Source organism: Streptomyces sp. NPDC088707, assembly GCF_044752725.1.
GTDB lineage: Bacteria > Actinomycetota > Actinomycetes > Streptomycetales > Streptomycetaceae > Streptomyces.
In genome coordinates, this window is record NZ_JBIVLV010000007.1 from 1 (window position 1) to 225184 (window position 225184).

A 225184-nucleotide genomic window follows, 5' to 3' on the forward strand; every position below is an offset into this window, starting at 1 on the left:
CTGGCGTTGATTTTTGGCACGCTGTTGAGTTCTCAAGGAACGGACGCTTCCTTTGTACTCACCCTCTCGGGCTTTCCTCCGGGCTTCCCTTCGGTATTTCGTGTTTCCAGCCTAGCAGATCCGATTTTCCGTTTCTGCCACCCGCTGGAGCGGGTTCGCTGGGCAGGAATTCACTTTCGTGCTTTCCGTTCCCGGCGGGGTTGAACATTACCAGGCTTTCTCGGTCCCCCCGACCACGTCCCTGCGAGCATGCAGAGGTGTAGACCACTGGGGTTAGGATCTGGCTTGATAGGTGCTGCCGACCCGCGACTCAAGGCCGCGTTGGGGTCAGGCAGGAGTACGACAGTACATCCCACCGTCAGCTGAGGCAAATCGTTTCCGGTAGTCCCTAGCTCCGCCCAACTGGTACGTCTCGTGCGGAACTGGGACTTCTTATGACTTACGCTTCTGAACAGTACGCCGTCCAGGACAGGTAGTGACGGCGCCACACAATCTCCGCCCCTGGGAGGCTTCCCATGACAACCGTGACGTCGCCGCTTGCCGGACGCGCCATCGGTCTCGCCGCAGTTCCCGACCCGGTCTTCTCCGGTGCGATGGTCGGGCCCGGCACCGCCATCGATCCCGTACGTGAGCCCTCGGAGGCCGTCTCCCCCATCGACGGGGTCATCGTCTCCATGCACCCGCACGCCTTCGTCGTCGTCGACGGTGAGGGCCACGGTGTGCTGACCCACCTCGGCATCGACACCGTCCAGCTCAACGGGGAGGGCTTCGAGCTCCTCGTGAACAAGGGCGACACCGTCCAGCGCGGACAGGCCGTCGTGCGCTGGGACCCCGCCGCGGTCGAGGCCGCCGGCAAGTCCCCCATCTGTCCCATCGTGGCCCTCGAGGCCACTGCGGACTCGCTCTCCCAGGTCGTCGAGGACGGCGAAGTGAAGGCCGGCGACCAGCTCTTCGGCTGGCGCTGAGCCGGATCGTCCCCGTGACGACCGCGAGTTCGACATTCAACGCGGCGGCACGTGCCGCCGCTCTATCGGAGACGGGTGAGATGGAGACAACGCTGCGAGGCGTCGGCGTCAGCCACGGTGTGGCGATCGGCGAGGTCCGGCACATGGGCACGGCGGTCCTCGAGCCGCCGGCCAAGCAGATTCCGGCGGACGAGGCGGAGCGCGAACAGGGGCGCGCCCGTCAGGCCGTCGAGGCTGTCGCCGCCGACCTCAATGCACGCGGCAACCTGGCCGGCGGCGAGGCCCAGCACGTGCTCGAGGCCCAGGCGATGATCGCCCAGGACCCGGAGCTCATCGCCGATGTGGACCGCCGTATCGCCGTGGGCAGCACGGCCGAGCGCGGTATCTACGACGCCTTCTCGCACTATCGCGAGCTGCTCGCCGGTGCCGGTGAGTACATGGCCGGGCGGGTCGCCGACCTCGACGACGTGCGGAACCGGATCGTGGCGCGCCTGCTCGGTGTGCCGATGCCGGGTGTGCCGGACAGCGACGAGCCCTATGTGCTGATCGCGCGGGACCTGGCGCCCGCCGACACGGCGCTGCTCGACCCCACGCTGGTACTCGGGTTCGTGACGGAGGAGGGCGGGCCGACCAGCCACAGCGCGATCCTCGCGCGGGCGCTGGGTGTGCCGGCCATCGTCGCGCTGCCGGGCGCGGGTGAGCTCGCCGAGGGCACGATGATCGCGGTCGACGGTTCGACCGGTGAGATCTTCGTGGACCCGAGCGAGGAGAAGAAGGCGGAGCTGACCAGGGCCGCCGCCGCGCGCAAGGCCGCGCTGGCGACGTCCAGCGGTCCGGGCGCCACCTCGGACGGGCACAAGGTGCCGCTGCTGGCCAACGTCGGTGGTCCGGCGGACGTGCCGGCGGCGGTGGAGGCCGGTGCCGAGGGTGTCGGTCTGTTCCGTACGGAGTTCCTCTTCCTGGACGACAGCGAGAAGGCTCCGTCCGAGGAGAAGCAGGTCGAGGCCTACCGGCAGGTGCTCGAGGCGTTCCCCGAGGGCCGTGTGGTCGTGCGGGTGCTCGACGCCGGTGCGGACAAGCCGCTGGACTTCCTGACTCCGGCGGACGAGCCGAACCCGGCGCTCGGTGTGCGCGGTCTGCGGTCGCTCCTGGAGCACCCGGATGTGCTGCGGACCCAGCTGACCGCGCTGGCGAAGGCGGCCGAGGGGCTGCCGGTGTACCTCGAGGTCATGGCGCCGATGGTGGCCGACCGTACGGACGCGAAGGACTTCGCCGACGCGTGCCGTGAGGCGGGGCTGCGGGCGAAGTTCGGTGCGATGGTCGAGATTCCCTCGGCCGCGCTGCGGGCGCGCTCGATCCTCCAGGAGGTCGAGTTCCTTTCGCTCGGCACCAACGACCTGGCGCAGTACACCTTCGCCGCCGACCGTCAGGTCGGTGCGGTGTCGCGGCTCCAGGACCCGTGGCAGCCGGCGCTGCTGGACCTGGTGGCGCTGTCCGCCGAGGCGGCGAAGGCCGAGGGCAAGAGCTGTGGTGTCTGTGGCGAGGCCGCCGCCGACCCGCTGCTCGCGTGTGTGCTGACGGGTCTGGGTGTCACCTCCCTTTCCATGGGTGCTGCGTCGATTCCGTACGTGCGGGCGACGCTGGCCAAGTACACGCTGGCGCAGTGCGAGCGTGCCGCGGCCGCGGCACGTGCCGCGGACACGGCGCACGAGGCGCGGGTGGCCGCGCAGGCGGTGCTGTCCGGGGAGTGATTCCCGGGTGTGCTTGACGAAGGGGCTTTCCGTCACCGAGGTGGCGGGGAGCCCCTTCGTCGTGTGCGGGGTCAGTGGTGGGTGGTCCAGTCGTCGTCGGGGTCGGGGGTGAGGGGGAAGCCGGCCCGGTGGTCGACGCCCGGTTCCGGGGAGAGGGGTTCTCCGGTGCGGGCGTCGGTGCAGTAGGCGGCGAAGACCTCGGCCTCGGTGAGGGGGGTGAGGGTGCCGCCGGTGAGGCGCCAGCCGTGGAGTCGGTCGCGGGCGCCGGGAGTGGTGGTGCGCAGGACGAGTCCGCCGGGTGCTCCGAGGACGATGCCCGCGGCGAGGACGGCGGTGAACTCGGCGGCTTCGGTCTCCTCGACGTCCGTGGGTGAGGTGGTGCCCTCGGCGTGGAGGACGGCGAGGAGTTGGTCGTCGGCGGCCGGGACGCTGCAGACGAGGTGGTGGGTGCCCGGACCGGCGGCCTCCAGGAGTCGGGAGAGGAGCCGGGCGGCGCGCTCGAAGGCGGCCCTGCCGATGTCCTTGCCGCAGGTGGCGCAGTCGCCCGTGGTGGCGAGGACCGTGGTGGCGTACTCCCAGGTGGCGTGGCGGACGGCGGTGTCGACCAGCTCGGGGAGGAGGGCGCTGAGGGGCTGGCCGGTGTAGGTGACCCGGGCGCCGGTGGCGGCGAGGTGGGCGGTGAAGCGGCTGCGGCTGGCGGGGTGGTCGGGGTCGAGGGCGGTTTCGGCGCAGTAGGCCGCGTACTCCTCGGGGTCGAAGAGGGTGACGGTGGTGTGGCCGCCCTGGGTGGCGAGGGTCCTGAGGAGGGCCTCGACCTGGCGGAGGTAGGTGGTGTGGTCGTCGAAGGCGAAGGTGCGGTACCGCCGCATGGCGGTGAAGTCGTGCTCGTCGGCGAGGAGTCCGACGGTGCTGGGGACTTCGCGGCGCAGGGCGCGGCGGAGCTTCGCTGGGGTGGTGGTGCCGGTCCGTGTCATGTCTCCCCCTGGAATGCGATCCGATCAGTACTCACTCACCGTAGCCTTCGCCACTGACAGTGACGGTTCGGGGAGGTGTCGGCGGACGAGGCGGTTCTGGGCGGCGCTGGTGGCGACGAGCGCGGCGCCGAGGAAGGGCCAGGCGAGGGGACCGGCGGAGACGAGGCCGGTCATGAGGAGGGGGCCGACGAAGCGCTGGGTGGACTGCGCGAGGCCGTGGACGCCGAGGTAGGCGCCCTGGGCGTCGTCGGGGGCGAGGGCGACGGAGATCTCCCAGGACGCGATGGTGTGGATCATCTCGGCGAAGGTGAGGACGACGGCCGCGGTGATCAGGGCGGCGATGGAGAGGGGCCGGCCGCCGAGGGCGGAGACGGTCAGGGCGAGCGTGCCGACGGCGAAGAGGATCGCGAGGGGCGCGAGCAGCCGGCGGGCGGCTTCGGTGGAGGAGCCGAAGCGCGAGAGGGGGACCTGGAAGATCACGACGAGGGCGCTGTTGGCGACCATCAGGAGCGGCGCGAGGCCGACAGGGGCGTCGGTGGCGTGGACGATCCAGAGCGGCAGGGCGACCTGCAGGATCGAGTCGTGGAGGAAGAAGACCGAGTCCGCGGCGGTGAAGCCGAGGAAGCCGCGGTCGCGCCAGGGGTTGGAGGGCTTCGCCGTCGGGGTGGCGTCGGTGGAGGCGGCGGCGATCCGCGAGGTGGCGGGGGCCGGGGGTTCCGCGCAGCGGAGGGTGAGGGCCGCCATCACGAGGTAGGAGAGGGCGTCTCCGACGAGGAGGAGCTGGAAGGCGGTGGTGCTGCCGACGGCGAGGGCGGCCGCGGCGCCGAGGCCGCCGAGGGTCCAGCCGATGTTGGAGGTGGTGCGGTTGATGGCCTGGTAGCGGACGCGGTCGGGGCCGGCGACCCGGGCGGCGTAGAGCTTGGTGAGGACGTTGGTGGCGCGGTCGGGGAGGGCGCCGGCGGCGGAGAAGAGGACGAGCAGCAGGTAGTCGTCGGTGGTGAGGAGGGCGAGGAGGGCCGCGGCGCGGAGCAGTTGGGTGCCGATGATGACGCGGACGAGGGGGAAGCGGTCGGCGAGCCGGCCGCCGAGGGGGGCGCCGGCGATGCCGGCGGCGCCGGAGACGGCGATGAGGAGGCCGACCTGGCCGAGGTCGAGTCCGGTGATGAACGTGAAGTAGAGGGCCATGGCGGTGGACCAGAGTCCGGTGCCGCACTTGTCGATGAAGCCGATGACGAGCATGCGGCGGCCGTCCCGGCCGCCGGGGATGCGGTCCTTGAGGGCTGTTCGGGTGGAGCGGGTGGAGCGGCTCAACGGGTCCCCCTTGCGAACTGCTTTGTATTGATACATACTTGATTACGTGGCAGCACAATATTCGATCGAAGGCACGACGGCCAAGGGGATTGCCGCGTCCGTGGAGCGGGGTGTCGCCGAGAGCGCCCTCTCCCCCGGTGACGCCCTGCCGCCGGTGCGGCGGCTCGCCGACGAGCTGGGGGTGAGTCCGGGGACGGTCGCGACGGCCTACAAGGAGCTGCGGCAGCGCGGCCTGATCGTCACGCGGGGCCGGGGCGGGACGGTCGTCGCGGAGGTGCCGTCGGTGGCCTCCCGGCGGCCGCCGCGGGTCCCCCAGGGCCTGGTGGACCTGGCAGGCGGCCATCCCGACCCGGCCTTCCTCCCCGAGCTGCGTCCTCCGGCGTCGGTCACTCCGGTGTACGGGTCCCATCGCGCCGCGCCGCGGCTCGCGGCGCTCGAGGAGGTGACCCGGCAGTGGTTCGCGCGGGACGGGGTGCCGACCCGGCACGTGACCTTCGCGCACGGGGCGCTCGACTGCATCGCACGGCTGCTCTCGACGGAGTTGCGGCCGGGTGACGCGGTGGCCGTGGAGGATCCCGGTTTCCACCATCTACTGGACCTGGTACCCGCGTTGGGGCTGCGGATGGTTCCGGTGACGGTGGACGGCGAGGGGCTCGTACCGGAGTCGCTGCGTGCGGCGCTGCGGGGCGGGGTGCGCGCGGTGGTGTGCAGCCCCCGGGGCCAGTGTCCGACCGGGGCGTTCTTCACCCGGGCGCGACGGGACGAACTGGCTTCGGTGCTGCGGGACTTCCCCGAGGTGCTCGTCGTGGAGGACGACCACAACGCGGACATCGGCGGCGCCGCGGCGCACACACTGGCGGCGGCCGGGCTCGAACGGTGGGCGCAAGTGCGGACCGCGTCCAAGCACCTCGGGATCGACCTGCGCTGGGCCGGGGTCGCGTGCGACGCGACCACCCTCGCGCGGCACGACGGGCGGATGCTGATGACCTCGGGATGGGTCAGCCACGTCCTCCAGGAGACGGTGGTCGGCCTCTTCCGCGACAGCGCGGTGCGCGCGCTCGTGGCCGACGGCGAGGCGGCGTACACGGAGCGGCGCACGGCTCTGGTCGACGCGCTCGGGGCGTACCGGATCCGGGCGGTCGGCGCGAGCGGGCTGAACGTGTGGGTGCCGGTGCGGGACGAGTCGGCGGTGGTCAACGGGCTGAGGACGCAGGGCTGGTGGGTGGCCGCGGGGGCGCGGTTCCGGATCGCCGCCCCGCCGGCCGTACGGATCACCACGTCGACGCTCGCGGCCGAGGACGCGCCGCGCCTGGCGGCGGACTTCGCGCAGGTCCTCGGGGACGCGCAGGCGACGTACGGCGGTTGACGCCGTCCGGGGATCGCGCGAGCCGGCGGCGGAGGGGACGGGTGCCCGCACGTCCTGGTCGGGGCCGGTGCGCGGTGTGGCGGGGGTCACGGGAACCCGGACGAACCCACGTCCAGTGCTTTGTGTGGAATCACCTATGAGAGATCGTTTCCGCGCCGGGGATCCCTCCGCGCTCGGTGAGGCGTACGACGAGCACGCCCGCGTGCTCTACCACTACGCCCTCCGGGTGTGCGGGGACCGGGCGGCGGCCGAGGACGTCGTCTCCGCCGCGTTCCTCGAGGCCTGGCGCTGTCGCGCGAAGGTGCACGCCGAGGGCGGCAGTCTGCGCCCCTGGCTGCTCGGCATCGCGACCAACATCATGCGCGGGTCCGCCCGCGAGGCACGGCGGCGGGACGCGGCGCTGGCCCGGCTGCCCGAGCGGGGCGTCCTGCCGGACTTCGCCGACGACGTCCTCGCCCGGATGACCGACGGCGAGCAGATACGGGCCGCTCGCGCCGCCCTCGGCAGGCTCCGGCGGCGCGAGCGGGAGGTCTTCACGCTCGTCGTGTGGGCCGGGCTCGACTACGCGGCCGCCGGGGAGGCGTTGGGCGTCCCGGTCGGGACCGTGCGGTCCCGGTTGTCGCGGGCCCGCGAACGGCTCCGGAAGCTCGCCGACGCCGAACTGCGGACGGCGCGCCGGGAGGAGCGGGCGGCGGCTGCCGCGGTGCGGTCGCCCGGCAGGGTCCTGAGGCCGGCTGCCGGACCCGCCGTCGGCGCCAGTCCCCCTCCGGCCGCCGAAACCGGGGCGACGCGCCCGGCCGCCGGCTCCGAAGCCGGGCGCCCCGCCGCCTCTCCCCGTGCCGTGGGTCGGACCGCCTCCCCCGATGCCGTGACCCGGGCCACCGCACCCGATGCCGTGAGCCGAGCCGATGCGGCGCCGTCCCCCGTCCGTCCTGCCCTCGTGCCCCGACCGATCCCGGAGAACCAGGCATGAACACTTTCACCCCCCGTACGCCGCATCACCGCAAGGCCGACGCCCAGGCGGACGCGCTGCTGCGGGCCGAGCTCGCCGAACTGCTGCCCCCGCCGCCGGTGCCCGAGCTCGCGCCGGAGCGGGACCGCGAGTTGCGGCACACCGTCCTGCGGACCGCCCTGGCCTCGGGTGACGGCTCCGTGGCCCACCCGTCTCGTGAGCGCAGGTCGCGCGGCGGGCTGCGGCTCGGCTGGATCGCCGCTCCCGTCGCCGCCTGCGCGGTCGTGGCCGGTGCCGTCGTGCTCGCTCCCCAGGAGGGGCCCACCGGGTCTCCGGGCCGGGTCTCGGCGCAGCCCGCCCCTGAGGCCGTGCGCTTCCTGTCCGATGCCGCGCTGGTCGCCGCAGCCGCTCCCGCGCCGGACGCCCGGCCCGGCGGGTACGTCTACGTCAGGAGCCTCGTCGCCCACGCGGGGCGCGACGCGGCCGGCGGTCCGGCCACGCTGCCGGCCGCGCACCGGCGCGAGGTGTGGCTCTCCGTCGACGGCGGCCGACCGGGGCTGTTGCGCGAGCCCGGTGCCGCCGACACGGTGCTCGGAGCGGCCGAGCCGCCCGTGTACGAGCTGGACGGTCCCGGGGCCACGCCCCGCAAGACCACCCTCGCGACGGCGGCGCCCTCCGTCACGAACCCGACCCACGCGTACGTGGCGACGCTCCCCACGGATCCGGACGCGCTGCTGCGCCTGATCCGGGACCAGACCCGGGCGGGCGAGGGCGACGCCGATCAGCGGGCGTTCACCGCGATCGGGACCCTGCTCGCCGAGACCTGGGCCCCGCCGAAGGTCACCGCCGCGCTGTACGGGGCGGCGGCGCGGATCCCCGGAGTGGCCCTGCTGCCGTCCGCGAAGGACGCGGCCGGTCGTGAGGGCGTCGCGGTGGCCCGTACCGCTCACGGCGAGCAGACCCAGTGGATCTTCGACCGGACGACGTCGGCGTTCCTCGGTGAGCGCACCGTCCTCACCGCGACCACCTCGGCGGGCCCGGCCGGGGCCGTCCTCGGGGTCTCGGCGGTGCTCGCCAAGGCGTCCGCCCCGGCGCCCGGCGTCCTGCCGAAGGGCTGAACCGAGGGCGTGGGCCGAGCTGAGCCGAAGGGCCGGCGGAGAACGGCGGGGCCCGCCGATCCGGTCGGATCGGCGGGCCCCGCCCCGTGCACTCAGCCCCGGCGGGAGGCCGCCAGGGTCTCGTAGAAGTGCAGGAGGCCGAGGTCGTCGACCGAGCCGGCGTTGACGGCCTTGGCCAGGGGGGTGCCCTGGAGGAGGCGCTTGACCGGGACCTCGATGCGCTTGCCCGTGAGGGTGTGCGGGACGCCCGGGACCTCGATGATCTCGTCGGGGACGTGGCGCGGCGAGAGCTCGGTGCGGATCGTCCGCTTGATGCGGTCGATCAGGTCGTCGTCGAGGGTGGCGCCCTCGACGAGGTGGACGAAGAGAGGCATCCAGTAGCCGCCGTCCGGCTCCTCCAGGCCGATCACGAGGGATTCGCGGATCTCCGGGAGGCGTTCGACGGCCTCGTAGATATCGGCGCTCCCCATCCGGACGCCCTGGCGGTTCAGGGTGGAGTCGGAGCGGCCGTGGATGACGACCGAGCCGTGGTCGGTGATCGTGATCCAGTCTCCGTGGCGCCAGACACCGGGGAACATCTCGAAGTAGCTGTCGCGGTAGCGGCTGCCGTCCGGGTCGTTCCAGAAGTGGATCGGCATGGACGGCATGGGGTTGGTGACGACGAGCTCGCCGACCTCGCCGATCACGGGCTTGCCGGAGGGGTCCCAGGCCTGGAGGTCGGTGCCGAGGCCGGCCGCCTGCAGTTCGCCGATGTGGACCGGGAGGGTGGGCACGGCGCCCGCGAAGCAGGAGCACACGTCGGTGCCGCCGCTGACGGAGGCGATCCAGAGGTCCTCACGGACCTCGTCGTGGAGCCAGCGGAAGCCGTCGGGCGGCAGCGGCGAGCCGGTGGTGGCGACGCACTTCACCGCCGACAGGTCGAAGTCGCGGCCGGGGTGCACGTCGGCCTTCGCGCAGGCCATCACATACGCGGCGGACGTGCCGTACAGGGTGGCGCCGGTGCGCTCGGCGACGCGCCACTGGGCGGCGGTGTCGGGGTAGCCGGGGCTGCCGTCGTACAGGACGACGGTCGTACCGGTGAGCAGGCCGGAGACGAGGAAGTTCCACATCATCCAGCCGGTGGAGGTGTACCAGAAGAACACGTCATCGGGGCCCAGGTCGCAGTGCAGGCCCAGCTGCTTGACGTGCTCGACGAGGATGCCGCCCTGGGACTGGACGATCGCCTTCGGCAGACCGGTGGTGCCGGAGGAGTACAGGACCCACAGCGGGTGCGAGAACGCGACCTGCTCGTAGACCGGCTCGGCGTCGCCGGCGACGAGGTCGGACCAGGCGAGGGTGCCCTCGGGTGCCGGGGTCCCGAGCAGCGGGATGTGGACGACGGCGCGGAGGGTCGGGAGCTCGGCGCGCAGTTCGGCGACGGTCTCGCGGCGGTCGTGCTCCTTGCCGCCGTAGCGGTAGCCGTCGACGGTGAAGAGGACGACGGGCTCGACCTGCTGGAAGCGGTCGAGGACGCTGCGGGCGCCGAAGTCGGGGGCGCAGGAGGTCCACACGCCGCCCACCGCGGCGGTCGCGAGGAGGGCCACGACGGACTGCGGGACGTTGGGCAGGTATCCGCTGACCCGGTCCCCGGGCCGTACGCCGAGGGCACGGAGTTCGGCGGCGAGGGAGCCGACCTGGCGGCGGAGCTCGGCCCAGGTGATCGGCGTGGGCTCATGTGTCTCGTCCACATGGAGCAGGGCCGTGTCATGGGGGCGCTCGTCGGCGGCGCGCAGGGCGTGCTCGGCGTAGTTGAGGGTGGCCCCGGGGAACCAGTCGGCGCCCGGCATCGAGCGGTCGCCGAGGACGCGCTCGTACGGGGTGGAGAAGCGGATGTCGAACCACTCGACGACCGCCTGCCAGAAGGTTTCGAGCTCGTCGACGGACCAGCGGTGGAGCGCCGGGTACCCGCCATCGGCCGGGGCTCCGTGGTGTTCGGCGGCCCAGGCCTGGAAGCGGGTCACGGCGGCCGTGGCGATGCGTTCCTCGTCCGGCTGCCAGAGCGGCTCGGTCTGCGCTGATGTCATTGGGGCGGCTCCCTGGCTGTACGCGGGGTCGGCGTGTGTCCCGCGCACGTGCTGGGGTGTGCGCGTGACGCGGCTGACAGGACGATGCCATGTGATCGTCTTTCGCACCAGGTCTGCCCGCCCATGGTCGGGGAGTTGAACATGTGCTCCCACCACGGGTGAACGCCGGTTGAACGGAGCCTGTTCCACCCCGGGTGGGTGGCAGGCTGAGCTGCATGGACGGTCGTGAACTGGTGCGTTCGATGAAGGCGTTCGGCTCGGTGCGGGGGTTGCAGACGGTGCGGGCGGCGTGGCGGCAGCGTCGTACGGACGCGTGGGGGTTGCCGCCGAGGGGTGCGGAGCGGGCCCGGGTGCCGGGGCCGGCGTCGGGTGCCGAGGCCGCGCCCGGTGGGGGGACCATCCGGTTCGCGCGGTCCTCGTTGCGGATCTGCGTGTCGTCGGGCGGCACCGTGTTCTGGGGGTGGGACGGGGCCGAGCCGCTTCCCTCGTACGCCCTGGCGGGTGAGGCGCCGGAGCCGGATCCGCGGGCCTCCCTGGAGCCGGACACGGACGGCGGCTGGCGGATCGTGTCGGAGCGCGTGACGGTGGCGGTCTCCCGGCACGGGGCGGTGGAGATCCGGACGCCGGGCGGGGTGATGCTGCGCCGGGACCTGCCGCCGCGCTGGTGGGAGCCGGTGACGCAGGCCGCTCCTCAGGGTGGCACGCCGGCGCGAGGCGGCCGGTCGGTGGCCGGCGCGGCTCCGTCCGACGGGTCGGCGCGCTGGGTGCAGCGCAGTGAGGTGCCCGCGGACGCGCGGTTCTTCGGTCTCGGCGGCCGGTCGGCGGGGCCGCGGCTGCGGGACGGTGCGTACCGCCTGTGGAACACCGACCCCGGGGGGAGGTTCGGCCCCGGGGACGATCCGCTCTACGTCACCATGCCCGTGCAGTTCGTCGTCTCGGACGCGGGGACGCATCTGGCCTTCCACGACAACTCCTGGGACGGCCGGGTCACCCTCGCCGAGGGCGAGGAGGGCGCGGGGTCCGGGCACGACCGGCCGGGGACCAGCGAGGTCCGGATGGGCGGCGGTCCGCTGCGCTGCTGGGTGGTGGTCGGCACCCCCGCGCGCGTACTCCACGGCTGGGCGGCGCTGACCGGCGCTCCGGCGCTGCCGCCGGACTGGGCGCTCGGAGCGCAGCACGCCCGCTGGGGGTTCGGCAGCGAGCGCGAGGTGCGGCGGATCGTGGCCGGATACCGGGAGCGGGGGCTGCCGCTGTCCGCCGTCCACCTGGACATCGACCACTACGACGGGCACCGTGTGTTCACCGTCGACCGGGAGCGGTTCCCCGACCTGCCGGGGCTCGCGAAGGAGCTGCGGGAGCAGGGCGTACGGCTCGTGTCGATCGTGGACCCGGCGGTGAAGGTCGAGCCGGGGAACGCGGTCTACGACAGCGGGCGGGCGGCGGGGGCCTTCGTGCGGGACGCACGGGGCAACGAGATCCACGGGGTGGTCTGGCCGGGCGACTGCGCCTACCCGGACTTCACCGATCCGGCGGTACGGGAGTGGTGGGGCGAGCTGTACGAGGAGCGGCTCGACCAGGGCTTCGCCGGGGTGTGGCACGACATGAACGAGCCGGTGTCCTTCGTGCCCTTCGGTGACATGACGCTGCCGCGCTCGGCACGGCACCACCTGGACGGCCGGGGCGGCGACCACCGCGAGGCGCACAACGTGTACGGCCTCACGATGGCGCGGGCCGGGTACGAGGGGCTGCGCAGGCTGCGGCCCGACGAGCGGCCCTTCCTCTTCTCGCGTTCCGGCTGGGCGGGGATGCAGCGGTACGGGGGCACCTGGTCGGGCGATGTGTCGACCGGGTGGCCGGGGCTGCGGGCCTCCCTCGCGCTGGTCCTGGGGCTCGGTCTGTGCGGGGTGCCGTACTCGGGGCCCGACGTGGGCGGTTTCGACGGCAGTCCCACGCCGGAGCTGTTCCTGCGCTGGTACCAGCTGGGGGCGTGGCTGCCGCTGTTCCGCACCCACGCGGCGCTCGACGCGGGGCGACGCGAACCGTGGGAGTTCGGTCCGGAGGTCCTGGAGCACGCGCGCGAGGCACTGGCCGAACGGGAGCGGCTGCGGCCGTACTTCACGACCCTGGCCCGGCTCGCCCGGATGACGGGCGCGCCGTACGTACGGCCGCTGTGGTGGGGGACGCCCGAGGACCGGGTGCTGCGCGACTGCGAGGACGCCTTCCTGCTCGGCGACGCGCTGCTCGTTGCGCCGGTCCTGACCCGGGGCGCCGACCGACGGGCGGTGCGGCTGCCGCGCGGGCGCTGGTACGACACGGCGACGGGGCAGGCGTACGAGGGACCCGGACAGGTGCTGCTCGACGCGCCGCTCTCCCGGGTGCCGGTCCTGGCGCGGGCGGGGGCGGTGCTCCCGGTGCGGGGCGACGACGGCGGACCGGCCCTGGAGGTGTGGGCGCCCGCCGCCGGCCGGACGGGCGGCGGGCTCGTCGTACGGGACACGGGGGACGGCTGGGAGACGGCCGAGATCGAGCGGTACCAGTCGCGGCTCGTGGACGGCCGGGTGGTCGTGGAGCGGGTGACGGACGACGGGGCGGAGGAAGTGGGGCTGCCGGTGCGGGTGCGGGGGGTGTGATCGGCTGCGGGTTCAGGCTTCCCTCCGGATCCGGCCCGGTCCGGTCCAGCTCAGCCGTACTCCCCCGCGAACCACTTCCGTACCGCCTCCGTGTGGAGCGGGAAAGCGAGTTTCTCCGGTGCGTGGAGCACGTGGTGGCCGCTCGTCTCATCCGTCGGGACCGAGGGCGGGAGCGCGGTCGCCGGGCGGGGCGGGAGGAGGCCGAAGAGGAGGAGGTGACCCGCCGGGGAGCTCAGCGCGTCGGCGAGGCGCACCTCCTCGGCGGAGGCGTCGATCCCCGTCTCCTCCCGGAGTTCGCGGGCCACGGCGGCGCGCCAGTCCTCGCCGTGGTCGATGAAGCCGCCGGGCAGGGCGACCTCGCCGCGCGCGGGTTCGATCGTGCGGGTGATGACGACGAGGCCCGTGTCCGTTCCGTCCGAGACGGGGAGCAGGGCGACGGCGACGGGCAGCGGGTTGCGGTAGGCGGTCTGGCCGCAGGCCGGGCAGGAGCGGGGCCAGCCGGCGTCGGCCATGTGGGCGGCGCCGCAGAACGTGCAGTGGGAGTCCTTCACGGGCCGACCGTATGCGATCACCCTTTCCCGGCGCTGCCGGAACTGATAGACGGTGCCCATGACAGGACTTGCCTCCGCCTTCCGTACCCTCGCCGTCGCGGCCTCGGCCGGACTGCTCGCCGTCACGGGAGCCGTCGCCGCCCCCGCTCCCCCAGCGTCCGCGGCTCCGGAGCCGAAGGCGCCACGGGAGTTCGTGGCCCTCGCCTCGGTGGACCGGACGATCGTTCAGGAGATGCGCTACACGACGGAGCACAACTTCGTGGGCGAGCCGGTGGACGGCTACCGGCAGCCGCTGTGCATCCTGACCCGGCCGGCCGCCGAGGCCCTGCACCGCGCGCAGGTGCGTCTCCTGGCCCGCGGCTACACGCTCAAGGTGTACGACTGCTACCGGCCGCAGCGGGCCGTCGACCACTTCGTGCGCTGGGCGAAGGATCTGGCGGACGAGCGGATGAAGGGGGAGTTCTATCCGCTCGTCGACAAGTCGAGGCTGTTCGCGGACGGTTACATCGCGGAGAAGTCCGGGCACAGCCGGGGCTCGACCGTGGATCTGACGATCGTCCGACTTCCGGCCGTGCCCACGCGCGCGTACGTGCCGGGCGAGAGGTTGACGGAGTGCTACGCACCGCGCGCGGAGCGGTTCCCGGACAACTCCGTGGACATGGGGACCGGGTACGACTGCTTCGACACGCGCTCGCACACCGACGACCCCCGCATCCAGGGCGCGCAGCGGGCCCATCGGCAGCTGCTGAGGAGCACGCTCGTCGAGCAGGGCTTCGTGAACCTGCCGGAGGAGTGGTGGCACTTCACCTTCAAGCCGGAGCCGTTCCCCAGCACGTTCTTCGACTTCCCGGTCGCGCGGAGGTCGGTGGCCGGTCACTGAGCCTTTCGCCCTCGGGGCTCCCGTGCCACACTTCTGACGGATCGTCAGATAAGGGTGTCGGCGGCAGGCACGGGAGGCCTCGATGGCACGGACACGCACACCGGTGGTGGCCGGGTGGTTCACCGACGACACCGTGGCGGAGGCGGAGTTCCGACTGCTCGGCACCCGTTGCACGGCCTGTGCCTCGGTCTTCTTCCCGCGCGCGGACGACGGCTGCCGCAATCCGGTCTGCCCCGGGGGCGGGGAGCTCGCCGAGTTCCCGCTCTCCCCGCGCGGCCGGGTCTGGTCGTACACCGACGGCCGCTACCGGCCGCCCGCCCCGTACGTCTCCGATCCGGACGCGCCCTGGAAGCCGTACACCCTCGTCGCCGTCGAGCTGGCGGCCGAGGCGATGGTGGTCCTCGGGCAGGCCGCGCCGGGGGTGACGACGGCCGATCTGGCGATCGGTACCGAGGTCGAGGTGGTGCCCGGCGTCCTCAACGAGGACGACGAGCACATCTGGACCACCTGGAACTGGCGGCCCGTCGTACGGGAGGAGCGGTCGTGAACGACATCGCCGTCATCGGTGCGGGAATGCACCCCTGGGGCAAGTGGGGCCGGAGCTTCATCAGTTACGGGACGGCCGCCGCCCGCGCCGCCATCGCCGACGCCGGCCTGGACTGGTCGGACGTCGGCTCCGTCGTCGGCGCGAACACCATGCGGTGCGGATACCCGGGGTACGTGGCCGGGGCGACGTTCGCGCAGGCCCTCGGCTGGCAGGGGGCGCGGGTCACCAGCGTGTACGCGGCCTGCGCCTCGGGCGCCCAGGCGATCGGGACCGCTCGGGCCCAGATCCTCGCCGGGCTCGCGGACGTGGTCCTGGTCGTCGGCGCGGACGCGACGCCCAAGGGCTTCCTCGCCCCGGCCGGCGGCGAGCGTCCCGACGACCCGGACTGGCTGCGGTTCCGGGTGCTCGGGGCCACCAACCCCGCGTACTTCGCGCTCTACGCACGCCGCAGGATGGCCTTGTACGGGGACACGCCCGAGGACTTCGCCCAGGTGAAGGTGAAGAACGCGGCGGCCGGCGCGCTCAACCCGCTCGCCCGCTACCGCGCGCGCGTGAGCGCCGAGCAGGTCGCCGCCTCGGCCGTCGTCGCCGATCCGCTGCGGCTCCTCGACATCTGCGCCACCTCGGACGGGGGCGCCGCGCTCGTGCTGTCCAGCATGAAGTTCGCGCGCGGCCACGGGCACCCCGACCCGGTGCGGGTCCGGGCCGTGTCGACGGTCTCCCCCACGTACCCCAAGGCGGTGCTCGACCTCCCGGACATCGCGACCGACTCGGCGGTCGCCGTCGGGCCGGCCGCGCACTCCTTCCGCGCCTCGATCGCCCACGCCGCCTACGAGGAGGCGGGGATCGGACCCGAGGACCTGTCCCTCGCGGAGGTCTACGACCTGTCCACCGCTCTGGAGCTGGAGTGGTACGAGGACATCGGGCTGTGCGCGACCGGGGAGGGAGCCAAGCTGCTGCGGGAGGGGGCGACCTCGCTCGGCGGACGTCTGCCCGTCAACACCAGCGGCGGACTGGCCTCGTTCGGGGAGGCCGTGCCCGCCCAGGCGATCGCCCAGGTCTGCGAGCTGACCTGGCAGCTGCGGGGCACGGCGGGCGACCGGCAGGTGCCGGGGGCGCGGGTCGGCATCACCGCGAACCAGGGGCTGTTCGGCCACGGGTCCGCGGTGGTGGCGGTGCGCTGAGGCGCCTCCGGGGTTCGGGGTCACCTCGGGCGGCCGCCTCGGGGGCCGCCTCCGGCCGGTCGCCTCAGGGGGTCCTTCGGCGGTACCTCGGAGAGCCTCAGGCGGTCACCTCAGGGGGTCCTCAGGGAGCCGCCGTCGCGTGGCTCCGGTCCGCGAGGACGAGCGCGTGCTCGACGACCGCCACGAGGACGTTCTTCACGGACTCGCGGTCCCGCGCGTCGCACATCAGGAGCTCGACCTCCGGGTCCAGGTCCAGTGCCCCGCGCACGCTCTCCGCGGGAAACCGCCGGGCGCCCTCGAAGCAGTTGACGGCCACCGTGAACGGGATGCCGCGCCGCTCGAAGTAGTCGATGGCCGCGAAGCTGTCCTCCAGTCGGCGGGTGTCCGCCAGGACGACCGCGCCGAGCGCGCCCTGCGCCAACTCGTCCCAGAGGAACCAGAAGCGGTCCTGGCCGGGGGTGCCGAACAGATACAGGACGAGGTCCTCGCGCAGGGTGATGCGGCCGAAGTCCATGGCGACCGTGGTGGTCGTCTTGGTCTCGACGCCGTGCAGGTCGTCGACGGGCCGCCCCGCCTCGCTGAGGACCTCCTCGGTCCGCAGGGGCCGGATCTCGCTGACCGCGCCCACCAGCGTCGTCTTGCCGACCCCGAACCCGCCCGCGACGAGGATCTTCAGGGTCACCGGCTCGACGTACGGCGTCTTGCGGCTAGAGCGCCCGAAGGCCATTGATCACCTCGCGGAGAATGCTCACGTCCGGCAGCTCGGCCGGCGGAACGGGGCGGGTCACATGGACGAGTTCGTCCTCGACGAGGTCGCCGACGAGCACCCGGACCACCCCGACGGGGAGGTCGAGTCCTGCGGCGAGCTCGGCGATCGACTGGGGCTGCTCGGAGCAGCGTTCGACGATCTCCACGTGCTCGGGGGAGAGCGTCTGGTCGCGGCCGGGGTCGTCGGCTGCGGGTTCGGGCACGACCACCGCGATCAGGTCGAGCCGGTGGCGGGTGGCGGCACTCGTCCGGCCGCGGGTCATCGCGTACGGACGGACCACGGGTCCGGCTTCGTCGTCGAACCAGTGGGGGTGGGCCGGGGCGGCGCTCTGGTCCGACTCCGTGTGCCGGTTCGCCTGGTTCAGCTGGTTCCGCTCGGCTGCGTCACTCATGCCGTCCCCACTCACCCTCCCGCGGGCAGACCGGTCCGGGGCGCCGTCGCGAGGTGGACCCCGACCCGCTTCACCATCAGCGTCATCTCGTAGGCGACCTGGCCGACGTCGGAGTCCGCGTCCGCGAGCACCGCCAGGCAGCTGCCGTCGCCGGCGGCCGTGACGAAGAGGAAGGCGTCCTCCAGCTCGACGACGGTCTGGCGTACCTTGCCCGCCTCGAAGTGGCGGCCGACGCCCTTGGCGAGGCTGTGGAAGCCGGAGGCGACGGCGGCCAGGTGCTCGCCGTCCTCCCGGGTCAGGTCCTGGGACGCGCCGGTGGGGAGGCCGTCGCTGGAGAGCACCAGGGCCTTCCGGATGGACGCGACGCGCTGCACGAGCTCGTCGAGGAGCCAGTTCAGCTCGCCGTTTCCGTGGCCGGCGGTGGTGCTGGATGCTGCGGCGTTCGGTGCGGTCATCGACCGTCCCCCTCGGGTGTCGTTCCAGGTGCTGTCGGGTCGTCAGGGTCGGCGTTGTGCTCTCGCCCGCGCTGCCAGCCGCGCTGCATGGCGGCCATGCGCGCGCGTACCTCCTCGGCGTCACGCTCGAAGGAGTCGGCGTCCGCGGGCGCGGCGCCGCCGCTCGTGCGGGCGTCGGCGCGTCCGCCCGTACCGGGCTCGGCCGGGGCGTCGGTCGCGCGCAGTTGGGGAGCGAGGCTGGCCTGACGGACTCGGCGGGGCAGTCCGCCGAACGGCTCGGGGCTCCCCGGCGCCGCCGGACCGTCCGGCGGTACGGGGACGAGGGTCGGGCCGGTGCCGCGCGGGGTGACGGGCAGACCGTGCTGCCGGCCGGTGCCGCGCGGGGGTACGGGCTGATCCCCCGGCCTGCCGGTGCCGCTCGGGGGCACCGGCCGCTCGTCCTGCCCGGTGCCGTAGGCGTGGTGGTCCGCGACGCCGAGGTCTTCGGTCACCCGGCCGGGGGCGGGGTGTGCGCGGCCGTTGAGCGGCAGGTCGAGGTCGGGGAGCGTGTGGGCCCGGTCCGACGCGTCGGCTCCCCGGCTCCGGTCCGGTCCGTCGAGGCCGATGCCCCGGACCGGTCCCTCGACCCCACGGCCGCGGTCCGTCTCGTCCACGCCACGGCCGCGGTCCGGCTCGTCGAGGCGGCGGCCGTGGTCCACGACGAGGGTCGGGGTGCGTCGGCGCGGCAGCGGTACGGGGCCGAGGACGCCCGCGTCGGTGGGCTTCTCCCCCTCGTCCTGGCCGCTCGTCCGGTCCGTGGCCTGCTGGTGCTGGTCGCCGGCGGGCGTGCGTCCGGAGCGGCGCCGGGCGCGGGGCAGGAAGAGGCCGCCGCGTTCGCTCTCGGTGTCGAGGAGGTCCGCCGCGCCGTCGAGAAGCACGCCGTACTCCTCGCTGCCGAGCGGCCCCTCCAGTTCGACGGGGCCGTCGAGCGGACCGGGTGTCTCCGTCACGTCGGGGACCCTGGCGAGGGCCGGGCGGCGGCTGGGCAGCACGCCGTCGTCGACGGTCCCGGCGTCGGCCGGGCCGGTGCGCTCCAGGGTCTTGCGGTCCAGGCGGAAGCCGGCGCCCTGGGTCTCGGGGGCGTCGGTGAGGAGCGCGGCCGGGATGAAGACGACCGCGGTGGTCCCGCCGTACGGCGAGGTCTGGAGCGAGACGCGGACGTTCTGGCGCTGGGCGAGCCGGCTGACCACGAAGAGGCCGAGCCGGTCGGTGTCCGAGAGCTCGAACTCCGGGGTCTCGGCGAGCCGGAGGTTGGCGTCGAGCAGGGCGTCGGGGTTCATGCCGAGGCCGCGGTCGTGGATCTCCAGCGTGAAGCCGTTGGCAACCCGCTCGCCGAGCACCTGCACGGCGGTGTGCGGGGGCGAGAACACCGTGGCGTTCTCGAGGAGTTCGGCGATGAGGTGGGTGAGGTCCGCGACGGCGGGGCCGCCCACGCCGAGGCGCGGGAGCCGGCGGACCTCGATGCGCTCGTAGTCCTCGACCTCGGCGACGGCGGCGCGGACCACGTCCATGAGCTGGACGGGCTTGCGCCACTGACGGGAGGGTGCGGCGCCGGAGAGGATGACGAGGCCCTCGGCATGCCGTCGCATGCGGGTGGTGAGGTGGTCGAGCCGGAAGAGGTCGGCGAGCTCGTCGGTGTCCTCGGTGCGCCGTTCCATGGTGTCGAGGAGGGTGAGCTGGCGGTGGAGCAGGACCTGGTTGCGGCGGGCGAGGTTGACGAACACCTCGGAGACGCCGCGCCGCAGTTCGGCTTGCTTCACGGCGGCTTCGACGGCGGCGCGCTGGAGGGTGTTGAGGGCCTGGCCGACCTGGCCGACCTCGTCCTGTCCGTATCCCAGGTGGGGGACTTCGGTGCCGATGTCGACCTGTTCGCCCGCGGCGAGTCGCCGCATCACGCTGGGCAGGCGTACGCCGGAGACCTCCTGGGCCTCCTTCTGGAGGCGGCGCAGGTCGCGGACGAGGTCGCGGCCGATGCGGACGGAGATGACGATCGAGGCGAGCAGCGCGAGGAAGCCGAGGACTCCGGCGACGCCGACCTTGAGGAGGACGCTGTACGCGGCCGGCTGGACGCGGTCCTGGTAGCGGTCGCCGGCGGCGGTGTTCTCCCTGGCCAGGTCGTCGAGGACGGGGCTGGCGTTGTCCTGCCAGTAGGCGGGGGTGACGGCGCGCGGGTTGTCGGTGGGGCCCTGCTCGATGATCGCGTTCTCGGCGGTGCGCAGCGGCTGGCTGTCGGGGCCGCGCCAGTACTTCTCGAAGCGGTTGCGCTCGGCGGTGGGCAGGAGTTCGAGGTTGACCTCGTAGAACTGCTCGCGGTTGGCGACGAGGTCGGACATCTCGCGGATCTCCCGGGCGGTGATCCGGTCCGCGACGAGCGCGGAGAGGACGAGCGCGTCCTCGCGGGAGAGCAGCTCACGCGCGCGGGTGATGCCGACGAGGGCGCGGCCCTGCTTGTCCATCTCCACGTTCTCGAGGGCGTGGAGGGTGACGAGGAAGCTGTAGCAGGGGTCGACGAGCCGGTTGTAGAACTCGAGGGCCTGCATCCGGCCGATGTCACGCTTCTCCACCGAGCGGCGCAGCGAGGCGATGCCTTCGAGTGCCTGGAGGAGGGAGGTGAGCCGCTGGGCGGTGACGGGCCGCATCTCCTCGCGTACGCCGGGGTCGGCGGCGTTGGCGCGGATGCGGGCGATCTGGCGGTCGGTGGCCCGGCGGGTCTCGTTGAGGGAGCCGAGGGCGTCGGTGCCCCGGGGATCGGCGAGGTAGATCAGGGACTGGCGCCGTTCGAGCTGGATGACGCGGGCGGTGTCCTCGAGGGGGTAGCCGACCTTGTCGACGATGTAGCCGACGTCGAGGAGCTGGTCGGCCTCGCGTCCGGTGAGGACGGTGGCGAAGCCCCACAGGCAGGTCAGGGAGACGAGGGGTACGAGCAGCAACGCCACGATCTTCCGGCGGATGGACTTCCCGCGAAAGCGCATGGCCTCCCCCAGCTCGACCTCCGTGGCCCCGGAGGTCCTTCACGTTCGTGACGTCCGGCGTCAACACGCGGCGTCAACCTTGAGTTTCAACAAACGGCGGCGTGAGCCTACTACTGCATGACGGCCATCCCGAAGGCATGTCCGGGCTATTTTCAGCCGGTCGAGTGAGTCTTGATCATGAGATGTCCCGGTATTCGGGGAGTTGGGGTTGGTCAATGTGGCGTAGGACACCTGATGATGCGCCATTTCTCCGGCCTGCGGAGATGGCTGGAATTATTCGTTCCGGTCCCATCCCGCTCACGTTCATCCCTGGTCGGACGAAACCTTTTCCCTCACTCGTGCGTCAATAAGTACGGGGCGGGTTCTGTCCGTGTATAGGCGCTCAAGACGGGCAACCGTTCCTGGAGACGGTCGGCTGTGGGGAGTGACGGGACAATGGAACACGAGGCGCGGTCGGCGCGGCAGTTGTGGGTGGAGGACGACCGGGCGCGACGGCGGATGCCGGACCCGGTGCGCACCGCCGCCGTACGGGCCGTGATGATCACATCGGTGACGCTCGTCCTTGCGGTCGTGGCGTTCTTCAGCTCCGTGACGGGCTCATGGCTGGCGTTCCCGGTGAACGTCTGCGCGGTGGTCTCCACCGTCGTGGCCACCTGGAGCGTCCTCGACATCTGGATCACCCGTCAGGTGTGGCGCCAGCGCAACGGCGTGGTGTCGGAGCCGAGCAGCACGGCGCGTCCGCCGCTCCGCGCGAAGCGCGAGGAGAGCCGGGCGGAGACGCCGTCGCTGTCCGAGGCGGCCTGACCCGGCGGAACGAGCGCGAGCGGCCCGGCCCCCGTCGAGGGGGCCGGGCCGCTCGCTTGTGCGCTAGGCCGTGTCGTCAAACTCCCGCCTGCCCCGCGACGACGGGAGTTTGACGACCGGGCCTAGAGGGCCGCCGGGTGGCCCGGGTCGTCCGCCGTGTGCCGGCGGAACATCCGCGTCGCCGTGATCTCGCCGTGGATCGTCTCGCCCTCCGCCGCGGTCTGCGGCAGACCCGGGCGGAGGTGCTCCTCCACGCTGATGTACTTGAGGCCGGCCCGCAGGTCGGCGTCGTTGCGCAGCCGGATCACCAGGGGGAACTCGGCGAGCGCGGTCGTGTCGAACAGACCCGTCGTGTACAGGAGCTGCACGCCCAGCGCGTCCGACACGGCCCGCTGGAGCTCCAGCAGGTACGTGGCGTTGGCGCGGCCGATCGGGTTGTCCAGGAACAGGGTGCCCGCGTGCCGGTGCTTGTCGCGGCCCCGGTCGTTGGAGCGGAGTGCCGCCATCGTGCAGTACAGGGCGATGGCCGCGGTGAGCAGCTGACCGCCGGAGAAGACGTCGCCCATCTGCCCGACGGGCACCCGCTCGGCGCGCAGCACCGCGTCCGGCTTGAGGATCTCGACCGAGACGCCCTTCGGTTCGAGCGCCGCCTGGACTCCTCGGAGCAGCAGCGACATGCCGTCGCGGCGCAGGTCGGAGTTCTTCTTGACGGCGGCGCGGGTCGCCTCGTCGACGACCTCGCCGAGCCGCTCCGCGAGGGTGGCCTGGTCGGGCTCCTCGAAGCGGATCCGCAGGAACTCCTGGCCCGACCACTCGCCGAGGCCCTCGGGGAGCCGGGAGAGCCGCTGCGCCGAGCGGAGCGTCGCGAGCGAGGACTCCACCAGGCCGCGCAGCCGGTCGACGATCGAGTCGCGGTTGCGCTCCAGCTGCTCCAACTCGTCGGTGAGGACGCGCAGGCGGGGTGCGAAGGCCTCGGCCCACTTGGCGGCGTGCTCGGGCAGCGCGGACGCGGGCAGTTCGCGGATCTGCTGGCGCGCCGGGGTGCGGACCTGCTCGTAGCGGGTGGAGTTGGCGTGCCGTACGAGGATGTCGCTCGCCTCGCGCACGGACGCGTCGGCCGCCGAGAGCTCGGCCGTGCAGGAGCGCAGCGAGCGGCGCGCCTCGGCGGCCGTCGTACGGGCCTCCTCCAGGGTGCCGGGGTAGGGCTCGGTCTCCTCCCGCTCCTCGTCCGTGTGGTCGCGGAGCAGGTCCCGCAGCAGGGCGGAGGTCTCGTCGAAGCCGCCCGCCGCGTCCTCGGCGGCCCGGTGGTCCCGGAGCAGTCCGGTGTGGGCGGCGCGGGCCGCCTCCAGGGCGTCGGTGCGGGAGGCGAGTTCGGCGGTGGCGGTACGGAGCAGGGCCTGGGCGCGCTCGGCGTCGGCGGGGACGAGGTCCTCGGGCAGCTCGGTGTGCTCCTCGCCGTCCTCGGGGGCGAGGCGCTCGGCCTCGCCGCGGAGGCGGCCGAGCTTCTCGCTGGCCTCCGAGGCGCGGGTCTCCAGCATCTGCACGAGGGATTCGGCGCGGGCGGCGGCGGCCTGCCGGGACGGGCCGTCGGCGCCGTCCGTGGACTCCAGGAGCTGCTCGGCGCGGGTGCGGACCTTGTTGGTGAGGCGGTCGAGCTCGGCGAGGGCGGCGGACTCGTCGCCCTCGGCGCGGGCCTGCTCGGCGCGCAGGTCGGCGCCGACGCCGACCTTCTCGTACAGCTGGGACGCGGCCCGGTAGGCCTCGCGCAGGGTGGGCAGCGCGGCGCGCGGCGCGGGCGCGTCGCCCTCGGGGAGGGTGTCGGGGGCGCCGGCGATCTCGGCGCGCTCGGCCCGAAGGGCGCGGGCGGTGCGGTGGGCGTCGTCGGCGGAGCGCTGGGTCGCGCGGCGGTCCTCGTCGGCGGCACGCGCGCGCTCCAGGCAGGTCTGGGCGCGGGCCTCGGCCTCGGCGGCGTCGTCGGCGAGTTCACGGAGCTTGGCCTGCCAGGCGGACCGCTCGCGCAGCCGGAAGGCGAGACCCGCCAGGGCGTCGGCGACCCGGCGGGCGCGCTGGGCCGCCTCCTGGCGCTCGTCCCGTACCTGGGCGGCTTCGGCGGCGGCCTCGTCGGCCTCCGCGCGGGCGGTGCGGGCCTCGTCGAGGGTGGCGGTCGCAGCCTCCGCGGTCTCCCGGGCGGTCGTGGCGACGGCCGCGAGTTCGGCGAGCATCCCGGGCGGGCAGTCGGCACGCCACGCGCCGATCCGGGCGGCGAGGGAGCGGTCGCCGGCGAGGCGGGCGGCGAGGGTGCGGATCTCCTCGTCGCGGGCGGTGGCGCGGGCACGCAGGGCGTGGCGCTCCTCGTCGGCCGCGTGCTCGTCGTGCATGGCCGGGTTCGGCGGGACCAGGAAGACGCCGCTGTCGTCTGCGGCGTCCTGCGCCGGTACGGGGGCGAGCAGGGCGGCGGCCGTGCCGACGGCCACGGCGGAGCGCGGCAGCAGGGCCGCGGTGCCGAGGACCTCACGGGCGCGGCCGTACGAGACGGGGTCGGTGATCACGACGCCGTCGACCAGCTCGGGGCGGGCGGCGAGCACGCGCGCGTGGTCGGCGGGGTCGACGGCCTGGGCGAGGTAGCGCCAGCCGGGGAGGGCGGGGATGCCGTGCTCGCCGAGGTACTCGACGGTGGCGAGGACGTCGGGGCCCGGCGGCAGCAGGCCGCCGTCGCCGAGGGCGCCGAGGATGCGGGAGTCGTCGGCCGCGGCGGTGCGCAGTTCGAAGAGCTGGCGCTCGGCGGAGCTGACGGCCTGGTCGAGCATGCCGCGCAGTTCGTCGGCGTAGCGGTCGAACTCGGTGACGGTGAGCGGGCCCTGGGGCTCGCCGCCGGTGTCCGCCCCGGCGGCTTGGCCGGGGTCGGCGCCGGGGGTGGCGGCGCGCTGTCCGGGCAGGGGCGAGCCGGTGCCGGGGAGGGGCGAGCCGGTGGCCGGGAGGCTCAGGAGCTCGGCGAGGCGCTGCTCGCCTGCGAGCAGCTCGGCGGCGCGGCGCTCCGCGTCGTAGGCGTTCCCGGCGGCCTCGGCGGCGTCCGCGGCGCGGGCCGCGGCGAGTTCGGCGCGGGCCTCGGCGCCGGCGGCCTCACGCGCGCGGTCCGCTGCCGTACGGGCGGCCTCGCGCGCGGTGTCCCAGGCGGCGACCGTCGTCTTCTCGGCGTCGCTCGCGGCGAGCGCGGCGCGGGCGGGGTCGGCGTCGGGCGCGGTGTCGTCGAGCCAGCCGGCCCGTACGGCCTCGGCGGTCTCCTGCTCGACCTCGGCGAGACGCTGGCGCAGGTGCCCGGCCTCGCTGCGGGCCCGCTGGGCCTCGGTCGCGGCGGCCGTGGCGTCGCGGTGGGCGGTCTCCCCGGCTTCCTGGAGGGCGGTCGAGCGTTCCTCCTCCTCGGCCGCGTGGCGCTCGCCCTCCTCCGCGGCGGCGGAGAGGGCCCGTACGAGGTCGGCCGCGGCCTCGGCACGGGCCGCGAGGGCCGGTGCGGCGTCCCGCTCGGCCTCGCGGATGGCGGCGGCCACGCGCGCGGAGCGGTCGCCGGCGGCGCGGTGGCGGAGGACGACCTCGGCCGCCTGCCAGGCGGAGTGCACGGTGCGGGCGTCGGTGAGTTCGCGGCGCTGGGACGCGGCGCCCTTCTCGGCCGCCGTCAGCGCCAGGGAGGCGTGCCGGTAGGCGAGTTCGGCGGCGATGAGGGCGGCGCGCCCGCGGGCGGTCTCGGCCTCGGCGACGGCGTGTCCGGCGGAGGTGACCTGCTGGGCGAGTTCGGCTCCCCGCGCGCGTTCCACGGCGGCGCGGGCGGAGAGCCGGCGGGCCAGGGTACGGGTGCGGCGCTCGGCGGCCGTGTGGATGTCGCGCGCGGTGGAGCGGGTCGCGGCGGACTCGACGATCCGGTTGAGGAGGTCCACGGAACCGGCGGTGAACTCGCGCTCGGCGGTGAGCTCGGCGCGGCGGCCGAGCTTGTTTCCGAACCCTCCGACGAGGTCGGCGAGACCGTCGGTGTCCCGGGTGTCGGTGACGGCCCGCAGCAGCAGGTCGGTGAAGTCGGAGTCCTTCTTGACCGCGAAGAGGCCGGCCGCCTCGCCCTCGTCGGCGTTCATCTCGCGCTGGTAGCGGAAGAGTTCCGGGTCGAGGCCGAGCTCGCCGAGGTGCTCGTTCCAGCGGTCGTGGATCTCCTCCCAGTAGACCTCCAGGTGCGGGTACGCCTTGCCCGCCTCCGTGATCGCGTCGCGGAAGCCCTTCATCGTGCGGCGGCGGCCGGTGGCGCCGGAGGCGCCCTCGGCGGGCGCGCGGACGGACGTCGCCTCGGCGACGGGGAGGTTGTCCAGGCTGAGTCCGGGGCCGGGACGGAACGAGTACCAGGCCTCGGCGAACTTCCGCGGGTCGGAGGACACCTGCCGGCCGCGCCACTCGCTGGCCTTGCCGACGACGACCAGTTCACCGGTGAGGGTGTGCTGCCACTCCAGGGCGACGTGCCCGCAGTCGTCGGCGAGGAGGAACTTGCGGAGCACGCCGGAGCTGGCGCCGCCCAGGGTGTTGCGGTGGCCCGGGAGCATGACCGAGAAGATCAGCTTGAGGAGGACGGACTTGCCGCCGCCGTTCTCCAGGAAGAGCACGCCCGCGGGGGCGGGTCGGCGCGGCGGGCCGACCGGCTCCTCCTCGAAGAACTCCGCCTGGGTGGGGGCGGGGTGGGGCACGGGCGCGCCGACCCCCCGCAGGTCCAGGACGGTGTCGGCGTAGCGCGCACCGGCGGGACCGATGGAGTACAGGCGGACCCGGGACAGCTCGTACATGGCGAGGGACTCTCGTGCTCTCGTGCTCGGGAAGAACGGTTTCGCGGGGCGGGCGGGCGGTTTCGCGGGGTGGGCGGCCGTTGCGCTGACGGTTGCGTGTTGCGCGGGGCGGTTACACCGACTGCGGCGCGTGGAAGGGCAGGCCCGCGTCGGCCGCGATCTCCAGGTCGTCGCCCTCGGGCGGCGGCAGGAGGGTGGCGGAGCCGTCGCTGACCGGGACGACGCCGAGTTCGAGGAGCTCGGCCATGGCGGCGGACCCGGCCATGTCGCGGACCTGGAGCTGGTAGCGGGCGGTGGTGCGGTAGGAGCCGCCGCCCTCGTCCCCGGTGCGCTGGAGGAAGCCGGAGTCGGTGAGGAAGGCGGCCGCCTTGCCGACGATGCCGGTGGTGGATCCGGCGAGACGGCGGGCGTCCTTGGTGGCGCCGGTGGCGCTGCGGCGGGCGTAGATCCGCCAGGCGGCCTCCAGGCCCGGGGCGTCGGACGCCGGGTCGGTGTTCTCGCCCTGCTCCTCGGCACGCTGCTCCAGGCGCAGGCACGCCTGCCGTACGAAGGCGTCGACGCCGTTGACGGTGAGACGGCCGATGTACGCGTCGTCGGCGAGGTCCTCGGGACGGGGGAAGGCCATGGCGGCGACAGCGAGATGGGCCAGGCCGTGCAGGAAGCGGTCGGCCGAGTCGGTGGAGGCGCGGCGCGCGTAGTCGCCCATGCGGACGGCGAAGACGGAGTCCTCGCCGGCGGTGACGGCCATCCCCGCGCGCGGGGAGACCTCCAGGACGATCAGCCCGAGACCGGTCGCGACGGCGTCGGCGAGGCGCGCGAAGGCGGGGTCCTCGCGGTAGCGGCGGAGCAGCTCGGCGTACTCGGCGTCGCGTGCGGGGAGCAGCTTGGGCTGCAGCCCGAAGGAGACGAGGCGGGCCGCGTCGGAGGCGTCGGCGGGGGTGACGGCGGGCGCGGCGCCGACGCCCGTGGAGGCGGCCGGGGGCTGCGGGGGCTCCTGCTCGCCCCACGCGTCGGCGTACTCGGCGTGGGTTTCGCTCACGACTGGGGCTCCTCGGTACGGCTCTCGGTCGGTGGGGGGTCGGCGGGGGTTGCGGGGCCGGCGGGGCCGACGGGTGCGGCAGGTGTGTCGGGTACGTCTGGTGCGGCGGGTGCGTCTGGTCCGGCAGGTGCGTCTGGTGCGTCTGGTCCGGCGGGTGTGTCGGGGCGCGGTACGGGCAGCGGGACCGGCGTGACGGACGCGGGGCGCTCGACGGCGCCGGGCAGGCCGACGGGCGCGGCCGTGATGTCCGCGAGGCGCACGGGACGCACCGACGGCGGGCCGCTGCGCCGGTCGGACGTCGAGCGGGACCGCTGGGGCACCGCCACGACTCCGAAGCGGGTCGGTGTGCCGGGGACCCGCGGGGGCGGGTCGTCCGTCTCGCCTCGCGCGCCGGCCGGGGGGTCGATCCGGACGTGGCGGAGCCGGGGCCCTGGAGGGGTGGTGGGCGCGGGGCCGACCGGCTCGGGGGCGGGTTCCGGGGCGGGAGCCGACGCCGATGCCTGCTCCTGGCCGGGTTCCGTCTCGGGCGGTCGGACCGGAGGGACGGGAAGGCAGGCGGGGGCGGGCACGGCTGCGGGGCCGGGGACGGGCGGGACGAGGGTCACGAGGCCTCCGTGCGGCCGGCGGCCATGCCCGCGGCGTCGAGCAGCGCCGTACCGACGATGAGGTCGGCACCGCCGAACTCCGGGTCGTCGAGCGGGGTGCCGTCGTCGACGGCGAAGAGCAGGCGCTCCTCGCCCTGGCGGTAGGCCGTGCCGACCGGGGGGCTCGCCGCGTGGACGGCGAGGAGGGCCACGAGGTACGGCAGGTCGGCGTCGAGCTCGCGGGCCTCGGCCAGCAGGCCGGAGAGGCGGCGCGGGGCGTCGTGCTCCAGGTCGAGCAGCCGCATGGCGTTCGCGAGCTGCTCCTCGCTGAAGCGGGAGTCGTCGGGGGTGGCGATGAGGTCGGGTTCGGGCATCTCGGCGCCGAGGTGCTCGCGCTCCACCGGCGGGGTGAGGAGCAGGTCGACGAGGTCGCCCAGCCGGACGGACGCCGGGGTGCGCAGACCGGTGCCGCGCGCGAAGAACGCGTCGGTGACCCTGGCGGCCTGCTCCACGGGGAGCGGCAGGGTCGGCGCCACGAGCTGCCCGTACAGGTCGAGGCCGGTGTACGACGTGGGCGCGGCGAAGGCCTGCCGGTCCTGCTCGGCGCGGAAGAGGGGCCCGGCGTCCAGGAGGCGGGACTGGAGCTGGGTGTGGCGGCGGATGCAGTCCTTCACTATGTCGACGAGCTCGGCGGCGCGCCGCTTGTGCTCGGCCGTCTTCGCGTCGGACGTGGCCTCGGCCTCGTCGCGGGCCTTGCGGATGTTGGTGAGGATCGCGTTCTCGTGGCGGTAGCGGTCGGCGACGTGGTCGAGAGCCTCGGCGATCATGTCGGGCACCGTGTTGAGCCAGTCCACCGCGCGCACGTTGCGCCGGGTGGCCTCCAGGGTCTTGCGGAGGGTCTCGGCGTACTGCACGGTCCGGTACCGCGCCTGCTCGGCGGCGAGCTGGGCGTCGGCCAGGCGGCCCCGGTTGATGAGGACCTCCAGCTTCACCTCGGCGGCGATCTGGGCGCTGGTGACGTCGGTGTCGAGGGCCCCGACGAGGACGTTGACCGCCTCGTCGGTGGTCCGGAGGTAGACACCGCCGCCGTACCCCGGGACCTCCTCGATGAGCTTGAAGTCGTAGTCCCTGCGGACGTACACGCCGTCGGTGCCGAAGGTGCCGTAGACGGCGCGGAAGCCGCGGTCGACGCTGCCGACGTTGATCAGGTTCTCCAGGACCCAGCGGGCCACGCGCTCGTGCTCGGCGGCGGGGCGGGTGGGCGCCTGGGCGGCGACGCGGGGCAGCAGGCGGGCGACGATCTGCTCGTGGTCGGCGCCGGTGTCGAAGTCCATGTTGAGCGTGATGAGGTCGATCGCCGAGAGGGCCACCTCGGCCATCGCGTAGACCGTGTACTCACCCGCCAGGTTCGCCTTGCGCGCGTCCAGGTCGTGCAGCGGGGCGGTGCACGCGAGCGCGCGGAGGCGCCGCGCGAGCCCTTCGTCGGCGGCCGGGCCCTGCGCGGGCCGCGGCCCCGCGCTGAGCTGGGGCGGAGCGAGGTCCGTCGAGGCAGGCGAAGTCACGGTGGACAGATTAGGTCCTCGAACTGACAACGGTCGAAACGGGCAGATGCGACCGGCCTCGACCGGGGCTCCGCGGCGGTCAGTCCGCCGGGCCCGCCGGGGCCTCGACGGCCCTCGCGTACGCGGCGGCGACGCGGGTGCGGGAGTCGTCGAGGTAGCGGACGAGGAGCCGTTCGGCCGTGGTCCGCTCGCCGGCTCGCAGGGCGTCGAGGATCTCGCGGTTCCGCGCCAGGTAGGGCTCGTGCAGCGCTCGCGGGTCGTCGACGACGTGGAACGCGAGACGGAGCTCGGCGAGGACGCCCCGCATCAGCTCGTCGGTACGGGCGCTGCCCCCGAGGGCGACGAGTTCCCGGTGGAAGTGGATGTTGGCCGTGGAGACGCCCTGCCAGTCGCCCGCGCGGACGGCGGCCTCGCCCGCCACCACGGCCGCGGCGAGCGCGTCGAGGGCGTACGGGGGCTGTCCGAGGCCGCGCACGACGGCGCACTCGACGAGCCTGCGGGTGCGGTAGATGTCGTCGACGTCGTCGACCGCCAGGACCCGGACGAAGACCCCGCGGTTGAGCTCGTGGACGAGCAGCCGCTCGTGGGCGAGGAGGCGGAAGGCCTCCCGCAGGGTGTTGCGGGACACGCCGAGCGCGCCGCCGATGGCCTCCTCGGAGAGCCGCGTGCCGGGCGGGAAGTAGCCCTCGGCGACCCGGGTGCGGAGGATGTCCGCGACCCGCTCCGCCGTGCTCGTGCGGCCGAGCAGGACGCGGTCGTCGGTCAGGTCCCCGGCTTCGCTCGCTGTCACGGCGCTCCCTGTCGTCCTCTGCCGTCTTCTTGTCGGATTGTTCAACGATCCTCTACGTTGACGGCATCGTACGGTCCCCCGTGCCGCCCCGGCACGCTCCCCCTGCTGCGAGGTGCAGATGCGCACGCCCCCGGACCAGAGCCCGGCCGAGGCCCTGATCGACCTCAACGCCGATCTCGGTGAGGGCTTCGGACGCTGGACGCTCACCGACGACGAGCAGCTGCTGTCGGTCGTGACCAGCGCCAACGTGGCCTGCGGCTTCCACGCCGGGGACGCGGCCACCATGCGGCGGGTCTGCGAGCTCGCCGCCGCGCGCGGGGTACGGATCGGGGCCCAGGTCTCGTACCGGGACCTGGCGGGATTCGGGCGGCGCTCGATGGACGTGCCGGCCGCGGAGCTGGCGGCCGAGGTGGCGTACCAGATCGGCGCCCTCATGGTCTTCGCGCGGGCGGCCGGCGCGCGCGTGGCGTACGTGAAGCCGCACGGCGCGCTCTACAACCGGGTGGTCCGGGACGAGGAGCAGGCGGCCGCGGTGGTCGAGGGCGTCCTGCTCGCGGACCGCACGCTTCCGGTCCTGGGGCTCCCGGGGTCGCGCCTGCACGAGGCCGCGGCGGACGCCGGGCTGCCGGTCGTCCCCGAGGCCTTCGGCGACCGGGCCTACCGGGCGGACGGCACGCTGGTGCCGCGCGGGCAGACGGGGGCGGTCGTCAGCGACCCGGACGCCGTGGTGGAACGGTCGGTGGCCATGGCCAGGTTCGGCGTGGTCACCGCGCACTGCGGCAGCTCCGTCGCGGTGCGGCCGCGGTCGCTGTGCCTGCACGGCGACACCCCGGGCGCGGTGCACCTGGCGCGGCGGGTCCGGGAGCACCTCCAGGGTGCCGGTGTGCGGATCGAGGCCTTCGCGTGAGCTCCGCGGCCCCGCGCGCGTTGCGCGTGGGCGAGCGGGCGCTCCTGGTGGAGCTGGCCTGCGGCGAGGAGACGGAGGCGTTCCACGCGGAGCTGCTGCGGCGCCGGGCGGCCGGTGCGCTGCCCGGCGTGCGGGAGATCGTGCCGGCCGCGCGGACCGTGCTGCTCGACGGGGTGGCGGACCCGGACCGGCTCGCGGCCGAGCTGAGCGGCTGGGAGGTGGGGCCGCTCCCCGCGCGCGTGGGAGGGGCGATCGAGATACCGGTCCGCTACGACGGGCCCGATCTCGCCGAGGTCGCCGCGCTGTGGGGTGTGTCCGTCGAGGCTGCGGTACGGATCCACACGGCGGCCGAGTTCCGGGTCGCGTTCTGCGGGTTCGCGCCGGGCTTCGGCTATCTGACGGGACTCGACGAGCGGTACGGGGTGCCTCGGCGAGCCACTCCGCGTACGGCCGTCCCGGCGGGCTCGGTCGCCCTGGCGGGGCCGTACACGGGGGTGTACCCGCGCTCCTCCCCCGGCGGCTGGCAGCTCATCGGCAGGACGGACGTGGTCCTCTGGGACGCCGGCCGGGAGCCGGCCGCCCTGCTGACCCCGGGCACGCGGGTCCGCTTCACGGCGGAGGGCGCCGCGGCAGGGGGCGGACGATGACCGACCGGGCCGTCGTGGTGGTCCGGGCCGGGGCGCTGACCACCGTGCAGGACCTGGGGCGTGCCGGGTACGCGCATCTCGGGGTGCCCCGCTCCGGTGCTCTCGACCCGGCGGCCGTACGCCGCGCCAACCGGCTCGTCGGCAACCCGGAGACCGCGGCCGTCCTGGAGACCACCGTCGACGGCTGCGCCCTGCGGCCCCGTTGCGCGGTCACCGTGGCGGTGGGCGGAGCGCCCTGCCCGGTACGGGTGGACGGGCGCCCGGCCGCCTGGGGAACGGCGGTCCGCGTGCCCGCAGGCTCGGTCCTGGACATCGGCACGGCCACGCGCGGGCTGCGCGCGTATGCGGCGATCAGCGGCGGAATCGAGGTCGAGCCGGTGCTGGGCAGCCGCTCCACGGACCTGCTGTCCGGTCTGGGTCCGCCGCCGGTGGCCGAGGAGACGGTCCTGCCGCTGGGACCGGACACGGGCACGGCGACTGCGACGGCGGTGCGGGGTTCGGTCGACGCTCCCCCGTGGCCCGGCCCGCCCGCCGAACTCGTCCTGCGGGTCCGGCTCGGGCCGCGCGACGACTGGTTCACGCCCGCGGCGCTCCGGACCCTCGTCACGCGCGCGTACCGGGTGTCGTCGGCCGGCAACCGCATCGGACTGCGCCTGGACGGACCGGCCCTCGAACGGTCCCTCCACGGGGAACTGGCGAGCGAGGGCATGGTCCTGGGGGCGGTCCAGGTGCCGCCGGACGGGCGGCCCGTGGTGTTCCTCGCCGACCATCCGACGACCGGGGGCTATCCCGTGGTCGGCGTGGTGCGGGAGGCGGATCTGGGCGCGGTGGCACAGGCGGTGCCGGGCACCCCGGTGCGGTTCGCGCCGGTGCGCTGAGCGGGCCCTGAGCGCGCCCTGAGCGGGTCCCGAGCGGGCCTGGGCGGCGCGTCCGAGCGGCGCGTCCGGGCGGGCCTTGGCAGCGCGTCCGGGCGGCGCCCAGCGTCGGCCGTCACTCCTTGTCGGGCGGCGGACCGTAGCCACCGCCGCCGGGGGTGCGGAGGACCAGGACGTCGTCAGGGCCCACCTCGGTGGTGGCCGAGCCGCCGAGTCGCTCGACGGTGCCGTCCGCGCGTTCCACGAGGTTCTCGCCGAGGGCGCCCGGTTCGCCGCCCGCCATGCCGTACGGCGGGATCCTGCGGTGTCCGGTGAGGAGGGCCACCGTCATCGGCTCCAGGAACCGGATGCGGCGCTCCACCCCGTGTCCGCCACGCCAGCGGCCGCGCCCGCCGCCGTCCTCCCGTACCGCGAAGGCGTCGACCCTGACCGGGTGGCGCCACTCCAGGATCTCGGGGTCGGTGAGCCGGGAGTTGGTCATGTGGGTCTGGACGGCGTCGGCGCCGTCGAAGCCGTCACCCGCTCCGGAGCCGCTGGCGACCGTCTCGTAGTACTGCACGCGCGCGTTGCCGAAGGTGACGTTGTTCATGGTGCCGGAGCCCTCGGCCTGGACGCCGAGGGCCGCGTAGAGCGCGCCCGTGACGGCCTGGGAGGTCTCGACGTTCCCGGCGACGGTGGCGGCCGGTGGTTCCGGCGCGAGCATGGAGCCGGGCGGGACGCGCACCTCCAGCGGCTCCAGGCAGCCGCTGTTGAGCGGGATGTCCTCGTCGACGAGGGTGCGGAAGACGTACAGGACGGCGGCCAGGACGACGGCCGTGGGCGCGTTGGCGTTCCCGGGCAGCTGCGGGGAGGTCCCGGTGAAGTCGATGACGGCGGAGCGCCGTGCACGGTCGACGCGGACGGCCACCTGGACGACCGCGCCGCCGTCGGTCTCGTAGCGGTACGCGCCGTCGTCCAGGCGGGCGACGATGCGGCGCACGGACTCCTCGGCGTTGGCGCGGACGTGCCTCATGTAGGCGCGCACGACGTCGAGTCCGAACTCGTCGACGGCCCGGCGCAGTTCCTCGATGCCCTTCTCGTTGGCGGCGATCTGGGCACGGAGGTCGGCGATGTTGGTGTCCGGGTCGCGGGACGGGTGGCGGGCGCCGGTGAGCAGGGCCCGCGTCTCGGCCTCGCGCAGGTGTCCGTCGCGTACGAGCAGCCAGTTGTCGAACAGGACGCCCTCCTCGTCGACGGTCCGGCTGAAGGCGGGCATGGAGCCGGGGGTGATCCCGCCGATCTCGGCGTGATGGCCGCGTGAGGCGACGAGGAAGCGGAGTTCGGCGCCGGATTCGTCGAAGACCGGGGTCACGACCGTGACATCGGGCAGGTGGGTGCCGCCGTGGTACGGGTCGTTGATCGCGTACACGTCGCCGGGACGCAGGTCGTCGGCGCGCCGCCGCAGGACCTCCTTGATGGACTCGCCCATGGAGCCCAGGTGGACGGGGATGTGGGGCGCGTTGGCGATGAGGTTGCCCTCGGCGTCGAAGAGCGCGCAGGAGAAGTCGAGGCGTTCCTTGATGTTGACGGACTGTGAGGTGTTCTCCAGGCGGACGCCCATCTGCTCGGCGATGGCCATGAAGAGGTTGTTGAAGACCTCCAGGAGGACGGGGTCCACGTCCGTGCCCGCCGCCACGCGCGCGGGGCGGGGGGTGACACGGTGCAGGAGGAGGTGTCCGGTGTCGGTCGCGGTGGCCCGCCAGCCGCTGTCGACGACGGTCGTGGCGTCGGCCTCGGCGACGATCGCCGGCCCGTCCACGGCGCTGCCGGGCCGCAGTTCCGCGCGCCGGTGGAGGGGGGCGTCGTGGAGTGTGCCGGCGCTGAACATCCGGACGGTGGCGTGCGGGACGGGCTCGCCGACGCGTTCCGCCGGCCCCTTGTCCGTGTCGGCCGCGGAATCGGGGGCGGGTCCGGTGCGGACGGGTCCGTGCGGCCCCGCCCGTCCGACGGCCTCCACGGAGACCGCCTCCACGACGAGCGGCCGGTCCATGGTGAAGGCGTACCGCGCGCGGTGCACCGACGTGAACGCGGCCTTCAGGTCGGCCGGGGACGCGAGGTCGACCTGGAGGCTCGCGTCGGTGCCCGCGTACCGCAGGAGTACGCGCGCGTGGGTCGTGACCGCCTCGTCCGGCAGGCCGTCGGCGCGGAGGTCCGCCCGCGTGCGGTCGGCGAGTTCGGCGCAGAGGGCCTTCACGCGCGCGGGGGTGCCGGGCGCGTCGAGTTCCGCCTCGACGGACCGCTCCCGCATGGCGGTGGCGTCGGCGAGTCCGATGCCGTACGCGGAGAGCACGCCGGCGAGCGGGGGGACGAGCACGGTGTCGACGCCCAGGGCGTCGGCGACGGCGCAGGCGTGCTGACCGCCCGCGCCGCCGAAGCTGGTCAGGGCGTAGCGGGTGATGTCGTGGCCGCGCTGGACGGAGATCTTCTTGACGGCGTTGGCCATGTTGAGGACGGCGATCTCCAGGAAGCCCGCGGCGACCTCCTCGGGTGTACGGCCGCCGCCGACCTCCTCCGCGAGGGCCGTGAACCGCTCGCGTACGACGTCGGCGTCGAGCGGCAGGTCGCCGCTCTCGCCGAACACGGCGGGGAAGCGGGCGGGCTGGACGCGGCCGAGCATGACGTTGGCGTCGGTGACCGTGAGCGGGCCGCCGCGTCGGTAGCAGGCGGGTCCGGGGACGGCGCCCGCCGAGTCGGGGCCCACGCGGTAGCGGCGTCCGTCGAAGTGCAGCACGGATCCGCCGCCCGCCGCGACGGTGTGGATGCTCATCATCGGCGCGCGCATCCGTACGCCGGCCACCTGTGTACCGAGTTCACGCTCGAAGGTGCCGGCGTAGTGCGACACATCGGTGGAGGTGCCGCCCATGTCGAAGCCGATCACCCGCTCGTGGCCCGCCTGTGCCGAGGTGCGGGCCATGCCGACGACACCGCCGGCGGGTCCGGACAGGACGGCGTCCTTGCCCCGGAAGTGGGCCGCCTCGCGCAGTCCGCCGTTGGACTGCATGAACATGAGGCGGATGCCGGCGAGTTCGTGGGCGACCTCGTCGACGTACCTGCGGAGGATGGGCGAGAGGTAGGCGTCGACCACGGTGGTGTCCCCGCGCGGGACGAGCTTGATGAGCGGGCTGACCTCGTGCGAGGAGCTGACCTGGGTGAAGCCCGTGTCGCGGGCGAGCGCCGCGATCCGGGCCTCGTGCGCCGGATGGCGGTAGCCGTGCAGGAGGACGACGGCGGCCGAGCGGAGTCCGTCGCCGTGTGCGGCGGCGAGCGCCTCGGCGACGGCCGGCTCGTCCAGGGGCCGGACCACGTGGCCGTGGGCGTCGACCCGCTCGGGGACCTCGATCACGCGCGCGTAGACGGCTTCGGGGAGCACGATGTGGCGGTCGAAGAGCCGGGGCCGGTTCTGGTAGGCGATGCGGAGCGCGTCCCGGAAGCCCTCGGTGACGAGGAGGACGGTCGGCTCGCCGCGCCGCTCCAGGAGGGCGTTGGTGGCGACGGTGGTGCCCATCTTGACGACGGCGATCCGGTCGGCCGGGACGGGTTCGTCCGGCCCGAGGCCAAGGAGGAGGCGGATTCCCGCGACGGCGGCGTCGTGGCGCCGGGCGGGATCGTGGGAGAGCACCTTGCGCGTGACGAGCCGGCCGTCGGGCCGTCTGCCGACGATGTCGGTGAAGGTGCCGCCCCGGTCGATCCAGAACTCCCAGCGCCCGTTCATCTCCCCATTGTGGCCGCGAGTACGACGCCGAGGGCGTCGGCCGCGCGCGCGTCGAGGGGGCGGTGCCGGTGCCGCCGGCCCAGTGGCGCAGTTCCGCACCGGCGAGCAGCAGCAGCTGCGGAAGCAGGTCGTGGCTGCGCCGGGGGAGCCGTCCGGTGCGGCCGTCGCGAGCGACAACACGGCCTCCGCGCGGGCCCCGCTGACGGCGAGGTTCAGGAACGCCGTGTCCTGTCCCTAGGCCGCGAGCCCGCCGCCGAGCAGCGGCGCCCACCCCGCCAGGCGCCGTCCACCCGGTCGCCGACCCCCTCGCTGAGCGAGTCCCCGAGCACGGCGAACCCGACGGTGGTGGCGGGAGCGGTACGGCGGTAAGGGGACGGGGCGGGGGTACGCGCGCGGGGGCGGGCGGGACGGCCGGGGAGCCCGGGAGCCCGGCAGCCTGGTGGCCCGGCAGCCTGGTGGTCCAACGGTCGCCCCCGCTACTCGACCGGTCCTCCGGGGCGGGGCCTCGCGCGGCGGGTTCTCCGCCGGGGGCCGCGCCGCCCCGGAGCCGGGTGGCGGGGGACGACCGGGTCCGTCCGGTGGGGCCGGACCTCGACCGGGCCGGGTCAGACCTGGAGGTCCGGCCCTATGCGGTTGCGTACCGCGGTCTGGACCTCGACCTCCTCGGCCGGGTCCGCCGCGAGGCGGCGCAATCGCTCGGCGACGCGCACGTCACCGGTTTCGGCGTGCTGGGCCGCGACCTCGCGGGTCGTCTCCTCGCAGTCCCAGAGGCATTCGACGGCGAAGCCGGTCGCGAAGGTGGGGTCGGTGGCGGCGAGGGCGCGGGCCACCCGCCCGCGGAGCTGGGACGAGGCAGTCTCGCGGTAGACGTGGCGCAGCACGGGGGCCGCGCAGGCGATGCCGAGGCGGCCGGCGCCGTCCACCAGCCCGCCGAGCGCGGGCGCGTCGGGGCCTTCGGAGCGGATGGTGTCGCGGAGCGCGCCGAGGACGGAGGGGGAGTCCTGGGCGGTGCCGCGGCAGGCGAGGACGTCGGCGGCGGCCGCGCCGAGGGCGTCGGTCCGGCGGACCCACGCGCGGGCGCGGGCGACGGCGTCCTCTCCGCACATGCGGCGGTACGCGGCGATCGCGGCGTCGGCGACCTCGCGGGAGTCGCCGTCGGCGGCGGCCTCGACGAGGTCGAGGACGGCGGGGTCCCGTGACTCGGCGAGGTGGTGCAGGGCGGCGCCCCGGGCTCCCACCGAGCCGTGCCGGGCGGCGGCGAGGAGTTCGGGCCGGTCCTCGGGACCGGCGACGGCGGTGAGGCAGCGGGCTGCGGGACCGTACAGCACGGCTCCGCGTTCGTATCCCTCCTGCGCCCAGTCGAGGACGGCGCGCACGCTCCAGCCGGGGCGGGGCCCGGCGGGGCGCATCTGGCGCTGCCAGCGGTCGAAGGAGCCCTGTTCCTGGGCGGCCCTGACCCGGGCGCCGACGGCGTCGCGCTGGTCCTCGGCCCACAGCCGCCACGGGCGGGGCTCGAAGGCGTCCCGTACGACGCCGGCGAGCTCGGCGTCGCCCTCGGCGTCGGCCGGGAAGCGGGCCAGCACGGGAACGGCGAGCGCGCGGAGGCCGGCGTCGTCGTCGCGGAGCGCCAGCTCGTCGAGGGCCCAGGCCCAGTTGGCGCCGGTCGCCGCGTACCGCCGGAGAAGCAGCAGGGCGTCCTGGCGTCCGTAGGAGGCGAGGTGCCCGAGGACGGCGAGCGCGAGCCCGGTCCTGGACTCCTCGGTGTCGAGGATGTCCTCGGCGCCGAAGAGATGCGCCTCGATCTCGTCGAGACCTCCGTGGAGGTCCAGGTAGAGACGGGCGTAGTAGAGGGAGCGGTTCTCGACCTGCCAGTCGTGGCGGGGGTCGTCGAGAACGCAGTGGTTGAGGGCCGCGAGGGCCTCGGCGCGTGGCGCGGCGAGTGCGTGCAGGGTGCCGTCGCCGCGGCCCCTCTGCAGCAGGCCGAGCAGGGTGCCGCTCGGCGCTATGACTGGATCGAACATGGGGAGACGCCTCACATCAAGCTGTCGACACGACCGGGGGATACCGGGAAGACCCGGGTCGGGCGGTACATCACCCGTACGCCTAGGCCGTGCGGCAACATGTCGGGCCGCTCGTCGTCCATCGCCTGCCAGTGACCATCTTCCTCAGCCTCTCGTCGGTGGCCCGTTTTGCCGGGCCCGACGTCATGATGACCCACCCATTTCGCCACCGCGACCACATTTACGACGCCGCTCTCACCTGGGGTTCAGCGCTCGTTCACCGGGATCCGAAGAGCTCGAGCAGTTCGGCCTTGCCGAACATCCGCGCGGTGTCGACGGCGGACGGAGTCCCGGCTTCCGGATTTGCGCCGCCGTCGAGGAGGGCGCGGACGACGGCGTCCTCGCCCTTGAAGACCGCTCCGGCGAGCGGGGTCTGTCCGCGGTCGTTGGCTCGGTCGGCGTCGGCACCGCGCGCGAGGAGGGCGGAGACCGCGGCGGCGTGGCCGTGGTAGGCGGCGAGCATGACGAGGGAGTCGCCCTTGTCGTTGGTGAGGTTGGCGGGGACTCCCGCGTCGACGTAGGCGGCCAGCGCGTCGGCGTCCCCGGTGCGGGCGAGGTCGAAGACCTTGGACGCCAGCTCGATGACCTCGGGGTCCGGAGTCTCGCTCATCGGGTGGCCCGCCTTTCTCCTGCGTTGTCGACCGGTGCACGGCAAGCGCGGCCGTACGAGTGAATCGACAGGGTACTGCCCGTTCGGTGACATGGCCGCGCCCGGCCGAGGCAAAGATCACGGCAGTCCGCCCTCGGCCGCTCCTCTAGCGCACGCCGGGCATTTCGCCACTCGACAGCCCGTTCGACGTCCGCCGGTCAAGTGAAATCAGCCGTTTTTCACCCTAATGCACCTTTAGTCACATAGATACTTGCTGTGAACTTGGAAGGACTCATGGTGACTGTCCCCTCAACCAGGAGAACAACCAATGATCCTGTCCATCTCAGGCGTGGTCCTGCTCGGCATCATCTGCTTCCTGTTCTTCAAGAAGGACGGGATGAAGGCCTCGCACGCCCTCGTCAGCGCGCTGTTCGGCTTCTACCTCGCGGGTACGGCCATCGCCCCGAGCATCACGGCGGGCGGGCAGAGCCTCGCCGGCCTCCTGGGCGGGATCAAGTTCTGACGCCCTTCCGTCCCTTCCACCACCTCAGGAGTACTTCGTGGCCCGGCGACCACTCCCCCGCATTCTGAGCAGCGGCAGCGCACAGATCGCTCGAAGTCGAGAGATCGCGCGCACGGCCGCCGACAGTGCCACCGACGTGCTCCATCCACTGATCACGGTCTCCCGTGGTCTGCGGAAGCTGGCCGCGTCCGCGCGAGCCAAGTGGGCCGCGACCCCCAAGGAACGGCGTGGACCGACGCTGCTCCTGGTCGCGGCCTGCGTCCTGGTCGTCGCGCTCATGCCGTACGGGCCGCTCCTCGCGCTCGTCACGCTCATGGCCGCGGCCGCGTGGCGAGGACGCGAGCGCCCGGTCGTCAAGACCGGGCCCGACGACGCCGAGATCGCCCGGCTCAAGGGCCTCTACGAGGCCCTCGTGCCGTACTTCTCGGTCGCGGACGACCCCGCCCCGCTCTTCGCCCACGGCGGTGACTGGAGCGGCGCTTTCACGGAGTACGCCTTCGACGAGGACGGGCGTCCCACCCGACTGAAGATCGCCTACCCGCCGTACTTCACCGACGGCGAGCCCGCCGCACGCGCGCGCATCGAGCAGCTGCTGCACGCCAAGTCCGGGCGCGGCCGTGAGTACCGCTTCGACTGGGACGAGGAGGGCAACCGGCTCGTCATGAGCGTGCTGCCCGCCCTGCCCACCACCATCGCCGCCCAGCGCTTCGTCACCGTGCCGGGCGAGACCGTCCTGGGCTTCACCGACGCGGACGCCGTGCAGCGGACCGTGCCCGTGGTCGCCGCCGACGGTACGGAGGACGCGCCGGCCGTCGTCTGGCGCACCGGCCCCCGCTCCACCGAGCCGCATCTGCTGGTCGTCGGCCAGCCGGGCAGCGGCACCACCACCCTGCTGCGCTCGATCGCGCTCCAGGCCCTCCCCCACGGAGACGTACTGATCGTCGAGGGCGGCGGCACCGGCGAGTACGCGTGCCTCACCGGCCGCGACGGCGTGCTCGCCGTCGAGTGCGGGCTCTCCGGCTCGCTGGCCAGCCTGGAGTGGGCGGCGCACGAGACGGAACGACGGCTGATCGCCGCCAACCGGGCCCGGCAGGCGGGCCACCCGGCCCCCGAGGACACCCGGCGACCGCTCTGGATCCTGCTCGACCGACCGGGCGTCCTCGGCGACCTGGCCGCCGCCGACGGCCGTCCCGACCCGCAGGAGCTGCTCCAGGTGCCGCTGCGACACGGCCGCGCGGCCCAGGTCACGGTGGTGGTCGCCGAGCAGTTCGACAGCGTGGACACCCTGAGCGAGGCGGTACGGACCCACACCAGGGCCCGGATCGTGCTCGGCCCCGCCGCCCCCGACCAGATCGCCGCCGTCCTCGGCACCGAGCCGCACACCACCCCGACGCCCCAGGTCCCCGCGGGCCGCGGCTATGCCCGCCTGGGCAGCGGGCCGGTGCTGCGCCTCCAGGTGCCGGCGACCCCCGACCCGTACGACGACGCGACCAGCGAGGCGCACCGGCAGGCGGTGCTCGAACTCCTCCCGGAGCGGCGCGCGGCGGCGACCATGGCGATCGAGAAGATCACCGTGCGGAGCCCCGAACCGGCGCCCCTCCCCGAACCGGCACCGGCGCCCCGCGCCGAGCCGGACCCGGGCCCCGCCCCGCTGCACGCCCCCGTCCCCGCGGAGGGCTGAGCACCACGCGCGCGTGAAGAGGCCGGTACGGACCTGGGGGTCCGTACCGGCCTCTTCACGCGCCGCGCGAGCGCGCGGGCGGCTAGGCCACGAACGAGCGCGGCGGTTCGGTGCCCCCGCCCGCGCCCGACTCGACCAGCCGGGCCGCGGCGGCCAGCCGGGCCGCGGCCTCGTCGGCGACGGGTCCGCCGACCGTGAAGGGCAGCCGGACGAAGCCCTCGAAAGCCCCGTCCACGCCGAAGCGGGGGCCCGAGGGGACCCTGACGCCGACCCGCTCCCCCGCCTCGGCGAGCCGGGAGCCGGAGAGGCCACCGGTGCGGACCCAGAGGGTGAGCCCGCCGCGCGGCACCGAGAACTCCCACTCCGGGAGTTCCCTGCGGACCGCGGCGACCAGCGCGTCCCGGTTCTCCCGCGCCTGGTCGCGGCGGAGCGTGACGGCCTCCTCCCAGCCGCCGGTGCGCATGAGCCAGTTCACACCGAGCTGTTCGAGGACGGGCGTACCGAGGTCGGCGTACGCGCGCGCGGCCACCAGGGAACGGATGACGTCGGGCGCGGCCCGCACCCAGCCGATGCGCATGCCCGCCCAGAAGGCCTTGCTGGCGGAGCCGACCGTGAGGACGGTGGAGCCGGCCGGGTCGAAGGCGCAGACCGGCCGGGGCATCTCCAGGTCGTCGTCCAGGTGGAGCTCGGCCATGGTCTCGTCGACGACGAGGACGGTGCCGGCCGAGCGGGCGGCGTCCACGAGCTGCCGGCGCTGGTCCTCGTCGGCCAGGGCGCCGGTCGGATTGTGGAAGTCCGCCACCACGTACGCGAGGCGGGGTGCCGCGTCGCGCAGCACCTGCCGCCAGCGGCCCAGGTCCCAGCTGCCGAGCCCCTCGGACATGGCGACGGGCACGAGCCGGGCCCCGGCCTCCCGCATCAGCTGGAGGATGTTCGCGTACGACGGGGACTCGACGGCGATGCGCTCGCCGCGGCCCGCGAACAGGTGGCAGATGGCGTCGATGGCCCCCATGGCACCGGTCGTGACCATGATCTGCTCGGGCATCGTGGGGATGCCGCGCGCGGTGTACCGGTCGGCGAGCATCTGCCGCAGCGCGGGCAGCCCCGCCGGGTAGTCGCCGTGGGTGTGGGCGTACGGGGGCAGTTCCTCGAGGGCGCCCTGGACGCCGCGGGTGAGCCAGGGCTCGGGCGCCGGCAGCGCCGCGCAGCCGAGGTCGATCATCGAGCCGAGCGCCTCGGGCGGCAGCGGTTCGAGTCCTCGCGCGGGCAGCGGGTTCCCGGCCGGTACAGCGGTCCAGCTGCCGGCCCCCCGGCGCGACTCGAGGAAGCCCTCGGCGCGGAGCGCCTCGTAGGCCGCGGCCACCGTCGTGCGGCTGACGGTCAGGGCGAGGGCGAGTTCCCGCTCGGCGGGCAGCCGGGCGGCGACCGGGACCCGGCCCTCCAGGACGAGCAGCCGGATCCCGTCGGCCAGGGCGCGGTAGGCGGGCGGCTTCCGCGTCCCGGGTCCGGCGGGCCGCGGCTGCTGCGCCTGGAGCTGCCGGGCGAGCTGCGCCGGTCCTACCGCCGAAGTCCACTGGGCCATCGAAATCAGTCCACCTTCCTCGAATTGGCCATGGTTGGCACCCGTTCCACCGCCACAGAGTGTCATGAGCCAGTCCACTACCACCACCCTGGGGGGAAGAACCTTGTCCATCGCCTCCGGCCTCCACGGCCGGCACCTCACCCGTCGGCTCGTCCAGCTCTACGTGGGGCTGACGCTGTACGGGGTCAGTTCGGCGCTGCTGGTGCGCAGCGGTCTCGGCCTGGAGCCCTGGGGCGTACTCCACCAGGGCCTCGCCGAGAAGACCGGCCTGACCATCGGCGTGGTGTCGATCATCGTCGGGGCCGTGGTGCTGCTGCTGTGGATCCCGATCCGGCAGCGGCCGGGTCTCGGCACGGTCTCCAACGTGTTCGCGATCGGCCTGGCGATGGACGGAACCCTGGCGCTCGTCCCGGACGTCCACGGTCTGGCGGGGCGGATCCCGCTCCTCGTGGCCGGGATCGTCCTCAACGGGGTGGCGACCGGTCTGTACATCGCGGCGCGGTTCGGCCCCGGCCCGCGCGACGGCCTGATGACCGGTCTGCACCGGCTCACCGGCCGCTCGATCCGGCTGGTGCGGACGGCGATCGAGGTGGCGGTGGTCGCCACCGGCTTCCTGCTCGGCGGCTCGGTCGGCGTCGGCACGGTGCTGTACGCGCTGGCCATCGGGCCCCTCGCGCAGTTCTTCCTTCGCTGGTTCGCCGTTCCCGAGCCGGAATCCGGAAGCACCGCGGTCGCGCCCGCGACACCGGAAGGCGCCATACTGCGGCGGTGACTCGCGTACGCCACCCCTACCTCGACCATCCCGCGCCCCTCCCGTTCGCCCATCGCGGCGGCACGGCGAACGGCCTGGAGAACACCGCGGCCGCCTTCCGCCGGGCCGCCGCCGCGGGCTACCGCTACTTCGAGACCGATGTGCACACGACGTCGGACGGGGCTCTCGTCGCCTTCCACGACGCGACCCTCGACCGGGTCACGGACGCCTCGGGCCGGATCGGCGACCTGCCGTGGGCGGCGGTGCGGGAGGCACGCGTCGCGGGCAAGGAACCGCTGCCGCTCTTCGCCGACCTCCTGGACGAGTTCCCCGAGGCCCGCTGGAACGTGGACCTCAAGGCCGAGTCGGCGCTGTATCCGCTGGTGAACCTGATCCGCGAGAAGGGCGCCTGGGACCGGGTCTGCGTGGGCTCGTTCACCGAGGCCCGGGTCGTCCGCGCCCAGCAGCTGGCCGGCCCCCGGCTGGCCACCTCGTTCGGGGTGCGCGGGGTGATCGGGCTGCGGCTGCGCTCGCTCGGCATCCCGGCGGCGGTACGGGCCGGGGCGATCGCCGCACAGGTCCCCGAGCGGCAGGGCGGCATCCCGGTGGTGGACCGCCGCTTCGTCCGGGAGGCGCACGCGCGCGGGCTCCAGGTCCATGTGTGGACGGTCAACGATCCGGCCCGGATGAACTCTCTCCTCGACCTCGGGGTCGATGGCATCATGACCGATCAACTGGAGACGCTGCGCTCGGTGCTGACCGAGCGGGGTGCGTGGGTCTGAGCGCGCGTCCCGGTGGCTCCGGACCCGGATCACCGGGCCCGGTCACGGGGACGAACGAGGGGGCGCGGCCTTGACCGCTGGAACCACCGCACCGGAGGAGTACGCCTCCGATCCCGCCGAGCGCAAGCGGGAACAGCGGGGCTGGTACTTCTACGACTTCGCGTGCTCGGTGTACTCGACGAGCGTGCTCACCGTGTTCCTCGGCCCGTACCTGACCTCGGTGGCCCGGGCGGCGGCCGACGCGGAGGGCTATGTGCACCCGCTCGGGATACCCGTGCGGGCCGGCTCGCTCTTCGCGTACGCCGTGTCGGCCTCGATCGTGGTCGCGGTGCTGCTGATGCCGTTGGTCGGCGCGATCGCGGACCGTACGGGCCGGAAGAAGCCGCTGCTGGCGGCCGCGGCCTATGTGGGCGCGACGGCCACGGCGGGGATGTTCTTCCTGGCGGGCGACCGGTATCTGCTGGGCACGTTCCTGCTGATCGTGGCGAACGCCTCGATCTCGGTCTCGATGGTGCTCTACAACGCCTATCTGCCGCAGATCGCGGAGCCGGACGAGCGGGACGCGGTCTCCTCGCGCGGCTGGGCCTTCGGCTACACGTCCGGCGCGCTGGTCCTCGTACTGAACCTGATCCTCTACTCGGGCCACGACTCCTTCGGTCTCACCGAGGGCGAGGCGGTCCGGATCTGTCTGGCCTCGGCCGGTGTCTGGTGGGGGGCCTTCACCGTCGTACCGCTGCGGCGGCTCCGGGACCGCAAGGTCGGCCCGGAAGGGCGGGAGGGAGCCGGCGGGGGCACGGTCGGCAGCGGCTGGCGGCAGCTGCGGGCGACCCTGAAGGACATGCGGAGGCATCCGCTGACGCTCTCCTTCCTGCTCGCCTACCTGGTCTACAACGACGGCGTGCAGACGGTGATCTCGCAGGCCTCGGTGTTCGGCTCGGAGGAACTGGGGCTCGACCAGACCACGCTCATCACGGCGGTCCTGCTGGTCCAGATCCTCGCGGTGGCCGGCGCGCTCGGCATGGGGCGACTCGCCCGGTCGTACGGCGCCAAGCGGACGATTCTGGGCTCGCTCGCGGTCTGGACGCTGATCCTGGTGGCGGGCTACTTCCTGCCGGCCGACGCGCCCGTGTTCTTCTTCTGTCTGGCGGCCGCGATCGGCCTGGTACTGGGCGGAAGCCAGGCTCTGTCGCGCTCGCTGTTCTCGCATCTGGTGCCGCGCGGCAAGGAGGCGGAGTACTTCTCGGCGTACGAGATGAGCGATCGGGGGCTCAGTTGGCTGGGTCCACTCGTGTTCGGTCTCGCGTATCAGCTGACCGGGAGCTACCGGGATGCCATCATCTCCCTGGTGATCTTCTTCGTGGTCGGCTTCGTCCTGCTCGCGCGGGTGCCGGTCAGACGCGCGGTGGAGGCCGCCGGGAACCCGATACCCGACCGTATTTAGACGTGGCAGTGAAAGGGCGGTAGTGTACGCGTTTGGCCTGCCAGGCGGACCGTTACTGCGTGCTGCTTTGGTGAAGACACCGGGTCACTTCTGCCGTCAGATGTGACAAAACGGGCACTGGTGGGTACAACAAGGGGCGGCACGACGGGCGACGCATGACCCGGCACGGGAATCTTTACCGCCGACCGGACGTTGACCGGATAACGACGACAGCGACACCTGTCCTGTGGGCGACAAGCCCGGGAGGCACGATTCATGAGTGAGCGAGCTCTTCGCGGCACGCGCCTCGTGGTGACGAGCTACGAGACCGACCGCGGCATCGATCTGGCCCCGCGCCAGGCCGTGGAGTACGCATGCGAGAAGGGCCATCGTTTTGAGATGCCCTTCTCGGTGGAAGCGGAAATTCCGCCGGAGTGGGAGTGCAAGGTCTGCGGAATCCAGGCACTCCTGGTGGACGGGGACGGACCTGAGGAGAAGAAGGGCAAGCCTGCGCGTACGCACTGGGACATGCTCATGGAGCGACGCACCCGCGAGGAATTGGAGGAGGTCCTCGCCGAGAGGCTGGCCGTCCTGCGTTCCGGCGCCATGAACATCGCCGTGCATCCGCGCGACAGCCGCAAGTCCGCCTAGCGGACGCACCGGTAAGAACAACGCCGCGGGGCCCGGTACACGAACTGTGTGCCGGGCCCCGCGGCGTTCTCCGTGCCCCGTTCCCTCACCTCGGTGCGGGAACGGGGCACGGGGGGCATCAGGGCGTCAGGGGCGGGCGGGACCCGTCGGCCCGACGCGGGCCCTGAGCGGCGTCCTCGCGGATGACCTCGCCCTGGACGACCTTGCCGTCAGGGCGGTGGATACGAGCCTGCTGGAAGGCGTCCTGGAGGCTGCCGGGAGACGCGGCGGCCATCCGGCGCTCGGCGGCCCGGTCCGCGTACCTCCCGAGGAGCGAGCGGACCGGCGGGATCAGCAGGAGGAGACCGAGGACGTCCGAGACCAGGCCGGGGATCATCAGGAGCAGACCGCCGAGCATCAGGAAGCCGTTGCGGTCCTCCGCGCCGGTCCGCTCGGGCGCCGACGGCACGGCGCCGGTCTGCGCGGCGGCCTGGGCCTGCTGGAAGGTCGAGCTGAGGTTGCGGAAGGCACGGCGGCCCGCCCGCTTGACGACGGCGGCACCGAGCACGATGCCGCCGACGAGGAGGGCGAAGACGGTCAGTCCGCCCGCCGCGTCCGCCACCACCGTGAGCAGCCAGATCTCGAGGACCAGCCAGGCGGCGACGGCGAGCGGAAGGAAGGTACGCGCGCGTGAGCGCTTCGGGGCGAGGGGAGGCGTTGCGCCGGTCGTCATGGTCCCCAGTGTGCCTGGCGCCCCGCCGGAACGTCGTAAAGAAAGGATCAGTGCGGGACGCCCCGGCAGGGGGTCAGGAGGCCTTGCGGCCGAGGATCCTGCCGACCTTCTCCGCCCGCGCCGACAGGCCCCAGCCGGTGACCCGCCAGAGCGCCTCGACCACGATGTTCCGGCTCATCTTCGAGTCGCCGATCTCGCGCTCCACGAAGGTGATCGGGACCTCGACGACATGGAAGCCGGCGGCGACGGCGCGGCGCGCCAGGTCGACCTGGAAGCAGTAGCCGGCCGAGGCCACGTCCTCCAGGCCCAGGCCCTCCAGGGTCTCCTTGCGGAAGGCCCGGTAGCCGCCGGTGACGTCGCGGATCGGCACGTCGAGCATCACGCGCGAGTAGAGGCTGCCGCCCCGGGAGATGAACTCGCGGGACTTCGGCCAGTTCACGATGCGGCCGCCCGGCACCCAGCGGGAGCCGAGGACGAGGTCCGCGCCCTTGAGGGCGGTGAGCAGCCGCGGCAGCTCCTCGGGCTGGTGTGAGCCGTCGGCGTCCATCTCGACGAGAACGCCGTACCCGTGCTCGATGCCCCACCGGAAGCCGGCGAGGTAGGCGGCGCCGAGCCCCTCCTTGCCCTTGCGGTGCAGGACGTGCACGTGGTCGTCCTCGGACGCGATCTCGTCCGCGAACTTGCCCGTGCCGTCAGGGCTGTTGTCGTCGGCGACGAGGACGTGCGCCTCGGGTACGGCTTCCCGCACCCGCGCGACGATCGGCTTGATGTTCTCCGCCTCGTTGTAGGTCGGAATGATCACCAAGGCCTTGCCGAGCGGGCCGTAACGCCTCTGGCCACCGTCGTTCACTACTGCCCCTTCGGATACATACACAGGCCCCCACCATAGCGAGGTCCCCGGAGTGCTCCAGCGCGGCGGGTCGACCGGGCGGGGCGGGGCGGCGGCGGAAGCGCGGGCTCCGCGGCTGCGCGGCGGGGCCGGGAGCGCGGGCTCCGCGGCGGCGCGGCGGGGCCGGATCGCAGGTGGGACGTGGCGCGGCGGGGTCGTACGCGCGTGTGACGTGCGGTGCGGGGCCCGTCGTCCTTCGGTCCGACCCGGGATCCGCTGGCGGCGGATCGACCGAAGCCGTTGTCTACTGAACGTCCGGGCCCCACCCGGGTCGCACCTTCCGCCGGAGAAACCTTCCCTCGCGGCCGAGGCGCGGGCGGCGTTCGGCGCGTGCGTGGAGATGCTGTCCGGTCGGACGTCCTGTGGTGGACGCGGAGAACCTACCCGCCTCCGACGGTCGACTGTCAACACCTGCTTGACCTGCGAAGACTCCCTGAAAGGCCAGGCCGGAGGTGAAGATCCGCAGGTCGGGGACAAACGTGCGGAAGGGGCGTCCCGGGTGGGACATATCCCTACATCACTCGTTCGGCCGTACGAACACCGGCTGTCCGTGCACGACCGTCCGCAGGCAGACGGGAAGATCGACACCGGGGGACAGATCGGGCAGACCGGGTGTTCCGGAGCGCGGGTCGGTGGACCAGCGGGCCACGCGGTCGTCGGGGGCCTGGACGACGAGCTCCTCGGTGCGCCAGACCGCGTAGTCGGCCGGGGCGCCCGGTACCAGCGTCCCGGCGTCGTCCCTGCCCACGGCCCGCCAGCCGCCCCGGGTGTGGGCGGTGAAGGCGGCCCGGGCGGAGATCCGGTGCTCGGGGGTGCGGTGGAACGCGGCGGCGCGGACGGCGCCCCAGGGGTCGAGCGGGGTCACCGGGCTGTCCGAGCCGAAGGCCAGCGGCACACCGGCGCGCAGCAGCGCCGCGTACGGGTTGAGGGTGCGGGCCCGCCCGGCGCCCAGCCGGTCGGCGTACATGCCCTCCTCGCCGCCCCAGAGCGCGTCGAACGCGGGCTGGACGGAGGCGGTGAGGCCGAGCTCGGCGAAGGCCGCGACGGTCTCGGGGGTGAGCATCTCGACGTGCTCGACGCGGTGCCGGGCGGCCCTGATCCTCGCCAGGCCGAGCTTCTCGGCGGCTGCCCTGACCCCCTCGACGACGGCGGTGACGGCGGCGTCCCCGATGGCGTGGAAGCCGGCCTGGAGGCCCGCCTCGGTGCAGGCCACGACATGGAGGGCGATGGTGGCCGCGTCCAGGTGGGCGGCCCCCGTGTGGCCGGCGTCGGCGTGGTCGGCGTAGGGCTCGTGCAGGCACGCCGTGTGGGAGCCGAGGGAGCCGTCGGCGAACAGGTCGCCGGCCGCGCCCAGGGCGCCGAGGCCGCGGGCCCGCTCGACGTCGAGGTCCGCCCAGTAGCCGACGATCCGGGGGCCGGCCTCGTCGCGGGCCAGGTCCAGGAGGCCGGTGAAGTCGTCCTCCGAGGAGATGCGGGGGCCGCCGCACTCGTGCAGCGTGCCGATGCCGAGGGAGGCGGCCCGGCTCCGGGCCGCGCGCTGCGCCTCGGTGCGCTGGCGGGCGGAGACCGCGCCGAAGGCGGCGGCCCGCACGGCGTGGTGGGCGTCGCCGGTGAGGGGCCGCTGTCCGTCGTGGAAGCCGTCCAGGTCGCGGACGCCGGGGACGAGGTCCAGGAGGGCGGTGGTGACGACGGCCGAGTGGACGTCGATACGGGTGAGGTAGAGCGGGCGGCCACCGGTGAGCTCGTCGAGTTCGGCGCGGGTGTGCGGCCGGCGCTCGGGCCAGCGGGACGCGTCCCAGCCGTGGCCGATGAGGATGCGGTCCTCGGGGCGGGCGGCGGCGTGGGCGCGGATCAGCCGCGCCGCCTCGGTGAGCGAGGCGGCGGCGGACAGGTCGAGCCCGGTGAGGGCGAACCCGGTGGCGGTCGTGTGGACATGCGCGTCGACGAACGCCGGGGTGACGAGCGCGCCCTCCAGGTCGACCACCTCGTCCACGCCGGTGGCGAAGGCGTCGGCCGCGCCCTCCGAGCCCACCCATGCGACGTGCCCGCGCTCCACCACCATGGCGGTGGCGAAGGGGTCGGCGGGGCTGTGGACTTCTCCACCGCGCAGCAGCACCGTGCGGTGTTCGGCGGGAGACGCGGGAGGCATGGACTCACTCATGCGACCAGGCTAGGACCTGCCGGGACCCGGTTTGTCCGGCAGGTCCCCGTCGGGCGCCGTACGCGCGCGTGGGGCAGGTCTCCCTTGAGCGCCGTACGCGCGCGTGGGGCAGGTCTCCCTTGAGCGCCCTACGCGCGCGTCGTACGGCCCCGTCCCGCGCGGCCGCCCCCGTCAGATGCGCGGCGGCCGTGCCTCGTACGGGGTGGAGAGGACCACGGTGGTGCGGCTGGAGACGCCGGCCTGGGAGCGGATGCGGCTGAGCAGGTGCTCCAGCTCCAGCGGGGTGGCGACCCGGACCTTGAGGATGTAGTTCTCGTCACCTGCGACGCTGTGGCACGCCTCGATCTCCGGGATGTCGGCGAGCCGGTCGGGGGTGTCGTCGGGGGCGCTGGGGTCGAAGGGTTTGACCGAGATGAAGGCGGTCAGCGGCAGGCCGACGGCCTCCGGGTCCACGACGGCGGCGTAGCCGCGGATGACTCCGCGCTGCTCCAGACGACGGACGCGCTGATGCACCGCCGACGTGGACAGGCCCGTGGCCTTGCCCAGGTCGGTGTAGCTCATGCGCCCGTCCTTGACGAGCAACTCGACGATCTGACGATCCAGCTCCTCCATGCGGTGACCCTATTGCTCCCGGAGAGGAGCGGCACCGGCGGGGTCGACCGCAATCGGGCGGTATGGGTCATCACGGGGCACCTGCGGCGGGCATGTGATGAACGCCACAGGTTTGCGTCCGGCCTCGGGTACTGCCACACGATTATGCGGACGGCCGCATGGGAAGTGCTTGCTGTGGTCGAGGCCGTACAGATCCGGCCGACCCACCCGAGGGGGAGATTCTCCATGCAGGAGCCTGTTGATTCGGTCGACACGTCCGAAGAGCTCGACGCGTACGACACCTTTGAGATGTTCCGGGTCGTCTGCCCGGAGTGCGTGCAGCCGATCGCGCTGCTCGCGGACGAGGACGCGCTGCCGGAGCACGCGCTCTGCCCGACGCCGTGGAACCCCTTCGTCCTGACCGTCTGCCCGGGCACGGGCCTGTCGGCGACCGAGGCCCGCCCGGCCGACGACACGCTGGAGGTCCAGGAGCAGGACACCGCCCTGCTCCTGACGCTCCCCCAGGGTCTCGACTGGCGCACGCAGCCGTTCTCGCACGTCGGCGGACCGGGCTCGCGCCCGATCCGGGTGCCGCAGATGCGGCGCGCGGCCTAGGGCACGTCCGGACGGGGCCTTCGGGCCCCTCCGCTCACCAGTAGCTTCCCCGCACCATCGCCGCCAGGGTGGCGTGGTGCAGGATCAGGCCGTCGGGGTCCGCGGGTACCTCGACCTCGCCGAAGTGGGCCTGCCGGTACGCGATCCTGAGCATCACGATCGCGTGCCGCAGCGCCGCGTAGAGGGTGTGGAACTCCATGTCGCGCGGGGTGTGGCCGGTCAGTTCGGCGTAGCGCCGTTCGACCGCGTCGCGCCGCAGGAACCCGGGCAGCCCGGGCTGGCCGAAGCCGACGGTCAGATCCTGGAAGAAGCGGTGCAGGTAGACCGCCCAGCCGAGGTCGACCTCGCGCGGGACGCAGGCCGCCATCTCCCAGTCGAGGACGGCGGCGGGGACGAATCCGTCGTAGACGATGTTCCCGATGCGCGCGTCACCCCAGCCGAGGACGGCCGGGCCCTCGTCGGCCGGCCAGTGCGCCTCCAGCCAGTCGAAGGCCGACTCGATGAGTGGTGAGGGCGCGAGTCCCTGCACCACCCAGGCGTAGTAGGCGCGTTGGGCGTCCACATGCCGCCGCAACGGCGTCCCCGGGCCGTCCGGCAGCAGGAACTCTGCCTCCTTCGCCGGGAACTGGTCGTGCAGCCGCGCGAGGACGGAGACGGACTCGGCTTCCAGCAGGGCGCGTTCCTCGTCGGTGGCGGCGTGCAGCCAGTTCCCCTCGTACGTGTAGGGCATGACGTCCGGCGGGACCCGGCCTTCGGCGCGGGCCATCACGAAGAAGGGCGCGCCGAGCGGCCCGGGGTCCTCTTCGAGCCACAGCACGCGCGGTACGGGGATGTCGGTGTGCTCGCCGACCAGCCGCATGACCCGGTGCTGACGGGCCATGTCGTAGACGGGGAAGACGGTGTACGCAGCCGGGTCGGCGGCCAGCCGCAGGGCGCAGCCGCGGACCGGGGCGTCCGGGTGCTCCAGGTCGAAGAGCAGGGTCTCGCTGGACATGCCGTTGGAGCCGGGCACGGCGAGCCCGGTGACACGGGCCCCGGGCAGGTGCCGGTCGAGCCAGGCGGTGAGCCGGCGTCCAAGCGCCTCAGGGTCGCGGGTGGTGGTGCGGGGGCGGGGCGCGGAGGTCAAGGGAGGCTCCTCAGAGGGCCGTTGACGTGTGGTCGGCGAAGCCGCTGGGGTCGTGGCGGCCGAACGAGCCGTGCTCGAAGATGCCGTAGCCGGTGCGGCCGTCGAGGGTGAAGCGGGCGGCGTGGTCGGTGACGCCGTACGCGGCCATGGGGTGGGCGGCCGGATCCGAGAGGTCGTAGACGCGCCGGTCGATCCAGCCGCGGCCCTGCCAGGTCCCGTGCTGCCAGTCGGTGGCGGGCGGGTAGCCGGCGCCGACGGCGAGCGGGGAGGACGCGAGGATGTCGACGCCGATCTCCAGGGGTTTCCCGGTCGGGTCGGCGAGGTGGACGGTGGCCCGTTCCGGGTGCCGGGTGCCCGTGCGGTACGTGATCTCGGTGCGGGGCCAGCCGAGTTGGGTGTCGCGGTGGCCGTTCCGTACGAGCAGGGCCTCGTTGAGGGTGCGGTAGCCGTCGGCGTCCTCCTGGGCGATGACCATGAGGAAGCGGTCCTCGAAGAGCATCGGGATCCAGAGCCAGTGGAAGCCCTCGGGGCGGAACTCCGCGCCGCGGCCGGGCTCCTCGCCGGGGATCGGACGGACGCCCCAGCTGCGGTCGCGGGTGCCGGTCCACTCCCCCGGCGTGACCGCGAACTCCTCGCCGCCCGCCCTGATCGTGCCCGCGCAGTGCCCGGCCTGGACGAAGCGGCGGCCCTCCAGGGTGAGGCGGCCGCCGTGGCGCTGGGTGTGGTGGGGTTCCCAGACGGCGGGGAAGTCGCCGGTCCAGCTCACGTCGTACGAGAGGCCCTCGGGGTCGTCCGGATCGGCCGCGCAGTGCAGGGAGAGGCGCTTGAGGGGCTCGTCGACGGTGATGGTGAACGGGCCGACGGAGAGGTTCGTCCGGTCGTCGCCGAGCGCGTCGGAGGCCCGGACGGCGTGCAGCCGGTCACCGACGCGGAGGGTGGCGTAGGCGTCGACCACCCCGGTGTTCGGGTAGACCCCGAGGCCGGCGATGAGCAGGGCGCGGCCGGTGTGGTCGAAGACGTGGAAGATGCACCGGTCGTAGGCGTTGCGGTCGCCGCTGACGTGGTGCTTCATCGAGAGCGGGGCCTGGTGCACGGGGTATTCGTCGAGGGCGACGGGCCGGTCGTCGACGTGCCGGTGCACGGACATGGCTGACCTCCTGGTCGGCGAGCGCGTGTCTTCCGCGAGGGAAACTGACGGTACGTCAGGTTCGCGCCGGGGGGCCAGAGTCGTGCACCGGGTACCGGACGAACTGCCGCTCGAATCCCCTCGGCGGTGACCACGGCCGCCGGGGCGCGTTGGTCGGGCATGACCACGCTGTACACGACGCCCAGCGGAATCGGTCGGCACCGACAGGCCGAACCGCGCCTTGGAGAATCGGTTCCTCACCCGCCCCCGGGGCCCGCTCCGACGGCCGCGGCGATGCATCCGCCCGCGCCGGTGCCCGTACCCGTACCGGCGCCGGCGCCGACGCCCGGGCCGACCCATCTCCCCGCCGACCCGCCCATCTACAAGGCCGTGCTCTCCCTCTGGGCGAGCCAGGGACGCACCCTCCCGGGCCACCGCGACCAGGAATGGGCGCGCCTCGCCTCGGGCCCCGTCTGGGCGGACCGCACGGTACGCGTCAGCGGGACTCTGTTCCGGCCGGGCGACGGGCGGTGACCACCCGCCGGAGCTGACGGGAACGGACGCGGACACGCGGTACGGCCGGGATGGATCCGGCGTGTACGGCGTGCGGACCCGGCTTGCCCGCGCACGAACCGGCCGGCCCGAGAGGTCCGGACCGACAGGCAACCCTTCCGGCGCGACAGGCAGCCCCCTCCGCCCGACACACGCCCCCCGCGCGCTCTGAACGACCTCGCCCGCCCCCGCGCGCGATCGTGCCCGCCCGGCGCGTGAGCTCTCGCCCGCCCCCGCGCGCCCCGGTCCGCCTAGCGCACCACGCGGTAGCGCAGGTACACGACCCGGGGGCCGATCCTGCGGGTCTCGGCGAGTTCCAGCTCCACCTGGCGCTCGTTCCTGGCGAAGAACGGAATGCCACCGCCGACCAGCACCGGGTAGACCATGACCTGGTACTCGTCGATCAGACCCAGCTCGGCCGCCTCGGCGGCGAGCGTCGCGCCGCCGATCGCGATGTCACCCTCGCCCGGCTCGGCGCGCAACCGCTCGATCTCCTCCGCCAGCCCACCGGAGGCGAGGCGGGCATGGCCCCGCACCTCCGACAGCGTGCGGGAGAAGACCACCTTCGGGAGCGGATTCCAGAGCTCGATCCACTCACGCCCCTCGTCGTCGAGCGACGGATCCTGGTCGGCGGTCTCCCAGTACAGCATCGTCTCGTACAGCCGCCGCCCCAGCAGGTGGACGCCGACGCCGCGGATCTCGTCGATCCAGAAGCGGAAGGCCTCGTCCTCGGGGACCGTCCAGTCGAAGCCGCCGTCCGGCCCGACGATGTAGCCGTCGAGCGACATGCTCATCGAGTACGTCACGCTGCGCATCAGAAGTCCTCCTCGGGAAGGGGAGCCCCGCGCGGTCGTCGCGAAGGCGGGTCCGGCTGCCCTGCTACCTTCCCCTCTCCAGCAGCGATCTGCTGATCACCACACGCTGGATCTGGTTCGTGCCCTCGACGATCTGCAGCATCTTCGCCTCCCGCAGATACCGCTCCACGGGGAAGTCCGCCGTGTACCCGTAGCCGCCGAGCACCTGCACCGCGTCCGTCGTGATCTGCATGGCGGCGTCCGAGCAGAACAGCTTGGCCATGGCCGCGCGGCGGCCGAAGGGCCGCCCCTCGTCCCGGAGCCGGGCCGCCTCCAGGTACAGCGCCCGGCCCGCCTCGATCCGGGTCGCCATGTCGGCGAGCAGGAAGCGGATGCCCTGGAAGTCGGCGATCGGCCGGCCGAACTGCCGGCGTTCCACGGCGTACGCGAGGGCCACGTCCAGGGCCGCCTGACCGAGCCCGACCGCGCAGGCGGCGATGCCCAGCCGCCCCGAGTCCAGGGCGTCGAGCGCGATGGCGAACCCCTGCCCCTCCGCGCCGAGGCGCCGCGCGTCGGGGACCCGCACGCCGTCGAAGTGGAGCTGCGCCGTGGGCGAGCCCTTCATGCCCATCTTGCGCTCGGGCGGGGCCGCGCTCAGTCCCGGTGCGTCCCCCGGCACCAGGAAGGCGGTGATGCCCCGCGCCCCCTCCTCGCCGGTCCGGGCCATCACCGTGCAGAAGTCGGCGATCCCGCCGTGGGTGATCCACGCCTTCGTGCCGTCGATCACCCAGTCGCCGCCGTCGCCGTCCCGGACCGCCCGGGTGCGGAGCGCCGCCGCGTCCGATCCGGCGGAGGGTTCGGAGAGGCAGTACGCGCCGAGAAGGCCGCCGCCGAGCATGGCGGGCAGCTGGGCGGCACGCTGCTCGTCGGTGCCGTAGCGGGCGAGCGCGTGGCAGGAGAGGCTGTGGACGCTGACACCGAGCCCGACGGTGAGCCGGGCCGCGGCCAGCTCCTCCAGGACCTGGAGGTAGACCTCGTACGGCTGACCGCCCCCGCCGTGTTCGGGGTCGTAGGGCAGTCCGAGCAGCCCGGAGCGGGACAGCAGGGTGAACAGCTCGCGGGGGAAGTGTCCGGCGTCCTCCTCCTCGGCGGCGCGCGGGGCGATCTCCCGGCGGGCGATGTCCCGCGTCAGGGCGAGCAGCTCGCGGGCCTCGTCGGTGGGCAGCCGGCGTTCGACGCCGTCCGGGGTGCTGTCGGCCATGGCCGGGCGCTCCTCCCTGCCGGGCGCGGGCACGGGCACGGGCGTGCGGGGCGCGCGCGGGGTCGCGGGGAGTATGCCCGTCCGAGGCATCGGGATCACCCGGCGGCCGGGGGGATCACACGGACGCCGAGGGACGCCCACGGCGTCGTGCGGTGACATCGGGGCGGCGGGCGGGCCGCCGAGGTCACATGAGGCCGGCGCGCGTGACGAACACGGCGAGCACGACGACCAGGGTCCAGCCGAGGACGTGTTCGAGGATCTTGGGGCCCTGGTCGTCCTTCGGGCCGCCCGTCCGGGCGCGGAGGAGGAGTCGGGTGGCGGCGGCGGAGGTGGAGGTCATGGCGACCACCTTGCGGTACGGGGGCGGCCCCGGGGTAGAGACGTCGGTCACGTCCCCCGGGGCCACGCCGCCGCGTCAGACGACGCCGAGGGCCGCGAGTGCCTTGCGCTGCGCGGACGAGGGCCGCTCGGGGAAGTAGAGGTAGCAGACCCCGCCTGTGCCGGAGACCACTTTCCCGCTCGCGTTGTACCGCTTGGTGCGGAGCCAGATGTTCTCCCACTCGCGCCGCCGGTAGACCCGGCGGACGGCCTCGTTGCTGGGTGAGGCGGGGTCGTTCGCGATGATGTCGCCGTCCGCCGTGAAGCCGATGACGGTCATGAGGTGGCCGGAGGTGCCGTAGCCGGCCCCGGTCAGTTCCTCCTTGAGGAAGGACTGGGACGTTATGGCCGGGATGCCGGCCCGGATCAGGCTCTCCAGTTCGGTGAGCGAGCGCAGCCGGGTGACCACGGCGTTCATGTCCGGGTACGTGGCCGCGTAGGCGGCGTTGAAGGGCCAGTTGCCGCAACCCTCGTACTGGTGGTCGAAGGTGAAGCGGGCCGCGTGGCAGACCTGCGGGTCGGCGAAGGCCGGGTTCACCCAGGCCAGTTCCTCGGCCGACGGGCGGCGCCCCCAGTACTCGACGATCATCTGGGAGGAGGTCGGGCTGCACCACGCCTCGCCGCCGTTGTCGTACTCGGGGTACTGCCCGACGTGGGTGTTCTGCGAGTAGCGCGGAACGGCCAGCTCGCGGGCCGGGCCCGGCGTGGAGGCCGGGACGCTGAAGCGGTCCGGGATGTCCGAGGCCATCGCGCCCAGCCGCCAGACCGTGGGCGTGAGACCGCTGCCCGGGGCACGGTAGAGCGTCAGGCGCAGCCGGTACGAGGCCAGCCGCAGGCCGCTCGTCGCGTCGTCGATCGCGAAGGTGTCGGTCCAGACCGTGCTGCGGCCGTCGGTCTGGTCGTCGACCGAGGTCCGCCGGATGTCGCCGTCCCCGGAGGCCCAGCGGCCCAGGACGTACCAGGGGGTGGCGGTCGCGTCGGTGTACGTGCCGGACAGCTCGACCTGGAGCCAGGTGCCGGGCGGCGTCCGGGCGTTCCAGGAGGCGATGACCTCGGTGGCGGGCACGGCCGGGGTGTGCTCGGGCGAGGTCCAGGCGGCGTACTCCCACGCGGAGGTCCGCCCGGTGTGCGGGTCGGTGTAGTCGGTGAGCCCGGCCGGGGTGGCGAGGACCAGGCCCGGGCGGAGTCCGGCGACCGCCTGCGTACCGGCCGAGCTGCCGCACCTCCAGTCCGTGTACGAGGACCAGAAGCGGTTGTCGACGAGGCCGGGCGCGGGGGCGTGGCCCCGCCCCGCGTCCGCGGCGGAGGCAGGGCCCGCGGCCGGTGCGTCGGGCGGGCAGTCGGCGGCGCGGTCCGGGCCGGCGGCCACGGCGGGAGCGGCCGTGGCGGCCGTTCCGGCGGCCGCGAGGGCCGCTGCGAGAACGGTTCTGCGCGGGGTGGAGCTGGTCATGGACGGTGACCCCCAGTCGAGAACGGTGGGTGTACGGACCTGTGGACGAGCCGGGCGAGCGAGGGAGCGAGCGGGCGCATGGGCGGGTGAGCGGGTGAGCGGGTGAGCGGATTGCGAGCCGGGCGGACGGGTGAGTCGAAGGCCGGTCTGGCGGCCGGTGGGTGGCCGGGCGCGTCGGGGCGGACCTGCGGGCGGGCGGGCACGCAGGCGTACGGACCTCCGGGCGCCGCGAACCCGCGGGGCGAACGGACAGGCCGCGCGCGCCCCACTATCGCGGCTTCCGCCACGCCTCCGCCAGCACTTCGCCCCGCGTCGCCGCACCAATATTGGTCTCGACCACTGGTGACGGCACCTCCCTGACCTGCGACGGTCCCCCACTCCCCTACCCTGGGCCCATGAACGACCTCGATCGCGCGGCGCACGCGCTGCTCCGGCTGCCGCCGTCCTGCGGACCGGTGCGGCTGATCGCGGTCGACGGCCACGCGGGCTCCGGCAAGTCCACGCTCGCCGCACGCCTCTCCACCGCCCTCGGCGACGCCCCCGTCCTCCACCTCGACGACCTCGCCACGCACGAGGAGCTGTTCGAGTGGACCGGGCGGCTGCGGAAGCAGGTCCTCGACCCCCTCGCGCGCGGCGAGAGCGCCTCGTACCGCCCGTACGACTGGAACCTCCGCCGCTTCGGCGAGGCGCGCGAGCTCCCGCCGGCCCCGGTGGTCCTCGTCGAGGGGGTCGGCGCGGGCCGGGCGGCAGTACGGCCGTTCCTCGCGTGGCTGCTGTGGATGGAGCGCGGCCCCGAGGAGTCATGGGCGCGGGGCCGTCATCGGGACGGCCCGGACCAGGCCGCTTTCTGGGACGGATGGACCGTGGCGGAGACTCGCCATTTCGCCGGGGACCCCTCCCGGCCCTTCGCCGACACCCTGGTACGCGAGTGCCACGAGGGGTACGACTGGCTCCCCGGGCCAGGTGTGACAGCGGGCGCGGACCAGATCATCACGTACCGTGACGGCTTCATGTCCGTGAACTGAGGGCCCGAAAGTCCGCTTCCGCAAGTGCCTCAACTCCGCTTGACCCAAGGGGCGTACAGGTCTTACGTTCTGAATGTGCGGCTTTTCGGAGCCGCCGCGGACGCGAAGCCCCCGGTTGTTCCCCCGTGATCGGGGGCTTCGTTCTGCCCCTGACGGCCCTCTCACGGGCCCTTCGCGGGCCCTGACGCTCACCCAGGGTCACCGCTTCCGGATCATGCGCTTCTCCTTAAGAACGCACCCCCTGCGCAGGTACGATGCCCCCAGGTGCGGTCAAATCCCGTCCATGCGAAGACGGTTGTGGGGGACCCGATGGACATCGGCACGCAGGGCGCGCAGGCCCCGGCCGAGCTCGCCTGGCTGCGCGGAATCGACGCCTACACGATGGGCGCGTATCCGCAGGCGGAGGACGAGTTCCGGACGGCGGTAAGGATCGACCCCGGGATGGCGGACGCCTGGCTCGGGCTGCACGCGCTCCGGGTCGACACCACGACCGCGCTGCTGCGCATGTACCGCAACCGCGACCGCTTCGGCGAGCAGCGGACCCGGTACCGGCGCACCCTCAACTCCTGGTACTGGCTGGGCTGGTGGGTGCAGCCGGTGCTGGAGAGCCCGCGCGACCTGCTGCTCGCGCACGCCTCCCACTGGCTCGACGGGCGCCATGTACCGGAGCTGGACCGGGCGCTCGCGGGACTCCCCCCGGTGGACACCGACCCGCAGGTCCGCTTTCTGCACGCCTGCCGGGCCTATCTCGTCAAGGACTGGGACCAGCTCGTCCGGCACACCGAGACCCTCGTCGACGACCCGCTGCTCGGCATCGAGGCCGGGCTCTTCGGCGGCATGGCCCGGGTGCGCCTGGAGATGTACGGGCAGGCCGAGCCGCTGCTCTCGGCCTCGCTGATGCGCTGCCGCAGCGAACAGCCCCAGCGCAAGGAGCTGCGGTACTGGCTGGCCCGCGCGCACGAGGGGACCGGGCGCAGCGCCGCCGCGCTGCCCCTCTACCGGGCCGTGCACCGGATCGACCCGACCTTCATGGACACGGCCGCCCGACTCGCGGCGATCGCCGAGTACGACGGCTTCGAGGGGTACGACGGCGTCGACGACCCGGCCGGGCTCGCCACGGTCGCCCTGGGCACCGCCGGCGGCGGCCTCGGCCAGGACGCCGCGGACACCGCGCCGGGCGCCGAGCCCGACCCGTCGGGCGGGCCGCTGGGCGACGGAGTGCGGCTCGCGCCCGATCCCGTACCGCCGGCTGCCCCGGTGACGCCGCCGGAGACCGTACGCCAGAAGGCCCCGCTGCCGAACCAGCCGGTGCCGCCACGCTTCCCCGCGGGTCCCACCGATCCGGTGCGGCTCGCGGAGGCGCTCGCCGAGCTGGAGGGCATGGTCGGCCTGGAACCGGTGAAGCGGCAGGTCAAGGCGTTGTCGGCGCAGCTGGAGATGGCGCGGCTCCGCGCAGGTCAGGGCCTTCCGGTGCAGCCGCCCAAACGTCACTTCGTCTTCTCCGGCCCCTCGGGCACCGGGAAGACCACCGTCGCCCGGATCCTCGGCCGGGTCTTCTACGCCCTCGGGCTGCTCGGCGGCGACCATCTCGTGGAGGCCCAGCGGGCCGATCTGGTGGGCGAGTTCCTCGGGCAGACTGCGGTGAAGGCCAACGAGCTGATCGACTCGGCCGTCGGCGGGGTGCTCTTCGTGGACGAGGCGTACGCGCTCTCCAACACCGGCTACAGCAAGGGCGACGCCTACGGGGACGAGGCCCTCCAGGTGCTCCTCAAACGGGCCGAGGACAACCGCGACCACCTCGTGGTCATCCTGGCCGGCTACCCGGAGGGCATGGACCGGCTGCTCAACACCAACCCCGGTCTCTCCTCCCGGTTCACCACCCGGGTGGACTTCCCCTCGTACCGGCCGCTGGAACTCACCGCCATCGGCGAGGTCCTCGCGGCGGCCAACGGCGACGGCTGGGACGACGAGGCCCGCGAGGAGCTGCGCTCGATCAGCGGGCACGTCGTCGAGCAGGGCTGGATCGACGAGCTGGGCAACGGCCGCTTCCTGCGCACCCTGTACGAGAAGTCCTGCGCCTACCGCGACCTGCGGCTCTCCGGCTACGCCAGCACTCCGACCCGGGAGGACCTGGCGACCCTCCGGCTCGCCGACCTGATGCAGGCGTACGGCGAGGTCCTGTCGGGCCGCGGCCCGATCGACCGCGGCCCCCAGCAGGAGCCCCCGGGCTACTAGGACCCGGTCGCGCCATCGCTGCCGCCGGAGCGAGGGAAGAGGACGAACGGCGGGGCGGGCCTCGTGGACCCGCCCCGCCGTGCGCGCGACTCCTCCGCGGCGCGCGCCACCGCTACGCGGTGGGCACCCGGTCCGGGGCGACCCGGTGCGCGGGGTCGCGGACCTCGCCCACCAGCATCTCCAGGACGTCCTCCAGGGCCACGAGGCCGAGCACCCGTCCCGAGCCGTCCGCGACCTGCGCCAGATGGGTCGCGGCGCGGCGCATGACGGTGAGGGCGTCGTCGAGGGGCAGTTCGGGGCGGAGCGTGGCCATCGGCCGCCACAGCCGCTGCGGCACCGCCCGCTCCCGTTCGTCCAGGTCGAGGACGTCCTTCACGTGCACGAAGCCCATGAAGGCGGTGCCCGCCTCGGCGCGGACCGGGAAGCGCGAGTACCCGGTGCGTACGGTCAGCTCCTCGATCTCGCGCGGGGTGACCGTCGGCGGGACCGTGACAAGGGAGGGCGATGCGATGAGGACGTCCGTCACCGGGCGGGTGCCCAGTTCGAGGGCGTCCTCCAGACGCTCCTGCTCGGCCGGGTCGAGCAGTCCGGCCTGGCCGGCGTCCTCGACGAGACGGCCGAGCTGGACGCTGGTGAAGACCGCCTCCACCTCGTCCTTCGGCTCGACCTTGAACGCCCGCAGGACCAGCCGGGCGCAGGCGCCGAGCGCGGCCGTCACGGGCCGGCAGAGCCGGGCGAAGCCGACCAGGCCGGGGGCGAGCCAGAGCGCCGTCCGCTCGGGCGCGGCCATCGCCAGGTTCTTCGGGACCATCTCGCCGATGACGAGGTGGAGGAAGACGACCGCGGCGAGGGCGATGACATAGCCGAGCGGGTGGATGAGCCCCTCCGGGACCCCGACCGTGTGGAAGACGGGTTCGAGGAGACGGGCCACGGTCGGCTCGGCGACGGCGCCGAGCGTCAGCGAGCAGACGGTGATGCCGAACTGCGCGGCCGCCATCATCTGCGGCAGGTTCTCCAGACCGTGCAGGACCTGCTTGGCACGGGCGCCGCCCAGCGGCTCGATCTGGCTGCGGCGGACGGAGACGAGCGCGAACTCGGCCCCGACGAAGAAGCCGTTGGCCAGGACGAGGAGGACGGCGAAGAGAAGCGGAAGGGTGCTCATCGGGCCGCCTCCGCCGCCACGGGAACGGGCGCCTCCAGGTGGCCGGGCACCGGAGGGGACGCCGCACCGGGCACCGGAGCGGGCTCCGGATCAGGCACCGGCTCGGACGTCAGGCAGGTCCCCGCATCGAACGACGGGTCCGACGCCGGGTCCGACGACGGGTCCGTTTGGACGATCCGTACGCGCTCGGCGCGGTAGCGGTCGACCTGGCGCACCGAGAGCCGCCAGCCGGGCAGTTCGGCCCGGTCGCCGGGGGCGGGGATGCGCCCCAGGAGATCGGCGACGAGCCCGGCGACCGTCTCGTACGGCCCGTCGGGCACGTCGAGACCTATCCGGCGCAGGATGTGGACCCGGCAGGAGCCGTCGGCCTCCCAGGCGGGCCGGCCGTCCTCGGCGGGAGCGGCGGCCAGCTCGGGCCGCCCGTCGGCCACCGTGTCGTGCTCGTCGCGGACCTCGCCGACGAGCTCCTCGACGATGTCCTCCAGGGTGACGACACCCGCCGTGCCGCCGTACTCGTCGACGACCACCGCGATCGGCTGCTCCCTGCGCAGCCGCTCCAGCAGGGTCTGGGCGGGCAGCGTCTCGGGCACGAGGAGCGGCGGGACCGCGATCCGGCCGACGGGGGTGCGCAGCCGGGCGTGCGGCGAGACGGCGAGCGCGTCCTTGAGATGGACCATGCCGACGATCTCGTCGATGCGGTCGCGGTAGACGGGGAAGCGCGAGAGGCCGGTGGCCCGGGTGAGGTTGAGGACGTCGGCCGCGGTGGCGTCCCACTGGAGGGCGCTCACCTTCACGCGCGGCGTCATGACCTGCTCGGCGGTGAGGCCGCCGAGGGACAGGGTTCGCACGAAGAGGTCGGCGGTGTCCTGTTCGAGGGCGCCGGCCAGGGCGGAGTGCCGGGCCAGGGAGACCAGTTCGCCGGGGGTGCGGACGGAGTCCAGCTCCTCGGTGGGCTCGACGCCCAGGAGCCGTACGAGCCGGTTCGCGACCCGGTTGAGCAGGGAGATCACCGGCCGGAAGAGGGCGGAGAAGTACCGCTGCGGGGTGGCGACGAAGCGGGCCACCTGGAGCGGCCGTGAGACCGCCCAGTTCTTCGGTACGAGCTCACCGACGACCATCTGGACGGCGGAGGCGAGCAGCATCCCGATCACCACCGCGATCCCGGAGACGGCCCCGGCGGGCAGTCCGGTCGCGGTGAGCGGTCCGTGCAGCAGTCCGGCGAGCGCGGGCTCGGCGAGCATGCCGACGACGAGGGAGGTGATGGTGATGCCCAGCTGGGTGCCGGAGAGCTGGAAGGACAGCTCGCGCAGGGCGGTGACGACGGTGCGGGCGCGCCGGTCGCCGGCGGCCGCGGCACGCTCGGCGTCGGCGCGCTCGACGGTCACGAGACCGAACTCGGCGGCCACGAAGAAGCCGTTGGCGAGGATCAGGACAAAGGCCGCGAAGAGCAGCAGAAGGGAGATGATCATGCCGCCGCCTCCTGGGAGGGGGCGGCGCACGTACTACCGGACGATCCGTCCATTGCTGGAGGGAGTCACTCCTCGGGTCGAAGGGTGGCCTCGCAGGCCGCGGGACCGCGGCCCTGCACACGCGAGGCGGTGGTGCCGCTCGGCACCACCGCCTCCAGAGTAATCACGCGAAGGCCCCGACGGGCAGGGGGTCGGCCCCGGATGGGGGACATCACGCCCCCGGCCGTCAGGCCGTCCGCTCCGCGCCCGTGCCGCGGCTGTCGGCCAGGGCCCGCAGGGCGCGGGCGTCCCGGATGGCCGCCTCCTTGGCGATCCCGGGCTGGATGCCCAGGGCCGGCAGGCTGGTGCCGTCGCTCAGGTCGAGGAAGACCCAGGGGTCGCCCGGGCGCAGGTTGACCTTGAGGATCTCCGCCCAGGCCAGCCGCCGGGTCCGGGTGATGTTGACGACCGTGACGCCCTCGTCATCGGCGACGACCTTGGGGCGGCTCAGCAGCAGCAGGCCGCCGGAGAGCAGCGCGGCGGTGAGGAAGAAGCTGGCGCGCTCCCCCGGGCCGAGCCGCTCCAGCGACACCGCGACGACGCTGATGACGGCGAACATCGCGACGCTCATCGTGATCAGGACGACCCGGGTGCGCCCGGGGCGGAACGTGACCGGGAGGGCTGGCGTCTCTGCGTGGGACATCGGTGGTTCCTCGGTGCCTTCGGTGCGGGCGGTCCGTGCCGTCAGAGGCGGCAGGCGTGGATGGCGGTGGTGAGGATGGCGCGGGCACCGATCTCGTACAGGTCGTCCATGATCCGCTGCGCCTCCTTGGCGGGGACCATCGCGCGGACGGCGACCCAGCCCTCGTTGTGCAGCGGGGAGACGGTCGGCGACTCCAGGCCCGGCGTGAGGGCGACCGCCTGCTCCAGGTGCTCGGCGCGGCAGTCGTAGTCCATCATCACGTACGAGCGGGCGACGAGGACGCCCTGGAGGCGGCGCATGAACTGCTGGACCTGCGGGTTGTCGTCGGGGGCGCCGTGGCGGCGGATCACGACGGCCTCGGAGGTGAGGATCGGCTCGCCGATGACCTCGAGTCCGGCGTTGCGCAGGCTGGTGCCGGTCTCGACGACGTCCGCGATGATCTGGGCGACGCCCAGCTGGATCGCGGTCTCGACGGCGCCGTCGAGGTGCACGACGGAGGCGTCGATGCCCTGGTCGGCGAGGTGCTTGGCGACGATGCCCTCGTAGGAGGTGGCGATCGTCATGCCGCCGAAGTCCTCGGGGCCGTTCGCGGTGCCCGGGCGGGTGGCGTACCGGAAGGTGGAGCGGCCGAAGTTCAGCGCGAGGATCTCCTCGGCGCTGGCGCCGGAGTCCAGGAGCAGGTCACGGCCGGTGATGCCGATGTCCAGCTTCCCGGAGGCGACGTAGATCGCGATGTCCTTCGGGCGCAGGTAGAAGAACTCGACCTCGTTGTCGGGGTCGATGACGACGAGCTCCTTGGACTCCTTGCGCTGGCGGTAGCCGGCCTCATGGAGCATTGCCGACGCAGGTCCGGAGAGGGAACCCTTGTTGGGAACGGCGATGCGCAGCATGGGGTGAGCTTCCTTTGCCTGGGAGTGGTGGGGAGTCCGGGCGGCACCCGCCCGGAGGGGGTGCTCAGAGGTGGGCGTAGACGTCGTCGAGCGAGATCCCGCGGGCGACCATCATCACCTGGACGTGGTACAGCAGCTGCGAGATCTCCTCGGCGGCCGCTTCCTTGCCCTCGTACTCGGCGGCCATCCAGACCTCGGCGGCCTCTTCGACGACCTTCTTGCCGATGGCATGGACGCCCTTGTCCACCAGTTCCGCGGTGCGGGAGGTGGCCGGGTCGCCGGTCTCGGCCTTGAGCTTGAGCTCGGCGAAGAGCTCTTCGAAGGTTTTGGGGGTTCCGTTCGCCATGATGGTCCTAAGAGTACGGGGTAAGGGTCGCGTCATCAGCGCCAGGGTTCGCTCACCGTGCGCAGCGTCGTCGCGGTGGCGACGGCGGCGGTGACGGCCTCGTGGCCCTTGTCCTCGGTGGATCCTTCGAGGCCGGCCCGGTCGAGGGCCTGCTCCTCGGTGTCGACGGTGAGGACACCGAATCCGACGGGTACGCCGGTGTCGATCGAGACCTGGGTGAGGCCGTGGGTGACGCCCTGGCACACGTACTCGAAGTGCGGCGTTCCGCCGCGGATGACGACGCCGAGCGCCACGATGGCATCGTAGCCGCGCCCCGCGAGGACCTTCGCCACGACCGGCAGCTCGAAGCTGCCGGGGACGCGGAGGAGGGTCGGCTCGTCGATGCCCAGCTCGCTGAGGGCGCGCAGGGCGCCGTCGACGAGACCGTCCATGATCTTCTCGTGCCACTGCGCCGCGATGACCGCGACCCGCAGGTCGCCGCAGTTCTTCACGCTGAGGACGGGTGCGCCCTTGCCGCTCATGATTCTCCTTGCCGGTGGATACGTACGTGGTTACTGGTTGGCGCAGGTGGAGGCCGGGGAGCCGTCGAGCCAGGGAAGGTCGTGGCCCATCCGGTCCCGCTTGGTGCGCAGGTAGCGGAGGTTGTGCTCGCCGGCCGTGACGGGCATGGGCTCGCGGCCCTCGACCGTGAGGCCGTGCCGGGTCAGGGCGTCGATCTTGTCGGGGTTGTTGGTCATCAGGCGCAGGCTACGGACGCCGAGGTCGACGAGGATCTGCGCGCCGGCCGCGTAGTCGCGGGCGTCGGCGGGCAGCCCGAGTTCCAGGTTGGCGTCGAGGGTGTCGCGGCCGCGCTCCTGGAGCTCGTACGCGCGGAGCTTGGACAGCAGGCCGATGCCGCGGCCCTCGTGGCCCCGGAGGTAGACGACGACGCCGCGGCCGGCCTCGGTGATGCGGTCCATGGAGGCCTGCAGCTGGGGGCCGCAGTCGCAGCGCAGCGAGTGGAACACGTCGCCGGTCAGGCACTCGGAGTGGACCCGGACCAGGACGTCTTCGCCGTCGCCGATCTCGCCGTGGACCAGGGCGACGTGCTCGACGCCGTCCACCGTGGAGCGGTAGCCGTACGCGGTGAAGTCGCCGTGCGCGGTGGGGAGCCGGACCTCGGCCTCGCGGCGGACGGTCGGCTCGGCGGAGCGCCGGTAGGCGATCAGGTCCTCGATGGAGATGATCGTGAGGCCGTGCTTGCGGGCGAAGGGGACCAGCTCGGGCAGGCGCAGCATGACGCCGTCCTCGCCGGCGATCTCGACGATCGCGCCGGCCGGGCGGAGACCCGCGAGGCGGGCGAGGTCGACGGCGGCCTCGGTGTGGCCGTTGCGGGCCAGGACGCCGCCGGGCTTGGCGCGGAGCGGGAAGACGTGGCCGGGCCGCACGAAGTCGGAGGGCTCGTGGTTGCCGCTCGCGAGCATCCGCAGGGTGGTGGCGCGGTCGGCGGCGGAGATGCCGGTGGTGACGCCGTGGGCGGGGGCCGCGTCGACGGAGACGGTGAAGGCCGTGCGCATCGACTCGGTGTTGTGCTCGACCATCTGCGGGAGCTGGAGACGCTCCAGTTCGTCGTTCTCCATGGGCGCGCAGATCAGGCCGCGGCACTCGCTCATCATGAAGGCGACGACCTCGGGGGTGGCCTTCTCGGCGGCGATGACGAGGTCGCCCTCGTTCTCGCGGTCCTCGTCGTCGACGACGACGACGGGGCGGCCGGCGGCGATGTCGCGGATGGCCTGCTCGACGGGGTCGAGGGCGAGGTCGGTGGCGTCCCAGGGGGGAAGGGCGGCGGCGCTCATGCGTGGGCTCCTTCCAGAGCGGTGGCGGAGGTCGTGCGCGTCCGGAGCCACCAGTCGCGCATGCCCCAGACGACGAGGGCGAAGTAGATGACGTAGACCAGGCCGGAGAAGGCGAGGCCGCTGTTGAAGGCGAGCGGGACGCCGACGAGGTCGACGAGGAGCCAGGCGAACCAGAACTCGACCAGGCCGCGGGCCTGGGCGATCATCGCGACGAGGGTGCCGACGAAGATGTACGCGTCGGCCCACGGGCTCCAGGAGAGCGACGGGTAGAGGGTGAAGAGGCCGCCGACGGCGAGGGTGCCGGCGATCGCCCCGGCGAGGAGCAGTCCGCGCTCCTTCCAGGTGGCGAAGCGGACGGCGATGGAGCCGTCCTGGGCCTGCTGCCTGCCCCGGTTCCACTGCCACCAGCCCCAGGCGGCGACGCCGATGACGAGGAGCTGCTTGCCGACGCCGCCGGAGAGGTGGGCGGAGGCGTAGGCGCCGACGAGGATCAGGCCGGAGAGCAGCTGGGCGGGCCAGGTGAGGATGGAGCGGCGCCAGCCGAGCGCGAGGGCGATGAGTCCGATCGTGTTGCCGATCATGTCGGACCACATGATGTGCTGACCGAAGGCGCTGAACGCCTCGGAGTTGAGCCAGCTCACTTGTCGCTCTCCTTGGCGTTCGGGCCGAGCAGCCGCTCGACGTACTTGGCGATGACGTCCACTTCGAGGTTGACCGGGTCGCCGGACTGCTTGATGCCGAGCGTGGTCAGGTCGAGGGTGGTGGGGATGAGGCTGATGGTGAACCAGTCGTCGGTGACCTCGACGACGGTGAGGCTGACGCCGTCGACCGTGATCGAGCCCTTCTCGACGACGTACCGGGAGAGGTGGGCGGGCAGGCCGACCTTGACGAGTTCCCAGTGCTCGGACGGGGTGCGCTCCAGGATCGTGCCGGTGCCGTCCACGTGGCCCTGGACGATGTGACCGCCGAGGCGGCCGCCGACGGCCATGGGCCGCTCCAGGTTGACGCGGGAGCCGACCTCCAGGGCGCCGAGGCTGGACCGCTTGAGGGTCTCGGCCATGACGTCGGCGGTGAACTCGCCGTCGCCGAACTCGACGACCGTGAGACAGACACCGTTGACGGCGATGGAGTCGCCGTGCTGGGCGCCTTCCGTGACCAGGGGACCGCGCAGGCGGAAGCGGGAGGCGTCCTCCAGCTGCTCGACGGCGGTGACCTCGCCCAGTTCTTCGACGATTCCGGTGAACACGGTCAGGCTCCCTTGAGGGTGGCGGTGATGCGGAGGTCGGGTCCGACGCGCACGGTCTCGGTGACGTCGAGCCGCAACGCTTCGGTGATGGTGCTGATTCCTGCGTCGGCGAGGGCGTTCGGGCCGGCGCCGAGGAGGATGGGGGCGAGGTAGCCGACGACCTGGTCGACGGCGCCCGCGGAGACGAAGGCGCCCGCGAGGGTGGGGCCGCCTTCGAGGAGGAGGGAGCGGACGCCGCGCGCGTGGAGGGCGTCCAGGAGGGCGGGTACGGACAGGCCGCGCTCGGCCCTGGGGAGGCGTACGACCTCGGCGCCGTCGAGGGAGGTCCCGGCGTCGTCCGCGATCGCGATCAGGGTGGGGGCGGCGTCGTCCAGGACCCGGGCGCCGGGCTTCACGGCGGTCGCCTCGGTGTCGACGACGACCCGCAGCGGCTGGACGGCCCCCTCGATGCCGCGTACGGCCAGGTGGGGGTCGTCGGCGCGGGCGGTGCCGGAGCCGACCACGACGGCGTCGGCCTCGGCGCGCAGCCGGTGGACGTCGGCGCGGGACTCGGCGGAGGTGATCCAGCGGGAGGTTCCGTCGGCTGCGGCGATCCGGCCGTCGAGGGTGGCGGCGTACTTCCAGCGGACGAAGGGACGGCCGTGGCGTACGGAGGTGAGCCAGGCGATGTTGCCGGCCTCGGCCTCGGCCTCCAGGAGGCCCTGCCCGACCTCGACCCCGGCGGCACGCAGGGTGTCGGCACCGCCGGTGGCCTGCGGGTTCGGGTCGCCGACGGCGTACACGACGCGGTTGACGCCGGCCGCGATCAGGGCCTGGGCGCAGGGGCCGGTGCGGCCGGTGTGGTTGCAGGGTTCGAGGGTGACGTAGGCGGTTCCGCCGCGGGCGAGGTCGCCGGCCTCGCGCAGGGCGTGGACCTCGGCGTGGGGGCCGCCGGCGCGCTGGTGGAAGCCTTCGCCGACCACGTGTCCGGAGGCGTCGGTGATGACGCACCCGACGACCGGGTTGGGGCTGGTGGCGCCGAGACCGCGCGCGGCGAGCTCGACGGCGCGTCGCATGGCGGTGATGTCGGCCTGCTGGGCCACCGGGTCCTCCTGCCTCTTCGGGCACGGACTCCGGGGCCTGTCGATGACGACAGAGAGCGGAACGACGCCTCGCGCAGGGTGCGCCGAGGCCTCGGTCCTGCGGGTACGCCGATCGATGTCGATACGGCGACCAGCGGACGTACGGCCGGCACACCCTTGACAGGGGTCGCCCGCCGCGCACTGCCTCCCATCCGGACTTTCACCGTCGGTCCAGGAATCTCACCTGGTCAACCGGCCACTGGCTGTGGACGGGTCGCGGACTATACCGCCGGTTCGGAATTACACCGACCCCGGAGTGCGCTGCTGCTGATACAGGGCCAGTGTGCCACGACCCGCGGGGGGCGATGTGGCCGAGTTCCTGTGGTCTGGCTCACAGAGTCCCACAGAACTCCTCTTTGGTCCAGACCTATTGACGCACTGGTCTAGTCCTCTTAATCTCCGTGTCACCTCCGAGGAACGGTCCGGCGGGGTGCGCACTCCACGGGCCCAACACGACCCACCCCCTTGTTCGTTGTGTTCACCCACCTCCCCAGGAGGAACCGATCGTGTTGTCCCCCACCACGAAGAGAGCCTCGCTGCTCGCTTCCGGCGCGGCGGTCGCCGGGCTTCTGCTCAGTTCCCTCTCCGGCGGCGTCTCGTACGCCGCCGACAACGAGTCCTGTCGCCCCGACGGGCTCTACAAGACCCCCGGCGTCGACGTCCCGTACTGCTCGGTCTACGACACCGAGGGCCGCGAGAAGATGGGTGCGGACCACCAGCGCCGGGTCATCGGCTACTTCACCGGCTGGCGCGACGGCAAGAACGGCCAGCCCGCCTACCTGGCCAAGGACATCCCGTGGGAGAAGATCACCCACATCAACTACGCCTTCGGTCACATCGGCGGGGACAACAAGCTCTCCGTCGGCACCGACGGTCCGAACAACGCCGCCACCGGGATGACCTGGCCCGGTGTCGCAGGCGCCGAGATGGACCCCGCGTACGCCTACAAGGGCCACTTCAACCTGCTCAACAAGTTCAAGAAGCAGCACCCGAACGTCAAGACGCTGATCTCGGTCGGCGGCTGGGCCGAGACCGGCGGCTACTTCGCGGACAACGGCGACCGGGTCAACTCCGGCGGCTTCTACTCGATGGCGACCAACGCCGACGGTTCGGTCAACCAGGCCGGGATCGACACCTTCGCCACGTCGTCCGTCGACTTCATCCGCAAGTACGGCTTCAACGGCGTCGACATCGACTACGAGTACCCGACGACCATGAAGGACGCCGGCAACCCGCTCGACTGGCAGCTCGCCAACGCGCGCCGCGCCGGACTCGTGCAGGGCTACGCGGCCCTCATGAAGACCCTGCGCGAGAAGCTCGACGCGGCCGGCGCCGCCGACGGCAAGCACTACCTGCTGACCGTCGCCGCCCCCTCCTCCGGCTACCTGCTGCGGGGCATGGAGACCTTCCAGATGCAGAAGTATCTGGACTACGTCAACATCATGTCCTACGACCTGCACGGCGCCTGGAACGAGTACGTCGGGCCCAACGCCTCCCTCTTCGACGACGGCAAGGACGGCGAGCTCGCCGCCGCCAACGTCTACGGCTCGGCGCAGTACGGCAACATCGGATACCTCAACACCGACTGGGCGTACCACTACTTCCGCGGCTCGATGCCGGCCGGCCGGATCAACATCGGCCTGCCCTACTACACCCGCGGCCACAAGAACGTGCAGGGCGGCACCGACGGTCTGTGGGGCAAGGCCTCCGCGACCACCTGTCCGGCCGGAGCCGGTCTGACCAAGTGCGGTGACGGTGCCACCGGCATCGACAACCTGTGGCACGACAAGGACACCAACGGTGTCGAGTCGCCCGCCGGCTCCAACCCGATGTGGCACGCCAAGAACCTCGAGAAGGGGATCGTCGGCGACTACGTCACGCAGTACGGCTTCCCGGCGAACACCACCCTGACCGGCACCTACGCCCGCAAGTACGACTCGACCCTGGTCGCGCCGTGGCTGTGGAACGCGCAGAAGAAGGTCTTCCTCTCCACCGAGGACGAGCAGTCGGTGGCCGCCAAGGCCGACTACGTGGTCAACAAGGGCATCGGCGGCACGATGGTCTGGGAGATGGCCGGCGACTACGCCTGGAACGCCGCCAAGGGCCAGTACGAGATGGGCTCGACGCTCACCTCGCTGATGTACGACAAGTTCAAGGCGGCCACCCCGTACGGCGCGAAGAAGTCCCACGCGACCCTGCCGACCAAGGCCGTGAAGATCGACGCGCAGTTCACCGAGTTCAAGCTCGGCGACTCGAACTACCCGATCACCCCGAAGATCAAGATCACCAACAACACGGCGGCCACCCTCCCGGGCGGCACGGAGTTCCAGTTCGACTACGGGACCTCGGCCCCGGCGAACGCCTCCGACCAGTCGGGCTTCGGCACGAAGGTGATCAGCAGCGACCACACGGGCAGCAACGTCGGCGGCCTGAAGGGCGACTTCCACCGCGTCTCCCTGAAGCTGCCGGCCTGGCAGTCGCTGGCCCCCGGCGCCACGGTCGACCTGGCGTTCAACTACTACCTGCCGGTGTCCACCCCCTCCAACTGGACGGTGAACATCAACGGCACGACGTACGCCCTCGCCGGTGACCTGGCGCGCGGCACGACGGTGGTGGAGCCGGGCACGACGACCCCGCCGACCACCCCGCCGACGACGCCGCCCACCACGCCGCCGACGACCCCGCCCACGACTCCCCCGACCACGCCGCCGACGACCCCGCCCACCGGCTGCGGCACGGTCCCGGCGTACGTGGCGGGCACGGTCTACAACGCGGGCAACGAGGTCTCCCACAACGGCCGCAAGTACAAGGCCCAGTGGTGGACCCAGAACGAGACGCCGGGCACGACCGGCGAATGGGGCGTCTGGAAGGACCTCGGGGCCTGCTGACGCACCCCCTCCGAACCCCCGGCGGCGGAATCTCACGGCCCTTGCCGCCGCCGGGCTTCCCCAGCGCCGCGCCCCCCTGTCCGGGGCGCGGCGCCGCCGCGTGTGCGGAGGAGGCCGAGGGCGGTCAGGCTTGAGACATGAGCACGATCCTGGTGACCGGCGGCACGGGAACCCTCGGCCGGCCCGTCTGCGAGCGGCTGCGCGCGGACGGCCACGACGTTCGGGTCCTCAGCAGGCACTCACCGCCCTACGCCGTCGACCTCCGGCAGGGCGGGCCACTGCTCGACCGGGCCGTCGACGGGGCAGACGCGGTCGTCCACTGCAGCAACATCCTCCGCGGCGACAAGGACGCCGCCCGCATCCTGATCGAGGCGGCCCGGCGCGCCGGGGTGCCGCACCTGCTGTACATCTCGATCATCGGCGTCGACCGGGTGCCGCTCGGCTACTACCGCACCAAGTACGCGGTGGAGCGCATGATCCAGGGCTCGGGCATCGGCTGGACGCTGCTGCGGACCACCCAGTTCCACGACCTGGTCCTCCAGCTGCTCCAGGGCCTGGCCAAGCCGCCCGTGATGCTGCTGCCCAAAGAGGTGCGGGACCAGCCCGTGGAGGTGACGGAGGTCGCCGCGCGCCTCGCCGAACTGGCCGCGGGGCCACCGGCGGGCCGGGTGGAGGACATGGGCGGCCCCGAGATCCGGACCTTCGTCGAGCTGGCCCGCTCCTATCTGCGGGCGAGCGGCCGCCGGCGCCGCCTGGTCGAGGTGCCGCTGCCGGGCAAGGCCTACCGGGGGCTGCGGCGCGGCGAGCACCTGGCACCGGACCGGGCGGTGGGGCGGGTGACGTTCGACGAGTTCCTGGCGCGGCGGTTCGGCGAGGCGGGCGGCCCGGCGAGCGGCACCTGAAGCCTCGCTCCAGAGTCCCGCCGCTTCGGAGCCCCGCCCTTCTAGAGCCCCGCCGCCGCTCCGGAGCCCCGTCGCCGCCCCGGAGTCCCGCCCTTCTAGAGCCCCCGCCGCCCTAGAGCCCCGCCGCTCTAGAGCCCCGCTGTCGGCGCCCCGAAGAGCGCGTCCTGCGCCGCGTCCCGGGCCAGGAGCAGGGCGCCGCGGAGCACCGCCGCATCGCCCAGGGCCGTCGCGCGGACCTCCGTACGGAGCGGGGAGAGAGCGGCGAGTTCGGCCTCCACCCGCGCGGCGAGCGCGGTGCCGCCCTGGTGTCCGGTCTCGCCGGCGAGGACCACGCAGCCGGGGTCGAGGACCGAGACGACGGCGGCCGCGCCGATGGCGAGACGGCGCGCCAGGGCGTCGAGGAAGGGAGCCTGACCCGGTGCCGGCGCCGTCCCCGCGACAGGACCGTCCACCCCGGTGTCCCCCGAGGTCAGGGCCTCCGCCGCCGTGAGGCCGTGGGCGGCGGCCAGGGACGCGACGGCCGCCGCGCAGGCCAACTCGTGGAAGCCGCCGTCGCAGCCGGTGGCCGAGGGGAGCCCTGACGTGCCGGGCACGGGCAGGAAGCCGATCTCGCCCGCGCCGCCCGAGGCCCCGCGGCGCAGTCGCCCGCCCAGGACGACGGCCGCGCCGACGCCCTGGCCCAGCCAGAGCAGGACGAAGTCCTCGCGGTCGCGGGCCGCGCCCTCGCGGAGTTCCGCGACGGCGGCGAGGTTGGTCTCGTTCTCGACGAGGACGTGCGCGGGCAGCCGTTCCTGGAGGACGCCGACGAGCCGCCGGTGCCAGGCGGGCAGTCCCGAGGAGTCGCGGAGTTCGCCGGTGGCCGGGTCGACGAGGCCGGGGGCGCCGACGGCCACGCTGTGCAGCCGGTCCGCGCCCGCCTCCTTCACGGTCCGCTCCAGGAGCGCGACCGCCTTCTCGACGGCGGGTCCGGTGTCGCTGTCGTCGCCGACGGGGACGGAGGCCTCGGCGAGGGTGGTGCCGAGCAGGTCGGCGACGGTGACGGAGACCGACCGGGTCCGTACGTCGAGGGCGGCGAGGTGCGCGCGGTCGGCGACGAGTCCGTACAGCCTGGCGTTGGGTCCCCGGCGTTCGGCTCCGGACTCTCCGACGACGTGGACGAGCCCGGAGCCCTGGAGCCGCTCGACGAGGTCGGCGACGGTGGGCCGGGAGAGTCCGGTGAGGGTCTTGAGCTGAGTGGCCGTCAACGGGCCTTCGTCCTGGAGCAGTCGCAGGGCGAACCGGTCGTTGATGGCTCGTGCGGTGCTCGGGGATGCGGCCATGCGGCGATCCTCTCAGACGCGTTCGGGTGCGGATGCCGTGCTGCGGTCTATTTATCAGGCAGGGTTCCTGATAGTTTACGGCCGCATCACCCGGCCATGCCACATCACCCCCAGGGAGGGACCATGGCGGCGGAGACCGTCACCAGCACCGATCGCCTGCGGCGGGCGCGCTTCGCCGTCGCCGCCGTGTTCTGCGTCCACGGCGCCGTCACCGGCAGTTTCGCGACCCGCATCCCCTGGATCCAGGAGCACGCGGGCGTGAGCGCGGGCCAGCTCGGACTCGCGCTCGCCTTTCCCGCCCTCGGCGCCTCCGTCGCGATGCCGCTGGCCGGGGCCGTGTCCCACCGGTTCGGCGCCCGCACGGCGCTGCGCGGCCTGCTCACCCTCTGGACGCTCGCCCTGACGCTGCCCTCGCTCGCCCCCGACATCTGGGGCCTGTGCGCCGCGCTGTTCGTGTACGGCGCGACCGCCGGCATGTCCGACGTGGCGATGAACGCGCTCGGGGTGGAGACCGAGAACCGGCTCGGCAGGTCCATCATGTCGAGCCTGCACGGCATGTGGAGCGCGGGCGCCCTCATCGGCTCCGCCGCCGGTACGGTCGCCGCGCACCTCGGCGGCGACGCCCGGCTCCACCACCTGATCGCGGCCCTGGTCCTCACCGCCCTCGGTCTGGTCTTCTGCCAGGGCGTCCTGGACATGCGCAGCACGCCGGACGAGGAGCCGCCCCCGCGCTTCTCGCTGCCGCCGAAGTCCGCGCTGATCATCGGCGCGATCGGCTTCTGCGCGGTGTTCGCGGAAGGCGCCAGCCTCGACTGGTCGGCCGTCTACCTCCGGGACGAGCTGGGCAGCTCCGCCGGCCTCGCGGCCGCCTCCACGACCGCCTTCGCGCTGACGATGACCGTCGCACGCCTGGCCGGCGACCGGGTCGTGGACCGCTTCGGCGCGGTCCGTACGGTACGGGTCGGCGGCGCGGTCGCCACCCTCGGCGGGGTCCTGGTCGTCGTCGCCCCGCACGCCGCCGTCGCCATGGCCGGATTCGGCCTGATCGGACTGGGGGTCGCGGTCGTCGTCCCGCTCGCCTTCGCGGCGGCCGGGCGCAGCGGCCCGAACCCGAGCCAGGCCATCGCGGGCGTCGCGACCATCACGTACACCTCGGGGCTGATCGCCCCCTCGGCGATCGGCGGCATCGCCGACGCGACCTCGCTGGTCTTCTCGTTCGGCCTGGTCACCCTGCTCGCCCTGGGGCTCGTCGTGGGCGCGGGCGTCCTCAGGTCGAGCGAGCGGGAGTCCACACCGACGCAACCGACGAAGCCCGCCCCGGAGAAGACCCCGGGCCACGTCGGGTAGCGGTCCCGGGCCGGGGCGGGCGGCGGGGCCCGGGCCCCGGCGAACGTCCCCGGCCCCTGGGGCCGCATACCATGTGGCTGATCTTTTGCGGTCACGACACGGCCGCCGGAACCGGAGAACGGGAGCCACCTCATGAACCTCGGCGTGCGCTGGACCTTGCACGGCGACGGGAAGACACCCGCTCCGGGAGCCGTCGTCCGCCCGGACGAACGGCTCTCCTGGCCCCGCACGGTCGGCCTCGGCGCCCAGCACGTGGTCGCCATGTTCGGGGCCTCGTTCGTCGCTCCGGTGCTCATGGGTCTCGACCCGAACCTCGCGATCATGATGTCCGGTGTCGCGACCGCGATCTTCCTCCTCGCGACCCGCGGCACCGTCCCCTCCTACCTCGGCTGCTCGCTGTCGTTCGTCGGTGTCGCCGCCGCGATCCGGGCCTCGGGCGGCACCAGCGCCACCGTGACCGGCGCGGTCCTCGTCGTCGGCGCGGTGCTCTTCCTCGCCGGTCTCGCGGTCAGGAGGTTCGGCGCGCGGATCATCCACGCGGCGATGCCGCCGATCGTGACCGGCGCCGTCGTCATGCTGATCGGCTTCAACCTGGCCCCGGTCACCGCGGCGACGTACTGGCCGCAGGACCAGTGGACGGCCCTCCTGGTGATGCTGTTCACCGGCCTCGCCGTCGTCTGTCTGCGCGGCTTCTGGTCCCGGATCGCGATCTTCCTCGGCCTGATCTTCGGCTACGACATCTCGTGGATCTTCGACCTGGTCTTCGGCAAGATCAACTCGATGTCCGCGAGCGGCCAGGTCACCGACCACTGGCGGCTCGACCTCTCCGGTGTCTCCCAGGCCGACTGGGTCGGGCTGCCCTCGTTCCACGGCCCGAGCTTCGAGTGGTCCGCGATCCTGGTGGCACTGCCCGTCGTCATCGCCCTGATCGCCGAGAACGCCGGACACGTCAAGGCGGTCGGCGAGATGACCGGCACGCCGCTGGACGACCAACTGGGCACGGCGATCGCCGCCGACGGCGCCGCCTCGATGCTGTCGACCGCCGTGGGCGGCCCGCCGAACACCACGTACTCCGAGAACATCGGCGTCATGGCCGCCACCCGGGTCTACTCGACGGCCGCCTACTGGGCCGCCGCCGGCTTCGCCCTGCTCTTCGGCCTCTGCCCGAAGTTCGGCGCGGTCGTCGCCGCCATCCCCGGTGGCGTCCTCGGCGGCATCACCGTGATCCTGTACGGCATGATCGGCCTGCTCGGCGCCCAGATCTGGATCAACGCCAAGGTCGACCTGCGCAACCCGCTCAACCTGGTCCCGGCCGCCGCGGGCATCATCATCGGCGTCGGCGGGGTGAAGCTGACCTTCACGGACACCTTCGAGCTGGGCGGCATCGCGCTGGGCACGATCGTCGTCATCACCGGCTACCACGTGCTGCGGGCCTTCGCCCCGGCCCACCTCAAGCAGCAGGAGCCGCTGCTCGACTCGGGCACCAGCTCGTACGAGGGCACGCCCGGTGAGGGCACGTCCGACGGGACCCCGTCCGGCGAGAGCACGTCCGGCGACGGGCCGCTGTCGAAGAACTGAGTGATTCGCCCGTTCTGGGTAAGCCGGGCCGGAGGAGTTCCCTCCCGGGCCCGGCGCCTGGGAGCCTGCCCGCATGGCGCAGACCCAGCAGATCGGGCAGAGCGAACAGACACGGCGGGTCGGGCGGCAGCCCGGCCCGTTCCTCGCGGTCGACCCCGTGGTGGACCGGATGCGGGCCTTCCGCTCGGCCTGGCATCCGGCCGACGGGGTCGCCGTCTTCAACCGGGTCTATCTGACCGTCACCGAGGAGATCGGCCACGCCATCGAGGCGGGCGGCTTCGCCGACCGGCGGGCCGCCGCCACCCTCGACGTGCGGTTCGCCGAGCGGTACCTGACGGCGGTCGACGCGGCCTCGACCGGCCGCCCCTCCCCCGCCTGCTGGCGGCCGCTGTTCCGCTACCGCCGCCATCCCGGCGTACGGCCGCTGCAGTTCGCGCTGGCTGGGATCAACGCCCACATCGGCCACGACCTGGCCCTCGCGGTGGTCGACACCTGCCAGGTCCTGGAGTGCGCTCCCGCCGACCTGGAGAACGAGTTCGACCGGGTCGGCGACGTCCTGGTCCTCCTGGAGGAGCGCATCCGGGAGGAACTGATGCCGGGCCCGGACCTCTTGGAGATCGCGGACCCGTTGACCCATCTGCTCGGCTGCTGGAGCCTCGACCGGGCCCGCGACGGGGCCTGGCTCGCGGCGCGCTCGCTGTGGCAGCTGCGCGGCCTGCCCGAGCTGGCCGAGGAGTTCACGGAACGCCTCGACCGCTCGGTGGGCCTGGTGGGGCGGATGCTCCTCACGCCCCTGACCATGCCCTGAGCATGTCCTGAACCGGCCGTGCCGGGCTTGGCCGCGCCCGGCCTGCCCGTGCCGGGCCGGGTCGTTCCGGACCCGGCCCAGCGCAGGACCGCCCGGCCCGCACAGGACCGCCCGGCCCCGGACCGTACGGCTCAGTCCTCCGGCAGCTCGACCGGGGCGATCTCGTCGTACACGTCGCCCGGACCCGGGTTGGTGGCGTCGGTGCCGCCGCCGAAGTGGTGCATCACGCCCCACACCGCGTTGAGCGCCGTCTGCACCGCGCCCTCGGCCCAGCCGGCCGTCCAGGAGATGTCGTCGCCCGCGAGGAAGATGCCCCGCTTGTCCTCGGGCAGCCGGTCCTGCATGAAGTGGGTGAACAGGCGCCGCTGGTAGCGGTAGTGACCGGGCAGGTTCGCCTTGAACGCGCCCATGAAGTAGGGCTCGTTCTCCCAGGAGACCGTCACCGGGTTGCCGATGATGTGCTTCCGGATGTCGACCTTCGGGTAGATCTCGCCGAGCGACTTCAGCATGACCTCCATCCGCTCGTTCGCGGACAGCGGCAGCCACTTCAGGCTGTCGTCGCACCACGTGTACGAGAGGCAGATGGTGGCCGGCTTGTCCGGGCCGTCGTCCAGGAGGTAGGTGCCGCGGGTCATCCGGTCGGTGAGCGTCATCGACATGACGTCCCGCCCCGTCTCCTCGTCCTTGTCCAGCCAGAACGGCCGGTCGACGGGCACGAAGAGCTTCGACGACTCCATGTAGTGGGTGCGCTCGATCGCCGTCCAGTGGTCGATCGGGAAGAGCGAGTCGTCACAGGCGATCTTGGAGAGCAGCATCCAGGACTGGGCGGTGAAGATCGCCGCCTGGAAGGTGCGGATGTCGCCGGAGGCGTCGGTGACGGTGATCCGGTTGCCGGCGGTCCGGTTCAGCCGGGTCACGGCCGGCTTCGGGGTGCCCTCGTGCAGGGAGCTGAGCGAGGTGCCCTGCGCCCAGTGGACGATCTTCTCCGGCTCGCGCTCCCACAGGCGCAGCGGCAGCTGCTGCGAGCCGCCGACGATGCCGCGGTGGTGGTCGTCCGCCTCGGTGTAGACGACGCGGAGGATCTCCAGGATGGAGTTGGGGAAGTCGGTGTCCCAGCCGCCGGTGCCGAAGCCGACCTGGCCGAAGATCTCGCGGTGCCGGAAGGACTTGAAGGACTCCGACTCGCAGAGGAAGCCGTAGAACGTCTGGTTGTCGAGCTTCTCGACGAGCTTCGACCAGATCTCGCGGATGCGCGGGACGTCGCGCTCGCGCATGGCCTGGTTCATGTCGGAGAAGTCGGCGCCCTCGTCGAGGCAGGCGTTCCACGCGTTCATCACGTCGCGGTAGACCTGCGGGAGGTCGTCGACGGTGGTGGCGTAGTGCGACTCGCCCTTGAGGTCGACGACGGTCGAGGGGGTCGTCTCGGCCAGCGGGTTCGGGAAGGGCGTGGTCTCCAGGCCGACCAGGTCGATGTAGTGCTGGAGCGCGGTCGAGGAGGGCGGGAACCGCATGGCGCCCATCTCGGCGGTGAGGCCCTCGGTGGCGGTGCCCTCGAAGCCGACGGTGCGGAGCCTGCCGCCGATCTGGTCGGCCTCGTAGACGACGGGCTTGAGGCCCATCTTCATCAGCTCGTACGCGGCGATGATGCCGGAGAGTCCGCCGCCGATGACGGCGACCTCGGTGCCGTGCTCGGTCGCGGGTATCTGGCCGAGCCCGGCCGGGTGGGCCAGGAAGTCGTCGTAGGCGTACGGGAAGTCCGGACCGAACATGGTGATCGGCGGCTGGCCGTCGCTGTGGGGGACGGCGGTCGTGGGCACCGTGGACGTCATGGGGTACGGACTCCTTGCACGGAAAAGAGGGTGAGGCCTGGCGACTGCGCGAGTGGGGCGGGGCGGCTCAGACGAGAGAGCCGTAGAGGCCCGGGCGCCGGTCGCGGAGGTAGGGGTTCTCCTCGCGGGAGGCCGCGAGGAGGGCCGGGTCGACGTCGCCGAGGACGAGGTCCTCGCCGCGCCCGGCGCGAGCCCGGGCGGTGCCGTCGGGGCCGGCGAGGGTGGAGAGCCCGACGAACTCGAACTCCTTCTCCGGTCCGGTCCGGTTGGCGTACGCGATGTAGAGCTGGTTCTCGAAGGCGCGGACCGGCACCACGGACAGGGGCACGACCTCGGCGGGGTGCATGAGCGCGGTCGGTACGAGGAGGAGGTCCGTACCGGCCAGCGCGTGCGCCCGCACGTTCTCGGGGAACTCGACGTCGTAGCAGATCATCATGCCGACGGTGAGGCCGTCGAGCTCCGCCTGGACGACGGCCCGGTCACCGGGGGTGAACCAGGTCAGCTCGAAGTCTCCGAAGAGGTGGGTCTTCCGGTACCGCGCGAGCGGGACGCCGTCGGCGCCGACGAGCTGGGCGGAGTTGTACAGGACCCCGTGCTGCTCGGTGTCCCGCTCCGGGTAGCCGTAGCCGACGGCCAGGCCGTGGCGCACGGCGATCGCCGCGACGGCGCGGGCGGAGGGGCCGTCGGCCGGCTCGGCCAGGCGCGCGATGTCGGCGCCGATGGCGTACCCGGTGAGGAAGAGCTCGGGGGCGAGCAGCAGTCCCGCTCCGGCCGCGGCGGCACGGCCGGCGGCCTCGTCGAGGATCTTGAGATTGGCGGCCACGTCACCGAGCTCGCCGGAGCTCTGGAGCAGGGCGGTGCGCAGCGCGGGCATGCGTGATCCTCGGGGGGTCGAAGTACAGGGGGAAGACGTCAAAAACGGTACGGTTTCGCGCTCGGTCGGGACAAGACGGCAGCGTTGCGGACCGACCGTCGAACCGTTGCGCGATCGACCGGTGGGGCGGCGATTCGTTGCGTACGGCCCCGCCCGAGGTCGTGGTCCTTCTCCGCCGCGCGGCGGAGACCGAACCGTCCTGCGGCTCGACGCCGTGCGGCGGGCGCCCCGGAAGAGTGGTGGTCGTCCGGAGAAACCCCGGACGACCTGCCGAAAGGACCGCGCAGCCATGAACCGTCGTACGAAGATCGTCGCCGTCTCCGCCGCCCTTCTGCTCACCCTGGGGGCCGGGGGCGTGGCCGCCGCCTCGGCGGACGACAGCCACCGCCCGGCCCCGGCCCCGGCCGCCGTCACGGAGGCCGCGGCGCTGACCGGTTCGGCCAAGCTGTACCGCCCGGCCGGGGACGACATCACGTTCTCCTTCGACGCGCATCTCGCCGCCGAGGACCGGAACGACGTGCTGGCCGCCACGGGGACCTTCCGGTACAGCCACTACAAGAACGGCGAGGGCGGTTCCGCCGAGGTGAAGGTCGACTGCCTCGCGACGGGCGGCAAGGTGGCCACCGTGACGGGCATCGTCACGAAGACCGACGTGCCGGGGCTCCTGCACAAGCGGGTCGGGGTGTCGGTGCACGACGACGGCCGGCACGATCGGCTGGGCTACAGCTGGCTCACCTCGGACCCGACGAAGGACGAGGTGCCCCCGTGCAACGCCGCGGCGCCGTACGAGAGGGTCAAGGCCGGCACCGGCGACTTCCAGGTCCTGCCGTGGAAGTTCGACTACCCGGTGAAGTAGACCGCGGCAGCGCGGGTCGGACCGCCCCACGGGGGTGGGCGGGCGGAGGGCGGTGCGGGAACCACGGCCCGCACCGCCTTGGCCGCCGGCGTCCCGCGGGGTTACGCGGGCGAACCCGAGGAGAAGCGCCGCAGGAGCGGCGACAGCACCAGGACGGACTTGGTGCGCTCCACGAAGGGCTCGCCCGCGATCCGCTCCAGGACCCGCTCGAAGTGGCGCATGTCCGAGGCGAAGACCTGGACGACGGCGTCCGCGTCACCGGTGACGGTCGACGCGGACACCACCTCGGGGTACCGCTCCAGACCCCGCCGGATGTCGTCCGGCGAGGTGTTGTGGCGACAGTAGATCTCGACGAAGCCCTCGGTCTCCCAGCCGAGCGCCGCCGGGTCCACCCGTACGGTGAATCCGGTGATGGCGCCCTCGGCCCTGAGCCGGTCCACACGCCGTTTCACGGCGGGGGCGGAGAGTCCGACGAGCGAGCCGATGTCGGCGTAGCTGCGGCGGGCGTCTTCCGCGAGGGCGTGGACGATGCGTTCGTCGAGGTCGTTGAGTCGCACTACGGGTGGATCACTTCTCTGCTGAGGTCTCTGCCACGGTCGGCGCGGAGGCCAGTCGGGAGCGGCGCATGCCGTACAGGAAGTAGAACACGAGGCCCGCGGCCATCCAGCAACCGAAGACCACCCAGGTGACCGAGTCCAGGCTGAACATGTTGTACACGCAGAACAGGAAGCCCAGGATCGGGAAGGTCCAGCCGAGCGGCACGCGGAACGTGCGGTCCATGGTCGGGCGGGTGCGGCGCAGCACGATCACCGCGATGTTGACCAGGGCGAACGCGAACAGGGTGCCGATGCTGGTGGCGTCGACGAGCTTGCCCAGCGGGATGACGGAGGCCAGGGCGCCGCAGAACAGCGACACGAGGACGGTGTTCACCCGGGGGGTGCCGGTCTTGGCGTTGACCTTCCCGAAGACCTTGGGCACGAGGCCGTCGCGGGACATCGCGAAGAGCACGCGGGTCTGGCCGTAGAGGACGGTGAGGACGACGCTGGCGATCGAGATGACGGCGCCGGCGGCGAGCAGGGTGCCCCAGAACTTCTGGCCGCTGACGTCGTTCATGATCGCGGCGAGGGTGGCCTCGGAGCCGTCGAAGTCCTTCCAGTTCCACGCGCCGACCGCGACGGCCGCGACCAGGACGTAGAGCACGGTGACGATGAGCAGCGAGAGCATGATCGCGCGGGGCAGGTCGCGCTTTGGGTCCTTCGCCTCCTCACCGGCGGTGGAGGCGGCGTCGAAGCCGATGTAGGAGAAGAAGAGGCTGGCACCGGCGGCGCTGACGCCGGCCATGCCGAGGGGCATGAAGTCGGCGTAGTTGCCGGACTTGAAGCCCATGAAGCCGATGGCGCAGAAGAGCACCAGCGCGGCGATCTTCACGAAGACCATGATGGTGTTGACGACGGCGGACTCGCGGGCGCCACCGAGCAGGAAGACCATCGCGAGCAGGACGACGATCAGGCCGGGCAGGTTGACGAAACCGCCCTCGCCCGGGGCGGAGGAGAGCGCGTCGGGGATGGTGACCCCGATCGTTCCGTCGAGCAGCTCGTTGAGGTACTCGCCCCAGCCGACGGCCACGGCGGCGACCGAGACGCCGTACTCCAGGACCAGGCACCAGCCGCAGACCCAGGCGACGAGTTCGCCCATCGTTGCGTAAGCGTACGAGTAGGAGGAACCCGCGACCGGTATGGAGCCGGCCAGCTCGGCGTACGAGAGGGCGGAGAAGAGAGCCGTCAGGCCGGCGATGACGAAGGCGACGGTGACCGCGGGGCCGGCCTTCGGAACGGCGTCGCCGAGCACGACGAAGATGCCGGTGCCGAGCGTGGCACCGATGCTGATCATGGTCAGCTGCCACATGGAGAGCGAGCGGCGGAGATTGCCGCCCTCACCCTGCCCACCCTCTGCGACCAGCTGTTCCACCGGCTTGCGCCGGATCAGTGCGCCGAGAGCGGAGGTCTTGCGGAGGGTCGATTCCTCGACCGGTGGGGCTGCGCCATGGTCCAGCACTGCGGAGGCTCCTTATCGCTGCCTGTCGTCGTGACGTGGGACCGCAGCGGTACGTGGGCATGCCGAAAGGGGCCCACGGGGGACGGAACCGCCGAGCAGGCGGTCCCCGCCACTCCTGGTACGAGGCACGAGCCTAAGGGGCAGAGGTTCGCACTCGTAATGCAGGGTTGTTGCGCACTGCCGAATGATCATTGCGCTCTCGGGTCGCAGACGGGGAAACATTGCGCTCCCCCGCATGAATCCACACATTGGGGGTGTGAACCGGCCTTCCGCGAGCATGGATTCCTCATGCCCCGTGACCCACGCTGCGAGGCCACGACGACCCCCCGATCGGAGGCCCAGGTGGGCTGGCTCGACCCGGCGCCCTTCCTGCGCGGTACGGCCTGGCTGGACGGGGACCGGCCGGTACGCGCCGACCCCGACGACCTGGAACGGCTGCCGTGGGACATCGCCGAGCGGGCCGCTCTGCCCATCGGCGTACGGCTGGAGTTCACGGCCGCCCCCGGCACGCGCGCGGTGCGGCTGCGCTACCGGGCGGCCGTCCCCGGGCCCGACGACCCGCTCGCCGGACTCCGCCACTGCTTCGCGCTCTGGAGCGGTACGCGGCTCGTCGGCGAGACCTGTGCCGACCCGGCCGCCGAGGCCACCGTGACGCTCCCGCTGCCCCCGGGCGGCGGCGTCTTCACCGTCCACCTCCCGGAGGGCCAGGCGCCGGTGCCGCTCGCCCTGCGGGCCCTCGGCGGGGCGCTCGCCCCCGCCCCCGCGCAGCCCCGCTGGCTGGTCCACGGCGACTCGATCACCGAGGGCTGGTGCTCGACCCGCCCGGCCCACTCCTGGCCCGCCACGGCGGGCCGGCTCCTCGGCCTCGACGCGGTGAACCTCGGGTACGCGGGCGGGGCGCGCGGCGAACTCCCGCTCGCCGAACACCTGGCGCGGCTCCCCGGCGAGGTGATCACCCTCGCGTTCGGCACCAACTGCTGGTCCGCGGTGCCCGCGACGGCCGACTGGCTCTACGCCACCGTCCGGGCCTTCGTGGGCCTGGTCCGCCGAGGCCACCCGGAGACGCCGCTGATGATCGTCTCGCCCGTGCTGCGCCCGGCTGCGGAGCACACACGCAACGCCCTCGGAGCGACCCTCACGGAGCTGCGCAGGGCCATGGAGCGGGCCGGGCTGGACCTGGCCGCCGAGGGCGACACACGGCTCCTGGTCCTCCCGGGGCGGCCGTTGCTCGGCCCGGAGCACCTGGCGGACGGACTGCACCCGAACGACCGGGGCCACGCCAGGATCGCGGCGGCCGTCGCGGAGGCCCTCGGCGGGGTCCTTGAGCCCTCGCTCAGGCGTCCCGTGCCGTGAGCTCCCTGACCAGGAAGGTGCAGGGGTCGGCCTCGTCGTGCGGGCACCCGTCCGCGTCCGTCCGGCTCCAGCGGTCGGTGTACACGACGACGGGCGTGTAGCCGAGTCGGCCGTACAGCGCCGCGGCCCTCGGGTTGTCACGGCCCACGCCGAGCCCCAGGACGCTTCCGCCGCGCTCCCGCACCAGCTCCTCGGCCGCGTGGATCAGGGCCGTACCGATGCCCTGCCCCCGGAGCCCGGCCCGTACGTCGAGGCCGTTGAACTCCGGGCACTCCCCGACAGCGGCCCGCACCTCGGGGGCCGCGCAGCCGTCCCAGCGGACCTGCCCGTGGCCCACGGGTACGCCGTCCCGCCAGGCGAGGAGGTACGTGCCCGTCCCGGCCTCCTGGCGCGCGAACCGGTCCGCGTGGCGGGTCGGCGCCCCGGGCGCGGGAAGGTGCCGGTCGAGCTGCGGCAGGTCGGCGGCGCGGCAGGGCCGGATCTCCGTACGGTCCACATGGTCCATGCGGCGACCGTACGGGACGACGGCGGGCCCCCGGGAGAGTTTCCCGGGGGCCCGTTCATGTCACGACGTGACGGGACTAGCTCCAGCTGGCGTGCAGCGGCTTGCCCTCGGCGTAGCCCGCGGCGGACTGGATGCCGATCACGGCCTTCTCCTCGAACTCGGCCAGCGAGCCGGCACCGGCGTAGGTGCAGGAGGAGCGGACGCCCGCGATGATCGAGTCGATCAGGTCCTCGACGCCCGGGCGGGCCGGGTCGAGGAACATGCGCGAGGTGGAGATGCCCTCCTCGAAGAGACCCTTGCGGGCGCGGTCGTAGGCCGACTCCTCGCTCGTGCGGTTCTGCACGGCGCGGGCCGAGGCCATGCCGAAGGACTCCTTGTACGGGCGGCCGTCGGCGGTGTGCTGGAGGTCGCCGGGGGACTCGTACGTCCCGGCGAACCAGGAGCCGATCATCACGTTGGACGCGCCGGCGGCGAGCGCCATGGCGACATCGCGCGGGTGCCGGACGCCACCGTCGGCCCAGACGTGCTTGCCGTACTTCTCGGCCTCGGCGGCGCACTCCAGGACGGCGGAGAACTGCGGGCGGCCGACGCCGGTCATCATGCGCGTGGTGCACATGGCGCCGGGGCCCACGCCGACCTTGATGATGTCCGCGCCGGCCTCGATGAGGTCGCGGACACCCTCGGCTGCGACGATGTTGCCGGCGACGATCGGGACCTGCGGGTCGAGGGCGCGCACGGCCTTGATCGCGGCGATCATCGACTCCTGGTGGCCGTGCGCCGTGTCGATGACGAGCGTGTCGACGCCCGCGTCGAGCAGCTGCTTGGCCTTGCCCACGAAGTCGCCGTTGATGCCGACGGCGGCGGCGATGCGCAGCTTGCCGTCGGCGTCGACGGCCGGGGTGTACAGGGTCGCGCGGAGCGCGCCCTTGCGGGTCAGGATGCCGACCAGGCGGCCGTCCTTGTCCACGGCCGGGGCGTAGCGGCGGTTGGCGTGGTCGAGCGTGTTGAAGGCGTCGCGCGGCTCGATGTCGGCGTCGAGGAGGAGCAGGTCCTTCGACATGACCTCGGAGAGCTGCGTGAAGCGGTCCACCCCGGACAGGTCGGCGTCGGTGACGACACCGACCGGACGGCGGTCCTCGTCGACGACGACGGCGGCGTCGTGCGCCCGCTTGGGCAGCAGCGAGAGCGCGTCGGCGACGGTCTGGTGGGGGGCGAGGACGATCGGGGTGTCGAGCACGTGGTGACGGCTCTTGACCCACGAGATGACGTCGGTGACGACCTCGATCGGGATGTCCTGCGGGATGACGACCAGTCCGCCCCGGCGGGCGACGGTCTCGGCCATGCGGCGGCCGGCGATGGCGGTCATGTTGGCCACGACCAGCGGGATCGTGGTCCCGGTTCCGTCCGGCGAGGAGAGGTCCACCGCCTGGCGGGAACCGACGGCCGAGCGGCTCGGCACCATGAAAACGTCGTCGTACGTCAGGTCGTAGGGCGGCTTGACGTCATTGAGGAAACGCACGTGCTGACATCCCAGTCGTTCGGATCGGCCCCTAGGCATTTCAGCCAGGGGAAAAAGCACGTAGTTCATTGTCCCACGCCCGTACGCATACCATCCCCAGGCGGATCATCCGAGGCTTGCGGCAGCGGCTTCGTCGGATCCTCCGAAGGCCTCCCCCAGGGCGACGAGGACCATGAGGCGGGTGGGGCGCTGATCCACGGCCGTGGCGAAGACGTCCTGGGCGGTCCGCCACTCGCGCGGGCGCGTCCTCGCGTACTCCCGCCAGCCGGTGACGACGAGGGTGACCGGCTCTGGCAGATCGGTGAGGCAGTCGGCGAGAGCGTCCCAGTTCCGGCCGAACCAGTCGGGCAGGGCGAGGACGGTGGCGCACCGGTCCATGAGCCCGGCCTTGTCCGTGACGCCGGTCAGGTCGAGGACGACGGGGTCGTCAACTCTCATCGGTGATCACCTCCCGGAAGCTCTCGTAGTGGTCGTCGGTCCAGTAGATCTCGCCGTCCCGCCCGGTGACGATCCGGCGCGCTCCGCGGTCGCGTTCACCGGGGGTCCGCACGGTGTACTCGCGGTAGTAGCCGCGTGGCTCGCGGGGCAGGATCCGCTCGAAGTTGGAGAAGACGGCGCCGTCCCTGGCGTACGGGTAGGGGCCGCCGCGCGCGATGAGGTCGAGGGTCTTCCGCGCCTCGGGCGGCAGGTCGGCGGCCCGCACGGTGGGCAGTCCGGAGGTCCCGGAGGGCGCCACGGCCTCGGCGGTGGCGCCGGGGGTGGTGCGGGCGGGAGCCGCCGGTCCGGCGCCGCCGCCCGACGCGGAGCACCCGGCCAGGAAGACGCAGAGGACGAGCCCGACGAGTCCGACGAGCATGCGCGAGGGCCGGAGCAACATGTCCCGAACATACCGTTACGGGATGGCTCCGGCCCTCGATCGGCTCGGTCAGCGCCGTCGGCTCGGCCGGCGGGTCTTCGGTCAGACGCCGTCCGGGTCCGTCCGGTCGAGCGCCGGGTGCGTCCCCGGGCTGGACTCGGTGAGCAGGTAGTCCGCCGCGGCGCGGTCGGTGACCAGGCTGGTGACGAGCCCGGAGCGGAGCACCGCGCCGATCGCCGCCGCCTTGCGCTGGCCGCCCGCGATGGCGACGACCTCGGGGATCCGGCGCAGCCGGTCCGCCTCGACGGTGATGCAGCGCTCGCCCAGGTCTCGGCCGACCCGGCGCCCCTCGGCGTCGAAGAGGTGCGCGGACATCTCGGCGGCGACGCCGAGCGAGGCGTAGTGGGCGCGCTCCTCGTCCGAGAGCATGTCGTGGACGGTCGAGATGCCCGGCTCCCAGGAGCCGATGGAGACGCAGGCGACGGTCACCTTGTCGAAGTACTCGAAGGCCCGCGCGATACCGGTCTGGCTGCGCAGCGCGGCCGCGGTCGCCGGGTCCGGCAGCAGCATGGGCGCGTAGATCGGGTGTGCCTCGCCGCCGGAGACCTGGGCGGCGCGGCGGACGGCCTCGACGGAGCCGCGCTCGGCGGTCCCGGCGTCGTACACACCGGTGAGCTGGACGACGGTGCACGGGGGCAGCCGGTCGAGCGCCGCCGCCATGTGGATGGTGGAGCGGCCCCAGGCGAGACCCAGGACGTCGCCCTCGGTCACGAGCTCACCGAGCAGGTCGGCCGCGACCTCGCCGAGGTTCTCGGGGTCGGGCGACTCGTCCTCGCCCTCCGCCGGGGACTCGACGACGACGGCGTGGCGGAGCCCGTAGCGGGCACGGAGCGCGTCGGAGCGCTCGGCGTCCAGCTCGGCCGGTACGCGGATCTCGATGCGTACGAGATCGCGCTCCAGGGCGGTCTCCAGGACCCGGGCCACCTTGAAGCGGCTCACGCCGAACTCCTCGGCGATCTGGATCTTGGACTTGCCCTCGAGGTAGAAGCGGCGGGCCATGGCCGCCGCCTGCACCAGCTCCGCGGGGCCCATCCGCAGGGCTGACCGTCCCGCCGACATACCCGCCACCGCGATCTCCTCACCTGTTCACGTACCGCTGTTCACGTACCGACGTCCATGTACCGCTGTTCGCGTACCGCTGTCGTTCACACTCTGGACTCGCCGTCCATCCTGTCAGATGCGGCGGGCCTTGATCAGTCCTGTCGGCGGCCCGACGGACCGCGTTCACCCACCGGAGGCTCAGTGGCCACACGCCCACGGCGCGGTGGCCGTCACGGCCTCCGCGCGGGCCCGCAGCGAGGCGACGGCGGCGGCCGGGTCGGCCGCGCCGTAGACCGCGGAACCCGCCACGAAGACATCGGCGCCGGCCTCCGCGCACCGCTCGATCGTGGACTCGGCGACCCCGCCGTCGACCTGGAGCCACAGCTCCAGACCGTGCTTGGAGATCAGCTCACGGGTACGGCGGATCTTGGGCAGCATGATGTCGAGGAAGGCCTGACCGCCGAAGCCGGGCTCGACGGTCATGATCAGCAGCATGTCGAGCTCGGGGAGCAGGTCCTCGTACGGCTCGATGGGCGTGGCCGGCTTGAGCGCCATCGAGGCGCGCGCGCCCTTGGCCCGGATCTCGCGCGCGAGCCGGACGGGCGCCGCGGCCGCCTCGACGTGGAAGGTCACCGAGCCGGCGCCCGCCTCGACGTACCGGGGCGCCCAGCGGTCGGGGTCCTCGATCATCAGATGGCAGTCGAGGGGCGTGTCGGTCGCGCGGGCGAGCGACTCCACGATCGGCACACCCAGGGTCAGGTTGGGCACGAAGTGGTTGTCCATCACGTCGACGTGCAGCCAGTCGGCTCCGTCGACGGCCTTCGCCTCCTCAGCGAGCCGGGCGAAGTCCGCGGACAGGATGCTGGGGTTGATCTGCGCCATGCGCCAAGCTTCCCACGTTCTTGGGCACTTCTTTGCCGCCCAGCGGTTTCGGGTGCGGTCCAGACCATTTTCGGTGTGAACCGACGAGCCGGGACCGGCGCAGACCGGGAGATTACGGTCAGTTGATCGAAGGGTCGGGGGTCCGCGGAGTCACGCCGTGCGGCGGACCAGCGCCAGATACATGGCGTCCGTGCCGTGCAGATGCGGCCAGAGCTGGAGGTCCGGACCGTCGCCGAGAGCCGGCACGCCCGGCAGCAGCGGGCGGGCGTCGATCAGTTCGGCGCCGCCGACCTTCTTCAGGACGTCGTCGACGACCACCCGGGTCTCGGCGAGGTGCGGCGAGCAGGTCGCGTACCCCACGACCCCGCCGACCCGGACCGCGCCGAGCGCCTCCGTGAGCAGGGCGCGCTGGAGCGGCGCGAAGCCGTCCAGGTCCTCGGGACGACGCCGCCAGCGGGCCTCCGGGCGGCGGCGCAGCGCGCCGAGGCCCGAGCAGGGCACGTCCATGAGGACCCGGTCGAAGGAGCCGGGGCGCCACGGCGGGCGGGTGCCGTCGGCGGCGATCACCTGGTACGGGCCGGGGTTGCCGGCGAGGGCGCGCTCGACGAGGCGCGCGCGGTGCGGCTGCTTCTCGGAGGCGAGCAGTGCGGCGCCCCGCTCGGCGGCGAGGGCCGCGAGGAGCGCGGCCTTGCCGCCGGGGCCCGCGCAGCCGTCGAGCCAGCGGGCGTCGGCGCCGTCGAGCGGCGCGTTGGCGAGGGCGATGGCGACGAGCTGGCTGCCCTCGTCCTGGACGCCGGCCCGGCCGTCCTTGACCGCCTCGATGGCGCCGGGCTCGCCGCCCTCGGCCATCCGGACGGCGTACGGCGACCAGCGGCCCGGCAGGGTCTCGGTGGCCTCGGCGAGCTCGTCGGTGGTGGACCGGCCGGGACGGGCGACGAGGGTGACCTCGGGACGCTCGTTGTCCGCCTCCAGGAGGTCCTCGATCCCGGCGCGGCCGCCGCCGAGGGAGTCCCAGAGCGCCGAGACGACCCAGCGGGGGTGCGAGTGGACGACGGCGAGGTGGTCCTCGGGGTCCGCGTCGTACGGCGGGGCGACCTGCGCCACCCAGGCGTCGAGGTCCTGCTGCGAGATCTTGCGCAGCACGGCGTTCACGAACTTGGCCCGCCCGTCGCCGAGCACGACCCGCGCCAGCTCGACACTGGCGGAGACGGCGGCATGGGTGGGGATCCGGGTGCCGAGCAGTTGGTGGGCACCGAGCGCGAGCACGTCGAGGACGGGCGGGTCGACCTCGCGCAGCGGCCGGTCGATGCAGGCGGCGATGATCGCGTCGTACGTCCCCTGGCGGCGCAGCGTCCCGTAGACCAGCTCGGTCGCGAGAGCCGCGTCCCGGCCGTCGAAGTTCCCGCCCTCGCGGGCCTTCTTGAGGAGCGGCGGCAGCACCAGGTTCGCGTAGGCGTCCCGCTCGTCCACCGCCCTCAGCGCCTCGAAGGCGAGCATCCGGACGGGGTCCTTCTGGGGCCGCCGGTAGGGCTTGTGGGGACGGCGACGTGCCTGCTCGCTCAAAGGTGCTCCGCGTGACGAAATGACGAGGTCGAACCCCCCAAGCCTACGTCCGCCGCGTCCCGACCCGCTCCCGGGCCCGTGGAGAGCCCGCCTCCCCCCGGAGCCCGGGCCCGTGCCGGCCTCCCGTCGGCGCCCCGGTCCGTGTCGACCGCGCCGACCTTCGGCCCGTGCCGGTCCGCGCCGCTTCTCGGTGCCCGGGCCCGTGCCGGTCCGAGCCGCCCCTCGGAACCCGGCCCCGCGTGGGCACCCGCGCCTGGTGTCGGGCGCCGGGCCCCGGAGAGGGGCTCAGGCGCCGAGGGCCTCGCCCGGCGCGATGCGCACGCCGCGCGCCCAGTCGGCGGCCTTCATCGGCTTCTTGCCCTGGGGCTGCACCCAGAGGAGCTCGACCGCGTACGAGCCGGTGCCCGCGTACACGTTATTCTTGCCCGCGACGAGCTGCCCCGGGGCCAGGTCCGTGCGGTCGGGCAGCGGGGTGACCTGGATCAGCTTGAGGCGCTCGCCCCGGAAGACCGTCCAGGCACCGGGGGCCGGGGTGCAGCCGCGGACCACGCGGTCCACCCGCAGCGCGGGGGCGGCGAAGTCGACGTGGGCGTCCTCGACCTGGATCTTCGGTGCGAGGGTGATCCCCTCGACCGGCTGCGGCACGGCCTGGAGCGAGCCGTCCTCGATCCCGTCCATGGTGGCGGCGAGCAGCCCGGCACCCGCGAACGCCAGCCGGGTGAGCAGGTCGCCGCTGGTGTCGGTGGGCCGGATGTCCTCGGTGACGACGCCGTAGACCGGGCCGGAGTCCAGGCCCTCCTCGATCAGGAAGGTGGACGCGCCCGTCACCTGGTCGCCCGCCATCAGCGAGTGCTGCACGGGGGCCGCGCCGCGCCAGGCCGGCAGCAGCGAGAAGTGCAGGTTGACCCAGCCCCGGGCGGGGATGTCGAGGGCGACCTTGGGCAGCAGCGCACCGTAGGCGACGACCGGGCAGCAGTCCGGGGCGATCTCCCGCAGCCGGGCGAGGAAGTCCTCGTCGCGGGGCCTGGCCGGCTTCAGGACCTCGATCCCGGCCTCCTCGGCCCGCTGGGCCACCGGGCTGGCGACGAGCCGCCGGCCGCGCCCCGCCGGGGCGTCCGGCCGGGTGACGACGGCGGCCACCTCGTGCCGGCCGGAGGCGAGCAGGGCGTCCAGGGCGGGAACGGCGACCTCGGGGGTGCCTGCGAAGACGAGCTTCATGAGTGGCGACTGCCTGTCTCTCCGGGGGCTTTACGGGCAGCGCACCAGTCTAGGGCGCCTGCGGCTCCCGGGCGGCGGGGGCCCGGTGCCCCTGACGGAGGGGGCGTACGGAAGGACGAGCGCCCCGCGCATATGCGTGTACGCCCCCGCAGCGTGACCCAACTCCGGGTGGCGCGTTGGTCAAGAGAGATTGACCGAATCGGGTCGCCGTTCCCCCCGGCGGCCCTTCCCCTTACATGCCGGTTCGAGAGGCTTTCACATGGCCGACCACGCAACCCACGACGCCCAGGCTCGGGCGAGTCTGCACCTGCTGGTGCGGGACATCGAGCGGGTCCGGCGGCAGGTGGACGCACTGCGCACGCTCACGGCCCAGCTGGGCAATGTCTACCGCCCTCGCCGCTCCGGCCCGTCCACGGGCTTCGTCGTCTACGGGCGGGCCCCCGCCCCCACCGTTCGTCTCGCCCAGGAGCTGCGGGACAGTGTCGAGACACTGGTGACCGCCGCGGTCGACTTCGACCGCTCGCTCGGCTTCTCCTGGGACGCGGTGGGCTCCGCGCTCGGCGTCACCAAGCAGGCGGTCCACCGCCGTTACGGTGCCCGGCGCGCGCCCCAGCCGGGCGTCGGCATCGACCAGGACCCGATCGTGGAGCCGAGCGCGACCCGCACGCTTCCCTCGGTGCCCGCCGCCCGCTCGATGCCCCCGCAGCCGACCTCGGGCAGCGCCTCCCTCCGCGAGGAGCCGCGGACGTCGGCCTTCCCCGGCCCGCGCAACGGCTGACCCGCGCACGCCGAACGGCCGCCCGTCCCCACTGGGGGCGGGCGGCCGACCCGTGTACCGCCCGCGCCGGACCGTGCCACCGCGGCCGCCCCGGGCTCCGGCCGTTCAAGGCCGGGAAGCAGCGGCCGCGCCAGCCCCCGCCCCCCTCGACGGCCCGCGACCCGTCAGCCGATGTCCGGCGGGTCCACCCGGATCCGCACCGGGTCCCCGCCGCCCCGCGTCATCCGCGCCGCCCTGGCCTGCTTGAGCGCGGTCGCCAGGGCCGCGCCGCTGCCCGGCGGGACCCGGACCAGGGCCCGCTCCCACTGCTCGCCCGGCGGCGGATCTCCCGGCCTCCGGGGACCCCCGGGGCGGACCACCGGCAGCGGCACCGGGCCGAGCACCTCGGCGTCGGCGGGTAGCCCCGCCGCCGCGAGCAGGCCTTCGACGGCCTCCGGCGGGCCCGTGACCGCCGCCATCCGGGAGACCGGCGGGAATCCCAGCTCGGCCCGCTCGGCCAGCTCGCGCTGGGCGTGTCCGACCGGGTCCCAGCGGACGAGCGCCTGGACGGGCCGGAGGGTCGGCTCGGCGACCACGACCACGGTGCCGCCGTCGGGCTGGCCCCGGACGAGCGAGGCCGCGTCGATCCAGCGGCGCAGGGCCTCCTCGCCCGCGCGCAGATCGGGCCGGCCGAGCATGGCCCAGCCGTCGAGGAGCAGCGCGGCCGCGTAGCCGCCCTCGGCGACCGGCTCGGCGCCGGGGGTGCAGACGACGAGCGCGGGGCGCCCGGGCACGGTGTCCAGGATGTGGTCCCGCCCCGAGGTCCTGACCGGCACCGCCGGGAACGCCCGGCCGAGTTCCTCCGCCGTCCGGCGCGCGCCGACGACCTGGGCCCGCAGCCGGGTCGAGCCGCACTCCACGCAGTGCCAGTCGGAGGCCCCGCGCCCGCACCAGCCGCAGTGCAGCTCCTGCTGCTCGGGGGCCTCCAGGGGCCCGGCGCAGTGGCGGCAGCGGGCGGGCGTCCGGCACCGCTCGCAGGCGAGCCTCGGCACGTACCCCCGGCGGGGCACCTGGACCAGGACCGGTCCGGTCTTGAGCCCTTCGCGCACGGTCTGCCAGGCGAGCGAGGGCAGCCGGGCGGCGCGCGCGGCCTCGTCGCGGGCCAGTTCGCCGTCGCCCACGGTCCTGATCAGCGGGGCGGCCCTGCGGACCTGCTCGCGCCCGGCGAACAGCGCCCTGGCCCAGCCGGACTCGACGAGCTGGGCGGCCTCGACGGTGCAACCGGTGCTGCCGAGGAGAAAGCCGCAGCGGTCGTGGGCGGCACGGAGCAGCAGGACCTCGCGGGCGTGGGGCTGCGGGGCGTGCAGCTCGCTGTGGCTGCCGTCGCCGTCGTCCCAGATGACGACGAGCCCGAGGTCCCGGACGGGGGCGAACATCGCGGCCCGGGTGCCGACGACGGCCCGTACCGCGCCGCGCCGCACGGCGAGCCACTGCGCGTACCGCTTCTCGGGGCCCGCCTCGGCGGTGAGCAGGGCGTGCCGCCCCTCCCCCAGGACGGCGGTGAGCGCCGCGTCGACCCGCCCCGCCGCACGACCGTCGGGTACGACGACGAGGGCGCCCCGGCCGGAGGCCAGGGCGGCGCAGACGGCGCGGGCGATCTCCTCGGCCCAGTGCGGTCCCGGGAGCGCGTTCCAGACGGCCCGGGGTGTCCCACCGCGCGCGAGGGAGTCGAGGAACGCGGGCCCCTGCTCGTACCGCGTCCAGCTGCCCGGTTCCGGCGCGGCGGGCGGGGGCAGCGGCTCCGGCGAGGGGCGGCCCTCGGCGCGGGCGCTGCGCGGCGGCACGGCGAGCTGGAGCACGTCGGCGAGGCTGCCGGCGTACCGGTCGGCGACGGCACGGGCGAGCCCGAGCAGGTCGGGCCCGAGGACCGGTTCCGGGGAGACGACGCCGGCGAGCGCGGCCAGGGGGCCCGAGTAGTCGGAGGCGGCACGCCGCTCGACGAGGAAGCCGTCGATGAGCCGTCCGCCCTCCCGGCGTCCGTTCTTGACCTGGTGCGCCCCCGCGCCGAACCGCACCCGCACCCGCACCCCGGGCTGTGCGGCCTCGTCCAGTTCCTCGGGGACCGCGTAGTCGAAGAACTGGTCGAGATGGAGCGACCCCTTGTTCACGACGACCCGCGCGACGGGCAGCTCCTTGGCCAGCGCGGCCCCCCGCCAGGTCCGCGGCTTGGCCCGCGGCACCTTCGCCTGCCGCACGCTCTCCCGAATGAGCGCGAGCTGCTCGGGCTCCTCGGAGGGCTTCTCGTTCTCGCTGCTCACAGCCCCATACCTACCAGACGCCACCGACAACCGGGCATGCCGAAGCCCGGCACCCCACAGGGTGCCGGGCCTCGGTCGTGTACAGCCTGGGCCTTACAGGCCGGCGGCCTGCTTCAGGGCGTCCACGCGGTCCGTGCGCTCCCAGGTGAAGTCCGGCAGCTCGCGGCCGAAGTGGCCGTAGGCGGCGGTCTGGGAGTAGATCGGGCGGAGCAGGTCGAGGTCACGGATGATCGCGGCCGGGCGGAGGTCGAAGACCTCGGCGATGGCGTTCTCGATCTTCTCGTTGTCGACGGTGTTGGTGCCGAAGGTCTCGACGAAGAGACCGACGGGCTCGGCCTTGCCGATCGCGTAGGCGACCTGGACCTCGCAGCGCGCGGCGAGGCCGGCGGCGACGACGTTCTTGGCGACCCAGCGCATGGCGTAGGCGGCCGAGCGGTCGACCTTGGACGGGTCCTTGCCGGAGAACGCGCCGCCACCGTGGCGGGCCATGCCGCCGTAGGTGTCGATGATGATCTTGCGGCCGGTGAGGCCGGCGTCGCCCATCGGGCCGCCGATCTCGAAGCGGCCGGTCGGGTTCACCAGGAGGCGGTAGCCGTCGGTGTCGAGCTTGATGCCGTCCTCGACGAGCTGCTTGAGCACGTGCTCGACGACGAACTCGCGGATGTCGGGCGCGAGCAGCGACTCGAGGTCGATGTCGGAGGCGTGCTGCGAGGAGACGACGACCGTGTCGAGGCGGACGGCCTTGTCGCCGTCGTACTCGATGGTGACCTGGGTCTTGCCGTCGGGGCGCAGGTACGGGATGGTGCCGTTCTTGCGGACCTCGGTCAGCCGGCGGGAGAGCCGGTGCGCGATGTGGATCGGCAGCGGCATCAGTTCGGGGGTCTCGTCCGACGCGTAGCCGAACATCAGGCCCTGGTCGCCGGCGCCCTGCTTGTCCAGCTCGTCCTCGTCGCCCTCGACCCGCTGCTCGTACGCGGTGTCCACGCCCTGGGCGATGTCCGGGGACTGAGACCCGATGGACACCGACACGCCGCAGGAGGCGCCGTCGAAGCCCTTCTTCGAGGAGTCGTAACCGATCTCGAGGATCTTGTTCCGGACGAGGGTCGGGATGTCCGCCCACGCCTTGGTGGTCACCTCACCGGCGACGTGCACGAGGCCGGTGGTGATCAGCGTCTCGACGGCGACGCGCGAGGTGGGGTCCTCTCGCAGCAGTGCGTCGAGGATGGTGTCGCTGATCTGGTCAGCGATCTTGTCGGGGTGTCCCTCGGTGACGGACTCCGAGGTGAACAGACGACGGGACACAACGCTCCCTGGGGTTGCAGCGGCTGCTGGCTCTTCTCTGTCGGACCGGCAGGGGGCTGCGCCCCAAGACGTTCCGCGGACAGTCTATCGGTCGTGGTCGCGGGATGGACCAGGTGTCTCGCCTGGCGAATGCCCTGAGCGGGTGAATCCGGCCGCTTCGCGGCGGGTGAACGCCCTGATGGGGCGTACATCACACGCGCCGCGCTGGATTCGTGGTCCTCGTGGGGCCGGATGCGTCAGGTCGTGGCGCGCAGCCTCGGCAGGACCAGGTCCCAGACCGTCTCGGCGAGCGCTTCCTTCGGACCGTACGGTACGGGGGTCTCGGCGCCGTCCGAGGCGAGCACGACGGCCTCGTTCTCCTCGGAGCCGAAGGTCTTGCGCTCCCCCACCTCGTTCACGACGAGGAGGTCGCAGCCCTTGCGGCGCAGCTTCTCGCGGCCGTTGGCGAGGACGTCGTCGGTCTCGGCGGCGAAGCCGACGACCACCTGACCCGGCAGGGCGCGGTCGGCGGAGAGCTCGGCGAGGACGTCGGGGTTGCGGACGAGCTCCACGGTGGGCGCTCCGCCGTCGTCCTTCTTCTTGATCTTCCCGGTGGCGTAGACGGCCGGGCGGAAGTCGGCCACGGCGGCCGCCATGACCACGGCGTCGGCGTCGGCGACGGCCTTGAGCACGGCCTCGCGGAGCTGGAGGGCGGTGCCGACGTGGACGACGTCGACGCCGGCCGGGTCGGGGATGCCGGTGTTGGCCTCGACGAGGGTGACCCGGGCCCCCCGGGCGGCGGCGGCCCGCGCGAGCGCGTACCCCTGCTTCCCCGAGGAGCGGTTGCCCAGGTAGCGGACGGGGTCGAGGGGCTCCCGGGTGCCGCCTGCGCTGACCACGACGTGTCGGCCCGCCAGGTCGGGGGCCGCGGCGCCGCGGGTCAGGACCCTCCGGCAGATCTCGAAGATCTCCGCCGGGTCGGGCAGCCGGCCCTTGCCGGTGTCGACGCCGGTGAGGCGGCCGACGGCCGGCTCGATGACGACGGCGCCGCGGCGGCGCAGGGTCGCCACGTTCTCCTGGGTCGCCGGGTGCTCCCACATCTCGGTGTGCATGGCGGGGGCGAAGACGACGGGACAGCGCGCGGTGAGCAGCGTGTTGGTCAGCAGGTCGTCCGCGAGGCCGTGGGCGGCCTTGGCGAGCATGTCGGCGGTGGCGGGGGCGACCACGACGAGGTCGGCGGCCTGCCCGATGCGGACGTGCGGCACCTCGTGGACGCTCTCCCACACCTCGGTCGAGACGGGGTGGCCGGAGAGCGCGGACCAGGTGGCGGCGCCGACGAAGTGGAGGGCGGAGTCGGTGGGGACGACGCGGACGTCGTGGCCCGACTCGGTGAGCCGCCGGAGCAGCTCGCAGGCCTTGTACGCGGCGATGCCGCCGCTGACGCCCAGAACGACCTTCGGCTTGGTCACCACTGCCACTCCCCGCACTCGGATGCCTACGACTCCATGAGACACCACAGGCCCGGCGGATGTTCCGCCGGGCCTGGGGTGAAGGAACGTGACGCGCTTACGTGGCCGGGCCCTCGATGGCCTCGGACGTCAGCAGACCCGCGTTGATCTCGCGCAGGGCGATCGAGAGCGGCTTCTCGTGGACGTGGGTGTCGACCAGCGGACCCACGTACTCCAGCAGGCCCTCGCCGAGCTGGGAGTAGTACGCATTGATCTGACGCGCGCGCTTGGCCGCGTAGATCACGAGGCTGTACTTCGAGTCCGTGGCCTCGAGCAGCTCGTCGATCGGCGGGTTGATGATGCCCTCGGGCGCGGTGATGGAAGAGGACACGCTCTACCTTCCGAAGATGGAAAAAGGATCGGACAGCCGTTGGGTGTCCGGGGGAACACGTGGATCATTCCCCAGAAGTCAACAGCATCAACGTTAGCAGCTCACGCGCAACGTCCTCGACGGAGGTGTTGACGAGCGTGGTGTCGAACTCCGACTCGGCGGCCAGTTCGACCTTCGCGGCGGCGAGACGGCGCTCGATGACCTCGGGCGACTCGGTGCCGCGGCCGGTGAGGCGGCGGACCAGCTCCTCCCAGCTCGGCGGGGCCAGGAAGACCAGCTGGGACTCGGACATCGAGTCCTTCACCTGGCGGGCCCCCTGGAGGTCGATCTCCAGGAGCACGGGCTCGCCGGCGTCGAGGCGGTCGAGGACCGCGCGGCGCGGGGTGCCGTAGCGGTTGCCCGCGAACTCGGCCCATTCGAGGAGCTCACCGTTGGCGATCAGCTTGTCGAACTCGTCGTCCGTCACGAAGAAGTAGTGGACGCCGTGCTTCTCGCCGGGGCGGGGCTTCCGTGTCGTCGCCGACACCGAGAGCCAGACCTCGGGGTGGACCTTGCGCATATGAGCGACGACCGTGCTCTTGCCGACCCCTGAGGGGCCGGAGAGCACGGTCAGCCGCGGACGTACCTCTGCTGCCATGCAGCGATTATTCCAGCTTCACCGGGGTGCCCGGGACGCGTGTCCCGGATCGGTGGCCGGACCGGTCGCCGGATCAGGCGCCGGTGCTGCCGAACTCGCGCTCCAGGGAGGCGATCTGGTTGGAACCGAGACCGCGCACCCGGCGGCTCTCGGAGATGCCGAGCCGCTCCATGATCTGCTTGGCGCGGACCTTGCCCACGCCGGGCAGGGACTCCAGCAGCGCGGAGACCTTCATCTTGCCGATGACGTCGTTCTCCTGGCCGGTCTTGATGACCTCGTGGAGGGAGGCGCCGGAGTGCTTGAGTCGATTCTTGACCTCGGCCCGCTCCCGGCGAGCCGCGGCGGCCTTTTCGAGCGCGGCTGCGCGCTGTTCAGGGGTAAGGGGCGGAAGAGCCACGCCTACGTCACCTCGGATGTCGATCTGTCGGATACGGACCGGTGAGGAACCTCGCGCCCCACACCAGTGGAGCAACGCTCAACGGAGTGGTCGTTGAACGCCTGCTCTGCCCCGGAGACTAGCGGCCGAGGCCGCTCCAGTCAGCGAGAAAGAAGGAAAAGTCCTGGTCAGCATCGACCGACCGGGACTTTTCCGGCAAAACGACCCGGTTTTGAGCCAAGTTTTCGTCAAGTAGTGAGACGGCCCGGCGGGACGGGTCGTCCCACCGGGCCGAAACAGTGCCGGGATCCGGGTCGATCCGCTCCGACCTGCGGAGAGACCGTGATGCTCGTTACCCGGCGACGGCGGCGCGGATCTCGTCCGCGTACCGGTGCGCCGAGTCCCGCAGGGCGCCCGCGTCCGGTCCGTGCCGCAGGACCCCGCGACTGACGTTCGGGACGACGTTGCCGACGGCCGCACCGAAGACGGCCGGGAGGTCGGCCGGGGTCGCGCCCTGGGCGCCGATGCCGGGGGCGAGGAGCGGGCCGTTGATGTCCAGGTCGAACGAGGACAGATCGCCGAGGGTGGCACCGACGACCGCGCCGAAGGAGCCCATCGGGGTCTCCCCCGCGTTCTCCGCGGCGAGGTGGCCCAGCATGGTGGCGCCGATCGTGCGGCCGTCCTCACGGACGGCCCGCTGGACCTCCGCGCCCTCCGGGTTGGACGTCAGCGCCAGGACGAAGAGACCGGCGCCGGACTCGCGGGCCAGGTCCACGGCCGGCTTCAGGGAGCCGTAGCCGAGGTACGGGGAGACCGTGAGCGCGTCGGAGAAGAGCGGGGAGTCCTTGCGCAGGTAGGTCTCGGCGTACGCGGCCATGGTCGAGCCGATGTCACCGCGCTTGGCGTCCATGACGACGAGGCCGCCCGCCGCGCGCAGATCGGCGGTGGCGCGCTCCAGGACGGCGACACCGCGCGAGCCGAAGCGCTCGAAGAAGGCGGACTGCGGCTTGAAGACGGCCACGGTGTCCGCGAGCGCCTCGACGACGGTGAAGGTGAACCGCTCCAGACCGGCGATGTCGTCGGTCAGGCCCCAGGAGTCGAGCAGGGCGGCGTGCGGGTCGATGCCGACGCAGAGCGGGCCGCGCTCGTCCATGGCGGAGCGCAGGCGGGTGCCGAATGTGACGGGCCGCCCGGAGGACGTCGCTGAGGGGCGGTGGTCGGGCGACGGGAGGGCGGTCACTTGGCGGCCTTTCGGGAGTCGGCGCCGACGGCCTCGGCGAGGGTGGCGTACGGGGAGGCCGCGAGGCGCGCGGCGAGTCCCTTGTGGATCGCGCGGGCGTAGAACGGGCCCTCGTAGATGAAGGCGCTGTAGCCCTGGATCAGGGTGGCGCCGGCCAGGATGCGCTGCCAGGCGTCCTCGGCGTTCTCGATGCCGCCGACGCCCACGAGGACCAGTCGGTCGCCCACGCGCGCGTGGAGGCGCCTGAGGACCGCGAGGGAGCGCTCCTTGACGGGCGCGCCGGACAGCCCGCCGGTCTCCTTGATCAGCGCGGGGTCGGACGTCAGGCCGAGGCCCTCGCGCGCGATGGTGGTGTTGGTGGCGATGATGCCGTCGAGACCGAGCTCCAGGGCGAGGTCGGCGACCGCGTCGACGTCCTCGTCGGCCAGGTCGGGGGCGATCTTGACGAGGAGCGGGACCCGGCGGTCGGTGACCGTGCGGTCGGCGGCTTCCCGTACGGCCGTGAGGAGCGGTCGCAGGGACTCGGTGGCCTGGAGGTTGCGCAGGCCGGGGGTGTTCGGCGAGGAGACGTTCACGACGAGGTAGTCGGCGTGCGCGGCGAGGCGCTCGGTGGACTTCACGTAGTCGGCGGCGGCCTCGGCCTCGGGGACGACCTTCGTCTTGCCGATGTTGACGCCGACGACGGTCCTGAACACCGGTACGCGCGCGCGGAGGCGTTCGGCGACGGCGGCGGAGCCCTCGTTGTTGAAGCCCATGCGGTTGATGAGCGCGCGGTCCGGGATCAGTCGGAAGAGGCGCTTTCTGGGGTTGCCGGGCTGGGCCTCGCCGGTGACGGTGCCGATCTCGACGTGGTCGAAGCCGAGCATCGACATGCCGTCGATGGCGACGGCGTTCTTGTCGAAGCCGGCGGCGAGCCCGAAGGGGCCGTGCATCCGCAGGCCCAGGGCCTCGGTGCGCAGCTCCTTGTGGCGGGGCGCGAGGACGGCGGCGGCGAAGGTCCGCAGGACGGGGACGCGGGCGGCCAGGCGGATCCAGCGGAAGGCCAGGTGGTGGGCCTTCTCGGGGTCCATGCGCTTGAAGACGAGGTCGAAGAAGAACTTGTACATGTGGGTGTCCTCAGCAAGAGGGGGACACCGTTTCCGGTGTCCCCCTCGTGGGTTGCTAGTCGCGGGCCGCGGTCAGGTGTTCCGCGTGTTCCTGGAGCGAGCGGACCCCGACGTCGCCCCGGTTGAGCGCGTCGATGCCCTGGACGGCCGCGGCGAGCGCCTGGACCGTGGTGAGGCACGGGACGCTGCGCGCCACCGCGGCCGTACGGATCTCGTAGCCGTCGAGGCGGCCACCGGTGCCGTACGGCGTGTTGACGATCAGGTCGACCTGGCCGTCGTGGATGAGCTGGACGATCGTCTTCTCGCCGTTCGGGCCCTCGCCCTCGCTCAGCTTGCGCACGATCGTGGCGTTGATGCCGTTGCGCTTGAGGACCTCGGCGGTGCCGGAGGTGGCGAGCAGCTCGAAGCCGTGGGCGACCAGCTCGCGCGCCGGGAAGATCATCGAGCGCTTGTCGCGGTTGGCGACCGAGATGAACGCGCGGCCCTTGGTGGGCAGCGGGCCGTAGGCGCCGGCCTGCGACTTGGCGTACGCCGTGCCGAAGACCGCGTCGATGCCCATGACCTCGCCGGTGGAGCGCATCTCCGGGCCGAGCACCGTGTCGACCCCGCGGCCGTGCACGTCGCGGAAGCGCGACCACGGCATCACGGCCTCCTTGACGGAGATCGGCGCGTCGAGCGGCAGGGTGCCGCCGTCGCCGGTCTTCGGCAGCAGGCCCTCGGCGCGCAGCTCGGCGATGGTGGCGCCGAGCGAGATGCGGGCGGCGGCCTTCGCCAGCGGGACGGCGGTCGCCTTCGAGGTGAAGGGGACGGTCCGGGAGGCCCGCGGGTTCGCCTCGAGGACGTAGAGGATGTCGCCGGCCATGGCGAACTGGATGTTGATCAGGCCGCGGACGCCGACGCCCTTGGCGATGGCCTCGGTGGAGGCGCGCAGGCGCTTGATGTCGAAGCCGCCGAGGGTGATCGGGGGCAGGGCGCAGGCCGAGTCGCCGGAGTGGATGCCGGCCTCCTCGATGTGCTCCATGACGCCGCCGAGGTAGAGCTCGTGGCCGTCGTAGAGGGCGTCGACGTCGATCTCGATGGCGTCGTCGAGGAAGCGGTCGACCAGGACCGGCCGGGTGGGGCTGATCTCGGTGGACTCGGCGATGTACGACTCCAGCCGGGTCTCGTCGTAGACGATCTCCATGCCGCGGCCGCCGAGCACGTACGAGGGGCGTACGAGGACCGGGTAGCCGATCTCGTCGGCGATGGCCTTGGCGCCGGCGAAGGTGGTCGCGGTGCCGTGCTTGGGGGCCGGGAGGCCCGCGTCGGCGAGGACCTGGCCGAAGGCGCCGCGGTCCTCGGCGGCGTGGATGGCCTCGGGGGAGGTGCCGACGACCGGCACGCCGTTGTCCTTGAGCGCCTGCGAGAGGCCCAGCGGGGTCTGGCCGCCGAGCTGGACGACGACTCCGGCGACGGGGCCGGCGAGGGTCTCCGCGTGGACGATCTCCAGCACGTCCTCGAGCGTCAGCGGCTCGAAGTACAGGCGGTCGGAGGTGTCGTAGTCCGTGGAGACGGTCTCCGGGTTGCAGTTGACCATCACCGTCTCGTAGCCGGCGTCGCTCAGGGCGAAGGAGGCGTGGACGCAGGAGTAGTCGAACTCGATGCCCTGGCCGATGCGGTTCGGGCCGGAGCCCAGGATGATCACCGCGGGCTTGGTGCGGGGCGCGACCTCGGTCTCCTCGTCGTACGAGGAGTAGAAGTACGGCGTCTTGGCGGCGAACTCGGCGGCGCAGGTGTCGACGGTCTTGTAGACCGGGCGGACACCGAGGGCGTGCCGGACCTCGCGGACGACGTCCTCGCGCAGACCGCGGATCTCGGCGATCTGGGCGTCGGAGAAGCCGTGGCGCTTGGCCTCGGCGAGGATCTCGGGCTCGAGCTTCTCGGCGGCGGCCAGCTCGTCGGCGATCTCCTTGATCAGGAAGAGCTGGTCGACGAACCACGGGTCGATCCTCGTGGCGTCGAAGACCTCCTGCGGGGTGGCTCCGGCGCGGATGGCCTGCATGACGGTGTTGATGCGGCCGTCGGTCGGGCGGACCGCGTCGCGGAGCAGCCCGGCCTTGTCGCCGGGCTCGCCGACGAAGGTGAACTGCGAGCCCTTCTTCTCCAGGGAGCGCAGGGCCTTCTGGAGGGCCTCGGTGAAGTTGCGGCCGATCGCCATGGCCTCGCCGACCGACTTCATGGTCGTGGTCAGCGTGGAGTCGGCGGAGGGGAACTTCTCGAAGGCGAACCGCGGGGCCTTGACGACGACGTAGTCGAGCGTGGGCTCGAAGGACGCCGGGGTCTTCTCCGTGATGTCGTTCGGGATCTCGTCCAGCGTGTAGCCGACGGCGAGGCGGGCCGCGATCTTGGCGATCGGGAAGCCGGTCGCCTTGGAGGCGAGCGCCGAGGAGCGGGAGACGCGCGGGTTCATCTCGATGACGATGATCCGGCCGTCGGCCGGGTCGATCGCGAACTGGATGTTGCAGCCGCCGGTGTCGACGCCGACTTCGCGGATGATCGCGATGCCGATGTCGCGCAGCCGCTGGTACTCGCGGTCGGTGAGGGTCATCGCCGGGGCGACGGTGATCGAGTCACCGGTGTGGACGCCCATCGGGTCGAAGTTCTCGATGGAGCAGACGACCACGACGTTGTCGTTCTTGTCGCGCATCAGCTCCAGCTCGTACTCCTTCCAGCCGAGGATGGACTCCTCCAGGAGCACCTCGGTGGTCGGGGAGAGCGTGAGGCCCTGGCCGGCGATGCGGCGCAGCTCGTCCTCGTCGTGGGCGAAGCCGGAGCCGGCGCCGCCCATGGTGAAGGAGGGGCGGACGACGACGGGGTAGCCGCCGAGGGTGTCGACGCCCTTGAGGACGTCGTCCATCGTGTGGCAGATGACCGAGCGGGCGGACTCGCCGTAGCCGATCTTGGCCTTGACGGCCTCGACGACGCCCTTGAAGAGGTCGCGGTCCTCGCCCTTGTTGATGGCCTCGACGTTGGCGCCGATGAGCTCGACGCCGTACTTCTCCAGGACGCCCTGCTCGTGCATGGAGATCGCGGTGTTGAGCGCGGTCTGGCCGCCGAGGGTGGGCAGGAGGGCGTCGGGGCGCTCCTTGGCGATGATCTTCTCGACGAACTCGGGGGTGATCGGCTCGACGTACGTGGCGTCGGCGATCTCCGGGTCGGTCATGATCGTGGCCGGGTTGGAGTTGACCAGGATCACCCGCAGGCCCTCGGCCTTGAGGATGCGGCAGGCCTGGGTACCCGAGTAGTCGAACTCGGCGGCCTGGCCGATGACGATCGGGCCGGAGCCGATGACCAGGACGGACTGGATATCGGTGCGCTTAGGCACGCTCGGCCTCCATCAGGGATACGAAACGGTCGAAGAGGTACGCGGCGTCGTGCGGGCCCGCGGCCGCCTCGGGGTGGTACTGGACGGAGAAGGCCGGCTGGTCGAGCAGCTGGAGGCCTTCCACGACGTTGTCGTTCAGGCAGACGTGCGAGACCTCGGCACGTCCGAAGGGGGTCTCGGAGACCTTGTCGAGGGGCGCGTCGACGGCGAAGCCGTGGTTGTGCGCGGTGATCTCGACCTTGCCGGTCGTACGGTCCTGGACCGGCTGGTTGATGCCCCGGTGGCCGTACTTCAGCTTGTAGGTGCCGAAGCCGAGCGCGCGGCCGAGGATCTGGTTGCCGAAGCAGATGCCGAAGAGCGGCGTCCTGCGCTCCAGGACGGCCCGCATGACGGAGACGGGACCGTCGGCGGTGGCCGGGTCGCCGGGACCGTTGGAGAAGAAGACACCGTCGGGGTTCACCGCGTAGATGTCCTCGGCGGTGGCGGTGGCGGGCAGCACGTGCACCTCGATGCCGCGCTCGGCCATCCGGTGCGGGGTCATGCCCTTGATGCCGAGGTCGATCGCGGCGACGGTGAACTTCTTCGTGCCGACCGCGGGGACGACGTACGTCTCCTTGGTGGCGACCTCGGCGGAGAGGTTCGCGCCCTTCATCTGGGGCTGCTCCTGCACCCGGGCGAGGAGGGCCTCGTCGCGGATGCCGGTCCAGGCGTCGCCGGAGAAGATGCCGACGCGCATGGCGCCGCGCTCGCGCAGGTGGCGGGTGAGGGCGCGGGTGTCGATGCCGGAGATGCCGACGACGCCCTGGCGCTCCAGCTCCTCGTCCAGCGAGCGCTGGGCGCGCCAGTTGGAGGAGACGCGGGCGGGGTCGCGCACGACGTAGCCGGAGACCCAGATCCTCGCGGACTCGGGGTCCTCGTCGTTGACGCCCGTGTTGCCGACGTGCGGGGCGGTCATGACGACGACCTGGCGGTGGTACGACGGGTCGGTGAGGGTCTCCTGGTAGCCGCTCATGCCGGTGGAGAACACGGCCTCGCCGAAGGTCTCCCCCACGGCCCCGTAGGCGCGACCGCGGAAGATGCGGCCGTCCTCCAGGACGAGTACGGCGGGAACCTTGCTGGTTCCCCGGGTGGAGGTCGTCATCGTGCGATGCCTTCCGTCGTGGTGGTCATGGAGTTGATGGCCTCGACCCAGGCGGTGTGCTCGGCCGCCCGGTCGGACCGGAAGCCGGAGTCGAGCAGTTTGTCGCCGTGCGTCCAGGTGACGATCAGCAGGCCGCCCTCGGCGAGGACCTTGCCCGCGATGCCCTTGTCGAGGCGGGCCTCGCGCAGGGCCTCGGCCGGGACGAAGAAGTCGTTCGCCCCGGGGCGTACGACCGCGAGCCCGGCGTCGGTGAGCGTGAGCTCGACGCGGCTGCGGGTGCCGAGGCCGTGGGCCACGATCCGGTCGAGCCACTGCCCGGCGGTCGTGGAGCCGTGGTAGCGCCCGCTGAGAGTCAGTCTCGCCGGGCCGGCCGCCTCGGGCGCGGTGGGGAGCTCGGGGAGGTCCGACTGGAGGCTGCCGCGCCACTTCCAGCCCTGGCGCATCAGCCAGTACAGGAAGGCGATGAAGAGCAGCAGTCCGGCGACCCAGCCGAGCCGTCCGGCCCAGTCGGTCACCTCCGCCGACTTCTGATCGGCAGCCTCTGCGGCGATTGCGATGAGTGGTGTCACGCCAGCTTCCCGTCCACGACCGTTGCCCGGCCCCGCAGGAAGGTGTGGGTGACGCGTCCCGGCAGCTCACGGCCCTCGTAGGGGGTGTTTCGGCTGCGGGAGGCGAAGTCCGCGGGGTCCACGACACCACGGTAAGCCGGATCGACCAGCGTCAGGTTCGCGGGCTCACCAGCCGAGACGGGTCGTCCGTGGCCCGTGGCCCGTCCGATGCGGGCGGGCGCGAAGGACATCCGGTCGGCGACGCCGGCCCAGTCGAGGAGGCCGGTCTCGACCATCGTCTGCTGGACGACGGAGAGCGCGGTCTCCAGGCCGACCATGCCCATGGCGGCTGCGGCCCACTCGCAGTCCTTGTCCTCGTGGGGGTGCGGGGCGTGGTCGGTGGCGACGATGTCGATCGTGCCGTCGGCCAGCGCCGCACGGAGCGCGAGGACGTCCTTCTCGGTGCGCAGCGGCGGGTTGACCTTGTAGACCGGGTTGTAGCTCCGGACCATCTCGTCGGTGAGGAGGAGGTGGTGCGGGGTGACCTCGGCGGTGACGTCGATGCCGCGGGACTTGGCCCAGCGGACGATCTCGACGGAGCCGGCGGTGGAGAGGTGGCAGATGTGGACGCGGGAGCCGACGTGCTCGGCGAGGAGGACGTCGCGGGCGATGATCGACTCCTCGGCGACGGCCGGCCAGCCGCCGAGTCCGAGCTCGGCCGAGACGATGCCCTCGTTCATCTGGGCGCCCTCGGTGAGGCGGGGCTCCTGGGCGTGCTGGGCGACGACGCCGCCGAAGGCCTTCACGTACTCCAGGGCGCGGCGCATGATCACGGCGTCGTCGACGCACTTGCCGTCGTCGGAGAAGACGGTGACGCCGGCGGCGGAGTCGTGCATGGCACCGAGCTCGGCGAGCTTCCTGCCTTCGAGGCCGACGGTGACGGCGCCGATGGGCTGCACGTCGCAGTAGCCGGACTCCTTGCCGAGCCGGTAGACCTGCTCGACGACACCGGCGGTGTCGGCGACCGGGTGGGTGTTGGCCATGGCGAAGACGGCCGTGAAGCCGCCGGTGGCGGCGGCGCGGGTGCCGGTGAGGACGGTCTCGGAGTCCTCGCGGCCGGGCTCGCGCAGGTGGGTGTGGAGGTCGACGAGGCCGGGCAGCAGGATCTGGCCGTCGGCCTCGATCACGGTGGCGCCCTCGGCGGACAGACCGGTGCCGACCTCGGCGACGGTCTCGCCGTCGATCAGCACGTCCTGGACGGCGCCGCCCAGCACCTGCGCACCGCGGATAAGGATCTTGCTCATCTTTACTTGTTCTCCTCGGTACGGGTGTGGGTGACGGCGGAGTCGGAGTCGTTGCCGCCCAGCAGCAGGTAGAGGACCGCCATCCGGACGGAGACGCCGTTGGCGACCTGCTCGACGACCGTGCAGCGGTCGGAGTCGGCGACCTCGGCGGTGATCTCCATACCGCGGACCATGGGGCCGGGGTGCATGACGATGGCGTGCTCGGGCATCTTCGCCATCCGCTCGCCGTCCAGCCCGTACCGGCGCGAGTACTCGCGCTCGGTGGGGAAGAAGGCGGCGTTCATCCGCTCGCGCTGCACACGCAGCATCATGACGGCGTCGGACTTCGGCAGCACGCGGTCGAGGTCGTACGAGATCTCGCAGGGCCAGGTCTCGACGCCGACGGGGACCAGGGTGGGCGGGGCCACCAGGGTGACCTCGGCGCCGAGGGTGTGCAGCAGGTCGACGTTGGAGCGGGCGACCCGGCTGTGCAGGACGTCGCCGACGAGCGTGATCCGCTTGCCTTCGAGGTCGCGGCCGAGCCCGGTGTCGCGGCCGACCAGGCGGCGGCGCATGGTGAAGGCGTCCAGGAGGGCCTGGGTGGGGTGCTGGTGGGTGCCGTCGCCGGCGTTGATGACGGGGGCGTCGATCCAGCCGGAGGTGGCGAGGCGGTACGGGGCTCCGGAGGCGCCGTGGCGGATGACGACCGCGTCGACGCCCATGGCCTCCAGGGTCTGCGCGGTGTCCTTGAGGGACTCGCCCTTGGAGACGCTGGAGCCCTTGGCCGCGAAGTTGATGACGTCGGCGGAGAGGCGCTTCTCGGCGGCCTCGAAGGAGATCCGGGTCCGGGTGGAGTCCTCGAAGAACAGGTTGCAGATCGTCCGGCCGCGCAGGGTGGGCAGCTTCCGGATGGGCCGGTCGGCCACCCGGGCCATCTCCTCGGCGGTGTCGAGGATCAGGACGGCGTCGTCGCGGGTGAGGTCGGCGGCCGAGATGAGGTGACGCATCATCGGTGTGTCTCTCCGTGGTGGGGAGGTGTGAGGGCATGCGGGGGCGCAGGGGGGTGCCCCGGCCCCGCGGGGGAAAGCCGGTCCGGCTAGGCGGTGGGCCGGGCGCCGAGCAGGACGGTGTCGCGACCGTCCTCCTCGGCGAGCTGGACCTTGACCGTCTCCCGCAGCGACGTGGGGAGGTTCTTGCCGACGTAGTCGGCGCGGATCGGAAGCTCGCGGTGGCCGCGGTCGACGAGGACGGCGAGCTGGACCGCACGGGGGCGGCCGATGTCGCCGAGGGCGTCGAGGGCGGCGCGGATGGTGCGGCCGGAGAAGAGCACGTCGTCGACGAGGACGACGAGGCGGCCGTCGATGCCGTCACCGGGGATCTCGGTGCGGCCGAGGGCGCGGGCCGGCTTCATCCGCAGGTCGTCCCGGTACATGGTGATGTCCAGGGATCCGACGGGGATCTTGGTGCCGGTGATCGATTCGAGCTTCTCGGCCAGCCGGCGGGCGAGGAACACACCGCGGGTGGGGATGCCGAGGAGAACCACGTCGTCCGCGCCCTTGGCGCGCTCGACGATCTCGTGAGCGATGCGGGTCAGGACCCGCGCGATGTCCGGGGCCTCGAGAACGGGCCGCGCGTCGTCGCCGTACTTCTGCTGGGTGTCCATGAAGAAACGGACCTCCTTCTCCGCCTCACGGGACGGCTCTTAAAGGACGTCGGATTTGCGACGTCAACGATACCAGGGGCGGGCGGAGCCCTCCCTCGCACCCCTGGCGCCACTCCGGGCACCGTCCCCCGGGAGGGGGCGGTACGGACCATTCGGCTTGACGGGAAAGAGTAACGCTGCGTAACCTCACAGTGAGTTACCAGCCGCGCGGCGCAGCCGCATGTCGTCACAGCGTCCGGGAGCGTTATGTCCAGCGAATACGCAAAGCAGCTCGGGGCCAAACTCCGTGCCATCCGCACCCAGCAGGGTCTCTCGCTCCACGGGGTGGAGGAGAAGTCCCAGGGCCGCTGGAAGGCGGTCGTGGTCGGTTCGTACGAGCGCGGGGACCGCGCGGTGACCGTGCAGCGTCTTGCCGAGCTGGCCGACTTCTACGGGGTGCCGGTGCAGGAGCTCCTGCCGGGCACCACGCCGGGCGGGGCCGCGGAGCCGCCGCCGAAGCTCGTGCTCGACCTGGAGCGCCTCGCGCACGTCCCCCAGGAGAAGGCGGGCCCGCTCCAGCGCTACGCGGCGACGATCCAGTCGCAGCGCGGCGACTACAACGGCAAGGTGCTGTCGATCCGTCAGGACGACCTGCGTACCCTCGCCGTCATCTACGACCAGTCCCCCTCGGTCCTCACCGAGCAGCTCATCAGCTGGGGTGTCCTTGACGCGGACGCGCGCCGCGCGGTCGCCCACGAGGAGAACTGACCCCTTCCGGGGACCCAGCAGAAACGTACCGCCGGGCCCGTGGACGTCATCCGACGTCCACGGGCCCGCGCCGTTTCCACCGCCACGCCCCGGTCCTCGCGCCCCCGCGCGCCTGCCGCTTTCGCCGTCGCGAACGGATGGGCCGGGGATACGCCGAAGGGGCCCGCAGCACGAGTGCTGCGGGCCCCTTCGACTGCCGGTGACGTCTTCCGCCTCAGGCGTCCGCGTCCCGGCGCAGACGCGGCTTCAGGTCCTTGAAGCGCGCCAGCAGACCGTTGACGAAGGTCGGGGACTCGTCCGTGGAGAACTCCTTGGCGAGCTGCACCGCCTCGTCGATCGCGACCGCGTCCGGCGTGCCGTCCTCCCAGATCAGCTCGTACGCACCGAGGCGCACGATGTTCCGGTCGGCGACCGGCATCCGGTCGAGGTCCCAGTCCACCGCGTAGGTCGCGATGAGCTCGTCGATCCGAGCCACGTGGGATGCGTAGCCCTCGACCAGCTGCATGGTGAAGTCGTTCACCGGCGGCTGGCGGTCGTCCGACCGCGCGTGCCGGACCTGGTCCGCGAGAACCTCCTGGACGGAGGCACCGCGCTGGTCCGCCTCGAAGAGGATCTGGAAGGCGCGCTTGCGGGCCTTGCTCCGAGCGGCCACGGTTACTTGTTCACCCGGCCGAGGTAGTCGCTGGTGCGGGTGTCGACCTTGACCTTCTCGCCGGTGGTGACGAAGAGCGGGACCTGGATCTCGTGGCCGGTCTCCAGCGTGGCGGGCTTGGTGCCGCCGGTGGAGCGGTCGCCCTGGACGCCCGGGTCGGTGTGCTTGATCGTCAGCTCGACGGCGGCCGGGAGCTCGACGTAGAGCACCTCGCCCTCGTGCTGGGCGACGGAGGCGGTGAAGCCCTCGATGAGGAAGTTGGCGGCGTCGCCGACGGACTTGCGGTCGACCATCAGCTGGTCGTAGGTCTGCTCGTCCATGAAGACGAAGTAGTCGCCGTCCATGTAGGAGAACTGCATGTCGCGGCGGTCGATGGTGGCCGTCTCGACCTTCACACCGGCGTTGAAGGTCTTGTCGACGACCTTGCCGGACAGCACGTTCTTGAGCTTGGTGCGCACGAAGGCCGGGCCCTTGCCGGGCTTGACGTGCTGGAACTCGACGACGGACCAGAGCTGGCCCCCGTCGAGCTTGAGCACCATGCCGTTCTTGAGGTCGTTCGTGGAAGCCACGGTTGCGGAATCTCCTGGACTGACGTGGGACCGCGGATGCGTACGCGCCTTACAGCGCGAGCAGCTCCTTGGTCGTGATGGTGAGTAGCTCGGGTCCGCCGTCCGCCTCCTGGCGCACGACGAGCGTGTCATCGATCCGGACCCCGCCCCGTCCCGGGAGGTGAACCCCCGGTTCGACGGTGACCGGCACACAAGCGTCCAGTTTACCCATGGCCGAGGGTGAGAGCTGCGGGTCCTCGTCGATTTCGAGCCCCACCCCGTGCCCGGTGAGGGGTACGGCGGCCTCTCCGTGCCCCGCCGCGTCCAGAATCTGGCGGGCCGCCCGGTCCACGTCCCGGTACTCGGCGCCCGGCACGAGAGACTCCCGGCCGGCCCGCTGAGCGGCGAAGACGAGCTCGTACAGCTCGATCTGCCAGTCGGCCGGCGTCGTGCCGATGACGAAGGTGCGGCCGATCTCGCAGCGGTAGCCCCGGTAGTCGGCGCCGAGGCAGACGGAGAGGAAATCCCCCTCCTCGACCCGGCGGTCGGACGGCCGGTGGCCACGGCGGCCGGAGTGCGGGCCGGTCGCCACCGAGGTCGGGAAGGCCGCCCCGTCGGCGCCGTGGTCGACGAGCCGCCGCTCCAGCTCCAGGGCGAGGTGCCGCTCGGTCCGCCCCACCAGGATCGACTCCAGGAGTTCGCCGAGCGCCTGGTCGGCGATCTCGGCGGCGATCCGGAGACAGGCGATCTCGTCCTCGTCCTTGACGATCCTCAGCTGCTCCACGGCGCACGCGAGGTCGGCGAGCCGCAGTCCGGGTACGACGGAGCCCATGGCCCGGTGCCGGGTCACGGTCAGATCGTGCTCCTCGACCGCCAGCGCGTCGGCGCCCGCCCGTCGGGCGAGGTCGACCGCCGTGACGGCGGGGTCTCCGCCCCCGGCGGGCAGGACCTGCCGGCGGAGGACTTCGTCGAGCCGCCCGTCGGCCGGTTCACCGGTGGGAGCGACCGGGCAGAGCAGCACGTCCGCGTCGGGCTCGGGCCCGACGAGGAGGACCGCGCCCGGGGGCGAACCGCCCGCGAGATAGCGGACGTTGGCAGGGCGGGAGACCAGGGCCGCCGGGCTGCCCGCGGCCGCGCACCGATCGCGCAGCCGTACACGGCGGTCCGCATACACCTCTGACATGCTCCGAGCGTACGAGCAGCGGGGCGCGGTGGCCTGTTCAGGACGGCCGACCGGGCGGGGAACCCCCGCCGGGCCCGTGGTGGGCCGCCGCGGTCCGGGACCGGGCCTCCCGGACCCGGCCGCGGGCCGGTGTCACCAGGTGGGCGGGCTGGCGATCGCGCGGGCCAGGACGTCGTCGAGGACACGGGCCGTGGTCTCGACGTCGTACGTGGAGTTGTCGATGATCGGCAGGCCGGAGCCGTACCAGCCGGCCATCCGGCCGTGGATGGCCGCGACCTCCTCGTCCGAGAGGCGCCGGTTGCCGCTGCGCTCGGCGTTCCGCTCCAGGACGATCTCCAGGCCGGGCAGGAGTACCACGGGCAGCAGCCCGGGGCCGACGTGGCGCTTCCAGCCGCCGAGGCCGACGACGGGCCGGTCGGGGAAGACGGCGTCGTCGACGATGCAGGAGATGCCGTTGGCGAGGAAGTTGCGCGCGGCGAAGCCGCAGGTCCGGCGGGCGAGCCGGTACTGCGCCTCGGAGTGCTCGTTCCACCCGGACTGCGGGTCGGCGAAGCCGGAGCAGACCCACTCGCGGACGTCGTCGAGGCTGATGTGCGCGGTGGGCACCCGGCGGCGCTGGGCCCAGTGCCGGGCGACGGTGGTCTTGCCGGCGCCCGCGGGGCCGATGAGCAGCACGGCGAGGGTCGCGGCCCCGGTACCGCCGCCGTGCTCCACGGCGGGTGCGAGCGGCGCGCTCACGGGCGGCAGGGGCACGTGCCCCGTGAGGTCGGCGCGCGGGGGCTGCCCGCCGGGGTACTGCGATCCGCCCGGGTGCTGCGGACCGCCGGAATGCTGCGGTACGGCTCCGGGGCCGCCCCAGCCGGGCGTACCGGGCCCCACGGGAGGAGCGGAGTGCGGAGGCGGCGCGGAGTGCGGAGGCGGCACGGCGTGTGCGGGCGGCGCGGAGTGCGCGGGCGGCGCGGAGTGCGCGGGCGGCGCGGAGTGCGCGGGCGGCGCGGAGTGCGGAGGCCGGGGAGCGCCGCTCTGGACGGTCGGGTGCACACCGAGGCGTGATCCGGCCGGCTGACCCGGGTACGGGGCGCCGGGCGGGGGCGGCGGTATCGGCGGCCGCCCTCCCGGGGCGCCGCCGGGGGCGCCGCCGGGCGGGGCGGACACGGGTCCCGCCGCCGCTGCGGTCCCGGCTCCCGGGCCGGTGCCGTGCCCGGGGGCGCCCCCGGGCACGGAAGCGGAATCGGGAACGGCTCCCGGGCCGGTGCCGGGGCCGGTCGCCCGGCCCGGTCGCTCCGACGGTGGCAGCGGACCCCCCACTGCGTGCTGCATCCGGTCCCACTCCGTCTCGTACGCCTGTTGTAGCCGGTGTATCCGGTGCGCCGGAACGTTACCGCCCCCGGCCCCCACAGGGGGAACGGCCGGGGCCTCCCCCTGGTGCCCCGTCAGTCCGTGAGTTCCTCGGCGAGCGCCCGCAGCGCCAGCCGGTAGGAACCGATCCCGAACCCGGCGACCGTCCCGGTCGCCACGGCCGCGACGACCGAGGTGTGCCGGAACTCCTCCCGGGCGTACGGGTTCGAGATGTGGACCTCGATTAGCGGCGCGGTCCGCTGGGCGGCCGCGTCCCGCATCCCGTACGAGTAGTGCGTGAACGCACCCGGGTTGATCACCACCGGCACCGAGCCGTCCGCCGCCTCGTGCAGCCAGCGGATCATCTCGCCCTCGTCGTTCGTCTCCCGCACCTCGACGTCGAAGCCGAGCTCCGCGCCGAGGGCCTTGCAGGACTCGACGAGCCCCTTGTAGGAGGTGGCGCCGTAGATGTCGGGCTCGCGGGAGCCGAGCCGGCCCAGGTTGGGGCCGTTGAGCACCAGGACGGGACGGGGCTCGCTCACGCGGACACCTCGCCGTACGCCGCGATCAGGACCGCCGGGTCGGGGCCCTCCAGGACGGTGGGCTTGCCGATCCCGTCGAGCACGATGAAGCGCAGCAGGTCACCACGGGACTTCTTGTCCACCCGCATGGTCTCGAGCAGCTTGGGCCACTGGTCGCCGCGGTAGCTGAGCGGCAGTCCGACGGACTCCAGGATCGCCCGGTGCCGGTCGGCGGTGGCGTCGTCGAGGCGGCCGGCGAGGCGGCCGAGCTCGGCGGCGAAGACCATGCCGACGGAGACGGCGGCGCCGTGGCGCCACTTGTACCGCTCGTTCTTCTCGATGGCGTGGGCGAGGGTGTGGCCGTAGTTGAGGATCTCGCGTCGGCCGGACTCCTTGAGGTCGCCGGAGACGACCTCGGCCTTGACCCTGATCGAGCGGACGAGCAGCTCGGCCGTGTGGGGACCGGCGGGGGTACGGGCCGCCTGCGGGTCCTCCTCGATGAGGTCGAGGATCACCGGGTCGACGATGAAGCCGGCCTTGATGATCTCCGCGAGGCCGCTGACGTAGTCGTGCACCGGCAGCGAGTCGAGCGCGGCCAGGTCGCAGAGGACCCCGGCGGGCGGGTGGAAGGCTCCTACGAGGTTCTTGCCCTCGGCGGTGTTGATGCCCGTCTTGCCGCCGACGGCCGCGTCGACCATCGCGAGGACGGTGGTCGGTACGGCGATCCAGCGGACGCCCCGCAGCCAGGTCGCGGCCACGAAGCCGGCCAGGTCGGTGGTGGCGCCGCCGCCGACGCCCACGATGACGTCACTGCGGGTGAAGCCGGTCTGGCCGAGCGCCTTCCAGCAGTAGGCGGCGACCTCGGCGGTCTTCGCCTCCTCGGCGTTCGGCACCTGGATGGCGACCGCCTCGTAGCCCTGGTCGGCGAGGTCCGCGCGGAGCGCCTCACCGGTGTCGGCGAGCGCCTCCGGGTGGATCACGGCGACCCGCTTGGCCCGGTCGCCGATGAGGGCCGGGAGCTCGCCCAGCAGCTGCCGGCCGACCAGCACCTCGTACGGATCCGTGCCGGCGCTGCCGGCGACGTGGATACGGGTGACTTCCTGGTCCGTCGTCATGCGTCCTTCTTCAGATCCAGTGCCGCGAGGACCGCGTCCGCGACCTCTTCGGGGGTGCGGTCGTCGGTGGTGACGACGGCCCGCGCGACTTCGGTGTACAGATGGCGGCGCGCCTCCATCAGCTCGCGCCACTGACGGCGCGGATTGACGGCGAGCAGCGGGCGCGCGGTGTTGAGGCCGACGCGCCGGACCGCCTCGTCGACGTCCATCGAGAGGTACGCGACGGGCAGCCCGGCCAGCAGGGCGCGGGTTCCGGCGTCGAGGATCGCGCCGCCGCCGAGGGCGAGGACGCCCTCGTGCCCGGCGAGGGCCGCGGCGACCGCGTCCCGCTCCAGGGCGCGGAAGTGCTCCTCGCCGTCCTCGACGAAGATGTCGGAGATCTCTCGGCCCTCGGCGGCGACGATGTCGGCGTCGGTGTCCCGGTAGGGCGCGCCGAGCCGTTCGGCCAGGAGCGCGCCCACCGTGGACTTGCCGGAGCCCATGGGCCCGACGAGGACGACCAGGGGACCGCCGGTCACCGGATGCGCAGGTTCTCGAGGTACGACCGCACGTTGCGGCGGGTCTCGGGGACGCTGTCGCCGCCGAACTTCTCGACGACGGCGTCCGCGAGGACGAGCGCGACCATGGCCTCGGCGACGATGCCCGCCGCGGGGACGGCGCAGACGTCGGAGCGCTGGTGGTGGGCCTGGGTGGCCTCGCCGGTGGCGACGTCGATGGTGGCGAGGGCGCGGGGCACGGTCGCGATGGGCTTCATCGCGGCGCGGACCCGGAGCAGCTCGCCGGTGGTCAGGCCGCCCTCGGTGCCGCCGGAGCGGCCGGAGGTGCGCTTGATGCCCTCCTCGGTCCTCACGATCTCGTCGTGCGCCTTGGAGCCGGGCACGCGGGCCAGCTCGAAGCCGTCGCCGACCTCGACGCCCTTGATGGCCTGGATGCCCATGAGGGCGGCGGCGAGCCGCGCGTCGAGACGCCGGTCCCAGTGGACGTGGGAGCCGAGGCCGACGGGCACGCCGTAGGCCAGCACCTCGACGACACCGCCGAGGGTGTCGCCGTCCTTGTGGGCCTGGTCGATCTCGGCGACCATCGCCTTCGACGCGTCGGCGTCGAGGCAGCGGACCGGGTCGGCGTCGAGCTTCTCGACGTCGGCGGGGGTCGGGTAGACGCCGTACGGCGCCTTGGCGGCGGCCAGTTCGACGACGTGCGAGACGATCTCGATGCCCGCGGTCTCCTTGATGAAGGAGCGGGCGATCGCACCGAGGGCGACACGGGCGGCGGTCTCCCGGGCGCTGGCGCGCTCCAGGATCGGCCGGGCCTCGTCGAAGCCGTACTTCTGCATGCCGGCGAGGTCGGCGTGACCGGGACGCGGCCGGGTCAGGGGGGCGTTGCGGCCCGTCTCCTTGAGCTCGGAGGGGTCGACCGGGTCGGCCGCCATGACCTTCTCCCACTTGGGCCACTCGGTGTTGCCGACCATCACGGCGATCGGGGAACCGAGGGAGAGCCCGTGCCGGACTCCGCCCAGGAAGGTGATCTCGTCCTGCTCGAACTTCATCCGGGCGCCACGCCCATAGCCGAGGCGTCGCCGCGCGAGGTGGTCCGCCACCAGCTCAGTGGTGACCGGGACGCCGGCGGGAAGACCCTCCAGTGTCGCGACCAGCGCGGGTCCGTGGGATTCCCCAGCGGTCAGCCAACGCAACCTGCTCAACGATGCTCCTCATGCTCGCGCCTGGGTACTGCGACGGCGCGACCGGGTGCGCGGCCCTGGCCCGCCATCCCTGATCCTCCCACGTCCGCGGGACGAACCCGTCCTCCGGTCCAGCTGTCGGACGCGGATCCCGCCGTTCCCGGCGTTCTCGCAGTACGCGGCCGGGGCCCGCGGTGGCCCTATCGGGCCGCCAGGGCCTGCTCCCCCGCCGCGCGCATCGCCGCGAGCGGCGCCCTGGGGACGCCGGTCATCTGCTCGACCTGGAGGACGGCCTGGTGGACGAGGAGGTCGAGGCCGCCGACCACCTTGCCGCCGCGGTCGGACCAGGCCGCGGCGAGCGCCGTCGGCCACGGGTCGTACAGGACGTCGAAGAGGGTGCCGACCGTGTCGGGGACGGCGCCCGCGAGGGCGTTCGTCGTGCCGGCGGGGGTGGTCGCGATCACCAGCGGGGAGGCGAAGGCCTCCGCCGCGTCGTCCCAGGCGGCGGTACGGACCTCCACGCCGAGCCGCTCGCCCCAGCCGCGCATCTCCTCGGCCCGCGCCTCGCTCCGTACGTACGCGGTGACGGGTCCGTCGCAGATCCGGGCAAGCGCGGCGAGCGCGGAGGAGGCGGTGGCGCCGGCCCCGAGGACCGCCGCCGAATCCACCTTCTCGACGCCCCGCTCCCGCAGTGCGGCGAGCATGCCGGGGATGTCGGTGTTGTCGCCGACCCGGTGGCCGTCCTCGCGGAAGACGACCGTGTTCACGGCCTCGACCGAGGCGGCCGTGTCGCTGATCCCGTCAAGCAGCGGGATGATCGCCCGCTTGAGCGGCATGGTCAGCGACAGACCGGCCCAGCTGTCATCCAGCTGGCCGAAGAAGCCGGGCAGCCCGGCCTCGTCGACCTCGAAGCGCTCGTACGACCAGTCGTCGAGGCCGAGGGCGGCGTACGCGGCCCGGTGCAGGACCGGGGAGAGCGAGTGCGCGATCGGCGAACCGAGGACGGCCGCGCGGCGGGACAGGGTCATGGTCAGTTCCCCGCGTTGAACTTGTCGACGAGCTTCTGGTGCTCGGCGAGCGTCTTGGCGAATTCGGTCTTGCTCATGCCGTCGGTGGCGACGAAGTAGATCCAGCCGTCCTTCGTCGGGTCGAGCATGGCGGCGAGTGCCTCGTTGCCCGGGTTGCTGATCGGACCGGGCGGCAGTCCCTTGTGCTTGTACGTGTTGTACGGGTCGGTGTTGCTGTTCGCCTCCTTCTCGGAGATCTTGATCTCCGACTGCCCCTTCAGGTAGTTGAGGGACGAGTCGAACTGCAACAGCTGGAACGTCTCGCGGTTGTCCGGCGCCAGGCGGTTGTAGATGACCTCGGCCATCTTGCGGAAGTCGTCGTGCGTCTTGCCCTCCGCCTGGACCAGGCTGGCCACCGTGAGGAGCTCCCACGGCCCCTCGACGCCGAGCCCCTTCGCCTTCGCTTCGAGGTCGAGCTTCGTGTACTCCTGGTTGGCGCGCGCGACCATCTTGCGGAGGGCGTCCTCCGGCTTGCTGCTCTTGGCGACCGGGTAGCTCGCCGGGAAGAGGAATCCTTCCAGCGGGTCCTTGATGTCGGGGTGCTTCCTGGCCCAGTCGGGCAGTCCGAGGCTGTTCGCCTTGGCGAAGGCGATCTCCTTGGTGGTGCCCGGCTTGAGGTCGAGTCGCTTGTCGAGCTGGTCGTACACCCAGGCGTTGCGCTTGCCTTCGGGAATGACGAGGTTCGCCTGGCTGGCCGGGTCGAGCATCATCTTCACCGCGCTCTCGGCCGACATCTCCTTCTTCAGCGTGTACACACCCGCCTGGATGGAGAGGCCCTTGGAGTTGCGCCCCTGCGCCGAGACGAAGGCGTCGACGCTCTTGACCACGCCCGCCTTCTTCAGGATGTTGCCGATCTCGGCGCCGAGCGCGCCCTTGGGGATCTCGACCTGTACGTCCCCGCTGCCGGTCCCCGCGTAGTCCTCCGCCGCGCCGAACTGGCCCTGCCAGAACTGGTAGCCGAAGTAGCCGACGCCGCCGACGCCGCCCGCGAGGACGAGCGCGACGACCAGGCAGGCCACGCCGTTCTTGCCCTTGCGCTTGTTCGCCTTGCTCCGGCGTTCGCGGTCGCCGCCGCGGGAGCCCCGGCCGCGGCCCGGCTCCTCGTCGTACCCGTCGTCGTCCGGGGCTTCCTCGCCGGTGAAGAAGGGGTGCTTCTCCTCCTCCGGCTCCGGGTGGGCCTCTTCCTCCGGCGCCCAGTCGATCACCGGCTCCGGCGGGTTCTGCCGGCGGCCGGGAGGCTGGGGCGGGGGGTACGCCTCGGGCGTGCCGTACAGGTCGGGGTTCTGACCGCCGTACGGATCGGCCGGCGGCGCGCCATACGGCATGGCCGCCTGGCCCGTCTCCCAGTTGCCGTCGTACTGCTGTCCGAGGTGCCCGGGCGTGTCGTACCCGCCGTGGTCCTGATACCCCGTCCCGTACTGCTGCTGTTGCTGGTGCTGCTGGTGCTGCTCGTACGCCTGCTGGTACTGCTGCTGCGCCTGCTGCTGGTACTGCGCCTGCGGATCGACGTATCCCTGCGGCTGCTGCTGGTACTGCTGGGCATGCTGCTGCTGGTGGTTCTGCTGGTACGGGTCGCCCTCGTACGCCTGCGGGACCTGACCGGTCTGGCCGCCCTGCCCGTACGGTTCCTGGTAGCCGTGCGCGTCCTGGCCGTACTGGTTTGCCTGCTGCGGGTGCGGGTAGTGCTGCTGCTGGCCCTCCCACCCCTGGTCCCCGTACAACGGGTCCCCGGGGTGCCACGGTTCGGAGCCGGGGCTCCGGCCATACTCAGTCATCGATCCCCAAAACAGCCGCGAGGCTTCCGGACGATCCGCCTCTACGTAGTGCGGCAGCTGTTCGAACACCGCCGCATCGCGCGGAACGTTACCGTATCGCGATCAGATGACCACTTCGACGCCCTCACCGGGCGGATTACCTGATACCCGTTCGGACTCAAGAGCGTTCTGAAGGATGATCACCGCGGCGGCCTGATCGATGACGGACCGCCCCTTCTTGGCCTTCACACCGGAGGCCCGCAGCCCCTGGGTCGCGGTGACCGTGGTCATCCGCTCGTCGACCAGCCGGACCGGCACCGGGGCGATGCCCTTGGCCATCTCCCCGGCGAAGGCACGGACCTTGGTCGCGGCCGGACCCTCCCGCCCGCTGAGCGAGCGGGGCAGACCCACGACGACCTCGATCGGCTCGTACTCCTCGACGATCTGGCGGAGCCGCCGGTGGGCGGCCGGGACGTCACGTCCCGGCACGGTCTCCACCGGCGTGGCGAGGACCCCGTCGGGGTCGCACGAGGCGACCCCGATCCGGGCGTCCCCGACATCGACCGCGATACGGCGGCCGCGACGCATCGTCACGCCGTCTCCACCACGAGACGCTCGACGGCGGCGATGGCCTCGCCGACGGCCTGCGGGTTCGTGCCGCCGCCCTGGGCGACGTCCGGCTTGCCGCCGCCACCGCCACCGAGGGTCTTGGCAGCCGTGCGGACCAGCTCGCCGGCCTTGAGACCGCGCTCGCGAGCGGCCTCGTTGGTGGCGATGACCGTGAGCGGCTTGCCGTTGGCCGTGGTGAACAGGGCCACGACCGCCGGGCGGTCGGACGGGAAGCGGCCGCGGATGTCGAGGACCAGCTTGCGCAGGTCGTCGGCGCCGGTGCCGTCCTGGACCTGACCGGTGACGAGGGCGAGGCCGCGGATGTCCTGGGCGGAGTCGACGAGACCGGCGGCGGCCTGGAGGACCTTCTCCGCGCGGAACTTCTCGATCTCCTTCTCGGCGTCCTTCAGCTTGCCGAGCATCGAGGAGATCTTCTCGGGGAGCTCCTCCGGACGGCCCTTGACCAGCTCCTGGAGCTGGGCGACGACCGTGTGCTCGCGGGCGAGGAAGTTGTACGCGTCGACCCCCACGAGGGCCTCGATACGGCGCACGCCGGAGCCGATGGACGACTCGCCGAGCAGCTTCACCAGACCCAGCTGGGCGGTGTTGCCGACGTGCGTACCGCCGCACAGCTCCTTGGAGAAGTCGCCGATGGTGACGACGCGGACCTGCTCGCCGTACTTCTCGCCGAACTCGGCGATGGCTCCCTGGCGCTTGGCCTCGTTGATCGGCATGACCTCGGCGTGGACCTCCAGCTCGCGCGAGAGGACCTCGTTGATCTTCTGCTCGACGTCGGTGAGGACGGCGCCGGGGACGGCGTTCGGCGAACCGAAGTCGAAGCGGAAGCGGCCGGGCTGGTTCTCGGAACCGGCCTGGGCGGCCGTCGGGCCGAGGGCGTCGCGCAGCGCCTGGTGGGTGAGGTGGGTGGCCGAGTGGGCGCGGGCGATGGCCCGGCGGCGGCGCACGTCGATGCTGGCGTAGGCGGTGGCGCCCACGGTCACCTCGCCGACCTGCACGGAACCCTTGTGCACGGAGACACCGGGGACGGGCTGCTGGACGTCACGGACCTCGATGACCGCGCCGCTGTGCAGCTTGATCCGGCCCTGGTCGGCGATCTGGCCGCCGCCCTCGGCGTAGAACGGGGTGCGGTCCAGGACGACCTCGACCTCGTCGCCCTCGGAGGCGGCCGGCGAGGAGACGCCGTTGACGAGCAGACCGACGACCGTGCTCTCGCCCTCGGTGTTGGTGTAGCCGGTGAACTCGGTGGCGCCGTTGCTGTCGGCGATCTCCCGGTACGAGGTCATGTCGGCGTGGCCGGTCTTCTTCGCCTTGGCGTCGGCCTTGGCGCGGTCCCGCTGCTCCTTCATCAGGCGGCGGAAGCCGTCCTCGTCCACGGAGAGGCCCTGCTCGGAGGCCATCTCCAGGGTGAGGTCGATCGGGAAGCCCCAGGTGTCGTGGAGCAGGAACGCCTTGTCGCCGGAGAGGATCGTGCCGCCGGCGGCCTTGGTCTCGGTGACGGCGGTGTCGAGGATGTTGGTGCCGCCCTTGAGGGCCTTGAGGAAGGCGGCCTCTTCGGCGAGGGCGACGGTCTCGATGCGCTTGCGGTCGGTGACCAGCTCCGGGTACTGCTCGCCCATCGTGTCGATCACGGTGTCGACGAGGTCCTGGACGACCGGACCGGTGGCGCCGAGCAGGCGCATGTTGCGGACGGCGCGGCGCATGATGCGGCGCAGCACGTAGCCGCGGCCCTCGTTGCCCGGGGTGACCCCGTCGCCGATGAGCATGACGGACGTGCGCATGTGGTCGGCGACCACGCGCAGCGAGACGTCGCTGTCGTGGGCCTTGCCGTAGGCGACGCCGGTGAGCTCGGTGGCCTTGTCGATGACGACCTGGAGGGTGTCCGTCTCGTACATGTTCTGGACGCCCTGGAGGATCATCGCCAGGCGCTCGAGGCCGAGGCCCGTGTCGATGTTCTTCGACGGCAGCTCGCCGAGGATCGGGAAGTCGTCCTTCCCGGTGCCCTCGCCGCGCTCGTACTGCATGAAGACCAGGTTCCAGATCTCCACGTACCGCTCGTCGTTGACGGCCGGGCCGCCCTCGACGCCGAACTCGGGGCCGCGGTCGTAGTTGATCTCGGAGCACGGGCCGCAGGGGCCGGGGACGCCCATCGACCAGTAGTTGTCCTTCTTGCCCAGGCGCTGGATGCGCTCGGCGGGGACGCCGACGACGTCGCGCCAGATCTGCTCGGCCTCGTCGTCCTCCTCGTAGACGGTGATCCAGAGCTTCTCCGGCTCGAGCCCGTAGCCGCCGTGCTCCACCGGGGTGGTCAGCAGCTCCCAGGCGAGCTTGATGGCGCCTTCCTTGAAGTAGTCGCCGAAGGAGAAGTTGCCGCACATCTGGAAGAACGTGCCGTGGCGGGTCGTCTTGCCGACCTCTTCGATGTCCGGCGTACGCACGCACTTCTGCACGCTCGACGCGCGCGTGAAGGGCGGCTTGACCTCGCCCAGGAAGTAGGGCTTGAAGGGCACCATGCCGGCGGGGACGAGGAGCAGAGTCGGGTCGTCCGCGATGAGCGACGCCGAAGGGACGACGGTGTGCCCGCGCTCCTCGAAGAAGCTCAGCCAGCGGCGGCGGATTTCAGCCGACTCCATCAGTGGTCCTCATTCCGGTTGTACGAGATCGTGGGAATTGCATGCGTGGTCGGGTGCGGGGTGGGGCCGAGCGCACCCCGGCGGCGCGGCTCCGGAAGCTCGGGGCCCTGGGCCGGTCCCGGCTCGACGGGTGCGTCGAGGCCGAGTGCCTCCTCCAGTTCGGCCTCCCGCTGGACCATGCCCGCCCTCACGTCGAGGGCGAAGTCCTTGAGGCGGTGGCCGGTCTCGATGGCCTTGTTCGCGGCCTGGGCCGCGAGGCTCTCGGGGGTCAGCTGCTTCAGCTTCCGGTTGACCTTGGTGGTGGCCCACACGCCGGCGGCTGCGCCGGCCGTGAACCAGAACGTGCGGCGGAACATCGCGGCTCAGCCCTTCTGCTTCCGGCGTCGCGAGGACGGCACGGTACGGCCGACGATCACAGTACGTCGCGAGGAGGTCCGCGGCACGTCCGCGCCGTCCCCGCCGCGGCCCAGCGCCTTGCGCACCCCGTAGCCGAAGGCCGCGACCTTGACGAGCGGGCCGCCGAAGGTGGAGGCGACGGTGGAGGAGAGCGCGGAGGCGTTGGAGGTGACCTCCTGGACGTCCGAGGCGATGGCGTCGACCCGGTCGAGCTGGGTCTGTGCCGAGCGGACGGTCGCGGAGGCGTCGGCCAGCAGGGGAACGGCCTGCTCGGTCACGTCCGCCACCATCTTGGTGGTCGCCCTGAGCGTCTGCGCCAGCCTCACCAGAACCACGGCGAGGAAGGAGACCAGGATCGCCCAGAAGACGGCCACCAGGATCCCGGCAACCTCTCCACCGGTCACTCTGCACCGCTCTCTGCTGTCGTTGGGCCCTTACGAAAAGTCGTTCCCCGACCCTATCGCGCCCGGGCTGTCGCCCCGCACCGCATTACCGCCTGTGCGACGGGAGTTACGGGAACCGATTGTACGGAGCGCGCGGGGGTGAGTACGCTCCGTGTCCCATGCGACGGAGCAATCTCCCGGCGGAGCTCAACCGGTTCGTCGGACGGACCACCGAGCAGGCCGCACTGACGGCGCTCCTCGACGCGTCCCGCCTGGTCACGGTCGTGGGTGTGGGCGGGGTCGGCAAGACCCGGCTCGCCCTGAGGACTGCCGCGGGGGTGCAGAAACGCTACAGCGACGGGGTGAGGCTCGCCGAGCTCGCGCCGCTGCGCGATCCCGAGCTGATCGAGTACGCCCTGGTCGAGGCGCTCGACCTGACCGACCACACACCCCGGCCCCCGCGCGAGGTGCTCGTCGAGCATCTCGCCGAGCGGCGGACGCTGCTGGTCGTGGACGGTTTCGAGCACCTCGTGGAGGACTGCGCGCCGCTGGTGCGGGAACTCCTGGAGCACGCTCCCGGGCTCACCGTCCTCGCGATCGGCCGCCGGCCCCTGCGGGTGGCGGGCGAGGCGGTGTTCCCGCTGGCGCCGCTGGGCGAGGAGGACGCGATGACGCTGCTCGCGGAGCGGGCGGCGGAGGCGGGCGCGCCGAGCCTGCCGGCGCCGGGTGCGGAGCCCGGGGCCGGGGTCGAAACCGGGAGCGGGGGCGGAGCCGGGGCCTTCCGCGGTGTTCCGACGCTGACGGGCGCGCCCGTCCACCCGGGCACGGCCGCGGCCCGGTCCGGAGTCCCGGGAGGTCCGGTCGCGGGCCCGTCCCGGGCCGGCGGCCGGGACGCCGTTCGGGAGCTGTGCCGGCGCCTGGACGGGATTCCGCTCGCCCTCGAACTGGCGGCCGGGCGGCTGCCGCTGCTCTCCGTCGAGCAGATGCTGTACCGCCTCGACGACCGCTTCCGGCTCCTCACGGACGGCGCGCGCGGCGCACTCCCCCGCCATCAGACACTGCGCACCGCCATCGGCTGGAGCCATGAGCTGTGCACCCCGGAGGAGCGGCTCCTCTGGGCGCGGCTCTCCGTCTTCCCCGGCCCCTTCGACCTGGAGGCGGTGGAGTACGTCTGCGGCGGCCCGGAGCTGCCGCCGGAGCGGATCCTGGAGCTGCTCGGCGGGCTGCTCGCGCAGTCGCTGCTCACCCGGGAGGACACCCCGGCCGGTCCCGCGTACCGGATGCTCGACACGGTCTCGGCGTACGGGGCGGAGTGGCTCGCGGCGCTCGACGACACGGAGCGGATGCGGCGGCGGCACCGCGACTGGTACATGGGCCTGGCCACCTGGTGCGAGCTGGAGTGGTTCAGCCCTCGCCAGCCCGAGGTGGCGGCACTGACGGAGGCGGCGCTGCCGCATCTGCGGGCGGCCCTCGAACTCTGCCTGGAGCTGCCGGAGGATGCGCATCTCGCCCAGCACCTGGCGGGCACGCTCTGGTTCGCGTGGGTGGGCTGCGGACGTCTCTCGGAGGGCCGGCACTGGCTGGACCGGGCCCTGGCGCTCGAATCCGGCCATGAGGAGGCGCGGCTCAAGGCGCTGTGGGTGCTCGGGTACGTGACGGTGCTGCAGGGCGACGGTACGGCGGCGGTGGCGGCGCTGCACGAGTGCGGGGAGCGGGCGAGGTCCTCGCGGAACGCGCTGGCGGAGGCGTACGCGACGCACCGGATGGGCTGTCTCGCGCTGCTCACGGACGACATTCCGCGGGCCGAGGAGCTGATCGGGCGGGCGCTGGAGTCGTACCGGGAGCTCGGCGAGCTGAACAGCAATGTGCTGATGGCACAGATCGAGCTGGCGATGGCGCGGGCCTTCCGGGGCGACCAGGAGGGGGCGGGCGCGCTCTCCCGGGAGGTCCGGGAGGTCTGCGAGGAGCGGGGCGAGCTGTGGGCCCGGGCGTACGCCCTCTATGTGCTGGGGTATCTGGCGTGGACCCGGGGCGCGTACGGGGAGGCGCGGGAGCTGCTCACCGAGTGCGTGTCGATCAACGACAGCTTCCGTGACCTGGTCGGTCTCGTCCTGGCGATCGAGCTGCTGGCCCTGGTGACGGTGAGCGAGGGCGACGCGGAGGAGGCCGCGGTCCTCCAGGGGGCGGCGGTCCCGGTGTGGGACACGGTGGGTGTCCGGCTCTTCGGCTCGGAGGCGTTCGGCGTGCCGAGGGCGCTGTGCGAGCGGCAGGCCTCGGAGGCGCTCGGTGCGGAGGCGTACGGCGCCGCGTTCCGTGCGGGCCAGGGGCTCTCGCCGGCGGAAGCGGTGGAGCGCGCGCTCGTGGCCGGCCGGAATCCGGCCGTCGCCGTCCCGGCGGAGGAGTCCGCGCCGCGTCCGTTCCGTACGGCCGGCACGGCGGCGGTCCCGGGAACGCGGAAGCCCGCCGGCTCCCCCACCGGTAAGGGCGGGGAAGCGGCGGGCTGAACACCGCGCGGGTGGTACTACGTCCCCCGGCCTGCGCCGGGGGCCCGGATCAGCGGGCGTAGTACTCGACGACCAGCTGCTCGTCGCAGATGACCGGGATCTCCTTGCGGTTCGGGTCGCGGTCGAGGCGGAAGGCCAGGGCCTTCAGGTTGACCTGCAGGTAGCGCGGGGTCTCACCGTCGGCGGCGAAGCCACCCTCACGGGCGACCTCGAACAGCGGCTTGGTGCGGCTGCGCTCGCGGACCATCACGACGTCGTCGGGACGGACGCGGAACGACGGCTTGTCGACCTTGCCACCGTTGACCTGGATGTGGCCGTGGACGACCATCTGGCGGGCCTGGTAGATGGTGCGGGCGATGCCCGAACGCAGGACCAGGGCGTCGAGGCGACGCTCGAGCTCGACGACCAGCGCCTCGCCCGTCTTGCCTTCGGCCTTCTTGGCACGGTCGTAGGCGCGCGCCATCTGGCGCTCGCTGATGTCGTACTGGGCGCGCAGACGCTGCTTCTCGAGCAGGCGGACCTTGTAGTCCGAGTTCTGCTTGCGGCCACGGCCGTGCTCGCCCGGCGGGTAGGGGCGGGCCTCGAAGTACTTGACGGCCTTCGGGGTCAGCGCGATGCCGAGGGCACGCGACTTCTTGACCTTGGGACGGGACTGGTTCGGCATGAACCAACCTCTCTACTGGTACGAAACGGCTTCACCAGGGTTAGGGGAGGTCGCATCCGCAGCCCGGGAAACCCGTCGGGTCCGTGCAGGACGGACCGTGCCGGGCAGCCGCTCCCAGGTCTGGGCACATACGTGCAGCACGCGAACGACCCACCGCCGCTCCCGGAATCCCGGGTGGTGGTGGGTGGCACGCGACACCTTCGAAGGTGCGCGACGCTCCTGGAAACCCCACCCGAGGGCCGGGTCTCCGGCTGACTGTCCCGTTCTGGTGGTGCCGACCGGAGCCGGACACGGGACGCAGCAATCCGGACCAGTGTACCGGTTCCGCGGGGCTCGCTCGCACGCGGTCCGGCGACCTCAGCGGCAGCTGTCCAGGAGCTGCCGGATGGACCGCCTTCTTCCCGGCGGGGACACCGTGAGACCGTACGTCGCCGGCGAAGGGCGCGCCTACTCGTCGCCCTTCAGGCGGGCCCTCACGCGCTCCACCACGTCCGCGTACCGCGCCTCCGCGCCGTAGCGCGTCGGTTCGTAGTACTGGCGGCCGTGGATCGTGTCCGGGGCGTACTGCTGGGCCGCGATGCCGCCCGGGACGTCATGGGGGTAGACGTAGCCCTGGGCGTGGCCGAGCTTGGCCGCGCCCTTGTAGTGGCCGTCGCGCAGATGCGGCGGGACCGATCCAGCGAGGCCGTTGCGCACGTCCGCCAGGGCGGCGCCGATCGCGGTGGTCGCCGCGTTCGACTTCGGGGCCAGGGCCAGGGCGATGGTCGCGTGGCTCAGGGTGAGCGCCGCCTCGGGGAAGCCGATCATCGCGACGGCCTGCGCGGCGGCGACGGCGATCGGCAGTGCGTTCGGATCGGCGAGTCCGATGTCCTCGCTGGCGGAGATCATGAGGCGCCGGGCGATGAACCGCGGGTCCTCCCCCGCCTCGATCATCCGGGCCAGGTAGTGCAGGGCCGCGTCCACGTCCGAGCCGCGGATCGACTTGATGAGCGCGCTGGCCACGTCGTAGTGCTGGTCGCCGTCCCGGTCGTACTTCACGGCCGCGCGGTCGACGGTCTCCTCGACCGTCTCCAGGGTGATCTCCGGCTCGCCCTTGGCGATGGCCGCGCCCGCGGCCGCCTCCAGGGCGGTCAGGGCGCGCCGGGCGTCGCCGCCCGCGACCCGCAGGAGGTGGGCCTCGGCGTCCTCCGGGAGGGTCACCGCCCCGCCGAGACCGCGCTCGCCGGTGAGCGCCCGGGTCATCAGGCCGCGCAGGTCGTCGTCGGTCAGCGGCTCCAGGGTGAGGAGCAGGGAGCGGGAGAGGAGCGGGGAGATGATCGAGAAGTACGGGTTCTCGGTGGTGGCCGCGATGAGCGTGACCCAGCGGTTCTCGACGGCGGGCAGCAGCGAGTCCTGCTGGGCCTTGGAGAAGCGGTGGATCTCGTCGAGAAAGAGGACGGTCTCCTTGCCGTAGCCGCCGACCGCGCGGCGGGCTCCGTCGATGACGGCGCGGACCTCCTTGACGCCCGCGGTGATCGCCGAAAGCTCCACGAACCGCTTGTTGGTGGCCTTGGAGACCACGTACGCCAAGGTCGTCTTCCCGATGCCGGGCGGGCCCCAGAGGATCACCGACGAGGCGCCGGCGGGGCCGCCGTCGCCGTCGCCCACGAGTCGGCGCAGCGGCGATCCGGGCTTGAGCAGGTGCTTCTGGCCCACCACCTCGTCGAGGGTGCGCGGGCGCATCCGGACGGCCAGCGGGCTGCTGGCGGGGTTCTTCTCCTGGCGGTCTTCGGCTGCTGCCGTAAAGAGGTCGGGCTCCACAGTCATGAAGCCTAGGTCACGCCACCGACAGCGCCGGATCCGTCGCCGGACCGCGGGCGGACGTCAGCTGGTCCAGAAGTCCCACCAGCGGGTCAGGACCAGCATGCCGATGATCCCGACGTGCAGGACGGGGAGGACCCAGGTGAACTCGTCGAAGAAGGTCCTGAGGCCGCGGGGGGCGGGGATGACGCCGCTGCGGACGTTCTGCGAGGTCACGTACCAGAACATGACGATGGTGGCGACCCAGGCCAGGCAGCACCACAGGCACAGCGAGTTGATCTCGTACAGCGACTGGTACATCAGCCAGGTGCAGAAGCCGACGCCGAACAGGGTGCCGGCGTTGAGGCCGAGCCAGTACCAGCGGCGGTAGCGGGCCCCGGCGAGCAGGGCGAGACCGATCGCGATCACCATGGCGTAGGTGACGAGGCCGAGCATCGGGTTCGGGAAGCCGAAGACCGAGGCCTGCTCGCTCTTCATGATGTTGCCGCAGGAGACGACCGGGTTGAGGCTGCACCCGGGGACGAAGTCCGGGTCTTCCAGGAGCTTGAACTTGTCGATCGTGATGACCCAGGCGGCGAGCGCCCCGGCCGCTCCGGTGATCACGAGCATCCAGGCGAAGGCCTTGCTCGCCCCGATCGTGCCGCCGTCGTGCCGGCCGGACGCGGCCTCGTCCACCGCTGCCTTCGTCATGTCGCCTGTTCCCTCGCTCGCGAGCCTTGTGGGCACGGTCATTCTGCCGTACGGGGCGGCGCGCCCACCGTTCGCCGGGGATAAGTGAAGCGAACGTAAGGGCGAAGGGAAGGGGCCCGGACCCACGCGCGTGCGTGGGTCCGGGCCCCTTCCCCGGTGAGTCCGTCAGGCTCTCCGCGAAGACCGTCAGGCCAGCTTGGCCCGTACCGCGTCGAGCAGCGCGTCCACGGCGACGGCCTGCTGCTCGCCGGACTCCATGTCCTTGAGCTGGACGACGCCCTCGGCGAGGTCGCGCTCACCGGCGACGACGGCGAGGCGGGCGCCGGAGCGGTTGGCGTCCTTCATCGCGCCCTTGAGGCCCTTGCCGCCGAACGAGAAGTCCGCGGAGACGCCCTCCCGGCGCAGCTCGGTGACCTTGCCGAAGAGGAGCCGGCGCGCCTCCTCGCCGATGGCCACGGCGAAGACGCTGGTGACGGCGGGGAGGTCGAGCTCGATGCCCTCGGCCTCCAGGGCGAGGACCGTGCGGTCCACCCCGAGCGCCCAGCCGACGGACGGCAGCGCGGGGCCGCCGATCATCTCGGAGAGGCCGTCGTAGCGGCCGCCGCCGCCGACCGCCGACTGGGAGCCGAGACCGCCGTGGACGAACTCGAAGGTCGTGCGGGTGTAGTAGTCCAGGCCGCGCACCAGCTTGGCGTCGTCCTCGAACTCCACGCCCGCGGCGGTGACCAGGGCGCGCACCTCCTCGTGGTACGCCTTGCACGCGTCGCAGAGGTAGTCGCCGAGCAGCGGGGCGCCGACGAGCTGCTTCTGCACGGACTCGCGCTTGTCGTCGAGGACCCGCAGCGGGTTGATCTCGGCGCGGCGCAGGGTCTCCTCGTCGAGGTCGAGCCCGCGCAGGAAGCCCTGGAGCGCCTCGCGGTAGACGGGACGGCACTCCTTGTCGCCCAGCGAGTTGAGCAGGATGCGGAAGTTCCGCAGCCCGAGGGAGCGGTACGCCTGGTCGGCCAGGATGATCAGCTCGGCGTCGAGCGCCGGGTCCTCGGCGCCGATCGCCTCGGCACCGACCTGGGAGAAGTGGCGGTAGCGGCCCGCCTGGGCCCGCTCGTAGCGGTAGTACGAGCCGGAGTACCAGAGCTTCACCGGCAGGTTGCCCTGCTTGTGCAGGTTGGCCTGGAGGGCCGCGCGCAGCACGGACGCCGTGCCCTCGGGGCGGAGGGCGAGGTGGTCGTTGCCCTTCGTGGTGAGGGTGTACATCTCCTTGGTCACGATGTCGGTGGACTCACCGACACCGCGGGAGAACAGCTCGACGTTCTCGAAACCGGGCGTCTCGATGTAGCCGTAGCCGGAGTTCCTCAGCGGCGTGGAGATCGCGTCCCGGACCGCCAGGAAGGTGGCGGAGCGGGGCGGGATCAGGTCGTACGTGCCCTTGGGGGCCTGAAAGGTGCTCACGAAAGTCTCGTCACATTCCTCGTCGGGGAGCGTCCGTGCTGCTGCTCCCTTGGCGGCTCGCGGCCACGTCCCGCAGATAGGGGTTCGTGGCGCGCTCCTGGCCGATGGTCGTCTGGGGACCGTGTCCCGACAGCACCACGGTCGAGTTGTCGAGCGGCAGGCACACACGGGCCAGCGAAGCGAGCATCTCGTCCATGTCACCGCCGGGAAGGTCGGTGCGTCCGATGGAGCCGGCGAACAGCAGGTCCCCGGAGAAGAACACGGAGGGGATCTCCGTGGTCTCCGGCATCCTGAAGGTCACCGACCCCTTGGTATGACCGGGCGCGTGGGCGACGGAGAAGTCCAGACCGGCGAGCTTCAGCTCGGCGCCGTCCGTCAGTTCTCGCACGTCGTCGGGCTCCCCCACGGTCAGCTCGCCCATGAGGGGCATCCCGATGGAGCGGCCGAGGGCCTTCTCCGGGTCGCTCATCATGTAGCGGTCGGACGGGTGGATCCACGCGGGCACGTCATGGGCGCCGCACACCGGGACGACGGAGGCGACGTGGTCGATGTGTCCATGGGTGAGGACGACGGCGACGGGCTTGAGCCGATGCTTCTTCAGCGTCTCCTCGACACCCTGGGCGGCCTGGTGGCCCGGGTCGATGATCACGCACTCCTCGCCTGCGGCGGGGGCGACCAGATAGCAGTTGGTCCCCCAGGCCCCGGCGGGGAACCCGGCAATCAGCACGTTCGTCCTTAGTTGTCGTCCGGCACGGGGGCGCGGAATTCGCGGAACCCGCGGAAAACGCGGAATACGGCAGATCAGAGCCTACCGGCGGTGCCGGTTCCACAGCCAACCCGTATACGGTACGGGCACACCCGGCCAGGACAGGAACACACGAGCGACAGGAGCGGAACCGGTGGTCACCAGCGATCAGCGGCGGCGGCAGCTTGCCAGGGAGAAGTACGCGCGGCAGCAGCAGCGGCGGGAGGAGAACCGGCGCAAGGCGAAGCGCCGCAACACCGTCATCGCGGCCGCCGTCGCGGTGGTCCTCGCGGCCGGCGGCGCGGTGTACGCGTCCGTGGCGCTGACGGGCGACGGCACCAAGGACAACGCGGGCTCCGACAAGTCGGCGAGCAGCTCGCCCAGCAGCCCCGCGCCCTCGCAGAGCGAGTCGTCGAGCGCCGAGCCGAAGATGTCGGTGGACGCCAAGGCCACGTACGCCATGGCGCTCAAGACGAACGAGGGCGACATCACGATCACCATGGACGCGGCGAAGACCCCGCGCACCGTGAACTCCTTCTCGCACCTCGCCGGGAAGAAGTACTTCGACGGGACGAAGTGCCACCGCCTCACCACCAGCGGCATCTTCGTGCTGCAGTGCGGCGACCCCAAGGGCGACGGCACCGGCGGCCCGGGCTACACCATCCCGGACGAGAACCTGGACGCCCTGGGCAAGGCGGGCTCGAGCGGCTCGGTCACCTACCCCGCGGGCACCGTGGCGATGGCGAACACCGGGCAGCCCGGCAGCGGCGGCTCGCAGTTCTTCCTCGTCTACAAGGACACCAAGCTGCCGCCGAGCTACACGCCGTTCGGAAAGATCGACGCGGCCGGCCTCCAGGTGGTCAAGGACGTCGCCGAGGCCGGTGTCACGGGCGGTGCCGCCGACGGCGCCCCGAAGAAGGCCGTCACCATCGAGAAGGCGACCGTCGCGAAGAAGTGAGCCGGGGTCCGCACGCGCGCGTGGCCGCCGAATCTCGGTCGCGCTGAGTGCGGACAGCCGGGCCGCCGTTCGCCTAGATTGGCGTTGTGCAGCGTTGGGCCGTCGGCCGCGCTGCGGAAGGCGGGCGAGGCCCGCCGGGAAACTGTGGACGATGCCCGGGGGGTACCACCCCGCGACGGCATCATGGTGAGGAGGCGCTGTGAGCAGCGACCCGTGGGGCCGCGTCGACGAGACGGGCACCGTGTACGTGCGGACGGCCGAAGGCGAGAAGGTCGTCGGATCGTGGCAGGCCGGCACCCCTGAGGAGGCTCTGGCCTACTTCGAGCGCAAGTACGAGGGCTTGGTTGTCGAGATCGGCCTCCTCGAGAAGCGGGTGAAGACCACCGACCTCTCGGCGAAGGACGCCACCGCGGCGATCGAGCACATCCGCCAGCAGATCGACGAGCACCACGCCGTCGGCGACCTGGCCGCGCTCGCGACCCGCCTCGACAAGCTCGTCGAGACGGTCGACTCGCGACGCGAGGAGCGCAAGGCCCAGAAGGCCAAGCAGACCGACGAGGCGCGCTCCGCCAAGGAGAAGCTCGTCACCGAGGCCGAGGAACTGGCCCAGAGCGAGCAGTGGCGCTCCGCGGGCGAGCGGCTGCGGGCGCTCGTGGACACCTGGAAGGGCCTGCCCCGGCTCGACCGCAAGTCCGACGACGAGCTGTGGCACCGCTTCTCGCACGCCCGCTCGGCGTTCTCCAAGCGCCGCAAGGCCCACTTCGCCTCGCTCGACGCCCAGCGCGAGGACGCCCGCAAGGCCAAGGAGCGCCTGGTCGCGGAGGCGGAGTCGCTGTCGAACTCCACCGACTGGGGCACCACGGCGGCCCGCTACCGCGATCTGATGACGGAGTGGAAGGCTGCCGGCCGCGCCCAGCGCGAGCACGAGGACGACCTGTGGAACCGCTTCCGCGGCGCCCAGGACGTCTTCTTCGCGGCGCGCGGCGAGGTCTTCGCCGAGCGGGACGCGGAGCAGACCGAGAACCTCAAGCTGAAGGAGGAGCTCGCGACCGAGGCCGAGAAGCTGCTGCCGGTGTCGGACCTGAAGGCGGCGCGTGCCGCCTTCCGCTCCCTCAACGAGCGCTGGGAGGCCATCGGCCACGTCCCGCGGGACGCCCGTCCCAAGGTCGAGGGCCGGATGCACACGGTCGAGCGGGCCATCCAGGAGGCCGAGGAGACCGAGTGGCGCCGGACGAACCCGGAGGCACGCGCGCGTGCCGCGGGTCTGACCGGTCAGCTCCAGGACGCGGTGGAGAAGCTGCGCAAGCAGATCGACGCGGCCCGCGCCGCCGGCAACGACGCCAAGGCCGACAAGCTCTCCCGTGAGCTGGAGGGCCGCCAGGCCCTGCTCGACCAGGCCGTGAAGGGCCTGGAGGAGTTCGGCGGCTGACCCCGGCCGTGACCGTACGAGGAAGGCCCCCCGGCTCACCGCCGGGGGGCCTTCCTCGTATCCGCCGCTACGGCCTGCGGGCCGAGGTCACGCGGTAGACGTCGTAGACGCCCTCCACGCCGCGTACGGCCTTCAGGACGTGGCCCAGGTGCTTCGGGTCGCCCATCTCGAAGGTGAAGCGCGAGGTGGCCACCCGGTCGCGGGAGGTCTGGACGGCCGCCGAGAGGATGTTGACGTGCTGGTCCGAGAGGACCCGGGTGACGTCGGAGAGCAGCCGCGAGCGATCCAGGGCCTCGACCTGGATGGCGACGAGGAAGACCGAGGACTGGGTGGGCGCCCACTCGACCTCGAGGATCCGCTCGGGCTCCCGGGAGAGCGACTCCACGTTGACGCAGTCGCTGCGGTGAACCGATACGCCACTGCCGCGGGTGACGAAGCCGATGATCGGGTCGCCGGGCACGGGGGTGCAACAGCGGGCCAGCTTCACCCAGACGTCCTCGACGCCCTTGACGACGACCCCGGGGTCGGCGTTGGAGCGGCGCTTGGAGCGGCCGCGGACGGGCGGGGCCGTCTCGTCGATGTCCTCGGTGGCCGCCTCCTCGCCGCCGAGCGCCTGGACCAGCTTCTGCACGATGGACTGGGCCGTGACATGGCCCTCACCGATCGCCGCGTACAGCGAGGAGATGTCGCTGTAGCGCATCTCGTGGGCGAGGGTGACGAGGGAGTCGCCGGTGAGGATCCGCTGGATCGGCAGGTTCTGCTTGCGCATGGCCCGCGCGATGGCGTCCTTGCCCTGCTCGATGGCCTCGTCGCGGCGCTCCTTGGAGAACCAGGCACGGATCTTGTTGCGGGCGCGCGGGGACTTGACGAAGCCCAGCCAGTCGCGGGAGGGCCCGGCGCCGGCGGCCTTGGAGGTGAAGACCTCGACCAGGTCGCCGTTGTCGAGGGTCGATTCGAGCGGCACGAGCCGCCCGTTGACCCGCGCCCCTATGGTGCGGTGGCCGACCTCGGTGTGGACGGCGTACGAGAAGTCGACGGGGGTCGCGCCGGCGGGCAGCGCGATGACGTCGCCCTTGGGCGTGAAGACGAAGACCTCGTTGCGCGAGAGGTCGAAGCGCAGGGACTCCAGGAACTCGCTGGGGTCCTCGGTCTCCTTCTGCCAGTCGAGGAGCTGGCGCAGCCACGCCATGTCGTTGAGGTGGTCGTCCTTGCCGGTCCGCTTGGGGACGTCGGCGCGGACCTTGGAGGCTCCGGCGACGGCCTCCTGCTTGTACTTCCAGTGGGCGGCGATGCCGTACTCGGCGCGCCGGTGCATGTCGAAGGTGCGGATCTGCAGCTCGACGGGCTTGCCGTTGGGTCCGATGACCGTCGTGTGCAGCGACTGGTACATGTTGAACTTCGGCATCGCGATGTAGTCCTTGAACCGGCCGGGGACCGGGTTCCATCGCGCGTGGACGGTGCCGAGGGCGGCGTAGCAGTCCCGCACCGTGTCGACGAGGACGCGGATGCCCACCAGGTCGTAGATCTCCGCGAAGTCACGGCCGCGGACGATCATCTTCTGGTAGACGCTGTAGTAGTGCTTGGGGCGGCCGGTGACGGTGGCCTTGATGCGGGCGGCGCGCAGGTCGGCCTGGACCTCGTCGGTCACTATGGCGAGGTACTCGTCCCGCTTGGGGGCGCGCTCGGCCACGAGCCGGACGATCTCGTCGTACATCTTGGGGTAGAGGATCGCGAAGGCGAGGTCCTCCAGCTCCCACTTGATGGTGTTCATGCCCAGGCGGTGGGCCAGGGGCGCGTAGATCTCGAGGGTCTCGCGGGCCTTCTTCTCCTGCTTCTCCCGCTTGAGGTAGCGCATGGTGCGCATGTTGTGCAGGCGGTCGGCGAGCTTGATGACCAGGACGCGCGGGTCCTTGGCCATGGCGACGACCATCTTGCGGACGGTCTCGGCCTGCGCGGCCTCGCCGAACTTGACCTTGTCGAGCTTGGTGACGCCGTCGACGAGCAGCGCGACCTGGTCGCCGAAGTCGCGGCGCAGGGTGTCGAGGCCGTACTCGGTGTCCTCGACGGTGTCGTGCAGCAGGCCGGCCATCAGGGTCGCCGGGTCCATGCCGAGCTCGGCGAGGATGGTGGTCACGGCGAGCGGGTGCGTGATGTACGGGTCGCCGCTCTTGCGCTTCTGACCCCGGTGCCAGCGCTCGGCGACCTGGTAGGCCCGCTCGACCTGGCGGAGTGTGGCCGTCTCGATCTTCGGGTCGTTGGAGCGGACGATCCGCAGCAGCGGTTCGAGGACCGGGTTGTACGGGGAGGAGCGCTGGACGCCGAGCCGGGCCAGGCGGGCACGGACGCGGTTGGACGAGCCTCCCGAGCGCGCGGGCGCCGCCGGCGCGGGCCGCGTGGGGGCCGGTGCGTCGGGTGCCGGGGGCTTGGGCGCCGGCGGCGCGGAGGCGGCAGGCGGGGGCCCGGTCTCCGCGGGCTTGTTCTGGGGCGCACCCGTTCCCGGCGCGGCCTTGTCGGCCTTCGGGTCGGGCTGCGCGGCGGAGAGTGACTGGGCCTCGTCTGGCAAGAGCGCTCCTCTGGCGGTTCCCCCGGACGCGGTCTGGGGGAGGTACCGGGTCCCCCGGTCAGGCCCGGAAGGCCATGGTATCGAGCCCTGACACGCACTGCTCACGCGGCCGGGCGGGGAACGGGCCCGACGGTCGGGCGCGGCACGCCTCTCGGGTCCCGGACCGGGACACCTCGGAGAACCGACGGGGCGCTCCGGGGATTCCCCGGAGCGCCCCGTGCGGGGTGGAACCCCGATGTCAGACGGTGATCAGCGCCGTGAGCGGAGCGCCGTTCAGAGCCGGCTCCAGGCGGGCGCGGCCGGGGAGGAAGCCGAGTTCCATCAGGACCGCGACGCCCGCGACGTCGGCGCCCGCGCGACGGATGAGCTCGATCGAGGCCTCGGCCGTCCCGCCGGTGGCGAGGACGTCGTCGATGACCATGACGCGGTCGCCCGCGGCCAGGTCCTCGGCGTGCACCTCGATCTCGGCGGTGCCGTACTCCAGCTCGTACGCCTGGCGGAGCGTCGCCCCGGGGAGCTTGCCGGCCTTGCGGACGGGGATGAAGCCCAGTCCCGCGCGGACGGCCACCGGGGCGGCCAGAATGAAGCCGCGTGCCTCGAGACCGACGATCTTCGTCGCGCCGTGCGCGGAGCACAGCCCGGCGAGGACGTCCGTGAGCGCCGTGAACGCCTCCGGGTCCGCGAGCAGCGGCGTGATGTCCTTGAACAGCACGCCCGGCTTCGGGTAGTCCGGTACGTCGCGGATGCGGCTGAGCAGGAGGTCGGTGACGTCCTGGGCCTCGGCGGTCATCCCCGCTGCTCCGAGGAGCGGCCGCGACGGCTCGCCCGCGGGCCGACGACGGCGATCTCGTCGTCGGACCGGTCGTCCGAGCCGTCGTACGACTCGCCCTTGGCGGCCGCACCGGCCCGCTTCGCCGTGATGCGCTTCTTGAGTGCCCTGATCGCCGGCTCGCGCTCCTTGAGGTCGGCGACGAGCGGGGTGGCGATGAAGATCGAGGAGTACGCACCGGCGGCGAGACCGACGAACAGCGACAGCGAGATGTCGTTGAGCATGCCGGCGCCGAGGACGCCACCACCGATGAAGAGCAGGCCGGCGACCGGCAGCAGCGCGACGACGGTGGTGTTGATCGAACGCACCAGGGTGCCGTTGATCGAGCGGTTGGCCAGCTCGCTGTACGTGAAGCGGGTCTGCTTCGTGATGTCCTTCGTCTGTTCCTTGAGGGAGTCGAAGACGACGACCGTGTCGTACAGCGAATAACCGAGGATCGTCAGCAGACCGATGACCGTACCGACGGTGACCTCGAAGCCGACCAGCGAGTAGATGCCGACCGTGATCGTGAGGTCGTGGATCAGCGCGATGAGCGCCGCGACCGCCATTCTCCACTCGAAGGCGATGGCCAGATAGATCACCACGAGGATCATGAAGACCCCCAGACCGGTCCAGGCCTTGGTGGCGATCTGCTCACCCCAGCTGGGACCGACGAGCTCCGCCGCGATCTTGTCCTCGGGGACGTTCAGGTCCTTGGCGAGCTCCGTGCGGACCTTGTCGGACTGCGCGGTGTCGAGGCCGCCGACCTGGATGCGGAGGGAGCCGTTGCCGAGCTGCTGGACGATCGCGTCGTGGCCGGAGGCCTCTTCCGCGTACTCCTGGGCCTGGCTGACGGAGACTTCCGACTTCGGGGTCGTGAAGACGGCGCCGCCCTGGAACTCGATGCCCATGTTGAGGCCGCGGACGGCCAGGGCGACGATGGCGGTGATGGTGATCAGGATGGACAGGCCATACCAGATCTTGCGGTTGCCGATGAAGTCGTAGCCGACCTCACCACGGTGGAGCCGGGCGCCGAGATCGCCGAGCTTCGACATCTCACGCCTCCTTCGGGTCGACAGGGCCAGCGACAGAGGCATTGGCACGACGGGTGCGGCGCAGCGGCGGCTTGGCGCCGAGTCGCTTCGGGTCGAGGCCGGACCAGGGGTGGCCGTCGCCGAAGAACCTGGTCCGCGCGAGGAGCGTCATGACCGGCTTGGTGAAGAGGAACACCACGACGACGTCGAGCAGGGTGGTCAGGCCGAGCGTGAACGCGAAGCCCTGGACCTTGCCGACGGTGACGATGAAGAGCACGGCCGCGGCCAGGAACGACACGAAGTCGGAGACCAGGATGGTGCGACGGGCGCGCGGCCAGGCGCGCTCGACGGCCGGGCGGAGCGTGCGGCCCTCGCGGAGCTCGTCACGGATGCGCTCGAAGTACACGATGAACGAGTCCGCGGTGATACCGATGGCGACGATGGCGCCGCAGACGGCCGGCAGGTTCAGCGCGAAGCCGATGGCCGGGCCGAGCAGGGCCATGATCACGTAGGTGAGCAGCGCGGAGACGCCGAGGCTGAGGATGGCGATCAGCGACAGGCCGCGGTAGTAGGCGACCAGGTAGATGATGACCAGACCGAGGCCGATGGCGCCGGCGATCAGGCCGGCCTCCAGCTGGTCACCGCCGAGCGCGGCGGTGACGGTGTCGACGCTCTGCGTCTCGAAGGTCAGCGGCAGGGCACCGTACGACAGGATGTTGCCGAGGTCCTGGGCCGACTGCTGGTTGAAGTTGCCGGAGATCTCGGCACTGGCGCTCAGCGTCTGGCGCACCGACGGGGCCGAGACGACCTCGCCGTCCAGGACGATCGCGAAGCGGTTCTGCGGGTCGGCCTGCGAGGACAGCTTGCCGGTGATCGCCTGGAACTTCTTCGAACCCGCGTCCGTGAAGTCCATCGTGACGATCCACATGCCGCGCTGCTGGTCGAGCTGGCCCTTGGCGTCGTCGACGTCACGGCCCTCGACCTCGGCCGGGCCGAGGAGGTACTTCGACCACACGCCCGGCTCGTCCTCGCCACAGGCCACGGTGGGCTCGGCGGGCTTGACGCCCTGGCCGGCGGCGCTGCGCTGCTTGGGGTCGAGGCAGTTCAGGGAGGTGAACTTCTGCTGGAGCGCCGCGGTGGCGGCGTCCGGCGTCGGCGTCGCCGACGGGGTGCCGGTGGCCTTCGGCGTCGCGGACGACGAGGCGCCGCCGGTCGGCGTCGGGGTGGGGCTCGGGGCCTTGAGGGCCTCGGTGAGCGCACGGCCCTGGGCGGAGCCGGTGGGCGTCGGGGTGCCCGACTTCTCGCCCACGGACGAGCCGGAGGTGGAGGCCGACGGCTTCGGCGTGGCCGAGGGAGAACCGGAGGAGCCGGCGGTGGGCGCCGCGGCGGGTCCACCGTTCGTCACCGCGAGAACGGGCCGGAAGTAGAGCTGGGCGGTGGTACCGACCTGCTCCCGGGCCTGCTTCTCGTTCGTCCCGCGAGGGATGTTGACGATGATGTTCTCTTTGCCCTGCGTCTGGACCTCGGCCTCGGAGACACCGAGACCGTTGACCCGGCGCTCGATGATGCCGACGGCGGTGTTCATGTTGGTCTCGTTGACCGCCGACTCCTGGCCGGGCTCAGCCTTGGCCTTGAGCGTGATCGAGGTACCGCCGGCGAGGTCGATGCCCAGGCGCGGGGTGGTGTGCCCCGACCAGAACATGCCGCCGGTGAGCGCGACCATGGCGATCAGGATGAGTGCCAGGGCGCGGCCCGGCCGGCTCTGTCCCCCCGCCGGCCTTCGGCCCTTCTTCGGTGCTGCCACCTGTCGTATCTCCCTGTCCAACCGTCCCGCGCCGGGTGTGCGCGGGACGGCCACGAAGTGTGTGTGGGGACCTTCCCCCGCAGACGTGGAACCGTTCCGAGAACCGCGCACGCCCGGTGGGCATGCGCGGTGTCCTCAGCCGCGACTACTTCGCGTCGGTCTCGCCGTCGGCCTTGCCGTCCTTCTGGCCCTCCGCAGCGTCGGTCACGTCCGACTTCTTCGTCAGATCGGCCTTCGGCGCGTCCTCGACGGTCTCCGTGGCCTCGGCGGCCTCGGTCAGCGACGAGGCGTCGTCCGGGACGACCGTGTCGGAGTCCGAGTCCTCGTCGTCACCGTGGACGATGCGGTTGTACTCGGAGTCCTCGAGGACGGCGCCGATCGCGTTCTTCGCGTAGACGGCGTGCACGCCGGGCGCGACCTCGAGGAGGACGGTCTCGTCGCCGATCTCCTTGACGGTGGCGTACATCCCCCCGATCGTCCGTACACCGGTGCCGGGCTGCATCTCGTTGCGCATCTGCGCCGCCGCCTGCTGCTTCTTCTTGGCAGAGCGGGTCATCAGGAACATGGCCCCGATGAGGACGATGAAGGGGAGGAGGGTCACGATGCTCACGGGACGGGTTTCCTTCGCACGGTCGCGGAGAACCCGCGGCCTGATCTTCGGGGGTGGGCGCGCCGACCAGAAAGGGCGGCATCGGCGGAGTCTAGGCGAGTCCGCATCGACTGAACAACGTCCAGCATCGCACCCCGGTTCCTGTCCGGGCGAGTGTCAGCACCGTCACGCCCCGAAGAGCCCCTGTTGTCCGCTTCCGGCCGCCCCCGGGCCCGCTGCCTGCGGCGGAACCAGTCCGAGGTGCGCCCATGCCGCTGGGGTGGCGACCCGTCCCCGGGGCGTACGGGCCAGCAGTCCCTCTCGTACGAGGAAGGGTTCGGCGACCTCCTCGACGGTCTCGCGCTCCTCCCCCACCGCCACGGCCAGCGTGGACAGACCGACCGGGCCGCCGCCGAAGAGCTTGAGCAGGGCCTCGAGGACGGCCCGGTCGAGCCGGTCGAGGCCGCGGCCGTCGACCTCGTACACCCTGAGGGCCGCCTCGGCGATCTCCCGGGTGATGACGCCGTCGGCCCTGACCTGCGCGTAGTCGCGGACGCGGCGGAGCAGCCGGTTGGCGATACGGGGCGTGCCGCGGGACCGGCCGGCGATCTCGGCGGCGCCCGCCGGGTCGATCTCGACGTCGAGGAGTCCGGCGGAGCGGTGGATCACGCGCTGGAGCTCGGCCGGGTCGTAGAACTCCATGTGGCCGGTGAAGCCGAAGCGGTCGCGGAGCGGCGGGGGCAGGAGTCCGGCCCGGGTGGTGGCGCCGACCAGGGTGAACGGCGGGAGTTCGAGCGGGATGGCGGTGGCGCCGGGGCCCTTGCCGACGATCACGTCGACACGGAAGTCCTCCATCGCCATGTAGAGCATCTCCTCGGCGGGCCGGGACATCCGGTGGATCTCGTCGAGGAAGAGGATCTCGCCCTCCTGGAGGGAGGAGAGGATCGCGGCGAGGTCGCCGGCGTGCTGGATGGCGGGGCCCGAGGTGATGCGGATCGGCGCGTTCATCTCGGCGGCGATGATCATCGAGAGGGTGGTCTTGCCGAGGCCGGGGGCGCCGGAGAGCAGCACGTGGTCGGCGGTGGCGCCGCGCTGACGGGCGGCCTTGAGGACCAGGTCGAGCTGCTGACGGACCTTCTCCTGGCCGACGAACTCACTGAGGTCCTTGGGCCGCAGAGCCGCCTCGACGGCCTGGTCGTCCCCCTCGGCCGATGCCCCGACGATGCGCGCCTCGTCGTCGCCGGTGGTCTCGTCGTCCCAGTTCACGGTTCTTCTGCCTTCTCGGTGGTGGTGCGGGGGTCGGTGCGCCGGGGTGGGGAGGGCCCGCGCGGCGGGGCCCGTCAGCGGGCGCGGTTCAGGGACTGCAGGGCCGCCCGCAGCAGCTGCGGCACCGGCGCCGAGCCGCCCGCGGCGATCGCCTCCTCCGCCTGCGGCGTCACCGCCGCCACGGCCTCCTCCGCCTCGCGCGAGGCGTAGCCGAGTCCGATGAGCGCGGCGGACAGCTGCTCCGTCCACGGCGCGGGTCCGGAGGCCGCCGCCCGCTGGGCGCCGACCATGCCGCTGCTGCCGAGCGGCGCGCCGAGCTTGTCCTTCAGTTCGAGGAGGAGTTTCTGCGCGCCCTTCTTGCCGATGCCGGGGACGGCCATGAGGGCCTTCTCGTCTCCGGTGGACACGGCGACGCGCAGCGCGTCGGGGCTGTGCACCCCGAGCATGGCCTGGGCGAGCCGGGGCCCGACGCCGCTCGCGGTCTGGAGGAGCTCGAAGACCTGCCGCTCGTCGTCGTCCGCGAAGCCGTACAGGGTGAGGGAGTCCTCCCGCACGACGAGGGAGGTGGCGAGCCGGGCGTCCTCGCCGATCCGCAGTCCCGCGAGCGTTCCCGGGGTGCACTGGACGGCCATGCCCACGCCGCCGACCTCGATGACGGCCGTGGTGGGGGCGAGCGCGGCGACCGGGCCGCTGACGAAGGCGATCATCGGGTTCGGCCTTTCACTGCGGCCGCCTGCCGGGCGACCGCCTGCTGGAGACGGTTCTCGGCGACGGCCTGCTGGAGACGGTTCTGGGCGGGGGCGCGCCAGATGTGGCAGATGGCGAGGGCGAGGGCGTCGGCGGCGTCGGCCGGCTTGGGCGGCGCGGAGAGCCGGAGCAGCCGGGTCACCATGGCCCCGACCTGCGCCTTGTCGGCGCGTCCGCTGCCGGTGACGGCGGCCTTGACCTCACTGGGGGTGTGCAGGGCGACGGGGATGCCGCGGCGCGAGGCGCAGAGCATGGCGACGGCACTCGCCTGGGCCGTGCCCATCACCGTACGGACGTTGTGCTGGCTGAACACCCGCTCCACGGCGACGAGTTCGGGCGAGAAGCGGTCGAGCCACTCCTCGATGCCGCGCTCGATGCCGACGAGGCGCACCCCGATGTCGTCGTCCGCGGCGGTCCGCACCACGCCCACGCCGAGCATGGTGAGGGGCCGTCCGGCGACCCCCTCGACGACGCCGACGCCGCACCGGGTCAGACCCGGGTCCACCCCGAGAACACGCACGCCGCACCCCCTCCTCGCTCACCTGTTTGTGCAGGCTATCCGCTGCCACCGACAACGCCGCACGAACGACAGCGGGCCGACGGGGGTGTGTCCCCGTCGGCCCGCTGTCCAGCCGCGTCGATCGACGGCTCGGATCAGGCGTCGACCTTCTCCATGACCTCGTCGCTCACGTCGAAGTTGGCGAAGACGTTCTGCACGTCGTCGCTGTCCTCCAGCGCGTCGATCAGCTTGAAGATCTTGCGCGCGCCCTCTTCGTCGAGCTCGACCTGCATGGTCGGGACGAAGCTGGACTCGGCGGAGTCGTAGTCGATGCCGGCGTCCTGGAGGGCGGTGCGGACCGCGACCAGGTCGGTGGCCTCGCTGATGATCTCGAAGGACTCACCGAGGTCGTTGACCTCCTCGGCGCCGGCCTCGAGCACCGACTCCAGGACGTCGTCCTCGGACAGCTCGCCCTTGGGGAGCACGATGACGCCCTTGCGGTTGAACAGGTACGAGACCGAGCCCGGGTCGGCCATGGAGCCGCCGTTGCGGGTCATGGCCACGCGCACGTCGGAGGCGGCGCGGTTGCGGTTGTCGGTGAGGCACTCGATGAGCACCGCGACACCGTTCGGACCGTAGCCCTCGTACATGATCGTCTCGTAGTCGGCGCCGCCGGCCTCGAGGCCCGCACCGCGCTTGAGCGCGGAGTCGATGTTCTTGTTCGGGACCGACTGCTTCTTCGCCTTCTGGACGGCGTCGAACAGTGTCGGGTTACCGTCCAGGTCGGCGCCGCCCGTGCGGGCCGCGACCTCGATGTTCTTGATCAGCTTCGCGAAGAGCTTGCCGCGCTTGGCGTCGATCACGGCCTTCTTGTGCTTCGTCGTAGCCCATTTAGAGTGGCCGGACATCTGCCTGTCTCCTTCGCGTAACCCATTTCTGAACGAACCCCAGAGATCCTACCGGGATCGGATCAGCGTGCCGCGCGCACCATGTCGACGAACAGGGCGTGCATACGGTGATCCCCGGTGAGCTCCGGGTGGAACGAGGTCGCGAGGACCCGGCCCTGCCGTACGGCGACGATGTGACCCTCGTGCTGGGCGAGGACCTCGACCTCGGCGCCGACGGACTCCACCCAGGGGGCCCGGATGAACACGCCCTCGACGGGGCCGTCCTCGATGCCCGCGACGGTGACGCCGGCCTCGAAGGACTCGTTCTGCCGTCCGAAGGCGTTGCGGCGGACGATCATGTCGATGCCGCCGAAGGTCTCCTGGCCCGAACGCGGGTCGAGGATCTTCTCGGCGAGCATGATCAGGCCGGCGCAGGTGCCGTAGACCGGCAGGCCGGCGGCTATCCGCTCGCGCAGCGGCTCCGCCATGCCGAACAGCTCGGCCAGCTTGGAGATGGTGGTGGACTCCCCGCCGGGGATGACCAGACCGTCGATCTCGGCCAGCTCTTCGGGGCGCCGGACCGGCCTGGCCACGGCGTCAGCCGCGGCCAGGGCGATCAGGTGCTCCCGTACGTCGCCCTGGAGTGCCAGGACACCGATCACGGGTGTGCTCATCAGTGGTTACCAGCCGCGGTTGGCGTAGCGCTCGGACTCGGGGAGGGTGTCGCAGTTGATGCCGACCATGGCCTCGCCCAGGTTGCGGGAGGCGTCCGCGATGATCTTCGGGTCGTCGTAGAAGGTGGTGGCCTTCACGATGGCGGCGGCGCGCTTGGCCGGGTCGCCCGACTTGAAGATGCCGGAGCCGACGAAGACGCCCTCGGCGCCGAGCTGCCGCATGAGCGCGGCGTCGGCGGGGGTGGCGACGCCACCGGCGGAGAACAGCACGACCGGGAGCTTGCCGAGCTCGGCGACCTCCTTGACCAGCTCGTACGGGGCGCGCAGGTCCTTGGCGGCGGCGAACAGCTCGTTGTTGTCGAAGCCGCGCAGCCTGGCGATCTCGTTCTTGATCTGGCGCAGGTGGCGGACGGCCTCGACGACGTTGCCGGTGCCGGCCTCGCCCTTGGAGCGGATCATGGCCGCGCCCTCGGCGATACGGCGCAGGGCCTCGCCCAGGTTGGTGGCGCCACAGACGAAGGGGGTCGTGAAGGCCCACTTGTCGGAGTGGTTGACCTCGTCGGCCGGGGTGAGGACCTCGGACTCGTCGATGTAGTCGACACCGAGGGACTGCAGGACCTGGGCCTCGACGAAGTGGCCGATGCGGGACTTGGCCATGACCGGGATGGAGACCGCGCCGATGATCTCTTCGATCATGTTCGGGTCGGACATGCGGGCCACGCCGCCGTCCTTGCGGATGTCCGCGGGGACCCGCTCCAGGGCCATGACGGCCACGGCGCCGGCGTCCTCGGCGATCTTCGCCTGCTCGGCGTTGACCACGTCCATGATCACGCCGCCCTTGAGCTGCTCGGCCATGCCGCGCTTCACACGGGCGGTGCCGGTCTCGGGGGACTGGGGGGAAAGGGAAGGCGTGGTGGACACGGGTACCTCACTCGTGACAACAGGGGTTGACGACTAGGTCGAGGAAACAGTCCACGTGCAGTCCACAGCAAGGGCCAATGTGGACCCGGTGGATCGTTTTCGCAGGCTGAGAGCGTCAGGCCGGGCGGTCGGCAAGGGCCACCGGCGCCTCGTCGTCCATTTCGAAGGCCAGCGGGAAGGGCGCGTGGCCCGCGAGCCGGAACCAGCGGACCGTACGGTGGCGGCGCAGGGCGCGGGCCGCGCGGACCGCGTCGTTGTGGAAGCGGCGGGCCATCGGCACCCGGCGGACGGACGCCGCCAGCTCCTCCGCGGCCTCCTCGCCACCGGGAGCCGCCCGTACGAGCTCCACCTGCTCGGGCTCGCCGAACACCACCCGCAGGGCCTGGCTCAACTCGCTCTCGGCGACCTCCCGGTGGTCCTCCTCCGCCTGCCGCGCCGCGTGCGCGGCCTCGTACAGCACGATCGAGGCGGCGGGGTCGAGGACGCCGGAGGTGGCCAACTCCTGGGTGACCGAGGCCCGGCGCAGCAACTGCGCGTCCAGGGCCGCGCGGGCGGCGTCGATACGGGAGTGCAGCCGGTCGAGCCGTCCGGCGGTCCAGCTGAGATAGACGCCGATGAGGATCAGCGCGACGACGGTCCAGATCAGGGTTTCGGTCACGGGCGGAAAGGCTACCGGGGCGCCGGCAGCGCCCGTTCTCGAAGGTGGTGCGGTGTGGGACGCGCCGCGGGAGCCGTGCCCGCCGTGTGGGCCATCGTCCCGCTTGGAGGTCTCCCCCCGGACGAAGTCCTCGTCGGGAGGGACGGGTGGGCACGCGGGACGGCGCCCTCTGACGGCGCCTCGTGCCCCTTGTGCCCGGCCCGCACAACAGTCGCCGCACCTGTGGTGCGGGTTCAGGCGCGGAAGCCTGGGCCCGGCAAGGGGCGCCGTTCCGTTGTGCCCACCCGTTCCGCCCTGCGGAACGATTGCCCACAACGCGGTGGGCGGCGGGGGCCGCCGACCGGCGGGGGCAAGCCCGGCGGGCCAACGCACGGCGGGGCTGAGCCCGGGCAGGGGGCGTCCGTCCCGGCCGGGGGGCGCGGGCCGCGGCAGGGGCAGCCCCGGCGGCCCGGGGGCTACAAGCCCAGGCGGGCGCGGAGGCCCACTCGTTCGTCCGTGTCCACCGCCGCCGCCCCGTCCGTCACCGTCTCGTAGACCGCCAGGATGTCCGCGCCGACCGTCGTCCAGTCGAAGCGGCGGACGTGGGCCGAACCCCGCGCGCTCAGTTCCGCGCGGCGCTCCTCGTCGCCGAGGAGTCGGATCGCCGCGTCCGCGAGCGCGTCCGCGTCCTCGTTGGTGAAGAGTTCGCCCGCCGACCCCTGGTCCAGGACCTGCGCGAACGCGTCCAGGTCGGAGGCCAGGACCGGCGCGCCCGCCGACAGCGCCTCGACGAGGATGATGCCGAAGCTCTCGCCCCCGGTGTTGGGCGCCACGTACACGTCGACGCTGCGCAGCAGCCGCGCCTTGTCCTCGTCGCTGACCATGCCGAGGAACTCCACCCGGGAGCGCATCTCCCGGGGCAGCGAGGCCACCGCCTCCTCCTCGTCGCCGCGCCCGGCGACCAGGAGCCGCGCCCCGGGCCGCTCGGTGAGGATCCTGGGCAGCGCCCGCATGAGGACGGGCAGGCCCTTCCTCGGCTCGTCGATGCGCCCGATGAAGCCGAGCGTCTCGCCCTGCCACTCCTTCTTCGGCTCGGCGCGGGCGAAGAAGTCCACGTCGACCCCGTTGGGGATGACGACGGCGTCGCCGCCGAGGTGCTCGACGAGCGTGCGCCGCGCGTACTCGCTCACCGCGATGCGCGCGCTGATCTTCTCCAGCGCCGGCTGGAGGATCGGGTACGCGGCGATCATGGCCCGCGAGCGCGGGTTCGACGTGTGGAAGGTGGCCACGATCGGACCCTGCGCCGCCCAGCAGGTCAGCAGTCCGAGCGACGGCGAGGTCGGCTCGTGGATGTGGACGACGTCGAAGGTGCCGTCGTGCAGCCAGCGGCGCACCCGCGCGGCCGAGAGGAAGCCGAAGTTGAGCCGTGCCACCGAGCCGTTGTACGGCACGGGGACGGCCCGGCCCGCGGACACCACGTACGGCGGCAGCGGCGTCTCGTCGTCGGCGGGCGCGAGGACGGAGACCTCGTGGCCGAGCCGGATGAGGTGCTCGGCGAGGTCCCGGATGTGGAACTGGACGCCGCCCGGCACGTCCCACGAGTACGGGCAGACGATCCCGATCTTCACTCGCCGCGCTCCCCGCCCCGCTCGGTGCCCGCGGTCCCGGCGGCGGCGCCGGGCTCCGGGCGTTCCTCCAGGTCGGCGAGCCACAGTCGTTGCAGCATGTGCCAGTCCTCCGGGTGGTCCGCGATGCCGGTGGCGAAGGCGTCGGCCAGCGCCTGTGTCATGACGGACGTCTTCTCTGCCCGCGTACCCGACTGGGGTACGTCGATCGGTGCGTGGATGCGTCCCCGCATGACCGGTGTGTCGTCGTACCAGAGGGTCACCGGCAGGAGCAGCGCGCCCGTCTGCTGGGCGAGGATCGCCGGTCCCGCCGGCATCCGCGCGGTGTCGCCGAAGAACGTCACCTCGGTGCCGGACGCGGACAGGTCGCGGTCGGCGACCAGGCAGACCAGGCCGCCCGCCCGCAGGCGTCGCGCCAGCGTGCCGAAGGCGGAGCCCCCGGTGTGCGGGAGGACCTCCATGCCGAGGGACTCGCGGTAGGCCACGAAGCGGTCGTACAGCGTCTCCGGCTTGAGCCGTTCGGCGACCGTGGTGAACGGCACGCCGAGGCAGCGGGTCACCCACACGCCCGCGAGGTCCCAGTTCGCCAGGTGAGGCAGGGCCAGGACGACCCCTCGCCCGGCGGCGAGGCCCTCCTGGAGGTGGTGGACGTCCTTGATGTCTATCCCGTGCTCGACCCGCTCCTTGCTCCAGGTCGGCAGCCGGAAGGACTCCATCCAGTAGCGCATGTACGAGCGCATGCCGGCCTTCGACAGCTCGGCGAGCCGCTCGGGCGTGGCGTCCGGCACCACGCGCGCGAGGTTGGACTCCAGACGCAGGACGCTCTTGCCCCGTCGCTTCCAGGTGAGGTCGGCGATCCGTCGGCCGAGGCCTGCGGCAACCGGCTCGGGCAGCTTCTTCACGGTCGCCCAGCCGGCGCCGTACAGCCCGTCGCTCAGCCGTTCCCTGAGCGTGCTGCCGGAGGGCGTGACTTCCTGCGGAGCGTCGCCCTGCGAGGCCCCGCCCGGGGAGCCGCCCTCCGCCGACGTGCCGTCCTTCAGCGTGCTCATGTCGTCGCCCCGCTCCCGCCGGCCGCGGCGGCGTCCGCCTCGGCCGATTCCCGTCGTACGGTCACGACGCGCTGGCCCAGGGTGACGGCGCTGCCGACGGCCACGATCCACAGCGCGATCGGGAGCAGGACCTCGACGCCGGGGACGCCGAACGTGTGCAGCCCGGCCAGGCCTGCCGCGACGAGCGAGATCACCAGGCGTTCGGCGCGTTCGATCAGACCGTTGACGGCGACGGGCAGGCCAATCGATTCACCTCGGGCCTTCGTGTACGACACGACCTGACCGCTCGCGAGGCAGAAGATCGCCACGGCGCACAGCACGTTGTCGTCGCCCTTGCCCGCGTACCAGAGCGCGAAGCCGCCGAAGATGGCGCCGTCGGCGACCCGGTCGAGCGTCGAGTCGAGGAAGGCGCCCCAGCGGCTGGAGACCCCCGCCTGCCGGGCCATGTTGCCGTCGACGAGGTCGGAGAAGACGAACAGGGTGATGACGATGGTGCCCCAGAAGAACTCCCCGCGCGGGAAGAAGATCAGCGCGCCGGCCATCACTCCCGCCGTGCCGATGAGCGTGACCGCGTCGGGGCTGACGCCCCTGCGGAGCAGAAACGCGGCGAACGGTGTGAGGACACGCGTAAAAAATGCACGCGCGTACTTGTTCAGCATGGCCTTCCCGAGGTTCGGTGGGCCGCGCGGCCCCTACGACCACCGGCTCACCCATCGTAGCCACGCGCGCCCCGGCGCACGGGCGGCACCCGCCCCACCGCGTCCGCGTCCCCCGCGAGGGCCGTCCCCGTGTACGACGTATGGACGCCTCCTCGCGTCGGTGCAAAGCTCGAAGGACCATCGCGGGCACCCGCCGGAGCCGTATCGCGACACACCACTCCCCCGAGGCACCCGTCGTACCGCCGCACCGTGCGAGCAGTCGGGAGGAACTCATCATGGGTGACAAGACGAACACGGCCGCCGGAGCCGCCGGCAGGGCTTTGACGGCCGACCGGCCCACGGCCGTACGGAACGTGGTACTGGTCGGCCACAGCGGATCGGGCAAGACGACCCTGGTCGAGGCACTGGCGCAGACCGCCGGGGCGCTCAACCGGGCGGGGCGGGTCGAGGACGGCGGCACCGTCTCCGACTACGACGAGATCGAGCACCGCCAGCATCGCTCCGTACAGCTCTCCCTCGTCCCGGTCGGCTGGGACGGGTACAAGATCAACCTCCTCGACACCCCCGGGTACGCCGACTTCGTCGGGGAGCTGAGGGCCGGTCTGCGCGCGGCGGACGCGGCCCTCTTCGTCGTCTCGGCCGCCCAGGAGGCCGACGCCGTCGCCGCGTCGACCCGGATGATCTGGGAGGAGTGCGCCGCCGTCGGCATGCCCCGCGCCATCGTCGTCACCCACCTGGACACCGCCCGCACCGACTTCGGCGAACTCACCGAGGTCTGCGCCTCGCTCTTCGGCCGCGACGACCCGGACGCCGTCCTGCCCCTCTACCTCCCGGTGCGCGGCGAGGAGGGCGCCGACGGGCACGCGCCCGCGACCGGTCTGGTCGGCCTGCTCTCGGAGCGGATCTTCGACTACTCGACGGGGGTACGGCAGGAGAACCCGCCCGACGAGGGTCAGCGGGAGCTGATCGCCGAGGCCCGGGCCCGGCTGATCGAGGGGATCATCGCCGAGAGCGAGGACGAGACCCTGATGGACCGCTACCTCGGTGGCGAGTCGATCGACGTGAAGACGCTCGTCGACGACCTGGAGAAGGCCGTCGCCCGGGGCACCTTCCATCCGGTGCTCGCGGCCGCGCCCGCCACCGGCGGCGGTACGCAGGGCCTGGGCACCCTGGAGCTCCTGGAGCTCATCACCGGCGGCTTCCCCTCCCCCCTGGAGCACGAACCGCCCGCCGTGACCACCCCGGACGGGCAGCCCCGTCCGCCGATCACCTGCGACCCCGACGGCCCCCTCGTCGCCGAGGTCGTGAAGACCGCGGCCGACCCCTATGTGGGCCGGGTCTCCCTGGTCCGCGTCTTCTCCGGCACCCTGCGCCCCGACGAGACCGTCCACGTCTCCGGTCACGGCCTGGCCGACCGGGGACACGAGGACCACGACGTCGACGAGCGGGTCGGCGGCCTCACCTCTCCCTTCGGCAAGCAGCAGCGGCCCATGGCGCACTGCATCGCCGGGGACCTGGCCTGTGTGGCGCGGCTGGGCCGCGCCGAGACCGGCGACACGATCTCCGCGAAGGACGATCCGCTGCTGATGGAGCCCTGGAGCATGCCGGAGCCGCTGCTCCCGCTGGCCGTCCAGGCCCACGGCAAGGCCGACGAGGACCGGCTCTCGCAGGGGCTCGCCCGGCTGGTCGCCGAGGACCCCACGCTGCGCCTCGAACAGAACCAGGACACCCGGCAGGTGGTCCTGTGGTGCCTGGGCGAGGCCCATCAGGACGTCGTCCTCGAACGCCTCCGCGGCCGGTACGGGGTCCAGGTCGACGCCGTGCCGTACAAGGTGTCGCTGCGCGAGACGTTCGGCGGCGCCTCCGCGGGCCGGGGCCGGCACGTCAAGCAGTCCGGCGGTCACGGCCAGTACGCCATCTGCGAGATCGAGGTGGAGCCGCTCCCCGCGGGCAGCGGCATCGAGTTCGTCGACAAGGTGGTCGGCGGCGCGGTCCCCCGGCAGTTCATCCCCTCCGTCGAGAAGGGTGTGCGGGCCCAGGCCGCGCGCGGTGTCGCGGCCGGCTATCCGCTCGTGGACATCCGGGTCACCCTCAAGGACGGCAAGGCCCACTCGGTGGACTCCTCCGACGCCGCGTTCCAGACGGCCGGGGCGCTCGCGCTGCGCGAGGCGGCGGCCGAGGTCGCCGTCCACCTCCTGGAGCCGGTCGCCGAGGTCCAGGTCCTGGTACCCGACGAGTACGTCGGTCCCGTGATGAGCGATCTGTCGGGGCGGCGGGGCCGGGTCGTCGGCACCGACCAGGCCGGTCCCGGGCGGACCCTGGTCCGGGCCGAGGTGCCGGAGATCGAGATCGGGCGGTACGCGATCGATCTGCGCTCCGTGTCGCACGGCACCGGCCGGTTCGACCGCGCGTACGCCCGGCACGAGCCGATGCCTCCGCACCTCGCCGAGAAGGTCCGCGAACAGGCCTGAAAAGGCGCCCGGTTGAAGGGGTGACAGCGCGGCAGCGCAGACATGACGGCGGTGCACGTTCGCCCGGCACATGTCGGGCGAACGTCATTCGGCCTGGATATCCACAGGCGGTGACGCACACGACGGTACCCGGTTACGCTGTGGTGCCCAGCTCAGAAGGTGTGCGGGGCGCGGCAGTTGGGAACAGCCCGCACAGGTAACCGCGGCGATGGGGGCGGCAGTGTCGATCGATGGCTTCGGACCCGGGGCGCAGGTCCCCCTCACGGGCACGGGAGGGGGTACGGGGGCGACGAACGCGCTCGCGTCCGCCGCCTACCGGGACAGCGAACTGAAGACGATTCAGGAAGCGGACAACGAGCTCTACAAGACGACGCTCAAGGCCGGGAAGTGGGAGAAGCTCTTCCGTCCCGACCTGGGCGAGGCGTTCTCCCGGGCCGTCCAGGTCCGGATGCTCGGCGGCGGCCGCGGCGCCCTGATCCAGTCGTTCGGCGCCGAGCCGCAGCCGGTCGTCGAGCACTGCCTCGCGGCCACCCACATCCGCCGGCAGCGGGACGCGAAACTCACACTGATCACCTTCGTCTGCGGTGTCCTGTTCCTGCCCGGCCTGCTGCTCTGGCTCGGCGTCATCCAGCTGCGCCGCCTGGCCGCCGGCTCCGACAACAGGCGGACGAGCGTCATCGGCACCGTCCTGCTGTGGGGGGCGGGGATCTTCTCCGCGCTCGTGCTGCTCAAGCTGCCCCTCGACGGGTTCCTGCCGAACTACCTGCGTGCCATGCTCGTGGCGCCGGTCATCGGGTGGTTCCTGGCCCGCCGGATCTGCGACCGGTCCGCGGTCGACCTGCGGGAGCGCTGGGCGGCTCTGCTCAGCGGCGGTGGCGTCGGTCCGCAGGTGCCCAAGTCCGTTCCGCAGGACCCCGGCGAGAAGTCGGCCGAGGAGCTCCGGCTGAACCTGGAGAAGCTCTCGGCCGAGCAGCAGTCCAACATCGCGTTCTACGCCGGGCCCAAGGGCATCCTCGGTCTGGGCACCCGCTGGGGCAGCTGGACCCTCGCCGAGGAGCTCGTCCCCGTGGCCGGCCGGGAGATCCACGACTTCCGCGCCTGGGACGTCATCCGCAAGATCCACGACCAGCTCACCCTGCTGGAGCGCGGCTCCCTCAAGACCGGCTTCCCGAAGCCGACGGTCAAGCACTGGATCGTCTCGGCGGTCGGCGAGGGCGCCGACTCGGTCACCCGCCCCGAGGGCGACAACATCGTCCACTTCCAGGTCAAGCCGCACGAGATACAGCGCATCTGCAACGACCAGCAGTTCGGCGCGGGCAATCGCCACTACCTCGGCGTCCAGTTCACCCTGTGGGACGGGAACCTCGTCCTCACGATGATGGTCACGGTGACCTCGCTCCACCACACGCTCAGGATCGAGGTCACCGGCCACGCGCTGGGCCCCGTGCACGGCCTCTTCGGCACGAAGCCCGCGGCCAAGACCAAGGAGGTCTCGAAGACCGTCCGGTTCTGGGAGACGAAGTCGGTCCAGCAGCCGCTGCTCACCACCGACGACATCGTCCGGCTGGCGGTGCGCGCCCCGCTCACCTGGTACCCGCCGATCCTGGAGTTCCTCGGCGGCAAGATGGTCCTGCCCGAGCCCTTCGGCCTGCGGCACGTCTGGGCGGGTCCGCTCTGGAAGAACCGCTTCATGGCCGACGACGCCATACGAATGGCGACGCCGGTGCTGCGCGCTGTCCACTCCGCGACCCTGAAGTTCCTCGACGAGCACAACGTGGACACGGAGCGCTTCACCAACCGCTCGCTGGTCCTCAGCGGCGGCATCCAGGAGCCCGGCCCCAAGAAGGCCGACGTCTACGACGCGTGACGGGGCGTACGCGAGGGGCGCGTGCGGCGGCCGCGGCCTGAGCACACGGCGAAGGGCCCGGGTCCACCGCTGTGGCCCGGGCCCTTCGCGTACGGATCAGATGGTGGCCGGCCAGGCGTCGGCCAGCATCTTCCGGGTGTCCGCGAGGAGCTGCGGCAGCACCTTGGTGTGCCCGACGACCGGCATGAAGTTGGTGTCCCCGCCCCAGCGCGGCACCACGTGCTGGTGCAGATGGGCGGCGATCCCGGCGCCCGCGACGGCGCCCTGGTTCATGCCGATGTTGAAGCCGTGCGCGCCGGAGGCCGCCCGCAGCGCGACCATGGCGCGCTTGGTGAGGTCGGCGAGCTCCGCCGTCTCCGCCGCGTCCAGATCCGTGTAGTCGGCGACGTGGCGGTAGGGGACGACCATGAGGTGACCGCCGTTGTACGGGTACAGGTTGAGGACCGCGTACACGCTCCGGCCACGGGCGATCACCAGGCCGTCCTCGTCCGACTTCGACGGAATCGAGCAGAACGGACAGCCGTCCTCGGCGCCCGGCCCGGTCGGCTTGTTCTCGCCCTGGATGTACGCCATCCGATGAGGCGTCCACAGGCGCTGGAACGCGTCCTGCGTCCCCACTCCGATCTGCTGCTCCGGCTCAGTCGTCATGCTGTGCAGCATATTGCGTCGCCCGTTCGGAACGTGTCGCCGGGGCGGAGGATCCATGCAGCGGCCATGCTGATCCGATGGACGTGAGGCCGGAGAAGCAGGAGCACTGGGACCGTCGCATGGAGAAGCCGCTCGCGGTGGCCTCTCTGCTCTTCCTCGCCGGGTACACGGTGCGGGTGCTCGCCCACGGCATGGACCAGGTCTGGCTGGACCTCTGCCTGGCGGTCACGCTCGGGGCGTGGGGCGTCTTCGTCCTCGACTACGTGGTGCGGCTCCGGCTCAGCGGCCTCGGCCCCCTGCGCTTCGTCCGCGCACATCTCCTGGGCACCGTCGTGCTGCTGCTGCCGCTGCTGCGGCCGCTGCAGATGGTGAAGATCTACGAGCAGATCCAGCGCCGCCACGACAAGCCGCGCCTGACCCTCTACGCCCGCGTCATGGCCTACTCCAGCCTCACGGTCGCGCTCCTCGGCTTCGCGGGCGCGCTCGCCGTCTACCAGCACGAGCGCGGCGTCCCGGGGGCCACGATCCGCACCTTCGGCGACGCCCTCTGGTGGGCCGCCGAGACCCTGACGACGGTGGGATACGGGGACGTCACCCCGGTGACCGCGATGGGCCGCTTCATCGCGGTGGGCATGATGGCGTGCGGCGTCGCCCTGATCGGGGCCGTCACGGGCTCGTTCTCCTCCTGGCTGATCCAGACGTTCAGGCGGGAGGACGAGGAGAGGCCCCCGGGCGGTACCCCGGGGGCCTCCTGAGCCCGTGCGACCGGCGGATCAGACCTGGACGCGGTCCTCGACGATCTTGGCGATCTTGGCGATGGCCTCGTCGACAGGGATGCCGTTCTCCTGCGAACCGTCGCGGTAGCGGAAGGAGACGGCGCCGGCGGCCATGTCCTCGTCACCCGCGATGATCATGAACGGGACCTTCTGCTTCTGCGCGTTGCGGATCTTCTTCTGCATCCTGTCCGAGGACGAGTCGACGTCCACCCGCAGACCCTGCTTCTTCGCCTTGGCGGCGAACTCGTGCAGGTAGTCGACGTGCGCGTCGCCGATCGGGATGCCGGTCGCCTGGACGGGCGCCAGCCACGGCGGCATCGCGCCCGCGTAGTGCTCGAGGAGCACGGCGAAGAAGCGCTCGATCGAGCCGAACAGCGCGCGGTGGATCATGACCGGGCGCTGCTTGGTGCCGTCCGGGGCGGTGTACTCCAGGTCGAAGCGCTCCGGCAGGTTGAAGTCGAGCTGCACGGTCGACATCTGCCAGGTACGGCCGATGGCGTCGCGCGCCTGCACCGAGATCTTCGGGCCGTAGAACGCGGCGCCGCCCGGGTCGGGGGTCAGCGGGAGGCCCTGCTTCTCGGCGACCTGCTGGAGGACCGCGGTGGCCTCCTCCCAGACCTCGTCCGAGCCGACGAACTTCTCCGGGTCCTTGGTGGACAGCTCCAGGTAGAAGTCGGTCAGACCGTAGTCGCGCAGCAGGTTCAGGACGAAGGTGAGGGTCTTGTCGAGCTCCTCCGCCATCTGCTCCTTGGTGCAGTAGATGTGCGCGTCGTCCTGGGTGAAGCCGCGGGCCCGGGTCAGGCCGTGCACGACGCCCGACTTCTCGTACCGGTACACGGTGCCGAACTCGAACAGGCGCAGCGGGAGTTCACGGTACGAACGGCCGCGCGCGTCGAAGATCAGGTTGTGCATCGGGCAGTTCATGGGCTTGAGGTAGTAGTCCACGCCCTCGTCGAGCTGCATGGGGGGGTACATGCCCTCGGCGTACCAGTCGAGGTGGCCCGACTTCTCGAACAGCTTGCCCTTGGTGGCGTGCGGCGAGTAGACGAACTCGTAGCCCTCCTCCTCGTGGCGCTTGCGCGAGTAGTCCTCCATGACCCGGCGGATGATGCCGCCCTTGGGGTGGAAGACGGCGAGGCCGGAGCCGATCTCGTCCGGGACGGAGAAGAGGTCGAGCTCGTTGCCCAGCTTGCGGTGGTCGCGCTTCTCGGCCTCGGCGAGGAAGTCGAGGTGGGCCTTCAGCTCGTCCTTCGACGGCCAGGCGGTGCCGTAGATGCGCTGGAGCATCGGGTTCTTCTCGCTGCCGCGCCAGTAGGCGGCGGCGTTGCGCATGAGCTTGAACGCCGGGATGTTCCGGGTGGTCGGCAGGTGGGGACCGCGACAGAGGTCCTTCCAGCACAGGTCGCCGGTCTTGGCGTCGATGTTGTCGTAGATGGTCAGCTCGCCGCCGCCCACCTCGACGTTCGCGCCGTCGTCGGTCGACGCGGAGCCCTTGATGCCGATGAGCTCCAGCTTGTACGGCTCGTCCGCCAGCTCGGCGCGGGCGTCCTCGTCGGTCACCACACGGCGGGCGAACCGCTGGCCGCGCTTCTGGATCTCCTGCATCTTCTTCTCGATGACCTTGAGGTCCTCGGGAGTGAAGGGCTTCTCGACGTCGAAGTCGTAGTAGAAGCCGTCCCGGACCGGCGGGCCGATGCCCAGCTTGGCCTCGGGGAAGAGCTCCTGCACGGCCTGGGCCATGACGTGCGCGGTCGAGTGGCGCAGGATGTCGAGGCCGTCGGGGGAGGAGATCTCGACCCCCTCGACGACGTCGCCGTCGGCGAGCTCGTACGACAGGTCCTTCAGCTCGCCGGCCACGCGGGCGGCGATGATGGTGCGGTCGTCGGCGAACAGGGCGCCGGCGGTGGTGCCCGCGCTCACCGCCCTCTCCTCTGCTTCCGAGGCGGACTGGACGGTCACACGGACTTCAGACACGGGTACTCCGTACATAGGGGCGCAAGCAGACACGAGGTGCCGGCGCCGGCGGTGCGCGACAGGTACGAGGTGCCGCGCACGGCCGATCCTACCGAGGCCACCGGGGCGTCCGCGAAACGGTTTCCCGCCCGCCGGGCCGCCCGCGAAAGGGTTTCCCGCCGCCGGGCCCCGACGGGGTCTCACCCCTCGTCCGGTCCGCACGCCTCCTCGAAGAAGTCGAGGTTCTCCTGGAGGGACTTCATCAACCGGTCCCGTTCCGTCTCGTCGACCTGGACGGGGACGACCCCGGAGGCGTCCGTGAGGCGACGGAAGCCGCCCCGGCTCTCCAGCCGGCCCACCACCCGGATCGGAAGCCCGACGAGATGGGCGTGCCCGGCGGTGCGGTACGCCTCCTCGTCCAGGCTGACCCGGACGTGCGGGACCTCCGCCCCGCCGAGCACCCGGAGCCGTACGGTGCCCTCGCCGCGCGGCCCGGAGCGGCGCATGCGGACGACGGCGCCGGTCAGCCGGACCGGTACGGAGGGCTCGTCGGTCAGGTAGCGGGCACTGGCCTCGCGCAGCGCGGGCAGGTCGCCTGGCGAGAACTCGACCGGTTCGGGCCGGGCTGCGCAGCCCTCGGGCGCCCCGGCGGACGGGGCCCACTCCAGGGCGATCCTGGCTCCCTCGGTGCCCCGCACCAAGGCCACGAGCGCCTCGGTGAGTTCGCGGCTGACGCCCGCCTCGACGGCCGCGTCGAAGGCCTCCATGCCGCCGGTGGCCCGCTGGTAGTCGGTGGCCTCACGGGCCGCGTGGAGGGCGTGGTAGAGCCGGACGGCGATGGGGCGGCCCGGTGCGACGGGCAGGAAGGCGGTGAGCCCGCGGCCACCGGGCGCCGCGCCGACGACGACGGTCTCCAGGGAGGCCTGGGCGGGGCGCCGGTGCCGGGCCCCGTAGTAGCCGGCCCTGCCCCGTACGGCGAGGGCGCCGGCGAGGAGGAGCTGGCGGGCGGCGGACCTGAGCTGTTCCTGCACGGTCCAGGGGACGGTGCCGGCCGGGCCCGGGGGCACGTCGCGCCACCAGCGGATCTCGTCGCTGGGCACGGCGAGGCCGGTGAGGACCTCGCGGGCGGAGGGCGTGGCGCTGCGGGCGAGGGCGGTGAGCGCCTCGCCGAGCAGGTCCTCGCAGTCCGGGAAGGCGCGGCTCTCCGGCACGAGCAGGCTGGTGCCGGTGCCGCTGCCGGGCGGGGTCCAGCGGCTGTAGCGCCCGGCCGCCCCGCCCCGCCGCCGCCATCCGTGGCGGGCCAGCAGGGCGCCGAGGACGCGCGGGTCGACCCTGCCGGGGTCGGGTGTGCCCTGGGTATCGGCCCAGGGGCCGGTGGGCGGGGCCGGGACCCCGGTCCAGGGCCCGGGGGTGTCCCCGGGCGCCGGATGGGGGCGGTAAGGCGGAGGAACGGAGACGGGGCCGTGTCCGGCCCCGCTCCCCTCGTCCCCGAACCCCGGGTCGTCGATCGGTCGGTGCATCAAGGTCTCCCTCCCACGCCGACCCGGGTCATGATCTCGCAGAGCGCCCGGTCGTCGAAGATCCGTGCCGTCGGTACGCGCACGGTGGTCCGGCGCTGTCCCGTGACCGGGTGTCCGGCCAGGTTGATCCAGTAGCAGCAGTGCCGCAGGTCGAGCCGGTCGTGGCTCGCTCTCAGCCAATCCTCAGGTGACCTCGGGACGAGCATCACGACGAGGATCTTGTGCACGGACACCGGGGTCCTGGCGAGCTTCACCAGGTGGTCGTTGTCGAGGGTGAACGAGAAGGTCTTCCCGGGCGGGCGCGGCGGTATCTGGTAGGTGCACTTGAGCTGCACCTTGATGGTCACCTCGTCGTCGACCGTGTGGCCGGGCGAGCCGTGGCTCACGTGCCAGTCGATGCCGTTGTCCGGAAAGGGCTGGGACAGCGAGCAGCCGGCCGCGGCGGCGACGGCGTGCAGGTATCCCACCTGGAGGGTCTCCATGCAGGCGGTGGTGGCGAGTGAGCCGCGCGTCGGTGCCAGCCGCTGGGGCGGCAGCCCTCCCGACTCGGGCTGGGCGAGCGCCATGTCGTCTTCCTTCCCCGTCCCTTGTGTTGTGACCGGTCCGCGTACGGCGCAAACAGTCCGGGTATCACCGTTTCGGGGCAGGGGGTTGGCCATCTGCCGCACGTGTGCAGGGAGTTCAGGGATGACGATGCACTGGTACGAAGGGCCCCTGGCCGCTTTCGACACGGAGACCACAGGAGTTGACGTCGAGGGCGACCGGATCGTGTCCGCCGCCCTCGTCGTACAGGACACGGTCGGGGCGCGGCCGCGGGTGACGCGGTGGCTGGTCAATCCGGGCATACCGGTGCCCGAGGGGGCCACCGCCGTGCACGGACTGACGGACGATCACCTCCAGCGGTACGGCCGCTGGCCGGCTCCCGTGATGGAGGAGCTGGCGCGCGCGCTGGCCGAGCAGAGTGCGGCGGGGCGCCCGCTGGTGGTGATGAACGCGCCGTTCGATCTGACGATCCTCGACCGCGAGCTGCGCAGGCACCGGGCGTCCACGCTCGGCGACTATCTGGGAGGCACCCCGCTGGTCGTCCTCGACCCTCGGGTCCTGGACAAGCATCTGGACCGCTACCGGAAGGGCCGCCGGACGCTCACGGACCTGTGCGCGCACTACGAGGTGGAGCTGGCGGGCGCGCACGACGCGGCGGCGGACGCGACGGCGGCGCTCGACGTCGTACGGGCGGTGGCACGGCGTTTCTCGTCGCGTCTCGAGCGGCTGACGCCGGCGGAGCTGCACACGCTGCAGGCGGTGTGGCACGCGGCGCAGGCGCGGGGCCTCCAGGCGTGGTTCACCCGGCAGGGGACGCCGGAGACCGTGGACCCGTCGTGGCCCCTGCGGCCGGAGCTGGGCACGGCGGCCTGAACGGGGCCCGGCGGCCCGGCACATGACAGAGGCCGGTCCGTCTTTCGACGGACCGGCCTCTACCCGGTGGGCGATACTGGGATCGAACCAGTGACCCCTTCGGTGTGAACGAAGTGCTCTCCCGCTGAGCTAATCGCCCGGGAACGGGTTGAACCATACAGGCCCCCAAGCCCTTCGTTCAAACCACGCCGGCACCGGCACCGGTCCCCGCCCCCACCGGGGGGAGGTACTCAGACGCGTGGGAGCCGGAAGATGAGTATCCGGACGCATTCCCGCCCGGTGTGGCGGGGGCCACACTCCCGGCATGGACAACTCCCTGCCGCCCGCGGACGAGCTCGTGCTCGTCGACCGTGAGCTGGCCCGACTCGACGCACGCCGGTCCCAGTTGCTGGCCCGGCGGGCGTGGCTCCTCCGGGCGCTGTACGCCCCGGCGTCCTCGACGGCACCCGGCCCGTTCCCTTCGGCGCCCGGCGCCCGTCCGACGGGTCCCGGCGCCCGCCCGCCGGTGGCGGACTCGACGCCGCGGAGCGCGCAGAACGTGCTGCTGACGCTCGGCGGCACGCTGCTCACGATCGCGGCCATCGCGTTCACGCTGGTGAGCTGGGGGTCGATGGGCATCGGCGGCCGTTCGGTCGTGCTGTTCGCGGTCACCTCGGCCGCGCTGGCGGCGCCGGTGGCGCTGCTGCGCCGGAGCCTGGTGTCGACGGCCGAGTCGGTCGCGGCGCTGGGTCTGGTCCTGATGGTGCTCGACGCGTACGCGCTGCACCGGGTGGCGCTCCCGGAGACGGACGGCCTCGAGTACACGGCGGTGGCCGCCGCGGTCCTCGCGGGCGCGTGGACGGCGTACGGCTCGGGCCTGTCCCGGCTGCGGATCCCGCTGCCGGTGGCGGTGGCCGCGGGGCAGCTGCCGCTGCCGCTCGGTGTGCTGGCGGTCGGGGGCGGCCCGACGGCCTTCGCGTGGGCGGCGCTCGTCACGGCCGTGGCGGACGGCGCGGTGATCCTGTGGACCCGCCCGGCGGCGGTCCGGATCACGGCGGCCGTCGGTGCGACGGCCCTGGGCGGCTGGGCGCTCCTGACGGGCGGCTGGCTCTCGCTCACCTCGCCGTGGAGCGGCGCCCCGCTGCTCCTGGCGGCCGCGGCGCCGACCCTGTACGTGGCCCGGCGCCTGCCCGCCCTCGCGGTGGCGGCCTCGTCGGTCGCCGGCCTGGCGGCGGTCGCGGCGGCGGGCGGCCTGCTCCGCCCGGCCGTCCCGACGGACTGGACCGTGCCGGTGTACGTCCTGTGCGGCCTGGCACTGGCATCGGTGGGGCGTCCGAGCCGGGCCGGGGACGGGGCCGGCGAGGCGACAGGGCGGCGGCTGCCGGGCGGGATGCGCCTCGGGCTCGCCGGCGCGGGCGCAGGAGTCGCGGCGCTCGGGGTCGTCTGGGCGCTGCCGCCGGTGGCGGTCGGTCTCCTCGGGCCGATGGCCCGGACGACGGAGGTGTGGTCCGGCGAGCACCCCGTGCGGGCGCTGACCTCGTACCCGGGGACGGCCGTCCTCGTCCTGGCGGTGGCCGCCGGCGTCCTCGCGGCCGTCCCCCGGCTGTGGGCCCGGTGCGGCGCCCTCGCCCTGGTCTGGGCGCTGCTCACGGCGTTGCCGGTCTCCCCCGGTCTGCCGTACGCGGCGACACTGGCCCTGCAGCTCCTGACGACCGCGGCGGCGCTCGCGTGCGCCGTCCGCCCCGGTCCGCTGACGCGCGGTCTGCGCCGCCCGGAACCGGCCGTAGGCCCCGGCACGCCGAAGCCCGAGCCCGCCACCGGCGTCCCCGCCGCTCCCTCCGCCTCCGGTGCCCCCTGGGGCGCCTGGGCGCCTTCCCGGCCCCGTCCTGAGGCTCCCGCCGCGGAGCCCGGGACCGTCCTGGGGTGGCTCGCGTTCGCCGGCGGGCTGGTGTCCGCGCCGAGCGCGGTCGCGCTCGCCCTGGACGTGCGGGCGGCCACGTTCACGGCGCTCGGGGCGCTGCTCGTGCTCCTGGTGGGCGTGGCGGTGCTCGGGGCGGGCGCGCGCCGGGTGGTCGCCGCCTGCGCCGCGGTGCTCACCGCGACCGGGCTCGTGGTCGCGGTGGCCGCCGCCCGCGGGTTCGAGGACCACTGGACGGCGCTCGCCCTGCTGCTCGTCCCGGCGGCGACGGCCGCCGTCGGCGCCAAGGCCCGCCCGGTGGCCCTGCCGGTCGAGATCACCGGTGCGGTCGTGGCGCTTCCGGCGTTCGCGCTCGCCGCGTCCCGGCCCGCGTTCCTCGCGCTCGCCCTGGCGCTCGCCGGGGTGATCGCGGCGGCGACGGCCGTGCGCCCCGAGCGGCGGCGGTTCGCCTCGTGGACGGCGGCGGTGCTGTTCGTGCTGGCCACCTGGGTGCGGCTGGCGGTGTGGGAGGTGGCGACCCCGGAGGCGTACACCCTGCCGGTGACCGTGCCGGCCCTCGTCGTCGGCTTCCTGCGGCGGCGCCGGGACCGGGAGGCCTCGTCCTGGACGGCGTACGGACCGGGTCTCGCGGCGACGCTGGCGCCGAGTCTCGTCGCGGCCTGGACGGACCCGGAGTGGCCGCGGCCGCTGGCCCTCGGGGTCGCCGCCCTCGTCGTGACCCTGCTCGGCGCGCGGTTCCGGCTGCAGGCGCTCCTGGTCCTCGGCGGCTCGGCCCTCGCCCTGGACGGGCTGCACGAGCTGGCGCCGTACGTGGTGCAGGCGGTGGGCGCGCTGCCGCGCTGGCTGCCGCCGGCCCTGGCCGGGCTCCTGCTGCTCGCGGTGGGCGCCACGTACGAGCAGCGGCTGCGGGACGCCCGGCGGCTCCGGGACCGGGTCGCGCGGATGCGGTGACGGACCGGGGTACGCCGAAGGCCCGAGACGATGTTCCGTCTCGGGCCTTCGGACCGGGTGGTGGGCGATACTGGGTTCGAACCAGTGACCCCTTCGGTGTGAACGAAGTGCTCTCCCACTGAGCTAATCGCCCCGGTGCACCGCAAACATTACCGCATGTCAGCGGGGCTCCCGAACCATCCCGGGGTCACTCGTCGATCTTCCACGGCATGACGAAGCCGAACTTCCACAGGTAGACGCCGAGCAGGGCGGCGATGATCACCAGGCCGACGGTGGTGAGGATGATGTTCCTGCGGCGGACCTTGGGGTCGAGCGCGCGCTGTGCGGCCTCCGTGACCTTGCGCTTGGTCCAGCGGAGCACCAGCTGCGCCCAGACGAACTCGGTCGCCCAGATCGCCATGCCGCCGAAGATGACCAGCCAGCCGGGCCCCGGGAGCGGCAGCATGACCACGCCCGCGCCGACCACGGCGAGTCCCACGATGAAGACGCCGACCTGCCAGCTCAGATGGAGGCCTCGTCGGGACTTGATGAACTCCGGTGCACGGGATCCCAGTTCGGCTTCCTGGCCGTCTGCGGACTCCCCGATGCGCTCGTCACTCTCCGCATTCATGGTTCCCAACTTACCGGACGCGGAGCCCTCGCCGGAATGGCGGTATTACCGCAGGTCACACGCCCCCGAACGAGCTACCTGAACGATCACAAAACCGACAGAGGGGTTTACAACGGCACCTGAGGTGGCATGTCGATTTCGCCGACGTGCGAATCCCCGAGCGCACACTGAGCGAAAGGCCCTGGCGCTTATGAACACCACGGTCAGCTGCGAGCTGCACCTGCGCCTCGTTGTGTCGAGCGAGTCCTCACTGCCTGTACCCGCGGGCCTGCGGTATGACACGGCCGATCCGTATGCCGTGCACGCCACCTTCCACACCGGAGCCGAGGAGACGGTCGAGTGGGTCTTCGCCCGCGACCTTCTCGCCGAGGGGCTGCACCGGCCCACCGGCACGGGCGACGTCCGCGTCTGGCCGTCCCGGAGTCACGGTCAGGGAGTCGTCTGCATCGCGTTGAGCTCCCCCGAGGGAGAAGCCCTGCTCGAGGCCCCGGCGAGGGCCCTGGAGTCGTTCCTGAAGCGGACCGACGCCGCCGTGCCACCGGGCACCGAGCACCGGCACTTCGATCTCGATACGGAGCTCTCCCACATCCTGGCCGACAGCTGAGCCAGGCCGAGAGCCGCACGGCGCCGTCCGACTCGGGGCGACGGCGCCGCGCGGGCAGCCACATAGGCACGACACCGGCGCTCCCCACCGCGCAGCCGGCGCGGTGGAGGGCGCCGTTGTCCTTTTCCCGGTCGCGCTAAAGTCAGCGCCATTCCGCGGGCGCCCGCCCGCAGCCGGCCAGGGAGCGAATCGTGCTGATCCCCCACGACACCCGGATCGCCCTCGACACAGTCGTCGATCTGATGAACACCGCGCCGCAGGGCGACCGGGCCGACGAGCTCGCGGACATCCAGGGGCTGCGGACCTTCGTACACGCCCACAAGATCAGCGACGTGGGCGACCTCGGTGCGGCCGATCTGCGGGCCGTGCGCGAGGTGCGCGAGAAGTTCGCGGCGGTGTTCTCGGCGCCCGAGGCCCGGATCGCGGCCCCGCTGATCAACCAGCTGGTGGCGGGCGCGGGGACCACGCCCCAGCTCACCGACCACGACGGCTACGACTGGCACGTGCACTACTTCGCGCCGGGCGCCTCGGTGGCCGACCACCTCGCGGCCGACTGCGGCATGGCGCTGGCGTTCATCGTGGTGGCGGGCGAGCAGGAGCGGCTGCGGCGCTGCGAGGCGCCGGACTGCGGCCGGGCCTTCGTCGACCTCTCCCGCAATCGCTCGCGCCGCTACTGCGACAGCCGTACCTGCGGCAACCGTCTGCACGTGGCCGCCTACCGGGCGCGCCGCAAGGAGGCCGCGGGCTGAGGCGTCGGCCGGAGTCGGGACCGGGGCCGGCGCCCGGCCCGCCGCCGAGGCCCGGTCCTCGACCGCGACCGGGCCCGGGGCCGTCACAGGACGAAGAGATCGTGCACGGCGGCCATGAGCAGCAGACAGCCGATCACCCCGAGAAAGATCATCAGCGGGGGCTGGGAGAGCGCGAACAGACAGCCGCGCGGCTCTTCGGCAGGGGCATCGGGGGCGGCGGGGACGGTCTCCCGCGAGGTATCCAGCATCTCGGGGGGATGATCGCGCACGCGGGACCCCCGAAATCCCGCAACACGCCCCACAGCAGAGGCAGTTCACCCCTTCCCGTGGATCGCCGGACGATCACGGGAACGGGAACGGCCAGAAGCGGTCAGATTCCGTGCTTCTTCAGAATCGCCTCGATGTCGCTGAAGTCCTCTCCGGCCGGCGCGCCGGTCTGCGGCTTCGCCGTCACGGCACGCGAGGGCGACGACGCCGCCGGGGCCACGGCACCCGGCTCCGCCCCTCCGGTGGCCTCCCTGCGTCCGCCCCGGCGCCGCTCCACGGCCCGGGTGGACATGAAGAGCAGCCAGGCGGCGCCCAGGACACCGAAGCCGGCCCAGGCGACCGGGCTGAACGCCGTGTCCACGAGCCATTCGACGGCGCCCGTCATCACCAGGCCGACCGGGACCAGGGAGTAGGCCGCGATCCGGGCCGCGGACAGGAATCGCTTCCGGTACGCCGTGATCGCGGCGATGCCCAGGCCCGCCGCGGACACCGCGGAGCAAATGGTCTCGGCGAGCATGCGGGCCTCCAGGTCCGGGGTGATACGTCCCTTCCATCCTGCACCGGTGAGGCCCCCCGCGGCCATGTCCCGGGCCCGGTCTCAGGGAGATCTCCGGGTCGCCCCCACCCGGATCTCCTCCCCAGGTCCCGGTCGGGAGACACCCCTCCTCCCTGGTGAGGGAGACTGCTGTCATGAGTGACTCCACCACCGCACCCGCCTCCCCCGTCGTGCTCGAGGCGTGGTTCGACCTCCAGTGCCCCGACTGCTTCCAGGCCCTCGACGACGTCCGCGCGCTCCGCGAGAAGTACGGCGACCGGCTCGACGTACAGCTGCGGCACTTCCCGCTCGCGAAGCACAAGCACGCGTACGCCGCCGCGCAGGCCGCCGAGGAGGCCTTCGAGCAGGGCAAGGGCTGGGCGTACGCGGAGGCGCTGCTCGCCAGGACCGCCGAGCTGGGCGAGCGGGGCGAGCCGGTGCTCATGCAGGTGGCCACCGAACTCGGCCTGGACGCCGAGGAGTTCGACACCGCGCTGATCGACGGCCGACACCTCCTGACCGTCGACGCGGACGAGGCCGAGGGCAAGGCGATCAAGGTCACCGGCACCCCGACCTATGTCGTCGACGGGCTGCGGCTGGACGGCGGCCAGAGCCAGGAGGGCCTGCGCGAGCGCATCGAGGAGATCACCGACCGCCTCCTGGCGGGCTGAGGGCCCGGCGCCCGGGGGGTGCCCCACCGCGCGACGCCCGGGGTACGACGGCCCCCCTCGGAGTGCGACGGCCTCCCCTACAGCAGCTCCTTCGCGCTGTTGACGTGGGTCGTGCGGTAGCCCAGCGACTCGTAGAGCCGGATCGCCGGGGTGTTGCCCGCGAAGACGTGCAGTCCGAGCAGGGTCTCCCCGGCCTCCCGCGCGACCCGCTCGGCGAGCAGCATCAGCGCCCGCCCGTAACCGTGGCCGCGGTGCGCCTCGTCGACCTCGATGTCGTACACGAAGGCCGCCCAGCGGCCCGGCTCCAGCTCGATCCGGCCGGTCCACAGGAAGCCGGCGGGCCGGCCGTCCCGGACGACCACGTGGATCGCGACCCCGGGGGTGGCGAGGCCCTCCGGAAGGTACTTCGCGTGGCTGCTCTCGGCCTTGGCGCGGGCCTGCTCCTCGGGCACGCCGCGGTCGATCCAGCTCCGCGCGAAGCCCTCCTTGGCCCGCGCCTCCCACGCCGCGTACTCAGCCCCGGTCATCGGCCGCACCTCGACACCCTCCGGCAGGGCCGGCGGCTCGGCGGGCAGTTCCTTGACCATGTTCCGGCTGCGCTCGGTGTAGCCGAGCGAGCGGGCCATCCGCAGCGCGGGTCCGGCGTCGGCGGGCACGGAGATCTGGACCTCGACGCAGCCCCAGCCCCGCAGCACCTCCTCCGATGCCAGCGCCGCGACCGTGCCACGACCCCGCCCCCGGTCCGGCTCGTGGACCCCGAGGCGGCTGATCACGCCGGAGGCGGCACCGAAGCCGGGGTCGGTGGAGAGGTGCACGGAACCGACGCGGCGGCTGTTCACGCACACGTCGTAGGTACGGGAACGGCCGCCGTCGGGCGTCTGCTGAAGCGGCTCGGCCGGCCGCAGGGTGGTGGTCATCAGTCGTGTTCTACCCACCCGGAGGCCGTCCGTCATCAGGTTTTGCGCGAGGCCGCTACGCGAGGCGCGGATCCCGGTCCCGCGCGGCGTGCTCGTCGAAGATCCGCATGGCCTTGGCGGTGACCGGGCCGGGCGCGGGCGACAGTTCGCGTCCGTCGACCCGGTGCACGGCCTGGACGTCGCGGAGCGTCGAGGTCAGGAAGATCTCGTCGGCGCTCTCCAGGACGTCCAGCGGCAGATCGGTCTCCTGCGCACCGGTCCACTCGACGGTCAGGGCCCGGGTGATGCCCGCGAGGCAGCCGGAGGAGACGGGCGGGGTGAGGATCCGGCCGTCGACCACGACGAAGACGTTGGAGCCGGTGCCCTCGCAGAGCTGCCCCACCGTGTTGGCGAAGAGCGCCTCGGAGCCGCCCTGCTCGCGCGCCCTGGCGAGGGCGACCACGTTCTCGGCGTACGAGGTGGTCTTGAGTCCGGTGAGGGCACCGCGCTCGTTGCGCGTCCAGGGCACGGTGATCACCGCGGTGGAGTCGGCGCGACGGCCGGTCTCCCCCAGGCCGACGACCAGGCTGGTCCCCGCGTCGCCCCGCTCCGAGCCGAGCGGCGAGAGGCCACCGGTGTACGTGATGCGCAGCCGGCCGAGCTCCATCGGGTTCGCCTCCAGGACGGCGGCGCAGGCGCGGCGGACCTCGTCGAGGTCCGGGTCGGGCAGGCCGAGGCCGCGGGCGGAGCGGGTGAGGCGCTCCAGGTGGAGGGTGAGGGCGAAGGTCTCGCCGCGTACCGCCTTGACCGTCTCGAAGATGCCGTCGCCGACGGTCAGTCCGTGGTCCAGTACGGAGACCAGGGCGGTCTCCGCGTCGTGCAGCCCGCCGTTGACCCAGATTTTCATCGAGAAGTGGCCTTTCCGCTCGCCTCAAGGGCGCCTGACTCGTAGGCGCCCGACGCTATCGCGACCAGCCGGGACGCCTTCAGCTCGGTCTCCTCCCACTCGCGCTCCGGGTCCGAGCCCCAGGTGATCCCGGCGCCGGTGCCGAAGCGGAGCACGCCCTCGGGGCGGTCGATCCAGAAGGTCCTTATCCCGACGGCCAGCTCCGCCGTGCCCGCGTCGGCGTCGACCCAGCCGATGCCTCCGCAGTACGGGCCGCGGGGGGCGGTCTCCAGGGACTCGATGATCCGCAGCGCGCTGGACTTGGGCGCGCCGGTCACGGAGCCGGGCGGGAAGGCGGCGTCGAGCAGCTCGGGCCAGCCGGCGTCCGCGCGCAGCAGGCCGGTGACCGTGGAGACGAGGTGGACGAGGCCGGGGTGCTCCTCGATCGCGCAAAGGGCGGGGACGGCGACGGAGCCGGTCTCGCTGACGCGCCCCAGGTCGTTGCGGACCAGGTCGACGATCATCACGTTCTCCGCGTGGTCCTTGGGGAGGAGGTCCGCGGCGGTGCGTCCGGTCCCCTTGATGGGACCGGAGGAGATCAGCGTCCCCTCTCTGCGGAGGAAGAGCTCGGGTGAGGCGGTGGCGATCTCCACCCCGTGCGCGGGCAGCCGGATCGTTCCGGCGTAGGGGGCGGGGTTGCCCCGGGCGAGGAGGGCGGTGAGGGCGTCGACGTCGGCGGCGGCCGGATCCGGCAGCGGCGCGGTCAGCACCCGGCAGAGGTTCGCCTGGTAGACCTCGCCGCGCGCGATGTGCTCGCGTACGCGCCGGACGCCCGCGGTGTACGCGGTGCGGTCGAGGGAGGACGTCCAGTCACCGGCGGCGGGGCCGCGCCAGCCGCCGGGGACGGGCGCGGGGACGGGGTCGGGCCGCACGTCGCCGAAGCGGGCGCAGGTCAGACGTCCCTCGAAGTCCGCGCAGACGGCCCAGAAGCCGGCGGAGTCCAGGGCTTCGGGGTCGTGGGTGACGTCCCGGAGGTCGGTCGCGAGGAGGCCGCCGAAGCGGGCCAGCGGAGCAAGGTCGTACACGCATCGAGTCTAGGTCCGCCGGAGGAGGGACACCGGGCACCGGCGACGGGGGCTCCCCGCCACCTCGGGAGCACGGCGAGTGAACGGGGCACGAACCCTCCGGGTCTCCCTGCCGGGCACCTGGATCGGCGCGCAGGTCAGCACGCTGCGGAAACGCGTTTTTGTGCTGGCCCAGGAATCCGCTAGAGTTCAACACGTCGCCGGGACGCGCAAGCGAAACGGAAACGACAAGCGGACGTGGCTCAGTTGGTAGAGCATCACCTTGCCAAGGTGAGGGTCGCGAGTTCGAATCTCGTCGTCCGCTCGATGTGGGGGATCTTCCCGAACCCCTGTATTCACTCCTGGTGGAGTGGCCGAGAGGCGAGGCAACGGCCTGCAAAGCCGTCTACACGGGTTCAAATCCCGTCTCCACCTCCAAGCGCGATTAGCTCAGCGGGAGAGCGCTTCCCTGACACGGAAGAGGTCACTGGTTCAATCCCAGTATCGCGCACGCAGAACAACCGAAGATCCGGTCCGTACGGACCGTCCCGCGCGATTAGCTCAGCGGGAGAGCGCTTCCCTGACACGGAAGAGGTCACTGGTTCAATCCCAGTATCGCGCACCACCGAAGAGCCCCCGGCCGCATCTCGCGGCCGGGGGCTTCTTCATGCGCGGAAGGCTCCTCGTGCACCGGGAGACCCGGTGCACACCCCGTCAGGAGGAGAAGAGCATCCGGCCGAAACCGCGCTGACGGTAGTGGCCGCCGCCGTGGTGGCCGCCGTGGTGCGGGGCGCCCCAGGCGGGGGCGGCGGGCTGCGCGGCCGGGTAGGCCTGCGGGGCCGGCGGGGCGGGCGGAGCCTGCTGGACCCACTGGGACTCCAGGCGGGTCAGGGACTCCAGCTCGCCGTAGTCCAGGAATATCCCGCGGCAGCCGCTGCACTGCTCGATCTGGACGCCGTTGCGGTTGTACGTGTGCATGGCCGCATGGCACTTGGGACACTGCATGGTCGGCTCAACTCCCTGACGTCGCCGTACGAATGGTGCCTTCACCTTACGTGGACGCCGTGACGGCCGAATCGGTTCGGTGCCCGGCGATACGGGCGCAGGTGTCGATCATCACGTCCTCGACCTCGTCGAGCGGCCGGCCCTCGGCCGTCGACTTGGCGACCGCGAGCGCCGCCGTCTGGACCGTCAGGGCACGGGCGGGCACGTCGAGTCGGACCCACGGATCCGCGCCCACGGCCGGGCCGCCCGCTCCCTGGTACGCCCCGAGGAAACGGGACCAGATCTCCGGGGGCAGGATGCCGGCCGCGAACCAGGCCGCGGGGCGGGCCAGATCCCACGCGGGGTCGCCGAGACCGGCGTCGTCCACGTCGATGAGCCGCCAGGGAGCGCGGGGCGGGGGCGGCGTGCCGGGAGACTCCGCGGGCCCCGCGTCTCGGACCAGTTGGCCGAGGTGGAAGTCGCCGTGGCAGAGGAGGCGGGGGCCGTCCGACGCCACGTGGCCGGGGACCGCCCGCCAGGCGGCCAGGACGGTCGCGGCGGCCGGGTGGTCCGGTGCCGTCCGGCGCATCCGGTCCACGGCGAGGGCCGCCTTGGCGGGAGCCCTCATCTCGGGAAGCCGGGCGGCCGCATCCGCGGGAGGCGGGGTGCGGTGGAGCCGGGCGAGGAGCGTCGCGGCCTCCTCCCAGGGGGCGGCGTCGGGGTCCGCCGGGTCGACGGGCGAGCCGTACGGCCACACGCTGACCGGCCGGCCGTCGAGCTCCCCGGGCGTGGACGTCGTGAGCGGCGGGAGGAAGACCTCACGGACGTCCGGGTGGGCGGCGAGCGCGATCCGCGCCCGGTGCGCCTCGGGGTCGGTGCCGTGGGCGTGCGCCTTCGCGACCAGCCGCCCGTGCCGTACGACGGTCCCGTCGTCCCGGTCCGCCAGCCCCCCGACGAGTTCGCCCGCACAGCGGCAGGGCGTGCCGGGGCGGTGGGCGGCGGCGTGCGCGTACGCGGCGAGGCCGTCGAGGACGGGCCGGTCGGGGAGGTCCACGGGGGCGAGCGTACGGGGCCGTACGGGACGGGAACGCGCGAGGGCCGGTCAGCTCCCCAGCTGACCGGCCCCACGCTGCCGTCCGCCGCACCCCCGTCCCCACGGGGTTGATGGCCGGATGTCCCGACCCGGGCCGCTCTCCCGGGTCCGGGGCGCTGTTCAGCGCCCCAGCATCACGCCCACGGACGACGCCTGTGTGACCACTGCGTCCCAGCCGCCGAAGACGACCACGAGCAGGGCCGCGAGAGGGAGGACCATGGCGGTGGCCACCAGCGGGTGACGCCGGCTCGAAGGCTGGGTGCTCGTCCGCGATGCCGTGAAGGCCATGGTTCCTCTCCTGTCGTGTCTGGCGCGGCGGGTGCTTGACCTCGGGGGACGAGTGCTGCACCCGCCGCTTGACATCAACATTAGGGAGCCGGGAGCGTCCGGACGTCATGCCCGCGTACCGACTTGCGGGCCTCCCGGAGGATGACGCCCGGTCGTACGGCGTACTCCCCTGGGTGGAGACGGGGGTGCGGAAGCCGGGGTCTTCCCTGAGGGGTCCCGGTCGGGGCGGTGGCGGGGCGGCCGGGGCGTGACTTCGCTCACTTCCCGGGGCGTCGCGCGAACCCCCTGGTCGGAGGGGGTCGGGAGTGCCTTCCGGGGCATTCGGAGTCCGCCCTCGACAGAGCGTCAACTGGGTTGGCGGGACAAGGGGTTGGGGTGGCCACCGGAGGCGCGCGTTCCTGCCGCGTACCCCTCAGCACTGACAATCGATCCAGGCGCGAGGGCGCGGCCTATGAGCGCGTGCGGGCGCCACTACGTAAGCTGTGCCACGTCGAACGGACGAGGGGACGGACATGGCGATGATGCGGCTCCGGCGCGAGGATCCGCGGATCGTCGGGTCGTTCCGGCTCCACCGCAGGCTGGGGGCCGGCGGGATGGGCGTCGTGTACCTGGGTTCCGACCGGCGCGGCCAGCGGGTGGCGCTCAAGGTGATCCGGCCCGATCTCGCCGAGGACCAGGAGTTCCGGTCCCGGTTCGCCCGTGAGGTCTCGGCCGCCCGGCGGATCCGCGGCGGCTGTACGGCCCGGCTCGTCGCCGCCGACCTGGAGGCCGAGCGCCCCTGGTTCGCCACCCAGTACGTGCCCGGCCCCTCGCTGCACGACCGGGTCGCCGAGGAGGGCTCCCTGCGCGCCGCCGACGTGGCCTCGATCGGGGCCGCGCTCTCGGAGGGACTCGTCGCCGTCCACGAGGCCGGTGTCGTGCACCGGGACCTCAAGCCCTCGAACATCCTGCTCTCCCCCAAGGGCCCCCGGATCATCGACTTCGGCATCGCCTGGGCCACCGGGGCCAGCACCCTGACCCACGTGGGCACGGCCGTCGGCTCCCCCGGCTTCCTCGCCCCCGAACAGGTCCGCGGCGCGGCCGTCACCCCCGCCACCGACGTGTTCTCGCTCGGTGCCACGCTGGCGTACGCGGCGATGTCCGACTCGCCCTTCGGGCACGGCAGTTCCGAGGTCATGCTCTACCGGGTCGTGCACGAGGAGCCGCAGCTGCACGGCGTCCCGGACGCGCTGGCGCCGCTCATCCGGGCCTGCCTCGCGAAGGACCCCGAGGACCGTCCCAGCACCCTTCAGCTGTCGATGCGGCTCAAGGAGATCGCGGCGCGCGAGGCGCAGGGGCTGCCGGTCTCACGGCCGCCCGTGCAGCGGGACCGCGTGGAGGAGCGCAACACCCTGCGGCCGACCGAGCGCTACACCGAGCGGGACGTGCCCGGTCGTGGACCGGAGCGCGGTACGGAGCGAGGCGGCGAGCGGGGGACGGAGCGCGGCGCCGATCGTGGCACCGAGCGTGGTGCGGAGCGCGGCGGGCGTGGGCCGGGGCCGTCGTCCCGGCCCTCCGCCGGGCCCCGGACCGGTGGCCGACCCGCGACCCGGCCGGGTGCGCGGTCGACGTCCACGGGCCGCCGGCCCGCCAACCCTCGGCTGCTGCGGCAGCGGCTCTTCGTCTTCGTGGTGGTGACGCTGGTGGTGGCCCTGGGCATCGCCGCCGCCCAGGCCCTTCAGGGGTAGATCCCAGCCCAGGCCCGGGCCCAGGCCTGGGCTTCGGGGGGCGAGCCGTCTTTCAGGACTCCGGGCGGCCCGTCGCCACCGCGTAGAACGCCACCGCGGCCGCCGCGCCCACGTTCAGCGAGTCGACCCCGTGGGCCATCGGGATGCGGACCCACTCGTCCGCCGCCCGCAGCGCCTGCGTGGACAGACCGTCGCCCTCCGCGCCCAGCATCAGGGCCACCCGCTCCATGCGGTGCGGGGCGGCCTCGTCGATCGACATCGCCTTCTCCGCCGGCGTCAGCGCCAGCAGCTTGAAGCCCGCCTCCCGTACCGCCTCCAGGCCACGCGGCCACGTGTCGAGCCGGGCGTACGGCACGGAGAACACCGCGCCCATCGACACCTTCACGGAACGCCGGTACAGCGGATCCGCGCAGTCCGGCGACAGCAGCACCGCGTCCATGCCGAGCGCCGCGGCGCTGCGGAAGATCGCGCCGATGTTGGTGTGGTCGTTCACCGACTCCATCACCACCACCCGGCGGGCGCCGACCAGCAACTCGGCGGCGTCCGGGAGCGGCTTGCGCTGCATCGAGGCGAGAGCGCCCCGGTGCACGTGGTAGCCGGTGACGCGCTCCGCGAGGTCCGGCTGGATCGCGTACACCGGCGCGGGGACCTCGTCGATGACGTCCCGCATCACATCGACCCACTTGGCGGAGAGCAGCATCGACCGCATCTCGTAGCCCGCCTGCCGGGCCCTGCGGATGACCTTCTCGCCCTCCGCGATGAACAGGCCCTCGGCCGGTTCCCTTCTGCGGCGGAGTTCGACATCGGTCAGACCGGTGTAGTCGCGCAGGCGCGGGTCGTCGGGGTCGTCGATCGTGATGAGTTCGGCCACGAGGTGATACTGCCTTGTCCGGGGTGTGGTGCCAATGTGTGTGCGGCTGGGCGTCGCCCGCTCGGGGGCGGTCCTACATGACCAGGCGGTCCGGACCTTCCGTCACGACCTCGCCGATCACGATGACCGCCGGCGGGCGCACCTCCTGCGTCCGCACCGTCTCCGCCACCGTCGCCAGCGTCGCGTCCACCCGGCGCTGCGAGGCCGTCGTGCCCTCCTGGACCAGGGCGAGCGGAGTCTCCGGGGCCTTGCCGTGCGCGATGAGCGCCTCGGCGATCTTCCCGATCTTGTCCACGCCCATCAGGATCACCAGGGTGCCGGTGAGCTTGGCGAGCGACGCCCAGTCGACGAGGGAGCGCGGGTCCTCCGGGGCCACGTGCCCGCTGACCACCGTGAACTCGTGCGCCACGCCCCGGTGCGTCACCGGGATGCCGGCCGCGCCCGGGACCGAGATCGAGCTGGAGATGCCCGGCACCACCGTGCAGGCGATGCCCTCGACGGCGAGCGCCTGCGCCTCCTCCATGCCCCGGCCGAAGACGAACGGGTCGCCGCCCTTCAGCCGGACGACGGACTTGCCCGCCTTCGCGTGCTCGATCAGCGCGTTGTTGATGGCCTCCTGGGCCATGAACCGGCCGTACGGGATCTTCGCCGCGTCGATCACCTCGACGTGCGGGGGCAGTTCGTCCAGCAGGTCGCGGGGGCCCAGACGGTCGGCGATGACCACGTCCGCCTCGGCGAGCAGCCGGCGGCCGCGCACCGTGATCAGGTCCGGGTCGCCGGGGCCGCCGCCGACCAGTGCCACGAAGGGGGTGCGTGCGCGGTGCTGCGGGGCCGCGATCGAACCGTCCCGCAGGCCCTCGACGATCGCGTCGCGCACGGCCGCCGAGCGGCGCGGGTCGTGGCCGGTGAGCACCGCGACGGTCACGCCCTCGCTGCGGCCCGTCGCCGGGGTCCAGGCGGTGGCCGCTTCGGCGTCGTCGGAGCGCACGCACCAGGTCCTGGTGCGCTCGGCCTCCGCGGAGGCGGCGGCGTTCGAGGCCGGGTCGGTGGTGGCGACCAGGGCGTACCAGGCGTCGGCGAGGTCGCCGTCCTCGTACCGCCGCCTGGTCCAGGTGATCTCGCCGGCCTCGGCCATCGCCTCGACCGAGGGGGTCGCGGACGGGGAGATCAGCGTGATGTCGGCGCCCGCGGCGATCAGGGCGGGAAGCCGGCGCTGGGCGACCTGTCCGCCGCCGAGGACGACTACGCGGCGGCCGGCCAGGCGCAGGCCCACGGGGTAGGCGGGGTGCGTCGTCGGCTGGGCGGTGTGGTCGGCGTGCTCGGCCATGGGTGAGCGGCTCCTCGGAGGGCGGGTGCTGGCCGCTGCTGCGATGAAGCGGCTGGTGGGGCGGCGGCGGGGCGCCTGGTGACCACGATATCGGTGTGGTGGTGCCGTCACGCTGTGACGGATCTCCCGGGGGGCTCGGCCGGGTCTGCCCGTTCAGCCTCGGGGGGCTCCCGGTGGTGCCGATCCCGGGGGCTCCGCCTCCCCTGGAGGGCTGCCCGTCCGTGCCTTCGCCCGGTGCTTCCCCGCGCGTCCCCCACTCCGGTCGTCGGTGGGGGACGCGCCTCGGGGCTACTTCTCGGTGACGCCCGCCGAGTCGAACGTGGCCACCTCGTGCATCGCGCGGGCCGCGCTCTGCACCAGCGGGAGGGCGAGCAGCGCGCCCGTGCCCTCGCCGAGACGGAGGTCCAGGTCGACCAGGGGGCGCAGACCCAGCTTGTTGAGCGCGGCCACGTGGCCCGGCTCGGCGCTGCGGTGTCCGGCGATGCAGGCCGCGAGCGACTCCGGGGCGATCGCGCGGGCCACCAGGGCCGCCGCGCCGGTGGACACTCCGTCGAGGATCACCGGGGTACGCAGGGAGGCCGCGCCCAGGATCAGCCCGACGAGGGCCGCGTGCTCCAGGCCGCCGACCGCCGAGAGGACGCCGATCGGGTCCGCCGGGTCCGGCTTGTGCAGGTCCAGGGAGCGACGGACGACGTCCACCTTGCGGGCGTGCGTCTCGTCGTTGATGCCCGTGCCCCGGCCGGTGACCTCCGTCGGGTCGACGCCCGTGTAGACCGAGATCAGGGCGGCGGACGCGGTGGTGTTCGCGATCCCCATCTCGCCCGTGAGAAGCGCCTTGTTGCCGGCTGCGACCAGGTCGCGGGCCGTTTCGATGCCCACCTCGATCGCCGCCAGTACCTCGTCGCGGGTCATCGCGGGGCCCGCGGTGAAGTCGGCGGTGCCGGGGCGGACCTTGCGGGGCAGGAGACCGGGGGTGGCCGGGAGTTCGGAGGCCACGCCCACGTCGATGACGCAGACCTCCGCGCCCACCTGGTTGGCGAAGGCGTTGCAGACCGCTCCCCCGCCGAGGAAGTTGGCCACCATCTGGCCGGTGACCTCCTGCGGCCAGGGAGTCACGCCCTGGGCGTGGACGCCGTGGTCGCCCGCGAAGATCGCGACGGCCGCCGGTTCCGGGATCGGCGGCGGGCACACCCGGGACAGTCCCGAGAGCTGCGCCGCGATGATCTCCAGCATGCCGAGCGCGCCGGCCGGCTTGGTCATCCGCTTCTGGCGCTCCCACGCCTCACCGAGCGCCTTCGCGTCCAGCGGGCGGATGTTGGCGACGGTCTCCTGGAGGAGGTCGTGCGGCTCCTCGCCGGGCAGCGCGCGGCGGCCGTACGTCTCCTCGTGGACGACCCAGGCCAGCGGGCGGCGCTTGGACCAGCCCGCCTGCATCAGCTCGGGCTCCTCGGGGAACTCGTCGACGTAGCCCACGCAGAGGTACGCGACCACTTCGAGGTGCTCGGGGAGGCCCAGGGTGCGGACCATCTCGCGCTCGTCGAAGAAGCTGACCCAGCCGACGCCGAGGCCTTCGGCCCGGGCGGCGAGCCAGAGGTTCTCGACGGCGAGCGCCGAGGAGTACGGGGCCATCTGCGGCTGCGTGTAGCGGCCGAGGGTGTGGCGGCCGCCGCGGGTCGGGTCGGCCGTCACGACGATGTTGACCGGGGTGTCGAGGATGGCCTCGATCTTCAGTTCCTTGAACTGCTTCGCCCGGGCCTTCGGCAGCGACTTGGCGTAGGCCTCGCGCTGCCGCTGGGCCAGCTCGTGCATCGTCTGCCGGGTCTCGGCGGAGCGGATGACGACGAAGTCCCAGGGCTGCGAGTGGCCGACGCTGGGCGCCGTGTGGGCCGCCTCCAGGACGCGGAGCAGCACCTCGTGCGGGATCGGGTCGGAGCGGAAGCCGTTGCGGATGTCGCGGCGCTCGCGCATGACCCGGAGGACGGCCTCGCGCTCGGCGTCGTCGTAGCCGGGGGCCGGGGCCGACTCGGCTTCCTCTTCCGCGACGGGGGCCGGCTCGGGCTGCTCCTCGGGGGCGGCCTCCCCGGCCTCCACGAGCGCCTCGGGGGCGACGGGCAGCTCGGCCTCGACCGGCTCCTCGACCGGCTCCTCGGCCTGCGGGGCCGCGACCGGCTCCTCGGCCTGCGGGGCCTCGGCTTCGGGCGCCACCTCGGTCACGGTCTCCGGGGCCGGCTCGGGCAGGGCCTCGGGGGTCTCCTCCGGTACGAAGGGGATCTCCTCGGCGACCGCCTCGACGGGGGCCTCCTCGGGGAGCTGCTCCTGCATGGGCCGCTCCTCCGCGAGCTGCTCGGCCACGGGCTCCTCGGCCACGGGCTGCGCCGCCGGCACGGCGACCGGCTCGGCCGGGGCCTCGGCGGCGGCTTCCGCGACGGGCTCCGGCTGCTCCTCGGGTTCCGGGGCCTGCTCGGCCTCGGGTGCGGCCACGGGCTCCTCGGCCGGTACGGGCTCGGGGGCCTCCCCGGTCGGCTCGCCCTCGCGCGGGGCGGGGACGACGGCGTGGACCTCGGGCGTCTCGGCCGGGGTCTCCGGTGCGGTCTCCTCGACGGCCACCGGGGCCTCGGGCTCCGACGGCTCCTCCGGCGCGGGGGTCGGCTCCGGCGCCGGGACCGGGGCCAGGTGGGGGGTGGTCGGGACGTTGCCCTCGACCTGGACGAACTGACCGCTCTGCGGGACGACCGTTTCTGCGGGGAGCTCGGGGGCCTGCGGGGCCTCGGGCTCCTGCGGCTGGGCGGCCCACGGCTCGGCGCCCTGCGGCGCGAGCTGCTGGTCCTGCGCGATCTCGAAGTACTCGGGGCCGCTGGTCGGCGGGCCCGGGTTCCGTACGGGCATCGGCGCGGGGGCGGTGGCCACGAGGGGCTCGGGCGCGGGGACCGGCGCGGGCTGCGGGGCCGGTGCGGGCGCGGCGGCGGGGCCGCGGTCGGCGAGCGAGAGCACGACGCCGCCGGCCTCGGGCACGGGCGGGCCCATGTGCAGCGGGCGGCGGGCCGGCTGCGGGGCCGGGGCCGGCGGGGGCACGCGGACTCCGCTCAGGTCGACGGAGCCGGAGTCGCGGCCGGCGGCCTCGTGCGCGCCGGTGTCGAGGATGCCGGGCTCGTAGCCGTGCTGGGTGGGCGCCTGCTCCTGCGGCGCCACGGGGACGCCGTGCGCGGGGGTGCCGGTCGGCTGGTCAAGCGGGACGCCGTGCGCGGGGGTGCCGGTGAACTGGTCCACGGGCACGCCGTGGGCCGGGGTCCCTGCGAGCGGGACGCCGTGGTCCGTGGGGACGCCGTGCGCCGGGGTGCCCAGGGGGACGCCCTGCGGCGGGGTCTGGTGCTGCGGGGCCGTGAGGACGTCGGCGAGGGCGACGGAGTCCAGCGGGGCCGTGAGCGGGTCCGGCAGCGGGTCGGTGAGCGGGTCACCGGTCACCGCCGGCGCCTCGGGGGCCACCGGGTGCACACCCTGGTTCGGGACCACGGCTGCCGCCGGCGGCGGCACGGCGACCGGCGGCGCGGGCGCGACGCCCGGCGGGTGCTCGCTCCAGGCGCCCTGGGCGCCCGGCATCAGCAGCAGGTCGTCGTCCTCGGTGGTGTGCTCGGAGGGGTCCAGGAAGGTGTACGCGCCCGGTGCGGGGATGCCCGGCTGCTCGACCATGCCTGCGTTCTCCGGCAGCCCCTCGCCCGGGACCTGGCCGGTGTCCGTCATGCGTACCCCTCGCCCATCGCTTGTGCTCCTTCAGACCTGCGCCCGTCGACAAGAACGAGCGCGCGCGCCGCGCGGCACGAAGGACACGCGGACATCCATCACATTGTCGCGGCCGCGGGCCCTCGTGGCAGGGAGATTCGCCACGGTGCGCTGTGGACTGCGCCACGTCGCGCGGTCCCCCCTTGTCGCGTACCACGTCAGCGGCGCAATACGGCCACTCGTTCAGGACATTGACGAACAAAGCGCCGAACATCCGGATGCGGTACAACAATCGGCCAGCCTACCTGGCCCGGCAGGCGCCATGGTCACGGGTGGGGGGTGCCCGGGCTAGCCGTGGGGGGTGTCGGTCCTGCGGCCGGAGAGCAGGAAGACGACCGAACGCTCGCGTTCCGACCAGTCGTGCGGGTCGAGTCCGACGGTCTGGAGGAGCAGGCTCTCGACGCTGTAACCGCCGTCGGCGAGGGCGGCGCCGATCGCTTCGGCCTCGTCCCGGGTGGAGGCGTGGGCGACGATGCGTTCCGGCCGTCGGTCGGTGCAGGCGGTGACGACGGCGACCCCGCCGCCCGCGACGCGGACGACGTCCGGTTCGGGCAGGCTCTCCAGGACGTGCGGGGCCCGGCCTCGCACGGTCTGGAGGCGTACGCCGTGGCGGCGGGCGGCCTGCTCGGTGCGGGCACAGGCCGCCGGGTCGAGGTCCACGGCGATGACGGCGGCGCCGAAGCGGGCGGCCTCGACCGAGAAGGCGCCGCCCGCGCAGCCGATGTCCCAGACGAGGTCGCCGGTGCGGGGCCCGAGGCGGGCGAGCTGGGCGGCGCGCAGGGAGGAGTCCTCGCCCGCCCGGGTCCGGCCGCCGTGCCCGGCGGGGTCGTACTCCTCCGGGGGCAGGCCCCAGCCGCGGACCGGGGGCGCCGCCGGGTCCTGGCCCATCAGCCAGGGGGCGGCGGGGGGCCCGCCGGCGGTGCCGCCGATGACGAGGACGACGTTCGGGTCGCGCCAGCTGTGGTCGGCGGCCTTGTCGGAGGTGAGGACGGAGACCTGCTCGCGCTCGGTGCCGAGCTCCTCGCAGACGACGAAGGTGCGGTGGACGCCGTCGAGGAGCAGGGCGAGTTCGGCGGGTCCCGCGCCGGGCGAGGTGAGGACGGCGACCTTGGGGTGGGCGCGGCAGACGTTGACGGCGCGGCGCAGCGTGCGCTGCTGGGCGACGACGATCCGGGCGTCCTCCCAGGGCATCCCCGCGCGGGCGAACGCGGCGGCGACGGAGGACACGGCGGGGACGACCTCGACCTCGAGACCGTGTTCGGGGGCGCGCAGGGTGCGGACGACACCGAAGAAGCCGGGGTCTCCGTCGGCGAGGACGACGGCGGTGCCGCGGTGGCCGGCGATGCGGCGGGCGGCGAGGTCGACGCTGCCGAGGCGGACGCGTTCGGCACCGGGCGGGACCTCGGGCAGGGCCAGGTGGTGGGCGGCGCCCGCCACCAGGGTGGCGGCGGAGAGCGCGGACCGGGCCGCCGCGGTGAGGGGCGAGCCGTCCCAGCCGATCACCGTGACGCGGTCGGCCATTCGTCGTCTCCTGGTGTCGTCGCAGGTCGGGGGCGTGCCGAGCGTACCCCGGGTGGGGCTCGGGGCTCAGCTCCAGTCGGTGTACGAGGAGTACCCGGCCTCGGCCATCTGGTCGGCGACGTCGTCGAGGTCCTCGGGGAGGAGGCCCCAGACGATGAAGTCGGTGCGCAGTTCGGTCCAGCTGCCGTCCTCGGTGCGGGTGCGGGCTATGCAGGCGTTGCGGAGGACGCCTTCGCTGATGCAGCCGATCTTCTGGGCGACCTGCTGGGAGGCGGTGTTGTCGGCGGCGGTGCGCAGTTCGAGGCGCTCGAACTTCTGGTCGCCGAAGAGCCACTGGGCGGTGGCGAGGGCGGCTTCGGAGGCGTACCCCTCGCCGCGGGCCCAGGGGGCGACGATGTAGGAGAGTTCGGTCGAGCGGACCCGCCAGTTGGTCTTGCCCAGCTGGATGATGCCGACGAGGCGCTGGGTGAGGAACTCGGTGACGGCGAGGTCGATGCCCCGGCCCGCGGCGCGTTCGGCGGGCGCGTACTCGGTGATCCAGCGGCGGGCCGCCGCCTCGGTGTAGGGCTGGGGCACCGCGGTCCAGGCGCCGACGAGTTCGTCGTTCATCATCTCGGCGAGGGCGGGGGCGTCCCCTTCCTCCAGCGCGCGCAGCACCAACCGGTCCGTGTTGATGGAGATGTCCGGAAAGGTGGTAGTCATGCGCAGCTCCATGCCGTGGACCGTCCGAATCGACCGTGAACGCACAGCATGCAGCATGCGGGCGCCGGTGCGCATGGCCGGGTCGGTGTCGGGTGGGGGGTGTGGCGAAGGCCCCGCGCACCGGACGGGGTGCGGGGGCCTTCTCCTCAAGGACTGTACGGGGGAACCGGTCTGACGGTCCCTCGGACTCCGGAGCCTACTTGGCGGCGCCGAAGGCCGGGATGACCGAGCCCTTGTAGGTGTCCTCGATGTACTTCTTCACCTCGGGCGAGTTGAGGAGCTCGGCGAGCTTCTGCACGCGGGCGTCCTTCTCGTTGCCCTCCTTGACGGCGAGGAAGTTGGCGTACGGGTTGCCGTCCGCCTTCTCCAGGGCGATGGCGTCCTTGGCCGGCGCGAGCTTGGCCTCGATGGCGTAGTTGCCGTTGATGACGGCGGCGTCGACGTCGTTCAGGGCGCGGGGCACGGTGGCGGCCTCCAGCTCCTTGAACTCCAGGCCCTTCTTGTCGGTGATGTCGGAGAGCTTGGCGTTGGTGCCGACACCCGGCTTGACGGTGATCAGGCCGTTCTCGGCGAGCAGCTGGAGCGCGCGGCCGCCGTTGGTGGTGTCGTTGGGGACGGCGATGGTCTGGCCCGCCTTGATGTCCTTCACCGACTTGATGTTCTTGGAGTAGAGGCCCAGCGGCTCCAGGTGGACGTTGACCACCGGGACGATGGTGGTCTTGTTCTTCTTGTTGAAGTCGTCGAGGTACGGCTTGTGCTGGAAGAAGTTGGCGTCGACCTGGCCGGACTGGGTGGCGGTGTTCGGCAGGACGTAGTCCGTGAACTCCTTCACCTCCAGCTTCAGGCCGGCCTTCTCCGCCAGGTTGTCCTTGACGTAGTTGAGGATGTCGGCGTGCGGCGTCGGGGACGCGGCGACGACGAGCGCCTTGGAGGTGTCGCCGGAGCCGGCCGAGTCCTTGGACCCGGGGTCCGAGGAGGTGCCGCAGGCGCTGAGGCCGAGGGCGAGGGCGGCGGTGGCGGCGATACCGGCGGTGAGCTTGATGTTCTTACGCACGAAGAGTGCCTCTTTCCGGTGGTGCGGTGGTCGCCTGGACAACAAGTCCGGGCTGTTCTTCGAAGGGCGAAGTCTGGGGTGGCCGGGGAGCCGTTACGCGGTGCGGCCCCGGCGGGCGAGGAGTCGTACGACTCCGTCGCCGATGAGCTGGACGACGGTCACGATCAGGACCAGGACGACGACGGTGACCAGCATGAACGTGGTGTCGAAGCGCTGGTATCCGTAGGTGACGGCCTTGGAGCCGAGGCCCTCGCCGCCGACCGCGCCGGCCATCGCCGAGTAGCCGATGAGGACGATGACCGTGGTGGTGACGCCCGAGACCAGCGAGGGCAGGGCCTGCGGGAGCAGCACCTTGCGGACGATGGTGGGGATGCCTCCGCCCATGGCCTGGACGGCCTCGACGAGCCCGTGGTCGACCTCGCGGACGGAGGTCTCGACGAGGCGCGCGAAGAAGGGGATGGCTCCGATGGCGAGCGGCACGATCATGGCGGTGGGGCCGATGAAGGTGCCGACGACCAGGGTGGTGAAGGGGATCAGGGCGATCAGCAGGATGATGAACGGCAGCGAACGGCCGATGTTCACGATCGCACCGACGACCTTGTTGACCGGCAGGTTCTGCAGCAGTCCGCCCTTGTCCGTGAGGACGAGGAGGATGCCGAGCGGCAGGCCGCCGAGCACGGTGACGACGGTGGCCCACAGGACCATGTAGAGGGTGTCGACGGTGCCCTGCTCCAGCAGTGGCTGCATCTCGGACCAGGTCACTTGGCACCTTCCTTCACGAGCAGGGTCGCCGCTTCCTGGACAACCGTTTCTTCGGTGAGCGTCTCCTCGACGACCTCGACCTGGAGGCCCTGCTCGCGCAGGAAGCCGACCGGGACGACGTTGTCCTCGTACCGCCCGGGCAGTTCGATCCGCATCCGGCCGATCTGCCGGCCGCCGACGGTGTCCATCGCCGCCCCGAGGATCGAGATGTCGATGTTGTACGTACGGGAGAGCTGCGAGATCACCGGCTGGGTCGCGGCGTCGCCGTGGAAGGTGACGTCGACGACCGTGCGATCGGGGCCGGTGTGGGTGCCGCTGACCGGGAAGAGCTCGGCGGCAAGCTGGGAGCCGGGGGTGGCGAGCAGTTCGCTCACGGTGCCGGACTCGACGATCCGCCCCTTCTGCATCAGCGCGGCCGAGTCGCAGATCGTCTTGACGACGTCCATCTCGTGCGTGATGAGCAGGACGGTGAGGCCGAGCTGCTGGTTGAGGTCGCGCAGCAGCTGGAGGATGGAGCGGGTGGTCTCCGGGTCGAGGGCGCTGGTGGCCTCGTCGGAGAGCAGGACCTTGGGCTCGCCGGCCAGGGCGCGGGCGATCCCGACGCGCTGCTTCTGACCGCCGGAGAGCTGGCCCGGGTAGGACTTGGCCTTGTCGGCGAGGCCGACCAGGTCGAGGAGTTCGAGGGCGCGGCGGGAACGCTCGGCTCCGGAGACGCCGAGGATCTCCAGGGGAAGCTCGATGTTGTCCTTCACCGTGCGGGAGGACAGCAGGTTGAAGTGCTGGAAGACCATGCCGATGCTGCTGCGCGCCCGGCGCAGGTCCTTGCCGGCGCGGCGGCCCCTGCCCGCGAGGGCGGTGAGGTCCACGCCGTCGACGGTCACGGTGCCGGAGGTGGGGCGCTCCAGGAGGTTGACGCAGCGGATGAGCGAGGACTTGCCGGCGCCGCTCTGGCCGATCACGCCGAATACCTCGCCCTCGCGGACGTGGAGGTCGACACCGTCCAGAGCGGTGACCTGTCGGCCGCGCGACTCGTAGACCTTGGTCAGGCCCGAAGTGGTGATCACAGGGGGTTTCCGTCACTGTCGAGTGCGCGACGCGGGGTCCGTCGTGCACGGGGCATTCGTCTTCGGACAGTCAGGCGCACGGAGGCCGGTCCGGCGGGTGGCCGGGAGTCTCGGCGGTGCGCGGGGCGGGCACGTTCCCTCGCCGGAAGGCGGGAGGAACGGCACGGCCGTCGGTCTCGCTTCGGGGCGCGAAACTCAGGCGGGGGCCCTCAGATGGCGCACATTCGACACATACAACGAGCACCGGGCGTGGGGATCGCCTCGGTCGCAAGGGTGCGGCTGCTCGTCGTGGTCATGTCTGCAAGTAAAGCATGCGCAGGTGCGAACGAAAGGGGGCTGTCCGAATAGCGGACGTCATTGAGACGCCATGCGGACACTCCGGAGGCCTGCGTTCCGGCCGTTCTCCCCGTGTGGCCTGCGCAGACGCGCGCCCTTCACCGCGGTCCGCGAGGGGCGCGGCGGGGCGTCACGGGCGCCGGCTGTGGCCAAGGCCACGGTCCGCGCGCGGGCCCGCGGCGACGGCGCGGGGGGCGAGCGCATCGGGCCATTCGCACCGTAATACCCTCGGGCGCATGCTTGACGCCCTGACGGTCGCGGTCTCCGTGGCCGCGCTCGCCCTCGCCGCCTGGTGCGGCTTCGCCGCCTTCCGCGACCAGTCGACCAAGGACTGGCACTTCATCGGCATGGCCGTGGTGACCTTCCTCGTCCTGGTCCAGCTGATCGTCGGGATCGTGCAGCTGGCGCGGGGCGAGAAGGCCGAGGAGGGCGCGACGATCTTCGTCGCCTATCTGGTCGGGGCGCTGTGCGCGGTGCCCATCGCCGGCTTCATGTCGCTCGCGGAGCGCAGCCGGTGGGGTTCGGCCACGGTGGCCGCCGGCGCGGTCGTCCTGGCCGTGCTCGAAGTGCGTCTCTACGACATCTGGACGGTGGGCTGACCATGACCGAGACGCAGGAGAAGGCCGCACAGGGCACGAAGGCCCGCCTCGTCACGGGTCCCGGCATCCTGCTGGTCTGGCTCTACGGCGTGATGTCGGTCGGCGCGGTCTCGCGCTCGATCTACCAGATCGCCACCGAGTTCGACCGGGCGCCGCTCGCGTACACCCTGTCGGCGGTGGCCGCCGTCGTCTACGCCTTCATCACCTACACGCTGGTGCGGGGCGGGGAGAGGGCCCGCAGGGCGGCGCTGGTGTGCTGCGCCGCCGAGCTCACGGGCGTACTGATCGTGGGGACCTGGACGCTGGTCGAGCCGTCCGCCTTCCCGGACGCGACGGTCTGGTCGGACTACGGCTACGGCTATCTCTTCATTCCGGTCCTGCTGCCGCTGAGCGGCATCTGGTGGCTGCGCCGGTCGCGCACCGCGGCGGCCGCCTGAGTCAGGCCGCGGCCTTCTCCAGGGTGACCAGGGTGAGCCGGGGGCCCAGCTCGCGGGTGGAGACCTGCGCGTAGCCCTTGCTGCGGTAGAGGCGCAGATTGCCCTCGCTGCGGTGGCCGGTGAAGAGCTGGAAGCGCTTGGGCGACGGGGCCGGCTGCGCGGCCGTCTCGGCCGTCTCGGCGAAGTGCCGCTCGATGCCGTCGAGAAGACGGCCGCCGAGGCCGTGCCGCTGCATCCGCGGGTGCACGATGAGCTTGGCGATCCGTACCGTGCCGTCCTCGTCGAGCCGGGCCCGTACGGAGGCCACGACCTCGTCGCCGAGCCGGGCCACCAGCCCGTACCCCTCGTCCAGTTCGGTACGCAGGGCGTCGAGGGACTGGGTGAGCGGTTCGATGGACCAGTCCCCGTAGAGCTCCGCCTCGCTCTGGTAGCAGAGGTACTGCAGCTTCAGGATGTGCTCCGCGTCCGCCGCGTCCGCCGCTGAGATGGTCACACTCAGGCCCATGTGTGCACGCCTCCCGCTCATCTGTCGATCATCGGTTTACCGCACCCTTCCCCGTCGGCCGGGGGCGGGAACCTCTGCAGCCAGCATTCTGCGCAGGCATCCCAGGCAACGGGAACGCATCGGCCCCAGACTGCCCTGTGAGATACCCAACTCTCCTGCGATTTCCCGGTACGTGGGGTCCTCGGGATCGAGCATCGCGGTCAGCACCCGGGGGCAGCGGCCGGGTGTCCTGGTGACGGCGGCACGCAGGGTGCGGCGGCCCTCGGCGGCCATCAGCGAGGACTCCGGGGAGCCGTGCGGCCCGGCGGTGCCCGCGTCGTGGCCGGGTTCCTCGCGGTAGGGACGTTCGCGGTCGCTCGTCCGCCGGGCCCGGCGGGCCTCCGCGCGGACGGCGCGGCGCAGCCACTCGGCGGGACGCTCAGGGGCGCTTCCCGTGTCGCGGAGCTGTTCCAGGAGGCGGAGCCAGACGGCCTGTTCCAGGTCGCTCGGCTCGACACCGGCCGCCGGCGCCTCGGCGTCCGACTCGGCGGCGAGCAGCGGGGCGAGGGCGGCGAGGAGCCCGGGAGTGGCGTCCGGGACCGCGTCGGGCGCGGTGGCCCGCCCGGACTCGCGGGTGGTGTCGGGGGCCGCGTCGGGCGCGGTGCGCTCGGCGTACTCGGGGGCCGTCACGGGGGTGGTCACGGGGGTCGTCATGCTCCGCACCATGCCGGGGCACGCGGCCGTGGTTGCGGTTCGGGCGCCAAACCACCCGGGAGGAGGTCGTCCGGGCCCGATCGGCGGACCCGCACGGTCCTCGCGTAACCGGTGGGACTCGGGAGAGCGGACGGCTCCCGTACCCGGTCGGTCAGTCGCGGGCGGTGAAGTCCGCCGCGCCCAGCAGGGCGGTGTCCGGGTTGTCGGAGAAGATGCCGTCGATCCCCGTCTCCAGGTAGCGCTTCAGAGCGCCGAAGGAGTCCCCGTACGCCGTCGGGTCCGTGCCCCGGCGGAAGTCCGCGGGCAGGAAGGAGTTCTCGTTGCGGTGGGTGTACGGGTGGAGGATCAGGCCCTGGGCGTGCGCGTCGCGGACCAGGGTGGTCGGGTCGCCGAGGCGGCCGCTCGCGTCCTTGGGGATCACCAGGTCGAGGGTGGGGCCGATGCCCTTGGCGTACGAGGCGATCCAGCGCAGGCCCTCGGGCGTGACCAGGTCGGCGACCGTCCGCGGGTCCCCGGCCTGGACGAAGTCCCAGGGGCGGCTGGTCGCGCCGGAGAGCAGGACCACGCCGGGCGAGTCGACCAGCTTCGCGAGCCGCTGGATGCTGGTCGGCTCGAAGGACTGCAGGAAGACCGGGGAGCCCGCGCGGTGGCGGCCGTACCGGCGGAGCAGCTTGGCGAGGCGCTCCTCCAGGCCGAGGCCGAGGGAGCGGAAGTAGGTGGGGTGCTTGGTCTCGACGTGGAGCCAGATCTCGCGCCCCCGGCGGCGGCCCTCCTCCTCGGCCCAGCGCAGCACCTCCTCGAAGGTGGGGACCGTCCAGCGGCCGTCGTAGAGGGTGTTCTCCTGGCGGACGGCCGGAATGCGCTCCTTGGCACGGAGGGTCTTGAGCTCGGCGAGCGTGAAGTCCTCGGTGAACCAGCCGGTGAGGGAGACGCCGTCGACGCTCTTGGTGGTCTTGCGGGACGCGAACCCGGGGTGGTCGGCGACGTCGGTGGTGCCGGTGATGTCGTTCTCGTGCCGGCAGACCAGGTGCCCGTCCTTGGTGGGGACGAGGTCCTGCTCGATGACATGGGCGCCGAGGTCCAGGGCGTGGCGGTAGGAGCCGAGGGTGTGCTCGGGGCGGTAGCCGCTGGCGCCCCGGTGGGCGATGACGGTGGGGACCGGGAGGGAGCGGTAGCCGCCGCCGTGACCGTGGCTCCGGCCCGCCGCGGCGGACGCGGCCTCGGCGGTCCCCGACGCCGCCGCCTGTGCCACGCCGCTGCCGGCGGCGAGGGCCGTGGAGGCGCCGAGGACGGTGGCGCCCGCCGCTCCGAGAACCGTGCGCCGGGCCGGGATCCGGCGTTCGCCCTGGGTCATGTGGTGTCCTCCTGTGTCAGTCCCGCTCCTGTTCACGGGTGCCCCCGACGCTAGGCATCGGGGCCCTACGGGCGGCAGACCTACGCCGAACATGGCGGAAACACACGTCAACACTGCGTATCCACTCGGTGAACCCGATGTGCGCACGGACGTGACCCGCGAGTATCGTCGCCAGCTGCACCGTCGGCTCGGCCGACCCGCATCCCACCGGAGGAACCGTTGTCCCGTCTCGCGATCATCAAGGCAGTGCTCGGGCCGGTCATGCGCCTGATGTTCCGCCCCCGCGTGGAGGGCGCCGAGAACATCCCGGGGACCGGGCCCGTCATCCTCGCGGGGAACCACCTGACCTTCATCGACTCGATGATCATGCCGATCTGCCTGGACCGTCCGGTCTACTTCATCGGCAAGGACGAGTACGTGACGGGCAAGGGCGTCAAGGGCCGGGCGATGGCCTGGTTCTTCACCAGCGTCGGCATGATCCCGGTGGACCGGGACGGCGGCCGCGGTGGTGTGGCGGCCCTGATGACCGGCCGCCGGATCCTGGAGGAGGGCAAGATCTTCTCGATCTACCCGGAGGGCACCCGCTCCCCCGACGGCCGTCTGTACCGGGGCCGTACGGGCATCGCGCGGCTCACCCTGATGACGGGCGCGCCGGTGATCCCGTTCGCGATGATCGGCACCGACAAGATCCAGCCGGGCGGCGCGGGCTTCCCGCGTCCGGGCCGGGTGACGGTGCGCTTCGGCGAGGCGATGGAGTTCTCGCGGTACGACGGGATGGACCGCGACCGCTATGTGCTGCGGGCGGTGACGGACTCGGTGATGGCCGAGGTCATGCGTCTGTCGGGGCAGGAGTACGTGGACATGTACGCCACCAAGGCGAAGGCCGCCTAGAGCCACGAAGGCGCAGGCCGCCTGGACAGGTGACGGTGCCCCGTACGGCCTCCTGGCCGTACGGGGCACCGTCCTGTGCGCCGGGCGTCAGTGCTCGACGCCGTCCTCCAGCTTCTGGCCCTTGAGCAGGAACCAGGCCGCGACCGCCGTCGCGAGGAGGACCGCCGCGCCGACGCCGGCCGCGATCCGCAGACCGTCGACGAAGGCCTCCTGGGCGGCCGACACCAGGGCCGTCGCCGTCTCCGGGGCGAGGGCTCCCGAGGCCTCGACCGCGCCGCCGAGCGATTCGTGGGCGGCGGACGCGATGCCGGAAGGGACGTCGGCCGGGGTGGCGAAGCCGCGGTAGACGCCGGTCACGATCGAGCCGAGGACGGCGATGCCGAGCGCGGCGCCCAGTTCGTACGCGGTCTCGGAGACCGCCGAGGCGGAGCCGGCCTGGTCCTTCGGAACGCTGGACAGGATCACGTCGGCGGTGACGGTGAAGGCGAATCCGGCGCCCACGCCGACCACCAGCAGGGCGGCGCCGAGCAGCGGGTAGCCGGTGTGCTGGTCGAGCGTCGTCAGGACCGCGAGCGAGAGGCCGACCGCCGCGAGACCGCCGGCCACCACGGACCGTACGGAGAAGCGACGGGCCACCAGACCCGCGATCAGACCGGCCGTGACCGCGCCGACCGCCGCCGGGAGTTCGGCGAGTCCGGCCTCCAGGGGCTGCCGGCCCTGCACCAGCTGGAAGAACTGGGACAGGAAGAACACCAGGCCGGACAGGCCGAGGATGGTCAGCAGGTCCGCGAGCACGGCGCCCGAGAAGCCGCGGTTGCGGAACAGCCGCATGTCCAGGAGCGGCGCGGGCAGCGTCAGCTGCCGGCGGACGAACCAGGTCAGGGCACCGGCACCGACCAGGGCGGCGACGCCCGCGTCCGGGGAGAGGCCGTGCGAGGCCAGTTCCTTGATCGCGTAGACGATGCCGATCAGGCCGACGAGGGAGAGGGCGACGCTCGGCAGGTCCCAGGGACCCGGGTTCGGGTTCTTGGACTCCGGGATCAGCTTGATGCCAACGAAGACGAGGACCGCCATGACGGGCAGGTTGATCAGGAAGACCGAGCCCCACCAGAAGTGCTCCAGGAGGAAGCCTCCGACGACCGGTCCGACGGCGGCGCCGGCCGAGGCCATGGCACCCCAGATGCCGATGGCGAGGCTGCGCTCGCGCGGGTCGTGGAAGAGGTTCCGGATGAGCGCCAGGGTGGACGGCATCAGGGTCGCGCCGGCGACGCCGAGGAGGGCGCGCGCCACGATCATCATCTCGGGGCTGGTCGCGTAGGCGTTCAGCACGGAGACGGCGCCGAAGGCGGTGGCACCGATCAGGAGCAGCTTCTTGCGGCCGATGCGGTCGCCGAGGCTGCCCATGGAGACCAGGAGTCCGGCGATGACGAAGGAGTAGACGTCGCCGATCCAGAGGAGCTGGGTGCCGGAGGGCTTCAGGTCCTCGGAGAGGAAGGGGGTGGCGAGTCCCAGCACCGTGGCGTCGACCGCCACGAGGAGGACGGCCAGGACGAGAACGGAGAGGGCGAGCCACCGGCCGGGGCGGCGCACGCCCTCGGTATGGCCCGTGGTCCTGAGGGTGCTGGCGGTCACTTCTCCACGCTCCTGCGCGCTCCGCCGAGCAGCAGCTCGGCGATCATGTACTGAAAGTCCTTGGCGGCGACCCGGCCGTCCTGCACGGCCCAGGCGCCGGAGCCGACGAGCCCGTAGAAGGCCTCGGTGAGCCAGGCGGGGGTCAGATCGATCCGGAAGACGCCGCTCTCCTGTCCGCGGCGGAAGAGCGCCGAGACGCGGGCGTCGGCGTGGGCCCAGCCCTCGTGCTGCTGCTCGCCCTCGAAGAGCTGGTTCTCGGTGACGAGGAACGACAGCAGGGGGGCGACGTGCTCGACCTCGGCGATGAGCCGGCGTACGACCTCGTCCTCGGGTCCGTCCTCGAGCCCGGCCCGGTCGAGCGCCGCCTCCATCTCCTGCAGTCCGAGCTCTTCGAGCGCCCGCACCAGGGCGTCCCGCCCGGCGAAGTGCCGGTGCAGCGTGGCCCGGCCGATCCCGGCGGCCCGGGCGACCTCGTCCATCGTGGCGGTCGCCTTGCGGGAGAGCAGGGCGGCGGCTGCGTGGAGCACCTGGGTGCGATCGACTGACATGAGACGACCATACACCGAATGAGACATCAATGTCTCACTCAATAATGCGACGCCTCACGGAGGCGGGAACGGAATGCCGTGATCATGACGAAGCCACTGCTGCTCATCGACGTCGACGGACCGCTGAATCCGTACGCGGCGCAGCGCGAGCGACGCCCGGCGGGATACACGACCCACCGGATGCGACCGGGCGGCTGGGTCGAGACGAAGCCGCTGCGGGTCTGGCTGAAAAACACCTCGCCGCCGCCCTGCTGCTGCACGTCGACCCCCGGTTCGGACTGCTCCGGCCGGACTTCGACGCGCTCGCGGACTGGGCGGCGGCGCTGTGACGCTATGAGGGCTGTGGGGCGCGGGGGCCCTGGCGCCTGGGACCTGGGGGCGCCTGGGGCGCGGAGGCTACTTCTTGGCCTCGGCCCAGGCGTGCTGGATCACCAGGTCGGCCTTGACCTCGACGAGCTGGACGGCGACCGCCGAGGGGGCGGTGCCGCCGCGGCCGCTGCGGGAGGCGAGGGCGCCGGGGACGTTGAGGACCGTGCGGACCTCGGGGGTGAGGTGCTCGGAGATCTTGGCGAACTGCTCGTCCGTCAGCTCGTCCAGTTCCTTGCCCTCGGACTCGGCGACCTTCACGCACTCGCCGGCCACCTCGTGCGCCACCCGGAACGGCACGCCCTGCTTGACCAGCCACTCCGCGATGTCCGTCGCGAGCGAGAAGCCGGCCGGGGCCAGCTCCTCCATGCGCTCGCGGTTGACGGTGAGCGTGGCCATCATGCCGGTGAAGGCGGGCAGCAGGACCTCGAGCTGGTCACAGGAGTCGAAGACCGGCTCCTTGTCCTCCTGGAGGTCGCGGTTGTAGGCGAGCGGGAGCGCCTTGAGCGTGGCGAGGAGGCCGGTGAGGTTGCCGATGAGGCGGCCGGACTTGCCCCGGGCGAGCTCGGCGATGTCCGGGTTCTTCTTCTGCGGCATGATCGACGAGCCGGTGGAGAAGGCGTCGTGGAGGGTCACGAAGGAGAACTCCTTCGTGTTCCAGATGATGATCTCCTCCGCGATCCGCGACAGGTTGACGCCGATCATCGCGGTGATGAAGGCGAACTCGGCGACGAAGTCGCGGGAGGCCGTGCCGTCGATCGAGTTGCCGACCGAACCGCGCTCGAAGCCCAGGTCCTTGGCGACCGCCTCCGGGTCGAGCCCGAGGGAGGAGCCTGCGAGGGCGCCGGAGCCGTACGGGGAGACGGCCGTCCGGGTGTCCCACTGCCGCAGCCGCTCGGCGTCCCGGGAGAGGGACTGGGCGTGGGCCAGGACGTGGTGCGCGAAGAGCACCGGCTGGGCGTGCTGGAGGTGCGTGCGGCCGGGCATGGCGACGTCCGCATGTGCCTCGGCGAGGCCGACGAGGGCGTCCTGGAGGCCGGCGACGAGGCCGCCGATGATCCGGGCGTGGTCGCGCAGATACATCCGGAAGAGGGTGGCGACCTGGTCGTTGCGGGACCGGCCGGCGCGCAGCTTGCCGCCGAGGTCCGGGCCGACGCGCTCCAGGAGACCGCGCTCCAGGGCGGTGTGGACGTCCTCGTCGGCGATGGTGCCGACGAGGGTGCCGTCGGCGACGTCCGCCTCCAGCCGGTCGAGACCGGCGAGCATGCGGGTCAGCTCGTCCTCGGTGAGCAGCCCGGCCTTGTGCAGCACGCGCGCGTGGGCACGGGAACCGGCGATGTCGTACGGCGCGAGGCGCCAGTCGAAGTGGACCGACGCGGACAACTTCGCCAGGGCCTCGGCGGGCCCGTCGGCGAACCGTCCGCCCCAGAGCCGGACGTCACCGTTGTTGCTGCTCACAGCTGCTGCTCCTCGGGAGAGTGGGTACTGCCGCCACCGCCTCGCCCACGAGGGGGACGGGCGGCGACCTGTTCAACGGGGGCGGGTCACGCCAGGGTCGGCGGCGGGGCCGACGGCATCCCGCCGTAGGCATAACTATGCAATGCACCGTATGCTTTGTCAACGCGCTGCCCGGCTGCTCGGGGCCTTGAAATCCAGGGGCGGCGGCAGCCGACCGCGATCTAGGCTCCGGCTCATGCAGAGCAGCGCGTTCGACGAGATCCGGCACCGGATCGCCCAGGTGCTCGACACGGGCGAGGACGGTGGCGCCGAGGCGTGGACCGCGCTCGACGAGGACATCCGGGGTGCGCTCCGGTACGGCGACCTGCCACCCGCCCCCACCTGGTTCCCCGTCGGCGACCGGCCCCGCCGTCCCGGCATCCAGGAGCTGGCCCTCGCACTGTGCGGGCCCGACGGCCGGATCCGGGAGGCCGCCCTCGCGTACGTGAACGACACCCCCGCCCTCCTGCCCCTGGTCGCGATCCGGTGCGCCGACTGGGCCGAGCCGGTGCGGGAACGGGCACGGGCCGCACTGCGGGCGGAACTGGCGGGCCCGCCGGGCCTGCCGGGGCCGCTGGGTCCGCTGGGTCCGCAGGGGCCGCAGGGGCCGCTGGGTCCGGAGTGGCCACTGGGGCCGCAGGGGCCGGATCGCCCGCCCGGCCCCTCGTCCGAGGCGCTCGGCGCCCTCGCCCCCGTGATCCTCCGGCTCGCCGGACGGCGGCACGGAGACGCCGCGCACGAGCTGCTCGTCCAGGTTCTGCGGGAGGGGCCGGAGGCCGGTGTGGCCGCCCTGCGCACGAGCCGGGACCGGAGGGTCCGGCGGCTCGCCACCCGGATCGCCCTCGACCGCGGCCTCCTCTCCCCCGCGCAGCTCGCGGCGACCGCTGCCACGGACCCCGACGTGGTCGTCCAGGCCCTGTGCGCGGACGCCGTGCTCGCCGCTGTCGGGACGGTCGACGGCGCGCCCCTGACCCGCCTGCTCGGCGCCCGGCAGGGCCGGATCCGGGCGACAGGCGTCACGGGCCTGCGGAAGGCGGGCCGGGCCGAGGAGGCGGAGCCGTTCCTGTACGACCGCTCCGCGCTGGTGCGCGCCTGCGCCCGATGGGTGCTGCGGCAGACGGGAACCGACCCCCTGCCGCTCTACCGGGCCGTGTGCGCGGCCGGCGACGGCATGCCCCACTACGCGCCGCTGGGGCTCGCCGAGTGCGGCGACCGGGCCGCGGACGAACCGACGCTCTGGTCGCTCACCGGCGACGAGCGGCCGCAGGTACGAGCCGCCGCCGTGGCGGGCCTGCGCGTGCTGGACGCCGTGCGTCCCGGCCGCCTCGCCCCCCTGCTCGACGACGGTTCCCCACGCGTCGTCCGCGAGACCAGGAGGGCGCTGCAGCCGTGGGCCGACCACTTCCCGGTCGGCTTCTCAGGCGCGGTCAACCACCCTCGGCAGCCCGTGGCTTGAGACGGAAGCGCCCGGGACGGGGCGGACGGAGCAGTATGGGCGGCATGGGAAAAACATATGAGCGCATCGATGGACGTCTCCGGGCCTTCATCGAGGACCAGCCCGTCTTCTTCACCGCGACCGCTCCCCTCGCCGGCGACGGGCACGTCAATCTCAGCCCCAAGGGCCGCCGGGGCACCCTCGTGGTGCTCGACGAACTCACCCTCGCCTACGTCGACTTCGGGGGCAGCAGCGCCGAGACCGTCGCTCACCTGCGGGAGCCGGGGAACGGGCGGATCACCCTCATGTGGACCGCGTTCTCCGGGCCGCCGACCGTCGTGCGGGTGCACGGCACCGGCGAGGCCGTGCTGCGGGACGATCCGCGCTGGGGCGAGCTGTTCGCGCGGTTCCCGGCCGAGGCCGTCGCGGGCCAGGGCAGCGCGCGGGCGATCGTCCTCGTCCACGCGCGGCGGGTGAGCGACGCCTGCGGGTACGCCGTACCGCTGATGGAGTACCAGGAGGACCGGGGCCTGCACGCCGAGTACTTCAACCGGAAGACGGACGACGAGTTCAACGCGTACTGCGAGCGCAAGGACCACATCGCGACCAGCCTGGACGGGCTGCCCGCGCTGCCGCTGCCCCTGCCGCCGCTGCCGCAGACCGCCGAGTAGCCGCGTCCCGCGCGCGTGGGGCCGCGCGGCCCCGGGAGTGTCCTGCCGGCCAGGCCGGGCTCGCGGCCCCTAGCCTCGCGCCCATGCGCACCACACTCCCCCGCACCCTGCTCGTTCTCGGCGCCGCCCTGATGTCCCTCGGCGCCGCGCCCGGCCCCGTACCGCTGCCCGCACGCATGGCGGACACCGGCGGCGGCTCCCAGCTGATCACCGCGGAGGCCGCCGGGACCGGTTCCACCACGGGCACCCTGACCTGGTGGGACCGGCGCGGCGGCCGGTGGGTGAAGGCGGGGTCGGCGCCCGCCCGGTTCGGGGCGAGGGGGCTCGCCGAGGGCGGGCGGCGGCGACAGGGCACGAACACCACGCCCACCGGCCTCTACCGGCTGCCGTACGCCTTCGGGATCGAGCCCGCGCCCGCGGGGACCTCGTACCGCTACGCGCGCGTGACCCGGCGGTCCTGGTGGTGCCAGGACGACGACTCCCGCTCGTACAACCGCTGGGTCGAGGGGCTGCCCCGCGACTGCCGGGCGGCCCGCGCCGAGCACATGGTCACGTACCGCCGCCCGTACGCGTACGGGCTCGTCATCGGCTTCAACTACGACCGGCCGGTGCGCGGGCGCGGCGCCGGGATCTTCCTGCACGTCAACGGGAGCGGGGCGACGGCGGGTTGTGTCTCCGTACCGGCGGACGCCATGCGCGCGGTGCTCGCCTGGGCCGACCCCGCGCGCCGGCCGCACATCGCCGTCGGCACCCGCGGCGGGCCGACGGCGATCACGCGCTACTGAGCCGCGGCTACTTCTGCGCCAGCTTCAGCAGGTGGTCCGCGAGCGCCTGGCCGCCCGCCGGGTCACGGCTGATGAGCAACAGGGTGTCGTCGCCCGCGATCGTGCCGAGGATCGCGTGGAGTTCGGCCTGGTCGATGGCCGACGCGAGGAACTGGGCGGCGCCCGGCGGGGTCCGCAGGACCACCAGGTTGGCGGACGCCTCGGCGGAGATCAGCAGTTCGCCGGAGAGGCGCCGCATGCGCTCCTCCTTCGCGGACTCGCCGAGCGGGGCCTGCGGGGTGCGGAAACCGCCCTCGCTGGGCACCGCGTAGATCAGCTCGCCGCCGGTGTTGCGGATCTTCACCGCGCCCAGCTCGTCGAGGTCGCGGGAGAGCGTCGCCTGGGTGACGCTCAGCCCGTCGTCCGCGAGGAGCTTGGCGAGCTGGCTCTGCGAGCGCACCGGCTGCCGGTTGAGGATGTCGACGATCCTGCGGTGGCGAGCGGTGCGGGTCTGCGGAACCGACGGCCCTCCGTGCTCGTTCTCCTGCGCGTCGGTCATCGTCGTCTCATTCTCCGGTTCGTCCTTGCCCGTTCGCCACGTCGAGGACTCCGGGCAGGGCCTGGAGGAAGGCGTCCGCCTCGGCGTCGGTGAGGACCAGCGGAGGCATGATCCGTACGACATCGGGGGCGGGCGCGTTCACCAGGAGGCCGGCGTCCTGAGCCGCCTGCTGCACCTGAGGTGCGAGGGACTCCGTGAGCACGATACCCAGCAGGAGGCCCGCACCACGGACGTGGGAGACCAGCGGGTGCCCGAGACCTTCGATTCCCTGCCTCAGCCGCTCCCCGACCGCCTTCACGTGATCGAGGGCCGCGTCGGCGCCGAGGGTGTCGAGAACGGCGATCCCGGCGGCGCAGGCCACCGGGTTCCCACCGAAGGTGGTGCCGTGGTGACCGGGCCCGAAGAGGTCCGCGGCGGGGCCGAAGGCGACGGTCGCACCGAGCGGGAGGCCGCCGCCGAGGCCCTTGGCGAGGGTCACGACATCCGGCTCGACGCCCTCGTGGGCCTGGTACTCGAACCAGTGGCCGCAGCGGCCGATGCCGGTCTGCACCTCGTCGAGGACGAGGAGGGTGCCGGTGGCGCGGGTGATCTCCCGGGCCGCCTTCAGGTAGCCGGCGGGCGGGACGACGACACCGTTCTCGCCCTGGACGGGCTCGATGATCACGAGGGCGGTGTCCTCGGTGACGGCGGCGCGGAGCGCCTCCACGTCCCCGTACGGCACATGTGTCACATCGCCGGGCAGCGGCAGGAACGGGGTCTGCTTGGCGGGCTGGCCGGTGAGCGCGAGGGAGCCCATGGTCCGGCCGTGGAAGCCGCCCTGTGTGGCGACCATGTGGGACCGGCCGGTGAGCCGGCCGATCTTGAAGGCGCCTTCGACGGCCTCGGCGCCCGAGTTGCAGAAGAAGACCTTGCCGGGCCGGCCGAAGAGCGCGAGGAGCTTCTCGGCGAGGGCGACGGGCGGTTCGGCGACGAAGAGGTTGGAGACGTGGCCGAGGGTCTGGATCTGCCGGTTGACGGCCTCGACGATCGCCGGGTGGCCGTGGCCGAGGGCGTTCACCGCGATGCCGCCGACGAAGTCCAGGTACTCGTTGCCGTCGGCGTCCCAGACCTTGGCGCCCTCACCGCGGACGAGGGGCAGCCGGGGGGTGCCGTAGTTGTTCATCAGCGAGTCCTGCCACCGCTGGGTCAGCTGCTCGTTGCCGGGCTGCGTGGTGCCGCTCATCAGTCCCCCTGTCCGTCCGGCACGACCATCGTGCCGATGCCCTCGTCGGTGAAGATCTCCAGCAGGATCGAGTGCTGGACCCGGCCGTCGATCACGCGGGCCGTGGTGACCCCGTTGCGTACGGCGTGCAGACAGCCCTCCATCTTGGGGACCATGCCGCTGGAGAGCTCGGGCAGCAGCTTCTCCAGCTGGCTCGCGGTGAGCCGGCTGATGACCTCGTCGCTGTGCGGCCAGTCCTCGTAGAGGCCCTCGACGTCGGTCAGGACCATCAGCGTCTCGGCGCCCAGCGCCGCAGCGAGTGCCGCAGCCGCCGTATCAGCATTGACGTTGTAGACATGTCCGTCGTCCTGGGAGCGGGCGATGGAGGAGATGACCGGGATCCGGCCGTCCTCCAGGAGCGCCTGGATGGCGCCGGTGTCGATGGCGGTGATCTCACCGACCCGGCCGATGTCGATCTGCTCGCCGCCCACGACCGGCCGGTGCCGGGTGGCGGTGATGGTGTGGGCGTCCTCGCCGGTGAGACCGACGGCGAGCGGGCCGTGCTGGTTGAGCAGCCCGACGAGCTCGCGCTGGACCTGACCGGCGAGAACCATCCGTACGACGTCCATGGCGTCCTCGGTGGTGACCCGCAGACCCGCCTTGAACTCGCTGACGATGCCGTGCCGGTCGAGGGCGGCGCTGATCTGGGGGCCGCCGCCGTGCACGACGACCGGCTTGAGGCCGGCCTGGCGCAGGAAGACGACGTCCTGGGCGAAGGCTGCCTTCAGGTCCTCGTCGATCATGGCGTTGCCGCCGAACTTGATGACGACCGTCTTGCCGTTGTGCCGCGTGAGCCAGGGCAGGGCCTCGATGAGGATCTGGGCCTTGGGGAGCGCGGTGTGCTTCCGGGTCGTGCTCTCGGGGTTCTGGGGGGCCTGGGGGTCGCTCATGACGAGTACGCGCTGTTCTCGTGGACGTAGTCGGCGGTGAGGTCGTTCGCCCAGATGACGGCGGACTCGGTGCCGGCTGCGAGGTCGGCGGTGATGGTGACCTCCCGGTAGCGCATGTCGACGAGGTCGCGGTCCTCGCCGACGGAGCCGTTCTTGCAGACCCAGACGCCGTTGATGGCGACGTTGAGCTCGTCGGGCTCGAAGGCCGCCGCCGTCGTGCCGATGGCGGAGAGCACCCGTCCCCAGTTGGGGTCCTCGCCGTGGATGGCGCACTTGAGGAGGTTGTTGCGGGCGATGGAGCGGCCCACCTCGACGGCGTCGTCCTCGGTCGCGGCGTTGATCACCTCGATGCGGATGTCCTTGCTGGCGCCCTCGGCGTCGCCGATGAGCTGGCGGGCGAGGTCGTCGCAGACCTCCCGTACGGCGCCGGTGAACGCGTCCTGATCCGGCGTGACGCCGGAGGAGCCGGAGGCGAGGAGGAGGACGGTGTCGTTGGTGGACATGCAGCCGTCGGAGTCGACCCGGTCGAAGGTGACGCGCGTGGCGCCCCGCAGGGCGCTGTCCAGGCCCGTGCCGTCGACGTCCGCGTCGGTGGTGAGGACGACGAGCATGGTGGCGAGGCCGGGGGCGAGCATGCCCGCGCCCTTGGCCATGCCGCCGACCGTCCAGCTGCCGTCGGGGCCGTCCTTCGTCACCACGGAGGTCTTGTGGACGGTGTCGGTGGTCTTGATGGCGATGGCCGCCTTCTCGCCGCCGTGCTCGGACAGCTCGGCCGCGGCCTTCTCGACGCCGGGGAGGAGCTTGTCCATGGGGAGCAGGATGCCGATGAGACCGGTGGAGGCGACGGCGATCTCGCCCGCGCCGACGTCCGTGCCCTTGGCGCTGAGGACCTCGGCCACCTTCTCGGCGGTGGCGTGGGTGTCCTGGAAGCCCTGGGGGCCGGTGCAGGCGTTGGCGCCGCCGGAGTTGAGGACGACGGCGGTCAGTTCGCCGTCGGCGAGGACCTGCTGGGACCAGACGACGGGGGCGGCCTTGACGCGGTTGGAGGTGAAGACTCCCGCGGCGGCGCGGCGGGGCCCGGTGTTGACCACGAGGGCCAGGTCCGGGTTGCCGTTCTGCTTGATCCCGGCGGCGATGCCCGCCGCCGTGAATCCCTTCGCTGCGGTGACGCTCACGGAGCGACTCCAATCGTGGAAAGTCCGGTGCTCTCGGGGTACCCGAGGGCGATGTTCATGCTCTGCACCGCACCGCCGGCGGTGCCCTTGGTGAGATTGTCGATGGCGCTGATCGCGATGATCCGGTTCGCCGCCGCGTCGTACGCGACCTGCACCTGAACGGCGTTGGAACCGTAGACGGAGGCCGTCGCCGGCCACTGCCCCTCGGGGAGCAGATGGACGAAGGGCTCGTCCGCGAAGGCCTTCTCGTACGCGGCCCGTACGGTCTCGGCGGTGACGCCCGGCTTCGCGGTGGCGGTGCAGGTGGCGAGGATGCCGCGGGGCATCGGCGCCAGGGTCGGCGTGAAGGAGACGGTGACCCGCTCCCCCGCCGGTCCGCTGAGGTTCTGGATCATCTCGGGGGTGTGCCGGTGGCCGCCGCCGACGCCGTACGGCGACATGCTGCCCATGACCTCGCTGCCGAGCAGGTGCGGCTTGGCCGCCTTGCCGGCGCCGGAGGTGCCGGAGGCGGCGACGATCACGGCCTCGGGCTCGGCGAGTCCGTTCTCGTACGCGGGGAAGAGCGCGAGCGACACGGCGGTCGGGTAGCAGCCCGGCACGGCGACCCGCCTGGACCCCTGGAGGGCGGCGCGGGCGCCGGGGAGTTCGGGGAGGCCGTACGGCCAGGTGCCGGCGTGCGGGGAGCCGTAGTACGTCTCCCAGTCGGCGGGCTCCTTGAGCCGGAAGTCGGCGCCCATGTCGACGACGAGGACGTCCGGACCGAGCTGCTCGGCGACGGCCGCGGACTGGCCGTGCGGCAGCGCGAGGAACACGACGTCGTGGCCGGCGAGCTCGTCGGCGGCTGTGGGCACGAGGACGCGGTCGGCGAGCGGCAGCAGATGGGGCTGCAGTGCCCCGAGCCGCTGGCCGGCGTTGGAGTGGCCGGTCAGGGCGCCGATCTCCACGTGGGGGTGGGCGAGAAGGAGACGCAGGAGCTCTCCGCCCGCGTATCCGCTCGCACCCGCCACTGCTACTCGTACCGTCATCGAAACCCTCCTCATGGATGGCATGACTATACGTATCTCAGCAGGTTTATGCAACGACACCCCGTCGTCCGAGATATTCCTTGACAGGAATATTCTTGCCGGAGAATACTTGTCCTCATGGACGACACCGGCCCCCTCCTCATCGCCCTGGCCGACCCGGCCCGCTGGCGCCTCGTGCGCCTGCTGGCCGAGCGGCCCCGCCCCGTCGGCGTCCTCGCGCAGCTGGCCGAGGCGCGCCAGCCGCAGACCACCAAGCATCTGCAGACGCTCGAGCGGGCCGGGGTCGTGACCTCGCAGCGCTCGGGGCAGCGCCGGGTCTACGCCCTTCGACCCGAACCGCTGCGGGAGCTGGCGGCCCTGCTCGGGCGGCTCGCCGACACCGCGGACCGGGCCGGCGGGTCGCGCGCGACGTACGAGCGCCACGGGCTGAGCCTCGCGAGCGAGCGGCTCGCGGCGGACGGGCCGGGCTGGGCCGACGAGCGCTCGTTCCGGTTCCACCGGTCACTGGCAGGGGACCCCGACACGGTGTGGCGCCATCTGACCGAGACCGCCCTGCTCGCGCGCTGGTGGACGCCCGACGACCTGCGCGTCTCGGACCTCGTCTTCGAGGCCCGGCCGGGCGGGCGGATCCTCCTGGAGTACCGCGACGCCGAGGACACCGGGGGCTCCGAGCCGGTCGCGGGGCGCGGGGACGGCGTCGTGGACGACGCACGTCCCGGCGAGCGGCTCGCGTACCGGCTCTCGCCACGGCTCCCCGACGGCAGCGCCGCCTTCACCGCCCACGTCGACTTCGACCTCCGGGCCGGCGACACCGGCACGGACCTCGACGTCCGCTATCTGATCGCCGACAGCACGGTGGAGTCCGCCGACTTCGTCGCGGGCATCGAGATCGGCTTCGGCCAGTCCCTCGACAAGCTCGCCACCGCCGTCGGCGCGGCACACGGCACGACTCACGGCACGCATCACGACGCGCCTCATGACGCACCTCACGACGCGCCTCGCACCTCGGCCCGCACCGAAGGAAGGCAGGTACAGCCATGACCGACTCCACCGGACGCAAGGTGACCGCCAACATCGCCCTCACCCTCGACGGGCGCTACAACGGCCCCGGCGGGCCGGGAGACACCTCCGCGATCCTCCCCTACGCCACCACCGAGGTCGCCCGTGACCACCTCGGCCGCATCTGGGAGAACGCGACGACCGCACTGCTCGGCCGCGTCAACGCCGAGGGTTTCCTGGGGTACTGGCCGACCGTCGCGGCCGACGAGGGCGCCGACCCGCGCGACCGCGGCTACGCGAAGTGGCTCGTCGACACGGAGAAGGTGGTCCTGTCGACCACCCTCACCGCATCCCCGTGGGCGCGCACCCGTGTGGCGAACGCCCCGGCCGCCGAGGTCGTCGCCGAGCTCAGGAGCCACGGCGAGGGCGACATCCTGGTCAACACCAGCCCGAGCATCACCAAGGCGCTCCTCGCAGCGGACCTGGTGGACCGGCTGTACCTGCTGACCTGCCCGGAGATCGCCGGGGACGGGGAGCGGCTGTTCGACGACGGCCTGCCCGGTTCGCGGTGGCGGCTCACCCGCCGGGAGACCGGCGAGCTCGGCGAGATGGCCCTGGTCTACGACCGGGTGCGCTGAGCGCCGCCACCGCGCGTGCTGATCGCGTACCGGTGCCGGGTGCCGGGTGCCGGGTGCCGGGTGCCGGAGGGGACGATTCCACACTCCCTCACCGGCACCCCTTTGCATGACCATGCGAGATGATGCATACTCTTCCTATGTCCAAGGTCCTCACCTCCCTGCCCGCCGGCGAGCGCGTCGGCATCGCCTTCTCCGGCGGCCTCGACACCTCCGTCGCGGTCGCATGGATGCGCGACAAGGGCGCCATCCCCTGCACCTACACCGCCGACATCGGTCAGTACGACGAGCCCGACATCGCCTCGGTGCCCGGCCGCGCCAAGACCTACGGTGCCGAGATCGCGCGCCTGGTCGACTGCCGCGCCGCGCTGGTGGAGGAGGGTCTTGCCGCACTCACCTGCGGGGCGTTCCACATCCGCTCCGGCGGCCGCGCGTACTTCAACACCACGCCGCTCGGCCGTGCCGTCACCGGCACCCTCCTCGTACGGGCGATGCTCGAGGACAACGTCCAGATCTGGGGCGACGGCTCGACCTTCAAGGGCAACGACATCGAGCGGTTCTACCGCTACGGCCTGCTCGCCAACCCGCACCTGCGGATCTACAAGCCCTGGCTGGACGCCGACTTCGTGACGGAGCTCGGCGGCCGCAAGGAGATGTCGGAGTGGCTCGTCGCCCACGAGCTGCCGTACCGCGACAGCACGGAGAAGGCCTACTCCACCGACGCCAACATCTGGGGCGCCACCCACGAGGCCAAGACGCTGGAGCACCTCGACACCGGCGTGGAGACCGTCGAGCCGATCATGGGCGTCCGCTTCTGGGACCCGTCGGTCGAGATCGACACCGAGGACGTCACGATCGGCTTCGCGCAGGGCCGGCCCGTGTCCATCAACGGCAAGGAGTTCGCCTCCGCCGTCGACCTCGTCATGGAGGCCAACGCCATCGGCGGCCGCCACGGCATGGGCATGTCGGACCAGATCGAGAACCGGATCATCGAGGCCAAGAGCCGCGGCATCTACGAGGCCCCCGGCATGGCCCTGCTGCACGCCGCGTACGAGCGGCTGGTCAACGCCATCCACAACGAGGACACCCTCGCCCAGTACCACAACGAGGGACGGCGTCTCGGCCGGCTGATGTACGAGGGCCGGTGGCTGGACCCGCAGGCGCTGATGGTCCGCGAGTCGCTCCAGCGCTGGGTCGGCGCGGCCGTCACCGGCGAGGTGACGCTGCGGCTGCGGCGCGGCGAGGACTACTCGATCCTCGACACGACGGGCCCGGCGTTCAGCTACCACCCGGACAAGCTCTCCATGGAGCGCACCGAGGACTCGGCCTTCGGACCGGTGGACCGGATCGGCCAGCTGACCATGCGGAACCTCGACATCGCCGACTCCCGCGCCAAGCTGGAGCAGTACGCGGGCCTCGGCCTGCTCGGCACCGGCAGCTCCGCGATCGGTGCCGCCCAGGCGGCCGCGACCGGTCTGATCGGCACCCTGACGGAGCTCCCCGAGGGCGGCGCGGAGGCCATCGCGTCCCGTGGCGAGGCCACCGACGAGGACGAGATGCTGGACCGCGCCGCGATGGAGTTCGGCACCGACTGACCCGGCACCGCCCGAACGACCCACCCCCGTCGAGCACCACGCGCTCGACACCCCCGGAAGGCCGGCTCGACGTCCCCCGCGTCGAGCCGGCCTTTCCGTCTGCCTCGGGCCCTTGCCCCCCGCGCTCCTTCCGCCGACGGCGGCCGGTGCTGTCACATCGTGGCGCGGCCTCCCGTCAACGCGGTGACGGAACCGATGAGGAGTGAGGCGCCATGCACGACGACACCTTTCCGGCCGCCCTGGCCGGGCGTTTCGACACCCACGAGGAGCGACTGCGGCGCGTGGCCCTGCGGATGACGGGTTCGGAGGCCGCGGCCGAGGAGGCGCTCGCCGCGGTGCGGGCGGGGCTGGGGCGGGACGACGGGGCACCGGTACGCACCTGGCTGACGGCGCTGGTCGCGCGGGAGTGCGTGCGGGGGCTCCAGGGGCGGCGGGCGGCCGAGGGGACCGGGCGCAGCAGCGCGGCCGGGGTCGGATTCCGGGGCACGGCCGGGGCCGGTGTCACGGGCGAATCCGGGGGCGGGGGTGAATCCGGGGGCGGGGACGAGTCCGGGGGCGGGGGCGAGTCCGTGTGGCTCGCGCTGTTCCTCGTACTGGAGTCCCTGGGTGCCGAGGAGCGGCTCGCCTATGTGCTGCACGACGTGTTCGGGCTGCCGTCGCACGAGACGGCCCGCATCGTCGGCGGCTCCCCCGAGGAGACGGCCCGGCTGGCCCGGCGGGCCCGGGAGCGGGTCCGGGGCCACGGGACGGCCCGGACCTCGGGGGCCGTCGGGCGGCAGCGGGCGGTGGTGGACCTGTTCCTGGCCGCCGCACGCGCGCGTGACGCCCGTACGCTCGCGGCCGTCCTCGACCCGGACGTGGTCGCCCACTCCGAACGCGGCCCGGTGCACGGCGCACCCGCCGTCGCCGAGGGCGCGGCCGCGTTCGCCCGGTTCGCGGACGTGGCCCGGCCCGCGCTGGTCGACGGGGCCGTCGGCGCGGTCGCCTTCGTCGACGGGCGGCCCGTCTCCGCCGTGGCGTTCACCCTCCGCCGGGACCGGATCGTCACCGTGTCCGTCACCACGGGCGAGGACCGGGTACGCGCCCTGGACCTGGTCTTCTCCGACGGATGACGGATGACTGGTGGCTGGTGGCTGGTGGCTGGTGACTGATCACGGGTGACGGGGGCGGGACGAGCGGCGCGGGGCCCGGGGCGGGGCGAGAGTCCGGTGCGCCTCGGCCCCCCTCCTCCGCCGGCCGGGCCGTACCCGGGAGAACCTGGCCGACGCGGCTGCGCAGCGACAAGCCGGCCGGGGTGCTCTCCGGCGGCGAGAAGACCGTCTCGCGCCGGCCGCGTCGGTTCACTCGGGCGCGATCGTGAGGTCACTCCTGACGAGGAGGCGCAGGTGGAGCGGCTGCTCGCCGCCGGCGGCACGCGGGTGCCCGCGCACAACCCGTACGGGGACGAGTACGGCGTGACCGTCGAGGACCCCGACGGGTACCAGCTCGTCCTGTGCTCACGTACCTGGGGCGCATGACGACGGGGCGCGGCCGGAGGGCCGCGCCCCGTCGAGGGCTCTCCGCGGGGGACCGGGGTCTTTCGGACCCTGTCCCCGCGGTCGCTCCCTAGGCCCTGTCGTCGAACTCCCGTCGTCGCCCGCAGACGGGAGTTCGACGACAGGGCCTAGGCCTGCCGCACCGCGCGCAGGACCACGAACTTGGCGTCGCTCGCGACCAGTTCGCTGTTGCCGAAGATCCGGCGGAGGGTGACGTGGTAGCCGAGGTGACGGTTCCCGATGACCCACAGCTCGCCGCCCGGCCGCAGCGCGCGCCGCGCGTCGGTGAACATCCGGCGGGCCGTGCGGTCCGTGGTCGCCTGGTGGGTGTGGAACGGCGGGTTGTTGAGGACGAGGTCCACCGAGCCGTCGGGCACGTCGGCGAGACCGTCACCGACGAGGAACTCGGCCTTGCGCCCGTCGCCCACGTGCGTACGGAAGTTCTCCTCGGCCGAGGCGACCGCCTGGTACGACTCGTCCGTGAAGATCAGTTCCGCGTCGGGTTCGTGCAGCGCGATGGCGAGGCCGACCACGCCGTTGCCGCAGCCGAGGTCGGCGACGCGGACCCGGCCGATGCCGCCGGGCAGGTTCGCGAGGAGGAAGCGGGTGCCGATGTCGAGGCGGTCGGCGCAGAAGACCCCGGCGTGATTGGTGACGGTCAGACCGGGCAGCCCGGGCGCGGGGGTGTCGGCCGGCAGGTCGTAGCGATGCGGCCAGGGGTTCGGGCGCGGGGTGACGGCCGGGTCGGGCGTGGTGTGGATCAGCCGCGCCTTCTTCACCGCGAGCGAGGTGCGGGTGGGCCCGAGGATCCGCTCGAAGAGCCGCAGGGTGGAGGTGTGGATCTCCTTGACCATGCCGGTGCCGACGACGACGGTGCCCTCGTGCACGGCGGGTGCGAGCCGGTGCAGCTGGTCCTCCAGGAGCGCGAGGCTCTTGGGGACGCGGACGAGGAGGACGTCGATCCGCTCGGGCGGCGGGTCCTGGGTGGTGAGCAGCCGGACGGCGTCCGGGGCGGCACCGGCGCGCGCGAGGTTGGCCCGTGTGGCCTGCCGGCCGAGGTACGAGTCGGAGATCTGGACGAGCTCCCCGGGGCCGGCGGCCTGGAGTGCGGTGACGAGGGCTCCCCAGCGGTCGCCGAGGACGGCGACGGTGCCGGACAGGTCGGTGCCGTCCTCGGCCAGTCGGCCCAGGAGGTACTCGTCGGACGCGTCCCAGGCGCGCAGCTGATCGCGCGGGTCCTCGGGATGGCGGGTCAGCGTGAAGGCGCCCCATGACGTGGTCAAACGGTTCATCGTGCTCTCAGGCTAGCCGGTCGCGGACGGTCTCTCCCCCCGCCACGTGCCCCTCGGCGGCTTCGAGGGGCCCGACCCGTGCCGGACGGTGCCGGTCGGCACGGGCCCGGGTCCATCGGCGCGGGGCCGGGTCGCTCAGCGCAGGGCCGCGTCGAGCTGGAGGTGCCAGAGGCCGGGGCGGCCGGTGAGGGTGACGGTGGAGAGGGGGCGGACGTCGACGTTCCAGTAGGTGGCGGGCGGCGCCTTCAGGGCGTACACGAGGGCGGCCCGTACGACGGAGGGTTCGGCTACGGCGACGATCTCGCCGTCCTCGGCCGGGCGGGTGTCGAGCCAGTTCCCTATCCGGGTGATGAAGGCGAGGAGGGATTCGCCGCCGTGCGGGGCGGTGCGGGCGTCGGTGAGCCAGGCGTCGACGGCGGCCGGTTCGAGGGCGGCGACCTCGGCGAGGGTCAGGCCGCGCCAGCGGCCCATGTCGCAGTCGCGGAGCGCGGGCTGGGCGAGCGGGGCGTAGCCGAGGGCGGTGCCGGTGGCGCGGCTGCGCGGGGTCGGGGAGCAGTAGCGCAGTTCGGCCGCGCCGAGCGGGATGAGCGCGGGCGCGGCCTGCTGCACCTCGTACCAGCCGGCCTCGTCCAGTGGCCGGTCGTCGTCGAAGCGTTCGGCGAGCAGGGAGGAGCTGCGTGCCGCCGTGACGAGCGTCACCCGAAGACCCATGGGCGCGATCGTGAGGCCGAAGGCTCCGCAGGTCAAGGGGTCATTCCCCGGGGCCGCGGGGGCTGCGGTTCACTGCTGCCCGAGAGCCATCCACTTGTCCGGATTCTGCAGTGGCGTGAAACCGACCTTCTCGTACACACCGTGCGCGTCGGCCGTCGCGAGCACGATGCGGCGCAGTCCGTTCGGCGCGAGGTGGTCGCGGACGGCGGTGACGAGCGCCGTGCCGAGGCCGGTGCCGCGGGCCGGGCGGTCGACGTAGACGTCGCAGAGCCAGGCGAAGGTGGCGTAGTCGGTGACGACGCGCGCGTAGGCGGCGATCTCGCCGGTCTCCCGGTCGTAGGCACCGAAGTTGAGCGAGCCCTCGATGGCCCGGTCCTGCTTCTCCCGAGGTCGGCCGTGGGCCCAGTAGGAGTCCGTGGACAGCCAGTGGTGCACCCGGGCGGCGTCGATCCGCGCGGGGTCGGCTGAGATCTCGTACGCCCCGTGCATGACGGGGGTGTCCGTGGTGGCGCTGTCGCTCATGCCCGAAGCGTTCCAGTGACGCCGGGGCTTGTCAGGTGAATTTGCCCGGGGCCGGGGAACGCCGGGCCGTGCGGGCGACCTCCCGCTGCCTTGCGGGGCCCGCCGCCGCTGCTCAGACGGTGAGCTCGTCGACCGCCGTCCGCAGGCGGCGCACGCCCTCCGCGATCTCCGTGGGGCCCGCGACACCCGCGAAACTCAGCCGGATGTGGCCGGCGGGGGGTTCGGCGCAGAAGTACGGGCGGCCCGGGGCCACGGCGACACCCGCCCGCAGGGCGGCGGCGACCAGGGCCGCCTCCGGGACGCCGTCGGGGAGCCGCAGCCAGAGGTGGTGGCCGCCGTACGGGATGTACGGCAGGGCGAACGTGGGCAGCTGGTGGGCGAGCGCCCCGCTCAGCAGGTCCCGCCGGCCCCGGAGCTCCTGGGCGACGGCCCGCAGATGGCGGTGCCAGGCCGGCGAGCCGACGAGTTCCAGCGCGGCCTCCTGCAGCGGCCGGGGGACGAAGAAGCTGTCGACGACCTGGATGGCGCGGAGGCGTTCCAGGACGGGACCGCGGGCGGCGAGGGCGCCGACCCGCAGGCTCGGCGAGGTGGCCTTGGTGAGGGAGCAGACGTGGACGACGACACCGTCGGGGTCCTCCGCCGCGAGCGGCGCGGGGAGCGGCGGCGCGTCCTCGTGGACGAGCCGGCGGGCGAAGTCGTCCTCGACGACGAAGGCTCCGGCGGCGCGGGCGATGCGGAGCACCTCGCGGCGCCGTTCGGGGCCGAGCACCGCCCCGGTGGGGTTCTGGAAGAGCGGCTGGCAGACGAGGACGCGGGCGCCGGTGGCGCGGAAGGCGGCTTCGAGGAGCTCGGGGCGGACCCCGTCGGCGTCGGCGGGCACGGGGACGGGCCGCAGTCCGGCGGCGCGGGCGACGGCGAGCATGCCCGGGTAGGTCGGCGACTCGACGAGGACGGGGGTGCCGGGCGGGGCGAGGGCGCGCAGGGCGGTGGTGATGGCGGACTGGCCGCCGGCGGTGACGAGGAGGTCGGCGGCGGTGACGCTGCCGCCGATCTCGCGGGCGAACCACTCGCGCAGCTCGGGCAGGCCGTCGGTGGGCGGCCTGCCCCAGGCGCCGGGGCGGCGTCCGGCGCGGGCGAGGGCGGCGGCGAGGGCCCGCTCCGGCTGGAGCGAGGGGTGGAGGTAGCCGCCGTTGAACTCGACCACGCCGGGCGGCGGGGCGGCGAGGGTGACGAGGACGCCGGAGGCGTCCACGGCCCGGGGGACGAGCTCGGTGGCGGTGTCGGCGCTGAGGGCGACCTCCTGCCAGGAGGTGTCGCCCGGGTCGGGGGCGGCGGTACGGAGCTCGGCACGGAAGGCACCGGCGCCGGGGCGGGTGACGACGAGCCCCTCGGCGGCGAGCTGCGCGAGGGCCCGGCTGACGGTCACCGGGGAGACCCGGTAGCGCTCCACGAGGGCACGACTGGACGGCAGCTTTCCACCTGGTGAGTAGCGGTTCAGCTCCGCTCTCAGGGAATGCGCCAGTTCCGCGACACTGCTACGCTCACTCATGAGAGCACAGGATAGCGCTACTGCCACCACGACGATAACGGTGACCACGGCGGACCGCACCGGCGGCACCGTCCGCGCCGTCCCCACCGGCAGCGCGGAAAGCACCGTCCGCGCCCCCACCGGCGCCACCGCCCGCACCCGCAGCGCGAGAAACACCGCCGCCACCGACACGAGCGGGAGCCGCACCGACCCGCTCCCCCGTGGCACCCTGCTCGCCGCCCTCGGCGTGCTCTCCTTCTCGCTCACGTTCCCGTCGACCGTCTGGGGCCTGGAGAGCTTCGGCCCCTGGTCGCTCGTGGCCGTGCGCTCCACACTCGCCGCCCTCGTCGCGGGCGCGTTCCTCCTCGTCGGCCGGGTGCCGCTGCCGGAGCGGCGCCACTGGGCGGGCCTCGCGGTGGTCGCCTGCGGAGTCGTCATCGGCTTCCCGCTCCTGACGACCCTCGCCCTGCAGACCTCGACCACCTCGCACGCGGCCGTCGTCGTCGGCCTGCTGCCGCTCACCACGGCGGCCTTCGCCGCGCTCCGGACCAGGCGCAGGCCGTCCCGTACCTTCTGGTGCGCGGCCGTGTCGGGCGCGGTCGTCGTGCTCGCCTTCACCGTCCAGCAGAGCGGCGGGGCCGTGTCGCAGGGCGACGTGTACCTGTTCGGCGCCCTCCTCGTGTGCGCGGCCGGCTACACCGAGGGCGGTCGACTCGCGCGGCTCATGCCGGGCTGGCACGTCATCGGCTGGGCCCTGATCCTCTGCCTGCCGCTGATGGCGGTCGGTTCGGCCGTGGCGCTGTCCGTGGAGCCGGTCCACCTGAACGCCCACGGCGTCATCGGACTGGTCTGGGTCGCGGTCGGTTCCACCTTCTTCGGCCTCTACGTCTGGTACCGGGGCATGGCCTCGATCGGCATCCCCAAGGCGAGCCAGCTCCAGCTCGCGCAGCCGCTCCTCACCCTGGTCTGGTCGGTCGCGCTGCTCGGCGAGACGCTGCCCCTCGCCGCCCCGCTCGCGGCGGTGGCGGTGCTGGTCTGCATCGCGGTGACCCAGCGGGCGAAGAGCTGACGCGGCGGATCGGGGTGACCCGCGTCACAATGACAGACAGAGACCCTGAACAGCACAAGCCCGGTCGCGAGGAGGTCACCCCGATGCAGGCGAACGTGGGCGACAAACTGCTGGTGCACGGCCGGACCGTCGGTCACCACGACCGTACGGCCGAGGTCCTTCAGGTACTGGGGGAGAACGGCACACCCCCGTACCGCGTCAAGTTCGACGACGACGGTCACGAGGCCCTGATGTCTCCCGGCCCCGACACCGTCGTACGCCGTCACCCCGAGGCGGGCGCGAGCTGATCCCCTCCCCGGGTCAGCCCCGTCCCGGCGCCCGGACCCCGGTCGGATAGTGATCCGCCACCACGGCGGCCATCGCCCCGATCGGGTCCCTCGCGACGTCCAGGGCGGAGAAGAAGCAGTGGCCGCCCACCGCCGGGAACCCGGCGGCCAGTTCCAGGTGCCGTGACAGTTCCCCCGGGTCCTGCCAGGGGGCGGGCTGCGCGGGGTCGCCCGCCTTGTAGAGCGCCTCGCCGATGTAGAGGGCGGCGCCGGTGCCCCGTACCACGGCGTCCCACCACGGCAGCAGCGTGGCGTAGTCGGCGGCGGGCAGACCGATGTGCCAGTACAGCTGGGGGACGACGTAGTCGATCCAGCCCTCCCGGATCCACTTCCGGGTGTCGGCGTACAGGTCGTCGTAGGTGGCGACACCGGCCCTGGTGTCCGAGCCCTCCGGGTCCTCGGCGATGTTCCGCCAGACCCCGAAGGGGCTGACGCCGAAGGCCGCCTGCGGCTTGACGGCCTTGATCCGGGCCGACATCTCCGAGACCAGCAGGTCGGTGTTGTTCCGCCGCCAGGACGCCTTGTCGGGGAAGTCCGCGCCGTACCGGGCGTACGCCTCGTCGTCGGCGAAGGCCTCCCCGGCCACCGGGTACGGATAGAAGTAGTCGTCCCAGTGCACGGCGTCGACGTCGTAGCGCCCCAGTGCGTCCAGCATCGCGTCCTGGGTGAACCGCCGGACCTCGGGCAGCCCGGGGTTGTAGTAGAGCTTCCCGCCGTACGGCAGCACCCACTCGGGGTGGAGCCGGGCCGGGTGGTCGGCGACGAGCCGCGTCGGGTCGGTGTGGTTCGCCACGCGGTACGGGTTGAACCAGGCGTGCAGTTCGAGCCCCCGCGCATGGGCCTCCTCGACGGCCGTGCCGAGTGGGTCCCAGCCGGGGTCGCGGCCCTGCGTCCCGGTGAGGAACTCCGTCCACGGTTCGTACGGCGAGGGCCAGAGCGCGTCGGCGGTGGGCCGGACCTGGAGGACCACCGCGTTGAGCCGGCGCTCGACGGCGGTGTCCAGGTGGGCGAGGAGCTCGGCACGCTGCGCCTCGGCCGCCAGTCCGCTGCGGGAGGGCCAGTCGCGGTTGAAGACCGTGGCGATCCACACACCGCGGAAGTCGGACCGGGCGGCCGGGCGCGCGGGCCCCTCCGACGCGGTGCCGGCAGCCGTCGCGGCAGCCGCTCCCTCGCCCGCGCCCGCGCCGGTGCCCGCGTCCCCTCCCGCTTCCGTGCCCGTCGGCGCTCCCCCGCCCGTCACGGCCAGCGCCACCCCGGCAGCCGCCCCCGCCACGAAGCCTCTTCTGCCGATAGGCCGCACTTGTACCCCTCCTGTGTCGGATACGTCACACCCACCCGGACAGCATGCCCGCCCTGGACGATCGATCATCGGTTAATGAGCGGTAACGTCGTGGGGTCGAGGCGGACGCACCGGAATCACACGGGCCCCGCCGCCAGAGAAGAGCGAAAGGCACGAGGTGACGGACTCCATGGCCGACATTGAGCGCGTCGGAGTGGTGGGCTGCGGCCAGATGGGCGCGGGCATCGCAGAGGTGTGTGCCCGGAGCGGCCTTGAGGTGAAGGTCGCCGAGACCACCGGCGAGGCGCTGGAGATCGGCCGCACACGGCTCTACAACTCGCTGGCGAAGGCCGCCGAACGCGGCAAGATCAGCGAGGAGGAGCGGGACGCGACGCTCGCCCGCCTCAGCTTCACCACCGACCTGGGAGAGTTCGCCGACCGCGACCTCGTCATCGAGGCGGTCGTGGAGAACGAGCAGGTCAAGACCGAGATCTTCCAGGTCCTCGACCAGGTGATGACCCGGCCGGACGCCATCCTGGCCTCGAACACCTCCTCGATCCCGCTGGTGAAGCTGGCCGTGGCGACCTCCCGCCCCGACCAGGTCATCGGCATCCACTTCTTCAACCCGGCCCCGGTGCAGAAGCTCGTCGAGCTGATCCCGGCCCTCACCACCTCCGAGGGCACGATCAGCCGGGCCCAGGCCTTCGCGGAGAAGACCCTCGGCAAGCACGCGATCCGCGCCCAGGACCGCTCCGGCTTCGTGGTCAACGCGCTGCTCGTGCCGTACCTGCTCTCCGCGATCCGGATGTTCGAGTCGGGCATCGCGAGCCGCGACGACATCGACAACGGCATGGAGTTCGGCTGCGCGCACCCGATGGGCCCGCTGAAGCTGTCGGACCTCATCGGCCTCGACACGATCGCGTCGATCGCCGACTCGATGTACGCCGAGTTCAAGGAGCCGCTGTACGCCGCTCCCCCGCTGCTCCAGCGCATGGTGGACGCGGGCCGGCTCGGCCGGAAGACGGGCTCGGGCTTCTACCCGTACGCCTGACCTCCCCAGGACACCGGACGGCCCGTACACACGCACAGGTACGGGCCGTCCGGCTTCTCACCCGCTCCTCAGCCCAGCCGCAGATGGTGGAGCATCAGCAGCCCCGCGGCCATGTTCGCGGCCGGGATCTCCCCCCGGGCGATCATGTCGGGGACCTGTTTCAGCGGCACCCAGGCCCGCCGTGAGGACTCGAAGGCGTCCTCGGGCGGACCGGTGTAGGTGGCCGTCTGCGCCCAGTAGAGGTGGTGGCGGGCGTCGGTGAGGCCGTTGGACGGCTCGACGGTGAGGAGATGGCGCAGCGGCCCCGGCCGCCAGCCGGTCTCCTCCTCCATCTCGCGGGCGGCGGCGGCCTCGATCGCCTCGCCGTCCTCGACGACTCCGGCGGCCAGTTCCCAGCCCCAGCTGTCGGTGATGAAGCGATGGCGCCAGAGCATCAGGACTTCGTCGGCCTCGTTGACGGCCGTCGCGACGGCCACCGGGCGGAGCCGGATCAGATAGTGGTCGAGGTGGCGGCCGTCCGGGAGTTCGACGTCCGCGAGGTTCACCTGGAACCAGCGATTCTCATAGACAGAGCGTTCGCTCAGTTTCGTCCACTGCACGTTCTTGCCACCTTCCGACTGGTCGGTGCTTGTTTGGTGGCAATATCGCAGCAGTTAGCGGCTCACAGGGGAACGCGCAGCGCCCCGTCAATGAGCGCCGCCGCCTCCCGGGCGTCCCCTCCACCGCTGGCCAGAAGGTGCTCCCGCACCTGCCGCAGCCGGTCCCGCAGCCGCCGCGACTCCATCCCCCGCGCCCGCTCGGTCATCTCCACGGCCGTCCGCGCCGCCGCGTCCGCCTCCCCCTGGCGCAGCTCGATCTGGCACAGCATGGCGAGCCGGTGCACCCGGCCCCGGTCGTGCGAGGGCACCCCGACGGCCATCGACGCGTGCTCGTGGGCCGCGCCGAGATCACCCAGACTGAGCAGCGCCTCGGCGACCTGGACGTTGACGAGCCCCGGCTGGACATAGCCCGTCTCGGCCGGCTCGTCCCCCGGGCTGATCCGCTCGGCCGCGGCCTCGGCCCGCCGGATGCAGGCCAGCGCGGCCGCCCCGTCGCCCAGATGCGCGTACGCCTTCGCCTGCATCGCCGTCAGATCGGCGGCGAGCGCCGGAGTGATCTGCCGCCCGGCCGTCCGCAGCGCCGCCTCCGCGAACGCCACCGCCTGCCGGTACTCCCCCATGAACAGCGACTGGTTGACGAGCAGCGCAATCACATAGGCGCCGAGCCCCCGGTCCCCGCTCGCCTTCGCCAACCGCAGGGCCTGATGGAAGTAGCGCTGGGCGAGACCGTGCGCGTCGGCGTCGTACGCGCAGATGCCGGCGACCGCCACGAGTCCGCCGGTGGCGCGGTGCAGCCGCCGGCCGAGGGCGTCGCTGTACGAGCCCCGCAGCAGCGGCGCCGTCTCGGCGGTGAGGAAGCCGACGATCCGGGCGCGGGTCGCGATGCCCCCGGCCTTGCGGTACATCTGCTCGTAGTGGGACCGGGCGGCGCTCAGCACGGTGATGTCAGCGGTGGAGACCGTCGTCCGGCCGACCCGGGAGACGTCCGCGTCCTCCGGCGGGTTCTCCCACTCCCACACGGGCATCACCGCCGGTGTGCCGGTCACGGCGGGTGCGGCGACTATGTGCGGCCGCTGCTGCTCGTCGGACCGCCACAGGGCGGCCGCGCGCTCCACGAACCCGGAGAGCGGTGAACCGACCGCGAGCACGGGCCCGTCGGGCACCCCGAAGCCGATGTCGTCCAGCGTCACCTGCCGGTGCAGCCGGGCGGCGAGCACCTCGCAGATCAGGTCCGGCACCTGGCCGCGCGGCCGCTGACCCTTCAACCACCGCGCCACGGCGGTGTGTTCGTAGCGCAGGGTGAGGCCACGGGCCCGGCCGGCCCGGTTCACATGGGCGGCGAGGCCGGCGTTCGAGACGCCCGCTTCGTCGAGCAGGGCGTCGAGCAAGGTGTTGGGCTGCATGACCGCTCCGGTCGCTCCGGTCCGCTCCGGCCGCTCGGCTCGAGGGCGGTGAACTCAGCGTAGCGGTGGCCGAATTCGTACGGACCGAACCACTCCGGAGAACCCCTTCGGGCACCGCTCGTCCAACGGCTCGTCAAGGACTACGGAAGGATTTCGCACGGGGTGTGAATGAAGTACTCGTTCTTCCGGTCCGCGTACTCTGCCGCGCTCGTCCCCGTACCGCTTGACTGTGCTTCTCGCCGCAAGGCGAAGACCGGGCCGCCGGCTCCCCCCTCAAACAGTGCGGCCGCCCGGTCCGTGTCGCCCGCCCCGCTGATCTGCCCGACACTCCGTGGCGGGGCGGGCGGCACCGGTCCCGGCCCCTCCTCTCAACAGTGGGAGGAGGGGGCGGGCCGGGGGCGGCGCAGCCCGGGTTCGGCGGGCTGCGCCGGCACCCGGACACGGTCGTCGCGGACGACGAGCAGGGCGACGTCGTCGGTGAGCCGCCCGCCCGTGTGGTGCAGCAGCGCGGCGTGGACCTCACGCACGAGCGCCTCGGGCGGCGCGCCGCACATCCCGGCCAGCACCGTGTCCAGCGCGAAGAACCGGCCCCGGTGGTCGCGGGCCTCCTCGGCGCCGTCGGTGTACAGGACGAGCGTCTCGCCCGGCCTCAACCGGGCCGCGGTGTCGGGCGCGAGGACGGCGGGCAGCGGCAGGACCCCGAGCGGAGGCAGCGGGTCGCCGACGGAAAGCCGCTCCACGGTGCGCCCGAGGCGGTACGGCCCGGGGTGGCCGCAGTTGAGCACGGACAGCCGTCCGTCGGACCGGACCTCCAGGAGCAGCAGGGTCACGAACTCCTCCGCCACCGGATGTTCGGGCGCCGTCCCGGTCCGCGCCGGGTGCTCGTCCCGGGCCCGCTCCCGCAGATGCCGCTCCAGCGCCCGCTCCAACCTCCGCAGCACCCCGCCGAGTTCGGCCTCGTCGTGCGCGGCCTCGCGGAAACTCCCGAGCACGGCGACCACGGCGCCCAGGGCCGCGAGACCGTGGCCCCGGACGTCCCCGATGACGATGCGCACGCCGTACGGGGTGGCCACCGCCTCGTACAGATCCCCGCCGACGGACGCGCCCCGGGAAGCGGACAACTGCCCCGCGGCGAGGGCGAGTCCGTCGAGCCGGGCGGGCGGCGGTCGCAGCAGCACCTGCTGGGTGGCGTCGGCGACGGCGCGCACGAGCGCCAACTCCCGCGCGAACCCGCGCCGCAGCCCGAGCACCAGCCCGATGCCGACGGTGAGGAAGACGACACTGGTGGCGATCCGCATCGGCAGCCCGGGCTGCCGGGCCAGCGGACAGCCGAACTTCCATGCCACGGCCACCGCACCCCATGCGGTGGGAAGAGCGAGCGGGGCCAGCCGGCGGAGCCGGGAGCCATCGGAGACCAACGACCTCGTACGGATCATGCACGGCCCTTCCCGAGCCCCCGACAGCGCCCGAAGGCCCTGCGGCCCACAGGTCCGCCCCTGCGGCCGCGTCGATTCTGCCGACCGCACGCCCCACCGGGGAACACCCCCCGACGATCTCACCCGAAGGAGTGAGCACCCCCGGCGCGCCGCCCCCCGCCAGGCTTCCGCCACCCGCGCACCCGCACGAATGCCGGTCTCGCGTACGACGCTTCGGGGTCACCGCCACGCGCTGCGCGAGCGCGGTGAGTCACCCGGGCATAGCCTGGAAGGAGAAAGTCTTGACGAGGCCCCGTGACCGTCGTACATGTGAGGCCGCTCATGATGCTCCGTAGACTCCCCCGTGTGCTCGCCGTCTCGGTCGCCCTCCCCGCCGCGTTCGTACTCGCAGCGCTGGGCACAGCGGCCCCGGCCTCGGCCTGGGGCCCGGAGGGGACGACCGGAGACCCCGGCCAGGTGGTGCTGCCCCAGGTCCAGGTGTCCGACGTCGGCACCAGCACGCAGGATCAGACACTCACGTTCCACGGGAACGCCGGCCCCCGGGTGTTCCACTCCCCTGCCACTCCCGACGCGGACGCCACGAACGTCGCGGCCGTGTATGCCCTGGAGCGGTGGAACGGCGCCCAATGGGTCAACGTCGTCCACCAGACGTACGAGGGGCGGATCCTCCCCTCCGCCGGCGAGACATCCCTCCCCATGGTCTGGCTCCAGCCCCCGTCGAACGAGGGCTCGTACCGGGTCTCGTTCACGTTCACCTGGAGCAGCTCAAGCAACCCCGATCGTGTGCTGGCTGAGCAGCATTGGGTGTCCAAGACCGCGGACGACCTGTCGTGCGGCGGAACCCTGCGGGCGTGCGCGGCCGACTCCGGACACGTCACCGTCGGTCCGCTCACGAACTAGACCGGACCGGACGTACGCGCGGACGCCCCTCCCGAGGGAGGCCCCATGTCCCGCCTGATTCGCATCCTCGTCCTGCTCGTGGCAACCCTCCTCTGCACGGCCACCCTTGCCACCGCCGCGCCTCTGCCGCCCCCCGTTCCATGGATGCACGCCTTTGGTGAGGCCTTCGACCAGGGCAAGCGGATCGCGCAGACGTTCCGACCCAGCAAGATGGCCGAGCTGGACGCGCAGAGGACGAAACTGCGCGAACTCCTCCAGACAGTCCCCGCGAACCCACCGGAGGAGGTCGTGATCGCCCTCACCCGCGGGCGCGCGCTGGTGAACCAGATGGATGCCATCGCCGGCGGATCGGCCCTGGGCGACGACGCCGCCGAAGTGGCGGGCGCCGCCTTCTCCCCGCCCGCTGACCTCGATGGCGGCACGCGGCGGTTGCTACTGGCCGACATGAAGAAGGCCGCCGCGGGGGCCATCGAGGACGTGGCTTGTGGCGAGGTGTGGAGCCTGCTCACGAACGAGCAGAAGGCACGGCTCAACGAACCCGTCGACAGCCACAACCACCTGAGCAGCGTGATCGATGCCATCAACACCCAGAACAGGTCGATCCTGGCCAAGAACTGGAACGTTGAATACCTGAATCGCGTCATCGGCTGGGGCACCTTCGTGAAGGGCGTCTCCGACAAGGCCGTAGAGCTCGTGCGGTTCATGGAAGGCGGCCACGTCACCCCGGTGGACACCCGGGCCTTCTACTACTACTTCCACTTCTGCATGAAGCCCCCGGGCTAGGGGCCCGAAACGCGAGGAGGGCCGCCCCGGGGAATCCCCGGGGCGGCCCTCCTCGTGGTGCGGCGCTACGGCGTTCAGGCGCCGCGCAGGACCGCGCCCGTGCGTTCGGACGCCAGGGCGACCGCCGCGTCGCGGGCCGCGGTGGCCTCGTCGACCGTGAGGGTGCGGTCCGGGGCGCGGAACTTCAGGGCGTACGCCAGGGACTTGCTGCCCTCGCCGAGCTGGTCGCCGGTGTAGACGTCGAACAGCCGGATGGACTCCAGGAGTTCACCCGCGCCCTCGGTGAGGGCGGCCTCGACCTCGGCGGCCGGGACGTCGCCCGCGACGACCAGGGCGACGTCCTGGGTGGCGACCGGGAAGGAGGAGATCCGAGGAGCCTTCACGGGGCCCTCGTTCGCCTTCTCCAGGCGGTCCAGGTCGATCTCCATGGCGCAGGTGCGGGCCGGCAGGCCGAAGGCCTTGACCACGCGCGGGTGGAGCTCGCCGGCGTGGCCGACGAGGACCTTCTCGCCGTCCACCTCGACGTGGAACGCGGCGCAGCGGCCCGGGTGCCACGGGGCGTGCTGGTCGGCGCTGATGATCAGCTCGGCCCCCGCCTCGGCGGCCACGGTCCGACCGGCCTCGACCGCGTCCGCCCAGTCGGCCGGACGGCCCTTGCCCCACCAGCCGGCCTGCTCGCGCGCACCGGCGAGAACCACGGCGGCACGGCGCGGCTGCGCGGGCAGCACGGCGTTGACCGAGGCGATCTCCTCGTCGGTGGGACGGCGGTCGACGGGCAGCCGGACGGCGACGCCCGGCTGTCCCTCCGGCCGGAAGACCAGGCCGGTCTCGAAGAGCGCCAGGTCGTGGCTGCCGCGGCTGTCGTTCCGGCGCAGCGCGCCGAGCAGGCCCGGCAGCAGCGTCGTACGGAGCGCGGGCTCCTCGTCCGAGAGCGGGTTGACCAGCTTCACCAGCCGGCGACGGGCGTCGTCCGCGTCGAGGCCGAGGTTGTCGAGGGCCTGCTCCCCGATGAACGGGTAGTTCAGCGCCTCGACGTAGCCGGCGCCGGCCAGGGCGCGGCCCACCCGGCGGTGGACGCGCTGGCGCTCGGTGAGCCCGCGGCCGGCCGGCGGCTTCGGCAGCGTGGAGGGCAGGTTCTCGTAGCCCTCCAGCCGGATGACCTCTTCGGCGAGGTCGTTCGGCTCGTTGAGGTCGGGGCGCCACGACGGCACGGTGACGATGAGCTCGTCCTGGCCGTAGACGTCGCAGCCGACCTCCTGGAGGCGGCGGACGACGGTCTCGCGGCCGTAGCCCACGCCCGCGACCTTGTCCGGGTGGTTCGCCGGCATGGTGATCGTGCGCGGCGCGGACGGGGCGCTGATCTCGGTGACCCCGGCCTCGGCCGTGCCGCCCGCGAGCAGCACGAGCAGGTCGACGCAGCGCTGGGCCGCGGCGGCCGCGGCCTGCGGGTCGACGCCGCGCTCGAAGCGCTTGGACGCCTCGGAGGCCAGCTTGTGGCGGCGCGCGGTGCGGGCGATCGAGATCGCGTCGAAGTGCGCGGCCTCGATGACGATCTCGGAGGTGCCGGTGACGACCCCGGTCTCCGGGTCCGTCTCAGGGTCGGCGATCTCCGTGTTGGCGCCGCCCATGACACCGGCGATGCCGATCGGACCGCGGTCGTCGGTGATGACCAGGTCCGCCGCGTCCAGGACGCGGACGGTGCCGTCGAGCGTGGTGATCTTCTCGCCGGCCTCGGCGCGACGCACCCCGATCGGGCCGTCGAGCCGGCTCCGGTCGTAGGCGTGCAGCGGCTGGCCGAGCTCGAGCATCACGTAGTTCGTGACGTCGACCGCGAGCGAGATCGGACGCATGCCGGCCTTCTGGAGGCGGCGGCGCAGCCAGATCGGGGACCGGGCCTCGGGCTGCAGACCGACGACGGTGCGCGCGGTGAAGCGGTCGCAGCCGATCGGGTCGGTGACCCGGACCGGGTAGCCGTACGAGTTGGGCGCGGGCACGTCGAGCAGCGCCGGGTCGCGCAGCGGCAGGCCGTACGCGATGGCGGTCTCGCGGGCGACGCCCCGCATCGAGAGGCAGTAGCCGCGGTCCGGGGTGACGGCGATGTCGAGGACCTCGTCGTACAGCTCCAGGAGCTTCGTGGCGTCGATGCCGATCTCGAGCTCCGGCGGCAGCACGATGATGCCGTGGGTGCCGTCGTCGCCCATGCCGAGCTCGTCGCCGGAGCAGATCATGCCCCGGGAGACCCGGCCGTACGTCTTGCGCTCGGCGATCCGGAAGTCACCGGGGAGCACGGCGCCGGGCAGCGCCACGACGACCTTGTCGCCCGCGGCGAAGTTCCGTGCGCCGCAGATGATCTCCTGGGGCTCACCGGTGCCGTTGGCCTGGCCGACGTCGACGGTGCAGAAGCGGATGGGCTTCTTGAACTCCGTCAGCTCCTCGATGGTGAGGACCTTGCCGACCACCAGCGGGCCGGTCAGGCCGGCGCCGAGCTGCTCGACGCTCTCGACCTCGAGGCCTGCCGAAATGAGCTTGGCCTGGACGTCGCGGCCGGTCTCCGTCGCCGGCAGGTCGACGTACTCCCGCAGCCAAGAAAGCGGGACCCGCATCAGATCTCCATCCCGAACGGCCGGGTGAACCGGACGTCACCCTCGACCATGTCTCGCATGTCGTCGACGTTGTGGCGGAACATCAGCATCCGCTCGATCCCGAACCCGAAGGCGAATCCGCTGTACTTCTCGGGGTCCACACCGCAGGCGACGAGCACCTTCGGGTTGACCATGCCGCAGCCGCCGAGCTCGATCCAGCCCTCGCTGCCGCAGGTGCGGCAGGGGCGGTCCGGGTTGCCGACGGACTCGCCGCGGCAGACGTAGCAGAGCATGTCCATCTCGGCGGACGGCTCGGTGAACGGGAAGAAGTTCGGGCGCAGCCGGGTCTTCATGTCCGGGCCGAAGAGCGCCTGGACCATGTGGTCCAGGGTGCCCTTGAGGTCGGCCATGGTCAGGCCCTCGTCGACGGCGAGCAGCTCGATCTGGTGGAAGACCGGGGTGTGCGTGGCGTCGAGCTCGTCGGTGCGGTAGACGCGGCCGGGGCACACGACGTAGACCGGGGGCTCCCGGTCGATGAGCGTGCGGGCCTGGACCGGCGAGGTGTGCGTGCGCAGCACGACGCCGGACTCGTCGCCCGTGGTGCCTTCCGGCCCCTCGACGAAGAAGGTGTCCTGCATCTGGCGCGCCGGGTGGTCCGGTACGAAGTTGAGGGCGTCGAAGTTGAACCACTCCGCTTCGACCTCGGGACCCTCGGCGACCTCGTACCCCATGGAGACGAACACGTCGGAGACGCGCTCCATGAGCGTGGTCAGCGGGTGGCGGGCACCGGCCGGGACGCGGTCGTACGGCAGGGTGACGTCGACGGCCTCCTCGACGAGGACGCGCGCGTCGCGCTCGGCCTCCAGCTCCGTCTGGCGGGCGGCGAGCGCCTTGGAGACGATGCCGCGGGCCTGGCCCACGATCTTTCCGGCGGCGGCCTTGGCCTGCGGGGGCAGGGCACCGATCTCCCGGTTGGCGAGCGCCAGCGGCGAGGTGCCACCGGTGTGCGCCGTCTTCGCGTGCGCGAGCGCGTCGAGGTCGCCCGCGGCGGCGAAGGCGGCGAGCGCCTCGTCCCGCATGCGCTCGATCTCTTCCGGTTTCAGTGCCTCGACCTCAACCGGGTCGTACGACTTATTGGGTGCGGACATCTCTTCCCGTGCTTCCGTTGGCTTGGCTGGGCGGCCCCGCTCGACGTCAAGGGCGCAAACGTGCCAAAGGACGAGTCTAACGGGGTGGGGGGATGCGAATGAGCCCGTGGGCGGCCCGGGCGGCTTTCGATCTCGTCCGATCCTGTCCGATCCGGTC

Annotated in this window: 201 protein-coding genes, 6 tRNA genes, 1 pseudogene and 1 riboswitch; of the genes and pseudogenes, 66 read left to right on the forward strand and 142 right to left on the reverse strand. The window is 72.7% G+C overall.

The window, feature by feature from the left end:
* From ACIP84_RS21420 to ptsP, 3 genes are all read left to right on the forward strand, one after another.
* A partial coding sequence (locus ACIP84_RS21420; protein WP_401799422.1) for a hypothetical protein occupies positions 1–204 on the forward strand: 204 nt, incomplete at its 5' end.
* Positions 205–515: 311 nt separating this feature from the next.
* Positions 516–965, forward strand: a complete 450-nt coding sequence (locus ACIP84_RS21425; protein WP_355969547.1) for a PTS glucose transporter subunit IIA — start codon at positions 516–518, stop codon at positions 963–965.
* Positions 966–1045: 80 nt separating this feature from the next.
* Positions 1046–2716, forward strand: coding sequence for a phosphoenolpyruvate--protein phosphotransferase (ptsP, locus tag ACIP84_RS21430; RefSeq protein WP_355969550.1), 1671 nt, complete (start codon positions 1046–1048; stop codon positions 2714–2716).
* Between the two features lie 71 nt (positions 2717–2787).
* On the opposite strand, the gene ACIP84_RS21435 is transcribed toward ptsP, so the two are convergent.
* Together ACIP84_RS21435 and ACIP84_RS21440 are read right to left on the reverse strand one after the other, a co-directional pair.
* Positions 2788–3690: a hypothetical protein gene (locus tag ACIP84_RS21435; protein WP_401799425.1), complete on the reverse strand. Its 903-nt coding sequence runs from the start codon at positions 3688–3690 to the stop codon at positions 2788–2790.
* A 24-nt stretch (positions 3691–3714) separates the two neighbouring features.
* Positions 3715–5001, reverse strand: a complete 1287-nt coding sequence (locus ACIP84_RS21440; protein WP_401799428.1) for an MFS transporter — start codon at positions 4999–5001, stop codon at positions 3715–3717.
* A gap of 46 nt (positions 5002–5047) precedes the next feature.
* On the opposite strand from ACIP84_RS21440, the gene ACIP84_RS21445 reads away from it, so the two are divergent.
* The 3 genes from ACIP84_RS21445 (at position 5048) to ACIP84_RS21455 (ending at position 8437) form a co-directional block, all read left to right on the forward strand.
* Positions 5048–6367: a GntR family transcriptional regulator gene (locus ACIP84_RS21445; protein WP_401799431.1), complete on the forward strand. Its 1320-nt coding sequence runs from the start codon at positions 5048–5050 to the stop codon at positions 6365–6367.
* Between the two features lie 136 nt (positions 6368–6503).
* Positions 6504–7340 (forward strand): sigma-70 family RNA polymerase sigma factor, encoded by an 837-nt coding sequence (locus ACIP84_RS21450; protein WP_401799433.1) that lies wholly within the window; start codon positions 6504–6506, stop codon positions 7338–7340.
* Positions 7337–8437, forward strand: a complete 1101-nt coding sequence (locus ACIP84_RS21455; RefSeq protein ID WP_401799435.1) for a CU044_5270 family protein — start codon at positions 7337–7339, stop codon at positions 8435–8437. The genes ACIP84_RS21450 and ACIP84_RS21455 overlap by 4 nt, the downstream gene beginning before the upstream one ends.
* 92 nt (positions 8438–8529) lie before the next feature.
* On the opposite strand, the gene ACIP84_RS21460 is transcribed toward ACIP84_RS21455, so the two are convergent.
* Entirely contained in the window at positions 8530–10500 is a 1971-nt protein-coding gene (locus ACIP84_RS21460; protein WP_401799437.1) for an acetoacetate--CoA ligase, read from the reverse strand.
* Positions 10501–10715: 215 nt separating this feature from the next.
* On the opposite strand from ACIP84_RS21460, the gene ACIP84_RS21465 reads away from it, so the two are divergent.
* Positions 10716–13130: a TIM-barrel domain-containing protein gene (locus ACIP84_RS21465; RefSeq protein ID WP_401799438.1), complete on the forward strand. Its 2415-nt coding sequence runs from the start codon at positions 10716–10718 to the stop codon at positions 13128–13130.
* A gap of 50 nt (positions 13131–13180) precedes the next feature.
* Here ACIP84_RS21465 and ACIP84_RS21470 read toward each other — a convergent pair whose 3' ends face one another.
* Entirely contained in the window at positions 13181–13741 is a 561-nt protein-coding gene (locus ACIP84_RS21470) for an NUDIX domain-containing protein (RefSeq protein WP_401799440.1), read from the reverse strand.
* Here ACIP84_RS21470 and ACIP84_RS21475 point away from each other — a divergent pair.
* From ACIP84_RS21475 to ACIP84_RS21485, 3 genes are all read left to right on the forward strand, one after another.
* Positions 13740–14561: a M15 family metallopeptidase gene (locus tag ACIP84_RS21475; protein ID WP_401799443.1), complete on the forward strand. Its 822-nt coding sequence runs from the start codon at positions 13740–13742 to the stop codon at positions 14559–14561. The two genes, ACIP84_RS21470 and ACIP84_RS21475, sit on opposite strands and share 2 nt — an antisense overlap.
* An 82-nt stretch (positions 14562–14643) precedes the next feature.
* A complete protein-coding gene (locus ACIP84_RS21480) occupies positions 14644–15108 on the forward strand; it encodes a zinc ribbon domain-containing protein (RefSeq protein ID WP_355969573.1) in 465 nt (154 codons plus the stop codon).
* Positions 15105–16292 (forward strand): lipid-transfer protein, encoded by a 1188-nt coding sequence (locus tag ACIP84_RS21485; protein ID WP_401799445.1) that lies wholly within the window; start codon positions 15105–15107, stop codon positions 16290–16292. Before ACIP84_RS21480 ends, ACIP84_RS21485 begins: the two co-directional genes overlap by 4 nt.
* A 121-nt stretch (positions 16293–16413) precedes the next feature.
* Here ACIP84_RS21485 and ACIP84_RS21490 read toward each other — a convergent pair whose 3' ends face one another.
* Genes ACIP84_RS21490 through ACIP84_RS21505 form a run of 4 tightly spaced genes read right to left on the reverse strand, consistent with a single transcriptional unit; the run spans position 16414 to position 20918 of the window.
* A complete protein-coding gene (locus ACIP84_RS21490; protein ID WP_355969578.1) occupies positions 16414–17019 on the reverse strand; it encodes an ATP/GTP-binding protein in 606 nt (201 codons plus the stop codon).
* Positions 17000–17452 carry a DUF742 domain-containing protein gene (locus ACIP84_RS21495; RefSeq protein ID WP_401799448.1) on the reverse strand — a complete coding sequence of 151 codons (453 nt, stop codon included), beginning with the start codon at positions 17450–17452 and terminating at the stop codon, positions 17000–17002. Before ACIP84_RS21495 ends, ACIP84_RS21490 begins: the two co-directional genes overlap by 20 nt.
* Positions 17453–17463: 11 nt before the next feature.
* Positions 17464–17907, reverse strand: coding sequence for a roadblock/LC7 domain-containing protein (locus ACIP84_RS21500; protein WP_229315576.1), 444 nt, complete (start codon positions 17905–17907; stop codon positions 17464–17466).
* On the reverse strand, positions 17904–20918 hold the full coding sequence (locus tag ACIP84_RS21505; protein WP_401799451.1) for a nitrate- and nitrite sensing domain-containing protein: 3015 nt from the start codon (positions 20916–20918) through the stop codon (positions 17904–17906). The genes ACIP84_RS21500 and ACIP84_RS21505 overlap by 4 nt, the downstream gene beginning before the upstream one ends.
* 435 nt (positions 20919–21353) lie before the next feature.
* On the opposite strand from ACIP84_RS21505, the gene ACIP84_RS21510 reads away from it, so the two are divergent.
* The gene (locus ACIP84_RS21510) at positions 21354–21722 is read left to right on the forward strand and encodes a hypothetical protein (protein WP_401799452.1); all 369 of its coding nucleotides are present in this window, start codon (positions 21354–21356) and stop codon (positions 21720–21722) included.
* Between the two features lie 122 nt (positions 21723–21844).
* Here ACIP84_RS21510 and ACIP84_RS21515 read toward each other — a convergent pair whose 3' ends face one another.
* The 4 genes from ACIP84_RS21515 to ACIP84_RS21530 all read right to left on the reverse strand — a co-directional run bounded on the left by ACIP84_RS21515 (position 21845) and on the right by ACIP84_RS21530 (position 30511).
* Positions 21845–26536: a hypothetical protein gene (locus ACIP84_RS21515; protein WP_401799454.1), complete on the reverse strand. Its 4692-nt coding sequence runs from the start codon at positions 26534–26536 to the stop codon at positions 21845–21847.
* Positions 26537–26648: 112 nt separating this feature from the next.
* Positions 26649–27575, reverse strand: a complete 927-nt coding sequence (locus ACIP84_RS21520) for a hypothetical protein (RefSeq protein ID WP_355963586.1) — start codon at positions 27573–27575, stop codon at positions 26649–26651.
* A gap of 601 nt (positions 27576–28176) precedes the next feature.
* A complete protein-coding gene (locus tag ACIP84_RS21525; RefSeq protein WP_401799456.1) occupies positions 28177–29721 on the reverse strand; it encodes a hypothetical protein in 1545 nt (514 codons plus the stop codon).
* A 79-nt stretch (positions 29722–29800) separates the two neighbouring features.
* Positions 29801–30511, reverse strand: coding sequence for a GntR family transcriptional regulator (locus ACIP84_RS21530; RefSeq protein WP_401799458.1), 711 nt, complete (start codon positions 30509–30511; stop codon positions 29801–29803).
* 118 nt (positions 30512–30629) lie between these two features.
* Between ACIP84_RS21530 and ACIP84_RS21535 the strand changes: the two genes are divergently transcribed.
* From ACIP84_RS21535 to ACIP84_RS21545, 3 genes are read left to right on the forward strand one after another with little or no spacing between them, the layout of a single operon-like run.
* Positions 30630–31418, forward strand: coding sequence for a LamB/YcsF family protein (locus ACIP84_RS21535; RefSeq protein ID WP_401799460.1), 789 nt, complete (start codon positions 30630–30632; stop codon positions 31416–31418).
* Positions 31415–32065, forward strand: a complete 651-nt coding sequence (locus tag ACIP84_RS21540; RefSeq protein WP_355963600.1) for an allophanate hydrolase subunit 1 — start codon at positions 31415–31417, stop codon at positions 32063–32065. The genes ACIP84_RS21535 and ACIP84_RS21540 overlap by 4 nt, the downstream gene beginning before the upstream one ends.
* Positions 32062–32943 carry a biotin-dependent carboxyltransferase family protein gene (locus ACIP84_RS21545; protein ID WP_401799463.1) on the forward strand — a complete coding sequence of 294 codons (882 nt, stop codon included), beginning with the start codon at positions 32062–32064 and terminating at the stop codon, positions 32941–32943. The genes ACIP84_RS21540 and ACIP84_RS21545 overlap by 4 nt, the downstream gene beginning before the upstream one ends.
* A gap of 112 nt (positions 32944–33055) precedes the next feature.
* Here the strand turns inward: ACIP84_RS21545 and ACIP84_RS21550 are convergent, their stop codons facing one another.
* Entirely contained in the window at positions 33056–36691 is a 3636-nt protein-coding gene (locus tag ACIP84_RS21550; protein WP_401799464.1) for a hydantoinase B/oxoprolinase family protein, read from the reverse strand.
* Positions 36692–36773: 82 nt separating this feature from the next.
* Here ACIP84_RS21550 and ACIP84_RS21555 point away from each other — a divergent pair, with 82 nt between their 5' ends.
* Entirely contained in the window at positions 36774–36929 is a 156-nt protein-coding gene (locus ACIP84_RS21555) for a hypothetical protein (protein ID WP_401799465.1), read from the forward strand.
* 367 nt (positions 36930–37296) lie between these two features.
* On the opposite strand, the gene ACIP84_RS21560 is transcribed toward ACIP84_RS21555, so the two are convergent.
* The gene (locus ACIP84_RS21560; protein WP_355963608.1) at positions 37297–38712 is read right to left on the reverse strand and encodes a HEAT repeat domain-containing protein; all 1416 of its coding nucleotides are present in this window, start codon (positions 38710–38712) and stop codon (positions 37297–37299) included.
* A gap of 256 nt (positions 38713–38968) precedes the next feature.
* Complete coding sequence (locus ACIP84_RS21565) at positions 38969–39361, reverse strand: ankyrin repeat domain-containing protein (protein ID WP_355963611.1); 393 nt, start codon at positions 39359–39361, stop codon at positions 38969–38971.
* Between the two features lie 307 nt (positions 39362–39668).
* On the opposite strand from ACIP84_RS21565, the gene ACIP84_RS21570 reads away from it, so the two are divergent.
* Positions 39669–39863, forward strand: coding sequence for a hypothetical protein (locus tag ACIP84_RS21570; protein ID WP_015032212.1), 195 nt, complete (start codon positions 39669–39671; stop codon positions 39861–39863).
* 37 nt (positions 39864–39900) lie between these two features.
* Positions 39901–41544, forward strand: coding sequence for an ATP-binding protein (locus tag ACIP84_RS21575; protein ID WP_401799469.1), 1644 nt, complete (start codon positions 39901–39903; stop codon positions 41542–41544).
* Between the two features lie 82 nt (positions 41545–41626).
* Here ACIP84_RS21575 and ACIP84_RS21580 read toward each other — a convergent pair whose 3' ends face one another.
* The gene (locus ACIP84_RS21580) at positions 41627–43126 is read right to left on the reverse strand and encodes a PLP-dependent aminotransferase family protein (protein ID WP_030316417.1); all 1500 of its coding nucleotides are present in this window, start codon (positions 43124–43126) and stop codon (positions 41627–41629) included.
* Positions 43127–43190: 64 nt separating this feature from the next.
* On the opposite strand from ACIP84_RS21580, the gene ACIP84_RS21585 reads away from it, so the two are divergent.
* The 4 genes from ACIP84_RS21585 (at position 43191) to ACIP84_RS21600 (ending at position 46730) form a co-directional block, all read left to right on the forward strand.
* Positions 43191–43898 (forward strand): hypothetical protein, encoded by a 708-nt coding sequence (locus tag ACIP84_RS21585; protein ID WP_319322221.1) that lies wholly within the window; start codon positions 43191–43193, stop codon positions 43896–43898.
* A complete protein-coding gene (locus ACIP84_RS21590; RefSeq protein WP_401799471.1) occupies positions 43895–44659 on the forward strand; it encodes a glycerophosphodiester phosphodiesterase in 765 nt (254 codons plus the stop codon). The genes ACIP84_RS21585 and ACIP84_RS21590 overlap by 4 nt, the downstream gene beginning before the upstream one ends.
* A gap of 70 nt (positions 44660–44729) precedes the next feature.
* Complete coding sequence (locus ACIP84_RS21595; RefSeq protein ID WP_355963622.1) at positions 44730–46100, forward strand: MFS transporter; 1371 nt, start codon at positions 44730–44732, stop codon at positions 46098–46100.
* Between the two features lie 255 nt (positions 46101–46355).
* Positions 46356–46730, forward strand: coding sequence for an RNA polymerase-binding protein RbpA (locus ACIP84_RS21600; protein ID WP_015032218.1), 375 nt, complete (start codon positions 46356–46358; stop codon positions 46728–46730).
* A gap of 118 nt (positions 46731–46848) precedes the next feature.
* On the opposite strand, the gene fxsA is transcribed toward ACIP84_RS21600, so the two are convergent.
* From fxsA to ACIP84_RS21620, 4 genes are all read right to left on the reverse strand, one after another.
* A complete protein-coding gene (fxsA, locus tag ACIP84_RS21605) occupies positions 46849–47442 on the reverse strand; it encodes an FxsA family membrane protein (RefSeq protein ID WP_355963625.1) in 594 nt (197 codons plus the stop codon).
* A 73-nt stretch (positions 47443–47515) separates the two neighbouring features.
* Positions 47516–48292 carry a polyprenol monophosphomannose synthase gene (locus ACIP84_RS21610; RefSeq protein WP_401799475.1) on the reverse strand — a complete coding sequence of 259 codons (777 nt, stop codon included), beginning with the start codon at positions 48290–48292 and terminating at the stop codon, positions 47516–47518.
* Positions 48293–48848: 556 nt separating this feature from the next.
* Positions 48849–50492, reverse strand: a complete 1644-nt coding sequence (locus ACIP84_RS21615) for an amidohydrolase (RefSeq protein ID WP_355963630.1) — start codon at positions 50490–50492, stop codon at positions 48849–48851.
* A gap of 171 nt (positions 50493–50663) precedes the next feature.
* Entirely contained in the window at positions 50664–51104 is a 441-nt protein-coding gene (locus ACIP84_RS21620) for an Lrp/AsnC family transcriptional regulator (protein WP_017242178.1), read from the reverse strand.
* A gap of 225 nt (positions 51105–51329) precedes the next feature.
* Between ACIP84_RS21620 and ACIP84_RS21625 the strand changes: the two genes are divergently transcribed.
* Positions 51330–51698, forward strand: a complete 369-nt coding sequence (locus tag ACIP84_RS21625) for a hypothetical protein (protein ID WP_355963632.1) — start codon at positions 51330–51332, stop codon at positions 51696–51698.
* Positions 51699–51732: 34 nt separating this feature from the next.
* On the opposite strand, the gene ACIP84_RS21630 is transcribed toward ACIP84_RS21625, so the two are convergent.
* Together ACIP84_RS21630 and ACIP84_RS21635 are read right to left on the reverse strand one after the other, a co-directional pair.
* The gene (locus ACIP84_RS21630; RefSeq protein WP_401799479.1) at positions 51733–52824 is read right to left on the reverse strand and encodes a phosphotransferase family protein; all 1092 of its coding nucleotides are present in this window, start codon (positions 52822–52824) and stop codon (positions 51733–51735) included.
* Between the two features lie 10 nt (positions 52825–52834).
* A complete protein-coding gene (locus ACIP84_RS21635) occupies positions 52835–53971 on the reverse strand; it encodes a hypothetical protein (protein ID WP_401799481.1) in 1137 nt (378 codons plus the stop codon).
* A 273-nt stretch (positions 53972–54244) separates the two neighbouring features.
* Between ACIP84_RS21635 and ACIP84_RS21640 the strand changes: the two genes are divergently transcribed.
* Positions 54245–54484: a hypothetical protein gene (locus ACIP84_RS21640; RefSeq protein WP_401799484.1), complete on the forward strand. Its 240-nt coding sequence runs from the start codon at positions 54245–54247 to the stop codon at positions 54482–54484.
* A gap of 269 nt (positions 54485–54753) precedes the next feature.
* Here the strand turns inward: ACIP84_RS21640 and ACIP84_RS21645 are convergent, their stop codons facing one another.
* The 4 genes from ACIP84_RS21645 to ACIP84_RS21660 form a co-directional block, all read right to left on the reverse strand.
* Positions 54754–55317, reverse strand: a complete 564-nt coding sequence (locus tag ACIP84_RS21645; RefSeq protein ID WP_355963641.1) for a dihydrofolate reductase family protein — start codon at positions 55315–55317, stop codon at positions 54754–54756.
* A 64-nt stretch (positions 55318–55381) separates the two neighbouring features.
* Positions 55382–56557 (reverse strand): acyl-CoA dehydrogenase family protein, encoded by a 1176-nt coding sequence (locus tag ACIP84_RS21650; RefSeq protein WP_401799485.1) that lies wholly within the window; start codon positions 56555–56557, stop codon positions 55382–55384.
* Between the two features lie 184 nt (positions 56558–56741).
* Complete coding sequence (locus ACIP84_RS21655; protein ID WP_355963647.1) at positions 56742–56897, reverse strand: SCO1431 family membrane protein; 156 nt, start codon at positions 56895–56897, stop codon at positions 56742–56744.
* A 75-nt stretch (positions 56898–56972) separates the two neighbouring features.
* Entirely contained in the window at positions 56973–58385 is a 1413-nt protein-coding gene (locus ACIP84_RS21660) for a peptidase C39 family protein (RefSeq protein WP_401799488.1), read from the reverse strand.
* A gap of 395 nt (positions 58386–58780) precedes the next feature.
* Here ACIP84_RS21660 and ACIP84_RS21665 point away from each other — a divergent pair, with 395 nt between their 5' ends.
* Positions 58781–59410 carry a uridine kinase gene (locus ACIP84_RS21665; RefSeq protein WP_401799491.1) on the forward strand — a complete coding sequence of 210 codons (630 nt, stop codon included), beginning with the start codon at positions 58781–58783 and terminating at the stop codon, positions 59408–59410.
* A 309-nt stretch (positions 59411–59719) separates the two neighbouring features.
* A complete protein-coding gene (locus tag ACIP84_RS21670; RefSeq protein ID WP_401799494.1) occupies positions 59720–61645 on the forward strand; it encodes an AAA family ATPase in 1926 nt (641 codons plus the stop codon).
* A 112-nt stretch (positions 61646–61757) separates the two neighbouring features.
* On the opposite strand, the gene ACIP84_RS21675 is transcribed toward ACIP84_RS21670, so the two are convergent.
* The 10 genes from ACIP84_RS21675 to ribD all read right to left on the reverse strand — a co-directional run bounded on the left by ACIP84_RS21675 (position 61758) and on the right by ribD (position 70357).
* Positions 61758–62807 (reverse strand): hemolysin family protein, encoded by a 1050-nt coding sequence (locus ACIP84_RS21675; protein ID WP_355963657.1) that lies wholly within the window; start codon positions 62805–62807, stop codon positions 61758–61760.
* Positions 62804–64276 carry a hemolysin family protein gene (locus ACIP84_RS21680; protein WP_401799496.1) on the reverse strand — a complete coding sequence of 491 codons (1473 nt, stop codon included), beginning with the start codon at positions 64274–64276 and terminating at the stop codon, positions 62804–62806. The genes ACIP84_RS21675 and ACIP84_RS21680 overlap by 4 nt, the downstream gene beginning before the upstream one ends.
* A 226-nt stretch (positions 64277–64502) precedes the next feature.
* Complete coding sequence (locus tag ACIP84_RS21685) at positions 64503–64958, reverse strand: PH domain-containing protein (protein WP_355963662.1); 456 nt, start codon at positions 64956–64958, stop codon at positions 64503–64505.
* 41 nt (positions 64959–64999) lie between these two features.
* The gene (gene hisG / locus ACIP84_RS21690; RefSeq protein ID WP_401799499.1) at positions 65000–65848 is read right to left on the reverse strand and encodes an ATP phosphoribosyltransferase; all 849 of its coding nucleotides are present in this window, start codon (positions 65846–65848) and stop codon (positions 65000–65002) included.
* Positions 65849–65912: 64 nt separating this feature from the next.
* A complete protein-coding gene (locus ACIP84_RS21695) occupies positions 65913–66194 on the reverse strand; it encodes a phosphoribosyl-ATP diphosphatase (RefSeq protein ID WP_073818722.1) in 282 nt (93 codons plus the stop codon).
* Between the two features lie 35 nt (positions 66195–66229).
* Positions 66230–66715 carry a 6,7-dimethyl-8-ribityllumazine synthase gene (gene ribH, locus ACIP84_RS21700; protein ID WP_015032243.1) on the reverse strand — a complete coding sequence of 162 codons (486 nt, stop codon included), beginning with the start codon at positions 66713–66715 and terminating at the stop codon, positions 66230–66232.
* A gap of 30 nt (positions 66716–66745) precedes the next feature.
* Positions 66746–68029, reverse strand: a complete 1284-nt coding sequence (locus ACIP84_RS21705) for a bifunctional 3,4-dihydroxy-2-butanone-4-phosphate synthase/GTP cyclohydrolase II (protein WP_401799503.1) — start codon at positions 68027–68029, stop codon at positions 66746–66748.
* Positions 68026–68622 carry a nicotinamide mononucleotide transporter family protein gene (locus ACIP84_RS21710; RefSeq protein ID WP_355963805.1) on the reverse strand — a complete coding sequence of 199 codons (597 nt, stop codon included), beginning with the start codon at positions 68620–68622 and terminating at the stop codon, positions 68026–68028. The genes ACIP84_RS21705 and ACIP84_RS21710 overlap by 4 nt, the downstream gene beginning before the upstream one ends.
* 44 nt (positions 68623–68666) lie before the next feature.
* Positions 68667–69275: a riboflavin synthase gene (locus ACIP84_RS21715; protein WP_030316363.1), complete on the reverse strand. Its 609-nt coding sequence runs from the start codon at positions 69273–69275 to the stop codon at positions 68667–68669.
* A 2-nt stretch (positions 69276–69277) separates the two neighbouring features.
* A complete protein-coding gene (ribD, locus tag ACIP84_RS21720; protein WP_401799506.1) occupies positions 69278–70357 on the reverse strand; it encodes a bifunctional diaminohydroxyphosphoribosylaminopyrimidine deaminase/5-amino-6-(5-phosphoribosylamino)uracil reductase RibD in 1080 nt (359 codons plus the stop codon).
* A gap of 173 nt (positions 70358–70530) precedes the next feature.
* Positions 70531–70660: riboswitch (FMN riboswitch) on the reverse strand.
* A 242-nt stretch (positions 70661–70902) separates the two neighbouring features.
* On the opposite strand from ribD, the gene ACIP84_RS21725 reads away from it, so the two are divergent.
* Together ACIP84_RS21725 and ACIP84_RS21730 are read left to right on the forward strand one after the other, a co-directional pair.
* Positions 70903–73284 carry a chitinase C-terminal domain-containing protein gene (locus tag ACIP84_RS21725; RefSeq protein ID WP_401799508.1) on the forward strand — a complete coding sequence of 794 codons (2382 nt, stop codon included), beginning with the start codon at positions 70903–70905 and terminating at the stop codon, positions 73282–73284.
* 137 nt (positions 73285–73421) lie between these two features.
* Positions 73422–74186 carry an SDR family oxidoreductase gene (locus tag ACIP84_RS21730; RefSeq protein WP_355963674.1) on the forward strand — a complete coding sequence of 255 codons (765 nt, stop codon included), beginning with the start codon at positions 73422–73424 and terminating at the stop codon, positions 74184–74186.
* Between the two features lie 128 nt (positions 74187–74314).
* Here the strand turns inward: ACIP84_RS21730 and ACIP84_RS21735 are convergent, their stop codons facing one another.
* Positions 74315–75505: an ROK family transcriptional regulator gene (locus tag ACIP84_RS21735; RefSeq protein ID WP_401799511.1), complete on the reverse strand. Its 1191-nt coding sequence runs from the start codon at positions 75503–75505 to the stop codon at positions 74315–74317.
* A 123-nt stretch (positions 75506–75628) separates the two neighbouring features.
* Here ACIP84_RS21735 and ACIP84_RS21740 point away from each other — a divergent pair, with 123 nt between their 5' ends.
* From ACIP84_RS21740 to ACIP84_RS21750, 3 genes are all read left to right on the forward strand, one after another.
* Entirely contained in the window at positions 75629–76852 is a 1224-nt protein-coding gene (locus ACIP84_RS21740) for an MFS transporter (RefSeq protein WP_401799513.1), read from the forward strand.
* Positions 76853–76984: 132 nt separating this feature from the next.
* Positions 76985–78430 carry a uracil-xanthine permease family protein gene (locus tag ACIP84_RS21745; protein ID WP_401799516.1) on the forward strand — a complete coding sequence of 482 codons (1446 nt, stop codon included), beginning with the start codon at positions 76985–76987 and terminating at the stop codon, positions 78428–78430.
* A 73-nt stretch (positions 78431–78503) separates the two neighbouring features.
* Complete coding sequence (locus ACIP84_RS21750; protein WP_401799518.1) at positions 78504–79238, forward strand: DUF5995 family protein; 735 nt, start codon at positions 78504–78506, stop codon at positions 79236–79238.
* A 131-nt stretch (positions 79239–79369) separates the two neighbouring features.
* Here ACIP84_RS21750 and ACIP84_RS21755 read toward each other — a convergent pair whose 3' ends face one another.
* Complete coding sequence (locus ACIP84_RS21755) at positions 79370–81067, reverse strand: NAD(P)/FAD-dependent oxidoreductase (protein WP_355963711.1); 1698 nt, start codon at positions 81065–81067, stop codon at positions 79370–79372.
* 67 nt (positions 81068–81134) lie between these two features.
* Positions 81135–81941 carry a carbon-nitrogen hydrolase family protein gene (locus ACIP84_RS21760; RefSeq protein WP_401799521.1) on the reverse strand — a complete coding sequence of 269 codons (807 nt, stop codon included), beginning with the start codon at positions 81939–81941 and terminating at the stop codon, positions 81135–81137.
* A gap of 289 nt (positions 81942–82230) precedes the next feature.
* Between ACIP84_RS21760 and ACIP84_RS21765 the strand changes: the two genes are divergently transcribed.
* Complete coding sequence (locus tag ACIP84_RS21765; RefSeq protein ID WP_401799523.1) at positions 82231–82797, forward strand: Repetin; 567 nt, start codon at positions 82231–82233, stop codon at positions 82795–82797.
* 101 nt (positions 82798–82898) lie between these two features.
* Here ACIP84_RS21765 and ACIP84_RS21770 read toward each other — a convergent pair whose 3' ends face one another.
* Both ACIP84_RS21770 and ACIP84_RS21775 read right to left on the reverse strand, forming a co-directional pair.
* Positions 82899–83354 carry an Lrp/AsnC family transcriptional regulator gene (locus ACIP84_RS21770; RefSeq protein ID WP_015032260.1) on the reverse strand — a complete coding sequence of 152 codons (456 nt, stop codon included), beginning with the start codon at positions 83352–83354 and terminating at the stop codon, positions 82899–82901.
* A gap of 10 nt (positions 83355–83364) precedes the next feature.
* Positions 83365–84852, reverse strand: a complete 1488-nt coding sequence (locus ACIP84_RS21775; protein ID WP_401799526.1) for an amino acid permease — start codon at positions 84850–84852, stop codon at positions 83365–83367.
* Positions 84853–85140: 288 nt separating this feature from the next.
* On the opposite strand from ACIP84_RS21775, the gene ACIP84_RS21780 reads away from it, so the two are divergent.
* The gene (locus tag ACIP84_RS21780; protein WP_401799528.1) at positions 85141–86205 is read left to right on the forward strand and encodes a GDSL-type esterase/lipase family protein; all 1065 of its coding nucleotides are present in this window, start codon (positions 85141–85143) and stop codon (positions 86203–86205) included.
* Here the strand turns inward: ACIP84_RS21780 and ACIP84_RS21785 are convergent.
* The 8 genes from ACIP84_RS21785 to fmt all read right to left on the reverse strand — a co-directional run bounded on the left by ACIP84_RS21785 (position 86186) and on the right by fmt (position 93849).
* Positions 86186–86710 (reverse strand): GNAT family N-acetyltransferase, encoded by a 525-nt coding sequence (locus ACIP84_RS21785; RefSeq protein ID WP_401799531.1) that lies wholly within the window; start codon positions 86708–86710, stop codon positions 86186–86188. The two genes, ACIP84_RS21780 and ACIP84_RS21785, sit on opposite strands and share 20 nt — an antisense overlap.
* A gap of 76 nt (positions 86711–86786) precedes the next feature.
* The gene (locus tag ACIP84_RS21790; protein ID WP_355963726.1) at positions 86787–88229 is read right to left on the reverse strand and encodes a GuaB1 family IMP dehydrogenase-related protein; all 1443 of its coding nucleotides are present in this window, start codon (positions 88227–88229) and stop codon (positions 86787–86789) included.
* A 105-nt stretch (positions 88230–88334) separates the two neighbouring features.
* Entirely contained in the window at positions 88335–88667 is a 333-nt protein-coding gene (locus ACIP84_RS21795; RefSeq protein ID WP_355963729.1) for a barstar family protein, read from the reverse strand.
* Positions 88657–89106 (reverse strand): ribonuclease domain-containing protein, encoded by a 450-nt coding sequence (locus ACIP84_RS21800; protein WP_401799534.1) that lies wholly within the window; start codon positions 89104–89106, stop codon positions 88657–88659. Before ACIP84_RS21800 ends, ACIP84_RS21795 begins: the two co-directional genes overlap by 11 nt.
* Before the next feature lie 81 nt (positions 89107–89187).
* The gene (locus ACIP84_RS21805; RefSeq protein ID WP_030316333.1) at positions 89188–90204 is read right to left on the reverse strand and encodes a sugar-binding transcriptional regulator; all 1017 of its coding nucleotides are present in this window, start codon (positions 90202–90204) and stop codon (positions 89188–89190) included.
* Between the two features lie 180 nt (positions 90205–90384).
* Positions 90385–91068 (reverse strand): ribulose-phosphate 3-epimerase, encoded by a 684-nt coding sequence (rpe, locus tag ACIP84_RS21810; protein ID WP_355963734.1) that lies wholly within the window; start codon positions 91066–91068, stop codon positions 90385–90387.
* Between the two features lie 150 nt (positions 91069–91218).
* Complete coding sequence (locus tag ACIP84_RS21815) at positions 91219–92631, reverse strand: RsmB/NOP family class I SAM-dependent RNA methyltransferase (RefSeq protein WP_401799537.1); 1413 nt, start codon at positions 92629–92631, stop codon at positions 91219–91221.
* Between the two features lie 285 nt (positions 92632–92916).
* Entirely contained in the window at positions 92917–93849 is a 933-nt protein-coding gene (fmt, locus tag ACIP84_RS21820; RefSeq protein WP_401799539.1) for a methionyl-tRNA formyltransferase, read from the reverse strand.
* A gap of 259 nt (positions 93850–94108) precedes the next feature.
* Here fmt and ACIP84_RS21825 point away from each other — a divergent pair, with 259 nt between their 5' ends.
* Positions 94109–94627: a hypothetical protein gene (locus tag ACIP84_RS21825; RefSeq protein WP_187622616.1), complete on the forward strand. Its 519-nt coding sequence runs from the start codon at positions 94109–94111 to the stop codon at positions 94625–94627.
* A 164-nt stretch (positions 94628–94791) separates the two neighbouring features.
* Here ACIP84_RS21825 and ACIP84_RS21830 read toward each other — a convergent pair whose 3' ends face one another.
* From ACIP84_RS21830 to pyrR, 14 genes are all read right to left on the reverse strand, one after another.
* Positions 94792–96924 (reverse strand): primosomal protein N', encoded by a 2133-nt coding sequence (locus ACIP84_RS21830; RefSeq protein ID WP_355963744.1) that lies wholly within the window; start codon positions 96922–96924, stop codon positions 94792–94794.
* A gap of 93 nt (positions 96925–97017) precedes the next feature.
* Positions 97018–98226, reverse strand: a complete 1209-nt coding sequence (gene metK / locus ACIP84_RS21835) for a methionine adenosyltransferase (RefSeq protein WP_030316322.1) — start codon at positions 98224–98226, stop codon at positions 97018–97020.
* 236 nt (positions 98227–98462) lie between these two features.
* The gene (coaBC, locus tag ACIP84_RS21840; RefSeq protein ID WP_401799543.1) at positions 98463–99674 is read right to left on the reverse strand and encodes a bifunctional phosphopantothenoylcysteine decarboxylase/phosphopantothenate--cysteine ligase CoaBC; all 1212 of its coding nucleotides are present in this window, start codon (positions 99672–99674) and stop codon (positions 98463–98465) included.
* 97 nt (positions 99675–99771) lie between these two features.
* On the reverse strand, positions 99772–100044 hold the full coding sequence (rpoZ, locus tag ACIP84_RS21845; RefSeq protein WP_030316319.1) for a DNA-directed RNA polymerase subunit omega: 273 nt from the start codon (positions 100042–100044) through the stop codon (positions 99772–99774).
* A gap of 64 nt (positions 100045–100108) precedes the next feature.
* Entirely contained in the window at positions 100109–100681 is a 573-nt protein-coding gene (gene gmk / locus ACIP84_RS21850) for a guanylate kinase (protein WP_073914561.1), read from the reverse strand.
* 73 nt (positions 100682–100754) lie between these two features.
* A complete protein-coding gene (locus tag ACIP84_RS21855) occupies positions 100755–101078 on the reverse strand; it encodes an integration host factor (protein ID WP_030204477.1) in 324 nt (107 codons plus the stop codon).
* A gap of 331 nt (positions 101079–101409) precedes the next feature.
* On the reverse strand, positions 101410–102222 hold the full coding sequence (gene pyrF / locus ACIP84_RS21860) for an orotidine-5'-phosphate decarboxylase (RefSeq protein ID WP_355963809.1): 813 nt from the start codon (positions 102220–102222) through the stop codon (positions 101410–101412).
* Between the two features lie 71 nt (positions 102223–102293).
* Positions 102294–103403, reverse strand: a complete 1110-nt coding sequence (locus tag ACIP84_RS21865) for a quinone-dependent dihydroorotate dehydrogenase (protein WP_401799546.1) — start codon at positions 103401–103403, stop codon at positions 102294–102296.
* Between the two features lie 55 nt (positions 103404–103458).
* On the reverse strand, positions 103459–106767 hold the full coding sequence (carB, locus tag ACIP84_RS21870) for a carbamoyl-phosphate synthase large subunit (RefSeq protein ID WP_401799548.1): 3309 nt from the start codon (positions 106765–106767) through the stop codon (positions 103459–103461).
* Positions 106760–107908 carry a glutamine-hydrolyzing carbamoyl-phosphate synthase small subunit gene (carA, locus tag ACIP84_RS21875; RefSeq protein WP_401799550.1) on the reverse strand — a complete coding sequence of 383 codons (1149 nt, stop codon included), beginning with the start codon at positions 107906–107908 and terminating at the stop codon, positions 106760–106762. Before carA ends, carB begins: the two co-directional genes overlap by 8 nt.
* Positions 107905–108477 carry a hypothetical protein gene (locus ACIP84_RS21880; RefSeq protein ID WP_401799552.1) on the reverse strand — a complete coding sequence of 191 codons (573 nt, stop codon included), beginning with the start codon at positions 108475–108477 and terminating at the stop codon, positions 107905–107907. The genes carA and ACIP84_RS21880 overlap by 4 nt, the downstream gene beginning before the upstream one ends.
* The gene (locus ACIP84_RS21885; protein WP_355963764.1) at positions 108474–109760 is read right to left on the reverse strand and encodes a dihydroorotase; all 1287 of its coding nucleotides are present in this window, start codon (positions 109758–109760) and stop codon (positions 108474–108476) included. The genes ACIP84_RS21880 and ACIP84_RS21885 overlap by 4 nt, the downstream gene beginning before the upstream one ends.
* Positions 109761–109762: 2 nt before the next feature.
* Positions 109763–110749, reverse strand: coding sequence for an aspartate carbamoyltransferase catalytic subunit (locus ACIP84_RS21890; protein WP_355963766.1), 987 nt, complete (start codon positions 110747–110749; stop codon positions 109763–109765).
* Positions 110750–110835: 86 nt separating this feature from the next.
* Entirely contained in the window at positions 110836–111402 is a 567-nt protein-coding gene (pyrR, locus tag ACIP84_RS21895; RefSeq protein WP_355963768.1) for a bifunctional pyr operon transcriptional regulator/uracil phosphoribosyltransferase PyrR, read from the reverse strand.
* A 246-nt stretch (positions 111403–111648) separates the two neighbouring features.
* Here pyrR and bldD point away from each other — a divergent pair, with 246 nt between their 5' ends.
* A complete protein-coding gene (gene bldD, locus ACIP84_RS21900) occupies positions 111649–112149 on the forward strand; it encodes a transcriptional regulator BldD (RefSeq protein WP_015032294.1) in 501 nt (166 codons plus the stop codon).
* A 214-nt stretch (positions 112150–112363) separates the two neighbouring features.
* Here the strand turns inward: bldD and nusB are convergent, their stop codons facing one another.
* From nusB to ACIP84_RS21970, 14 genes are all read right to left on the reverse strand, one after another.
* On the reverse strand, positions 112364–112801 hold the full coding sequence (gene nusB, locus ACIP84_RS21905) for a transcription antitermination factor NusB (RefSeq protein ID WP_189832318.1): 438 nt from the start codon (positions 112799–112801) through the stop codon (positions 112364–112366).
* A gap of 2 nt (positions 112802–112803) precedes the next feature.
* Positions 112804–113370, reverse strand: coding sequence for an elongation factor P (efp, locus tag ACIP84_RS21910; protein WP_189832319.1), 567 nt, complete (start codon positions 113368–113370; stop codon positions 112804–112806).
* Between the two features lie 49 nt (positions 113371–113419).
* On the reverse strand, positions 113420–114532 hold the full coding sequence (locus ACIP84_RS21915; protein ID WP_401799558.1) for an aminopeptidase P family protein: 1113 nt from the start codon (positions 114530–114532) through the stop codon (positions 113420–113422).
* A 132-nt stretch (positions 114533–114664) separates the two neighbouring features.
* Positions 114665–115573, reverse strand: a complete 909-nt coding sequence (locus tag ACIP84_RS21920; protein WP_401799560.1) for an AAA family ATPase — start codon at positions 115571–115573, stop codon at positions 114665–114667.
* A gap of 392 nt (positions 115574–115965) precedes the next feature.
* Entirely contained in the window at positions 115966–116412 is a 447-nt protein-coding gene (gene aroQ / locus ACIP84_RS21925; RefSeq protein ID WP_355963777.1) for a type II 3-dehydroquinate dehydratase, read from the reverse strand.
* Positions 116409–117506: a 3-dehydroquinate synthase gene (aroB, locus tag ACIP84_RS21930; protein ID WP_401799563.1), complete on the reverse strand. Its 1098-nt coding sequence runs from the start codon at positions 117504–117506 to the stop codon at positions 116409–116411. The genes aroQ and aroB overlap by 4 nt, the downstream gene beginning before the upstream one ends.
* Positions 117503–118024 (reverse strand): shikimate kinase, encoded by a 522-nt coding sequence (locus tag ACIP84_RS21935; protein WP_355963781.1) that lies wholly within the window; start codon positions 118022–118024, stop codon positions 117503–117505. The genes aroB and ACIP84_RS21935 overlap by 4 nt, the downstream gene beginning before the upstream one ends.
* Positions 118021–119205, reverse strand: coding sequence for a chorismate synthase (aroC, locus tag ACIP84_RS21940; RefSeq protein WP_401799564.1), 1185 nt, complete (start codon positions 119203–119205; stop codon positions 118021–118023). The genes ACIP84_RS21935 and aroC overlap by 4 nt, the downstream gene beginning before the upstream one ends.
* Before the next feature lie 179 nt (positions 119206–119384).
* Positions 119385–120212, reverse strand: coding sequence for a shikimate dehydrogenase (locus tag ACIP84_RS21945; protein ID WP_355963786.1), 828 nt, complete (start codon positions 120210–120212; stop codon positions 119385–119387).
* Between the two features lie 2 nt (positions 120213–120214).
* Positions 120215–122026 (reverse strand): endolytic transglycosylase MltG, encoded by a 1812-nt coding sequence (gene mltG, locus ACIP84_RS21950; protein ID WP_401799566.1) that lies wholly within the window; start codon positions 122024–122026, stop codon positions 120215–120217.
* Positions 122027–122128: 102 nt separating this feature from the next.
* The gene (ruvX, locus tag ACIP84_RS21955; protein WP_030316278.1) at positions 122129–122593 is read right to left on the reverse strand and encodes a Holliday junction resolvase RuvX; all 465 of its coding nucleotides are present in this window, start codon (positions 122591–122593) and stop codon (positions 122129–122131) included.
* A gap of 2 nt (positions 122594–122595) precedes the next feature.
* The gene (alaS, locus tag ACIP84_RS21960; RefSeq protein ID WP_355963792.1) at positions 122596–125265 is read right to left on the reverse strand and encodes an alanine--tRNA ligase; all 2670 of its coding nucleotides are present in this window, start codon (positions 125263–125265) and stop codon (positions 122596–122598) included.
* Positions 125265–125621, reverse strand: a complete 357-nt coding sequence (locus ACIP84_RS21965) for a DUF6167 family protein (protein WP_401799567.1) — start codon at positions 125619–125621, stop codon at positions 125265–125267. Before ACIP84_RS21965 ends, alaS begins: the two co-directional genes overlap by 1 nt.
* 6 nt (positions 125622–125627) lie before the next feature.
* A complete protein-coding gene (locus ACIP84_RS21970) occupies positions 125628–126065 on the reverse strand; it encodes a DUF948 domain-containing protein (protein WP_055599503.1) in 438 nt (145 codons plus the stop codon).
* Between the two features lie 158 nt (positions 126066–126223).
* Here ACIP84_RS21970 and ACIP84_RS21975 point away from each other — a divergent pair, with 158 nt between their 5' ends.
* Entirely contained in the window at positions 126224–128548 is a 2325-nt protein-coding gene (locus ACIP84_RS21975; RefSeq protein ID WP_401799569.1) for an ATP-binding protein, read from the forward strand.
* A gap of 49 nt (positions 128549–128597) precedes the next feature.
* On the opposite strand, the gene rpsD is transcribed toward ACIP84_RS21975, so the two are convergent.
* From rpsD to ACIP84_RS22000, 5 genes are all read right to left on the reverse strand, one after another.
* The gene (gene rpsD, locus ACIP84_RS21980) at positions 128598–129212 is read right to left on the reverse strand and encodes a 30S ribosomal protein S4 (RefSeq protein ID WP_024758279.1); all 615 of its coding nucleotides are present in this window, start codon (positions 129210–129212) and stop codon (positions 128598–128600) included.
* Positions 129213–129659: 447 nt separating this feature from the next.
* Positions 129660–131012, reverse strand: coding sequence for a replication-associated recombination protein A (locus tag ACIP84_RS21985; RefSeq protein WP_401800015.1), 1353 nt, complete (start codon positions 131010–131012; stop codon positions 129660–129662).
* A gap of 63 nt (positions 131013–131075) precedes the next feature.
* A complete protein-coding gene (locus ACIP84_RS21990) occupies positions 131076–131702 on the reverse strand; it encodes a vitamin K epoxide reductase family protein (protein WP_401799570.1) in 627 nt (208 codons plus the stop codon).
* Positions 131703–131888: 186 nt separating this feature from the next.
* On the reverse strand, positions 131889–133151 hold the full coding sequence (gene hisS, locus ACIP84_RS21995; RefSeq protein WP_355961193.1) for a histidine--tRNA ligase: 1263 nt from the start codon (positions 133149–133151) through the stop codon (positions 131889–131891).
* Between the two features lie 10 nt (positions 133152–133161).
* Positions 133162–133878: an MBL fold metallo-hydrolase gene (locus tag ACIP84_RS22000; RefSeq protein WP_319318056.1), complete on the reverse strand. Its 717-nt coding sequence runs from the start codon at positions 133876–133878 to the stop codon at positions 133162–133164.
* Between the two features lie 172 nt (positions 133879–134050).
* Here ACIP84_RS22000 and ACIP84_RS22005 point away from each other — a divergent pair, with 172 nt between their 5' ends.
* The gene (locus tag ACIP84_RS22005) at positions 134051–134854 is read left to right on the forward strand and encodes a peptidylprolyl isomerase (protein ID WP_401799572.1); all 804 of its coding nucleotides are present in this window, start codon (positions 134051–134053) and stop codon (positions 134852–134854) included.
* A 199-nt stretch (positions 134855–135053) separates the two neighbouring features.
* Positions 135054–136283 carry a DUF349 domain-containing protein gene (locus tag ACIP84_RS22010; protein WP_355961190.1) on the forward strand — a complete coding sequence of 410 codons (1230 nt, stop codon included), beginning with the start codon at positions 135054–135056 and terminating at the stop codon, positions 136281–136283.
* 67 nt (positions 136284–136350) lie between these two features.
* Here the strand turns inward: ACIP84_RS22010 and ACIP84_RS22015 are convergent, their stop codons facing one another.
* The 15 genes from ACIP84_RS22015 to pgsA all read right to left on the reverse strand — a co-directional run bounded on the left by ACIP84_RS22015 (position 136351) and on the right by pgsA (position 152045).
* Positions 136351–138846: a bifunctional (p)ppGpp synthetase/guanosine-3',5'-bis(diphosphate) 3'-pyrophosphohydrolase gene (locus ACIP84_RS22015; RefSeq protein ID WP_355961188.1), complete on the reverse strand. Its 2496-nt coding sequence runs from the start codon at positions 138844–138846 to the stop codon at positions 136351–136353.
* Positions 138847–139084: 238 nt separating this feature from the next.
* Entirely contained in the window at positions 139085–139636 is a 552-nt protein-coding gene (locus tag ACIP84_RS22020; RefSeq protein WP_355961185.1) for an adenine phosphoribosyltransferase, read from the reverse strand.
* Positions 139633–140709, reverse strand: a complete 1077-nt coding sequence (gene secF / locus ACIP84_RS22025; protein WP_355961183.1) for a protein translocase subunit SecF — start codon at positions 140707–140709, stop codon at positions 139633–139635. Before secF ends, ACIP84_RS22020 begins: the two co-directional genes overlap by 4 nt.
* A 1-nt stretch (position 140710) precedes the next feature.
* Entirely contained in the window at positions 140711–142492 is a 1782-nt protein-coding gene (secD, locus tag ACIP84_RS22030; RefSeq protein ID WP_401799576.1) for a protein translocase subunit SecD, read from the reverse strand.
* A gap of 145 nt (positions 142493–142637) precedes the next feature.
* A complete protein-coding gene (gene yajC / locus ACIP84_RS22035; RefSeq protein ID WP_055602346.1) occupies positions 142638–143102 on the reverse strand; it encodes a preprotein translocase subunit YajC in 465 nt (154 codons plus the stop codon).
* A 165-nt stretch (positions 143103–143267) separates the two neighbouring features.
* Positions 143268–144347, reverse strand: coding sequence for a Holliday junction branch migration DNA helicase RuvB (ruvB, locus tag ACIP84_RS22040; protein ID WP_355961178.1), 1080 nt, complete (start codon positions 144345–144347; stop codon positions 143268–143270).
* 74 nt (positions 144348–144421) lie between these two features.
* Complete coding sequence (ruvA, locus tag ACIP84_RS22045; RefSeq protein WP_209493850.1) at positions 144422–145054, reverse strand: Holliday junction branch migration protein RuvA; 633 nt, start codon at positions 145052–145054, stop codon at positions 144422–144424.
* Positions 145051–145614: a crossover junction endodeoxyribonuclease RuvC gene (gene ruvC / locus ACIP84_RS22050; RefSeq protein WP_073914711.1), complete on the reverse strand. Its 564-nt coding sequence runs from the start codon at positions 145612–145614 to the stop codon at positions 145051–145053. Before ruvC ends, ruvA begins: the two co-directional genes overlap by 4 nt.
* A gap of 134 nt (positions 145615–145748) precedes the next feature.
* Positions 145749–146501: a YebC/PmpR family DNA-binding transcriptional regulator gene (locus ACIP84_RS22055; protein WP_319318076.1), complete on the reverse strand. Its 753-nt coding sequence runs from the start codon at positions 146499–146501 to the stop codon at positions 145749–145751.
* A 62-nt stretch (positions 146502–146563) separates the two neighbouring features.
* Positions 146564–147154, reverse strand: coding sequence for a pyridoxal 5'-phosphate synthase glutaminase subunit PdxT (pdxT, locus tag ACIP84_RS22060; RefSeq protein WP_355961172.1), 591 nt, complete (start codon positions 147152–147154; stop codon positions 146564–146566).
* Positions 147155–147160: 6 nt separating this feature from the next.
* Positions 147161–148075: a pyridoxal 5'-phosphate synthase lyase subunit PdxS gene (gene pdxS, locus ACIP84_RS22065; RefSeq protein WP_401799581.1), complete on the reverse strand. Its 915-nt coding sequence runs from the start codon at positions 148073–148075 to the stop codon at positions 147161–147163.
* Between the two features lie 115 nt (positions 148076–148190).
* Positions 148191–148733, reverse strand: a complete 543-nt coding sequence (locus ACIP84_RS22070; RefSeq protein WP_209493854.1) for a hypothetical protein — start codon at positions 148731–148733, stop codon at positions 148191–148193.
* 455 nt (positions 148734–149188) lie between these two features.
* Positions 149189–150340 carry a glycosyltransferase family 4 protein gene (locus ACIP84_RS22075; protein WP_355961167.1) on the reverse strand — a complete coding sequence of 384 codons (1152 nt, stop codon included), beginning with the start codon at positions 150338–150340 and terminating at the stop codon, positions 149189–149191.
* Positions 150337–151386: a phosphatidylinositol mannoside acyltransferase gene (locus tag ACIP84_RS22080; protein ID WP_401799584.1), complete on the reverse strand. Its 1050-nt coding sequence runs from the start codon at positions 151384–151386 to the stop codon at positions 150337–150339. The genes ACIP84_RS22075 and ACIP84_RS22080 overlap by 4 nt, the downstream gene beginning before the upstream one ends.
* On the reverse strand, positions 151383–152045 hold the full coding sequence (gene pgsA / locus ACIP84_RS22085; RefSeq protein ID WP_401799587.1) for a phosphatidylinositol phosphate synthase: 663 nt from the start codon (positions 152043–152045) through the stop codon (positions 151383–151385). Before pgsA ends, ACIP84_RS22080 begins: the two co-directional genes overlap by 4 nt.
* 275 nt (positions 152046–152320) lie before the next feature.
* Between pgsA and ACIP84_RS22090 the strand changes: the two genes are divergently transcribed.
* Positions 152321–154516 carry an elongation factor G-like protein EF-G2 gene (locus tag ACIP84_RS22090; RefSeq protein ID WP_401799590.1) on the forward strand — a complete coding sequence of 732 codons (2196 nt, stop codon included), beginning with the start codon at positions 152321–152323 and terminating at the stop codon, positions 154514–154516.
* Between the two features lie 208 nt (positions 154517–154724).
* The gene (locus ACIP84_RS22095; protein ID WP_401799592.1) at positions 154725–156383 is read left to right on the forward strand and encodes a hypothetical protein; all 1659 of its coding nucleotides are present in this window, start codon (positions 154725–154727) and stop codon (positions 156381–156383) included.
* A 96-nt stretch (positions 156384–156479) separates the two neighbouring features.
* Here ACIP84_RS22095 and ACIP84_RS22100 read toward each other — a convergent pair whose 3' ends face one another.
* Positions 156480–157043: an HIT domain-containing protein gene (locus ACIP84_RS22100; protein WP_355961154.1), complete on the reverse strand. Its 564-nt coding sequence runs from the start codon at positions 157041–157043 to the stop codon at positions 156480–156482.
* 65 nt (positions 157044–157108) lie between these two features.
* Between ACIP84_RS22100 and ACIP84_RS22105 the strand changes: the two genes are divergently transcribed.
* Entirely contained in the window at positions 157109–157786 is a 678-nt protein-coding gene (locus ACIP84_RS22105) for an ion channel (RefSeq protein WP_355961151.1), read from the forward strand.
* 18 nt (positions 157787–157804) lie between these two features.
* Here ACIP84_RS22105 and thrS read toward each other — a convergent pair whose 3' ends face one another.
* The 3 genes from thrS to ACIP84_RS22120 all read right to left on the reverse strand — a co-directional run bounded on the left by thrS (position 157805) and on the right by ACIP84_RS22120 (position 161846).
* A complete protein-coding gene (gene thrS, locus ACIP84_RS22110) occupies positions 157805–159781 on the reverse strand; it encodes a threonine--tRNA ligase (protein ID WP_355961148.1) in 1977 nt (658 codons plus the stop codon).
* 179 nt (positions 159782–159960) lie between these two features.
* Positions 159961–161280: a hypothetical protein gene (locus ACIP84_RS22115; protein WP_401799596.1), complete on the reverse strand. Its 1320-nt coding sequence runs from the start codon at positions 161278–161280 to the stop codon at positions 159961–159963.
* Positions 161280–161846, reverse strand: a complete 567-nt coding sequence (locus ACIP84_RS22120) for a DUF4365 domain-containing protein (protein WP_355961142.1) — start codon at positions 161844–161846, stop codon at positions 161280–161282. The genes ACIP84_RS22115 and ACIP84_RS22120 overlap by 1 nt, the downstream gene beginning before the upstream one ends.
* A 121-nt stretch (positions 161847–161967) precedes the next feature.
* On the opposite strand from ACIP84_RS22120, the gene ACIP84_RS22125 reads away from it, so the two are divergent.
* Complete coding sequence (locus tag ACIP84_RS22125; protein WP_355961140.1) at positions 161968–162696, forward strand: 3'-5' exonuclease; 729 nt, start codon at positions 161968–161970, stop codon at positions 162694–162696.
* 67 nt (positions 162697–162763) lie between these two features.
* On the opposite strand, the gene ACIP84_RS22130 is transcribed toward ACIP84_RS22125, so the two are convergent.
* Positions 162764–162835 (reverse strand) — tRNA-Val (locus ACIP84_RS22130).
* A 165-nt stretch (positions 162836–163000) separates the two neighbouring features.
* Here ACIP84_RS22130 and ACIP84_RS22135 point away from each other — a divergent pair.
* A complete protein-coding gene (locus ACIP84_RS22135) occupies positions 163001–165544 on the forward strand; it encodes an SCO7613 C-terminal domain-containing membrane protein (RefSeq protein ID WP_401799599.1) in 2544 nt (847 codons plus the stop codon).
* A gap of 58 nt (positions 165545–165602) precedes the next feature.
* On the opposite strand, the gene ACIP84_RS22140 is transcribed toward ACIP84_RS22135, so the two are convergent.
* Together ACIP84_RS22140 and ACIP84_RS22145 are read right to left on the reverse strand one after the other, a co-directional pair.
* Positions 165603–165677: transfer RNA gene (locus tag ACIP84_RS22140), tRNA-Val, on the reverse strand.
* 54 nt (positions 165678–165731) lie between these two features.
* Complete coding sequence (locus ACIP84_RS22145; RefSeq protein ID WP_401799601.1) at positions 165732–166154, reverse strand: TIGR02611 family protein; 423 nt, start codon at positions 166152–166154, stop codon at positions 165732–165734.
* 190 nt (positions 166155–166344) lie between these two features.
* Between ACIP84_RS22145 and ACIP84_RS22150 the strand changes: the two genes are divergently transcribed.
* Together ACIP84_RS22150 and ACIP84_RS22155 are read left to right on the forward strand one after the other, a co-directional pair.
* A complete protein-coding gene (locus tag ACIP84_RS22150) occupies positions 166345–166758 on the forward strand; it encodes an SsgA family sporulation/cell division regulator (protein ID WP_015032345.1) in 414 nt (137 codons plus the stop codon).
* A gap of 191 nt (positions 166759–166949) precedes the next feature.
* Complete coding sequence (locus ACIP84_RS22155) at positions 166950–167507, forward strand: CGNR zinc finger domain-containing protein (protein WP_266964031.1); 558 nt, start codon at positions 166950–166952, stop codon at positions 167505–167507.
* Positions 167508–167590: 83 nt separating this feature from the next.
* Here the strand turns inward: ACIP84_RS22155 and ACIP84_RS22160 are convergent, their stop codons facing one another.
* Together ACIP84_RS22160 and ACIP84_RS22165 are read right to left on the reverse strand one after the other, a co-directional pair.
* Positions 167591–167755: a hypothetical protein gene (locus ACIP84_RS22160; protein WP_167346850.1), complete on the reverse strand. Its 165-nt coding sequence runs from the start codon at positions 167753–167755 to the stop codon at positions 167591–167593.
* A gap of 122 nt (positions 167756–167877) precedes the next feature.
* The gene (locus ACIP84_RS22165; RefSeq protein ID WP_355961131.1) at positions 167878–168291 is read right to left on the reverse strand and encodes a hypothetical protein; all 414 of its coding nucleotides are present in this window, start codon (positions 168289–168291) and stop codon (positions 167878–167880) included.
* Between the two features lie 173 nt (positions 168292–168464).
* Here ACIP84_RS22165 and ACIP84_RS22170 point away from each other — a divergent pair, with 173 nt between their 5' ends.
* Positions 168465–168980: a DsbA family protein gene (locus ACIP84_RS22170; RefSeq protein ID WP_401799605.1), complete on the forward strand. Its 516-nt coding sequence runs from the start codon at positions 168465–168467 to the stop codon at positions 168978–168980.
* Positions 168981–169057: 77 nt separating this feature from the next.
* Here the strand turns inward: ACIP84_RS22170 and ACIP84_RS22175 are convergent, their stop codons facing one another.
* From ACIP84_RS22175 to ACIP84_RS22185, 3 genes are read right to left on the reverse strand one after another with little or no spacing between them, the layout of a single operon-like run.
* Positions 169058–169897 carry a GNAT family N-acetyltransferase gene (locus ACIP84_RS22175; RefSeq protein ID WP_355961125.1) on the reverse strand — a complete coding sequence of 280 codons (840 nt, stop codon included), beginning with the start codon at positions 169895–169897 and terminating at the stop codon, positions 169058–169060.
* A 55-nt stretch (positions 169898–169952) separates the two neighbouring features.
* Complete coding sequence (locus ACIP84_RS22180) at positions 169953–170783, reverse strand: aminotransferase class IV (protein WP_401799608.1); 831 nt, start codon at positions 170781–170783, stop codon at positions 169953–169955.
* On the reverse strand, positions 170780–171847 hold the full coding sequence (locus ACIP84_RS22185; protein ID WP_401799611.1) for a chorismate-binding protein: 1068 nt from the start codon (positions 171845–171847) through the stop codon (positions 170780–170782). The genes ACIP84_RS22180 and ACIP84_RS22185 overlap by 4 nt, the downstream gene beginning before the upstream one ends.
* Positions 171848–172078: 231 nt before the next feature.
* Between ACIP84_RS22185 and ACIP84_RS22190 the strand changes: the two genes are divergently transcribed.
* The 4 genes from ACIP84_RS22190 (at position 172079) to ACIP84_RS22205 (ending at position 172451) form a co-directional block, all read left to right on the forward strand.
* Positions 172079–172151 (forward strand) — tRNA-Gly (locus ACIP84_RS22190).
* 39 nt (positions 172152–172190) lie between these two features.
* Positions 172191–172264: transfer RNA gene (locus ACIP84_RS22195), tRNA-Cys, on the forward strand.
* 1 nt (position 172265) lies between these two features.
* A tRNA-Val gene (locus ACIP84_RS22200) sits at positions 172266–172337 on the forward strand.
* A gap of 39 nt (positions 172338–172376) precedes the next feature.
* A tRNA-Val gene (locus ACIP84_RS22205) sits at positions 172377–172451 on the forward strand.
* 89 nt (positions 172452–172540) lie between these two features.
* Here ACIP84_RS22205 and ACIP84_RS22210 read toward each other — a convergent pair.
* From ACIP84_RS22210 to ACIP84_RS22220, 3 genes are all read right to left on the reverse strand, one after another.
* Entirely contained in the window at positions 172541–172831 is a 291-nt protein-coding gene (locus ACIP84_RS22210) for a zf-TFIIB domain-containing protein (protein ID WP_187622671.1), read from the reverse strand.
* Positions 172832–172877: 46 nt separating this feature from the next.
* The gene (locus ACIP84_RS22215) at positions 172878–173864 is read right to left on the reverse strand and encodes an aminoglycoside phosphotransferase family protein (protein WP_401799613.1); all 987 of its coding nucleotides are present in this window, start codon (positions 173862–173864) and stop codon (positions 172878–172880) included.
* A gap of 159 nt (positions 173865–174023) precedes the next feature.
* Positions 174024–174191, reverse strand: a complete 168-nt coding sequence (locus tag ACIP84_RS22220; RefSeq protein WP_187622673.1) for a hypothetical protein — start codon at positions 174189–174191, stop codon at positions 174024–174026.
* A 512-nt stretch (positions 174192–174703) separates the two neighbouring features.
* On the opposite strand from ACIP84_RS22220, the gene ACIP84_RS22225 reads away from it, so the two are divergent.
* Positions 174704–175918 (forward strand): serine/threonine-protein kinase, encoded by a 1215-nt coding sequence (locus tag ACIP84_RS22225; protein WP_355961111.1) that lies wholly within the window; start codon positions 174704–174706, stop codon positions 175916–175918.
* A 52-nt stretch (positions 175919–175970) separates the two neighbouring features.
* Here ACIP84_RS22225 and ACIP84_RS22230 read toward each other — a convergent pair whose 3' ends face one another.
* The 8 genes from ACIP84_RS22230 to ACIP84_RS22265 all read right to left on the reverse strand — a co-directional run bounded on the left by ACIP84_RS22230 (position 175971) and on the right by ACIP84_RS22265 (position 186996).
* Positions 175971–176789: an RNA methyltransferase gene (locus tag ACIP84_RS22230; RefSeq protein WP_187622675.1), complete on the reverse strand. Its 819-nt coding sequence runs from the start codon at positions 176787–176789 to the stop codon at positions 175971–175973.
* Between the two features lie 73 nt (positions 176790–176862).
* Positions 176863–178116 (reverse strand): uroporphyrinogen-III C-methyltransferase, encoded by a 1254-nt coding sequence (gene cobA, locus ACIP84_RS22235; RefSeq protein ID WP_401799616.1) that lies wholly within the window; start codon positions 178114–178116, stop codon positions 176863–176865.
* A 288-nt stretch (positions 178117–178404) separates the two neighbouring features.
* Positions 178405–181854, reverse strand: coding sequence for a nicotinate-nucleotide--dimethylbenzimidazole phosphoribosyltransferase (cobT, locus tag ACIP84_RS22240; RefSeq protein WP_401799617.1), 3450 nt, complete (start codon positions 181852–181854; stop codon positions 178405–178407).
* 327 nt (positions 181855–182181) lie between these two features.
* A complete protein-coding gene (cbiE, locus tag ACIP84_RS22245; RefSeq protein WP_401799620.1) occupies positions 182182–183414 on the reverse strand; it encodes a precorrin-6y C5,15-methyltransferase (decarboxylating) subunit CbiE in 1233 nt (410 codons plus the stop codon).
* A 66-nt stretch (positions 183415–183480) separates the two neighbouring features.
* On the reverse strand, positions 183481–184116 hold the full coding sequence (locus tag ACIP84_RS22250; RefSeq protein ID WP_401799622.1) for a GNAT family N-acetyltransferase: 636 nt from the start codon (positions 184114–184116) through the stop codon (positions 183481–183483).
* Positions 184117–184312: 196 nt separating this feature from the next.
* The gene (locus tag ACIP84_RS22255; RefSeq protein ID WP_355961096.1) at positions 184313–185170 is read right to left on the reverse strand and encodes a MetQ/NlpA family ABC transporter substrate-binding protein; all 858 of its coding nucleotides are present in this window, start codon (positions 185168–185170) and stop codon (positions 184313–184315) included.
* 93 nt (positions 185171–185263) lie between these two features.
* Complete coding sequence (locus tag ACIP84_RS22260; RefSeq protein ID WP_355961094.1) at positions 185264–185932, reverse strand: methionine ABC transporter permease; 669 nt, start codon at positions 185930–185932, stop codon at positions 185264–185266.
* Complete coding sequence (locus ACIP84_RS22265) at positions 185929–186996, reverse strand: ATP-binding cassette domain-containing protein (protein WP_355961092.1); 1068 nt, start codon at positions 186994–186996, stop codon at positions 185929–185931. Before ACIP84_RS22265 ends, ACIP84_RS22260 begins: the two co-directional genes overlap by 4 nt.
* A 572-nt stretch (positions 186997–187568) precedes the next feature.
* On the opposite strand from ACIP84_RS22265, the gene ACIP84_RS22270 reads away from it, so the two are divergent.
* Both ACIP84_RS22270 and ACIP84_RS22275 read left to right on the forward strand, forming a co-directional pair.
* The gene (locus ACIP84_RS22270) at positions 187569–187931 is read left to right on the forward strand and encodes a hypothetical protein (RefSeq protein ID WP_355961089.1); all 363 of its coding nucleotides are present in this window, start codon (positions 187569–187571) and stop codon (positions 187929–187931) included.
* Positions 187932–187933: 2 nt separating this feature from the next.
* A complete protein-coding gene (locus ACIP84_RS22275) occupies positions 187934–188368 on the forward strand; it encodes a hypothetical protein (RefSeq protein ID WP_355961086.1) in 435 nt (144 codons plus the stop codon).
* A gap of 1 nt (position 188369) precedes the next feature.
* Here the strand turns inward: ACIP84_RS22275 and ACIP84_RS22280 are convergent, their stop codons facing one another.
* The 3 genes from ACIP84_RS22280 to ACIP84_RS22290 all read right to left on the reverse strand — a co-directional run bounded on the left by ACIP84_RS22280 (position 188370) and on the right by ACIP84_RS22290 (position 190920).
* Complete coding sequence (locus ACIP84_RS22280; RefSeq protein ID WP_401800017.1) at positions 188370–188873, reverse strand: GNAT family N-acetyltransferase; 504 nt, start codon at positions 188871–188873, stop codon at positions 188370–188372.
* 36 nt (positions 188874–188909) lie between these two features.
* Complete coding sequence (locus tag ACIP84_RS22285) at positions 188910–189566, reverse strand: sigma-70 family RNA polymerase sigma factor (RefSeq protein ID WP_401799628.1); 657 nt, start codon at positions 189564–189566, stop codon at positions 188910–188912.
* Between the two features lie 151 nt (positions 189567–189717).
* Complete coding sequence (locus ACIP84_RS22290) at positions 189718–190920, reverse strand: glycerophosphodiester phosphodiesterase (RefSeq protein ID WP_401799629.1); 1203 nt, start codon at positions 190918–190920, stop codon at positions 189718–189720.
* Between the two features lie 219 nt (positions 190921–191139).
* Here ACIP84_RS22290 and ACIP84_RS22295 point away from each other — a divergent pair, with 219 nt between their 5' ends.
* Positions 191140–191811 carry a lysophospholipid acyltransferase family protein gene (locus ACIP84_RS22295; RefSeq protein WP_355961077.1) on the forward strand — a complete coding sequence of 224 codons (672 nt, stop codon included), beginning with the start codon at positions 191140–191142 and terminating at the stop codon, positions 191809–191811.
* Positions 191812–191898: 87 nt separating this feature from the next.
* Here ACIP84_RS22295 and ACIP84_RS22300 read toward each other — a convergent pair whose 3' ends face one another.
* From ACIP84_RS22300 to argH, 4 genes are all read right to left on the reverse strand, one after another.
* Entirely contained in the window at positions 191899–193443 is a 1545-nt protein-coding gene (locus tag ACIP84_RS22300) for an MFS transporter (protein ID WP_401799631.1), read from the reverse strand.
* Entirely contained in the window at positions 193440–193991 is a 552-nt protein-coding gene (locus ACIP84_RS22305; RefSeq protein ID WP_319318157.1) for a helix-turn-helix domain-containing protein, read from the reverse strand. Before ACIP84_RS22305 ends, ACIP84_RS22300 begins: the two co-directional genes overlap by 4 nt.
* A gap of 38 nt (positions 193992–194029) precedes the next feature.
* Positions 194030–194251 (reverse strand): hypothetical protein, encoded by a 222-nt coding sequence (locus tag ACIP84_RS22310; protein WP_401799632.1) that lies wholly within the window; start codon positions 194249–194251, stop codon positions 194030–194032.
* A gap of 136 nt (positions 194252–194387) precedes the next feature.
* Complete coding sequence (argH, locus tag ACIP84_RS22315; RefSeq protein ID WP_401799634.1) at positions 194388–195815, reverse strand: argininosuccinate lyase; 1428 nt, start codon at positions 195813–195815, stop codon at positions 194388–194390.
* 235 nt (positions 195816–196050) lie between these two features.
* Between argH and ACIP84_RS22320 the strand changes: the two genes are divergently transcribed.
* From ACIP84_RS22320 to ACIP84_RS22330, 3 genes are all read left to right on the forward strand, one after another.
* On the forward strand, positions 196051–197310 hold the full coding sequence (locus ACIP84_RS22320; RefSeq protein ID WP_401799637.1) for a hypothetical protein: 1260 nt from the start codon (positions 196051–196053) through the stop codon (positions 197308–197310).
* 44 nt (positions 197311–197354) lie between these two features.
* A complete protein-coding gene (locus ACIP84_RS22325; RefSeq protein WP_355961063.1) occupies positions 197355–197960 on the forward strand; it encodes a pyridoxamine 5'-phosphate oxidase family protein in 606 nt (201 codons plus the stop codon).
* Between the two features lie 83 nt (positions 197961–198043).
* The gene (locus ACIP84_RS22330) at positions 198044–198745 is read left to right on the forward strand and encodes a L,D-transpeptidase family protein (RefSeq protein ID WP_401799639.1); all 702 of its coding nucleotides are present in this window, start codon (positions 198044–198046) and stop codon (positions 198743–198745) included.
* Positions 198746–198752: 7 nt separating this feature from the next.
* Here ACIP84_RS22330 and ACIP84_RS22335 read toward each other — a convergent pair whose 3' ends face one another.
* From ACIP84_RS22335 to argC, 5 genes are read right to left on the reverse strand one after another with little or no spacing between them, the layout of a single operon-like run.
* Positions 198753–199283, reverse strand: coding sequence for an arginine repressor (locus ACIP84_RS22335; RefSeq protein WP_030316147.1), 531 nt, complete (start codon positions 199281–199283; stop codon positions 198753–198755).
* 7 nt (positions 199284–199290) lie between these two features.
* On the reverse strand, positions 199291–200505 hold the full coding sequence (locus tag ACIP84_RS22340) for an acetylornithine transaminase (RefSeq protein ID WP_401799642.1): 1215 nt from the start codon (positions 200503–200505) through the stop codon (positions 199291–199293).
* A complete protein-coding gene (gene argB / locus ACIP84_RS22345; protein ID WP_355961057.1) occupies positions 200505–201434 on the reverse strand; it encodes an acetylglutamate kinase in 930 nt (309 codons plus the stop codon). Before argB ends, ACIP84_RS22340 begins: the two co-directional genes overlap by 1 nt.
* The gene (argJ, locus tag ACIP84_RS22350; protein WP_401799645.1) at positions 201431–202609 is read right to left on the reverse strand and encodes a bifunctional glutamate N-acetyltransferase/amino-acid acetyltransferase ArgJ; all 1179 of its coding nucleotides are present in this window, start codon (positions 202607–202609) and stop codon (positions 201431–201433) included. The genes argB and argJ overlap by 4 nt, the downstream gene beginning before the upstream one ends.
* Entirely contained in the window at positions 202606–203634 is a 1029-nt protein-coding gene (gene argC / locus ACIP84_RS22355; RefSeq protein WP_401799648.1) for an N-acetyl-gamma-glutamyl-phosphate reductase, read from the reverse strand. The genes argJ and argC overlap by 4 nt, the downstream gene beginning before the upstream one ends.
* A gap of 117 nt (positions 203635–203751) precedes the next feature.
* Between argC and ACIP84_RS22360 the strand changes: the two genes are divergently transcribed.
* The 5 genes and pseudogenes from ACIP84_RS22360 to ACIP84_RS22380 all read left to right on the forward strand — a co-directional run.
* Positions 203752–204675, forward strand: coding sequence for a metalloregulator ArsR/SmtB family transcription factor (locus ACIP84_RS22360; protein WP_401799651.1), 924 nt, complete (start codon positions 203752–203754; stop codon positions 204673–204675).
* A complete protein-coding gene (locus tag ACIP84_RS22365) occupies positions 204672–205271 on the forward strand; it encodes a dihydrofolate reductase family protein (RefSeq protein WP_401799654.1) in 600 nt (199 codons plus the stop codon). The genes ACIP84_RS22360 and ACIP84_RS22365 overlap by 4 nt, the downstream gene beginning before the upstream one ends.
* A gap of 137 nt (positions 205272–205408) precedes the next feature.
* Complete coding sequence (argG, locus tag ACIP84_RS22370) at positions 205409–206863, forward strand: argininosuccinate synthase (RefSeq protein WP_355961044.1); 1455 nt, start codon at positions 205409–205411, stop codon at positions 206861–206863.
* Between the two features lie 212 nt (positions 206864–207075).
* On the forward strand, positions 207076–207975 hold the full coding sequence (locus ACIP84_RS22375; protein WP_401799656.1) for an RNA polymerase subunit sigma-70: 900 nt from the start codon (positions 207076–207078) through the stop codon (positions 207973–207975).
* Positions 207976–208230: 255 nt separating this feature from the next.
* Positions 208231–208380: pseudogene (locus ACIP84_RS22380) on the forward strand (VOC family protein); the annotation flags it as partial.
* A 146-nt stretch (positions 208381–208526) separates the two neighbouring features.
* Here the strand turns inward: ACIP84_RS22380 and ACIP84_RS22385 are convergent.
* The 4 genes from ACIP84_RS22385 to ACIP84_RS22400 all read right to left on the reverse strand — a co-directional run bounded on the left by ACIP84_RS22385 (position 208527) and on the right by ACIP84_RS22400 (position 212472).
* On the reverse strand, positions 208527–209690 hold the full coding sequence (locus ACIP84_RS22385; protein WP_401799659.1) for a methyltransferase: 1164 nt from the start codon (positions 209688–209690) through the stop codon (positions 208527–208529).
* A 135-nt stretch (positions 209691–209825) separates the two neighbouring features.
* Positions 209826–210401, reverse strand: a complete 576-nt coding sequence (locus ACIP84_RS22390; protein ID WP_355961036.1) for a histidine phosphatase family protein — start codon at positions 210399–210401, stop codon at positions 209826–209828.
* A gap of 69 nt (positions 210402–210470) precedes the next feature.
* On the reverse strand, positions 210471–210923 hold the full coding sequence (locus ACIP84_RS22395) for a GNAT family N-acetyltransferase (RefSeq protein ID WP_401799662.1): 453 nt from the start codon (positions 210921–210923) through the stop codon (positions 210471–210473).
* A 112-nt stretch (positions 210924–211035) separates the two neighbouring features.
* Positions 211036–212472: a PLP-dependent aminotransferase family protein gene (locus ACIP84_RS22400; RefSeq protein ID WP_355961033.1), complete on the reverse strand. Its 1437-nt coding sequence runs from the start codon at positions 212470–212472 to the stop codon at positions 211036–211038.
* Here ACIP84_RS22400 and ACIP84_RS22405 point away from each other — a divergent pair.
* Both ACIP84_RS22405 and ACIP84_RS22410 read left to right on the forward strand, forming a co-directional pair.
* Positions 212471–213520, forward strand: a complete 1050-nt coding sequence (locus tag ACIP84_RS22405) for a DMT family transporter (RefSeq protein ID WP_401799665.1) — start codon at positions 212471–212473, stop codon at positions 213518–213520. The genes ACIP84_RS22400 and ACIP84_RS22405 overlap by 2 nt on opposite strands.
* 83 nt (positions 213521–213603) lie before the next feature.
* Positions 213604–213807: a DUF1918 domain-containing protein gene (locus tag ACIP84_RS22410; protein ID WP_401799668.1), complete on the forward strand. Its 204-nt coding sequence runs from the start codon at positions 213604–213606 to the stop codon at positions 213805–213807.
* 13 nt (positions 213808–213820) lie between these two features.
* Here the strand turns inward: ACIP84_RS22410 and ACIP84_RS22415 are convergent, their stop codons facing one another.
* A complete protein-coding gene (locus ACIP84_RS22415; protein WP_401800019.1) occupies positions 213821–215137 on the reverse strand; it encodes a glycoside hydrolase family 10 protein in 1317 nt (438 codons plus the stop codon).
* A gap of 178 nt (positions 215138–215315) precedes the next feature.
* On the opposite strand from ACIP84_RS22415, the gene ACIP84_RS22420 reads away from it, so the two are divergent.
* Positions 215316–216176: a 3-hydroxybutyryl-CoA dehydrogenase gene (locus ACIP84_RS22420; RefSeq protein WP_073915461.1), complete on the forward strand. Its 861-nt coding sequence runs from the start codon at positions 215316–215318 to the stop codon at positions 216174–216176.
* A 68-nt stretch (positions 216177–216244) separates the two neighbouring features.
* Here ACIP84_RS22420 and ACIP84_RS22425 read toward each other — a convergent pair whose 3' ends face one another.
* From ACIP84_RS22425 to ACIP84_RS22435, 3 genes are all read right to left on the reverse strand, one after another.
* On the reverse strand, positions 216245–216775 hold the full coding sequence (locus ACIP84_RS22425) for an NUDIX domain-containing protein (RefSeq protein ID WP_355961024.1): 531 nt from the start codon (positions 216773–216775) through the stop codon (positions 216245–216247).
* Positions 216776–216837: 62 nt separating this feature from the next.
* The gene (locus tag ACIP84_RS22430) at positions 216838–218178 is read right to left on the reverse strand and encodes a transcriptional regulator (protein WP_355961022.1); all 1341 of its coding nucleotides are present in this window, start codon (positions 218176–218178) and stop codon (positions 216838–216840) included.
* Positions 218179–218546: 368 nt separating this feature from the next.
* Positions 218547–219614, reverse strand: coding sequence for a PP2C family protein-serine/threonine phosphatase (locus tag ACIP84_RS22435; RefSeq protein WP_355961020.1), 1068 nt, complete (start codon positions 219612–219614; stop codon positions 218547–218549).
* A gap of 345 nt (positions 219615–219959) precedes the next feature.
* Here ACIP84_RS22435 and ACIP84_RS22440 point away from each other — a divergent pair, with 345 nt between their 5' ends.
* Both ACIP84_RS22440 and ACIP84_RS22445 read left to right on the forward strand, forming a co-directional pair.
* A complete protein-coding gene (locus ACIP84_RS22440) occupies positions 219960–220514 on the forward strand; it encodes a hypothetical protein (protein WP_355961017.1) in 555 nt (184 codons plus the stop codon).
* Positions 220515–220559: 45 nt separating this feature from the next.
* On the forward strand, positions 220560–221297 hold the full coding sequence (locus ACIP84_RS22445; RefSeq protein ID WP_401799673.1) for a hypothetical protein: 738 nt from the start codon (positions 220560–220562) through the stop codon (positions 221295–221297).
* A gap of 74 nt (positions 221298–221371) precedes the next feature.
* On the opposite strand, the gene pheT is transcribed toward ACIP84_RS22445, so the two are convergent.
* Together pheT and pheS are read right to left on the reverse strand one after the other, a co-directional pair.
* Complete coding sequence (pheT, locus tag ACIP84_RS22450; protein WP_401799676.1) at positions 221372–223900, reverse strand: phenylalanine--tRNA ligase subunit beta; 2529 nt, start codon at positions 223898–223900, stop codon at positions 221372–221374.
* Positions 223900–225027, reverse strand: coding sequence for a phenylalanine--tRNA ligase subunit alpha (pheS, locus tag ACIP84_RS22455; protein ID WP_355961008.1), 1128 nt, complete (start codon positions 225025–225027; stop codon positions 223900–223902). Before pheS ends, pheT begins: the two co-directional genes overlap by 1 nt.
* Between the last annotated feature and the right edge of the window lie 157 nt (positions 225028–225184).

Bases quoted from the DNA above. Each gene is read 5' to 3' on its own strand.
- ACIP84_RS21425 (WP_355969547.1), top strand. From the start codon at position 516: ATGACAACCGTGACGTCGCCGCTTGCCGGACGCGCCATCGGTCTCGCC.
- ptsP (WP_355969550.1), top strand. From the start codon at position 1,046: ATGGAGACAACGCTGCGAGGCGTCGGCGTCAGCCACGGTGTGGCGATC.
- ACIP84_RS21435 (WP_401799425.1), bottom strand. From the start codon at position 3,690: ATGACACGGACCGGCACCACCACCCCAGCGAAGCTCCGCCGCGCCCTG.
- ACIP84_RS21450 (WP_401799433.1), top strand. From the start codon at position 6,504: ATGAGAGATCGTTTCCGCGCCGGGGATCCCTCCGCGCTCGGTGAGGCG.
- ACIP84_RS21455 (WP_401799435.1), top strand. From the start codon at position 7,337: ATGAACACTTTCACCCCCCGTACGCCGCATCACCGCAAGGCCGACGCC.
- ACIP84_RS21460 (WP_401799437.1), bottom strand. From the start codon at position 10,500: ATGACATCAGCGCAGACCGAGCCGCTCTGGCAGCCGGACGAGGAACGC.
- ACIP84_RS21465 (WP_401799438.1), top strand. From the start codon at position 10,716: ATGGACGGTCGTGAACTGGTGCGTTCGATGAAGGCGTTCGGCTCGGTG.
- ACIP84_RS21475 (WP_401799443.1), top strand. From the start codon at position 13,740: ATGACAGGACTTGCCTCCGCCTTCCGTACCCTCGCCGTCGCGGCCTCG.
- ACIP84_RS21470 (WP_401799440.1), bottom strand. From the start codon at position 13,741: ATGGGCACCGTCTATCAGTTCCGGCAGCGCCGGGAAAGGGTGATCGCA.
- ACIP84_RS21480 (WP_355969573.1), top strand. From the start codon at position 14,644: ATGGCACGGACACGCACACCGGTGGTGGCCGGGTGGTTCACCGACGAC.
- ACIP84_RS21490 (WP_355969578.1), bottom strand. From the start codon at position 17,019: ATGGCCTTCGGGCGCTCTAGCCGCAAGACGCCGTACGTCGAGCCGGTG.
- ACIP84_RS21495 (WP_401799448.1), bottom strand. From the start codon at position 17,452: ATGAGTGACGCAGCCGAGCGGAACCAGCTGAACCAGGCGAACCGGCAC.
- ACIP84_RS21500 (WP_229315576.1), bottom strand. From the start codon at position 17,907: ATGACCGCACCGAACGCCGCAGCATCCAGCACCACCGCCGGCCACGGA.
- ACIP84_RS21505 (WP_401799451.1), bottom strand. From the start codon at position 20,918: ATGCGCTTTCGCGGGAAGTCCATCCGCCGGAAGATCGTGGCGTTGCTG.
- ACIP84_RS21510 (WP_401799452.1), top strand. From the start codon at position 21,354: ATGGAACACGAGGCGCGGTCGGCGCGGCAGTTGTGGGTGGAGGACGAC.
- ACIP84_RS21515 (WP_401799454.1), bottom strand. From the start codon at position 26,536: ATGTACGAGCTGTCCCGGGTCCGCCTGTACTCCATCGGTCCCGCCGGT.
- ACIP84_RS21535 (WP_401799460.1), top strand. From the start codon at position 30,630: ATGCGCACGCCCCCGGACCAGAGCCCGGCCGAGGCCCTGATCGACCTC.
- ACIP84_RS21545 (WP_401799463.1), top strand. From the start codon at position 32,062: ATGACCGACCGGGCCGTCGTGGTGGTCCGGGCCGGGGCGCTGACCACC.
- ACIP84_RS21550 (WP_401799464.1), bottom strand. From the start codon at position 36,691: ATGAACGGGCGCTGGGAGTTCTGGATCGACCGGGGCGGCACCTTCACC.
- ACIP84_RS21560 (WP_355963608.1), bottom strand. From the start codon at position 38,712: ATGTTCGATCCAGTCATAGCGCCGAGCGGCACCCTGCTCGGCCTGCTG.
- ACIP84_RS21565 (WP_355963611.1), bottom strand. From the start codon at position 39,361: ATGAGCGAGACTCCGGACCCCGAGGTCATCGAGCTGGCGTCCAAGGTC.
- ACIP84_RS21570 (WP_015032212.1), top strand. From the start codon at position 39,669: ATGATCCTGTCCATCTCAGGCGTGGTCCTGCTCGGCATCATCTGCTTC.
- ACIP84_RS21580 (WP_030316417.1), bottom strand. From the start codon at position 43,126: ATGGCCCAGTGGACTTCGGCGGTAGGACCGGCGCAGCTCGCCCGGCAG.
- ACIP84_RS21585 (WP_319322221.1), top strand. From the start codon at position 43,191: ATGAGCCAGTCCACTACCACCACCCTGGGGGGAAGAACCTTGTCCATC.
- ACIP84_RS21600 (WP_015032218.1), top strand. From the start codon at position 46,356: ATGAGTGAGCGAGCTCTTCGCGGCACGCGCCTCGTGGTGACGAGCTAC.
- fxsA (WP_355963625.1), bottom strand. From the start codon at position 47,442: ATGACGACCGGCGCAACGCCTCCCCTCGCCCCGAAGCGCTCACGCGCG.
- ACIP84_RS21615 (WP_355963630.1), bottom strand. From the start codon at position 50,492: ATGAGTGAGTCCATGCCTCCCGCGTCTCCCGCCGAACACCGCACGGTG.
- ACIP84_RS21620 (WP_017242178.1), bottom strand. From the start codon at position 51,104: ATGGAGGAGCTGGATCGTCAGATCGTCGAGTTGCTCGTCAAGGACGGG.
- ACIP84_RS21625 (WP_355963632.1), top strand. From the start codon at position 51,330: ATGCAGGAGCCTGTTGATTCGGTCGACACGTCCGAAGAGCTCGACGCG.
- ACIP84_RS21635 (WP_401799481.1), bottom strand. From the start codon at position 53,971: ATGTCCGTGCACCGGCACGTCGACGACCGGCCCGTCGCCCTCGACGAA.
- ACIP84_RS21640 (WP_401799484.1), top strand. From the start codon at position 54,245: ATGCATCCGCCCGCGCCGGTGCCCGTACCCGTACCGGCGCCGGCGCCG.
- ACIP84_RS21645 (WP_355963641.1), bottom strand. From the start codon at position 55,317: ATGCGCAGCGTGACGTACTCGATGAGCATGTCGCTCGACGGCTACATC.
- ACIP84_RS21650 (WP_401799485.1), bottom strand. From the start codon at position 56,557: ATGGCCGACAGCACCCCGGACGGCGTCGAACGCCGGCTGCCCACCGAC.
- ACIP84_RS21655 (WP_355963647.1), bottom strand. From the start codon at position 56,897: ATGACCTCCACCTCCGCCGCCGCCACCCGACTCCTCCTCCGCGCCCGG.
- ACIP84_RS21660 (WP_401799488.1), bottom strand. From the start codon at position 58,385: ATGACCAGCTCCACCCCGCGCAGAACCGTTCTCGCAGCGGCCCTCGCG.
- ACIP84_RS21665 (WP_401799491.1), top strand. From the start codon at position 58,781: ATGAACGACCTCGATCGCGCGGCGCACGCGCTGCTCCGGCTGCCGCCG.
- ACIP84_RS21670 (WP_401799494.1), top strand. From the start codon at position 59,720: ATGGACATCGGCACGCAGGGCGCGCAGGCCCCGGCCGAGCTCGCCTGG.
- ACIP84_RS21675 (WP_355963657.1), bottom strand. From the start codon at position 62,807: ATGAGCACCCTTCCGCTTCTCTTCGCCGTCCTCCTCGTCCTGGCCAAC.
- ACIP84_RS21680 (WP_401799496.1), bottom strand. From the start codon at position 64,276: ATGATCATCTCCCTTCTGCTGCTCTTCGCGGCCTTTGTCCTGATCCTC.
- ACIP84_RS21685 (WP_355963662.1), bottom strand. From the start codon at position 64,958: ATGTCCCACGCAGAGACGCCAGCCCTCCCGGTCACGTTCCGCCCCGGG.
- hisG (WP_401799499.1), bottom strand. From the start codon at position 65,848: ATGCTGCGCATCGCCGTTCCCAACAAGGGTTCCCTCTCCGGACCTGCG.
- ACIP84_RS21695 (WP_073818722.1), bottom strand. From the start codon at position 66,194: ATGGCGAACGGAACCCCCAAAACCTTCGAAGAGCTCTTCGCCGAGCTC.
- ribH (WP_015032243.1), bottom strand. From the start codon at position 66,715: ATGAGCGGCAAGGGCGCACCCGTCCTCAGCGTGAAGAACTGCGGCGAC.
- ACIP84_RS21705 (WP_401799503.1), bottom strand. From the start codon at position 68,029: ATGAGCGCCGCCGCCCTTCCCCCCTGGGACGCCACCGACCTCGCCCTC.
- ACIP84_RS21710 (WP_355963805.1), bottom strand. From the start codon at position 68,622: ATGTGGTCCGACATGATCGGCAACACGATCGGACTCATCGCCCTCGCG.
- ACIP84_RS21730 (WP_355963674.1), top strand. From the start codon at position 73,422: ATGAGCACGATCCTGGTGACCGGCGGCACGGGAACCCTCGGCCGGCCC.
- ACIP84_RS21735 (WP_401799511.1), bottom strand. From the start codon at position 75,505: ATGGCCGCATCCCCGAGCACCGCACGAGCCATCAACGACCGGTTCGCC.
- ACIP84_RS21740 (WP_401799513.1), top strand. From the start codon at position 75,629: ATGGCGGCGGAGACCGTCACCAGCACCGATCGCCTGCGGCGGGCGCGC.
- ACIP84_RS21745 (WP_401799516.1), top strand. From the start codon at position 76,985: ATGAACCTCGGCGTGCGCTGGACCTTGCACGGCGACGGGAAGACACCC.
- ACIP84_RS21750 (WP_401799518.1), top strand. From the start codon at position 78,504: ATGGCGCAGACCCAGCAGATCGGGCAGAGCGAACAGACACGGCGGGTC.
- ACIP84_RS21755 (WP_355963711.1), bottom strand. From the start codon at position 81,067: ATGACGTCCACGGTGCCCACGACCGCCGTCCCCCACAGCGACGGCCAG.
- ACIP84_RS21760 (WP_401799521.1), bottom strand. From the start codon at position 81,941: ATGCCCGCGCTGCGCACCGCCCTGCTCCAGAGCTCCGGCGAGCTCGGT.
- ACIP84_RS21765 (WP_401799523.1), top strand. From the start codon at position 82,231: ATGAACCGTCGTACGAAGATCGTCGCCGTCTCCGCCGCCCTTCTGCTC.
- ACIP84_RS21780 (WP_401799528.1), top strand. From the start codon at position 85,141: ATGCCCCGTGACCCACGCTGCGAGGCCACGACGACCCCCCGATCGGAG.
- ACIP84_RS21785 (WP_401799531.1), bottom strand. From the start codon at position 86,710: ATGGACCATGTGGACCGTACGGAGATCCGGCCCTGCCGCGCCGCCGAC.
- ACIP84_RS21795 (WP_355963729.1), bottom strand. From the start codon at position 88,667: ATGAGAGTTGACGACCCCGTCGTCCTCGACCTGACCGGCGTCACGGAC.
- ACIP84_RS21800 (WP_401799534.1), bottom strand. From the start codon at position 89,106: ATGTTGCTCCGGCCCTCGCGCATGCTCGTCGGACTCGTCGGGCTCGTC.
- ACIP84_RS21805 (WP_030316333.1), bottom strand. From the start codon at position 90,204: ATGTCGGCGGGACGGTCAGCCCTGCGGATGGGCCCCGCGGAGCTGGTG.
- rpe (WP_355963734.1), bottom strand. From the start codon at position 91,068: ATGGCGCAGATCAACCCCAGCATCCTGTCCGCGGACTTCGCCCGGCTC.
- fmt (WP_401799539.1), bottom strand. From the start codon at position 93,849: ATGAAGCTCGTCTTCGCAGGCACCCCCGAGGTCGCCGTTCCCGCCCTG.
- ACIP84_RS21825 (WP_187622616.1), top strand. From the start codon at position 94,109: ATGGCCGACCACGCAACCCACGACGCCCAGGCTCGGGCGAGTCTGCAC.
- gmk (WP_073914561.1), bottom strand. From the start codon at position 100,681: ATGGCAGCAGAGGTACGTCCGCGGCTGACCGTGCTCTCCGGCCCCTCA.
- ACIP84_RS21865 (WP_401799546.1), bottom strand. From the start codon at position 103,403: ATGTACAAGTTCTTCTTCGACCTCGTCTTCAAGCGCATGGACCCCGAG.
- carA (WP_401799550.1), bottom strand. From the start codon at position 107,908: ATGACGACCTCCACCCGGGGAACCAGCAAGGTTCCCGCCGTACTCGTC.
- ACIP84_RS21885 (WP_355963764.1), bottom strand. From the start codon at position 109,760: ATGAGCAAGATCCTTATCCGCGGTGCGCAGGTGCTGGGCGGCGCCGTC.
- ACIP84_RS21890 (WP_355963766.1), bottom strand. From the start codon at position 110,749: ATGATGCGTCACCTCATCTCGGCCGCCGACCTCACCCGCGACGACGCC.
- pyrR (WP_355963768.1), bottom strand. From the start codon at position 111,402: ATGGACACCCAGCAGAAGTACGGCGACGACGCGCGGCCCGTTCTCGAG.
- bldD (WP_015032294.1), top strand. From the start codon at position 111,649: ATGTCCAGCGAATACGCAAAGCAGCTCGGGGCCAAACTCCGTGCCATC.
- ACIP84_RS21915 (WP_401799558.1), bottom strand. From the start codon at position 114,532: ATGTCAGAGGTGTATGCGGACCGCCGTGTACGGCTGCGCGATCGGTGC.
- aroB (WP_401799563.1), bottom strand. From the start codon at position 117,506: ATGACGACGGACCAGGAAGTCACCCGTATCCACGTCGCCGGCAGCGCC.
- ACIP84_RS21945 (WP_355963786.1), bottom strand. From the start codon at position 120,212: ATGACCCTGTCCCGCCGCGCGGCCGTCCTCGGTTCGCCGATCGCGCAC.
- mltG (WP_401799566.1), bottom strand. From the start codon at position 122,026: ATGACTGAGTATGGCCGGAGCCCCGGCTCCGAACCGTGGCACCCCGGG.
- ruvX (WP_030316278.1), bottom strand. From the start codon at position 122,593: ATGCGTCGCGGCCGCCGTATCGCGGTCGATGTCGGGGACGCCCGGATC.
- alaS (WP_355963792.1), bottom strand. From the start codon at position 125,265: ATGGAGTCGGCTGAAATCCGCCGCCGCTGGCTGAGCTTCTTCGAGGAG.
- ACIP84_RS21965 (WP_401799567.1), bottom strand. From the start codon at position 125,621: ATGTTCCGCCGCACGTTCTGGTTCACGGCCGGCGCAGCCGCCGGCGTG.
- ACIP84_RS21975 (WP_401799569.1), top strand. From the start codon at position 126,224: ATGCGACGGAGCAATCTCCCGGCGGAGCTCAACCGGTTCGTCGGACGG.
- rpsD (WP_024758279.1), bottom strand. From the start codon at position 129,212: ATGCCGAACCAGTCCCGTCCCAAGGTCAAGAAGTCGCGTGCCCTCGGC.
- ACIP84_RS21990 (WP_401799570.1), bottom strand. From the start codon at position 131,702: ATGACGAAGGCAGCGGTGGACGAGGCCGCGTCCGGCCGGCACGACGGC.
- ACIP84_RS22020 (WP_355961185.1), bottom strand. From the start codon at position 139,636: ATGACCGCCGAGGCCCAGGACGTCACCGACCTCCTGCTCAGCCGCATC.
- secF (WP_355961183.1), bottom strand. From the start codon at position 140,709: ATGTCGAAGCTCGGCGATCTCGGCGCCCGGCTCCACCGTGGTGAGGTC.
- ruvA (WP_209493850.1), bottom strand. From the start codon at position 145,054: ATGATCGCCTTCGTCAGCGGCCCGGTCGCCGCGCTCGCCCCCACCACG.
- ACIP84_RS22055 (WP_319318076.1), bottom strand. From the start codon at position 146,501: ATGTCCGGCCACTCTAAATGGGCTACGACGAAGCACAAGAAGGCCGTG.
- pdxT (WP_355961172.1), bottom strand. From the start codon at position 147,154: ATGAGCACACCCGTGATCGGTGTCCTGGCACTCCAGGGCGACGTACGG.
- ACIP84_RS22080 (WP_401799584.1), bottom strand. From the start codon at position 151,386: ATGAGCACGCTGAAGGACGGCACGTCGGCGGAGGGCGGCTCCCCGGGC.
- pgsA (WP_401799587.1), bottom strand. From the start codon at position 152,045: ATGCTGAACAAGTACGCGCGTGCATTTTTTACGCGTGTCCTCACACCG.
- ACIP84_RS22090 (WP_401799590.1), top strand. From the start codon at position 152,321: ATGGGTGACAAGACGAACACGGCCGCCGGAGCCGCCGGCAGGGCTTTG.
- ACIP84_RS22095 (WP_401799592.1), top strand. From the start codon at position 154,725: ATGGGGGCGGCAGTGTCGATCGATGGCTTCGGACCCGGGGCGCAGGTC.
- ACIP84_RS22100 (WP_355961154.1), bottom strand. From the start codon at position 157,043: ATGCTGCACAGCATGACGACTGAGCCGGAGCAGCAGATCGGAGTGGGG.
- ACIP84_RS22105 (WP_355961151.1), top strand. From the start codon at position 157,109: ATGGACGTGAGGCCGGAGAAGCAGGAGCACTGGGACCGTCGCATGGAG.
- ACIP84_RS22115 (WP_401799596.1), bottom strand. From the start codon at position 161,280: ATGCACCGACCGATCGACGACCCGGGGTTCGGGGACGAGGGGAGCGGG.
- ACIP84_RS22120 (WP_355961142.1), bottom strand. From the start codon at position 161,846: ATGGCGCTCGCCCAGCCCGAGTCGGGAGGGCTGCCGCCCCAGCGGCTG.
- ACIP84_RS22125 (WP_355961140.1), top strand. From the start codon at position 161,968: ATGACGATGCACTGGTACGAAGGGCCCCTGGCCGCTTTCGACACGGAG.
- ACIP84_RS22135 (WP_401799599.1), top strand. From the start codon at position 163,001: ATGGACAACTCCCTGCCGCCCGCGGACGAGCTCGTGCTCGTCGACCGT.
- ACIP84_RS22145 (WP_401799601.1), bottom strand. From the start codon at position 166,154: ATGAATGCGGAGAGTGACGAGCGCATCGGGGAGTCCGCAGACGGCCAG.
- ACIP84_RS22150 (WP_015032345.1), top strand. From the start codon at position 166,345: ATGAACACCACGGTCAGCTGCGAGCTGCACCTGCGCCTCGTTGTGTCG.
- ACIP84_RS22160 (WP_167346850.1), bottom strand. From the start codon at position 167,755: ATGCTGGATACCTCGCGGGAGACCGTCCCCGCCGCCCCCGATGCCCCT.
- ACIP84_RS22165 (WP_355961131.1), bottom strand. From the start codon at position 168,291: ATGCTCGCCGAGACCATTTGCTCCGCGGTGTCCGCGGCGGGCCTGGGC.
- ACIP84_RS22170 (WP_401799605.1), top strand. From the start codon at position 168,465: ATGAGTGACTCCACCACCGCACCCGCCTCCCCCGTCGTGCTCGAGGCG.
- ACIP84_RS22175 (WP_355961125.1), bottom strand. From the start codon at position 169,897: ATGACCACCACCCTGCGGCCGGCCGAGCCGCTTCAGCAGACGCCCGAC.
- ACIP84_RS22180 (WP_401799608.1), bottom strand. From the start codon at position 170,783: ATGAAAATCTGGGTCAACGGCGGGCTGCACGACGCGGAGACCGCCCTG.
- ACIP84_RS22210 (WP_187622671.1), bottom strand. From the start codon at position 172,831: ATGCAGTGTCCCAAGTGCCATGCGGCCATGCACACGTACAACCGCAAC.
- ACIP84_RS22220 (WP_187622673.1), bottom strand. From the start codon at position 174,191: ATGGCCTTCACGGCATCGCGGACGAGCACCCAGCCTTCGAGCCGGCGT.
- ACIP84_RS22225 (WP_355961111.1), top strand. From the start codon at position 174,704: ATGGCGATGATGCGGCTCCGGCGCGAGGATCCGCGGATCGTCGGGTCG.
- cobA (WP_401799616.1), bottom strand. From the start codon at position 178,116: ATGGCCGAGCACGCCGACCACACCGCCCAGCCGACGACGCACCCCGCC.
- cobT (WP_401799617.1), bottom strand. From the start codon at position 181,854: ATGACGGACACCGGCCAGGTCCCGGGCGAGGGGCTGCCGGAGAACGCA.
- cbiE (WP_401799620.1), bottom strand. From the start codon at position 183,414: ATGGCCGACCGCGTCACGGTGATCGGCTGGGACGGCTCGCCCCTCACC.
- ACIP84_RS22250 (WP_401799622.1), bottom strand. From the start codon at position 184,116: ATGACTACCACCTTTCCGGACATCTCCATCAACACGGACCGGTTGGTG.
- ACIP84_RS22270 (WP_355961089.1), top strand. From the start codon at position 187,569: ATGCTTGACGCCCTGACGGTCGCGGTCTCCGTGGCCGCGCTCGCCCTC.
- ACIP84_RS22275 (WP_355961086.1), top strand. From the start codon at position 187,934: ATGACCGAGACGCAGGAGAAGGCCGCACAGGGCACGAAGGCCCGCCTC.
- ACIP84_RS22280 (WP_401800017.1), bottom strand. From the start codon at position 188,873: ATGGGCCTGAGTGTGACCATCTCAGCGGCGGACGCGGCGGACGCGGAG.
- ACIP84_RS22285 (WP_401799628.1), bottom strand. From the start codon at position 189,566: ATGACGACCCCCGTGACCACCCCCGTGACGGCCCCCGAGTACGCCGAG.
- ACIP84_RS22290 (WP_401799629.1), bottom strand. From the start codon at position 190,920: ATGACCCAGGGCGAACGCCGGATCCCGGCCCGGCGCACGGTTCTCGGA.
- ACIP84_RS22305 (WP_319318157.1), bottom strand. From the start codon at position 193,991: ATGTCAGTCGATCGCACCCAGGTGCTCCACGCAGCCGCCGCCCTGCTC.
- ACIP84_RS22320 (WP_401799637.1), top strand. From the start codon at position 196,051: ATGCAGAGCAGCGCGTTCGACGAGATCCGGCACCGGATCGCCCAGGTG.
- ACIP84_RS22325 (WP_355961063.1), top strand. From the start codon at position 197,355: ATGGGAAAAACATATGAGCGCATCGATGGACGTCTCCGGGCCTTCATC.
- ACIP84_RS22330 (WP_401799639.1), top strand. From the start codon at position 198,044: ATGCGCACCACACTCCCCCGCACCCTGCTCGTTCTCGGCGCCGCCCTG.
- ACIP84_RS22335 (WP_030316147.1), bottom strand. From the start codon at position 199,283: ATGACCGACGCGCAGGAGAACGAGCACGGAGGGCCGTCGGTTCCGCAG.
- ACIP84_RS22340 (WP_401799642.1), bottom strand. From the start codon at position 200,505: ATGAGCGGCACCACGCAGCCCGGCAACGAGCAGCTGACCCAGCGGTGG.
- argB (WP_355961057.1), bottom strand. From the start codon at position 201,434: ATGAGCGACCCCCAGGCCCCCCAGAACCCCGAGAGCACGACCCGGAAG.
- argC (WP_401799648.1), bottom strand. From the start codon at position 203,634: ATGACGGTACGAGTAGCAGTGGCGGGTGCGAGCGGATACGCGGGCGGA.
- ACIP84_RS22360 (WP_401799651.1), top strand. From the start codon at position 203,752: ATGGACGACACCGGCCCCCTCCTCATCGCCCTGGCCGACCCGGCCCGC.
- ACIP84_RS22365 (WP_401799654.1), top strand. From the start codon at position 204,672: ATGACCGACTCCACCGGACGCAAGGTGACCGCCAACATCGCCCTCACC.
- argG (WP_355961044.1), top strand. From the start codon at position 205,409: ATGTCCAAGGTCCTCACCTCCCTGCCCGCCGGCGAGCGCGTCGGCATC.
- ACIP84_RS22375 (WP_401799656.1), top strand. From the start codon at position 207,076: ATGCACGACGACACCTTTCCGGCCGCCCTGGCCGGGCGTTTCGACACC.
- ACIP84_RS22385 (WP_401799659.1), bottom strand. From the start codon at position 209,690: ATGAACCGTTTGACCACGTCATGGGGCGCCTTCACGCTGACCCGCCAT.
- ACIP84_RS22390 (WP_355961036.1), bottom strand. From the start codon at position 210,401: ATGGGTCTTCGGGTGACGCTCGTCACGGCGGCACGCAGCTCCTCCCTG.
- ACIP84_RS22395 (WP_401799662.1), bottom strand. From the start codon at position 210,923: ATGAGCGACAGCGCCACCACGGACACCCCCGTCATGCACGGGGCGTAC.
- ACIP84_RS22405 (WP_401799665.1), top strand. From the start codon at position 212,471: ATGAGAGCACAGGATAGCGCTACTGCCACCACGACGATAACGGTGACC.
- ACIP84_RS22400 (WP_355961033.1), bottom strand. From the start codon at position 212,472: ATGAGTGAGCGTAGCAGTGTCGCGGAACTGGCGCATTCCCTGAGAGCG.
- ACIP84_RS22410 (WP_401799668.1), top strand. From the start codon at position 213,604: ATGCAGGCGAACGTGGGCGACAAACTGCTGGTGCACGGCCGGACCGTC.
- ACIP84_RS22420 (WP_073915461.1), top strand. From the start codon at position 215,316: ATGGCCGACATTGAGCGCGTCGGAGTGGTGGGCTGCGGCCAGATGGGC.
- ACIP84_RS22430 (WP_355961022.1), bottom strand. From the start codon at position 218,178: ATGCAGCCCAACACCTTGCTCGACGCCCTGCTCGACGAAGCGGGCGTC.
- ACIP84_RS22435 (WP_355961020.1), bottom strand. From the start codon at position 219,614: ATGATCCGTACGAGGTCGTTGGTCTCCGATGGCTCCCGGCTCCGCCGG.
- ACIP84_RS22445 (WP_401799673.1), top strand. From the start codon at position 220,560: ATGTCCCGCCTGATTCGCATCCTCGTCCTGCTCGTGGCAACCCTCCTC.
- pheT (WP_401799676.1), bottom strand. From the start codon at position 223,900: ATGCGGGTCCCGCTTTCTTGGCTGCGGGAGTACGTCGACCTGCCGGCG.
- pheS (WP_355961008.1), bottom strand. From the start codon at position 225,027: ATGTCCGCACCCAATAAGTCGTACGACCCGGTTGAGGTCGAGGCACTG.